Origin of the sequence: Gillisia xinjiangensis (genome assembly GCF_046298265.1) — a bacterium.
Taxonomy (GTDB): Bacteria; Bacteroidota; Bacteroidia; order Flavobacteriales; family Flavobacteriaceae; genus Gillisia; species Gillisia xinjiangensis.
On sequence record NZ_JBKAHK010000002.1, the window covers coordinates 576,715 to 807,400 of the forward strand.

General features: G+C 38.5%; 210 protein-coding genes and 4 tRNA genes (2 of these 214 running past the window's edge). 108 read left to right on the plus strand and 106 right to left on the minus strand.

Annotation, left to right across the window (positions count from 1 at the left end; all coding sequences use genetic code 11):
- Both ACKGJN_RS03705 and ACKGJN_RS03710 read right to left on the minus strand, forming a co-directional pair.
- Nucleotides 1–400 carry the start of a DUF1028 domain-containing protein gene (locus ACKGJN_RS03705; RefSeq protein WP_409538080.1) on the minus strand. 530 nt of this gene lie to the left of the window's left edge, so only the first 400 of its 930 coding nucleotides appear in the window; the start codon lies at nucleotides 398–400; its stop codon lies off the left edge, out of view.
- A gap of 175 nt (nucleotides 401–575) precedes the next feature.
- Nucleotides 576–881, minus strand: coding sequence for a hypothetical protein (locus tag ACKGJN_RS03710; protein WP_409538081.1), 306 nt, complete (start codon nucleotides 879–881; stop codon nucleotides 576–578).
- Nucleotides 882–1,087: 206 nt separating this feature from the next.
- Between ACKGJN_RS03710 and ACKGJN_RS03715 the strand changes: the two genes are divergently transcribed.
- Both ACKGJN_RS03715 and ACKGJN_RS03720 read left to right on the plus strand, forming a co-directional pair.
- Nucleotides 1,088–1,159: transfer RNA gene (locus ACKGJN_RS03715), tRNA-Arg, on the plus strand.
- A gap of 411 nt (nucleotides 1,160–1,570) precedes the next feature.
- Entirely contained in the window at nucleotides 1,571–1,960 is a 390-nt protein-coding gene (locus ACKGJN_RS03720; RefSeq protein ID WP_409538082.1) for a hypothetical protein, read from the plus strand.
- Between the two features lie 195 nt (nucleotides 1,961–2,155).
- Here ACKGJN_RS03720 and ACKGJN_RS03725 read toward each other — a convergent pair whose 3' ends face one another.
- From ACKGJN_RS03725 to ACKGJN_RS03740, 4 genes are all read right to left on the minus strand, one after another.
- Nucleotides 2,156–2,848, minus strand: a complete 693-nt coding sequence (locus tag ACKGJN_RS03725) for a phosphate signaling complex PhoU family protein (protein WP_409538083.1) — start codon at nucleotides 2,846–2,848, stop codon at nucleotides 2,156–2,158.
- Between the two features lie 297 nt (nucleotides 2,849–3,145).
- Complete coding sequence (locus ACKGJN_RS03730) at nucleotides 3,146–4,516, minus strand: GH1 family beta-glucosidase (RefSeq protein ID WP_409538084.1); 1,371 nt, start codon at nucleotides 4,514–4,516, stop codon at nucleotides 3,146–3,148.
- A 56-nt stretch (nucleotides 4,517–4,572) separates the two neighbouring features.
- A complete protein-coding gene (locus ACKGJN_RS03735) occupies nucleotides 4,573–5,619 on the minus strand; it encodes a glycosyltransferase family protein (protein ID WP_409538085.1) in 1,047 nt (348 codons plus the stop codon).
- Nucleotides 5,620–5,659: 40 nt separating this feature from the next.
- Nucleotides 5,660–6,508, minus strand: coding sequence for a UDP-2,3-diacylglucosamine diphosphatase (locus ACKGJN_RS03740; RefSeq protein WP_409538086.1), 849 nt, complete (start codon nucleotides 6,506–6,508; stop codon nucleotides 5,660–5,662).
- An 899-nt stretch (nucleotides 6,509–7,407) separates the two neighbouring features.
- Here ACKGJN_RS03740 and ACKGJN_RS03745 point away from each other — a divergent pair.
- Nucleotides 7,408–7,779 carry a hypothetical protein gene (locus ACKGJN_RS03745; RefSeq protein ID WP_409538087.1) on the plus strand — a complete coding sequence of 124 codons (372 nt, stop codon included), beginning with the start codon at nucleotides 7,408–7,410 and terminating at the stop codon, nucleotides 7,777–7,779.
- Nucleotides 7,780–7,793: 14 nt separating this feature from the next.
- Here the strand turns inward: ACKGJN_RS03745 and ACKGJN_RS03750 are convergent, their stop codons facing one another.
- The 4 genes from ACKGJN_RS03750 to ACKGJN_RS03765 are packed head-to-tail and all read right to left on the minus strand — an operon-like array spanning nucleotide 7,794 to nucleotide 12,892.
- Nucleotides 7,794–9,197, minus strand: a complete 1,404-nt coding sequence (locus ACKGJN_RS03750) for a TolC family protein (protein ID WP_409538089.1) — start codon at nucleotides 9,195–9,197, stop codon at nucleotides 7,794–7,796.
- Nucleotides 9,198–9,199: 2 nt separating this feature from the next.
- The gene (locus ACKGJN_RS03755) at nucleotides 9,200–10,546 is read right to left on the minus strand and encodes an HlyD family secretion protein (protein ID WP_409538090.1); all 1,347 of its coding nucleotides are present in this window, start codon (nucleotides 10,544–10,546) and stop codon (nucleotides 9,200–9,202) included.
- Between the two features lie 5 nt (nucleotides 10,547–10,551).
- On the minus strand, nucleotides 10,552–12,213 hold the full coding sequence (locus tag ACKGJN_RS03760) for a peptidase domain-containing ABC transporter (protein WP_409538091.1): 1,662 nt from the start codon (nucleotides 12,211–12,213) through the stop codon (nucleotides 10,552–10,554).
- A complete protein-coding gene (locus ACKGJN_RS03765; protein ID WP_409538092.1) occupies nucleotides 12,206–12,892 on the minus strand; it encodes a TetR/AcrR family transcriptional regulator in 687 nt (228 codons plus the stop codon). The genes ACKGJN_RS03760 and ACKGJN_RS03765 overlap by 8 nt, the downstream gene beginning before the upstream one ends.
- A gap of 320 nt (nucleotides 12,893–13,212) precedes the next feature.
- On the opposite strand from ACKGJN_RS03765, the gene ACKGJN_RS03770 reads away from it, so the two are divergent.
- The 12 genes from ACKGJN_RS03770 (at nucleotide 13,213) to ACKGJN_RS03825 (ending at nucleotide 32,816) form a co-directional block, all read left to right on the plus strand.
- Nucleotides 13,213–13,644 carry a universal stress protein gene (locus ACKGJN_RS03770; protein ID WP_409538093.1) on the plus strand — a complete coding sequence of 144 codons (432 nt, stop codon included), beginning with the start codon at nucleotides 13,213–13,215 and terminating at the stop codon, nucleotides 13,642–13,644.
- A gap of 145 nt (nucleotides 13,645–13,789) precedes the next feature.
- Nucleotides 13,790–14,335, plus strand: a complete 546-nt coding sequence (locus ACKGJN_RS03775; RefSeq protein WP_409538094.1) for a lipid-binding SYLF domain-containing protein — start codon at nucleotides 13,790–13,792, stop codon at nucleotides 14,333–14,335.
- A gap of 106 nt (nucleotides 14,336–14,441) precedes the next feature.
- Nucleotides 14,442–14,972, plus strand: a complete 531-nt coding sequence (locus ACKGJN_RS03780; protein ID WP_409538095.1) for a lipid-binding SYLF domain-containing protein — start codon at nucleotides 14,442–14,444, stop codon at nucleotides 14,970–14,972.
- Nucleotides 14,973–15,113: 141 nt separating this feature from the next.
- Entirely contained in the window at nucleotides 15,114–16,130 is a 1,017-nt protein-coding gene (locus ACKGJN_RS03785) for a LacI family DNA-binding transcriptional regulator (protein WP_409538096.1), read from the plus strand.
- Between the two features lie 176 nt (nucleotides 16,131–16,306).
- The gene (locus ACKGJN_RS03790; protein ID WP_409538097.1) at nucleotides 16,307–19,090 is read left to right on the plus strand and encodes a helix-turn-helix and ligand-binding sensor domain-containing protein; all 2,784 of its coding nucleotides are present in this window, start codon (nucleotides 16,307–16,309) and stop codon (nucleotides 19,088–19,090) included.
- Nucleotides 19,091–19,342: 252 nt separating this feature from the next.
- Nucleotides 19,343–22,366, plus strand: a complete 3,024-nt coding sequence (locus tag ACKGJN_RS03795; RefSeq protein WP_409538098.1) for a SusC/RagA family TonB-linked outer membrane protein — start codon at nucleotides 19,343–19,345, stop codon at nucleotides 22,364–22,366.
- Between the two features lie 11 nt (nucleotides 22,367–22,377).
- Nucleotides 22,378–23,841, plus strand: coding sequence for a RagB/SusD family nutrient uptake outer membrane protein (locus ACKGJN_RS03800; RefSeq protein ID WP_409538099.1), 1,464 nt, complete (start codon nucleotides 22,378–22,380; stop codon nucleotides 23,839–23,841).
- 20 nt (nucleotides 23,842–23,861) lie between these two features.
- Nucleotides 23,862–26,603 (plus strand): lipocalin/fatty-acid binding family protein, encoded by a 2,742-nt coding sequence (locus tag ACKGJN_RS03805; protein ID WP_409538100.1) that lies wholly within the window; start codon nucleotides 23,862–23,864, stop codon nucleotides 26,601–26,603.
- A gap of 13 nt (nucleotides 26,604–26,616) precedes the next feature.
- The gene (locus ACKGJN_RS03810; RefSeq protein WP_409538101.1) at nucleotides 26,617–28,245 is read left to right on the plus strand and encodes a family 16 glycosylhydrolase; all 1,629 of its coding nucleotides are present in this window, start codon (nucleotides 26,617–26,619) and stop codon (nucleotides 28,243–28,245) included.
- Between the two features lie 66 nt (nucleotides 28,246–28,311).
- A complete protein-coding gene (bglX, locus tag ACKGJN_RS03815; RefSeq protein ID WP_409538102.1) occupies nucleotides 28,312–30,591 on the plus strand; it encodes a beta-glucosidase BglX in 2,280 nt (759 codons plus the stop codon).
- A 3-nt stretch (nucleotides 30,592–30,594) separates the two neighbouring features.
- A complete protein-coding gene (locus tag ACKGJN_RS03820) occupies nucleotides 30,595–31,362 on the plus strand; it encodes a glycoside hydrolase family 16 protein (RefSeq protein WP_409538103.1) in 768 nt (255 codons plus the stop codon).
- 50 nt (nucleotides 31,363–31,412) lie between these two features.
- Nucleotides 31,413–32,816, plus strand: coding sequence for a sugar porter family MFS transporter (locus tag ACKGJN_RS03825; RefSeq protein ID WP_409538104.1), 1,404 nt, complete (start codon nucleotides 31,413–31,415; stop codon nucleotides 32,814–32,816).
- Between the two features lie 73 nt (nucleotides 32,817–32,889).
- Here ACKGJN_RS03825 and ACKGJN_RS03830 read toward each other — a convergent pair whose 3' ends face one another.
- Nucleotides 32,890–33,339: a nucleoside deaminase gene (locus ACKGJN_RS03830; protein ID WP_409538379.1), complete on the minus strand. Its 450-nt coding sequence runs from the start codon at nucleotides 33,337–33,339 to the stop codon at nucleotides 32,890–32,892.
- 522 nt (nucleotides 33,340–33,861) lie between these two features.
- Between ACKGJN_RS03830 and ACKGJN_RS03835 the strand changes: the two genes are divergently transcribed.
- Together ACKGJN_RS03835 and ACKGJN_RS03840 are read left to right on the plus strand one after the other, a co-directional pair.
- Complete coding sequence (locus ACKGJN_RS03835; protein WP_409538105.1) at nucleotides 33,862–35,637, plus strand: 1-deoxy-D-xylulose-5-phosphate synthase; 1,776 nt, start codon at nucleotides 33,862–33,864, stop codon at nucleotides 35,635–35,637.
- A 36-nt stretch (nucleotides 35,638–35,673) separates the two neighbouring features.
- Nucleotides 35,674–36,681, plus strand: coding sequence for a DUF3078 domain-containing protein (locus ACKGJN_RS03840; RefSeq protein WP_409538106.1), 1,008 nt, complete (start codon nucleotides 35,674–35,676; stop codon nucleotides 36,679–36,681).
- Between the two features lie 110 nt (nucleotides 36,682–36,791).
- On the opposite strand, the gene dgt is transcribed toward ACKGJN_RS03840, so the two are convergent.
- The 7 genes from dgt to ACKGJN_RS03875 all read right to left on the minus strand — a co-directional run bounded on the left by dgt (nucleotide 36,792) and on the right by ACKGJN_RS03875 (nucleotide 45,118).
- Nucleotides 36,792–38,135 carry a dGTP triphosphohydrolase gene (gene dgt / locus ACKGJN_RS03845; protein ID WP_409538380.1) on the minus strand — a complete coding sequence of 448 codons (1,344 nt, stop codon included), beginning with the start codon at nucleotides 38,133–38,135 and terminating at the stop codon, nucleotides 36,792–36,794.
- Between the two features lie 131 nt (nucleotides 38,136–38,266).
- A complete protein-coding gene (locus ACKGJN_RS03850) occupies nucleotides 38,267–38,644 on the minus strand; it encodes a GxxExxY protein (RefSeq protein WP_409538107.1) in 378 nt (125 codons plus the stop codon).
- A 242-nt stretch (nucleotides 38,645–38,886) separates the two neighbouring features.
- Nucleotides 38,887–41,328: a ribonucleoside-diphosphate reductase subunit alpha gene (locus ACKGJN_RS03855; RefSeq protein WP_409538108.1), complete on the minus strand. Its 2,442-nt coding sequence runs from the start codon at nucleotides 41,326–41,328 to the stop codon at nucleotides 38,887–38,889.
- Nucleotides 41,329–41,518: 190 nt separating this feature from the next.
- Nucleotides 41,519–42,496: a ribonucleotide-diphosphate reductase subunit beta gene (locus ACKGJN_RS03860; protein WP_409538109.1), complete on the minus strand. Its 978-nt coding sequence runs from the start codon at nucleotides 42,494–42,496 to the stop codon at nucleotides 41,519–41,521.
- 512 nt (nucleotides 42,497–43,008) lie between these two features.
- Nucleotides 43,009–43,362, minus strand: a complete 354-nt coding sequence (locus tag ACKGJN_RS03865; protein ID WP_409538110.1) for a DUF4870 domain-containing protein — start codon at nucleotides 43,360–43,362, stop codon at nucleotides 43,009–43,011.
- A gap of 21 nt (nucleotides 43,363–43,383) precedes the next feature.
- A complete protein-coding gene (locus tag ACKGJN_RS03870) occupies nucleotides 43,384–44,202 on the minus strand; it encodes a hypothetical protein (RefSeq protein ID WP_409538111.1) in 819 nt (272 codons plus the stop codon).
- Between the two features lie 331 nt (nucleotides 44,203–44,533).
- Nucleotides 44,534–45,118 (minus strand): DUF3109 family protein, encoded by a 585-nt coding sequence (locus tag ACKGJN_RS03875; RefSeq protein ID WP_409538112.1) that lies wholly within the window; start codon nucleotides 45,116–45,118, stop codon nucleotides 44,534–44,536.
- Between the two features lie 143 nt (nucleotides 45,119–45,261).
- On the opposite strand from ACKGJN_RS03875, the gene ACKGJN_RS03880 reads away from it, so the two are divergent.
- Both ACKGJN_RS03880 and ACKGJN_RS03885 read left to right on the plus strand, forming a co-directional pair.
- On the plus strand, nucleotides 45,262–45,837 hold the full coding sequence (locus ACKGJN_RS03880) for a MarC family protein (RefSeq protein WP_409538382.1): 576 nt from the start codon (nucleotides 45,262–45,264) through the stop codon (nucleotides 45,835–45,837).
- An 18-nt stretch (nucleotides 45,838–45,855) separates the two neighbouring features.
- The gene (locus ACKGJN_RS03885) at nucleotides 45,856–46,056 is read left to right on the plus strand and encodes a hypothetical protein (RefSeq protein ID WP_409538113.1); all 201 of its coding nucleotides are present in this window, start codon (nucleotides 45,856–45,858) and stop codon (nucleotides 46,054–46,056) included.
- Between the two features lie 183 nt (nucleotides 46,057–46,239).
- On the opposite strand, the gene ACKGJN_RS03890 is transcribed toward ACKGJN_RS03885, so the two are convergent.
- The 4 genes from ACKGJN_RS03890 to ACKGJN_RS03905 all read right to left on the minus strand — a co-directional run bounded on the left by ACKGJN_RS03890 (nucleotide 46,240) and on the right by ACKGJN_RS03905 (nucleotide 49,275).
- Entirely contained in the window at nucleotides 46,240–46,545 is a 306-nt protein-coding gene (locus tag ACKGJN_RS03890; protein ID WP_409538114.1) for a hypothetical protein, read from the minus strand.
- Nucleotides 46,546–46,559: 14 nt separating this feature from the next.
- Nucleotides 46,560–48,146 (minus strand): S41 family peptidase, encoded by a 1,587-nt coding sequence (locus tag ACKGJN_RS03895; protein WP_409538115.1) that lies wholly within the window; start codon nucleotides 48,144–48,146, stop codon nucleotides 46,560–46,562.
- Nucleotides 48,143–48,574 carry a deoxycytidylate deaminase gene (locus ACKGJN_RS03900; RefSeq protein WP_409538116.1) on the minus strand — a complete coding sequence of 144 codons (432 nt, stop codon included), beginning with the start codon at nucleotides 48,572–48,574 and terminating at the stop codon, nucleotides 48,143–48,145. The genes ACKGJN_RS03895 and ACKGJN_RS03900 overlap by 4 nt, the downstream gene beginning before the upstream one ends.
- Before the next feature lie 113 nt (nucleotides 48,575–48,687).
- On the minus strand, nucleotides 48,688–49,275 hold the full coding sequence (locus ACKGJN_RS03905; RefSeq protein WP_409538117.1) for a HupE/UreJ family protein: 588 nt from the start codon (nucleotides 49,273–49,275) through the stop codon (nucleotides 48,688–48,690).
- 371 nt (nucleotides 49,276–49,646) lie between these two features.
- Between ACKGJN_RS03905 and ACKGJN_RS03910 the strand changes: the two genes are divergently transcribed.
- Complete coding sequence (locus ACKGJN_RS03910) at nucleotides 49,647–50,231, plus strand: transposase (protein ID WP_409538118.1); 585 nt, start codon at nucleotides 49,647–49,649, stop codon at nucleotides 50,229–50,231.
- Between the two features lie 422 nt (nucleotides 50,232–50,653).
- Here ACKGJN_RS03910 and ACKGJN_RS03915 read toward each other — a convergent pair whose 3' ends face one another.
- Nucleotides 50,654–52,231, minus strand: a complete 1,578-nt coding sequence (locus tag ACKGJN_RS03915; RefSeq protein WP_409538119.1) for an NADP-dependent glyceraldehyde-3-phosphate dehydrogenase — start codon at nucleotides 52,229–52,231, stop codon at nucleotides 50,654–50,656.
- 232 nt (nucleotides 52,232–52,463) lie between these two features.
- Between ACKGJN_RS03915 and ACKGJN_RS03920 the strand changes: the two genes are divergently transcribed.
- From ACKGJN_RS03920 to ACKGJN_RS03955, 8 genes are all read left to right on the plus strand, one after another.
- Nucleotides 52,464–52,826 carry a flavodoxin family protein gene (locus tag ACKGJN_RS03920; protein ID WP_409538120.1) on the plus strand — a complete coding sequence of 121 codons (363 nt, stop codon included), beginning with the start codon at nucleotides 52,464–52,466 and terminating at the stop codon, nucleotides 52,824–52,826.
- A 160-nt stretch (nucleotides 52,827–52,986) separates the two neighbouring features.
- A complete protein-coding gene (locus ACKGJN_RS03925) occupies nucleotides 52,987–53,451 on the plus strand; it encodes a (2Fe-2S)-binding protein (RefSeq protein WP_409538121.1) in 465 nt (154 codons plus the stop codon).
- 16 nt (nucleotides 53,452–53,467) lie between these two features.
- Nucleotides 53,468–55,744: a xanthine dehydrogenase family protein molybdopterin-binding subunit gene (locus ACKGJN_RS03930; protein ID WP_409538122.1), complete on the plus strand. Its 2,277-nt coding sequence runs from the start codon at nucleotides 53,468–53,470 to the stop codon at nucleotides 55,742–55,744.
- 144 nt (nucleotides 55,745–55,888) lie between these two features.
- On the plus strand, nucleotides 55,889–56,227 hold the full coding sequence (locus tag ACKGJN_RS03935) for a winged helix-turn-helix domain-containing protein (protein ID WP_409538123.1): 339 nt from the start codon (nucleotides 55,889–55,891) through the stop codon (nucleotides 56,225–56,227).
- 197 nt (nucleotides 56,228–56,424) lie between these two features.
- On the plus strand, nucleotides 56,425–57,579 hold the full coding sequence (locus ACKGJN_RS03940) for a cysteine desulfurase family protein (RefSeq protein ID WP_409538124.1): 1,155 nt from the start codon (nucleotides 56,425–56,427) through the stop codon (nucleotides 57,577–57,579).
- Entirely contained in the window at nucleotides 57,576–58,730 is a 1,155-nt protein-coding gene (locus ACKGJN_RS03945) for an XdhC family protein (RefSeq protein ID WP_409538125.1), read from the plus strand. The genes ACKGJN_RS03940 and ACKGJN_RS03945 overlap by 4 nt, the downstream gene beginning before the upstream one ends.
- Entirely contained in the window at nucleotides 58,727–59,335 is a 609-nt protein-coding gene (locus ACKGJN_RS03950; RefSeq protein ID WP_409538126.1) for a nucleotidyltransferase family protein, read from the plus strand. The genes ACKGJN_RS03945 and ACKGJN_RS03950 overlap by 4 nt, the downstream gene beginning before the upstream one ends.
- Before the next feature lie 84 nt (nucleotides 59,336–59,419).
- On the plus strand, nucleotides 59,420–60,175 hold the full coding sequence (locus tag ACKGJN_RS03955) for a TSUP family transporter (RefSeq protein WP_409538127.1): 756 nt from the start codon (nucleotides 59,420–59,422) through the stop codon (nucleotides 60,173–60,175).
- Between the two features lie 51 nt (nucleotides 60,176–60,226).
- Here the strand turns inward: ACKGJN_RS03955 and ACKGJN_RS03960 are convergent, their stop codons facing one another.
- From ACKGJN_RS03960 to ACKGJN_RS03980, 5 genes are all read right to left on the minus strand, one after another.
- Nucleotides 60,227–60,349 (minus strand): hypothetical protein, encoded by a 123-nt coding sequence (locus ACKGJN_RS03960; RefSeq protein ID WP_409538129.1) that lies wholly within the window; start codon nucleotides 60,347–60,349, stop codon nucleotides 60,227–60,229.
- Nucleotides 60,350–60,510: 161 nt separating this feature from the next.
- Nucleotides 60,511–61,248, minus strand: coding sequence for a hypothetical protein (locus tag ACKGJN_RS03965; protein WP_409538130.1), 738 nt, complete (start codon nucleotides 61,246–61,248; stop codon nucleotides 60,511–60,513).
- A gap of 326 nt (nucleotides 61,249–61,574) precedes the next feature.
- A complete protein-coding gene (locus ACKGJN_RS03970) occupies nucleotides 61,575–63,056 on the minus strand; it encodes an FAD-dependent oxidoreductase (RefSeq protein WP_409538131.1) in 1,482 nt (493 codons plus the stop codon).
- A gap of 881 nt (nucleotides 63,057–63,937) precedes the next feature.
- The gene (locus ACKGJN_RS03975; RefSeq protein WP_409538132.1) at nucleotides 63,938–64,297 is read right to left on the minus strand and encodes a DUF779 domain-containing protein; all 360 of its coding nucleotides are present in this window, start codon (nucleotides 64,295–64,297) and stop codon (nucleotides 63,938–63,940) included.
- Nucleotides 64,298–64,305: 8 nt separating this feature from the next.
- Nucleotides 64,306–65,805, minus strand: coding sequence for an aldehyde dehydrogenase family protein (locus ACKGJN_RS03980; protein ID WP_409538134.1), 1,500 nt, complete (start codon nucleotides 65,803–65,805; stop codon nucleotides 64,306–64,308).
- Between the two features lie 112 nt (nucleotides 65,806–65,917).
- Here ACKGJN_RS03980 and ACKGJN_RS03985 point away from each other — a divergent pair, with 112 nt between their 5' ends.
- Nucleotides 65,918–66,838 carry an AraC family transcriptional regulator gene (locus tag ACKGJN_RS03985; RefSeq protein WP_409538135.1) on the plus strand — a complete coding sequence of 307 codons (921 nt, stop codon included), beginning with the start codon at nucleotides 65,918–65,920 and terminating at the stop codon, nucleotides 66,836–66,838.
- Nucleotides 66,839–67,162: 324 nt separating this feature from the next.
- Complete coding sequence (gene asnB / locus ACKGJN_RS03990; RefSeq protein ID WP_409538136.1) at nucleotides 67,163–68,863, plus strand: asparagine synthase B; 1,701 nt, start codon at nucleotides 67,163–67,165, stop codon at nucleotides 68,861–68,863.
- A gap of 60 nt (nucleotides 68,864–68,923) precedes the next feature.
- On the opposite strand, the gene ACKGJN_RS03995 is transcribed toward asnB, so the two are convergent.
- Nucleotides 68,924–69,289 (minus strand): YraN family protein, encoded by a 366-nt coding sequence (locus ACKGJN_RS03995; RefSeq protein WP_409538137.1) that lies wholly within the window; start codon nucleotides 69,287–69,289, stop codon nucleotides 68,924–68,926.
- A 109-nt stretch (nucleotides 69,290–69,398) separates the two neighbouring features.
- The gene (locus ACKGJN_RS04000) at nucleotides 69,399–69,971 is read right to left on the minus strand and encodes a hypothetical protein (protein ID WP_409538138.1); all 573 of its coding nucleotides are present in this window, start codon (nucleotides 69,969–69,971) and stop codon (nucleotides 69,399–69,401) included.
- A gap of 119 nt (nucleotides 69,972–70,090) precedes the next feature.
- On the opposite strand from ACKGJN_RS04000, the gene metG reads away from it, so the two are divergent.
- The 3 genes from metG (at nucleotide 70,091) to ACKGJN_RS04015 (ending at nucleotide 73,677) form a co-directional block, all read left to right on the plus strand.
- On the plus strand, nucleotides 70,091–72,178 hold the full coding sequence (gene metG, locus ACKGJN_RS04005) for a methionine--tRNA ligase (RefSeq protein WP_409538139.1): 2,088 nt from the start codon (nucleotides 70,091–70,093) through the stop codon (nucleotides 72,176–72,178).
- 110 nt (nucleotides 72,179–72,288) lie between these two features.
- Nucleotides 72,289–72,609 (plus strand): GIY-YIG nuclease family protein, encoded by a 321-nt coding sequence (locus tag ACKGJN_RS04010; protein ID WP_409538140.1) that lies wholly within the window; start codon nucleotides 72,289–72,291, stop codon nucleotides 72,607–72,609.
- A 165-nt stretch (nucleotides 72,610–72,774) separates the two neighbouring features.
- A complete protein-coding gene (locus tag ACKGJN_RS04015) occupies nucleotides 72,775–73,677 on the plus strand; it encodes a histone deacetylase family protein (protein ID WP_409538141.1) in 903 nt (300 codons plus the stop codon).
- A gap of 254 nt (nucleotides 73,678–73,931) precedes the next feature.
- Here ACKGJN_RS04015 and ACKGJN_RS04020 read toward each other — a convergent pair whose 3' ends face one another.
- Nucleotides 73,932–74,264, minus strand: a complete 333-nt coding sequence (locus ACKGJN_RS04020) for a single-stranded DNA-binding protein (protein ID WP_409538142.1) — start codon at nucleotides 74,262–74,264, stop codon at nucleotides 73,932–73,934.
- A gap of 491 nt (nucleotides 74,265–74,755) precedes the next feature.
- Here ACKGJN_RS04020 and ACKGJN_RS04025 point away from each other — a divergent pair, with 491 nt between their 5' ends.
- From ACKGJN_RS04025 to ACKGJN_RS04040, 4 genes are all read left to right on the plus strand, one after another.
- The gene (locus tag ACKGJN_RS04025; protein WP_409538143.1) at nucleotides 74,756–77,491 is read left to right on the plus strand and encodes a cation-translocating P-type ATPase; all 2,736 of its coding nucleotides are present in this window, start codon (nucleotides 74,756–74,758) and stop codon (nucleotides 77,489–77,491) included.
- 79 nt (nucleotides 77,492–77,570) lie between these two features.
- The gene (locus ACKGJN_RS04030; protein WP_409538144.1) at nucleotides 77,571–78,185 is read left to right on the plus strand and encodes a DEAD/DEAH box helicase; all 615 of its coding nucleotides are present in this window, start codon (nucleotides 77,571–77,573) and stop codon (nucleotides 78,183–78,185) included.
- Between the two features lie 168 nt (nucleotides 78,186–78,353).
- A complete protein-coding gene (locus tag ACKGJN_RS04035; protein ID WP_409538145.1) occupies nucleotides 78,354–78,749 on the plus strand; it encodes a DUF4174 domain-containing protein in 396 nt (131 codons plus the stop codon).
- 5 nt (nucleotides 78,750–78,754) lie between these two features.
- Entirely contained in the window at nucleotides 78,755–79,231 is a 477-nt protein-coding gene (locus ACKGJN_RS04040) for a hypothetical protein (protein WP_409538146.1), read from the plus strand.
- Between the two features lie 172 nt (nucleotides 79,232–79,403).
- Here the strand turns inward: ACKGJN_RS04040 and ACKGJN_RS04045 are convergent, their stop codons facing one another.
- Nucleotides 79,404–79,655 (minus strand): endonuclease domain-containing protein, encoded by a 252-nt coding sequence (locus ACKGJN_RS04045; protein ID WP_409538383.1) that lies wholly within the window; start codon nucleotides 79,653–79,655, stop codon nucleotides 79,404–79,406.
- Nucleotides 79,656–79,902: 247 nt separating this feature from the next.
- On the opposite strand from ACKGJN_RS04045, the gene ACKGJN_RS04050 reads away from it, so the two are divergent.
- Entirely contained in the window at nucleotides 79,903–80,250 is a 348-nt protein-coding gene (locus ACKGJN_RS04050; protein ID WP_409538147.1) for a hypothetical protein, read from the plus strand.
- Here ACKGJN_RS04050 and ACKGJN_RS04055 read toward each other — a convergent pair.
- Nucleotides 80,247–80,714: a CBS domain-containing protein gene (locus tag ACKGJN_RS04055; RefSeq protein ID WP_409538148.1), complete on the minus strand. Its 468-nt coding sequence runs from the start codon at nucleotides 80,712–80,714 to the stop codon at nucleotides 80,247–80,249. The two genes, ACKGJN_RS04050 and ACKGJN_RS04055, sit on opposite strands and share 4 nt — an antisense overlap.
- A 127-nt stretch (nucleotides 80,715–80,841) precedes the next feature.
- On the opposite strand from ACKGJN_RS04055, the gene ACKGJN_RS04060 reads away from it, so the two are divergent.
- Together ACKGJN_RS04060 and ACKGJN_RS04065 are read left to right on the plus strand one after the other, a co-directional pair.
- Complete coding sequence (locus ACKGJN_RS04060) at nucleotides 80,842–83,166, plus strand: M20/M25/M40 family metallo-hydrolase (protein WP_409538149.1); 2,325 nt, start codon at nucleotides 80,842–80,844, stop codon at nucleotides 83,164–83,166.
- 43 nt (nucleotides 83,167–83,209) lie between these two features.
- Nucleotides 83,210–84,016, plus strand: a complete 807-nt coding sequence (locus tag ACKGJN_RS04065) for a Rossmann-fold NAD(P)-binding domain-containing protein (RefSeq protein ID WP_409538150.1) — start codon at nucleotides 83,210–83,212, stop codon at nucleotides 84,014–84,016.
- A gap of 395 nt (nucleotides 84,017–84,411) precedes the next feature.
- Here the strand turns inward: ACKGJN_RS04065 and ACKGJN_RS04070 are convergent, their stop codons facing one another.
- The 3 genes from ACKGJN_RS04070 to ACKGJN_RS04080 form a co-directional block, all read right to left on the minus strand.
- On the minus strand, nucleotides 84,412–86,481 hold the full coding sequence (locus ACKGJN_RS04070; protein WP_409538151.1) for a M13 family metallopeptidase: 2,070 nt from the start codon (nucleotides 86,479–86,481) through the stop codon (nucleotides 84,412–84,414).
- 214 nt (nucleotides 86,482–86,695) lie between these two features.
- Nucleotides 86,696–87,238, minus strand: a complete 543-nt coding sequence (locus ACKGJN_RS04075; protein WP_409538152.1) for a nuclear transport factor 2 family protein — start codon at nucleotides 87,236–87,238, stop codon at nucleotides 86,696–86,698.
- A gap of 58 nt (nucleotides 87,239–87,296) precedes the next feature.
- Entirely contained in the window at nucleotides 87,297–87,884 is a 588-nt protein-coding gene (locus ACKGJN_RS04080) for a hypothetical protein (RefSeq protein WP_409538153.1), read from the minus strand.
- 143 nt (nucleotides 87,885–88,027) lie between these two features.
- Between ACKGJN_RS04080 and ACKGJN_RS04085 the strand changes: the two genes are divergently transcribed.
- Nucleotides 88,028–88,981 carry an NAD-dependent epimerase/dehydratase family protein gene (locus ACKGJN_RS04085; protein ID WP_409538154.1) on the plus strand — a complete coding sequence of 318 codons (954 nt, stop codon included), beginning with the start codon at nucleotides 88,028–88,030 and terminating at the stop codon, nucleotides 88,979–88,981.
- Between the two features lie 103 nt (nucleotides 88,982–89,084).
- Here ACKGJN_RS04085 and ACKGJN_RS04090 read toward each other — a convergent pair whose 3' ends face one another.
- The 4 genes from ACKGJN_RS04090 to aspS form a co-directional block, all read right to left on the minus strand.
- Entirely contained in the window at nucleotides 89,085–89,282 is a 198-nt protein-coding gene (locus ACKGJN_RS04090) for a cold-shock protein (protein WP_006989348.1), read from the minus strand.
- A gap of 102 nt (nucleotides 89,283–89,384) precedes the next feature.
- Nucleotides 89,385–89,624, minus strand: a complete 240-nt coding sequence (locus ACKGJN_RS04095; RefSeq protein ID WP_409538155.1) for a hypothetical protein — start codon at nucleotides 89,622–89,624, stop codon at nucleotides 89,385–89,387.
- A 3-nt stretch (nucleotides 89,625–89,627) separates the two neighbouring features.
- On the minus strand, nucleotides 89,628–91,418 hold the full coding sequence (locus ACKGJN_RS04100; RefSeq protein WP_409538156.1) for a chloride channel protein: 1,791 nt from the start codon (nucleotides 91,416–91,418) through the stop codon (nucleotides 89,628–89,630).
- A gap of 60 nt (nucleotides 91,419–91,478) precedes the next feature.
- Nucleotides 91,479–93,227: an aspartate--tRNA ligase gene (gene aspS, locus ACKGJN_RS04105; RefSeq protein WP_409538157.1), complete on the minus strand. Its 1,749-nt coding sequence runs from the start codon at nucleotides 93,225–93,227 to the stop codon at nucleotides 91,479–91,481.
- A 220-nt stretch (nucleotides 93,228–93,447) separates the two neighbouring features.
- Here aspS and ACKGJN_RS04110 point away from each other — a divergent pair, with 220 nt between their 5' ends.
- Entirely contained in the window at nucleotides 93,448–93,807 is a 360-nt protein-coding gene (locus tag ACKGJN_RS04110) for a toxin-antitoxin system YwqK family antitoxin (RefSeq protein ID WP_409538158.1), read from the plus strand.
- Nucleotides 93,808–93,881: 74 nt separating this feature from the next.
- Here the strand turns inward: ACKGJN_RS04110 and ACKGJN_RS04115 are convergent, their stop codons facing one another.
- The 4 genes from ACKGJN_RS04115 to ACKGJN_RS04130 are packed head-to-tail and all read right to left on the minus strand — an operon-like array spanning nucleotide 93,882 to nucleotide 100,533.
- Entirely contained in the window at nucleotides 93,882–97,355 is a 3,474-nt protein-coding gene (locus ACKGJN_RS04115; RefSeq protein WP_409538159.1) for an efflux RND transporter permease subunit, read from the minus strand.
- Between the two features lie 20 nt (nucleotides 97,356–97,375).
- Nucleotides 97,376–98,539 carry an efflux RND transporter periplasmic adaptor subunit gene (locus tag ACKGJN_RS04120; RefSeq protein WP_409538160.1) on the minus strand — a complete coding sequence of 388 codons (1,164 nt, stop codon included), beginning with the start codon at nucleotides 98,537–98,539 and terminating at the stop codon, nucleotides 97,376–97,378.
- 22 nt (nucleotides 98,540–98,561) lie between these two features.
- The gene (locus tag ACKGJN_RS04125) at nucleotides 98,562–99,929 is read right to left on the minus strand and encodes a TolC family protein (protein WP_409538161.1); all 1,368 of its coding nucleotides are present in this window, start codon (nucleotides 99,927–99,929) and stop codon (nucleotides 98,562–98,564) included.
- Between the two features lies 1 nt (nucleotide 99,930).
- Nucleotides 99,931–100,533, minus strand: coding sequence for a TetR/AcrR family transcriptional regulator (locus ACKGJN_RS04130; protein ID WP_409538162.1), 603 nt, complete (start codon nucleotides 100,531–100,533; stop codon nucleotides 99,931–99,933).
- Nucleotides 100,534–100,768: 235 nt separating this feature from the next.
- Here ACKGJN_RS04130 and ACKGJN_RS04135 point away from each other — a divergent pair, with 235 nt between their 5' ends.
- Nucleotides 100,769–101,743, plus strand: coding sequence for a polyprenyl synthetase family protein (locus ACKGJN_RS04135; RefSeq protein WP_409538163.1), 975 nt, complete (start codon nucleotides 100,769–100,771; stop codon nucleotides 101,741–101,743).
- Here the strand turns inward: ACKGJN_RS04135 and ACKGJN_RS04140 are convergent.
- A complete protein-coding gene (locus tag ACKGJN_RS04140; RefSeq protein ID WP_409538164.1) occupies nucleotides 101,740–102,291 on the minus strand; it encodes an alpha-ketoglutarate decarboxylase in 552 nt (183 codons plus the stop codon). The two genes, ACKGJN_RS04135 and ACKGJN_RS04140, sit on opposite strands and share 4 nt — an antisense overlap.
- A 111-nt stretch (nucleotides 102,292–102,402) precedes the next feature.
- Here ACKGJN_RS04140 and ACKGJN_RS04145 point away from each other — a divergent pair, with 111 nt between their 5' ends.
- Nucleotides 102,403–105,174, plus strand: a complete 2,772-nt coding sequence (locus ACKGJN_RS04145; protein ID WP_409538165.1) for a 2-oxoglutarate dehydrogenase E1 component — start codon at nucleotides 102,403–102,405, stop codon at nucleotides 105,172–105,174.
- Nucleotides 105,175–105,259: 85 nt separating this feature from the next.
- A complete protein-coding gene (gene odhB, locus ACKGJN_RS04150) occupies nucleotides 105,260–106,489 on the plus strand; it encodes a 2-oxoglutarate dehydrogenase complex dihydrolipoyllysine-residue succinyltransferase (RefSeq protein ID WP_409538166.1) in 1,230 nt (409 codons plus the stop codon).
- Between the two features lie 307 nt (nucleotides 106,490–106,796).
- Here the strand turns inward: odhB and ACKGJN_RS04155 are convergent, their stop codons facing one another.
- Nucleotides 106,797–107,234 carry a retropepsin-like aspartic protease gene (locus ACKGJN_RS04155; RefSeq protein WP_409538167.1) on the minus strand — a complete coding sequence of 146 codons (438 nt, stop codon included), beginning with the start codon at nucleotides 107,232–107,234 and terminating at the stop codon, nucleotides 106,797–106,799.
- Between the two features lie 51 nt (nucleotides 107,235–107,285).
- On the opposite strand from ACKGJN_RS04155, the gene ACKGJN_RS04160 reads away from it, so the two are divergent.
- From ACKGJN_RS04160 to ACKGJN_RS04200, 9 genes are all read left to right on the plus strand, one after another.
- Nucleotides 107,286–108,053: a TatD family hydrolase gene (locus ACKGJN_RS04160; RefSeq protein WP_409538168.1), complete on the plus strand. Its 768-nt coding sequence runs from the start codon at nucleotides 107,286–107,288 to the stop codon at nucleotides 108,051–108,053.
- 54 nt (nucleotides 108,054–108,107) lie between these two features.
- On the plus strand, nucleotides 108,108–109,250 hold the full coding sequence (locus ACKGJN_RS04165; RefSeq protein WP_409538169.1) for a 1-acyl-sn-glycerol-3-phosphate acyltransferase: 1,143 nt from the start codon (nucleotides 108,108–108,110) through the stop codon (nucleotides 109,248–109,250).
- Nucleotides 109,234–110,262 carry an asparaginase gene (locus ACKGJN_RS04170; RefSeq protein ID WP_409538170.1) on the plus strand — a complete coding sequence of 343 codons (1,029 nt, stop codon included), beginning with the start codon at nucleotides 109,234–109,236 and terminating at the stop codon, nucleotides 110,260–110,262. Before ACKGJN_RS04165 ends, ACKGJN_RS04170 begins: the two co-directional genes overlap by 17 nt.
- 69 nt (nucleotides 110,263–110,331) lie before the next feature.
- Nucleotides 110,332–110,419 (plus strand) — tRNA-Ser (locus ACKGJN_RS04175).
- A 71-nt stretch (nucleotides 110,420–110,490) separates the two neighbouring features.
- Nucleotides 110,491–111,288, plus strand: a complete 798-nt coding sequence (locus ACKGJN_RS04180) for a MotA/TolQ/ExbB proton channel family protein (RefSeq protein ID WP_409538171.1) — start codon at nucleotides 110,491–110,493, stop codon at nucleotides 111,286–111,288.
- Nucleotides 111,289–111,300: 12 nt separating this feature from the next.
- Nucleotides 111,301–111,738: a hypothetical protein gene (locus ACKGJN_RS04185; RefSeq protein WP_409538172.1), complete on the plus strand. Its 438-nt coding sequence runs from the start codon at nucleotides 111,301–111,303 to the stop codon at nucleotides 111,736–111,738.
- A gap of 3 nt (nucleotides 111,739–111,741) precedes the next feature.
- Nucleotides 111,742–112,350, plus strand: a complete 609-nt coding sequence (locus ACKGJN_RS04190; protein WP_409538173.1) for an ExbD/TolR family protein — start codon at nucleotides 111,742–111,744, stop codon at nucleotides 112,348–112,350.
- A 125-nt stretch (nucleotides 112,351–112,475) separates the two neighbouring features.
- A complete protein-coding gene (locus ACKGJN_RS04195) occupies nucleotides 112,476–112,952 on the plus strand; it encodes an ExbD/TolR family protein (protein WP_409538174.1) in 477 nt (158 codons plus the stop codon).
- A 242-nt stretch (nucleotides 112,953–113,194) separates the two neighbouring features.
- Nucleotides 113,195–113,917 carry a porin family protein gene (locus ACKGJN_RS04200; RefSeq protein ID WP_409538175.1) on the plus strand — a complete coding sequence of 241 codons (723 nt, stop codon included), beginning with the start codon at nucleotides 113,195–113,197 and terminating at the stop codon, nucleotides 113,915–113,917.
- Here ACKGJN_RS04200 and ACKGJN_RS04205 read toward each other — a convergent pair.
- The 8 genes from ACKGJN_RS04205 to pyrH form a co-directional block, all read right to left on the minus strand.
- Nucleotides 113,912–114,517 carry a hypothetical protein gene (locus ACKGJN_RS04205; RefSeq protein ID WP_409538176.1) on the minus strand — a complete coding sequence of 202 codons (606 nt, stop codon included), beginning with the start codon at nucleotides 114,515–114,517 and terminating at the stop codon, nucleotides 113,912–113,914. The genes ACKGJN_RS04200 and ACKGJN_RS04205 overlap by 6 nt on opposite strands.
- Complete coding sequence (rpoN, locus tag ACKGJN_RS04210; RefSeq protein WP_409538177.1) at nucleotides 114,517–115,974, minus strand: RNA polymerase factor sigma-54; 1,458 nt, start codon at nucleotides 115,972–115,974, stop codon at nucleotides 114,517–114,519. The genes ACKGJN_RS04205 and rpoN overlap by 1 nt, the downstream gene beginning before the upstream one ends.
- A 107-nt stretch (nucleotides 115,975–116,081) precedes the next feature.
- Nucleotides 116,082–116,939 (minus strand): RluA family pseudouridine synthase, encoded by an 858-nt coding sequence (locus tag ACKGJN_RS04215; RefSeq protein WP_409538178.1) that lies wholly within the window; start codon nucleotides 116,937–116,939, stop codon nucleotides 116,082–116,084.
- A gap of 10 nt (nucleotides 116,940–116,949) precedes the next feature.
- Nucleotides 116,950–118,392, minus strand: coding sequence for an asparagine--tRNA ligase (asnS, locus tag ACKGJN_RS04220; protein WP_409538179.1), 1,443 nt, complete (start codon nucleotides 118,390–118,392; stop codon nucleotides 116,950–116,952).
- A 145-nt stretch (nucleotides 118,393–118,537) separates the two neighbouring features.
- Nucleotides 118,538–120,943: an efflux RND transporter permease subunit gene (locus ACKGJN_RS04225; RefSeq protein WP_409538180.1), complete on the minus strand. Its 2,406-nt coding sequence runs from the start codon at nucleotides 120,941–120,943 to the stop codon at nucleotides 118,538–118,540.
- A 305-nt stretch (nucleotides 120,944–121,248) separates the two neighbouring features.
- Nucleotides 121,249–123,711, minus strand: coding sequence for a DUF5686 family protein (locus ACKGJN_RS04230; RefSeq protein WP_409538181.1), 2,463 nt, complete (start codon nucleotides 123,709–123,711; stop codon nucleotides 121,249–121,251).
- Nucleotides 123,712–123,837: 126 nt separating this feature from the next.
- Nucleotides 123,838–124,392, minus strand: a complete 555-nt coding sequence (frr, locus tag ACKGJN_RS04235) for a ribosome recycling factor (protein WP_409538182.1) — start codon at nucleotides 124,390–124,392, stop codon at nucleotides 123,838–123,840.
- Nucleotides 124,393–124,433: 41 nt separating this feature from the next.
- A complete protein-coding gene (gene pyrH, locus ACKGJN_RS04240) occupies nucleotides 124,434–125,141 on the minus strand; it encodes a UMP kinase (protein ID WP_409538184.1) in 708 nt (235 codons plus the stop codon).
- Nucleotides 125,142–125,351: 210 nt separating this feature from the next.
- On the opposite strand from pyrH, the gene ACKGJN_RS04245 reads away from it, so the two are divergent.
- Nucleotides 125,352–126,038, plus strand: coding sequence for a zinc metallopeptidase (locus ACKGJN_RS04245; protein ID WP_409538185.1), 687 nt, complete (start codon nucleotides 125,352–125,354; stop codon nucleotides 126,036–126,038).
- 95 nt (nucleotides 126,039–126,133) lie between these two features.
- Here ACKGJN_RS04245 and ACKGJN_RS04250 read toward each other — a convergent pair whose 3' ends face one another.
- The 4 genes from ACKGJN_RS04250 to ACKGJN_RS04265 form a co-directional block, all read right to left on the minus strand.
- Nucleotides 126,134–126,658, minus strand: a complete 525-nt coding sequence (locus ACKGJN_RS04250) for a ferritin (protein WP_409538186.1) — start codon at nucleotides 126,656–126,658, stop codon at nucleotides 126,134–126,136.
- A 102-nt stretch (nucleotides 126,659–126,760) separates the two neighbouring features.
- Nucleotides 126,761–126,976, minus strand: a complete 216-nt coding sequence (locus ACKGJN_RS04255) for a hypothetical protein (protein WP_409538187.1) — start codon at nucleotides 126,974–126,976, stop codon at nucleotides 126,761–126,763.
- Nucleotides 126,977–127,111: 135 nt separating this feature from the next.
- Nucleotides 127,112–127,582, minus strand: a complete 471-nt coding sequence (locus ACKGJN_RS04260) for an Lrp/AsnC ligand binding domain-containing protein (protein ID WP_409538188.1) — start codon at nucleotides 127,580–127,582, stop codon at nucleotides 127,112–127,114.
- A gap of 40 nt (nucleotides 127,583–127,622) precedes the next feature.
- Nucleotides 127,623–128,996, minus strand: coding sequence for a saccharopine dehydrogenase family protein (locus ACKGJN_RS04265; protein WP_409538189.1), 1,374 nt, complete (start codon nucleotides 128,994–128,996; stop codon nucleotides 127,623–127,625).
- 78 nt (nucleotides 128,997–129,074) lie between these two features.
- On the opposite strand from ACKGJN_RS04265, the gene ACKGJN_RS04270 reads away from it, so the two are divergent.
- Complete coding sequence (locus tag ACKGJN_RS04270; RefSeq protein WP_409538190.1) at nucleotides 129,075–129,464, plus strand: DUF423 domain-containing protein; 390 nt, start codon at nucleotides 129,075–129,077, stop codon at nucleotides 129,462–129,464.
- A 77-nt stretch (nucleotides 129,465–129,541) separates the two neighbouring features.
- The gene (gene pckA, locus ACKGJN_RS04275; protein WP_409538191.1) at nucleotides 129,542–131,140 is read left to right on the plus strand and encodes a phosphoenolpyruvate carboxykinase (ATP); all 1,599 of its coding nucleotides are present in this window, start codon (nucleotides 129,542–129,544) and stop codon (nucleotides 131,138–131,140) included.
- 79 nt (nucleotides 131,141–131,219) lie between these two features.
- Here pckA and ACKGJN_RS04280 read toward each other — a convergent pair whose 3' ends face one another.
- Complete coding sequence (locus ACKGJN_RS04280; RefSeq protein WP_409538192.1) at nucleotides 131,220–131,966, minus strand: uroporphyrinogen-III synthase; 747 nt, start codon at nucleotides 131,964–131,966, stop codon at nucleotides 131,220–131,222.
- Nucleotides 131,967–131,988: 22 nt separating this feature from the next.
- Nucleotides 131,989–132,648: a DUF4271 domain-containing protein gene (locus tag ACKGJN_RS04285; protein ID WP_409538193.1), complete on the minus strand. Its 660-nt coding sequence runs from the start codon at nucleotides 132,646–132,648 to the stop codon at nucleotides 131,989–131,991.
- A gap of 101 nt (nucleotides 132,649–132,749) precedes the next feature.
- Here ACKGJN_RS04285 and ACKGJN_RS04290 point away from each other — a divergent pair, with 101 nt between their 5' ends.
- From ACKGJN_RS04290 to ACKGJN_RS04300, 3 genes are read left to right on the plus strand one after another with little or no spacing between them, the layout of a single operon-like run.
- Complete coding sequence (locus tag ACKGJN_RS04290) at nucleotides 132,750–133,481, plus strand: polyprenol monophosphomannose synthase (protein ID WP_409538384.1); 732 nt, start codon at nucleotides 132,750–132,752, stop codon at nucleotides 133,479–133,481.
- Entirely contained in the window at nucleotides 133,481–134,827 is a 1,347-nt protein-coding gene (locus tag ACKGJN_RS04295) for a dihydroorotase (RefSeq protein WP_409538194.1), read from the plus strand. Before ACKGJN_RS04290 ends, ACKGJN_RS04295 begins: the two co-directional genes overlap by 1 nt.
- Nucleotide 134,828: 1 nt before the next feature.
- A complete protein-coding gene (locus ACKGJN_RS04300; RefSeq protein WP_409538195.1) occupies nucleotides 134,829–135,308 on the plus strand; it encodes a DUF4296 domain-containing protein in 480 nt (159 codons plus the stop codon).
- A 19-nt stretch (nucleotides 135,309–135,327) separates the two neighbouring features.
- On the opposite strand, the gene ACKGJN_RS04305 is transcribed toward ACKGJN_RS04300, so the two are convergent.
- Nucleotides 135,328–136,341, minus strand: coding sequence for an NAD-dependent epimerase/dehydratase family protein (locus tag ACKGJN_RS04305; RefSeq protein WP_409538196.1), 1,014 nt, complete (start codon nucleotides 136,339–136,341; stop codon nucleotides 135,328–135,330).
- A gap of 80 nt (nucleotides 136,342–136,421) precedes the next feature.
- Here ACKGJN_RS04305 and tyrS point away from each other — a divergent pair, with 80 nt between their 5' ends.
- Nucleotides 136,422–137,717 (plus strand): tyrosine--tRNA ligase, encoded by a 1,296-nt coding sequence (gene tyrS, locus ACKGJN_RS04310; RefSeq protein WP_409538197.1) that lies wholly within the window; start codon nucleotides 136,422–136,424, stop codon nucleotides 137,715–137,717.
- Nucleotides 137,718–138,033: 316 nt separating this feature from the next.
- Here tyrS and ACKGJN_RS04315 read toward each other — a convergent pair whose 3' ends face one another.
- The 4 genes from ACKGJN_RS04315 to ACKGJN_RS04330 all read right to left on the minus strand — a co-directional run bounded on the left by ACKGJN_RS04315 (nucleotide 138,034) and on the right by ACKGJN_RS04330 (nucleotide 143,885).
- Nucleotides 138,034–139,011 carry a LuxE/PaaK family acyltransferase gene (locus ACKGJN_RS04315; protein ID WP_409538198.1) on the minus strand — a complete coding sequence of 326 codons (978 nt, stop codon included), beginning with the start codon at nucleotides 139,009–139,011 and terminating at the stop codon, nucleotides 138,034–138,036.
- A gap of 136 nt (nucleotides 139,012–139,147) precedes the next feature.
- Complete coding sequence (locus tag ACKGJN_RS04320) at nucleotides 139,148–139,486, minus strand: T9SS type A sorting domain-containing protein (RefSeq protein ID WP_409538199.1); 339 nt, start codon at nucleotides 139,484–139,486, stop codon at nucleotides 139,148–139,150.
- Nucleotides 139,487–139,636: 150 nt separating this feature from the next.
- Complete coding sequence (locus ACKGJN_RS04325; RefSeq protein ID WP_409538200.1) at nucleotides 139,637–142,468, minus strand: TonB-dependent receptor; 2,832 nt, start codon at nucleotides 142,466–142,468, stop codon at nucleotides 139,637–139,639.
- Nucleotides 142,469–142,568: 100 nt separating this feature from the next.
- Nucleotides 142,569–143,885 (minus strand): hypothetical protein, encoded by a 1,317-nt coding sequence (locus ACKGJN_RS04330; RefSeq protein WP_409538201.1) that lies wholly within the window; start codon nucleotides 143,883–143,885, stop codon nucleotides 142,569–142,571.
- Between the two features lie 330 nt (nucleotides 143,886–144,215).
- Between ACKGJN_RS04330 and ACKGJN_RS04335 the strand changes: the two genes are divergently transcribed.
- Together ACKGJN_RS04335 and ACKGJN_RS04340 are read left to right on the plus strand one after the other, a co-directional pair.
- On the plus strand, nucleotides 144,216–144,899 hold the full coding sequence (locus tag ACKGJN_RS04335; protein WP_409538202.1) for a response regulator transcription factor: 684 nt from the start codon (nucleotides 144,216–144,218) through the stop codon (nucleotides 144,897–144,899).
- Nucleotides 144,899–145,996: a sensor histidine kinase gene (locus ACKGJN_RS04340; protein WP_409538203.1), complete on the plus strand. Its 1,098-nt coding sequence runs from the start codon at nucleotides 144,899–144,901 to the stop codon at nucleotides 145,994–145,996. The genes ACKGJN_RS04335 and ACKGJN_RS04340 overlap by 1 nt, the downstream gene beginning before the upstream one ends.
- Here ACKGJN_RS04340 and ACKGJN_RS04345 read toward each other — a convergent pair.
- Nucleotides 145,916–146,992 carry a glycosyltransferase gene (locus ACKGJN_RS04345; protein WP_409538204.1) on the minus strand — a complete coding sequence of 359 codons (1,077 nt, stop codon included), beginning with the start codon at nucleotides 146,990–146,992 and terminating at the stop codon, nucleotides 145,916–145,918. The two genes, ACKGJN_RS04340 and ACKGJN_RS04345, sit on opposite strands and share 81 nt — an antisense overlap.
- 205 nt (nucleotides 146,993–147,197) lie before the next feature.
- On the opposite strand from ACKGJN_RS04345, the gene trmB reads away from it, so the two are divergent.
- The 7 genes from trmB (at nucleotide 147,198) to ACKGJN_RS04380 (ending at nucleotide 151,851) form a co-directional block, all read left to right on the plus strand.
- On the plus strand, nucleotides 147,198–147,872 hold the full coding sequence (gene trmB / locus ACKGJN_RS04350; protein WP_409538385.1) for a tRNA (guanosine(46)-N7)-methyltransferase TrmB: 675 nt from the start codon (nucleotides 147,198–147,200) through the stop codon (nucleotides 147,870–147,872).
- A gap of 4 nt (nucleotides 147,873–147,876) precedes the next feature.
- A complete protein-coding gene (locus ACKGJN_RS04355) occupies nucleotides 147,877–148,500 on the plus strand; it encodes a LysE family translocator (RefSeq protein ID WP_409538205.1) in 624 nt (207 codons plus the stop codon).
- A gap of 1 nt (nucleotide 148,501) precedes the next feature.
- Entirely contained in the window at nucleotides 148,502–148,846 is a 345-nt protein-coding gene (locus ACKGJN_RS04360; RefSeq protein WP_409538206.1) for an MGMT family protein, read from the plus strand.
- A 136-nt stretch (nucleotides 148,847–148,982) separates the two neighbouring features.
- The gene (locus tag ACKGJN_RS04365; protein ID WP_409538207.1) at nucleotides 148,983–150,113 is read left to right on the plus strand and encodes an Mrp/NBP35 family ATP-binding protein; all 1,131 of its coding nucleotides are present in this window, start codon (nucleotides 148,983–148,985) and stop codon (nucleotides 150,111–150,113) included.
- Nucleotides 150,114–150,356, plus strand: a complete 243-nt coding sequence (locus tag ACKGJN_RS04370) for a NifU family protein (RefSeq protein WP_006989405.1) — start codon at nucleotides 150,114–150,116, stop codon at nucleotides 150,354–150,356.
- Nucleotides 150,357–150,401: 45 nt separating this feature from the next.
- Nucleotides 150,402–151,463, plus strand: coding sequence for an NAD(P)/FAD-dependent oxidoreductase (locus ACKGJN_RS04375; RefSeq protein WP_409538208.1), 1,062 nt, complete (start codon nucleotides 150,402–150,404; stop codon nucleotides 151,461–151,463).
- Nucleotides 151,464–151,515: 52 nt separating this feature from the next.
- Complete coding sequence (locus ACKGJN_RS04380; RefSeq protein WP_409538209.1) at nucleotides 151,516–151,851, plus strand: 2Fe-2S iron-sulfur cluster-binding protein; 336 nt, start codon at nucleotides 151,516–151,518, stop codon at nucleotides 151,849–151,851.
- Nucleotides 151,852–151,898: 47 nt separating this feature from the next.
- Here ACKGJN_RS04380 and ACKGJN_RS04385 read toward each other — a convergent pair whose 3' ends face one another.
- The 5 genes from ACKGJN_RS04385 to ACKGJN_RS04405 form a co-directional block, all read right to left on the minus strand.
- Nucleotides 151,899–152,687 carry a DUF3050 domain-containing protein gene (locus ACKGJN_RS04385; RefSeq protein WP_409538210.1) on the minus strand — a complete coding sequence of 263 codons (789 nt, stop codon included), beginning with the start codon at nucleotides 152,685–152,687 and terminating at the stop codon, nucleotides 151,899–151,901.
- A 300-nt stretch (nucleotides 152,688–152,987) separates the two neighbouring features.
- The gene (locus tag ACKGJN_RS04390) at nucleotides 152,988–154,166 is read right to left on the minus strand and encodes an acyl-CoA dehydrogenase family protein (protein WP_409538211.1); all 1,179 of its coding nucleotides are present in this window, start codon (nucleotides 154,164–154,166) and stop codon (nucleotides 152,988–152,990) included.
- 338 nt (nucleotides 154,167–154,504) lie between these two features.
- Complete coding sequence (locus ACKGJN_RS04395) at nucleotides 154,505–155,230, minus strand: tRNA1(Val) (adenine(37)-N6)-methyltransferase (RefSeq protein WP_409538212.1); 726 nt, start codon at nucleotides 155,228–155,230, stop codon at nucleotides 154,505–154,507.
- A 46-nt stretch (nucleotides 155,231–155,276) separates the two neighbouring features.
- A complete protein-coding gene (gene rimM, locus ACKGJN_RS04400; protein WP_409538213.1) occupies nucleotides 155,277–155,801 on the minus strand; it encodes a ribosome maturation factor RimM in 525 nt (174 codons plus the stop codon).
- A 15-nt stretch (nucleotides 155,802–155,816) separates the two neighbouring features.
- Complete coding sequence (locus ACKGJN_RS04405) at nucleotides 155,817–156,383, minus strand: 30S ribosomal protein S16 (RefSeq protein WP_409538214.1); 567 nt, start codon at nucleotides 156,381–156,383, stop codon at nucleotides 155,817–155,819.
- 377 nt (nucleotides 156,384–156,760) lie between these two features.
- On the opposite strand from ACKGJN_RS04405, the gene ACKGJN_RS04410 reads away from it, so the two are divergent.
- The 5 genes from ACKGJN_RS04410 (at nucleotide 156,761) to ACKGJN_RS04430 (ending at nucleotide 163,611) form a co-directional block, all read left to right on the plus strand.
- On the plus strand, nucleotides 156,761–157,207 hold the full coding sequence (locus ACKGJN_RS04410) for a ferritin-like domain-containing protein (RefSeq protein ID WP_409538215.1): 447 nt from the start codon (nucleotides 156,761–156,763) through the stop codon (nucleotides 157,205–157,207).
- A gap of 223 nt (nucleotides 157,208–157,430) precedes the next feature.
- Complete coding sequence (gene dnaE / locus ACKGJN_RS04415; RefSeq protein ID WP_409538216.1) at nucleotides 157,431–161,819, plus strand: DNA polymerase III subunit alpha; 4,389 nt, start codon at nucleotides 157,431–157,433, stop codon at nucleotides 161,817–161,819.
- A gap of 154 nt (nucleotides 161,820–161,973) precedes the next feature.
- On the plus strand, nucleotides 161,974–162,291 hold the full coding sequence (trxA, locus tag ACKGJN_RS04420) for a thioredoxin (RefSeq protein ID WP_006989417.1): 318 nt from the start codon (nucleotides 161,974–161,976) through the stop codon (nucleotides 162,289–162,291).
- Nucleotides 162,292–162,520: 229 nt separating this feature from the next.
- Nucleotides 162,521–163,453: a DUF58 domain-containing protein gene (locus ACKGJN_RS04425; protein WP_409538218.1), complete on the plus strand. Its 933-nt coding sequence runs from the start codon at nucleotides 162,521–162,523 to the stop codon at nucleotides 163,451–163,453.
- A gap of 84 nt (nucleotides 163,454–163,537) precedes the next feature.
- Nucleotides 163,538–163,611, plus strand: a tRNA-Asp gene (locus ACKGJN_RS04430).
- Between the two features lie 178 nt (nucleotides 163,612–163,789).
- Here ACKGJN_RS04430 and ACKGJN_RS04435 read toward each other — a convergent pair.
- Nucleotides 163,790–164,533 (minus strand): NIPSNAP family protein, encoded by a 744-nt coding sequence (locus tag ACKGJN_RS04435; RefSeq protein ID WP_409538219.1) that lies wholly within the window; start codon nucleotides 164,531–164,533, stop codon nucleotides 163,790–163,792.
- Between the two features lie 275 nt (nucleotides 164,534–164,808).
- Here ACKGJN_RS04435 and ACKGJN_RS04440 point away from each other — a divergent pair, with 275 nt between their 5' ends.
- Nucleotides 164,809–164,955 carry a hypothetical protein gene (locus ACKGJN_RS04440; protein WP_409538220.1) on the plus strand — a complete coding sequence of 49 codons (147 nt, stop codon included), beginning with the start codon at nucleotides 164,809–164,811 and terminating at the stop codon, nucleotides 164,953–164,955.
- 312 nt (nucleotides 164,956–165,267) lie between these two features.
- Here ACKGJN_RS04440 and ACKGJN_RS04445 read toward each other — a convergent pair whose 3' ends face one another.
- The 6 genes from ACKGJN_RS04445 to surE form a co-directional block, all read right to left on the minus strand.
- Nucleotides 165,268–166,083 (minus strand): DUF4412 domain-containing protein, encoded by an 816-nt coding sequence (locus tag ACKGJN_RS04445; RefSeq protein ID WP_409538221.1) that lies wholly within the window; start codon nucleotides 166,081–166,083, stop codon nucleotides 165,268–165,270.
- A gap of 98 nt (nucleotides 166,084–166,181) precedes the next feature.
- On the minus strand, nucleotides 166,182–166,928 hold the full coding sequence (locus tag ACKGJN_RS04450; RefSeq protein ID WP_409538222.1) for a hypothetical protein: 747 nt from the start codon (nucleotides 166,926–166,928) through the stop codon (nucleotides 166,182–166,184).
- 161 nt (nucleotides 166,929–167,089) lie between these two features.
- A complete protein-coding gene (locus tag ACKGJN_RS04455; protein WP_409538223.1) occupies nucleotides 167,090–167,416 on the minus strand; it encodes a hypothetical protein in 327 nt (108 codons plus the stop codon).
- Nucleotides 167,417–167,670: 254 nt separating this feature from the next.
- Complete coding sequence (locus ACKGJN_RS04460; RefSeq protein WP_409538224.1) at nucleotides 167,671–167,835, minus strand: hypothetical protein; 165 nt, start codon at nucleotides 167,833–167,835, stop codon at nucleotides 167,671–167,673.
- Between the two features lie 615 nt (nucleotides 167,836–168,450).
- A complete protein-coding gene (locus ACKGJN_RS04465) occupies nucleotides 168,451–170,880 on the minus strand; it encodes a DUF5916 domain-containing protein (protein ID WP_409538225.1) in 2,430 nt (809 codons plus the stop codon).
- Nucleotides 170,881–171,178: 298 nt separating this feature from the next.
- Entirely contained in the window at nucleotides 171,179–171,907 is a 729-nt protein-coding gene (gene surE, locus ACKGJN_RS04470; protein WP_409538226.1) for a 5'/3'-nucleotidase SurE, read from the minus strand.
- A gap of 218 nt (nucleotides 171,908–172,125) precedes the next feature.
- On the opposite strand from surE, the gene ACKGJN_RS04475 reads away from it, so the two are divergent.
- Nucleotides 172,126–173,016 (plus strand): diacylglycerol/lipid kinase family protein, encoded by an 891-nt coding sequence (locus ACKGJN_RS04475; RefSeq protein ID WP_409538227.1) that lies wholly within the window; start codon nucleotides 172,126–172,128, stop codon nucleotides 173,014–173,016.
- Nucleotides 173,017–173,083: 67 nt separating this feature from the next.
- Here ACKGJN_RS04475 and ACKGJN_RS04480 read toward each other — a convergent pair whose 3' ends face one another.
- Nucleotides 173,084–174,232, minus strand: coding sequence for a glycoside hydrolase family 130 protein (locus ACKGJN_RS04480; RefSeq protein WP_409538228.1), 1,149 nt, complete (start codon nucleotides 174,230–174,232; stop codon nucleotides 173,084–173,086).
- A gap of 201 nt (nucleotides 174,233–174,433) precedes the next feature.
- On the opposite strand from ACKGJN_RS04480, the gene ACKGJN_RS04485 reads away from it, so the two are divergent.
- Nucleotides 174,434–175,213 (plus strand): HAD-IIA family hydrolase, encoded by a 780-nt coding sequence (locus ACKGJN_RS04485; RefSeq protein WP_409538229.1) that lies wholly within the window; start codon nucleotides 174,434–174,436, stop codon nucleotides 175,211–175,213.
- Between the two features lie 64 nt (nucleotides 175,214–175,277).
- Here the strand turns inward: ACKGJN_RS04485 and ACKGJN_RS04490 are convergent, their stop codons facing one another.
- Nucleotides 175,278–175,484, minus strand: a complete 207-nt coding sequence (locus ACKGJN_RS04490; RefSeq protein WP_409538230.1) for a hypothetical protein — start codon at nucleotides 175,482–175,484, stop codon at nucleotides 175,278–175,280.
- 198 nt (nucleotides 175,485–175,682) lie between these two features.
- Nucleotides 175,683–176,258 (minus strand): PAS domain-containing protein, encoded by a 576-nt coding sequence (locus ACKGJN_RS04495; RefSeq protein WP_409538231.1) that lies wholly within the window; start codon nucleotides 176,256–176,258, stop codon nucleotides 175,683–175,685.
- 534 nt (nucleotides 176,259–176,792) lie between these two features.
- On the opposite strand from ACKGJN_RS04495, the gene ACKGJN_RS04500 reads away from it, so the two are divergent.
- Both ACKGJN_RS04500 and ACKGJN_RS04505 read left to right on the plus strand, forming a co-directional pair.
- Complete coding sequence (locus ACKGJN_RS04500) at nucleotides 176,793–177,314, plus strand: sigma-70 family RNA polymerase sigma factor (RefSeq protein WP_409538386.1); 522 nt, start codon at nucleotides 176,793–176,795, stop codon at nucleotides 177,312–177,314.
- A gap of 177 nt (nucleotides 177,315–177,491) precedes the next feature.
- The gene (locus ACKGJN_RS04505; RefSeq protein ID WP_409538232.1) at nucleotides 177,492–177,935 is read left to right on the plus strand and encodes a VOC family protein; all 444 of its coding nucleotides are present in this window, start codon (nucleotides 177,492–177,494) and stop codon (nucleotides 177,933–177,935) included.
- A 32-nt stretch (nucleotides 177,936–177,967) separates the two neighbouring features.
- Here the strand turns inward: ACKGJN_RS04505 and ACKGJN_RS04510 are convergent, their stop codons facing one another.
- Nucleotides 177,968–179,221, minus strand: a complete 1,254-nt coding sequence (locus ACKGJN_RS04510) for a cation:proton antiporter (RefSeq protein ID WP_409538233.1) — start codon at nucleotides 179,219–179,221, stop codon at nucleotides 177,968–177,970.
- A gap of 265 nt (nucleotides 179,222–179,486) precedes the next feature.
- On the opposite strand from ACKGJN_RS04510, the gene ACKGJN_RS04515 reads away from it, so the two are divergent.
- From ACKGJN_RS04515 to ACKGJN_RS04560, 10 genes are all read left to right on the plus strand, one after another.
- Nucleotides 179,487–180,635, plus strand: a complete 1,149-nt coding sequence (locus tag ACKGJN_RS04515) for a GAF domain-containing sensor histidine kinase (RefSeq protein ID WP_409538234.1) — start codon at nucleotides 179,487–179,489, stop codon at nucleotides 180,633–180,635.
- A gap of 98 nt (nucleotides 180,636–180,733) precedes the next feature.
- Nucleotides 180,734–181,573, plus strand: coding sequence for a universal stress protein (locus ACKGJN_RS04520; RefSeq protein ID WP_409538235.1), 840 nt, complete (start codon nucleotides 180,734–180,736; stop codon nucleotides 181,571–181,573).
- Between the two features lie 134 nt (nucleotides 181,574–181,707).
- A complete protein-coding gene (locus tag ACKGJN_RS04525; RefSeq protein ID WP_409538236.1) occupies nucleotides 181,708–182,289 on the plus strand; it encodes an outer membrane beta-barrel protein in 582 nt (193 codons plus the stop codon).
- Between the two features lie 84 nt (nucleotides 182,290–182,373).
- Nucleotides 182,374–182,769 carry a hypothetical protein gene (locus tag ACKGJN_RS04530; RefSeq protein ID WP_409538237.1) on the plus strand — a complete coding sequence of 132 codons (396 nt, stop codon included), beginning with the start codon at nucleotides 182,374–182,376 and terminating at the stop codon, nucleotides 182,767–182,769.
- Between the two features lies 1 nt (nucleotide 182,770).
- The gene (locus ACKGJN_RS04535; RefSeq protein WP_409538238.1) at nucleotides 182,771–183,877 is read left to right on the plus strand and encodes a DUF6544 family protein; all 1,107 of its coding nucleotides are present in this window, start codon (nucleotides 182,771–182,773) and stop codon (nucleotides 183,875–183,877) included.
- Between the two features lie 39 nt (nucleotides 183,878–183,916).
- Nucleotides 183,917–184,945 (plus strand): glycosyltransferase family 4 protein, encoded by a 1,029-nt coding sequence (locus ACKGJN_RS04540; protein ID WP_409538239.1) that lies wholly within the window; start codon nucleotides 183,917–183,919, stop codon nucleotides 184,943–184,945.
- A gap of 213 nt (nucleotides 184,946–185,158) precedes the next feature.
- Nucleotides 185,159–185,785, plus strand: a complete 627-nt coding sequence (locus tag ACKGJN_RS04545) for a hypothetical protein (RefSeq protein ID WP_409538240.1) — start codon at nucleotides 185,159–185,161, stop codon at nucleotides 185,783–185,785.
- Between the two features lie 517 nt (nucleotides 185,786–186,302).
- Nucleotides 186,303–187,241, plus strand: coding sequence for a ring-cleaving dioxygenase (locus ACKGJN_RS04550; protein ID WP_409538241.1), 939 nt, complete (start codon nucleotides 186,303–186,305; stop codon nucleotides 187,239–187,241).
- A gap of 103 nt (nucleotides 187,242–187,344) precedes the next feature.
- Entirely contained in the window at nucleotides 187,345–187,962 is a 618-nt protein-coding gene (locus tag ACKGJN_RS04555) for an alpha/beta hydrolase (RefSeq protein WP_409538242.1), read from the plus strand.
- Between the two features lie 208 nt (nucleotides 187,963–188,170).
- Entirely contained in the window at nucleotides 188,171–188,557 is a 387-nt protein-coding gene (locus tag ACKGJN_RS04560) for a hypothetical protein (RefSeq protein WP_409538243.1), read from the plus strand.
- 294 nt (nucleotides 188,558–188,851) lie between these two features.
- Here the strand turns inward: ACKGJN_RS04560 and ACKGJN_RS04565 are convergent, their stop codons facing one another.
- From ACKGJN_RS04565 to ACKGJN_RS04580, 4 genes are all read right to left on the minus strand, one after another.
- Nucleotides 188,852–191,173 carry a glycosyltransferase gene (locus ACKGJN_RS04565; protein WP_409538244.1) on the minus strand — a complete coding sequence of 774 codons (2,322 nt, stop codon included), beginning with the start codon at nucleotides 191,171–191,173 and terminating at the stop codon, nucleotides 188,852–188,854.
- The gene (locus tag ACKGJN_RS04570; protein ID WP_409538245.1) at nucleotides 191,170–192,216 is read right to left on the minus strand and encodes a glycoside hydrolase family 130 protein; all 1,047 of its coding nucleotides are present in this window, start codon (nucleotides 192,214–192,216) and stop codon (nucleotides 191,170–191,172) included. The genes ACKGJN_RS04565 and ACKGJN_RS04570 overlap by 4 nt, the downstream gene beginning before the upstream one ends.
- A 415-nt stretch (nucleotides 192,217–192,631) precedes the next feature.
- Nucleotides 192,632–193,129, minus strand: coding sequence for a DUF456 domain-containing protein (locus ACKGJN_RS04575; protein WP_409538246.1), 498 nt, complete (start codon nucleotides 193,127–193,129; stop codon nucleotides 192,632–192,634).
- Entirely contained in the window at nucleotides 193,130–193,309 is a 180-nt protein-coding gene (locus tag ACKGJN_RS04580) for a hypothetical protein (protein ID WP_409538247.1), read from the minus strand. It lies immediately after the preceding gene.
- A 258-nt stretch (nucleotides 193,310–193,567) separates the two neighbouring features.
- Between ACKGJN_RS04580 and ACKGJN_RS04585 the strand changes: the two genes are divergently transcribed.
- From ACKGJN_RS04585 to ACKGJN_RS04605, 5 genes are all read left to right on the plus strand, one after another.
- Nucleotides 193,568–193,930 (plus strand): BlaI/MecI/CopY family transcriptional regulator, encoded by a 363-nt coding sequence (locus tag ACKGJN_RS04585; RefSeq protein WP_409538248.1) that lies wholly within the window; start codon nucleotides 193,568–193,570, stop codon nucleotides 193,928–193,930.
- Between the two features lies 1 nt (nucleotide 193,931).
- Complete coding sequence (locus ACKGJN_RS04590) at nucleotides 193,932–195,374, plus strand: M56 family metallopeptidase (protein ID WP_409538249.1); 1,443 nt, start codon at nucleotides 193,932–193,934, stop codon at nucleotides 195,372–195,374.
- 484 nt (nucleotides 195,375–195,858) lie between these two features.
- A complete protein-coding gene (locus tag ACKGJN_RS04595; RefSeq protein ID WP_409538250.1) occupies nucleotides 195,859–196,191 on the plus strand; it encodes a CidA/LrgA family protein in 333 nt (110 codons plus the stop codon).
- Nucleotides 196,188–196,886, plus strand: coding sequence for an LrgB family protein (locus tag ACKGJN_RS04600; RefSeq protein ID WP_409538251.1), 699 nt, complete (start codon nucleotides 196,188–196,190; stop codon nucleotides 196,884–196,886). Before ACKGJN_RS04595 ends, ACKGJN_RS04600 begins: the two co-directional genes overlap by 4 nt.
- 174 nt (nucleotides 196,887–197,060) lie before the next feature.
- Nucleotides 197,061–197,537 carry a hypothetical protein gene (locus ACKGJN_RS04605; protein WP_409538252.1) on the plus strand — a complete coding sequence of 159 codons (477 nt, stop codon included), beginning with the start codon at nucleotides 197,061–197,063 and terminating at the stop codon, nucleotides 197,535–197,537.
- Nucleotides 197,538–197,821: 284 nt separating this feature from the next.
- On the opposite strand, the gene ACKGJN_RS04610 is transcribed toward ACKGJN_RS04605, so the two are convergent.
- Entirely contained in the window at nucleotides 197,822–199,006 is a 1,185-nt protein-coding gene (locus tag ACKGJN_RS04610) for a glycosyltransferase (protein ID WP_409538253.1), read from the minus strand.
- 122 nt (nucleotides 199,007–199,128) lie between these two features.
- Here ACKGJN_RS04610 and ruvC point away from each other — a divergent pair, with 122 nt between their 5' ends.
- From ruvC to ACKGJN_RS04625, 3 genes are all read left to right on the plus strand, one after another.
- Nucleotides 199,129–199,680: a crossover junction endodeoxyribonuclease RuvC gene (gene ruvC / locus ACKGJN_RS04615; protein ID WP_409538254.1), complete on the plus strand. Its 552-nt coding sequence runs from the start codon at nucleotides 199,129–199,131 to the stop codon at nucleotides 199,678–199,680.
- Between the two features lie 115 nt (nucleotides 199,681–199,795).
- Nucleotides 199,796–200,923, plus strand: coding sequence for a radical SAM family heme chaperone HemW (gene hemW, locus ACKGJN_RS04620; protein ID WP_409538255.1), 1,128 nt, complete (start codon nucleotides 199,796–199,798; stop codon nucleotides 200,921–200,923).
- 102 nt (nucleotides 200,924–201,025) lie between these two features.
- Complete coding sequence (locus ACKGJN_RS04625) at nucleotides 201,026–201,772, plus strand: cyclase family protein (protein ID WP_409538256.1); 747 nt, start codon at nucleotides 201,026–201,028, stop codon at nucleotides 201,770–201,772.
- Nucleotides 201,773–201,982: 210 nt separating this feature from the next.
- Here ACKGJN_RS04625 and tsf read toward each other — a convergent pair whose 3' ends face one another.
- From tsf to rplM, 4 genes are all read right to left on the minus strand, one after another.
- Nucleotides 201,983–202,807, minus strand: a complete 825-nt coding sequence (gene tsf / locus ACKGJN_RS04630; protein WP_409538257.1) for a translation elongation factor Ts — start codon at nucleotides 202,805–202,807, stop codon at nucleotides 201,983–201,985.
- Between the two features lie 94 nt (nucleotides 202,808–202,901).
- Nucleotides 202,902–203,951, minus strand: coding sequence for a 30S ribosomal protein S2 (gene rpsB, locus ACKGJN_RS04635; protein WP_409538258.1), 1,050 nt, complete (start codon nucleotides 203,949–203,951; stop codon nucleotides 202,902–202,904).
- A gap of 145 nt (nucleotides 203,952–204,096) precedes the next feature.
- The gene (gene rpsI, locus ACKGJN_RS04640; protein WP_409538259.1) at nucleotides 204,097–204,483 is read right to left on the minus strand and encodes a 30S ribosomal protein S9; all 387 of its coding nucleotides are present in this window, start codon (nucleotides 204,481–204,483) and stop codon (nucleotides 204,097–204,099) included.
- Complete coding sequence (gene rplM, locus ACKGJN_RS04645) at nucleotides 204,483–204,938, minus strand: 50S ribosomal protein L13 (protein ID WP_409538260.1); 456 nt, start codon at nucleotides 204,936–204,938, stop codon at nucleotides 204,483–204,485. The genes rpsI and rplM overlap by 1 nt, the downstream gene beginning before the upstream one ends.
- Nucleotides 204,939–205,229: 291 nt before the next feature.
- Between rplM and ACKGJN_RS04650 the strand changes: the two genes are divergently transcribed.
- Nucleotides 205,230–205,865 (plus strand): lipocalin-like domain-containing protein, encoded by a 636-nt coding sequence (locus tag ACKGJN_RS04650; protein WP_409538261.1) that lies wholly within the window; start codon nucleotides 205,230–205,232, stop codon nucleotides 205,863–205,865.
- A gap of 75 nt (nucleotides 205,866–205,940) precedes the next feature.
- On the opposite strand, the gene polA is transcribed toward ACKGJN_RS04650, so the two are convergent.
- Nucleotides 205,941–208,766: a DNA polymerase I gene (gene polA, locus ACKGJN_RS04655; RefSeq protein ID WP_409538262.1), complete on the minus strand. Its 2,826-nt coding sequence runs from the start codon at nucleotides 208,764–208,766 to the stop codon at nucleotides 205,941–205,943.
- A gap of 216 nt (nucleotides 208,767–208,982) precedes the next feature.
- Nucleotides 208,983–209,957, minus strand: coding sequence for a N(4)-(beta-N-acetylglucosaminyl)-L-asparaginase (locus tag ACKGJN_RS04660; RefSeq protein WP_409538263.1), 975 nt, complete (start codon nucleotides 209,955–209,957; stop codon nucleotides 208,983–208,985).
- 353 nt (nucleotides 209,958–210,310) lie between these two features.
- Between ACKGJN_RS04660 and ACKGJN_RS04665 the strand changes: the two genes are divergently transcribed.
- On the plus strand, nucleotides 210,311–211,540 hold the full coding sequence (locus ACKGJN_RS04665; protein WP_409538264.1) for a metallophosphoesterase: 1,230 nt from the start codon (nucleotides 210,311–210,313) through the stop codon (nucleotides 211,538–211,540).
- Nucleotides 211,541–211,780: 240 nt separating this feature from the next.
- Entirely contained in the window at nucleotides 211,781–212,077 is a 297-nt protein-coding gene (locus ACKGJN_RS04670) for a thioredoxin family protein (RefSeq protein ID WP_409538265.1), read from the plus strand.
- Here ACKGJN_RS04670 and ACKGJN_RS04675 read toward each other — a convergent pair.
- Entirely contained in the window at nucleotides 212,074–212,715 is a 642-nt protein-coding gene (locus tag ACKGJN_RS04675; protein ID WP_409538266.1) for a polysaccharide deacetylase family protein, read from the minus strand. The two genes, ACKGJN_RS04670 and ACKGJN_RS04675, sit on opposite strands and share 4 nt — an antisense overlap.
- 21 nt (nucleotides 212,716–212,736) lie before the next feature.
- Nucleotides 212,737–216,033 carry a DUF2723 domain-containing protein gene (locus ACKGJN_RS04680; protein ID WP_409538267.1) on the minus strand — a complete coding sequence of 1,099 codons (3,297 nt, stop codon included), beginning with the start codon at nucleotides 216,031–216,033 and terminating at the stop codon, nucleotides 212,737–212,739.
- A gap of 190 nt (nucleotides 216,034–216,223) precedes the next feature.
- On the opposite strand from ACKGJN_RS04680, the gene ACKGJN_RS04685 reads away from it, so the two are divergent.
- The 4 genes from ACKGJN_RS04685 to ACKGJN_RS04700 all read left to right on the plus strand — a co-directional run bounded on the left by ACKGJN_RS04685 (nucleotide 216,224) and on the right by ACKGJN_RS04700 (nucleotide 219,816).
- Nucleotides 216,224–216,296 (plus strand) — tRNA-Gln (locus ACKGJN_RS04685).
- Nucleotides 216,297–216,532: 236 nt separating this feature from the next.
- Nucleotides 216,533–217,783, plus strand: coding sequence for a PAS domain-containing sensor histidine kinase (locus ACKGJN_RS04690; RefSeq protein ID WP_409538268.1), 1,251 nt, complete (start codon nucleotides 216,533–216,535; stop codon nucleotides 217,781–217,783).
- Complete coding sequence (locus ACKGJN_RS04695; RefSeq protein ID WP_409538269.1) at nucleotides 217,780–218,823, plus strand: response regulator; 1,044 nt, start codon at nucleotides 217,780–217,782, stop codon at nucleotides 218,821–218,823. The genes ACKGJN_RS04690 and ACKGJN_RS04695 overlap by 4 nt, the downstream gene beginning before the upstream one ends.
- A 183-nt stretch (nucleotides 218,824–219,006) precedes the next feature.
- Complete coding sequence (locus ACKGJN_RS04700; protein WP_409538270.1) at nucleotides 219,007–219,816, plus strand: universal stress protein; 810 nt, start codon at nucleotides 219,007–219,009, stop codon at nucleotides 219,814–219,816.
- Nucleotides 219,817–219,819: 3 nt separating this feature from the next.
- On the opposite strand, the gene ACKGJN_RS04705 is transcribed toward ACKGJN_RS04700, so the two are convergent.
- The 7 genes from ACKGJN_RS04705 to ACKGJN_RS04735 form a co-directional block, all read right to left on the minus strand.
- On the minus strand, nucleotides 219,820–220,203 hold the full coding sequence (locus tag ACKGJN_RS04705; RefSeq protein WP_409538271.1) for a group III truncated hemoglobin: 384 nt from the start codon (nucleotides 220,201–220,203) through the stop codon (nucleotides 219,820–219,822).
- Nucleotides 220,204–220,290: 87 nt separating this feature from the next.
- Nucleotides 220,291–220,572 (minus strand): hypothetical protein, encoded by a 282-nt coding sequence (locus tag ACKGJN_RS04710; RefSeq protein WP_409538272.1) that lies wholly within the window; start codon nucleotides 220,570–220,572, stop codon nucleotides 220,291–220,293.
- A 127-nt stretch (nucleotides 220,573–220,699) separates the two neighbouring features.
- The gene (gene trxA, locus ACKGJN_RS04715; protein WP_409538273.1) at nucleotides 220,700–220,999 is read right to left on the minus strand and encodes a thioredoxin; all 300 of its coding nucleotides are present in this window, start codon (nucleotides 220,997–220,999) and stop codon (nucleotides 220,700–220,702) included.
- A 157-nt stretch (nucleotides 221,000–221,156) separates the two neighbouring features.
- Nucleotides 221,157–222,443 (minus strand): acetyl-CoA hydrolase/transferase family protein, encoded by a 1,287-nt coding sequence (locus tag ACKGJN_RS04720; RefSeq protein ID WP_409538274.1) that lies wholly within the window; start codon nucleotides 222,441–222,443, stop codon nucleotides 221,157–221,159.
- 196 nt (nucleotides 222,444–222,639) lie between these two features.
- Nucleotides 222,640–223,215: a YceI family protein gene (locus tag ACKGJN_RS04725; RefSeq protein ID WP_409538275.1), complete on the minus strand. Its 576-nt coding sequence runs from the start codon at nucleotides 223,213–223,215 to the stop codon at nucleotides 222,640–222,642.
- 199 nt (nucleotides 223,216–223,414) lie between these two features.
- Nucleotides 223,415–224,686, minus strand: a complete 1,272-nt coding sequence (locus tag ACKGJN_RS04730) for a hypothetical protein (RefSeq protein WP_409538276.1) — start codon at nucleotides 224,684–224,686, stop codon at nucleotides 223,415–223,417.
- 45 nt (nucleotides 224,687–224,731) lie between these two features.
- Nucleotides 224,732–225,322: a YceI family protein gene (locus ACKGJN_RS04735; protein WP_409538277.1), complete on the minus strand. Its 591-nt coding sequence runs from the start codon at nucleotides 225,320–225,322 to the stop codon at nucleotides 224,732–224,734.
- Nucleotides 225,323–225,747: 425 nt separating this feature from the next.
- Between ACKGJN_RS04735 and ACKGJN_RS04740 the strand changes: the two genes are divergently transcribed.
- Nucleotides 225,748–226,083 (plus strand): hypothetical protein, encoded by a 336-nt coding sequence (locus tag ACKGJN_RS04740; protein WP_409538278.1) that lies wholly within the window; start codon nucleotides 225,748–225,750, stop codon nucleotides 226,081–226,083.
- A gap of 70 nt (nucleotides 226,084–226,153) precedes the next feature.
- Here ACKGJN_RS04740 and ACKGJN_RS04745 read toward each other — a convergent pair whose 3' ends face one another.
- The 3 genes from ACKGJN_RS04745 to ACKGJN_RS04755 form a co-directional block, all read right to left on the minus strand.
- Nucleotides 226,154–226,489: a hypothetical protein gene (locus ACKGJN_RS04745; RefSeq protein WP_409538279.1), complete on the minus strand. Its 336-nt coding sequence runs from the start codon at nucleotides 226,487–226,489 to the stop codon at nucleotides 226,154–226,156.
- A gap of 141 nt (nucleotides 226,490–226,630) precedes the next feature.
- The gene (locus ACKGJN_RS04750; RefSeq protein WP_409538280.1) at nucleotides 226,631–227,263 is read right to left on the minus strand and encodes a metallophosphatase domain-containing protein; all 633 of its coding nucleotides are present in this window, start codon (nucleotides 227,261–227,263) and stop codon (nucleotides 226,631–226,633) included.
- 139 nt (nucleotides 227,264–227,402) lie between these two features.
- The gene (locus ACKGJN_RS04755) at nucleotides 227,403–227,642 is read right to left on the minus strand and encodes a hypothetical protein (RefSeq protein ID WP_409538281.1); all 240 of its coding nucleotides are present in this window, start codon (nucleotides 227,640–227,642) and stop codon (nucleotides 227,403–227,405) included.
- Between the two features lie 185 nt (nucleotides 227,643–227,827).
- On the opposite strand from ACKGJN_RS04755, the gene ACKGJN_RS04760 reads away from it, so the two are divergent.
- Nucleotides 227,828–229,348, plus strand: coding sequence for an AsmA family protein (locus tag ACKGJN_RS04760; protein ID WP_409538282.1), 1,521 nt, complete (start codon nucleotides 227,828–227,830; stop codon nucleotides 229,346–229,348).
- On the opposite strand, the gene ACKGJN_RS04765 is transcribed toward ACKGJN_RS04760, so the two are convergent.
- Complete coding sequence (locus ACKGJN_RS04765; protein WP_409538283.1) at nucleotides 229,345–230,187, minus strand: universal stress protein; 843 nt, start codon at nucleotides 230,185–230,187, stop codon at nucleotides 229,345–229,347. The two genes, ACKGJN_RS04760 and ACKGJN_RS04765, sit on opposite strands and share 4 nt — an antisense overlap.
- A 380-nt stretch (nucleotides 230,188–230,567) precedes the next feature.
- Here ACKGJN_RS04765 and rimP point away from each other — a divergent pair, with 380 nt between their 5' ends.
- On the plus strand, nucleotides 230,568–230,686 hold the beginning of the coding sequence (gene rimP / locus ACKGJN_RS04770; RefSeq protein WP_409538284.1) for a ribosome assembly cofactor RimP. It continues 343 nt past the right edge of the window; the window shows 119 of its 462 coding nt (coding positions 1–119); the start codon lies at nucleotides 230,568–230,570; its stop codon lies beyond the right edge, outside the window.

The following is a 230,686-nucleotide window of genomic DNA, read 5'->3' on the forward strand; positions in this document are numbered from 1 at the left end:
CGTCATTAAGCATCATATTTGCCTGAACCGAAAAATTATCCCCTACGTGATGCATAGCAGATTCAACACATTTTTCACCGGTAAAAGCCGCAGCCCTTCCGGAAGCATCTAAAAATGCCACCTGCCGAAATTCTTTGCCCTCATCTTTGGAAACCAGTTCCTTTAAGGCAACTGTGGAGGATTTCCCCTTTTCCATTAATTCCAGGCCTTTGGGACCATAGGCAGGATTTACAAAAGATTGCGTGGCAACCACGCCCACTCCCGATTTGCCCCAGGGCACTAATGCCCCAACAGAAAACCAATGACTTTGAACGCCTACAGCCATTTCCCCGGTTATAGAATCCCTTGCAACTATTGAAAAAGTATGAGCAAAAGGATCGGTTGGGCGGTTTTGGGACATACTTGTATTTAATGTCATACCAGATAGAACTAAGAAGAAAATTATTTTTTTCATGAATGAAAATCATTTAAAGTTTTAAATATAAACAATGCTTTTTGAGGTTTTGTTATTAAACCAAGAATAAATTGAATTAAGGAAGAGGGCGATTTGAAATAATGCAAGTATATTTTCCTTTTTACTCCTTTATTTCGAGAACTTTTAAATATTCCGGGCCGCCATCCACAGGATATCCGGCTATTTTTTCAGCCTTAATTCTAACCGTTTTTCCTTCGTATGCTTTAAAATTAATACTATCGCTTCTTAAAGCATAAAAGTTTTCATCGTTGCTTATGGTATGCGTTCCATATTGCCATGAGGACATTTCTATGGCTTTAATTGTTCCCGTGATTTCCATTAGATGATCGATTTGGGTTTTAATGGTATTACAGCCATAAGTAAAAGACAAAATTGTGATGAAGAAAATTATTTTTATCGGATTCATATGTAGATATTTATTGCTTTTTAACGGTCATATGCAATTCGCATTTCTTTATTGGTATTGGTATTGTATTTTCGTTATGCTCATTTCATTAAGAATGATTTAAATGCATTTCGAAGATAAGTTACTTTCTATGATTTATAAAATATAAGTTTCGCTAAGAATTTGAAAATATTCTCAAAACATTCTTATTTTTGCACCCCATAAAAGGCCTCGTAGTTCAACGGATAGAATAGAAGTTTCCTAAACTTTAGATCCAAGTTCGATTCTTGGCGAGGTCACTTTTAATTTAATTAAACCCTCTGTTCATAGGCAATTAAACAGAGGGTTTATCTTTTCTTGCCCACAATTGAACAATTTTTGAATTAATTAGCCTTTTTAAACCTATTTATACCTATTTGGTTTATTGTCTTTAAAAACCCACTTAAAAAGTAAACTTAAAATATTTCCTTTGATGATGTTCCCGGTATTGTTTCAAGTGGATCCATTAATAAAAACATCCTTAATGCAAATCTAAAGGTAAAATTGCATAAGATTGATTACGAGAAAGAACGCCATAGATAAATAAAGCTTTTTGATCTAAAGCAAATCCCTTAAAAGTTCAATTATTTTATAGTATCATAATGTACAAGTAATATGGCTCACGCTTCTAATATGTAATTTTACTTCTGTAAAAATTAAAGTGAAAAGCGATGGAATTTACCTGGATTGCACTACAAACCTTAGATAAAATAGGAATTAAACAAATCCCTTTACTTCCAGCCAGAAACACTCAAATAGACAATCACTTTTTGCATTCAAAAAATATTATTATTTCAGGTGAATTCTTTCCTACAAGTGAAAGTGCTTTTAAAGAAAATCTTCTGAAAAGTAACGTCAATGTGCAGCCAGAGATAACTCCGGAAACAGAGATTTTAATTTGTGGGAAATACCCTGATTGGATCCTGGTTGAAGAAGCGAGTCTCTACGGGATCAAAATAATATTTATTGACAAAGCGGGAGAATTATTCAGCAGAATAGCGATAAAACTTTGTAAAAGCAGCAGGCCTGTTCTGTCTTATAAAGAGCAATTGGGAGTTTAATTTCCATTTTTATTCCGCAAAATAATAACAGCATATAACGGTCTGGCAAATTTAATATAATATTTATCCGGAGGTTTTCTGAACTTCAGAATCTACATAATAAAATTTATATCCCGTGGATTTCCACTAAAAAAATTTTTTAAAAATGAAGAGATTAATAATATTATTAGACGGTATTTATATTACCTGATTAAATTATAATAAAAACTTGGCCTTTGGCTTTACTACTGCCTCTCTATAAAAAATGATCTCTTGTGCGATATTTGTTGCAAGGTCTCCAACTCTTTCCATTTTTTTGATAACGGTAAAAAGTAGTAAGGATTGATCTATTAAATCCACCTCATTTCTCAGTAATATAGATATAACAGAAATGGTATTGTAATTAATTTCATTTAGTTTCCGTTGCTTCTTAAAAACCTTATGTGCCCGTTGGCTACCCTGGTCCAGGTAGGCTTCGTGTATATCCTCCAACATAGAAATAGCATAGGAAAACATATCATTCAGGAGAAGTGTTTTCAACAATTTCTTATCGGGAAGCATATCTGACTCTGCGGTGTACCTGGAAATACCTAATGCATGGTCGCCAATACATTTTAGATTATAAATAATTTTCCGAAGGGCCATTACAAATCTTAGATCATCCCCCACTGGCTTGTGTAAGGTCAGAAACTGTTCACACTCATGATCAATATTTAGAACCAGAGCGTGCACCCGATACTCCCTATAGATAACATTTTCTGCTAAATCCTTATCCTGTTTAAGATATGCTTCTATAGATTTCTCCAGTTGCATTATACAGAGATTAAACATTTCTGCACCTAATTGGTTTAGCAGGTCTTTTCGTGGGTCTATATTTACCATAGTTTTGTCTTCCAAAATAGTGCGCATAATACTAAGTTAGTTTTATAAACAGGCTTAGTTAAATGCCAATAAAGCTGCATTTCCCGTAAGCATTTTAAAGATCCCAATTCAAAAAACCTGATAATGGAGAATACATTTGAAGCTAAGCTTCTCAAAAATAAAGGAAAGCATACGAATGAAGTTAAAATTAAGATTATCAAATAATTAATGAAGGGTTAACTCTATGTTACAGAAAATTTTATGAAGAGAGCCTGGAAGTGGGTATAGATCTATTAAACTTCAGACCCCTTTATATTTTGATGATCTTTATGGTTTTATCTAACTTCATCTGAGAAAATTACCATACCATTTACCCGAAGCTTTTACGGTTCTTTTTTGTGTATTGAAATCTACATGTACCAGTCCGAATCTCGGGCGAAACCCCTCTGCCCATTCAAAATTATCTAAAAAGGTCCATACGAAATAGCCTTTAACATTCACTCCTTCTTGTTTGGCCTTAAGTACTGCAGCAAGGTATTCTTTTAGATAGTTAATCCTCCTGTTGTCATGGATTGCCTGATTTTCAAGGGTATCTTCAAACCCAGCACCATTTTCTGTGACATATATTTTTCCGACTCCTTTATAGCTACTAAACTTTTTCAACATTTCGTAAATTGATTGAGGATAGATTTCCCAATTCATGGCAGTTAAAGGCACCTTTCTCTTTTCAGCTTTAATATTCCTGGCTTTAACAAAAGGAACAATCCAGGAATGCCTTACGATTTCCCGGGTGTAATTCTGTACTCCAATAAAATCAAAATCGAATTTCAATAATTCCTCATCTCCCGGAAGCTGATACTTTTCCAGCTTTTTAAGAAATTCAAGGTCCTTAACCGGATATCCCATTCCCAAAGCAGGCTCAATAAACATTCGGTTTACAAGAGCGTCAATCCTCTTCGCTGCCAGGTTATCTTTCACAGTGGGTCGTAATGGTTCAATAAGGGAACAGGAAAAAGTAGTACCTACCTGGGCGAGGGGGAAATGCTGTTTTATAATTCTGGCTCCTTCGGCCTGGCATAAAGCGGCATGGTGCATAGCCGGTAAGAAGTTCTTCATTCCTTTTTTCCCGGGGGCGTGAATTCCCAAAAAATATCCCGCACCTGCAAATACCAGGGGCTCATTAAGAACCATCCAATTTTTAACTCTGTCTCCAAAATTCTGTACACAAATAGCTACATACTCTTTGAACCAGTCTATGATTTCCCTGTTGGTCCAACCTCCCTTTTGTTCCAGGGCATAAGGTAGGTCCCAATGGTAAAGCGTCACCCAGGGCTCAATGTCAAGCTCAAGGCATTTATCTATGAGTCGGTTGTAAAAGTTAATTCCTTCAGGATTTGGTACGCCTACTCCGGAAGGGATCACTCTTGACCAGGATATTGAGAACCTGAAATTATGAATGTTCAGGTTTTTCATTAAATTAAGGTCCTCCTCGTATTTGTTGTAGAAATCGCAGGCGATGTTTCCGTTTTGACCCAGATAAATTTTACCTCTTTTGCCGGTAAAAATATCCCAGATAGAGGAACTCTTCCCATCTGCCTGGTGCCCGCCCTCTATTTGATAAGCTGCTGTGGATACGCCCCACTTAAAATCCTTACCAAAATCTTTTTTTTTGAAGGAACCGGCTTCCTCCGGCTCCTTTGAATATATTACCGACATTAATACCTGAAATAAAAATGGATTAAAAAGGAAGCAAATGTTCTTGCTATTTTCATTTAATCTACTGTAGGATCCGCACGTTCCAATAGACCTCTGTTTATAGCACCGAGGTTGGAAATGAAATGATCATTTAAAAGGGTTTGAATTATTTCCTGAGTATTATCGGGGTAATCCACGCTAATCACTATATCTTCTTTTAACCATTTTTCAATTTTCGGTAGTTGTTTTTTCTTTAGGTTTTTTAGTACTCTAACTCCTAAATATTGAAGAGCAGCAGCGTTGCAATGTTGTTCATATTGATTTTCCATAGGAACTACCAGAAGCTTTTTTTTCAAAAAAAGCGCTTCTGAAGGGGTTTCAAATCCCGCACCACAAAGAATGCCTGAGCTTGAAGCCATACTTTCGAGAAATGCTTCATTGTGAATGGGCCTTATTGAAATATTCTTACAGTGATACAATTTTTTGTTATGCTTTGAAAAAACTTCCCATTTAACATCATTAAATCGGGAAAGGATCTTGATAATCTTTTTATCACTATAAGATGGTAGATACACCGTATAATGGCCTTTGTTTGAAACAAAGAGTTCCCGAACCTGTTTTCTTATTACAGGAGTATAGGTGTGCTCATTAAATCTCTCAAAGTGAAAGCCATATCTGGCTGTGGCAGGAGCATAATACTTTAGAATGAATTTCCCTATTCTGTCCCGGTGCCTGGGTAAAGGAGCTTTGCTGGACAATACAGCGCATTGATGACTCAGAGCAATACAAGGTTTTCTTTTGAAGTAGCAGGCCCAGGCAGAAACCGGTTCGAAATCATTGATTATAATATCATAAAGCTCTACGGGAACCTGGTTAACTTCTCTTATGATTTTCCTGATGCTATTCTGACGGAAGGTTTGCCACAGGTCTACGCCTCCCTTTTTGCCAAAGACAAAGCCAAGACCTTTCTTCTGATATTTTACGGGATAAGGTAAAGAGATATCTGCCTGGGTACCGCTTATTAAAACATCCACACTGCCAATGTTCATGAGCACAGGTATGATGTCCCGGGCCCTGCTTAGATGCCCGTTTCCGGTTCCCTGGATAGCGTATAATATTTTCATTTTTTACTTTTTGGAAGATTTCTCATAAAGTTGTGGCTATTTACGGTTTAACAAAATTTAATTCCCGAACAAGGTTTTGAAATAATTCATCACTGTTTAGTTTGACCTCTTTAAATTTTTTGGCCCTGGCTGCCATTACCCTTTGATGATCTTCATTAAACTGGTACAGCACCCAGCCCCCGTTATTATATTCTAAAGCAGTAAGATTTTCTATCCAGTCGCCGGAATTAAGATAAATGACCTCCCCATCTTTCCCTTTTATTCTCCTAATTTCCGGCTGATGGATGTGGCCGCAAATGACATAATGATATCCGTTGGAAATGGCAATATCTGCCGCGGTTTGTTCAAAATCGTTTATAAATTTGACTGCACTCTTCACACTATTCTTAATTTTTTTGGAAAGGGATAATTTTCCCCTCCCCATTCCTTCAGAAATATAATTGAACATCCTGTTTATCAATATGAGGCTGTCATATCCTTTTGCTCCCAGTTTTGCCAGCCACTTGGAGTTTTGCATCGTAACATCGAAAACATCCCCATGAAATATCCAGGTTTTTTTACCGTCAAGATTCAGCACTACCTTATTTACAATTTGTAGTGAGCCCATTTCAAAACCAACAAATTTCCTGAGCATTTCATCGTGATTCCCGGTGACATAATAGACTTTCACTCCCTGAGCCAAAAATCCGGTGATACATTTAATTACCTGCATATGGGAATCGGGCCAGTAACTCTTATGGAACTGCCAAATATCAATTATGTCGCCGTTGAGGATCAATACTTCCGGCTGTACACTTTTGAGGTAACTCAAAAGCTCGCCTGCATGGCAGCCATAGGTGCCCAAATGAACGTCAGAAATGACGACAACTTCTACTTTACGTTTTTTCATGGTTTTTAAATATTATTATTCGGAATGGATTAAAGGAAAATTGCCGGTTATACCTTCCTGAAGAAAAGAAGGCTGCGAAAAATGAAAGAAATAAATTTACGGTTAAAGCTTCCTGAACAATAAATTGGGGATTGCCTCCTTTAAGTTTTAAAAAGGCGGGCAATCCGGAGAAGAAAAAAGGGAAAGAGGAGACCTGATACTTATGTTTAGTAGTTTGGACATTATCCAATAGTCGGTTTTCCAATATATCAGATTTAATTCCAAGCAATTTAGGAATGAAATATTACCTCATAATCATGTAATCATTAAATCCCCTTTAAGAATTATATCCCTATCGATTTTACGCAAAGAAAAAAGGGTGAAAATTTCTTAACACCCTTACATTTTGCTAATTCAAACAAACCTGACAATTCAACCCTGGCTTTGGCTTGATATATTAAACTTGTCGATGCAAATTTACTGTAACAAGAGTAATGCTGTATTAACTTAAAATTAAGTCATCAATAAGAAATCATTATTCCTTATTTCATGCACCGCCCCAGCACAGTTTTACAAAAATGCAGGCTTTGTTGAAATAAACTAAATTAGAGTAACCATAAAAGAACTATCAGCGATAAGCTTTAAATGACATCTTTGATATAAACAAATCCTGAGAAATTAAAAATTACTTCAATGGAGAAATTCAAGAAAATACTTAAAAGCCTTTTTTTTCCAGTTACTTTGCTAACCATAATTACCTTTTTAAGCTTGCTTATAACCATTCAGGCCTTATATATTGCATTTACGAATGATCACACTGCCGCTATATATGCCGTTATCACAATTCCAATAACGGTAGTTTTAATATTCCTTTATATAATTGACAGAGTATTAATCAGAAGAGTTCTTACTATAAAATAATGCTTGGAGAAATAGCTGTTGCAATATTTTTTTTTCTGGTATTTTCCTATCCAAATAGTTCTACAGATATCAATTTCTACACTGATCAGGATTATATATTGGTAATATTCGATTCTAATGAAAATTCCCTGGAAAAATTCAATAAAAAAGGGCTTTTTGGAAAGGAACTCAATGTTTATGGCACAAATACGCTCCATTTAGAAAGATCAATATCTAAGCGGAAAGACTTAAGAATAATCGAACTCAAAGAATGGATGGGATCTTATTATTTTGAGGGTGATTCAATAGAATATAGAGAAAATCCAAACACGAATTTTTTAAGGTCATCTGAAGTTTATATAGATAGTTTGTTAAACCAGGAAATGCATTAAACCTTATACCGGTTTTAATCCTCATCCGGTACTATTCCCAAATCTCGAAACAGCATAGCTTTAGCATATAGGAACTTATTAAGGATCTCATTTTGTTTAAGCCTCGCTTCTATCAAACGGATCTCCCTGGTATTTATCAGGAAAAGGGAACTTTCCCCGAAGCTCATCTTTCTTTCTTCTGCCGCCAGCATCAGATTATAATTTTTTACCATTTCTCCTGCCATTTGTGTTTGGATGCTATAGGATTCCAGTTGCTGGAAAGCAGCAAGGATCTTGTTTTCCAGCTGTCTTTCATTGAGCTTCAGGTCCAGTTCTGCATCCTGTATCCTGAAATTGGCCAGCCTAAGTTCTCCACGTTCCTTTCTTAGGAACAGGGGAAAACTAAAACTCACCCCTGCCTTGTAATTTTCGCGGTAAAAGCTTTGTAATTGATCCGGTTTCTGGGTGAGGAAATTATATTCCAGGTTTATTGCAGGCAACAGTCGGTTGGCCATAAGTCTGCGGTTCACCTCCAGCGCACGCAGGCTAAGCTCCATAGATCTAAGCCGTGGATGATTTTCAGGAATAACCCCAGGTGTTATTACGGCCGGAATGTTAAGGGCTTTATCTATATTTGGAAGAATTCCCACCTCCGGGATGATATTTGGTTGCAGTTCAACCGGGGTATTATTATCCAGCCATAGGAAATTGGACAGATCAAGTCTTTCCTTAACCAGATCTACTCTTGCCTGCTCCAGATCCAACGTTCTACTTTGTACGGATATTCTTGCCTCTACCGTATCTATGGCAGGAATCTCGCCCAGCCGGGCATTTTGCTCAATGCCCTTAAATCGTTCAGAAGCATTTTCAAGGAAACCCTCATAGATAATCATTTCATTGTAAACCCGTAACCAATCAAAATATGCCAGAGCTGCATTGTAAAGTACCTCATTAACCATTAGGTCACGGGCTGCAACAGACTGTTCCCTGTAAATTTTTGCACTGCGTAAGGAGGCCATACGCTTATTTATGAACATTCCCTGACCCACATCTACAGATATTCCTGCACTAAAAAGGCCGTCTGTTGGTACGGTCCTTTCAGGATTTAAATATATTCCCTGGTTTTGCTCAAAATTTGCTTTGAGTTCAATCCCGTACCAGGTTGGGATCTTGAAGGTGGAATTTAAAATATCATAATATTCAGTATTTTTAAACACCTTTCTGTCATAATCCACTTCAATTTTAGGATCAAATCCACCCCGTGCACGCAGCAATTCAGCTTCAGCCATGCTTAATTTTAAACCAGCCTGTCTTGCAACAGGATGAAACTGCTTAACGTATGCCAAATATTCCTTAAAGGTGAGCACTTCGGGAAGTTGCTCCTGTGCAAGCAAAGCCTGTCCATAAAAAAGAAATAGGATGCCAAGGAAGTTCTTCATTCTCAATATTTTTCTGTTGCAGCCTGTTCCGGCTGATAATAATTAGGAGGAAAGCCATTTAAATTTCTCCATATCTCGTACCAAATAGGCACATCTTCCAGCAGCGCCAGAGTTCTTGCGCCACTTCCAATACGAACATCCTTTGGCCACGGATGGTCTCCTGGATCTGGCGTAAGAAGAACCCTGTACAGCCCATTTTCGCTTATAAAATTCTCAATTGCAACCACCCTGGCGCCATAGGTTCCAAAGGAAAGGTTCTCCCAGCCACTAAAAACAATGGCCGGCCAGCCGTCAAACTGCACACGTACTTTCTCCCCTTTGTGCAATAAAGGCACATCCAGCGGTCTTACAAATGTTTCCACGGCCAGTTGAAAGTCTGAAGGCATTATGCCAACCAGGCGCTCCCCTTCCTTAAAGGTCTCTCCAATTCCAGCCCGTAAAGCTCTGTTAATATAGCCATTCTGCGGGGCCAGAATGTAATAGAGTTTATTTCTTATACTGTAATTGGTGAAATCGTTCTCCAGCTTGCTGACCTGTAATTCTGCATCAAATTGATTGGACTGGGCCGTGAACATTTCGCTTTCAGTTTTTGAGATCTTGTCATTATATTCGGCTTGGATTCGGTTAATCTCAAGCCGGGCATTTACTATCTCATTCTCACTGGCTAAAAGCCTGTTTTGGGCAGAGATATGACGTGCCTGTGTCTCCTGCAGTTTCAATCTTGCCTGTTCTAAATCTGGCAGGGCTTTAAGTCCTTCTTCTTGCAGTTGCCGGATACGCTCAAATTGTGTTTTGGCAATTTGTAAATTTGTTCCTGCAGCTTCCAGGTCTATGCTGTCACTCTTTACTTTTAAACGAGCCTGTTTCAGCTTATTGGTTGCCTGCTGAATTTTAAGAGCTCTTTCATTGTTTATCGCATTTATCTGCGCTCCAAGAGATCCAATCTTTCCCCTGTAGGATTCTACAGATCCGCTTTTTGCTGTAAGTTGCTCCCCCGTGCGTTCTACCAATAAGGGATCCAGGTACTGGTTGTTTACTTCAGAAATATGAAGAATGGTATCTCCTTTATTCACATAATCTCCTTCCTGCACATACCAACTTTCTATCTTTCCCGGAATAGGAGACTGAATGGTTTGAGGTCGGTGTTCCGGGCTTAAGGTAGTTACACTCCCTTTACCGGAAACCGTTTGAGTCCACGGCAGAAATAAAATAATGATAAGAAGAATACTAAATCCAAGTAAGATTCTGTTAAACCATTTATAATGACGGTGGTGGAAAACCCGCTGGGCCGATTTATAACCGGACAGGTCGACTTTTTTATTCAATTTTTCCTGAGATATATTCAGCATAATCTCTATGTTTTATTTTTATTGCTCCTTTTTTCAAGAAGAATTACTTTATCGCATACTTTTTCCCAAACAGGTTTTTGACTGGCAACCAATATGGACCATTTATGTATAGGGTCCGTAAGAAATTCGAGGATCCTGTTAGCCTCTTCCGGTTCAAATAGCTCCAGAGGTTCCTTAAGAAGCAAAATATCCGGTTTCTTCACAATACACCTGGCCAGGATTATTTTCTTACTTATCATTGAAGAAAGATATTTCCCTTCCGGAAGAATATCGGTATGTATTCCATTTGGCCGTTCCTTAACAAATTGCGAAAGTCCTGCGTGTTCAATAGCCCAGTAAACATCTCTTTCAGGCACAGTAGAATCTCCAAAAGTGATATTTTCAAGCAGGGTACCCTCAAAAGGAAATTCTTCAGCAAGGAAAACACCTAGTCTTTTTCTGTAATCATTTAAATTTAAACCGTTTATGGATATATTATTAACATAAATATTTCCCTGTGAGATTTCATTAATTCCTGCTATTAGTTTTAAGAGACTGGTCCTGCCGCTACCGTTTGGCCCCTTGAGAAGTACCTTCTCGCCGGCTTTCATGTGAAAGGATATATTATTTAGAATAATATTTTCACCTATCTTATAACCTGCTTCAGCAAGCTCCAGGTCCAGGGTGCTGTTTTCTTCCAGTTTATTGCTGCCATCATCACTTTCAAGAGTTTTATCCACTACCTGTCCCATTTTTTCAAGAGATGTAAGGGTATCATAGATAACCTCAAGACCTTTAATTAGTTTCTCCACGGCGCTAAGAATAAGAAGGATAATGATCTCTGCAGCAACAAACTGCCCTATATTCATTTCCTGATTTAGTACCAGCAATCCACCTATGGCAAGTAAACCGGCAGTCACTAAAACTTTAAACACTACCAGTTTAATATATTGTATTCTCAGGATACGGAAGTGTGCTTCCCGCGCCTGCAAATACTTATATGTGAGTTTGTCATTTTTATCAAGGGAGAGGTTGCTATTTCCCGACATTTTGAAACTGAACAGCGACCGGGCAACTTCCTGCAGCCAGTGTGCAACTTTATATTTGTGTTTGGACTCATCCAGGCTGGTTTCCAATCCCTTCCAGGCGGTAAATTTGAATACAAAATAAATAAGTGTGACCAGAAGGAGGCCGTAAATAATAAAAAAAGGATGGTATAGTGACAGGAGGATCAAACCAAAAAATATTTGGAGCAATGCTGCAGGGAAATCCAAAAGAAGTTTTGTCACCCCTTTTTGTACGTTTAGGGTATCAAAAAATCTGTTGGCCAGTTCTGGCGGATAAATATGCCGGAATTCCTCCATTTTTATTCGTGGAAACCGGTAGGTGAACTCAAAGGAAGACCTTGTGAAAATCTTTTGCTGAATGTTCTCTATAATACGTATTTGCATGATCTCCAGTAAACCTACAAGACCTACAGCAATGGTAACAAGGACAACCAGGATGATCCAGGAGGTGCTAACCCTTCCCCCCTGGATGAGGTTTACAATTGCCTGAATTCCCAAGGGTACCGACATGTTTAGCAGACCTGCAAAAATTGCATAGTAAAAGATTTGTAGAATATCCTTCCTGTCCATTTTTAAAAGGCCGGTAAGTCTTTTAATGGCAGAGCTAGTTTTTTTAACCATTCTTAGTATGTTTTAAAGTTGACAGGACCAGGTGATTAAAATACTGGGCCGGACTTAATTCCTCATTACAATCTGTAAGGGAAGGGAAATGTTCCCGGAGGAAGTGTTGATGCAGTCCACCTTCCAACACTGTACTGGCAAGTGTTACAGCATAGGGATAATCGCTATTTACGGCAAGAATCATTTTTTTTAACCTTAGAATGAGCCTGTTATATATTTCAAAAAAACCTTCCTTGTTTTCCTTATCTACTTCTTTTGTGAGGTAGGATTTTGAAAATTCATTCACCACCACTTCATTTAATATGATTTCATCAATATGCGTGGTCAGGCTGTCTTTTTTAATTTGCCGGGTCAACACATTGATAGCTGTTTCCAATACCTGCTCTGGATCCTCAATATTATTGGTAGCAAAGACAAGTTGATATTCTTTCCAGGCCCAATACCAGGAAGTAAGATATAGTAATAGCTTGTGCTTATTCTCAAAATACCGGTAAATGCTGCTTTCATTTGATCCAATTTCCAATCCCAACTTTTTAAAGGTGAAATTTTCAAAACCACTTTCATTGATAAGAACAATGCTCTTTTCAACAATTTTTTTCCCCAGGACAGAGGATTCCGGATCCTTCACATATAGATTTTTGTTCACTCCGATTTTTATCCCTGAAAGTAACTGCTTCATGCTATATAATTTATACGCGCAAAAGTAATAGTATTACTATCACTTTTGCAAATATTGCAACAAAAAAATACAGATCATTTTAAAAAGCTTTGCTGTACCACCAATTTCTCATTACAGGAGATCAAACAGAAGGCTATTGGCACGCAAACCCTACTCTAAAGAAACTAATTACCCTGTTTTTCCAGAAAACCATGAGCACAACCCAACAATCATTTCCTAAAAAAAACTAAGGTTTAAATTAAAATCTGAAAAAATAAAGACTTAAATTTAAGTAGTAAAGACATCCGTTGGAGCAGATTTATTATTAAAAAACAATATTTATGATCTACAAAAGAATTTTAATCGCGATAGATGAAGAGCCTTCGGCTGAAAAAGTAGCTCAAAAAGGGTTGCAGCTCGGTAAACAGTTAAACGCGGAGATCGCTATTATAAGTGTGGCCAATACCACCGACCTTCTTACTGATGGTGGGGTAACTCCAGATGAAATGGCCGAAATCATACGAAAAGACACAAGGGAAAGTCAGAAAAAAATTCGTATCAGCATTTTTAAGGACTATGAGGTCACTCAATTTGTTGAGGAGGGCAAACCTTATGAAGTGATATTGAAAGTTGCAGGTGAATGGAATGCCGATATCCTGGTAATAGGCACTCAGTCCAAGAGCGGTTTATCCCAGGTATTGTTAGGCAGCGTATCAGAAAAAGTGATCAAAAACTCGAAAATCCCTGTTTTTTTAGTGACCACAAAAGGATAGGGCCTTAAGACTTTATTAAAAGCATTTTAGATTAACAAACTATTGGGATATTAGTTAATATAATATGAAATAACGCTTGTTTAACAATTTTTGGTATTTATTAAAAGTAATTTTAATGATACTATCCAATTAAAAAGATCTAAAAATGAAATTAAAATCAAAAAATCTCTACTTGCCATTGTTTGGAGTTTTTTTACTCCTTTTTGCAGGTTGTGGGCCATCTAAAAATACCTCTGAAAATCTTGTTTCTGATTCTGTTGATGCAAAAGCAACAATTATTGCGAAACACCCAAAAATGGCCGAGCTTTTTTCAACATCAAAGGGATATGCCATTTTTCCAAATGTAGGAAAAGGAGCCTATGTTATTGGGGGAGCTTCAGGCAACGGAACCGTTTATGAAAATGGTAGAATGGTAGGTTATGCCGATCTAAAACAGGTAGATATCGGTTTTCAAATTGGAGGGAAGGCCTTCATAGAAGTGTTATTTTTCCAAACCCAAACTGCATTGGATGACTTCAAAGATGGGAGTTTTCAACTATCCGGAAATATTTCCGCGGTAATTTTAGAGGAAGGAGCTTCAAAAGATGTTGAATTCAATAATGGAATTGCAGTTGTTACAATGCCCAAAGCAGGAGCGATGGCTGGAATATCTGTGGGGGGTCAAAGGTTTGAGTTTTTCCCTACAAACTAATACTTTAAAAAAATAAGTTTATTAAAATTGCAATCCAAATGATGGAAAGCCTTTAATGCTAATATTTTAGGAAAGAAATAGTTTAATGAAATTTTTAATAGCTATTATGAAAACAGTTAAATCAATTTTTTCGCTGATCTTATTATTGATCGCTTTTGGGGCTACGGCACAAACCAAAGAGCAACAGGAAATTATACGGGATGCAGAACTTGCATTAGAAGCATTTATAGACAATAATCCTAACATGGCCGATTTATTTAGAAATGCCACGGGATATGTTATTTTCCCCAATGTTGGCAAAGGTGCGTACATAGTTGGAGGTGCGGCAGGAAATGGAGTTGTATATCAAAATGGGAAAGTGATAGGAATGGCTAAATTACGACAGTTGGATATTGGACTGCAACTTGGAGGTCAGGCTTTCAGACAGGCAATTTTATTTCAAACCCAGGCCGAACTCGACCGTTTTAAGCAGGGTAATTTTGAGCTTTCCAGCACAGTTTCTGCCGTTGCCCTTGAAGAGGGGAAAGCAAAAACTATCGAGTTCAGGGATGGAATAGCCGTGGTTACCATGCCAAAAGCCGGTGCGATGATAGAGGTTTCCGTTGGCGGTCAGAAGTTTGAGTATGAAAGTTTCTAGGTTTTTTATTCAGAAATATCCATTGAAAATTTACTTTTTACTGGATCTTTCCGAAAAATTTATTAAAAAAACAATGTTAAAACATCCTGTTTAGGGAATCTTCTTTATTTTTGTAAATTATCAAATAATTCCCTATCCAAAATGAGATCAAAAATCACCTTAAAAGAGCTGGCTAAACTATTGAATGTTTCGGTTTCTACCGTATCGAAATCCTTGAATGACAGTCCGGAAATCAGCCCAAAAACAGTACAGCGGGTGAAAGAGTTGGCAGAACTACATAAGTACCGGCCCAATCCTACGGCTGTTAATTTAAAACGGAACCGGACCGGGAACATCGCCGTAATTGTACCTAATATTGCCAACACGTTTTTTGCCAAGGTGCTTGGAGGGGTAGAAAATGAAGCCCGGAAACTGGGTTTTCAGGTAATCACGTATATAACCAATGAATCCCTGAAGCTGGAACAACAAATAACTGAACTTGTTTCAAATGGCCTGGTAGATGGATTATTGATCTCAGTATCTGAGGAAACCCAGAAATTGAAAGATTATGATCATTTATTCCGGCTTACAGAGTATGAAATCCCGGTGGTGTTATTCGACAGGATAAATGTTGATATGGATTTGGATAAAGTAGGGGTAGATGATAAGCAAAGTATTTATAATGCTGTTAAGTTCTTACATTCCAAAAATCTGGATAAAATAGGATTGGTATGTGCACTTGGTGATATAGGTCTGGGAAAACAGCGTATTGAAGGTTTTGAGAATGCCTGCAGGGAACTTGATATTCCCCTGAATAAAGATTTTTTAATAATCTCCCCGGATACCGCGATATTAAAAACCAAACTGGATAAGTTGCTTCAGGCAGAAGAGATGCAGGCCTTAATCGGCCTGGATTATCTTAGCACCTTAATCGCTTCAAGGGTAGCGCAGGAGAATAAATTGAAAATTCCGGAAGACATCAAAATAATTGGGTATGTTAATGAAGATTTTGCTCCGTTTTTATTGCCCTCAATAAGTTATGTGGATCAACATCCGGTTGAAATGGGAGAGATTGCTGCATCTATATTGATTGATAGAATTCAAAAACCAAAAGGAAAAGAAGTTATCAATAAAACTCTCAACACAGAATTTGTTCATCTTGATTCTACCCGGTTCTAAATCATTAGTTTTTAAAGTCTGGGTCTTTAATTTAATCCTGTAAGCTGGTTTAATTCCCTTGATTATTTAATTTCTTAATGTTACTTCCATTTATGTAAATCCTGAGCTAAATTTTATTCGGCCAAATTCCTGAATGGATTTTAAATAAAATAACTTTAAATTAGCTCAAAAATTTTTTGAACCTTAAATATTTTCTTTTATTCGTCCTAATTTCCCTACCTGGTTTATGTCAGGAATTACCTCCTGTAATAAATTTCAACCCTAATCAGTACAGCGCCGGTAATCAAAACTGGAATATTTCCCAACATTCCAACAGGAATGTTTATGTGGCAAATAGCATGGGTCTTCTTGAATTTACTGGAGCTGAATGGAATTTATATCCAATTCCAAATAATACAATCGTCAGATCTGTTCAGGTCGCTGGCGATAAAATATTTACCGGTGCCTATATGGAAATAGGTTACTGGCAGAAAAACAGTAAAGGTGTGCTGGAATATACCAGTTTGATACCAAATTTTCCCGGAGAAATAAATGATGGAGAACAGTTCTGGCATATTGTATACATGGGGGATGTGCTTGTTTTTCAAAGTTTTGAAGGACTTTACCTTTGCAATCTAAAAACCCTTGAAATATCAAGAGTAGTTACTCCACCTGTTGCAATCACCAATCTTTTTAAAGGAGAACGAAGTGTTTATTTTCAAATGATGGCAGCCGGCCTGTTTACCATAAAAAAAAACCAGCCTGAAATGGTAATTCCCCCGGAGGTATTAGTAGATATTGAAATTATGCATGTTTCTCAAAAAGGAAGTTCTCTTAAACTTATTAGTCGGGAGGGAAATTTTTATGATTGGGATGGGCAGGAGTTGAGAAGGAACTATTTCGACCTAAGTGAAAAATTGCGGAATCAAAGTATTTTTTCTGCCCATAGTCTTACAGATAATTCAATTATCCTTGGAACGGTGGAGCAAGGAATTTATCATGTGGACGTAAATGGAAATATTCTTTATCATTTTAACCAGAAAAATGGATTGATCAATAATACCGTACTGGATCTTTTTGTGGATAAGGATAATAACGTTTGGGCCGGCCTGGATAATGGACTCAGCATAATTAACCTGGATTCCGACTTTATGCTTTACCAGGATAATTATGGCAATCTAGGCTCTGTTTATACCTCTTTGCAAACAGAGGATTTTCTTTATGTGGGAACCAATCAGGGATTGTATTTCAAAAGGAAGGACGACGAGATTTTCACCTTGATGGATGGTACCAATGGCCAGGTTTGGAGTTTGCAGCTTATTGGCTCTAATTTATTCTGTGGTCATAATAATGGAACCTATATTATAAATGGAGAGGTTGCTACCAGGATCTACGATCATTCCGGAACCTGGGTGGTGAAAAATTACGAAGGAAATCCAGACTATTATTTACAGGGACATTATAACGGCATAAGCCTCTTGAAAGAAGAAAACGGAAATTTCAATTTTGTTGGAATGGTTGACAAGTTTCCCCATTCCACAAAATTTTTGATTTCCGAAAAAGGCGGCGAGATTTGGGCGGTAACGGAGCATAAGGGAGTATACAGGATCCAGATGGACTTTCCATCGACACAAGTTAACAGTATAGAAAATTATACTTTTGAAGACAACTCAGGAATAAATTCCAGCATTTTTAAATTTAATGATACACTTTATTATTCTTCAAGGGAAAAATTGTTTCAATTTCAGGAATCAGAGAATAAGTTTAATGCAGAGAGCGGCCTCGGATCTTTGTTTGATGAATTTGATCTCATTTCTGGAAGATTGATCAAAACAAGTGATAATGTGCTTTGGGGTTTTTTGAATGATGCCGTAATTAATATAGAGGCTGCACAATTGAGTAATACCTATAAAATGGGAATGGTTCATCTGCCAAATGATCTTCGTAATATTACCCTTGGCTATGAAAATATTACCTTGCTAGATAATAATTCTTATCTACTTGGAGTTTCCAACGGATATTTGAGATTCGAAAAGGATTTTAACCAAACCTTAGATTATGAAATCAGAATAGACAAGGTTTTTAAGGCAGCATTGGATGAATCTCCGGAGCTTATAGATCTAAATGACACTCCTACCTTTCATTATAAAACAAATAATATTTCATTTGAATATAGTATTCCCGAGTATAAAAAATTCATTACCCCGGTCTATAGCTACCGGCTTTTAGGTCTAAGTCCCAATTGGAGCAGCTGGACAGAGGGCTCTTCTGTAGGTTATACCAATCTTTCGTTTGGCGATTATGAATTTCAGGTAAAAGCAAAGATGGGTACTCAGGAACTGGATCCTGTAAGATATTCTTTTGAAGTTTCCAGGCCCTGGTATTTAAGCTATTTGGTAATTGTTTTATATATATCACTGCTTTTTATTATTGCTTATTTTATAAACAAAGGTTATAAAAGAAAACACCTCAGGTTAATAGGGGAAAAGGAAAAAGAATTGAAATTGAAAAATCTGGAGGTGGAAAAGAGGATTATGGAACTCCAGAATGAGCAACTTGAAAAGGATATGACCGGGAAGAACAAGGAACTGGCAGTTTCTACCATGAGTCTTATTAAAAAGAATGAATTTCTATCCAGTATAAAGGATAAATTAAAGGAATCTAAGGAAACTTCAGAAGTACGCTCCGTGATAAGGACAATTGATAAGGATATTAGTGAAGAGGATAACTGGAACTTTTTTAAAGAAGCATTTAACAATGCCGATAAGGATTTCTTTAAAAAGATGAAAAGTAGACACCCTAACCTTACTGCCAACGATTTAAAACTCTGCGCATATTTAAGACTAAATCTTGCCTCAAAAGAAATAGCTCCCTTGTTAAATATTTCAGTAAAAAGTGTGGAAATTAAGCGATACCGTTTGCGAAAAAAAATGGAATTGACTCATGATTCTAATTTAGTGGATTATATTCTGGAAGTCTAACCTATACATTTTCTTTATCCGCCTCTACAATACCTCTACATTTTAAAATATTTATTTTTATTATTAGAAATTATAGATATTGTAAAACATACACTTATGATCTGTAAAAGGCATATTTTATAGGTTCTCACATCCCTTTATCCCACTGCTATTTGTAAAATCACCTTTCTGTATGTTTTTTGTATAGGTTTCTTTTCAGTCTTCTTAACATTCAGTTAATATATTGCTAGGGCAAATTTAACAATTAGTCCAATGAGGAAATTCACATGTTTAATACTTGCCCTAATAAGTGGTGTTTTATCTATGCATTCTCAATCGATTTCGGTTCAGGGAAATGTAACAGATGAAAACAATATACCATTGCTGGGGGTGAATGTTTTAGTAAAAAATGAAAGCCGGGGAACAACAACAGATTTTGACGGAAACTTTTCTATAGAGAATGTCGCTCCCGGTGATGTTCTGCAGTTTTCCTATGTTGGATTCATTCAACAGGAAATTCAAATTACAGCCGGTAGCTTTTTGCAGGTTACACTCCAAACCGATGCTGAATCTTTAGATGAAGTCGTGGTAATTGGATATGGTACTCAGCAGCGAAGGGATATTACGGGGGCAGTTTCGGTGGTTTCCAACAAGACCATTGAAGAATTAAACCCTATCAAACTCGAGCAGGCTTTACAAGGTACCGCAGCCGGAGTAAATGTATTGCCATCTTCCGGAGCGCCGGGAGCGGGGATCAACATAAATATAAGGGGGATCGCATCAAACAGTGTGAATGGCCCACTTGTGTTAATAGATGGGTACCAGGGTGACCTTGGAACGTTAAATCCTAATGATGTGGAATCCATCTCTATTCTGAAAGATGCGCAGGCCGCTATTTATGGTATTGCCGGAGCAAATGGGGTGGTGATTATCACCACTAAATCCGGGAAAAAGAATACTGCTCCTGTTGTTCGGTATGATGCTTATACGGGGATGCAGGAAACCTCAAGAAAAATTCCATTATTAAACGCAACAGAATATGCGCTGCTTACCAATGAGGCGTATGCCAACAATGGGCAATCTTTACCATTTCCCAATGTTAGGAACCTGGGCATAGGCACAGACTTTCAGGATGCAGTTTTTGATGTTTCACCTATAATGAGTCATAACCTTTCATTGAGTGGAGGATCAGAACGCATTACCTATTCAGTAGGAGGATCTCATTTGTATCAGGAAGGGATTGTAGGTGCTAAAAAATCTGATTTTACCAGAAGTACAGCACGATTTAACATTGGAATAGATATTTCAGAAAAATTTGACTTCAGTGCAAATTCAATTTATACGAATATTGACCGAAGATCTATCAACGAGAATGGTTTGGGTTCTGTTTTATTTAATGCATTGAACATTTCACCAACCTTCGCATTGGATCAGGAAGATCTTGAAGGAAAATTGGGAAATGAGATCATCAATCCCCTTGCTCAAATTGAAAACACCTATAACGATTACAATCTAAATAAATTCAACGGATCTTTTAACCTGGATTATTTGCCAATTCCGGAACTTAAATTCACAACAAGAATAGGATATAGCCTTTCCCTGAGTAAGGGAAAAGTTTTTGCTCCTATTGTTTCATATGGCCCTGGAAAAGTTTTTAATACCCCAAGAAGTACAGTTAACCAAAACAGGATCAATGACAACGGGTATACCTATGATTTGTTTGGTACTTATGAAAAAACTTTTGCCGAGGCGCATCACTTGACTGCTACAGGAGGGATGACCGTTATAAAGAATTGGGGAGATGGACTTTTTGCCACAGGGTATGATGTTCCCAATAATTCCTGGGAGTTTGCAGACATCAGTTTAACCACTGGCACCAATGACGGACTAAACAATGGTTCTTATGTATATGATGTTCGGAAACTTTCTTTCTTCGGAAGGATTCAATATGACTTCTTAGGAAAATATTTGATCTCCGGAATGCTAAGACGAGATTCATCCACAAGATTTGCACCCGGGAACAGAGTAGGATATTTCCCTTCTGCTACTGCCGGATGGATCCTTTCTGATGAAGATTTTCTTAAGGATTCAGGAACGATAACTTTTCTGAAATTAAGAGGAAGTTTTGGGATTCTTGGTAACGATGAAGCTGGGGGAGCTCAGTTTTACCGATCACTTCTAAACGGGGAAGCTACCTATGTATTGAATGGAGCATTGGTTAATGGAACTGCACCTGGAAGAATTCCAAATCCTTCTGCAGGATGGGAAGAATCAGAAAAAACGAATATCGGGGTAGATCTTCGAATGTTCAGGAGTAAAATAGATATTACCGCCGATGTATTTAGGGAAGATCGTAAAGATCTTCTTGTAGCCGGAATTCCGGTCTCAGGAATCCTGGGTGGAGGTGCACCTGGTGCTGGAGCGCCAACCATCAATGCGGGAACAACCCGAAATGAAGGAGTAGAGTTCTCTATAAAATATTCGGATAATATCGGTGATGATTTTAGATACAATATTGGCTACAATGCCACTGTAATTCAAAATGAAGTTGTTGCGGTAAATGGGACAGAATTTGTTGCCGGCGGACAGTTTGGAGTTGGCCAGCCACAACCATCCCGTTTTCAGGCAGGATTTCCAATAGGATATTTCTACGGATACAAAACTGATGGGCTTTTTCAAACCCAGGCAGAGGTAAATGCGCATCCTTCCCAGGCTGCACTTGGAGCCTCAGCAGCTCCAGGAGATATTAGGTATGTGGACGTGAATGGTGATGGTGTAATCAATACCGATGACCGTACAAATATTGGCGACCCAATACCCAACGCTACTATGGGGCTTAACCTGAACCTGTATTATAAGAATTTTGATTTCGTTGCGTATACCTATGCTTCCTTAGGGAATGATATGGTACGGAATTACGAAAGAAATCAGCCAAATGTAAACAGACCTGCTTTTATTCTGGACAGATGGACCGGTCCTGGTACAAGTAATGAAGTGCCAAGGGTTTCAACCGGAGCAACTTCAAATATGGCATTTTCCGATTATTATGTAGAGGATGCTTCGTATGCCAGAATTCAAAATGTACAACTTGGGTATACTTTACCTGAAGGATCGCTAAGCAGTGCAGGAATAAGCAAGCTTAGGGTATACGCCTCTGTAAACAACCTTTATACATTTACAAAATACCGGGGGTTTGATCCTGCGGCATCAACCGGAGAAGCTATAGGAGGCGGGATTGATTATGGATTCTATCCAATTCCCAGAATTTTCTTAGCCGGATTAAACCTAAACTTTTAAAATATAGCACTATGAAGATACTTAGTTCAAAATTTAAACAAATTCTGCTGCTGCTTGCACTTATTAGCTGTTTGGGTTGTAGCGAGGATTATTTGGATAAAACCGAAGAATATACCATTGATTCTGAGAATTATTTCAATTCTGAAGATGACTATAATAATGCCCTTATCGGGGTGTACGATTTGCTTCAGGCTACTTACGTAAATGTACTTCTAGGAGAGATCGCTTCAGATAATACCTTAAGCGGAGGAGAGAGTGCTACCGATGTTATTGGGTTTCAGCAAGTGGATGAAATGACACATACTCCTGTAAATGACAACCTGGATGATATTTGGGACTGGAATTTTGCAGGAATACAACGCGCAAATTATCTGCTTGAATTCAAGGATAAAACCGAATTTCCGGGGAAAAATAAAATAATTGCAGAAACCAGATTTCTGCGGGCTTATTTCACTTTTGAACTTGTAAAATGGTTTGGGCCTATTCCTTTAAAAGGAGATGAGCGATTTGTACTTGGAGATGAAAAAACAATTCCAAGAGCATCTTTAGAAGATGTGTATGCGCAAATAGAATCCGATCTTCAGTTTGCGATAGATAATCTAGATTACACAGCGCCTCAAACAGGACGGGCAACCAAAGGTGCTGCACAGGCACTCAAAGGAAAAGCACATTTGTACCAGGGAGAATTTCCGCAAGCTGCAGATGTTCTTACCAACCTTATAAATAGTGGTCCTTACGAACTTTCTGATTTCAGTACGTTATTTGAGTATGAAGGGGAAAATAATGAAGAGTCTGTCTTTGAAATACAATATACAGGAGAACAAGGTGCCGGTTTTGGATGTTTACAATGCAGCGAGGGAAATGTCGCAGTCGGATTCCAGGGAATTCGCAATTATAACGGCCCTGCATTTGAATCGGGCTTTAGTTTTAATGTACCTACCCAGGAGGCTTACGATATGTTTGCTCAAAACGATATCAGAAGAGATCTTTCTATCCTTGATATCCAAGCCTGGGCAGATGAGACAGGTGCTACTTATGGAGAAGGTTATAAGCATACAGGATTCTTTAACCGGAAATATTTACCACGTCAAAATGATAATTTGGGAGATGCTAATCTTACCCAACCCAACAACTACAGGGCGATACGATATGCCGATGTTTTGTTGATGGCTGCTGAAGCACTTAACAGGGGTAATATTGATGACGGCCTGGCAAGAACCTATCTTAACCTGGTTCGCGAAAGGGCAGGTCTGAACCCGTCTGAGGTTTCTGAAAATAACTTAACAGAAGCAATTTTTCTTGAAAGAAGACTGGAACTGGTTGGCGAAGGCCACCGTTTCTTTGACCTGGTACGCACAAATAGAGCAGCCCAGGCTATTGATGGTTTTACATCCGGTAAAAATGAAATATTCCCTATTCCTCTCGAAGAGATTGAATTCTCTGCTGGGAACTGGCAACAAAATCCTGGCTATTAATAACACTAAAATAAGGACACATGAAACATATTAAGCAATTACTAGTATTTTTATTAATCATCAGTGTATTCAATTCCTGCGAAAAGGAGGAAGTGGTATCTTATGCATTGGATGATATTTCGGCACCTACTAATATCGATGCACTTTTCGATATTTCCTCAGAAGAAGTTGGTTTGGTAACCATTACCCCTTCTGCAGATGGAGCCACGATGTTTGAAATTTATTTTGGCGATGAGGAGAATGAAACTCCAACTGAAGTTTCCCCCGGGGAAACTATAACGCATGTTTATGGAGAAGGCGAATTCAATCTCAGGATTGTAGCCATTGGACTTACAGGACTTACAAGTGAACTTGTAAGGGTAGTTACCATCTCAATGGAAGCTCCGGAAGATCTGGAAGTGGATATAAAGATCTCAGGCACCAATCCTTATGAAATCGAAGTAACTCCTTCTGCTACAAATGCTACCGTATTTGACCTGTATTTTGGTGATGTGGAAGATGAAGAGCCAACTACCATTATGGCTGGAGAAACCCAAACTCATGTGTATGCGGAAGTTGGTGACTATACAGTTAAAGTCGTAGCCAGAGGCGCGGGTGCTGCAACTTTGGAAGTAACAAAAGATATCTCTATAACAGGAGCTTCAAATTCCATGTCCTTACCGCTTACTTTTGATGATGCTACTGTTAATTATGAGTTTGTTACATTCAATGGAGCTTCTTTTGAAGTTGCTGACAATCCGGATGTATCGGGAGCAAATGATACTGCTTCTAAAGTTGGTGCAATTACCAATTCCGGAGCCCAATGGGAAGGAGGTACTTTTGAACTGGATCCTCCGGTAGATTTTAGCGGCGACAACAAAACAATTACAATGAAATTCTGGTCGGAAGTTTCTCTTCCGGTTTTATTGAAATTTGAAGGTGGTGTTAATAACGAACGTCAAAATGAAGTAACTGCTACCCACGGTGGAACAGGATGGGAAGTATTGACATTTAATTTCGCTACAGATGCTGTAAAAAGTTATATTGATGGAAGCCAGGGTGTAGGAGAGCCATTTGTACCAACTGGGCAGTATGCAAGCATGGTGCTGTTTATTGATGGTCCGGGAACTTCCGCTGGTACTTTCTATATAGATGATGTAGAACATGTTGCAGGTAACGGCGACGGTGGAGGAGCCGTTGCTGGAGAAATCTCTGATGATTTTGATGCTAATAGAAATATTGGTACTTGGTACGGAGATGCTTGTGGTATGAACGATGCTTTTCCAAATCCTTTCAAAACAGGAATAAATACTTCAAATACAGTTTTGGAATATAAGGATGATGGAGGACAATATGCAAATGTGGGCTTTGATGTGGATCCAAATTTTGATTTGTCTGTAGATAATACATTTACTTTAAAAATTTATGTTCCTTCATCAAGTATAACAGGTTCACAACCAAATCAAATTTCATTAAAGTTACAAGATGGAACTGCAGGTGAGCCTTGGGCACAACAAACAGAAATTATCAAACCAATTGTTTTAGATCAATGGCAAACTGTTACGTTTGATTTTGCAAATGATGTTACAGCAGGAGCTGCGGATCCATTAAGTAGAACAGATTTTAACAGGGTAGTTTTACAAGTAAACGGAGAAAATAATAATGATTTTGTTACTGCCTATATAGATGATTTTAATTACGGTGTAGATAATGGTCCAGTAGACACTGCTACTCAATTAGTGGGAACTTGGAAATTAGCAGCTGAAGAAAAGGCTTTATTAGTTGGGTCAACAGCTGGAGATATATGGTGGTTTAATAATGCGGAAGATGTAACTACAAGAGCTTGTCTTTTTGATGATACGTATGTTTTTAATTCAGATGGATCGTTTAACAATGTTCTTGGTGCAGATACTTGGATTGAAGGATGGCAAGGTGGTAGCGATGCTTGTGGTGCAGCAGTTGCACCTCATGATGGATCGGTGGCTGCAACTTATGCACATGATGCTGCTGCAGGTACTGTTACTCTTAATGGAACAGGAGCATTTTTAGGAATTCCAAAAGCATACAACGGAGGGGAACTTGGCGATCCTGCAAATGCTCCGGCTTCAATTACCTATAATGTAGTGCTTTCAGATAATGATAATACTATGGATTTGGAAATTTTAGTTGGGAATGGTAATGTTTGGTATTTCAAAATGGTAAGAGAAGGTTCTAGCACAGATACTGGAGGTTCAGATGGCGGAACCAATAATGGCGGAACTGATGGTGGAACTACCGGTACAGCTCCACATTCCCCAATTGATTTTGAAACCGGCGGATATGGCGCAGACTGGACCTGGAGTGTATTTGAAAATGTTTCAAATCCTGCATTGGAAATTGTTGCAAATCCAGCTTCAACAGGGATTAATACATCTTCGACCGTCGCTAAGTATACAGCATTACAGGGAGGACAACCTTGGGCTGGTGTAGAATCTAAACGCAATGAGGATATTGGGGATTTTACCTTTGACGCCTCAAACAGTATTGTAAAGGTTATGGTATATAAAACTGTAATTAGTGATGTAGGATTGAAATTTTCAGAAGCAAGCGGGGAAGCTCAGCCAGAGGTGAAGGTTGCCAATACAAAAATTAATGAGTGGGAAGAATTGACTTTTGATATGTCTGGGAGTATCGGCAAAGGAATCACAGGGATTATTACTCAAATTATTATTTTCCCTGATTTTCAAAACAGATCATCAGATAACGTAGTTTATTTTGATAACATCACCTTTGGAAGTAATTAATAAAAATAATAAAATGAAAAATATTAAGAATATTATATTTTCTCTTCTCCTGATTTCTTTTAGTGTCAGTTGTGTGGAAGATGATTATGAGCTTGATACAATCATAGTTCCTTCCAACCTGGAGGTGTCCTATGAAGTTGTAGGGCAATCGGCAGAAATGCCCGATGGCGATGGAAGCGGAGTCATAAACTTTACGGCTTCTGCAAATGATGCGATAACCTATAAATTTGTCTATGGTGATGGGTTTACAGATGTTAGCAGTGATGGGACTGCTTCACATAATTTCAATAAAAACGGAGTGAACGATTATACGGTTACGGTGGTTGCTTCAGGAGCGGGCGGCGCATCCTCCAGTAAAATAAGCGTGGTAACCGTATTTAGTGATTTTGATGATCCCGAAACCAAACAACTGCTTACCGGTGGAAATTCTAAAACCTGGTATGTAGCCGCATCCTTACCTGGACACCTGGGTGTGGGACCTGCTACAGGAGCAAATTTCACTTTTCCGCAGTATTATGCTGCGGCGCCTTTTGAGAAATCGGGAAATCCTTGTTTCTATAATGATGAATTAACTTTCAGTCTTCAGGGAGATGCGTTGCTTTTTGATTATGACAATAAAGGGGAAACCTTCTTTCAAAACTCCTATAATACCGAGTTTGGAGGAGGTGGGCCGGATGATCAATGCCTGCCTTATGATAGTTCAGGTCAAAAAGCGGTTTCTCTTTCTCCTTCAACTTCAGGTTTTCCTGAGGATGAAACCACAGGAACTGCCTTAAATTTTTCCGGAGGAGGTTTTATGAGTTTTTATGTGGGAGCAACTTCTTATGAAATTTTAGAACTTACCGCAAATTATATGCACGTAAGGGCAATTCAGGCAAACGATCCCGGTTTAGCCTGGTATTTAAAATTCACAACCGCTCAGGGCGAAGAAGAAACTGAAGAATTTGTTTCAGAATTTAATGACCTTTTCTGGGAAGCCGATTTTAATACAGATGGTCCTCTGGATCCTGACACCTGGAATTTAGAAATTGGAAACAATAATGGCTGGGGTAACAATGAAAGCCAGTATTATACGGCAGAAAACGCTGTATTAGAGGGTGGAAATCTTGTAATTACTGCAAAGGCCGAAAGTACCAACGGTTTTAATTATTCGTCTTCCAGAATCACTACAAAAGATAAGGTTGAATTTAAGTATGGTAGGATAGAAGCCCGAGCAAAATTACCTCAGGGTAAGGGTACCTGGCCGGCAATATGGATGCTGGGAGCCACATACCCGGAGGAAAGCTGGCCTGGTGTTGGAGAGATTGATATTATGGAGCACGCCGGAAACAGGCAAAACGAAATTCACGGAACCTTACATTATGCAGAGAATTTTGGAGGAAATGCCGATGGTGATACCAAAACCATCCTTAATGCCAGTACCGAATTTCATATCTACACCGTTGAATGGTCTGCAGAAAGAATTTGGTTCCTGGTAGACGGGGATGTGTACCACACTTTTGAGAACAATTCCACGACACCTTTCAATAAAGAATTCTTTTTATTGCTGAATGTTGCTATGGGAGGAACCTTTGGAGGTGCTATTGATCCTGCTTTTAGTGAGTCGGCAATGGAAGTGGATTACATTAGGGTATACCAGTAAAAAGTTTATAATTAGCCAGTAATCTCCGGGGGAAAATGGATTCCCCCGGAATATTAATCGACCAAAATGAAAAAATATATACTGTTTATTATCGTACTTTTTAGTAGTGGATTTTTAGCCATTGGACAAAATTCAGAAATATTGAGTTCTGTTAAAAATGTTGAAACCAAAGTCGATTCGGTTTTAGCATTGATGACCCTTGAGGAAAAAGTAGGCCAGCTTGTACAATATAATGGGAGTTGGGATCTTACCGGTCCTGCTTCCAATCTTGATGCAAAGCAAAAAGAAGAAAATCTGAAGAATGGGCTTGTTGGCTCGATGCTCAATGTGCTTTCCGTAGAAGCAACCACCGAGGCTCAAAAGCTTGTGATGGAAAATTCACGGCTTAAGATCCCCTTGTTATTTGGATATGATGTAATTCATGGGTATACAACGATATTCCCTGTGCCACTTGCAGAAACTGCGAGTTGGGATATGGAAGCCGCGGAAGAATCGGCCAGGATCGCAGCACTGGAATCTGCTGCACATGGGGTTAACTGGACATTTTCACCTATGATAGATGTTTCCAGGGATGCCCGCTGGGGTAGAATCATGGAAGGATCTGGCGAGGATCCTTATCTCACTTCAATGGTAGCTGTTGCAAAGATCAAAGGTTACCAGGGGAAAGATCTTTCACATCCCCATACCATAGCCGCCACGGCCAAGCATTTTGCCGGATATGGCCTTGCGGAAGCAGGTCGGGACTATAATACGGTGCACATAGGTGAAAACGAACTGCATAATACCGTGCTTCCTCCATTTAAAGCTGCTGCAGAAGCAGGGGTAGCCACTTTTATGAATTCTTTTAATGATATCGATGGAACTCCGGCCACAGGTCATAAGGTTTTACAAAGGGACATTCTCAAAGGAGATTGGGACTGGAACGGATTCATTGTTTCAGACTGGGCTTCAATCTCAGAAATGATCGATCACGGATTTGCCCGTGACAAAAAACATGCCGCAGAGATCGCTATCAAAGCTGGAAGCGATATGGATATGGAAGGAGGGGCTTATGAGACCAGCCTTGTTCAATTAGTAGAAGAAAGTAAAGTTGATGAAGCACTTATAGATGATGCCGTAAAAAGAGTGTTGAGGGTAAAATTCAAAATGGGTCTTTTCGAGGATCCTTACAGGTATTCCAATGCAGAAACTCTAAAAAATATTTCTTTTGAAGATCATCGCAAGGCTTCCAGGGACATTGCAAAAAAATCAATCGTCCTTCTTAAAAATGAGAACGGACTTTTACCAATAAGCTCTTCGGTTAAAAACATAGCTGTGATTGGTCCTCTTGCCAATGACAAGGATTCCCCTATAGGAAACTGGCGTGGCCAGGGAGAAGCAAATTCTGCAGTATCTGTTGTTGAAGGGATTCGGAAGGCAGTGGGTACAGATGTTAATGTAAACTATGCCAAAGGTGCCGATTTGGGGATGGGGGAACGCAGTTTCCTAATGCCTCTGAAGATCAACGAAACTGATACTTCAGGTTTTGCAGAAGCTGTTGAGGTCGCAAAAAACTCGGAAGTGGTGGTGATGGTGCTGGGCGAAGATGCTTTCCAAACAGGTGAAGGCCGCAGTCAGGTAAACATTGGTCTTGCAGGAGTTCAACAGGAATTGCTTGAAGAGATCTATAAAGTCAATAAAAATATAATCCTGGTATTGATCAATGGCAGGCCTATGGAAATTTCCTGGGCTGCCGAAAATCTTCCGGCTATTACAGTAGCCTGGCAACTTGGAACTGAAAGCGGGAATGCTATTGCAGATGTTCTTTTTGGCAAATACAATCCTTCGGGGAAACTTCCGGTTTCCTTTCCAAGAGCTGTAGGACAGGAGCCTCTTTATTATAACCAGAAGAATACAGGAAGACCTTACAGTGATCAACACGTAACTTTCTCTGGATATACAGATTCTCCAAAAGATGCCCTTTATCCCTTCGGATTTGGCTTGAGTTACACCACGTTTGAATATGGAGAACCACAACTTTCAGCTAAAGAAATGAATGAAAATGAAACTTTAGAAGTTAGGCTTTCAGTAACAAATACAGGAAATGTTGCCGGAAAGGAAATTGTTCAGCTATATATAAGAGATCTTGTAGCAAGTACAACCAGGCCGGTAAAAGAGTTGAAGGCCTTTGAAATAATTGAACTTGCTCCCGGAGAAACCAAAAATGTCCAGTTTAAAGTTGATGAAACAATGCTTCAGTTTTATACAGCAAACAGAAAATGGGAATCTGAAGCAGGTGAATTTGAGATATTAACGGGCAGCAATTCCCGTGACCTTAAAAAATCAATATTCAGTTTAAATAATTAAAATATGAACGGTACACTAAAGGCTTTATTAACACTTACGATATTTTTATGCATCTCCTGTTCTCCCAAAGCACAGGTTGTTTTTGAGGATAATTTTGAAGGCGATCAGCTCAATATGGATTACTGGAGCTATGAAGAAGGTGATGGTTGTCCAAATTTATGCGGCTGGGGAAATAATGAGAGACAAATCTATAACCGCGATTATGTAAGCCTTGAAGATGGAAAGCTTGTGATTGAAGCGGTAAAAACCGGCGACAAGTATTTTTCGGGAAAGATTAATACCAAAGACAAAATAGAATTCCAATATGGAACTATTGAAGTACGGCTAAAACTGCCTGAAGGTCATGGACTGTGGCCCGCTGTATGGATGCTTGGTTCTAATATTGATGAAGTGGGATGGCCGGGTGCCGGAGAAATTGATATTATGGAATATGTTGGAAGGGAACCAAATACTGTGTATTCTTCCTTACATACTCCTGCAAGTCATGGGGAAACAGAAAACTCTAAAAAAACGATCATAGAAGATATTGAAGAAGGTTATCACACCTTTAAAACGGTTTGGACTGAAGATGATATACAATATTTTGTAGATGGAGATCACGTTTATACCTTCATCCCGAAGGCTTATGATGAAGCAAATTATCCCTTCCGTCATCCCTTTTACTTTTTAATAAACCTTGCAGTTGGTGGAAATTTTGGCGGCCCGGAGGTTGATGATACCATATTTCCAGCTAAATTTTACATTGATTGGATCAAAGTGACCGAGAATTAGCTATTATCAATAATTTTTATTTAGTTTTATCAGGTACTTAAAATTTCTCCATGAAAAATAAAACATACCTTATCCTTATCACCATTGTGTCCGCTCTTGGCGGACTGCTTTTTGGTTATGACACCGGCGTGATAAACGGCTCTCAGTACTATTTCAGTCAGTATTTCGATCTTGATCCCGGGATGAAAGGTTGGGTTGTTGGGAGTGCTTTAATAGGATGTTTTGTGGGTGCCATCGTTGCCGGGCCATTAAGCAAAGCAATTGGAAGGAAATATTCCCTTATCATCTCTGCCATTTTATTTTCACTTTCGGCATGGGGTTCAGGATTACCCGCATTTTTACCTGAATCTGTTTCCCTTCTGGTAATGTTCAGGCTTCTTGGAGGACTTGGGATTGGGATAGCTTCTATGAACGCACCAACCTATATCGCTGAAATCGCTCCTGCCAAAATCCGTGGCACCCTCGTAAGTTATTATCAACTAGCTATTGTTGTAGGATTCTTCGTGGTGTTTTTAGTGACTTATTTTATTGGGAATAGTGCTACCGAAGCCGAGAATATTCAGGATGGATGGAGATTGATGTTCTGGTCTGAACTTATTCCGAGTACACTGTTTTTAATACTGCTGTTTTTTGTTCCCAAAAGTCCAAGATGGCTTGCTATAAAAGGACTTAAATCTGAAGCATTCAAAGTCCTGGTACGCATTCACGGAAAAGAAGTTGCAAATGAGGAAATCCGCGATATTGAAAGATCCATTGAAAAAGATAAAGGTAAAGTCAAACTGAACATATTTGCAAAAGGGGTGTTTTCTATCATAGTGATAGGAACGGTTTTATCTATTTTACAACAATTTACCGGTATTAATGCGGTGCTTTATTACGGTGCCGATATTTTTGAAAGTGCACTTGGTTTTGGGCAGGAAGATGTATTGCAGCAACAGGTATTGCTAGCTGCGATCAACTTGGTATTTACCTTTGTGGCGATGGCAACAGTAGATCGATTTGGAAGAAAACCATTGATCTATATTGGAGCTGTGGGAATGTTATCTGGATTTTTAATGCTTGGCGCAACCCTTATGACAGATACTGTAGGATTGCTTTCTTTGGTGGGTGTCCTGTTGTTTATAGCATCTTTCGCAATGTCTATGGGACCTGTAGTTTGGGTGATCTTATCAGAAATGTTCCCAAACAATATGCGAAGTACTGCAATGTCTATAGCCGTTGCGGCACAATGGGCGGCAAACTACGTGGTAACCCAGTCTTTTCCACTGGTTGCAGAAAGCGAAGTCAATAAAAGCGAATACTGGAATGGATCCTTACCTTATTTTATATTCTCCGTATTTATCCTTGCCATCATATTTTTTACGTACAAATACATTCCTGAAACAAAAGGAAAATCACTTGAAGAACTTGAAGATATGTGGGATATTCCGGAGGAAGCAAAGCAAATTAACTAATATAAAAGCTGCCTAATATTTTTTAGGAATACCAGTTATAATGGGAAAAAGGAATTTAAACCGATATTAAAAATCAGTTTAAGTTCCTTTTTTGTATGAAGAATTTTTTCAGTAATTGAGATGCCTCTTCTTCCATGATCCCCGATTTCACCTTTGTTTTTGGATGGAGTTTAGTGCCCATTTTACGGAATCCGCGTTCCGTATCACTTGCGGCAAATACAAGATTGGAGATCTGACTCCAGTAAAGGGCTCCTGCACACATCTGGCAGGGTTCCAGGGTGACATACATCGTACAATTTTTAAGATATTTCCCGCCCAGATAGTTGGCCGCGGCCGTGATGGACTGCATTTCGGCATGTGCAGTAACATCATTCAATAATTCTGTGAGATTATGCCCGCGTGCGATTATCTTTTCATCAATTACAACGACCACCCCCACAGGAATTTCGCCTTTTTCAAATGCCAGCTCCGCCTCCTGAAGCGCTTTCCTCATAAAATATTCATCATCAAAAGGAGTAAGTATCATATGTAATTATCTATTATTTCGACTTCGCTCAATACAAGTGTTTTTTATTGGTCTCCCGATAGCTATCGGGAGTAATTCGCATATCTTCATTGGTGTTTGCATCGGATTTCAGTTATGTTCATTTCATATTGAAATTTAAAGTTTCCGAAAGGTATAAATTTAAATGGGATTCGTTTATTTGGGATTCGTTAATTAGAAAGGTAGTAGTTAGATGAACATAGTTAATGGATTTAACAGGCATTTTTTTGATCCATGTGATTCGTCCAATCAGATCGCAGGATTCTTCATTTCGTTCAGCATGACATTTTTAGATTGTTTTTGTCATTATGAAGGAGCTGTGTTCCTCTTTTTTGTCAATCTGAACGAGCTTTTGGGCGAGGAAGAATCTTGACAGGGTGTTATATTTTCTGACCAAAAATAATTGAACTACATCACAGCATTTCTTCATCACTCCATCACTTCTTTTCCTTTTAAATTTTTAATTATTTTTAAACAGATTCAAAATGTACCTTTGTTTTTATGGCTGAAAGTATTTTAACGAACATCAATTCTCCTTCCGATCTGCGAAAACTTCCGCAGGAAAAACTTTCGGAACTTGCATCGGAATTAAGGAAATTCATCATTGATATAGTCGCAACCAAAGAAGGTCATCTTGGAGCCAGCCTTGGCGTGATAGAACTTACTATAGCGGTTCATTATATTTTTAATACTCCTGAAGATCTCCTTGTTTGGGATGTTGGACACCAGGCGTATGGACATAAAATCCTCACCGGAAGAAGGGATTCATTCCATACCAATCGGCAATTAAACGGCCTGAGCGGATTTCCTAACCGGCAGGAGAGCGAGTTTGATACTTTTGGAGTTGGGCATTCCTCCACCTCTATTTCCGCAGCGTTGGGGATGGCTCTGGCCTCTAATTTAAAAGGAGAATTTAAAAAACAACATATAGCTGTAATAGGGGATGCCTCTATCGCCAGCGGAATGGCCTTTGAAGGCCTGAACCATGCAGGTGTTTCCAAGGCAAATCTCCTGGTGGTTCTAAATGACAATGCCATAGGAATAGATCCTAGTGTGGGTGCTCTAAAACAATATCTCACGAAGGCAAAAGTGGGTCAGAAACCCTCTCAGGACAATATTATCCAGGCGCTCAATTTCAAGTATTCTGGACCTGTAGATGGTCACGATATTCCCGGATTGCTGAAAGCCTTTGAGGAACTGAAAAAGATCAAAGGGCCAAAATTTCTCCACGTGATCACCAGGAAAGGAAAAGGCCTTCAGAAAGCTGAAGAGGATCAGGTGAAATACCATGCTCCGGGCAAATTCACGCCCGAAACAGGAGAGCTTTTGCCCTATAAAACCGATGGATTGCCTTTAAAATATCAGGATGTTTTTGGGCTGACCCTCGTAGAACTGGCTGAAAAAAATAAAAAAATAATCGGGATCACTCCGGCGATGCCTACGGGAAGTTCCCTGAAATTTATGATGGATGCTTTTCCGGATAGGGCTTTTGATGTTGGTATTGCAGAGCAGCACGCTGTAACTTTAGCAGCGGGAATGGCTACCCGCGGATTCACGGTCTTTTGCGCCATTTATTCCACTTTTTTACAACGGGCGTATGATCAGGTGATCCATGATGTTGCATTGCAAAATCTCCCGGTTATTTTCTGCCTGGATCGTGCCGGATTGGTGGGAGAAGATGGAGCCACCCACCATGGGGTATTTGATATCGCATATTTGCGTTGTATCCCGAACCTTATTATAGCAGCTCCTTCCAATGAGGTGTCCCTTCGTAATTTGATGTATACCGCGCAATTGAATTTAACTTCTCCGCTGGTTATTCGATATCCGCGGGGCAGAGGCGTGGTATTGGACTGGAAACAGGAATTTAAGGTAGTGGAATTCGGGAAGGGAGAGAAACTGAAGGATGGAACCAAACTGGCTGTAATAAGTATTGGAAGTATTTGTATAAATGTGAAATCTGCTATTGAAAGTCTCGATTTTTCAGAAGAGATTGCCCATTATGATGCAAAATTTGTTAAACCTCTGGACGAGCGTATGCTTCACGATATTTTTGATATTTTTGACAAAGTAATCACTGTGGAAGATGGAGTAATTTCAGGTGGGTTTGGAACAGCAATTCTGGAATTTGCCTCAATAAACCAATATCATGCTCAAATAAAGTGTTTAGGAATTCCAGACAAATTTATTGAACATGGAACTGTCCTGGAATTGCAAGAAATCGCAAAAATTGACGTTCATAGTATAGCGAACGCCATCAATCATTTTCTGAAGTAACTAAAACTAATACCTGTATAAATTTTTTTCACCCTCATGCAACCCAAATTTTTCCTTATCCTTTTCCTTCTTTTTAATTTTTCAATTGTTTCTGCAAAGGAATATAACCTGGTTAAAAACGATACTGTACAAAGCGATACTGTTGCCGTAGACAGTGTTTTAACCGATGCCCAGGAAGAAGTAATAATTCTGTGGACCGAAAAAAATGCAGTGGGTGTTAATTTTAACGAAGTTGCTTTTGTAAACTGGAATGCTGGGGGAAATAATTCTATTGCTGCAAACTTCTATGGGAATTTTGAGCGGAATTATAAAAAGGAGCTCCTTTCCTGGAAAACAAACGCCTCGATACGATATGGATTGAATGCCCAGGAAGGACGTGAGTTAAGGAAAACCGATGATCAAATAATGTTCAATTCCACAGCCGGTTACAGAACGGATTCCACCTCAAACTTCAGATATTCCGCCAAATTTAATTTCAAAACACAGTTTGCGAGTGGGTATCGATATCCAGATACGGAAAATCCCATCTCTAAATTTATGGCTCCTGGTTATGTTTTTTTAGGAATAGGAACTGAATATACGGACCCCAAAGAGGATCTTACCGTATACCTTTCTCCGGTAACTCAAAAGTCAACTTTTGTACTTGATCAGAATTTTGCAAACGATGGGAGGTTTGGGGTGACTCCGGCTGTGAGGGATGAAGAAGGAAATATTATTCAAAAAGGAGAAATGGTTCGGACAGAGTTTGGGATGTTGTTAACCAGCGGATTTTCAAAGGAAATTTTTTCAAATGTAAAGCTGGATAATCAATTGAGCCTATATTCAGATTATCTCAATAATTTTGGTAATATTGATGTTGATTGGGAACTGAATGTAAACCTTACTGTGAACGATTTCATAAAAGCCAGTATAGGTTCCCACCTAAAATACGATGACGACATAAAAGTTCAGGCGGATACCAATGATGACGGTAAGCTTGAAAACCTGGGGCCAAAAATCCAGTTCAAACAAATGCTGGGTGTAGGGGTTGTTTACGAATTTTAAGTCCTTTTATCCTTAAAAAAAGATTGGTTCACCTTTATTTTAAATATATATGCTGGACTACCCAAAAATCGCTTATTTTTCACCTTCAATATCTTTTAAAAACAGGAATTTTAAAGTTTCAATCCCTTATATTTTTCAAATGAAGCAACCGTGTTTCCATCGGTTAAAGAAGCCGTAAAAGAGCATATTTGGATCAGGGATGTATATAAAGTTTGTCCTTCAGATAGGACCAATTTTGGAACAGACCTTCTTACCAGTTTGTTAAAGTTGGAATCCGGTGTGTTTTCATCCGGTAAAAATGCCTGTGTATAAGTGTCGAGTAAATGGGAAAGCATTTTATATCCTGCAATCTCTTTATTAATCACCTCTTCGCTCTGGTAAATTCGCTCCACGCTTATCTTGATAATATCCTTTATCTGTGCCTCATAACTGCTTTTATCAAACAGCGAATGGTGGAATTCCCCGGCCAGGATGGCTTCTTCATTTTTCAAAAATAATTCTACTGCTTCCGTAATAAGCGTATTTATCGCGAGTGCACGTAAATAGCTCAACCTGTCTGCAGTAGTGGTAAGGCTGTTGTATTTTGAAGTATTGATGCTGTTTTTTACCAATTTAATAAGGTATTCCAACGCATATTCTTCATCGATCAATCCAAGGTTGATCCCATCCTCAAAATCTATGATGGTGTAACAAATATCATCTGCTGCTTCCACCAGAAATGCTAATGGATGTCTTGCAAAAGCGATGTTTTCTCCGGTTCTTAATTCTTTAAGCCCCAGTTCTTTTGCAATATCTTTAAATATGTGTTTTTCCGTTTGAAAGATCCCGAATTTTTTATCTCCTATATTTCTGGTGGGTTTATGCGGAAGGGATTCTTTGGGATATTTTGTAAATGCTCCCAGGGTGGCATAAGATAACCGAAGACCACCTTCAATTCCCGGACGGTTTTCTGTCAGGATCTTAAATCCGTTTGCATTTCCTTCGAATTTTATTAAATCTTCATATTCTTTTGCTGAAAGCTGCTCCTTAAAACGCATTCCATTTCCCAAACTGAAATATTCCCCAATAGCCTTTTCTCCGGAATGCCCGAAAGGCGGATTTCCAATGTCATGGGCGAGTGCGGCGGCTGCTACTATAGCGCCAAAATCGTTCATCTGATAGCCGTGAATGGTTTTGAGGTGCGGATGCTTCTCCAGGATCTTTTGCCCCGCCAGACGGCCTAAGGATCGTCCAACTACTGAAACTTCCAGGCTATGGGTAAGCCGGGTATGAACAAAATCGGTTTTTGAAAGCGGTATTACCTGGGTTTTATCCTGTAAACTGCGGAAAGCCGAAGAAAATATAATGCGGTCATAATCCACTTCAAAACCCAAACGGGTTTCATTTTGTTCTTTCCGAAGGCGTTTGTTCTTATCTCCAAACCTCTTTAAAGACAGGAGTTGTTCCCAATTCATCATATAGTATTCTTTATCTTTTTAGTTATCTAAATTTAAGATTGAGCATTATTTTTTCTCAGGTTTAATGTTTTATGGTAGCCAAATATCTCTTCATTACGTCCCGCAGAATTCGCGGAATTACGCAGAATTTATAAACCATTTACTTTTCTATAAATACCTGAATTTATATTTTCTACATTAAAATTTACCAAAATCGCCAGCTTTAAGTTTGTAAGTTTCAAATAGGTAATAACTTGTTTATGGTGAACTTCAGCTAAATTTTCTACAGATTTAACTTCAATAATAACCTTTTCATTCACTAGCAGATCTAATCTAAATCCTACCTCTAATTTTTTATCTCTATAATAAACAGGTACAGGAACTTCTCTTCTAACATTTAATCCTTCGTTTTTTAAATCGGCTTGTAAGGCAGCTTCATAAACAGATTCCAGAAGACCGGGGCCAAAATGTTTATAGACATTAAATATAGAACCTCTGATCTTATATGAAATCTCATTTTCACTCATCTTCCATATTTTTTATCATGCAGAATTTGTCTGCGAAATTTTGCGAATTCTGCGGGACCCATTTTTTTACACACACTTCAAAAATAACAAAAAAGGGAAGTAAACTTTCGAATACTTCCCTTTTCTTTGGTATGCGCAAATTTGTTGGGGGGATGGATTTTTATAATTATTTTAATTTTTTTTTATTTAGGTTGGATCCAAAAGTATTGACTCTTTTATCTCTACTCATATCTCACATCTATTTAAGATCCGCACATCAAACAATCGTCTCCTTCTGCTTCCTTGGACTGTGCGATTAAGGCACGTAATTCTTCTGGCGAAAGAGAAGTGTTGGAAGATGCGGCTTTTATTTGTGGAGGATGAGCAACCGGGGCTTCCAATGGTTCTGCAAAGGCTGGTTCCGGTTCTTTTTTGTCCTCTTTTTTAAGGGTGAATTTTATAGCATCAACGGCGCTTTTGGTTCGTAAATAGTACATTCCGGTTTTTAGGCCGCTTTTCCAGGCATAAAAATGCATAGAAGTAAGCTTGCTGTAATTGGCATTTTCCATGAACAGGTTCAGCGATTGAGACTGATCTATGAAATAACCCCGGTGTCTCGACATATCTATGATATCCTTCATGCTCAGTTCCCACACGGTTTTATAGAGTTCCTTCAAATCCTGCGGAATAACATCTATTTCCTGCACCGATCCGTTTGCACGCATAATGGCATCCTTCACATCATCGGTCCATAAATTGAGTGCTACCAGGTCATCAAGCAGGTGCTTGTTTACTACTATAAATTCTCCGGAAAGCACTCTTCGGGTATAAATATTTGAGGTATAGGGTTCAAAGGCTTCGTTATTACCAAGGATTTGCGAAGTAGATGCAGTTGGCATAGGCGCAACAAGTAACGAGTTTCTCACTCCGTTTTTAACGACCTGTTTTCTAAGTTTTGCCCAATCCCAGCGTCCGCTTAATTCTTCATCTTCAACTCCCCAAAGGTTGTGCTGAAATTGCCCTTTACTTATGGGCGATCCTTTAAAGGTAGAATAGGGCCCTTCTTCCTGAGCCAGTTCCATCGAGGCGGTTACGGCAGCAAAATAGAGGGTTTCAAAGATCTCCTGATTTAGCTTCTTGGCTTCATCGCTGGTAAATGGCATTCTTAGCTTAATAAAAGTATCTGCAAGTCCCTGAACGCCTAATCCTATTGGACGGTGACGCGTATTGGAATTTTCAGCTTCTTTCACCGGATAATAATTCCTGTCGATCACCCTGTTGAGGTTTCTGGTAACTCTTTTAGTGATTTTAAAAAGCTCCTTATGGTCGAATTCATCACCTTTTATAAACATAGGCAAAGCGATAGAAGCCAGGTTACAAACAGCGATCTCGTCCGGGCTTGTAAATTCCATGATCTCCGTACATAAATTTGAGGATCGGATCGTCCCTAAATTCTGCTGATTTGATTTCCTGTTGGCAGCATCCTTATACAGCATATATGGAGTTCCGGTTTCTATTTGGGATTCCAGGATTTTTTCCCATAATTCCCGCGCTCTGATGGTTTTTCTGCCTTTTGCTTCACTTTCATATTTTAAATAGAGTTCATCGAATTCATCTCCATGGATGTTGTAAAGATTTGGGCATTCATTTGGGCACATCAGCGTCCAGTGCGCATCTTCTTCCACACGTTTCATGAAAAGATCCGGGATCCACATCGCATAAAAAAGATCGCGGGCACGCATTTCTTCTTTTCCGTGGTTTTTCTTTAAATCCAGAAAGTCGAAGATATCGGCGTGCCAGGGTTCCACATACATTGCGAAGGAACCTTTTCGTTTTCCTCCACCCTGATCTACATAGCGTGCGGTATCGTTAAAAACCTTCAGCATAGGAACAATTCCATTGGAAGTTCCGTTGGTTCCGGAAATATAGGATCCGGTAGCGCGCACATTGTGAATAGACAATCCAATTCCGCCGGCAGACTGGGAAATTTTCGCCGTTTGCTTCAGGGTATCGTAAATTCCATCTATACTGTCATCCTTCATGGTTAGAAGGAAACAGGAAGACATTTGCGGTTTTGGGGTACCGGCGTTAAATAATGTTGGGGTAGCGTGTGTGAAATATTTTTTGGACATCAGCTCATAAGTCTCTATAGCCGATTCTATATCATTCAGGTGAATTCCCACAGAAACACGCATCAGCATATGCTGCGGACGCTCAGCGATCTCTCCGTTTAATTTTAAAAGATAAGAACGCTCCAGGGTCTTAAATCCGAAATAATCATAATTGAAATCCCTGTTGTAAATTATGGTACTGTCAAGCAGTTCTTTGTTTTCCTGGATCACTTTAAAAACCTCATCTGCCAGAAGGGGTGCTTTTTTGCCTGTTCTTGGGTTGACATACTCATATAGATCTGTCATTACTTCAGAAAAGTTTTTCTTGGTATTTTTATGCAGGTTGGAAACAGAGATCCGCGCTGCTAACCTGGCATAATCCGGATGGGAAGTGGTCATGGTAGCCGAAACTTCTGCAGCCAGATTATCGAGTTCACTGGTGGTAACTCCTTCATATAATCCTTCAATTACCCGCATTGCAACCTTTAAGGGATCTACCCTTTCATTAAGTCCATAGCATAATTTCCTGATCCTGGCTGTGATTTTGTCAAACATCACCGGCTCTTTATGGCCATCTCTTTTTAATACATACATAGATTGGTTTTTTTAGTAGGTTTGCAGAGAAGAGGAACTTACCCACAAACGGGAATTTATAATGGGTCCATAATCCAAACAGCGCGTCCGTGGGGGGATTTGCTGTTTGAGAATTACAGAAAAATACTATTTGATAAAAAACCGGGCAGAGCCGTGTTGGGGGCACGACCTTTTCCGGTGTAACGCTTTTTTAAAAATCGGCGTCAAAACTTATTTTGTTGGTGTCTTTGTCTTTGTTCATCACTCCAGCCTTCTGGTATTCTCCAACTCTTTTTTCAAAGAAATTAGTTTTACCCTGAAGGTTGATCATGTCCATAAAGTCAAATGGATTGGTGCTGCCGTATTGCTTTTCACATTCCAGCTCTACCAGAAGCCTGTCTGCAACAAATTCCAGATATTGGGTCATGAGTTTTGCATTCATTCCAATAAGGCTCGCAGGAAGGGATTCGGTGATGAATTCCCGTTCAATGTTAAGCGCATCCATAATGATCTCACGAATTCGTTCTTTTGGAACTTTGTTAACCAGGTGTTTGTTGTGCAGGTGCACCGCAAAGTCGCAGTGTACACCTTCGTCTCTTGAAATAAGTTCATTGGAGAAAGTTAGTCCGGGCATTAATCCGCGTTTTTTAAGCCAGAAAATAGAACAAAATGCACCCGAGAAGAAAATTCCTTCCACTGCGGCAAATGCGATCAGTCTTTCAGCAAAAGAATCAGATTCGATCCATTTTAAGGCCCAGTCTGCTTTTTTCTTAATTGCAGGAAAAGTTTCAATTGCTCTGAACAACTGATCTTTTTCTTTCTCATCTTTTACGTAGGTATCGATTAACAAGGAATAGGTTTCAGAATGAATGTTCTCCATCATTATCTGAAATCCGTAGAAGAATTTTGCCTCGGAATACTGTACTTCATTTACGAAGTTTTCAGCAAGATTTTCATTCACAATCCCATCTGAAGCTGCAAAAAATGCAAGTATATGTTTGATGAAATAACGTTCATCTGAATTCAGTTTATTGTTCCAGTCGTTTGCGTCCTGGTGCAGGTCGATCTCCTCTGCAGTCCAAAAGCTGGCTTCCATTTTTTTATACCAATCCCAGATATCGTGATGTTTGATAGGAAAGATTACAAATCTGTCTTTGTTTTCCTGTAAAATGGGTTCAAGTTGTGCCATGTATTTTGGTTTTCTGGTTTTGCTAATCACGCTAAGAAATCAACGTTAACAAATATGGAGAAACCAATTAGATTTTAAAAGATGTAGCGCCAAACGTTTTCAACAAAGTTTTTAACAAGCAGAGTTTACGTTTCTAATAGAATCGTTAATGTTTAACTGTAAACTACTGAAAATCAATAAATTGAATACTGTTAATAAATACTATATGAATTTTAAGGATATCCCTTAATCCCTTTAAAAATGGTGCTTAAGAAGTTTATTGCATTTGTTAACAATTGTGCCGAAAACACACTATTTCCATTCCCGGAATCCGGAAAGATTTGAAAAAACTGTTTTTATCTGAAATGTCATGAACAAATTGAAGAATCCTGCACCCTCACTGGACGCATCATTTTTGAAAGGCACTAAACAGAAAACACGTCTAACAAATCATCAAAAGATTCTTCCTCGCCCAAAAGCTCGTTCAGAATGATAAAAAGGAGGGAAGCAGCTCTTTCAGAATATGGATGCAATCAAATATTTTTAAACCAATCAATAAAATAATTCCCCAAAACCGGAACGGGTTTGGTTTGGTAGTTTATAGCATTAATAAGCCCAAAGATCCAAAGAACCAGTAAAAAAATAGATCCAAAAAGGGAAATGATCCATCCTAAAATTGGGATCATTCCTATAATAAATAATCCAACGCTAATTAATACCAATCCCAGGGATTGTTTTATATGAAAACTTGCGAATTCATATTTCTTGTCGTTGTTCATTACAAAGGCGATGATAAGGCCAATAAAAGTTAAGTAAGCGATCACCGCGATCGTCTTGTCTTCCCCGGTTTTTTCGATAATATTGCTTTGTGATTGTTGATTTTCCATTTCAAGAAATTTTAAATTAAATTAATTTTTTGCCAGACTCATATTGTCGTTTTTTCTAAGTTGTAGGCTGTACTTTTCAATACCAATACAGGTTAACGTGATATTATCCCGTATGCTTTTCTTTCCTTCAGAGATCATTTGCATTAACATTCCTTTCTCCAGCCAGTTAGGATTAAAGTTTTGGGGAATCAATTTTTGACTGTTTCGGTGGAAATCGTGAATGCCCAATTGGGTTTCTTCTGCAATATAAAAAGTGTACACAAATTGGTTGTTTTCAACCTGAAAACCTTTGCTTTCGTATCCCATTATTTCTTTATCTCCAATTTTGTTAAAACTTAAAACTCCCTGGTTTTCTCCCCTTTTTGACACTGTAGGTTCCGTATTCAAAATTCTAAATGCTGAGGTGATTTTCGTATCCCCCAGGCCAATAAAAAGCACATTGATATTTCTTTCCGGATCCACTACCAGGTACCTTTTTCTGTCTTCAGAAATTTGCAAACCAAAATAAGGAGCATCTTTTTTAAACAGAAAATTCATCCTTCTTTCTCCTTCTTTGGTTTTCAATAGAAAAATAAATTTCCATTCAAAATCATATAATTCCAGAATTTCTGAAGGTTCTACCTGTTCCATCCCTATTAGGAAGCCAAATTCCTGTAACGCATCATGCATAAGTAAATCAGTGGAAATGGCATTGTAACTTTCATGGAAGACCAATGTTGCCCTAGCTTCAGTTTTTAATGGCTGTTCCGCTGTTTCCTGAAGTTTTTTTAAAAATTGTCCTTGCGTGGGTATAGAAAGCAAAATGGCTAGAACCCATGTTAAAATCTTCCTTTTCATCATACATGCATTTAGATTTTTCTAAAAGCTATCTTCGGCACAGGAACACTAATTCCTTGAAATGGGGCGATAAAATTAATTTGGTGGGGTAGCTATTTGGGGCAAATAATGTCTACTTAAAAATACGGATTTTAATTTAAAATTTTTCTAAAATTTAGATATTTCAGCTAGGTAATTTTACCCGGTTTTGGAAAGGGATTTAATTTCATTCACGGGAAAATTGATGAATATCACAGATTTCCGCAGAAAAACTAAATCAGCCTGTGAAGCTCATTTGAAAAAGGTTGATACGGGTATGTGTCTGTCTGGGTGGGGATTTTGGGCTAAGAAAAAGCTATTTATTTGGAAGGGGTTTATCCAGTGTAGCGGCAGTCTTTTCCAGTTCCATAAACCAATCTTCCCCGAATTTTCGGATAAGGGCTTCTTTTACAAATTTATAAACGGGCACCTGCAATTCTTTTCCAAGGGTGCAGGCATCATCACAAATTTCCCAATGGTGGTAATTTACGGCAGCAAATTCTGAATAATCCTGAACGCGTACCGGATATAAATGGCAGGAAACCGGTTTTTTCCATTTGATCTCGCCCTGGTTGTAAGCTTCTTCAATTCCGCAAAGTGCGGTTCCGCGATTATCAAAGGTGACATAGGCACAATCTGCACCATCTATAAGCGGAGTTTCAAATTCTCCATCTTCCCCAACTACCGATGTTCCTTGTCGCTCGATGGCTTCGATTCCTTTTTTTCTCAAAAATGGTTTTACCAATGGATAGATCTCTTCCAGGATCTTAGTCTCTTTTTCTTCCAGCGGCGCTCCGGCATCTCCAGCAATACAACATGCGCCTTTGCATGCAGAAAGGTTGCATAAAAAATCCTTTTGGACGATCTCCTCAGAGACAATTGTTTTTCCTATTTGAAACATGCCGCAAAGATATTTAATTATGACGGTTATATAGACCATTTTCCTTCAGAATTTCCAGTTGAGAATTTCCCTTAAAATAAGCCTTGAAATGGTTTTATTTCTGTTTTTAAAACTTATTTTTGCCGCAGTTAAAACCTGTTGTTATGATGCTGAATTTTAGAGAGATCGCCACCGCGAGTATGATCTTATTTGCTGTTATAGATATAATTGGGAGCATCCCAATTATTATCGATCTGCGAAAAAAAGCAGGTCACATTCAAAGTGAGAAAGCTTCGATTGTTGCCGGGATTCTGATGATTATGTTTTTGTTTGTAGGGAAACAAATTCTTAACCTTATTGGGATAGATGTGAATTCCTTTGCGGTTGCAGGTTCCTTTATCCTGTTTTTCCTTGCCCTGGAAATGATTTTAGGCATAACACTTTATAAAGATGAGGCTCCGGAAACCTCCGCTGTAGTTCCATTGGCATTTCCATTAATTGCAGGTGCCGGAACCATGACTACTTTGCTTTCATTGAGGGCTGAATATGAAACTATCAATATCGTGGCTGCAATTATTATTAATATTATTATTGTATTTGGGGTCCTTAAATCTTCAGGGAAAATTGAACATTTCCTTGGAAAACAGGGGATTAATGTGGTACGTAAAATATTTGGGGTAATTTTACTTGCAATAGCAGTGAAATTGTTTGCAGCGAATATTCAGAGTTTATTCATATAAAAATTAAAGATCATTTTTATGAAAATTTTCATCTTTATCCTAATTTTACTTTCTCTAGGCGTGATCGTTTACAATGCTACCATCCTCAATTTTAATGATTTGCTGGCCAAAGAGAGTTCCATAGCTCTTATTGGGATCCTTGGGGCTGCAATCGTGATTGTACTTCTTGGTATTCTGCTTACCTCAAAAGCGATTGATAAAAAGCATCGGAATAGTTAAAAGATTTTAATGTTTTTTTGGAGAAAGTGCCTCCGGCTGATACTGTCTTTTGCTTCCGGGATAAGCGAAAGAAAAAACTTACGCACAAATAAGTTTGTAGGGATAATCCTTCAACAAATTAGTTTCCTTCAAAAACAGGTTTGATTTCTTGAATATCAAAGGCCCGAACTTGCTGGTTTTGTACTAGAATAGGGCGAAATAGGTCACCACCGTAACCGGCAGTGCAGCGATCATTAGGATGATAAATATTTTATGGATCTTTCTAAAGATCAAAGCTCTTTTTAACTGGCTTTTAAACCTGGAATCTGGGGAGGATTTTATTTGTTCCTTGATGGCTTTTAGTGAAACATTGGAGGAATCTACCAAAATTTCCTTTTGAAGGAATAGTAATGCGCTGTTATCCAATAATCTAAAGCATACCGCGATTATGTAGAAAAAAAGCGGGGAGAGCAGTAAAAATATGGCTGTATAATCGTTGTAGGCATCCATTAATTACGAAGATACTAGTTTGGTTGAGATAATTCTATCACTTTTTTTATAATTCGGTCATCGTTATTGATTATCCGTTGAAATTTGTCATTCCCAAAGAGTTGTTGTGCCATAGAAGCCTTTAAGTATTTTTTTAACAAGGGTCTATATTCTTTTATCTTCATTGGAATATTTAGTTCTCCTGAAAATTGGAAAAAACCGGCCACCACTTCATCGGTAATCATTTCTTCCTGCTGAAACTCTTCCCAGGAAAGAGCATTGTAATAATCCCTGTTTTTTTCAAGCACTTCAAAAACGAATTTGCTTAAGAATCCCTGGCGTAAAAGGTAGGTGAGATTTTCGCTTTCAAAATTGATATCTTTTGGCACGAATACATCCGGGATAATCCCGCCTCCTCCATATACTATTTTTCCGCCGGGGGTAACATATTTCAGAGAATCTTTCACGTGAATACTGTCTGCATATACCAGTTCCCCGTTTTTATACCTGGAGGTGTAATCCCTGAAGTAGGACTCATTTCCCTCTTTATATGATTTTTGAATAGAGCGTCCGGTAGGGGTGTAATATCTTGCAATGGTAAGTCTTACCGCACTGCCGTCCCCAAGTTCCATCTCGCGCTGCACCAAACCTTTTCCATAAGAACGACGACCAATAATTGTTCCCCGGTCGTTATCCTGAAAAGCACCCGCTACGATCTCACTGGCCGATGCCGAATTCTCATTGATAAGCACAAATATTTCATTGTTTTCAAAAGCTCCTTCCCTACTGGAAAAAGTTTCTTCAATGGCGCCTTTTTTGTTTTTGGTGAAGAGGATTAGTTTTCCATCCTTTAAAAATTCATCTACCATATTTACGGCTTCAGCAAGATAACCTCCCGGATTGTCCCGAAGGTCCAACGCGATCTTTTCAGCTCCCTGTGATTTCAGGCGCATCAGGCTTTCTTTGAATTCCTTATAAGTAGTTTCTGAAAAGCGGTTGACCTTTATGTATCCAAGATCTTCGGTAAGCATATAAGCGGCATCCACACTCTTAAGCGGAACCCTTGCCCGGGTTACATCAAACTTTAACAGCTCCTTGATCCCTTTTCTAAAAATAGTGAGCATCACCTTTGTGTTTTCTTCACCTTTCAGCTTGGAAGTAAGGGAGTCATTGGTGATATTTTTGTTGAACAACTGCGCATCATTTGCGTACAGGATCCTATCCCCGCCGCGTATCCCAATCCTTTCGCTGGGGCCACCTTCCAAAGGCTGGATAACCACAATGGTATCATTTACCGTATAAAAACTTACTCCAATACCCACAAAATCACCCTGCATATTTTCGGTTACATTGGCATATTCGGTTTTGGGAATATAAACCGAATGCGGATCCAGATTTTCCAGGATCCTGTTTACGGTAACATCCACAATGCTATCTGTATTTACTTCATCTACATATTCATAATCTATGTAATCTATGAGGCGGGAGAGTTTTGCTTTCTTTGGATTTGAGGCAAACATCCCCTCGTTTGGCGAAAAGTCTAGCATAGCGCCCAGCAGAACTCCTGCTGCACAAGCCAGACCCAATAAAAAGGGAAAATATATTTTAGTGTTGTTTTTCAATTGTCAAGTTCGTTTACATGGCAGAGTTCTACTCCTGCCTTTTCCAGAAATTTAAGCCCGGAATTATCCTTATAATCCACCTGGTACACCAGCCTGGTAATTCCTGCCTGGTGAATAAGTTTACTGCAATCTTTGCAGGGGGACATCGTAATGTACAGCGTTGCTCCCTTGCAGGATTGCGTAGAGGAAGCCACTTTTAAAATAGCATTGGCTTCGGCGTGAAGCACATACCATTTGGTGTATCCTTCTTCATCTTCACAAAAATTCTCAAATCCGGTGGGGGTACCGTTATATCCGTCGGAAATTATCATCCGGTCTTTCACAATAAGCGCACCAACTTTTCTTCTTTTACAGTGGGAGAGTTCTCCCCATTCCCGGGCAATTCGAAGGTAAGCCTTGTCATACCTGAGTTGTTTTTTTTGCTGCATAGTTTATAAAGCCTGTATTAGTGGCTTTTAATATTTTTTAAAAACTTCAATTTATTTGCTGCTAAAATATTGCAGATCAATGTTTTCTACAATTTAATGCCGTTAAATTATTCTCAAATTGCAAGAAAATTTTCTTTCAAAATTGGGAGGATCATCCCAATGACTATAGCCGAAACAACCAGGATCCAGTCCCGGCGGTTCACCTTGAATATATTCTGAAAAATAAAAGCCAGGATGAGCACGCTAAAGGCAACGATGATTAGAGCTGCCTCAATTCCAAGGGCGAATTCTAGTAGTGGAAGAAACTTTTGTTCTTTGCTGCCGGCCACCATCTTGAAAAAGGTGGAAAATCCCAGTCCGTGAATAAGTCCAAAAAATGCGGTACTGATGTATAAAAGTGCCGGGTTTCGCTGTTTTTCTTTCTTCTTTGCGGTAAAAAGATTGAAAAGCGCAGTTACCAGAATAGTAACAGCTATCAATAATTCTATCCATTTACTGCTCGCGCTTACAACTCCGTAAACCGAAAGGAATAAGGCAACAGTATGGCCAATAAAAAATATGCTTACAAGCCATAATACTTGTTTCCACGAAGCAAAGCTGTAGGCTGCCACCAGTACAATAAGAAAAAGGATATGATCATAGGCATTCCAATCCAGCACATGTTCCAGTCCCAACCTGAAATATAACCAAAACTCTGACATAAATTCAATTTTGAGTAGCCCGAAAGTACGATATATTGTTAAAATGGCAAAAGGCCTAAAGTCTTGGGTTTGGGTTTGAAAATCTACTTTCCCACCAACTTATCCAAGGTTTTTTTGAACTTTGGATAAGTTAAACCGGAATCACCCAAACTAACCAGAACAGCAGAAATCTAATTTCCCACCAACTTTTCCAAAGTTTTTTTGACTTTGGAAAAGTTAAACGAAGTGCATACCCTGAAAAAAAATGGAGATAGGAAAAATCAAATGGCTTTTCTTAAATTAATTTCACGTCCTTTTAACAATATATGTGTTAAATTCAATGTTATTAAATCAATTTTTCAGTTGAGGTGAAACAGGCTAAAAATGGAAGGATGAGCATAGCTTTAGAACCAGATTCATTTTATCACATTTACAACCGGGCCAATGGCAATGAAAAATTATTTGCTTCCAAAGAGAACTATCGTTTCTTTTTGAAGCGGTACAGAGAATTGATTTCTCCTATTGCAGATTCATTCGCATACTGCCTAATGCCCAATCACTTTCATTTTCTTGTCAGAATAAAATCGGAAGAAGAATTGCGAACTTTTCCAAAGTTTCAAACTTTGGAAAAATTCCCCCTGGTCCTGAGTAAAAACTTCTCCAATTTATTCAGTTCCTACACCCAGGCTTATAATAAACAGCAGGGAAGGAAAGGAAGTTTGTTTATGAAGAATTTTAAACGAAAGCCAATCCTGAATGAGACTTATTTGAGAAAGCTAATACATTACATCCATTATAATCCGGTGAATCACAATTATTGTAAGGATATAGAAGAATGGGAGTTTTGTTCATACAAAACAATTATAACCTCTAAACCTACCATAATAAAAAGGGAAGAAGTCATTAGTTATTTTGATGACCTGGAAAATTTTATTTATTGTCACAAAAACCCACCGAAACTAACCGGAATCGAATAAATCATTCTTCTTTACCAACTTTTCCAAAGGTTTTTTTGACTTTGGAAAAGTTAACCGAGAATCCTCCGAAACTAAACAGAACATTAGGAATCTACCTTTCCACTAACTTTTCCAAAGTTTTTGAACTTTGGAAAAGTTAACAACAAAATGAGTGTCGCTGATAGTGTTGGATATTTAAAATCGAGTCGTACTAAATTGAATACCAAAACGAAAAGGAAGGGAATACGGGCTGGACACAACCAAAATAGGGGAAAATCTCAAAAAGTTTCCAATATCTTAAACAGGTTCTGAAAAACAAGATACTTTCAGGCATAATTCTCGGAAAACATGATTTTTTTATTTTTATCCGGCATCCATCATTTTCCGCTTCCTACAGGACCTTGTTGACTTCATTTCATAAATCCTTAAACCCATTTCGGGCATTAAAGAATATAATCGGTATTTACAAAATTAGAGTTTTTGGTTTCCAGCAGTTGCCGGAGGATATCATTATTGATCTCATTATCCTTAGCCGCTAAAAAGGTCCTTATTGAAAATGAGCGGAGGGCATCGTGAACACTTAGGGTTCCCACTGCAGAATCCTTCCGGCCGGTAAAAGGAAATACATCCGGGCCGCGCTGGCAGGAGCTGTTAAGGTTAACCCTGCATACCAGATTGACGAGCGTATCGATTAGTGGCGCGAGTTCTTTCACGTCTTTCCCAAACAGGCTTATTTGCTGACCGTAATTGGAATCGGCGATCTCATCCAGCAACTCCTGGATATCGGTAAAAGGTTTTATCGGGATTACAGGCCCAAACTGTTCTTCCTTATAAACCCTCATTTCCCTGGTAACAGGATATAAAACCGCCGGGTAGATATAATTTTCGGAGGCGTTTCCTCCTTTTTCATTTAAAATAACAGCACCTTTTTCCACCGCATCGGTGATAAGTTCCTGAATATACGAAGGTTTTCCGGGTTCAGGCAGTGGGGTAAGCATAACACCTTCCTCCCATGGATTACCAAATTTAAGTGCATCTACCCGGGCAGCATAACGTGAGTTGAATTCTTCCCTGATATCTTCATGCACATAGATAATCTTAAGCGCGGTACATCGTTGACCGTTAAAAGACAAGGTGCCGGAGATACATTCATCAATGGTGAGATCCAGGTCCGCATCGGGAAGGATGATCGCAGGATTTTTAGCCTCCAGACCTAAGATCAGGCGGAGTCTGTTTTTATGCGGATGCTGATCCTGAAGTGCTTTTGCCGAAGTAGAGTTCCCAATTAAGGCCAGGACATCAATCTTTCCAGAAGCCATGATGGGGGCGGCAATTTCCCGTCCCCGTCCGTATACAATGTTCAATACTCCTTTAGGAAAATTATCCCGGAAGGCTTCCATCAATGGAGAAAGAAGGAGGACACCGTGTTTCGCGGGTTTAAAAATGAGGGTATTTCCCATGATCAATGCCGGAATAAGCAGGGCAAAAGTTTCGTTCAAGGGGTAATTATAAGGTCCCAGGCACAGCACAACTCCCAAAGGACCTCTTCTTATATGTGCCCGCACATTGTCGCGTTTCAAAAATTTGGCACTGTCCCTATCCAGTTGCTTATAGTCTTCTATGGTGTCATTAATGTATTCCACGGTGCGGTCGAATTCCTTTTGAGAATCGGGCAGGGTTTTTCCTATTTCCCACATTAAAAGTTTCACCACTTCTTCCCGTTTGGTTTTCATTTGTGAGACAAAGCCTTCCATGCAGGCAATCCTTTCAGCAACTTTCATCGTGGGCCAGTCGCCCTGACCTTTGGAATAAGCATCACAGGCCCCCTTTAAAACTTCCAGCGCAGCGGCTTCATCCATATGCGGAACACTTCCCAGCAATGTAGGCTGGTAGGTTTCGGAGGTAGAGATCGTGGAATAAACCTCATCGGTAGCTCCATTCCACGGAATTAATTCTCCGTTGGAAAGATAGGTTTGCTGATGAACTAAGTCTGTGGTTGTGAATTTTCCGGGATCTTTCATTTTTAATGATTTTTAGATGGTTATTCTGAAAAGTATATCAAAAATTTTACACTCAACATATTTTCAAAAATAAAGTAACCCTATTTAAGCACCGTTTTTTTATGATAGTATTTAACACATCATTCATAAATGTTTAAATCAAAACATTAATAATCTTTTTGGTTACCTAGAACTGGTCGAACTGGAATTAAAGGATCCTTACCCCGAAAATTATCAGGCTATTGTAGATCAGGTGGACAGGGAAAATGAAAATGGATATTTACCTCCTTTAAAAACTTATATTGATAATATCTATCAATATGACAAAATATTTATAGGTTTTCCTACCTGGGACATGCAATTACCACCGCCAATGAAGAGCTTTTTGCATCAAACCGACCTTAGCGGCAAAACCGTTATTCCTTTCAGCACCCACGGGGGATATGATGTGGGTATTAGCTTTGAGACACTAAAACAGCTCTGTCCCGAAAGCGAGGTGTTGGAAGGCTTTTCGATAAAGGGCGGACCTGAAAGGGATGGAATTCTCCTGCCGGTAAAAGGGGAAAGAGCTAAAGAGACAGATACCAGGGTTCTAAAATGGTTGCAGGATATCTAAATTATATAAGTGCTTTTTTTCATGGTTTGATAATTCAAGCTGATTTATAACTTCAAAAATATTGAAGAAATTAAAAGTTAAAAGATGAATTTAATTTTTGTTCTTTATTTTTTTAGGCTTAATTTAAATGTTTTCTTATTTTTAAACAAAATCTTTTATTATGGCAGAATTCAATGTTACCATCAATGGAGAGAAACACAGGCTGGAGTTAGATCCTAATACTCCTTTACTCTGGGTTTTAAGAGACCATCTAAATTTACCAGGAACAAAATATGGGTGTGGAATTGCGCAATGCGGAGCCTGCACGGTCCATTTAAACGGTAATGCTGTTAGATCCTGCCAGCTTCCGATATCATCGGTAAAGGATAATAAAATAACCACTATAGAAGGACTTTCCGAAAACGGAGATCATCCTGTTCAAAAGGCATGGTTGGAGCACGATGTGCCTCAGTGCGGTTATTGCCAGGCAGGTCAGATTATGTCGGCCACTGCATTGCTGAAAAATAATCCCAATCCAAGCGATGAAGAGATCGAAAATGGAATGAACGGTAATATTTGCCGCTGTGGAACATATACCAGAATAAAAGCTGCCATTAAATCGGCTTCAGACTCTCAGATAGTTTAATTAAATCCGGAAAAAAATGAGTACAGTAAAAACAGGAATGGGCAGAAGATCTTTCATCAAAAATATGTCCCTTGCCGGAGGTGGATTATTGATTGGTTTCAATTGGCTGGCTTGTAAACGTGCGGCAGAGAAAGGCGGAGCAGAAATGGCTCTGGAAATGCCGGATGAATGGTTCGAAATGAATGGGTATCTTAAGATAGGTGATAACGGAATTGTAACAATTTATTCTCCAAACCCGGAAATCGGTCAAAACGTAAAGACTTCGATGCCTATGATCGTTGCCGAAGAACTGGATGTGGATTGGAACAATGTGATCGTAGAACAGGCACCTTTAAATACGGATATTTTTACAAGGCAATTGGCAGGAGGAAGTCAGTCTATCCGTCAGGGTTGGGAGCCGTTAAGAATGGCAGGAGCCACTGCGAGACAAATGTTGCTTACCGCTGCCGCAAATCAATGGGAAGTTCCGGTTTCCGAACTTTCTGTGGAAAAAGGAATTATTAAACACAAAGGTAGCGACAAGTCTATAGGCTACGGTGAAATTGCCAAAGTTGCCGCAAAAATTGAAGTTCCCGAAGAAGTTGTACTTAAAGAGAATAGTGACTTTAAAATAATAGGTACCTCCCGCAAAAATGTAGATGCAAAGAAAATAGTTACAGGCCAGCCTTTATTTGGGCTTGATGTTCAGCGTGATGGTATGCTTATCGCAATGATAGTTCAACCGCCTGCTTTTGGAATGGAATTAAAGTCCATGGATGCAGATAAGGTAAAGGAAATGCCCGGTATAAAAGATGTTTTCACGATAGAAACCTATCCGGAAGACATGGAAAAGGAATGGAGTGATACCACGTCCTTTCCCAAATTGGTAGTAGTGGTGGGTGATTCTACCTGGCAGGTGATGCAGGCTAAAAAAGCTTTAAAGATAGAATGGGATCTAAATCCCGAATTGACAAAGCAAATTGAAATTCTTGAAAAATCTGCTGGTCTTGCGGGATCAAGCGGACTTGAAAATACGGATATTCATTATTCACTAATGGCCGAAATTGGTGCCGACAAATCTGAAATGGTAAGAAGGGATGGAGATCCCGAGTCTGCTTTCAAAAATGCAGCACGGGTTATTGAACGTTCCTACACTTGCCCGTTTCTTGCTCACAATTGCATGGAGCCAATGAACTTTTTTGCCAATGTTTCAAATGGTAAAGCAGAGTTGTTGGGACCTATTCAAACTCCCGAGTTTGCTGAAAAAAGCGTGAGCAAACGCCTGGGGATGGACCTTGAAAATATAGATATACAAATGACCCGTATGGGAGGTGGTTTCGGCCGTAGGCTTTATGGACATTTCCTTGTAGAAGCTGCCGTTATTTCTAATAAAATGGGAGCGCCAATAAAACTTGTTTATACCCGGGAGGATGATATGACCAACGGCGTTTATCGACCCGCATACCATGTTACCTACCGTGCGGCTCTGGATGGGAATAATAATCTTACCGCATTTCATGTGAATGCAGGTGGTATTTCTGAAAGTCCTCTTTTTGCCAATCGTTTTCCTGCTGGGGCAATTGATAATTACCTTGCCGAGAGCTGGGCGATCGAATCGAATATTTCGATAGGTGCCTTCAGGGCTCCAAGATCAAATTTTATTGCGGGAGCAGAACAGTCATTTTTAGATGAACTCGCTGAAGAAATGGGAAAAGATCCTATTCAGTTTCGCCTGGATATGCTGAAACGTGCAGAAAATGATCCGGTAGGAGAGGAAAACGATTATGATCCGGCCCGTTATGCAGGTGTTTTAAAGCTGGTAAGGGATAAAGCCGGCTGGGATAACAGCAGTTCTACTTTAAACAGGGGAGTTGCTGCGTATTACTGCCATAATTCATACGTGGCGCAGGTCCTGGATATTAGCTTAAAAAATAATGAACCCGTCATAGATAAAGTTATTTGTGCGGTAGACTGCGGAATTGTGGTGAATCCTGATGCAGCCTTGAATATGGTAGAAGGTGGAACTATTGATGGGATTGGACATGCGTTGTATAGCGAGATAACATTTAAAGATGGTATTACCCAACAAAGCAATTTTGATACCTACAGGCTTATTCGTCATCAGGAAGCTCCAAGCAAAATTGAAGCGTATTTCGTCGATAACGGCATAGATCCTACGGGACTTGGAGAGCCGCCATTTCCGCCGGTGCAGGGGGCTTTGGCAAATGCACTTTACAAAGCAACAGGAAAAAGGTTTTATAAGCAACCCTTCATAACCGAATTGAAAAGTGCCAGTAGAGATTTGAAAACCTAACAGGATCGCTTTCAAATATGAAGTGAGCATAAAGTAAACACGATACTAACCCTGATGGAGCTATGCGAATTACTCCCGATAGCTATCGGGAGACCAATAAAAAACGCTTGTGTTGAGCGCAGTCGAAATAATAAGAATCTACATTTGAAAAAGATCAAATTTAAATGTTGGGTAGAAGACGAAGGCGAAAAATTTTATGGTCCCGGGCCTCATCAATTGATCAAAAGCATTCAGAAGGAAGGATCACTTTCAAAAGCTGCCGGGCAGATGAAGATGTCATATAAAAAAGCCTGGGATTTAGTTCAGCGATTAAATAATAAATCTGAAGAGCCCTGGGTTATTCTGAAAAAAGGCGGACAACATGGGGGCGGGGCTGAAATTACCCCGCATGCAATTAAAGCCATGCAGGAATACGAGAAATTACAACATAAAATCAGCGAGCTTCTTGAGCAGCAGGAAGGTTTTATTGAAGTTTTAAAATGAAGGATGTCTGAAAAGGTTTTTCAAACGTCATTCTGAACCTGCCCGTTCGTTCAAGCAGGTTTATTTCAGAATCTAATTGAGTATAATTCAAAATAAGTTAGAAGCTGAAACATCCCGATAGCTATCGGGACAGCTTGACGAAAACAGTTCTTTTCAGACAGTTTAAATACCGATATATACGCGAATACATAACGAAAATGGCAGCAAAAAGGAAAATATATCTCGACTACAATGCAACCACACCGGTTGATGTTAGAGTAGTTGATACCATGTTGCCATATTTTACTGAAAAATTCGGAAATGCCAGCAGTGACCATGTATTTGGTTGGGATACCGGGGAAGCGGTTGAAAATGCCCGGGAGCAAATCGCCGGGTTGCTAAATTGTAAACCCAGCGGTATCACTTTTACTTCTGGCGCTACAGAAGCCGCCAACCTTGCCCTATTTGGATTTTGCGAAAGAAACCAATCCAAAGGGAATCAAATTATAACTTGTAAAAACGAGCATAAAGCGATTCTGGATACAATGAATGCTCTGGAAAAAAAAGGTTTTGAGGTTACCTATCTGAACGTGGATATTGAAGGGAATATCGATCTCAAGGAATTAGAGCAGGCTGTTACTTCCAGGACAATTCTGGTTTGTCTAATGATGGCAAATAATGAAACCGGCTTGATCCACCCAATGAATGATATTGAAAAAATAGTTCATTCAAAAAAAGCGAAGCTTATGAGTGATATCACTCAGGCTGTGGGCAAGATTCCGATAGACCTAAAAAAGCTGAATTTAGATCTGGCGATCTTCTCTTCCCATAAGATTTACGGGCCCAAAGGTGTTGGTGCTTTATATATCAATAAAAAAAACAAAGTGGATATCAATCCTCATTTTTTTGGTGGCGGGCAGGAAAAAGGAATGCGTCCCGGCACAATGAATGTCCCCGGAATTGTAGGCTTTGGAAAAGCTGTTGAAATTGCCTTTTCTGAAATGGAAGGAGAATCAGCAAGAATTTTGAAATTGAAAAATAAGCTGGAAAACGACTTGAAAAATATCGAAGGCGCAATAATTAATTCTGAAGCTTGTGACCGACTTCCCAATACAACCAATATTTCATTTGAAAATATTGACGGCAATTCATTGCTACGAAAATTGAACAATCTTGCCATTTCGCGTGGTTCAGCCTGTACATCGAATACAATTCAGGCCTCCCATGTTTTAAAAGCAATGGGATTAAGCGATGAATTGGCGCTGTCGTCTTTTCGTATTAGTTTAGGGAGGGATACCAGCATTGAGGATATTGAAATTGCGGTAAAAGAGATAAATAAAACTGTAAATCAGCTAAAGAGAGCAATGGTATGAGGGAACTGGATGTCATCAGTTTAAAATATGAACTTCTTAAGGATCAGGGTGTGGATAGCGTTCTGGCCACTGTGGTTCATGTGGAGGGTTCCTCATATAGGAAAGCAGGAGCGAGAATGCTCATTGATGAATTTGGAAATATCACAGGGGCGATAAGCGGAGGCTGCCTGGAGGGCGATGCATTACGAAAAGCGCTTCATGCCTTGCATCAGCAAAAAAATAAACTGGTTACTTATGATACCAGCGATGAAGACGATGCAGTAATTGGCGCACAGTTAGGTTGCAATGGAATTATTCAGGTAATGTTTGAACCTTTGGATTATAAGGATGAACTTAATCCCTGTGAGTTGCTGAAAAAGCTAATTAATCAGAAGAATCCTCTGGCAATCGTGGTTCAGTTTAATCTGGATAAATCAAAAGATCAGCCTGGAACAAAATTGGTGATTTCTGAAAATTCAGAAGTTATTGGAAGTAATCCGGAAAGGGAAATATTCAATCATATCCTGGAACAAGCCCGGCTCACCCTGAAAAATAATAAATCTCATTTTGCTGAATATTTAATCGGCGAGGAAAGGCAGCATATTTTTATTCAGAATTATCAGCCGCCGGTAAAGCTTATCCTTGTTGGTGCCGGAAACGACGCTCAGATCCTGGCGCAGCAGGCCGATGTGCTGGGTTGGGATGTCGTAGTGACCGATGGCCGGCCCACCCACGCGAACAAAGAACGCTTTACTTCCTCCTGCCAGATAATCGTATCAAAACCAGAACAAACCCTGGAAAATATTGAAATTGACCATCGCAGCTGTTTTGTACTGATGAGCCATAATTACAATTATGATATGGCGGTATTGAAGTTGCTTTTAGCAGAAAAGACAATCCCATACATTGGAATTCTAGGTCCGTTAAAAAAGTACCAGCGTATGCTGAATGATTTAGAGGTTGAAGGATTTGATCTTACGACGGAAGAATTAAAAAAAATATATGCCCCGGTGGGGCTGGAAATTGGGGCAGAGACTCCGGCAGAGATCGGACTTTCAATTTTAGCTGAAATTCAATCGGTTTTAATGGGAAAGACTGCCAGATCTTTAAAGGAGAAAACCACTCCTATTCATGAGAAAAAGGAGAATCAATTTAAGCAGGTTCACATTTGAAGAAAAACACGAAAATAGGGGTTATAATTCTGGCCGCCGGAGCTTCCAGCCGACTTGGATATCCAAAACAGCTGGTGGAATTTAAAGGGATTTCCCTGCTTCAGCATAGTATTGATGTTGCGGAATCGCTGGAATTTGATGTCAAAATCCTTGTTTTAGGCGCAAAGGAGGATGAAATCAATAAGAAAATCAACAGCAGGAATTTTGAATTGGTGATCAACGAAAACTGGGAAGAAGGAATGTCCACGAGTATCAGGAAAGGAATTTCTGAAGCTCTAAGAATTGAAAGGGAACTGGAACATATTCTTATGCTGCTTTCAGATCAGCCTTTTGTAAATAAAGAAAAAATTCAGGAGTTGATAAGAGTTCAACTGAATAACAATAAGCAGGCGACATTTTCAGAATATGCAGGGGATGTTGGAGTTCCTGCCATCTTTTCCAGGGAAATTTTTTCAGAATTAAAAAAGCTGAAGGGAGATCAGGGGGCTAAAAAATTGATATATAAAAATGATTTTCAATTTGGGACAGTCCATTTTGAAAATGGAAATTTTGATGTGGATACCACTGCAGATGTGGAATTGCTAAAACGAATGGAAGAAGAATGAAGCTGACTAAAAATTATTTTGGAATAACTGCTGAAACCCCGGTTAAAAAAGGGGATACAGTAAAATGTTTCTTAATTTCCTGATATGCCCATAGAATATCTCCCGTACATATTTTTCTTCATTGCATTATTTTACAGTTCCGTAGGTTTTGGTGGCGGATCCAGTTACCTGGCCATCTTAAGTCTTTTTCTCACCGATTTTTATGAAATACGCTCTACGGCCCTTGTGCTGAATATTTGCGTGGTGAGCATTGGCACGATCATGTTCATAAGGCACCGGATATTTAATTTCAAATTATTCTGGCCATTTATGCTATTCAGTATACCGCTTGCATTCCTGGGTGCGCAGCTCAGGCTTTCACAGACAATCTTTTTCCTGATCCTGGGTTCTGCCTTAATCCTTTCCGGATTATTCCTGACCCTGAAATATCTGCAGAAAAAAATCGAATCAAAGAAGTTCTCCAATCCTAAGAAATTTATGCTGGGAGGTTTTGTAGGATTGCTTTCCGGGATTTCCGGGATAGGGGGTGGGATATTTTTATCTCCGGTGCTTAACATCCTGAAATGGGCAAATCCAAGGATAATCGCATCCCTGGCTTCGGTATTTATTTTGGTGAATTCGGTTGCGGGCCTGGTAGGTTTAAACGTGGCAGGGACTTTTCAAATAAACTATAACCTCATTTTTCAACTTATTATTGCCGTTGTTCTGGGAGGGAGTATTGGATCCTATCTTTCCAGTAAAAGATTCAATCTGAAATTTCTGGGAATTCTTACTGCCATTCTTGTATTCTATGTGGGTCTCCGACTGATATTATTGCACGGGTTTGGGATTAAGATTTAGCGGTTTTAGGTAAAAAGAATTATGAATAGGTTCAGGCTGTTCTGCTCCATCTTACAGTCCGTTTAGCCATTCGAGATTTCGTTTGTCCATAGCTTCCTGAGAAATCAATCGTCCATTTTTAATGTCCGTTTCACTCATTTCGAGCATTTTTTTTTGTTCAGTGGTTAATTCCACAATTTCGGTATCTGCTGATCTTGAGGAAATCAGATTATCAAGTGCTATCAGGAAATCCTTAGGCTTGTGTAAGGTTTAAGCTTGTTATACTCTGGGTTTTTTTGGAAATAAAAAAAGGGGCTAATTTTTATTAACCCCCCCTTCCCCTCTTTCCTTCTAATCTAATTACTTAATTCCGTCATTAATGTGAACGTGTAGGACCAGGAATCATCTACGGTGTCAAACCACTTTACCCACATTTCATCTGCTTTTTCTTCACCTACAGCATCTGTATAGATTTTTGCGGGGCTATCTCTTGAAATATCTAAGTCTGCATACTTAGTAAATGGCAATACGACCATATATTCCGGAGACTCTGGCCCTCCAAATTGAAAGTCATACCAAACAGCACGCGGAGTCCCTTCTTTTTCCTTAATAGAATTACTAACAGCACTTATAACCTGTTCAAAGGCATAACCTTTATTGACCTTATAATACGTTACCCTGCAATATTTGGCATCGTCAGGCCATGATCTGCTGTAATCAGGCATTGTTTTAGCAATAGTCTGATCTACTTTTTCAACGTGTGGCCAAATAAAGTTCACTATGGTCATATAGCAGTCTTTTCCACGCTCATCCTCTTTGTCCAATTCTGCCCAATTTGGCATGTTTCCAGTCATAACATATACGTTTCCTTCTCCCTGGTCTCTACGCCACATACTCCAATTATTTTCTCCCTTATCTTTCAGATAGCATTCTTTCCAAAGTTTTACACCTTCCATAAATTGTGCATTGTGACCACTTTTAACGGTAATTTCCGATGCAGTTAAAAGTGTGGCTTCATTGTTTTGAGCAGTAAGGATATTGCTGCAAAAAATCGCAATAATAAATGTGCTCATGATAAGTCTGGTTGTTTTCATAATACAAGTGATTTAGTTAGTTTAAAAATGTGATATTTCACAGGTATAAGTAACTGTTATTCAGTCAGAATTATAACCAATTAAGGACGAAAGCCTCTATTTGCTGTCCGAAAAGCTGGAATTATTTAACAAAACAATTAAATGGTTTGTATCCGCTTAAACAGTTCTTCTATTAGAAATTAGCCAATGCTCTTGGAAATCAAATAGCGTGGAGTAGGGAGTTATCGGGATTGTTGGCCAGGTTGTTTGTTCGTTTATATCTAAAATTTTTTCAATTTATGCCAGTTTTTATTTTCCTGAATTTACTAAGCGCCTTGTGATGCATCTTATTTCTTCAGACATCGTCCTCTGGGCTCATCAGCCTCATGGAGCACAATTTCGGAATGCAGGAACTGTGCAGCCTCTGCTGAATCTTTCACTTTGGAAGCACTGCGTTCAAACATTTCTGATTCAAATCCGGTCAATACACTTTCCCGCATTCCAGCTTCTCGCCATTGGGATAAAGGTCTGCAACCTCTATGGATTCCCCGTGCCAGCGCTAGTGCATCCAGCAGCGCTTGATTCGCCCCTTGTCCTTTGAATGGACTCATTGGGTGAGCCGCATCTCCCATCAGCGTCACTTTCCCCCATTTCTCCAGCAATTCTGTTTCGGGTAATTCCCGGTCATACACCGGATAGCCGGAAACCTGAGCTTCCAGGGTCGCCGCTAAAATCTGGGGAATGGGATCGTGCCACTGAGTTCTGCGACAGGCTTCTTCCTTGAGTGCCTGAGCTCCCTTCGCACTTAAGACCTTAGCCTCGTTTTCCGGCATAGGGAAGCTAAGTTGCCACATCACCGAATCTGAAGTATAAGGCATCATGTAGATCCGCTCATTGCCATTGGCTGTTTGAAATACAGTGGCCGAGTCCAGCAATGAACTATCAAAACCTTCAAGAGCCGTCAAGGGACAAATACCTAAAATCACAATACAACCGAGGTAACGTAAAGGGGTACTGTCCTCACCAAGCAGCAACCTCCGCACCGAACTACGAATACCATCGGCTCCAACCACAAGATCCGCCCTGGAGCTTTTCATCTCCCCGTCTACCTGAAAGCTTAAAGCAACACCTTCACCCTCACATTCCTTAAAATCCATTAACTGGTGCCCCCATTGTACCGCATCATGTCCACCGAGTTGCTCAAGTAAAGCTAAGCGCAAAGACTGCCTTGAGATATGCACATTTGTACGTTTCGGCGATGTTTTCGCATCAGACGCTATCCACTTTCTATTCCCCCATTCCCCGATCACTTTTCCTTCTGTAGTATAAACCACATGTCTTGTTGAAATAACCCCTTCTTCCAATGAGAAAATACCCAATCCCTGGATCGCTTTACTGGCTTGTTGCAAAGTGAGTCCATATCCCTGAGATCGGGCATCGAAACCGCTATCGCGCTCATAAAGGGTAAATGGGATCCCGCGATGCAAACAAGCCACAGCTAAAGCCACTCCTCCTATACCACCACCAATAATAGCAACATGTGGGTAGTTATCTTTATCCGCTATAGGTTGGCTGGCAGAAGAAATTAACCCGGATCCGCCACAGTTCAAGCATGAGTACAAATGACCCTTAGGACGAACTGGAGCCGTCCCTTCATTATTCGTTTTTTCAAATTGATTGAATTCCTTCTGGTATTGGAGTCTCACTTTCTTGCGGAGCCTCTGACTTTTTTTCCCGCGTCCCTGGCATTCCGTACATATAGTCCAGCTTGTGGCTGAATTTTCAATCTTCTTCAATTCCTCATTATTTAACGTGTTCCCGACTCCCATCTACAGGAAAAACCTGGCCGACGGGTTTGACCAGATTTTGTGGTATTCGTATAATAGACAAATTTTTAGAAAAGCATAAAATTGAAGCCTTTTTTATCCTCATTGAAGGTTAACCCGAGGTTTTTGATTTTATTTGTCAAAAAGCTAAATCAAAAAGGATTTAGCGATCCGGCAAAGATAGAATAAACAATGGAGTTAGAAATGTAGCGTAGATTAGGGACGTTCCCGATTTTTTTGAAATTTGTGATTTCTGAACTGCAATTAATTCTCCGAGTTACTCCTGGGTCAGTTGTCTTTACTTTTTGGCTCCTTTTATCATTTCCCCAAAACATCCAGTTTCAGGTCAAATTCATACTTGTCACGTGCTTTTGTTGCAACCTATCCAATATGTTTGTCTTTCATTTGGTCGAGCTTTCATTTTTTCTTCTTGGTTTTCATAACATTTGATTTTATTGATTAAAATATTCGTCCCTTATCTGTTTTGCATTCTCAATTTCAGCTTTTGGTGCTTTATAGACTTTTTAAAAATTCTGTGTGTTGAGATGACCAAAATCTCTGATCTGTCCCTTCTATCCCAAAATTCCAATAACCTGTATTGAAGTAGGCTGTACATTCGATTGCTAAGCTATTTTAGAGGATACTTATGTGTTTTTTTAAGAATGGATACTCGTGCACTGGGTAGCGAAAGTATTTCAGAGTAGGACTGTGATAGACTGGTTTTTGTATTTTCAAATCTTCAAAAAGGAATAATTCTATACCTTCCTCCTCGAATTAGATCTACGGAATTTTTTATAGGAGCCTGGGAATTAATTTTTATTCTGAACAAAAAAACCCGTCCAGGAATTGCTTTCCGGACGGATTTATTGACTAATTAAAAAAACTTATTTATTAAAATGCTCACATTCTTCCCCGGTCAGCAACCGGGATTGAATAAGAAATCGTTTTCCCAACGGGATTTCAAGGGAAAAACTGGAGCCTCTGCCATCGGTCAAATCTACCGTGAGATGCGTGTGTTTCCAATATTCAAACTGGTCGCGGCTCATATAAAAAGGCACTCCGGCTACTTCGCCCAAAAAAATATCATTATCGTCTATATAAAAATCTTCTTTGGGCAGCAACATTGGCGAAGAACCATCGCAGCAACCTCCGCTCAAATGGAAAATTACATCTCCATGCTGATGCTTCAGTTGCCGGACAATTTCTTCAGCTTCCTTTGTTATTTCAACTCTTTTTAAACTCATATTGCTGCTTAAAAGAATCCCAGTTTATTTTTATCGTAAGAGATCAACATGTTTTTTGTTTGTCGGTAATGATTTAACATCATCAAGTGGTTTTCCCTTCCGAAACCCGATTTTTTATATCCGCCAAAAGGAGCGTGTGCAGGATAATCGTGATAACAATTCACCCAAACCCGTCCGGCTTTAATGGCTCTCGGAATTTGATAAAGTTGATGCGCATCTCTTGTCCAAACCCCGGCACCCAAACCATACATAGTATCGTTGGCAATTTCTATAGCTTCGGCTTCATCTTTAAAAGTACAAACTGAAAGCACCGGTCCAAAAATCTCTTCCTGGAAAATCCGCATTTTATTATGCCCTTTAAAAATCGTTGGCTGAATATAGAAACCTTTTTCCAGGTCTCCTTTTAATTTTTTAACGCCGCCGCCGCACAACACTTCGGCGCCTTCTTCTTTCCCGATCTTAATGTAGGAAAGGATCTTTTCCTGTTGATCGTTAGAGGCCTGGGCACCCATCATTGTAGTCATTTCAAATGGATCTCCCATAACAATGGCTTCTGTTCTTTCAACTACCCGTTTGATAAAGGCATCGTAAATATCCTCCTGAATCAGCAATCTGGTTGGAGCGGTACAAACTTCGCCCTGGTTGAAAGCAAACAGCACGGCTCCTTCAATACATTTATCCAAGAACGCATCGTCGTGATCCATAATGCTGTTAAAAAATATATTCGGGGATTTTCCGCCCAATTCCATAGTTACGGGATTCAGGTTTTTGGATGCGTACTGCATAATTAATTGTCCGGTGGTGGTTTCGCCGGTGAAGGCAACTTTGTCCACAAGAGGACTTGATGCAAGAGGTTTTCCCACTTCAGGACCAAAACCGTGCATTACATTAAACACTCCGGGTGGCAATAAATGGGCGATTTTTTCTGCTAAAAATGTCGCCGAAGTCGGGGTTTGTTCCGCAGGTTTTAAAATCACACAGTTTCCCGCAGCAAGCGCGCCGGCAACTTTCCATGCCAACATAAGCAATGGGAAATTCCAGGGAATAATTTGTGCAACAACCCCAAGAGGTTCCCGAATGATAAGTGAAAGGGTGTTTTCATTGAGTTCAGTGGCGGAGCCTTCTTCGGCACGGATCACTGATGCAAAATATCTGAAATGATCAACAGCCAAAGGCACATCGGCATTCACCGTTTCCCGGATTGCTTTCCCGTTATCTGCCGTTTCCATTTCAGCAAATTCCTTTGCATTTTCCTGAATAACATCGGCAATTTGCTGTAAAATTGAAGCTCTTTCAGCAACAGATGTTTTTCCCCAGGCATCCTTCGCCTTATTTGCAGCAGCCAGTACCAGTTTCACATCTTTTTCGTTGGAACGCGGGTACTTCGCAAGCAGTTTATTATTTACCGGGGAATGATTTTCGAAGTATTGACCATCAACAGGATCAACAAATTTCCCGTCGATAAAATTGCCGTATTTCTCCTTAAATTTAGGTTTTGAATAATTCATAGTGTTTTTTTAATTTAATTGATTGTAAAATACTATATTTAATCATATAAAAACTTGAACATTCCTGCATTTTACTATGACAAAACTACTCAATTAATAAAAATTCTATACTTTGAATGCTAATTTATTAAAACACGAAAACAGCCGTAAACTCAATACGCTTATTGAGAATAGGACGATTTACAGCGCAGATTATGCTGAACTGAATGTTTTTGAAACTCATATAATTTCCGAAAAAGTAGATCTGCAATTTGGCTTCCCCGTAATTGCAAGTATGCTTAGCGGAAAAAAAATAATGCACCTGAAAAACAAAGAAGCATTCGAGTTTTTTCCGGGGGAATCGGTAGTGCTTCAGGCAAATGAAAAGATGACAATCGATTTTCCAATTGCCGCAGCCAATAGCCCAACACGTTGTTTAGCTCTGGGAATATCTCCTGATAAAATAAAGGAAACGGTTGAACTTTTTAACGAAAATACCCGGACAGAATTTGAAAATGATATTCATAATTTTGAGGAGAGTTCCATTCATTTAAATAACAATGAACAGGTTCAGTTTATTTTGGACAGGATTTTTACTACTTTTTTAGGAAGCAATAAGGCCAAAGATGCTTTGGTAGACCTTATGGTTAAAGAATTAATTATAAGATTATTACAAACCAGGGCAAAATCTATGTTGGTTGACAATTCAATTCTTTTTGACAATAACAGGATGGCATTTATTGTAAAATATCTGCGTGAGCATTTAACAGAAAATATCAGTGTAAATAAACTGGCAGATAAGGCTTGTATGAGCACTTCCAATTTTCACAGAATCTTCAAAAATACCATAGGCGAGAGCCCAATTGATTTTTTAAACGGAGAGCGCATTAAATTCGCAAAAAATCTCATAGAGAATACATCCGCCAGATTTACGGACATCGCTGCTAAAGTAGGATTTAATAATACCAGCTATTTTAACCGGCAATTTAAACGCATTGAAAAAATAACACCTAATCAATATAGGAACATGGCAAGGATGAAAAGTGAAGGGTAATTGATGAAAACCAGGAGACTTTAGAGGAATTAGTTGTAGTCGTATTTATTAGCAGACCTCACAGGTTTTTAAAACCTGTGAGGTCTTAACTTCTAATCACCAATATAGGTGTTAATATTAATAGATCTCGATTCCGCAGTTTCATAAAAGAAAGGATAAGACAGGCGTGGGTAAAATTACAACAGGTAAGGTTCTGACTTTCAGTGAAGAACCACTAAATTATTTAAACTGGATATCGGAAATTTTATAAACAGGGACAGGTGTGTTTAAATTTTTCTGCGATATTTGTGACCTATGAATTAATAATTTTTAAATCAGAATATTGTGTGCGGAATTGTATGTGCGTTTGAATTAAAGGAATCTTCTGAAACACTAAGGCCCCAACTGTTGAGCATGGCAAAATGCCTGCGTCACCGTGGCCCGGACTGGAGCGGGATCTATAGCAATGAAAAAGCCATTTTGGCTCATGAGCGACTGGCGATTGTGGATCCTACCTCCGGAAAACAACCTTTGTTAAGCGAAGATAAAAATTTGGTCTTGTCTGCCAATGGCGAAATATATAATCATCAGGCGTTGCGGAAGCAGTTTGAGGGAAAATATAACTTTCAAACCAAGTCCGATTGTGAAGTAATCCTTGCCTTATATAAGGAAAAAGGAACAAAATTTCTGGATGAGCTCAACGGCATTTTCGGCTTTGCATTGTATGATGTGGAAAAGGATGAATATCTCATTGCCCGCGATCACATGGGGATCATTCCGCTATACATAGGCTGGGACCAGAACGGAACTTTTTATGTTGCTTCCGAATTAAAAGCACTTGAAGGACATTGTACCAAAATAGAACTATTTCCGCCCGGGCACTATTTGTCCAGTAAGGAAGAAGGATATCAGAAATGGTATAAACGGGACTGGATGGATCATGAGAATGTGAAGGACAACGAGGCCAGCATTGCTGAATTGCGGGAAGCGCTGGAAGCAGCTGTACACCGTCAGTTGATGAGTGATGTGCCTTATGGGGTTTTGCTTTCAGGCGGACTTGATTCCTCAATTACTTCAGCATTGGCAAAAAAATATTCAGATAAACGAATTGAAAGCGGGGATACCGATGCCGCCTGGTGGCCAAGATTACACTCTTTTGCAACCGGGCTGGAAGGCTCGCCAGATCTTGCTGCGGCAAGAAAAGTGGCCGAATATCTGGACACGGTGCATCACGAGATAAAATTTACGATTCAGGAAGGTATTGATGCTATTAAAGATGTTATTTATCAGCTGGAAACCTATGATGTAACCACCATAAGGGCTTCTACTCCTATGTATTTAATGGCGCGTGCTATTAAAGCGATGGGAATAAAAATGGTGCTTTCAGGAGAAGGTGCCGACGAGATCTTTGGCGGATATTTATATTTTCATAAAGCACCTAATGCAAAAGAATTTCACGAAGAAACCGTGAGAAAACTCGATAAGTTGCATCAATATGACTGCCTGAGGGCAAATAAATCCCTTGCTGCCTGGGGAATTGAAGGGAGAGTTCCTTTTCTTGATAAGGAATTTATGGATGTTGCCATGAGGCTAAATCCGCAGGAGAAAATGATCAACGGGGAGCGCATGGAAAAATGGATCTTGCGAAAAGCTTTTGAAGATTACCTTCCGGCCAGTGTGGCCTGGAGACAAAAAGAGCAGTTTTCAGATGGGGTTGGTTATAGCTGGATCGATACTTTAAAAGAGATGGTTAATACCCAGGTGAGCGATGAACAATTAAAAAATGCTCATTTCAAATTCCCTGTTCAGCCACCAAGAAGCAAGGAAGAATTTTTTTACAGATCGATTTTTACTGAGCATTTCCCCAGCGATGCCGCGGCGCTTTCTGTTCCTTCGGTAGCTTCGGTTGCCTGCAGTACGCCAACAGCTTTAGAGTGGGATGAGTCTTTCAGGAATTTGAATGATCCTTCGGGAAGGGCAGTGGCAAACGTGCACTCTGAAGCTTATAAAAAAGATGAAAAAGCCGAAGCTTTAAAAGCGGAGTAATATCAGAACATTCAAATTACAAACCTCACAGCACTGAAAGTCCAGGCTTGTGAGGTTTTTTTATACGCCAAAATGTAAAAAAGCATCTTCCAAATGTTCTATTTTGGTGCCGCTTTTGTTTTTAATAATGCCCATAATATCAAACCGCACCTGAACATCCAAATTATGATCGGTTACAAAATGATCCACCGCTTTTACCATGCGCTGAATTTGTTTTGCTTTTAAAAATTCCTGTGGACTTCCAAAATCAGGAGTGCTTCTCGTTTTTACTTCGATTATAGCCAGCACATTTACTTTTCGCGCGATGATGTCTACTTCAGCTTTTTGATATTTGAAGTTTCTGGCTACGATTTTATATCCTTTCTTCAGAAGAAATGCAACCGCAAGATCCTCTCCTTTTTTACCGAGTTCGTTATGTGCCGCCATATTTCGCTTTTATGGATCATTTTTCAGTTAGGGAGGAACCATTAAAATTACTTAATGTTCAGCATTACAGGTGTGGGGGATATTACTGATATTTGAGCGCTTGTTTGGTTTAGTTTTTAAAGATCAGGGTTTGCACTTTAAGATTTAAAGCTGCTATTTCTTCCGCAGAAGCTTTAATGATATGATCTCCGTAAAACGCTCCGGGTATATTTCTGGCTTCTAGAAATACAAAAAGACCGCTGTTTTCAAATTTCCCGTCATTCCAATCTACTGCGCCGCTGTAGTCCCATCCAAATCCATAGAAGTAGACTTGTTTGCCGTTTAGCTTGTTTAATTGGTTAAAAGTGGTTCCAATTCCAATTCCGGTGGAGGATTTCCAGTTTCCTTTATCGGTAAACCGGATATCGTTTATTTCTGTGCGCTCTAAATCTTTCCAGGTTATTTCCAAATGGTTGGGAGTATTGGGGAATAAAATGCAATAAGGCCGTTCTTCTGTTCCTTCTTCATAAATTCCTATTGCTTCCTTTATATCGGCATCCGGGTAGCGGGTTTTTATCTCTTCGGAAGTTAATTTTACAAGATCTTCAATCACAAATCTGTCGGCAGGGATGGCTAAAGGTTGGTTAGCAGTTTTACAGGATGCCAGGCTCAACACTGTGAGCAGGAGGAATAATTTTTTCATTGGTTAAGTTTGGATAAAAATAGACAGAATTCCCATACAGAAACTGTCTTTTACAAGATTTTAACTTGTACTATTTAGTAGTTGCTTACCTTTACGGACTAAAAAAATTTCAGGAATAAATGAGCACTTTTCAACAAAGATATACCATTACAGCAGCATTGCCTTATACAAACGGCCCTATACACATTGGACATTTAGCAGGTGTGTACGTTCCGGCCGATATTTATGCGCGGTTTTTAAGAATGCAGGGAAATGATGTGGCTTTTGTATGCGGAAGCGATGAGCACGGAGCAGCTATCCCGATGAAAGCCAAAAAAGAAGGAATTTCTCCACAAAAACTCATAGATAAATACCACAGCATTATTAAGAAGTCTTTTGTTGATTTTGGGGTGTCCTTCGATAATTATTCCAGAACTTCAGCTAAGATTCATCACGAAACAGCTTCTGAAATCTTCAGAAAATTATATGAAGACGGAAAGTTTATTGAAGAAACTACCCAGCAGCTTTATGATGCCGAGGCCGACCAGTTTCTTGCCGATCGTTTTGTAACCGGAACCTGTCCCAAATGCGGAAATGAAGAAGCTTATGGAGACCAATGTGAAAGCTGTGGCTCTTCCCTTAATGCAACCGATCTTATCAATCCGAAATCGGCCATTTCTGGTGCAGTGCCTACAATGAAGGAAACCAGGCATTGGTTTTTGCCTTTGGATCAATATGAAGATTGGCTGAAGGAATGGATCCTGGTGGGGCACAAAAAGGACTGGAAAGTAAATGTTTACGGGCAGGTGAAATCTTGGATCGATGACGGCTTGAAACCCCGTGCAGTAACGCGTGACCTGGATTGGGGAATTCCCGTACCGGTTGAAGGTGCAGAAGGGAAGGTGCTTTATGTATGGTTTGATGCTCCCATTGGCTATATCTCTTCTACAAAAGAATGGGCAGAACGGGAAGGAAAGAATTGGGAGGATTACTGGAAAGCAAAAGATACCAAACTGATACATTTTATAGGAAAGGATAACATCGTTTTTCATTGTGTTATTTTTCCCATCATTTTAAAGGCAGAAGGAAGTTATATTTTGCCGGAAAATGTTCCTGCAAATGAATTTTTAAACCTGGAAGGAAAGAAGCTTTCCACTTCCAAAAATTGGGCGGTTTGGTTGCACGAATACCTTGAAGATTTTCCTGGCCAGCAGGATGTGCTGAGGTATGTTTTAACAGCCAACGCTCCGGAAACCAAGGACAACGATTTTACCTGGAAGGATTTTCAGGCCAGGAACAACAATGAACTGGTGGCCGTTTTTGGGAATTTTATCAATCGAGTAGTGGTGCTTACAGATAAGTATTACGAAGGCGAAGTTCCTTCCCCCGGAATTTATTCTGAAGTGGATGAACAAACCCTTGCCACTTTAAGAGCATATCCTGCAGTAATTGCAAGCTCTATTCAGAAATACAGATTCCGCGAGGCACAGGGAGAATTGATGAACCTGGCCAGACTTGGAAATAAATACCTTGCAGATGAAGAGCCGTGGAAAGTTATTAAAAGCGATGAGGAACGCGTGAAAACCGTTATGTATGTAGCTTTGCAAATAGCTTCAGCCCTTGCAACCTTAAGCGAACCGTTTTTGCCCTTCACTTCAGCAAAATTGAAAAAAATATTGAATATGGAACAGGAAAGTGTTCCTTCTCCGGGAAAAGAAGCAATCTTATGGGATGAGATCTCAACCAAAGAAGCCTTGCTTTCATCCGGACATAAAATAGGAAAAGCCGAATTGCTTTTCAGCAAAATAGAGGAAGAACAAATTCAGGAACAATTGGAAAAACTGGAAGCTACCAAAGCCGCTAACAAAGCAGAAAATAAAAAACTGGAACCACAAAAAGAGACCGCAACATTCGAAGATTTCTCTAAAATGGATCTGCGTACAGGTACCATTGTGGAAGCCACAAAGATGCCAAAAGCCAATAAGCTGCTTGTATTGAAAATTGATACAGGATTGGATATTAGAACCATCGTTTCCGGAATCGCAGAAAGTTTTAAACCGGAAGATATCATAGGTAAAAAAGTAACCGTTATGGTTAACCTTGCTCCCAGAAAATTACGCGGAGTAGAAAGTCAGGGAATGATCCTGATGACCGAAGATGCCAAGGGGAAACTGGTGTTTTTGAATCCTGATACCGATGGGGTTGAGAATGGGACGGTGATTTCTTAGCAAGAAGTTCTCGACGCAGCCTGTCCTGAGCGAAGTCGAAGGGCTCGAACTGACAGCAATGGTCACCCCGAGCGCAGTCGAGGGGTTGGTAGGTCATCTAAATTATTCTTATGAAGCGCTACTATGTTTACATACTCGAATGTTCAGATGAACTGCTATATACTGGTATCAACAATAATATAGAGCGAAGATTGACGGAACATAATTCAGGATTAAACAAACGTAGTTTTACTCATAAAAGAAGGCCGGTAACTTTAAAATTCCACCAGGAATTCATTGATGTCAATCAGGCAATTTATTTTGAAAAAAAGATAAAAAGATGGAGTGCCCAAAAGAAAAGAGCTTTAATTGAGGGAGATTTTGATATGTTACAGATTCTGGCTGAATGCAGAAATGCAACTCATAATAAATATAAACCTGAAGATGAGTAGGTTCATTGGTTCTCGTCTGCGCTCGAACTGACAGCAAAGTCACCCTGAGCGCAGTCGAAGGGTCATTCGAATGCAGGACTTTCATTAAAGCAACCAGTTCTCGACTCAGCCTGTCCTCCGCGAAGGCGAAGGCTCAAATTGACAGAACTGGCTCTAAAAAAAATAATGCTCAAAATCGCCTACCATCCAATTTACAAACATCCTTTACCAGAAGGGCATCGTTTTCCAATGGAAAAATATGAGCTGCTTCCAAAACAACTGCTTCATGAAGGAAGTTGTACCGAAGACAATTTTTTTATGCCGGGAATGCCGGAAGAAGATTTTATCCTCGCGGTGCATGATGAAACTTATTTCCGGGCATTACAGGATTTAAGTCTGGATAAGAGGGCAGGGAGAAAAATTGGTTTTCCGCTTTCGGAAGCTTTGGTAAAACGGGAGCAAATCATTGCCGATGGAACCATAAAAGCCAGTGAATTTGCCCTGCAACATGGAATTGCGATGAATATCGCCGGCGGAACCCATCACGCCTACACAAATCATGGGGAAGCATTTTGTTTGTTAAACGATCAGGCAATCGCGGCCAGATACCTTCAGAAAAAAAAGCTGGCTGAAAAAATTCTTATTGTCGATCTGGATGTGCACCAGGGAAATGGTACGGCAGAAATATTTGAAGGTGATCCTTCGGTCTTTACCTTCTCGATGCATGGAAAGAACAACTATCCCTTTAAAAAGGAATTATCAAATCTGGATATTGAATTGCCAGATGGTACCGGGGATATAGAATATCTGGATATTCTAAAAAACACACTGCCTGATTTAATAAATGATCACGCACCCGATTTTATCTTTTATTTAAGCGGGGTAGATATCTTATCCACCGATAAACTTGGAAAGCTGGGCTGTTCTGTAGCAGGATGTAAAGAGCGAGACAGGTTTGTGCTTCAAACCTGTAAAGACCATAAAATTCCTGTGGAAGTGAGTATGGGTGGAGGGTATTCTCCGGATATTAAAACTATTATTGAAGCTCATGCGAACACCTATAGAATGGCACAGGAGATCTATTTTTAACCCTCATTGAGGGTTTAACCCGCCTGACGCACAAACAGGTTTCCGTGATGCCAGCCCTTTCTAATAGACCGGGATTTCATCTAAATAGTGGAGATTTCTACCTTCGAAATAGCTCGTGTGCTTGTCACGAAATAATTAATTTTCTACTTAGCGAAGAAATTCTCAAAAATTAAGTACTCCGGAAAAAGAGTTTTCCGGAGTACTTAGTGACTGTCCCTTTTAATGGAAAGCCTGGATAGAATAAGCATATGAGCTTATTTTCCCATTAACAGCAACTCATTACAGACGATTTCTGTAATGTAGCGTTTGTGGCCTTCCTTATCCTCATAACTTCTGGAGGTAAGTTTTCCTTCAACTCCCACTTCTTTTCCTTTCGGAACATAATTTTCGATAAGTTCAGCGGTTTTGCCCCAGGCAATAATATTGTGCCATTGGGTGTCTGTGATCTTTTCGCCTTTGGAGTTTTTGTAAGACTCATTGGTTGCGATGGAGAATTTTGCCAGCTTTTTACCGGATTCAAGATTCAGGATTTCAGGCTCGTTTCCTACGTGGCCAATCAGTTGAACTTTGTTTCTTAAAGTGCTCATAACGATAGAATTTATTGCAGTTGAAAATCATTGGTTCATTTCAACAGTACAAACTTAGAGCAGGAACTTAGCCTTAGTCGGTTGTGAAGGGTTTGTTTTCGTTTACTTTCGTTTGTAAGCGTTTGTTGTCGGCTAAAGTGTTGATGATTCGGGTTATTATGTCCTCGTTTTAAACACAAAACACTAAAAAGCGACTTTTTAAACCTCCATGTTTTATATATCGCTGTTTAATGATTAATATCACACAGCTTTCAGTTAAATTATTAGATGAAATTCATTATTTTAGTGTCTTTTATATGTTGAGGTTAAACCTAAAGATTTGCTTTCCCAGATGCAGATTTGATTCGAAAAATTGGTTAGACACTAATAAAAAATATCCCCGAACTATACTTAATCTATAACCTTATGGCAAGCCCAAAAGGTATGATTTGGAAAATACTTTTAAAATCGAGGCAGGCGGGTTAAACTTTCAATGAGGGATTAAAATGAGAATGGAACAAAAGAAACAAATATCCGGGGAAGCATGGCATTCGATGGAAGATTCCGGGATCTTCGATAAGTTAAACGTGTCAAAAGGCGGCCTTTCCCCTGAAGAGGTGAAATCCAGGCGTGAAAACTACGGGGAGAATAAACTTCCGGAAGGCAAGAAAGTTACCCTGTTGGAAATCATCCTTCATCAGTTGCTAAATCCGCTTATATATATTCTTATCGCTGCTGCAATTGCGTCTGTTGCAATTGGGGAAGCTAAAGATGCAATTTTTATTTTTCTTGTGATTGTCATCAACACTGCAATTGGTGCGTACCAGGAATATACTGCTGAAAAAAGCGCTACCACATTGCAAAAACTTTTAAGATTTAAGGCAAATGTGCGAAGGGAGGGAAAACAACTGTCTATACCTTCTGAAGAGCTGGTTCCGGGGGATGTGGTTTTACTGGAATCTGGAATTAAGGTTCCGGCCGATATTCGGCTTATCGAATCGTCGGGACTTGAAATGGATGAAAGTCTCTTAACGGGAGAATCGGTATCGGTAAAAAAGAAGTCTGGAACCCTTGCTGAAAACCTTGGAATTGCAGAACGAACAAATATGGCATTTGCTGGTTCCACCGTGCTTTACGGACGTGGCTGGGGTGTGGTTGTTTCCACAGGTTTAGAAACCGAAGTTGGAAAGATTTCCATGCATGTTACAGAGTCCGAGTCGGCTAAGCCTCCACTGGTGCAGCGTATGGAGAAATTCATTCAGCAAATCGGCATCCTTATAATCGTGCTCAGTTTAATCATTGGGGTTATGCTTTATTTGCAGGGATCAGGCCTAATGGATATTTTCTTTTTTGTGGTTGCCCTGGCAGTTTCTGCAATTCCTGAAGGTTTACCAGTAGCACTTACGGTTGCCCTGTCTATTGCTGCCAAACGCATGGCAAAACGCAATGTGATTGTACGCAAACTCAACTCGGTTGAAAGTCTTGGCAGTTGCACCGTTATAGCAAGTGATAAAACAGGGACGCTCACAGTGAACGAACAAACTGCCAAAAGAGTGATTTTACCGGACGGGAGTATTTTTAACATAGAAGGAGAAGGCTATAACGGAGATGGTAAAGTTTTTAGGGAAAATGAACCGGAGAGGGAAATATCTTTTTCCGAAAACAGGGAGCTCCAGAAAATTTGCAGAATTGCTGTTTGTGCCAATGAGGCCAGCCTGACTAAAGAAAATGACAAATGGGTTCACAATGGTGATTCCATGGATGTCGCTTTATTGGGGATGAGCTACAAGTTTGGTTTAAATCCCGTTTCCGCTGAAGAAGATCAAGCTGATTTAATTCCTTACGAATCGGAAAGAAAATTTTCCGCAGCATTCTGTAAAAATTCCAATATCGATTTAAAAGGTGCTGTGGAAACCGTTCTTGATTTTTGTGATACCATGTCTATTGATGGTTCCCCTGTTGAACTTGACAGGGATTTAATTTTGGAGCAAGCCGATAAATTGGCTAAACAAGGCTATAGGGTTCTTGCATTTGCCAACAGAAAATTTCCCGATTATGAAAAGAAAAAAGATTATAAACCGGAAGATATTCCAACACTCACTTTTTACGGACTTGTAGGCTTTATCGATCCATTGCGCAAGGAGGCCAGGGGATCTGTAGAACAATGCAAGAAGGCAGGAATTAAGGTAATTATGATCACCGGAGATCATCCCTCCACAGCCAAGACACTTGCATGCGAATTGGGAATTGCCAATGAAAATACCAAAGTGATAAATGGGAAAATGCTCCAGGAAGCCAATTCCCCTAATACGAAGGCATATAAAGACCTTGTGGCATCTGCAACGGTATTTGCCCGGGTATCGCCATCGCAAAAACTGGAGATTGTGGATGTTTTAATTGGGGAGGGAGAATTTGTCGCGGTTACCGGAGATGGAGTCAATGATGCTCCCGCTTTAAAGAGGGCAAATATAGGTGTGGCTATGGGTTCAGGAACCGATGTCGCAAAGGAAGTAGGATCTATGATTGTAGTAGACGATAATTTCTCTTCGATTGTAGCCGGGGTAGAAGAAGGGAGGTTTGCATATGACAATGTACGGAAAGTGATTTATCTTCTTATTTCTACCGGAGCAGCAGAAGTAATTCTTTTTATTTGTTCGATCCTGGCCGGTCTTCCCCTTCCCTTGCTCGCCGTGCAATTGCTTTGGCTTAACCTTGTAACTAACGGGATCCAGGATGTTGCCCTTGCTTTTGAGAAAGGAGAGCCCGGCGCCATGAAGCGAAAACCTAGGAGTCCAGCCGAGAAAATTTTTAATCCGTTAATGGTGAAGCAAACCCTGGTTTCCAGCGTTACCATAGGAATTATAGTTTTTGGGTTCTGGTTTTGGCTCAACAACTATACTCAAATGGAAGAATTTCATGCCAGGAATCTCATTTTGCTTTTAATGGTATTCATGCAAAACTTTCATGTTTTCAATTGCCGTTCCGAAAGGGTTTCCACCTTTAAAATTCCCCTAACAAGAAATGTGCTCCTGGTATTTGGAGTGCTTATCGCCCAGGGGATACACGTGTTGAGCATGCAAATTCCATTTATGCAAAACATTCTTAGGATTGAACCTATTACAGTAAGTGAATGGTTTTATATTCTGCTGTTGGCCGTTCCCATAATTTTGGTAATGGAACTATTTAAACTATTCAATGTCAAAAAGGATAAAAGAGCCAACCCAGTTGAAATAAATTCCCGGAATTGATGTCAGATTTTATATATTACCACAAAATGAAAGGCAGTTGTCTTTCCGCTATAATTTTAGATAAAAATAGAAGAATACTATGTCGTTTAAAAAATTAAATACCCCATTAACAGAAACACTGGAAAGACTGGGTTATGAGAATCCGCTCCCGTTTCAAAAAAAGGTTTTGTCTAAGATAAAAAGCGGAATGAACTTGTTTGGGATTGCTCCTGAAGGAAGTGGAAAAACCACAGCATTAATTATAAGTGTGATTCAAAAACTGGAAAGTGAATCTTTTGAAGATGCTCCACGGGCAATTATTGTCGTAAAGGATAAAGAAGCAGCCCTGGAACTTGAGGATAAATTTAAAACTTTCACAAGGTTTATGGATCTCCGGATATTCAGTGCTTATGATCAACCGGATCTTGACATGCAAAAAGGGGAAATTTATGAGGGAGTTGATATTGTTATTGCCACTCCAAACAAATTATTTAAACTTTTCAAGGCCACAGGAATTAATGTTAGTCAGTTAAAATTATTCATTGTGGACGATGCCGAGTTTCTTCTTAAAAACAGCGCTTATAACGACCTTATTCGTATTCCGCCACATATCACAAAGTGTCAGTATTTGATATTTTCAACTGAATTCAATTCTAAGATCGAACGCCTAAAAGATTCCTTTATGGCACATTCTGAAGAGGTTGTGATGAAATAAAATAGTTAAAATTCGTTCCACTAAAAGCTAATTACTTGAATTATATTTCAGGAGTAAACTGTTTCAGTAATTAATAAACAGAATTATTTCGGAAGGGATTTTAGATAGTGATATCAATTATAAAGTATGAGGCGATTCCACATTTTAATAGTATTAATACTGACTTCTATGACGACTTTAAGCGCACAGGATCTTTCTGTTCATAGATGGGAAAACAGACTTCTTATTCTACTTACAGAAGACACTGAAGACATAAACTATAAGAAACAGTTGGAGGAATTAAGCAATTGCCGCGAGGGTATTACAGACCGGAAACTCATTGTTTATCAGAGTACAAGAGATAATTTCCGGAATGGACAGCTTTCTGAAGGGGAATGGAAAAATTCTCCCGATATTTATAAAAAGTATAAAGGAAACAAACCGGGATTTCAGGTCCTGCTTATTGGTTTGGATGGCGGGGTCAAAATGGATCAAGCAGAAATGATTTCCTGTGAAAAAATTTTCGGCACCATAGATTCTATGCCAATGCGGAAAGCCGAAATGAGAAAAAATAAGGAAGGATAAATTCAATGAAAGCCGCAACTGTAATTCAGCTTAAAAAAGAACTTTCTTATCGTTCTCCTGAAGAATTGCTGGAGATGTGCCTCCGGCTCTCCAAATTCAAAAAGGAGAATAAGGAATTATTAACCTATATGTTATTTGAATCTGCAGATGAAGCCGGGTATATTGAAAGTGTAAAAAATGAGATCGATCTGGAATTTGATGCTATCAATACCAGCAGTTATTATTTTATAAAAAAGAGTGTTAGGAAAATACTTCGGAACATAAAAAAATACAGTCGGTATTCCCAAAAAAAGGAAACCGAAGTAGAATTGCTGATCTATTTTTGTTCAAAATTAAAAACTTTTAAGCCTTCTATCACAAGAAATACTACGCTTCTAAATCTCTATGAGCGCCAATTGGCTTTGGCCGAGAAGATTATTTCCACGCTGCACGAAGACCTGCAATATGATTACAGGTTAGAATTGGAAGATTTGGGGAATTAGTGGAGAGTTTAACCCTTCCGTCTTAATCGGTTGAAAAATTCTGGTTAAATAGAAATATTTTAGTGCCGATTAATTCTCCTTCCCTTTCATGGGAAGGACCTTTTGATTTTTCTTAATAAAAAAGTTCCCCCTCCTTCCCAAGGAGAGGTGGACCACTCGCGGCCCGGAGTGGTTAAACACGAAACTTATCTTTTATAGCTCTCAAAACATATTCTAAATTCTCAAACACCATCTTATTTTCAAATCTCAATACCTTAAACCCCATTCCCTCTAAAATTTCATTCCGCTTTCTATCTTTTTCCTCTGCCAAAGCATTTAAATGAACCTGACCATCCAATTCAATAATCAACATTTCGGAAGCACAATAGAAATCAACTATAAAATTATTAATACTATGCTGCCGCCTGAATTTTCTCCCTTCCAGTTTCTTGCCTTTTTACTCATTCCAAAAAAAGCTTCTACGGGAGTCAACTTGCTCCTCAATTCTTCCATTTCAAGGGAAGAAGCTTTTTATTTAAATATACCAAAATTATTAAAAGCTCCCCTCCTTCCCAAAAAGGGGTGGCCGAAGGCCGGGGAGGTTCGAATTACAATTATCTCTTTAAATCCAAAGCTGAAATGGAGTTTGTACTATTTTAACCATTTTTAAACTTTTTTCCTATCTTTAAGAGATGCAGGAAGCTTGTACAGAATGTGGAGAAAAAATTGTTGGCAGGATCGATAAGAAGTTCTGTGGGGACTACTGTCGCAATTCTTATAATAATAAGATGAATAAGGACCGGAATAACCTTGTTCGCAATGTAAATAACCGCCTTCGCAAGAATTACAGAATCCTGGAAGAATTAAACCCTGCAGATAAAACAAGAACCAGCAGGACGAAGCTGCTGGCTAAAGGTTTTAGTTTCGATTATTTCACAAGCATCTACACCACAAAATCCGGCACCATATATTATTTTATTTACGACCAGGGCTATTTACCATTGGAAGGTGATTATTACGCATTAGTAAAACGGACTTAACTATGCCAGTTTTGGCTACGTAATTTAAGTGCTGCGCAAAGAATATCTTTTCTGCTTATTTGTCCAATTAATTTTCCGTTTTCAATAATAGGGAACCTTCTGCAATTGTGTTTGTAAAATAAAGAGGCACAATCAAAAATGCTTACATTTTTATCTATAGTTGGAACATTGGTTTCCATGTACTGTTCAATCTGCATATCTCCAATAGGCATGTTATAATACCTGCTCTCTGATATTTGTTTCATACAATCCCCGTCCGAAATGATTCCCAGCAGCTCATTGTTTTCATTGACCACCGGTGCCCCGGAAATCTTATTTTTAATAAGAGTTTCCATAACCTCCACTACATATTGATCTTTTCTAAAAGTGATAAGATTTTCGCTCATATAATCCTTTACCTGAATGGGAGCACTTTGAATTTTCTCCGGCTCCGCTCTTTTTCCTTCAAAACTTTTAATTCCCATGGTGCTAACTTTTTGATTATTAATCTTTTGAATATAATGAAAATTTTCGAGTCTTAGAAGATGTGCATAAATTTATTTTATTAAGCTTAACTTATTTATCTTTAAACCTTAATAGTTTCTCTATTTTATGCTGAAAAAATTATCCCCCTTATTTATCATCCTGATCCTCATTTTTTGCACCTGGTTTATTTTTTATTCCAGTATGCCCGGAAAAGAAACTACCCGGGAAATCCCTGGAACCGAATTTTCTACTGAACGCGCATTCCAGCACATACAAAACATCGCACAAACTCCACATTATGTAGGGAGTAGTGCGCATAGCAGGGTTCGAAATTACATAGTGAACGAATTGCAGGAACTGGGGCTGGAGGTTCAAATGCAGGAAGGTTACAGCCTTAATAATGAAGGTGTGATTACCCGCCCTCAAAATATACTTGCCAGAATTCCTGGCAGCGAGTCGGGAAGCGCCCTGCTTTTAATGTCTCACTATGACAGTGCAGGACATTCCTCTCCCGGAGCTGCAGATGCCGCCAGTGGAGTGGCAACAATTTTGGAGGGGATCCGGGCATTTCTTGAAAAGGGCGAATCCAACAAAAATGAGATCCTACTGTTATTTACCGATGCTGAAGAATTAGGATTGAACGGTGCCGATCTTTTTGTTAAGGAACACCCCTGGGCAAAAAATGTGGAATTGGCCATAAATTTTGAAGCTCGCGGGAGCGGAGGGAATTCCTTTATGCTCCTGGAAACCAATTCCGGAAATGCAGCACTTATTCGTGAATTCGTAAAAGCCAATCCCAAATATCCGGTTACAAATTCCCTGGCCTACAGTGTCTATAAAATGCTTCCAAATGATACCGATCTCACCGTTTTAAGAGAACAGGCCAATATAAATGGTTACAATTTTGCGTTTATAGACGATCATTTTGATTACCACACCGCGAGGGATATTCCTGAGAATCTTGATAGAAAAACCCTGGCGCACCAGGGGAGTTATTTAATGCCGCTTCTTGATTATTTCAAGGACGCCAATATTTCAGAACTGGACTCTGAAGAAGACCTTATCTATTTCAGTCTGCCTTTTGGTGAGATAATCAGTTATTCTTTCTCGTATATTTTTCCGATGTTGATCCTTTGTTTCATCCTTTTCTTTCTGGTTTTAGGCTATGGGGTATTTAGCAAAAAACACTTTTTGAGATCGGCAGTAAAAGGAATAATCCCATTTTCTATAAGTTTGCTTGGATCTGGAATTTTGACCTATTTACTCTGGAAATTCTGCCTTATGATCTATCCCGAATATTCCGAAATGGAACACGGGTTTACCTACAACGGGTATTATTATATTGCAGCAGTAATCTTCCTAACCCTCAGCATTAATCTTTTCACATATCATAAATTCGACTCTCAGGATAAGAAAGCAGGTTACCTGGTATTTCCACTGTTTTTCTGGATGTTAATCTGCCTTCTACTTGCATTTTTTCTTAAGGGAGCGGCATATTTTATCTTGCCTGCATTTTTTGCGATTTTGCAATTATGGATAATGATTCGTCAAAAACGACCAAACCTGTTTTTAATGTTTCTGTTAAGTTTGCCGGCACTGGTTATTCTATTGCCATTTATTGCCACTTTTCCAGTGGCGTTGGGATTAAAAATACTTTTTGTAACTGCTATACTCAGCACTTTTTTATTCCTGTTTTTTCTTCCCGTTTTCGGGTATTTTAAGCTAAAAAAAGCCCTGGCATTACTTTGTTTTTTAATATTTAACGTGCTGTTCATTACCGCACATTTTAAATCTTCTTTTTCAGAAGAACGACCGAAACCCAACAGTCTTGTTTATCTTTTTAATGCAGATACAAGCGAGGCAAGCTGGAATTCATATGATCTCATGGTCGATTTTTGGACATCAGAATTCTTTGGAGAAGATCCTATAATTATCCCTTCTTCTGAAGAGGCTTTTCAAAGCAAGTATGGATCAAACTTCACCTTTAAAGCCAAAGCACCACTCAATAATATCCCTGAACCGGGCGTTGTTTTTGAAAAACTGAATTCGGAGGATAGCCTTGATAAAACAAGCCGTTATTCCCTGAAAATTGCTCCAAACCGAAAAATCAACCGGATGGAACTCTATGCAGACAGAAAAGTGGATTTTGAAGAATTTAGGGTAAATGGTTTAACGGCAGATTCGATTGATCTTGGGGCAAATTCATTTCACATTTTCACCAAACGATGGCACAACAGGTTGCTCATCTATCATGCTGCAAACAGGGATACCTTAAACATTGAATTTGTGGTTAAGGAAGAAAAACTGCCGGAATTCATTTTATATGAATCCAGTTACGATCTTTTGGAAAACCCGGAGTTTGATATTCCGGAACGCAAAAAAGCTATGATCCCAAGACCTTTTGTAGTTAATGATGCAGTAATCATAAGGAAAACCATCAGGTTGGATTAACTTTATTAAAAAATCCTTCATATTATAGAAGGAAGAAAAATATATGAAGATATCACTATTAGGTTGCGGTTGGCTGGGATTGCCATTGTCTAAAAAATTGCTGGAGGAAGGCCATATAATAAAAGGATCTACCACCAGTATGGAGAAGCTCAGTAAGCTCTCTGAAGCGGGGCTTATTCCTTACAGGATTAAGTTGTTCGCGGAAGGAGTTCAGGGCGACCTTAGTGCCTTTCTGGAAGATTCCGAATTGTTAATTATAGATATTCCCCCGGGATTAAGAAGTGATCCTGAAGCAAATTTTATTGGAAAAATAGGAAGGCTGAAAGATTTTATTGAAAAATCCAGCATAAAAAGGGTGCTTTTTGTCAGCGCCACTTCTGTGTATGAAGACACTGAAGAATTTCCTGTTTATACTGAAGAAGATTCCTCCAACGGAACGGCTGAAAATTCCCTTCAGTTAAAATCGGCTGAAAATGAGTTAAAAAACAGTGAACATTACGAAGCCACGATAGTCCGGTTTGGTGGTTTGTTTGGTCCGGACAGGCATCCTGTAAATTATTTATCTGGCAAAAAAAATGTAAAAGATCCAAAAGCGCCGGTAAATTTGATCCATCTGGAGGATTGTATTGGCATTATTTCTAAGATAATTGAGAAAGAAGCCTGGGGCATTACGTTTAATGCGGTTTATCCAGAGCATCCCACAAAGGCAGCTTATTATACCAGAATTGCGGAGGAGAAAAATCTTGGAATCCCCGAATTTGATCTTGAGATGGTTTCAAAAGGGAAGCGTATAGAATCTGTAACTTTAGAAGAGGTGTTGGATTATTCTTTTCAACAGGGTATTTATTGAAGATTTAATCAGTAATGTCCGGTAAAGAGTCAAGATCGTTCCGCCTTCGGCGTAACTGCAAGAACCAATAAAAAAGACTTGATTTTAATTAACTGATAAACATTTAAGAACACTTTAATGATCGGTATATTTTAAAAAGCATGGTCTGTTTTTAAAAATCTCCTTGGAATGCCAAAGGAGATGTGGTTGCAGCTTTCAAAAAAATCTTTATCGGGCAACAATGAAGTTTAATCAGATTTTCTGCGAGGGATAGCAGCGGCAGCTTCCAATGCCCGAAGGGGATTGGAACTACAGCGAATAGCCCGACCGCCACGCTTTTGGGCGTGGGGGACGCAGCCTGAAAATAAAAAAGGGCCAACATTGCTGCGGCCCTTCTAAAAATTCTTATTTCCTTTTTACCAGATCAATACCCTGTTTGATGGTGCTATGTACATTTTATCTCCTTCCTTAATATCAAAAGCCTGGTAAAAAGCCTCGATATTTTGAAGTGGCACATATGCGCGGTACATCCCCGGAGAGTGTGGATCTGTCTTGATCCTGTTTCTTAAAGCTTCTTCCCTCATCTTGGTTCGCCATACGGTCGCCCAGGACATAAAGAAACGTTGCTCTGGCGAAAACTCATCGATCTCACCTGGATTTCCATGTTCCTTCAGGTGAATTTGCAGTCCGTCGTAGGCGGCATTAACACCTCCAAGATCTCCAATGTTCTCCCCTAAAGTGAATTTTCCATTGATGTAAACGCTATCCAATACTTCGATAGCACTATATTGATCGGCAAGAGCGCCTCCCAGTTTTTCAAATTCGGTAAGGTCATTTTCACCCCACCAGTTGTTAAGGTTTCCTTCAGCGTCAAAACGGGATCCGCTATCATCGAATCCATGCGAGATCTCGTGACCAATTACAGCACCAATTCCGCCATAATTTACCGCAGCATCTGCTTTATAATCGTAAAATGGAGGTTGCAGGATAGCTGCAGGGAACACGATCTCGTTGTAACTTGGGTTGTAATATGCATTTACAGTTTGCGGTGCCATGTACCATTCATTCTTATCTACCGGCTCGCCAAGTTTCGCCATGGTTTCCTTTACGTTCCATTTTGCGGCGTTCATCATATTCTGGAAAAAAGATCCGTTTTCATCTCCGGGAGCGGCGATTTCCAATTCGCTGTAATCCTTCCACTCATCTGGATAACCCACTTTTATTCTTGTAGTTCCCAGTTTTTCGATTGCTTTGGTCTTGGTACTGTCACTCATCCAGCTTAGGTTATTGATTCTTACCTCGTATGCCTTGATGATATTTGCGATCATTTCCTGAGCTTTTTCCTTTGCTTCCGGAGGGAAGTTTTCTTCCACATATAATTTTCCTAAAGCTTCGCCCAGGGTTCCGTTTACAGTTCCTAAAGCACGTTCATTAAGCGGACGTTGTTCTTTTGCACCCTGTAAAGTCTGGCTGTAAAATTCCCAACTTGCTCTTTCAATTTCCGTACTTAAAGCATTGGAGGCATCGTTTAAGAGACTCCATCGTAAATAGTCTTTCCAGGCAACAACATTTTTCCCGGAAAAGGTTTTTTGCAACTGCTGCATATATTTTGGCTGAGCTACAATGACGGTATCTATTTTAGATGCGCCAATTGCGTCAAAATAAGCTTTCCAGTTTAATGCAGGAACCTGCTTTTGAAGTTCAGCTACCGCCATTGGATTGTACTGTTTTCGTGCATCTCTACGTTCTACTTTATCAAGCTGAGGTTGTGCAAGGCTGGTTTCAAATGCAAGAATACTTTCGGCACTTTTAGAAGCTTCTTCCTGGGAATCTCCCAAATACTGAAGCATTCTTGTGAGGTGTGCTTTATATTTTTCGCGGGTTTCTTTTGAATTTGAATCGTCCTGGATATAATAATCACGATCTGGCAAACCTAAACCTGAAGGATATAAATAAGCAGCATTTTTGTTGCTGTCTTTGGCATCCGCGCGTACGGTAAATCTAAAAAATCCTGCACCTCCGTATTCCTGCATTTCTGTAAGATAGGCCTGAAGTTCCTCTTTATTCCCGATAGCTTCAATTTTCGCAAGGTAGTCCTTTAAAGGAGCGACACCTTTTTCATTTCGGGACACGGTGTCCATAATACTTTTGTAAAGATATACCGCTTTTGCCTGATCGCTGGAAGCATCCAGCTCCTTGTTATTTGAAGCTTTTTCCAGAAGGCTTAAAGCCGCGGCATCGGTATTTTTCCGGAGTTCATTAAAGCTACCCCAGGTAGTATATTCATCGGGAATTTCGGTAGAATCTACCCAAACTCCGTTTACATATCTAAAAAAATCTTGTTTAGGACTTACAGTGGTATCCATAAAAGCAAGATTGATCCCGCGGGCTTCCTCATTCTGCATTTTTTTGTCTTCGCTTTTGCAGCCTGTGGCAACAAATGCTGCAAGCACTGGCAGTAACATAATACTGGTTGTTTTTCTCATAGATTTATTTAATTTATTATTTAGGGTTTTTATCCCTCATTTCATTGAGGGTTGAATATTTAGAGGCCTGATTTTGATGCCTTCGGAAATTTCCGAAAAGATAGCTATTTGATTAGAGAGGAAAGAGATTTTTTAAAGTCTTGTCTCCTGGCCCTTGTCTCTTGAATCTTTACTTTCCACTTTTTTTTAGTCTTTTTTCTGTTTTCTTGACTTGTTAATACTGTTTCTGAAGCTGAAGAATCAAAATGCTATCGGTTTGTTTTTTGGTTGCTGTAATCTCTGAAACAATCTCATTTGGAATGGCGATAGAAAGCACATAATGTTTGATTTTCCAGTCTTTGTTCACTTTTTCCAGCACTCCGGATCCGCGGCAAATTCCCATTTGCGTATCCAGCAGTTCATCAAACCAGGCTGTTTGGCCATTTTCTGATGTGTAAATATTCCTTTCCAGCGTGGTAAAACTCCAGGCTTTTCCCTTGTCGAAATAGGGTTTTGAAAATTCCCTGAATGCCGTATTTTGCCAGTTTTCGGTAGCATCTGTCCCTATGAAAACCCCATCATTGGCCATCAATGCAAAATAATCTTCAAAATTTGCATTGGCTGCAGCCGCGTGCCAGTTTTCCAATGTAGAATTTATCTTTTCTTCTGAAATTTCTTCAGATTCATTCTCTGCAGAAGTATTTACAGTCGTGATTTTAGAAGGAAATGTGCAGGCTGTTAAGGATGCAAGTAACAGAAGCAGCGTAATTTTTTTCATTTTTGGTTATTTAGTGATTTGAAAATCTCGAAAATTAATGATTTAGAAATGAGTAGCCTTAAACACGATCCTCAATTTCCGGAGCACGTGGTTTTGGTTTTTTCGTAGTATCTCTTTCCTGTTCCGCATCAAATTCATCCAGTTCCTTTTCAAACTGTTCCAGGGTTTTAAGGAATAATTCGTTGAGTTGTATTTTAAAATTAGTGAATTCTGTTGGGATCTCTGCTGCAATATTTGCGATTTCCAGGGGATCTGGATTTCTCTTTTTGGAGCTTTGTTCCAGTACCATAGCTTTTGTATAAATTACTGCGAGTCGGGCTTCTGTAGCATTAGATTTCAGGGTGTCCGGCAGTGTTTCCCTCAGGGAACGCATAATTTCGGCAATAGGACGGGCATTGGAAACCACATCGTTAACCGTGTATTCCCGGAAATTCTCAATTTCGATTTGTGCTGTGAGATATGCAAGCCATTCGGAAGTTATGGCGCGGGCTTCAGGGAGAAGGAGTACTTCCTGATTGGAAACATCAAGCCTTTGGCTAAAAGCAATGGAATCTTCCATCTTTTTTTCAGCATTCCCTTCCAGGTTTTTCTTCTCTTCACAACCCAGTAAAAACAAGGATAGCAGTATTAAAAAAATATTCTTCATGTTCATATCTTGAAAAACAAAGTTAATGAAAAACCTTTCCTAAAAAAGCAGAATGAAATGTAGCCTGGCCTGCTTCTTATTTTATGCTGAATCTTCGATGTTCTTTTGCTAAATCGATATATTTGCACGACAAAATTGAGACGATGAATTCAAAGAAAATATTGATAATTGGAGCTTCCGGGCAAATTGGAAGCGAGCTTACGCTTAAGTTGCGAGCGCTATATGGTAATAACACGGTTGTAGCCAGCGACATTAAGGAGGGTGATGAAGAATTGATGAATTCCGGTCCTTTTGAAATTTTAGATGCTACTGATAAAGAATTGATCGGGGAAATGGTGGAAAAATACCAGATCACCGATGTTTATCTTATGGCAGCCATGTTAAGTGCGACTGCCGAAAAAATTCCGATGAAGGCCTGGGATCTGAACATGAATTCGCTTTTCATTATTCTGAATATGGCCAAGGATAAAAAGATAAACAGAGTGTTCTGGCCTTCCAGTATTGCTGTTTTTGGTCCGAGTACCCCAAAGGAAAACACGCCGCAAACAACTATTATGGAACCCACAACGGTTTATGGAATTTCCAAGCAAACCGGGGAGCGCTGGTGTGAATATTTTTTCAAAAAGTACGACGTGGATGTGCGCAGTTTGAGATATCCCGGGATTATTAGCTATAAAACCCTTCCGGGTGGCGGGACTACAGATTATGCTATCGAAATATTCCGCGAAGCCTTAAAAAATGGATCCTATACTTCATTTTTAGATGAAAACACTGCACTCCCTATGATGTTTATGGATGATGCTATTAAAGCAACCGTGGATATCATGGAGGCTCCGGCTAAAGATGTGAAAGTGAGGTCTTCCTATAATTTGTCGGCGATGAGTTTTACTCCGAAAGAACTCGCTTCAGAAATAAAAAAACAACTCCCGGAATTTGAAATAAGCTACAAACCTGATTTCAGGCAGCCAATTGCCGATTCCTGGCCCGGGAGCATTGATGACAAAGAAGCAAGAGAAGACTGGGGATGGAAACATGAATTCGATTTGGAAAAACTAACCAAGACTATGCTGGAAGGATTGAAAAAGCCTGTTTCCTGAAGGGCAGGAGCAATCAATATAGAATACTGTAAACACAAAAAACCCCGGCTAAATTAGATTTAGCCGGGGTTTTAATGTTTTCGAATTAAATATACTAAATATATTAATCGTTGATAACACGCACCTGAGCTGCGGTTAATCCTTTTCTTCCTTCTTCTTCAACGTACTCAACCTTGTCACCTTCGTTTAAAGATTCACCGTCAAGACCTGTAATGTGTACAAAGATGTCTCTACCTGTGTCGTCGTTGGTAATGAATCCATATCCTTTAGACTCATTGAAAAATTTAACTGTACCTTCCATTGTAATAAAATAAATAATTAATAAAGGACAAACTTACATAATTAAATTTATTGGAAGGAGGAAAAATAAAAAATATTTTTAACGTTATTGATTATAAATGAGTTAGTTCCTCTCGTTCTCGCGCATTTTTTTAAAGTTTTTATCAGAAAGCGTATAATCTTCCAGTTTTTTTCCTTTCCAACGCACATATAAAAAGATGGGCATGAGGATAAAGGCACTTGCCAAAACTGCAACACCTATAATTTTATCTCCCAAAAGGACATCGTCATTCAATCTAAAATAGAAACCTGTGCCAATAGCAGCAAGGATCAATACGCCAATGATTTTTAATACTAAGTTCATAATTTAAACAGTTACTTCAATTAATTTTTGCCGGTAGGCAGTTAATAATTTTGATTTGGAAATAAATCCAACATATTTTTCATTTTCCACCACCGGTAAGTTCCAGGCATCGCTTTCCTGAAATTTTCTCATAATATCCTTGGTGCTGTCCTTTCTAAGATCAATGACTTCAGGAGCCTCCTGCATTAATTCCCTTACTTTAATCTCATCATACAAAGATTGATTGAACATTACCGGGCGTATATCATCAAGTAAGATTATTCCCATAATATGATCATTTTCATCTAAAACTGGGAAAAAGTTTCTGGAGGATTTAATAACCCCGTTATGAATAATATCTCCAAGGGTGGCATCTATATGCAGGCTTACAAAATTTGTTTCTATCACCTGCCTGATATTCAGCAAAGTTAATACCATTTGGTCCTTATTGTGGGTAATTAATTCTCCACGTGAAGCCAGATCGAGAGTATAAACCGAATGTGGCTGAAACTGCGAAGTGATCATAAATGAAATTGCAGCTGTTATCATAAGGGGCACGAATAAATCGTAACCACTTGTGAGCTCTGCAATGAGGAAAATTGCGGTTAGTGGAGCGTGCATAATTCCTGCCATTAAGCCTGCCATTCCTACCATTGTAAAGTTGCTTACCGAAAGTGGGGATTTTAAAAACCCGCTATTGTTTATTATTAAGGCAAAACAGTGTCCCATTGCACTTCCCATAAAAAGTACAGGAGCGAAAATTCCTCCTACACCCCCGGCACCCATAGTAAGCGAGGTGGCAATAATTTTAAATACAACAAGTCCTGCAAGCAGCGCAATAACCACCCAGATATTATCGAGATATGCATCAAAAATATTCGTTCCCAGTGCGGCGAGGTAGTTTTCCTGGAGTAAATTATTTATAACATCATAACCTTCACCGTAGAGAGGAGGTATAAGAAAAATGAGAACCCCCAGGGAAATCCCTCCAATTAAAAGCCTGTTTAAGGAAGAGGTAACCTTGCTGAAAAATTTGTTTATCCGGAAGTATATTTTGGTGAAATAAATAGAACATAAGGAGGCAATAACACCTAGAAGAATATAAAAAGGTACTTGCTGAATCTCAAATTCATCTGTGAGTTGAGTATGCAGAATAATATCTGAACCTGAAAAGAAATACGTTGTGAGTATAGCTGAAACCGATGCCAGTAGCAGAGGGATCATAGAAATAAGGGTAAGGTCAAGACTGAAAATTTCAATTGCAAAAATGATAGCGGCTATGGGAGCCTTAAAAAGAGCAGACATAGCTCCTGCAGCAGCACATCCTATAAGAAGCGTTCGTGAAGCCTGGTTCATTTTAAAAAACCGGGACAAATTGGAGCTTATAGATGCACCTGTTGCAACGGTTGGAGCCTCGAGTCCTACAGAACCTCCAAAACCAACAGTGATAGGAGCTGTAAGCAGGGAGGCGTACATCTGAAATTTCTGCATGATCCCTTTCCGTTTGGATATGGCATGCAGCGTAGTTGGAATTCCGTTGCCTATATTTTTTCTTAATCCAAATTTTATGATAAATAGAGTGAGTGCCAGTCCTATTACTGGAAATATAAAATAGAAAGCGACATGATATTTTATTACAAACTCCCCTTCAAGAAGTAGTTGAATATAGTGAGTGAGGTTTTTTATAGTAACAGCAACCAGCCCTGCAATGAAACCAATAAGGGCACTTAAAAACATCAAAAACTGATGATTTGTTAAGTGCTGGGTTTTCCAGATGGCAAATTTATCTGATAATCTTTTAGTTGCTGAAGCCAAGCTATGGATTTTTATAAGTCGTGAAGATAAAAAATCCTGCTATAAGCAGGATTTAAAATTTTATAATTTCACCTCGAGATGAAGTTCCTTGAGTTGTGCCTCATCCAGTTTGGCCGGAGCATCTATCATAATATCTCTGCCATTATTGTTTTTAGGGAATGCGATATAATCCCGGATGGTCTCTTTTCCGTCCAATATAGCCACAAGCCTGTCAAAACCAAAAGCGACTCCCCCATGCGGAGGTGCGCCAAATTCAAAAGCATTCATCAAAAATCCGAACTGCTCCTTTGCCTCTTCAGGAGTGAAGCCCAAATAATCGAACATTTTTGCCTGGGTAGCCTTATCGTGGATCCTGATGGAACCACCGCCAATCTCATTTCCGTTGAGCACAAGATCATAGGCATTTGCCCTAACAGCTCCCGGATTGGTCTCCAGTAATTTGATATCTTCTGGTTTTGGGGAAGTAAACGGGTGATGCATGGCGTGATAGCGATTAGTTTCCTCATCCCATTCCAAAAGTGGAAAATCCAGGACCCATAGCGGTGCGAATACATTTGGATCTCTCAATCCTAACGCTGTTGCCAAGTGCATTCTAAGTGCACTCAACTGTGTTCTAACTTTATTGGTCTCACCGGACATTACAAGTATTAGATCTCCTGCCTTGGCTCCGGATAACTCTGCCCATCCCAAAAGATCCTCCTGAGAATAAAATTTATCTACCGAAGATTTTAAGCTTCCATCCTCGTTGTATTTAACCCAAATAAGGCCATTTGCTCCAATTTGAGGTCGCTTTACCCAGGCTACGAGGTTGTCTATTTCTTTTCTGGTATAGGCTCCGGCGCCTGGTACGGCAATCCCAACAACCAATTCCTGATCATCAAAAATTGGAAAGCCTTTACCTTTGGCAAGATCGTTCAATTCTGCAAATTCCATCCCGAATCGAATATCGGGCTTATCATTCCCATATTTCCGCATCGCTTCCGCATAGGTCATTCTAGGAAAAGAATCGATTTCAAATCCACTAATTTCTTTCAACAAATGTTTGGTAAGACCTTCAAAAGTGTTCAGGATATCTTCCTGTTGCACAAAGGCCATTTCACAATCGATTTGTGTGAATTCCGGCTGGCGATCTGCACGTAAATCCTCATCCCTGAAACATTTCACGATTTGGAAATATTTATCCATTCCTCCAACCATAAGAAGTTGTTTAAAGGTTTGGGGAGATTGTGGCAACGCGTAAAACTGACCTTCATTCATACGGCTTGGCACCACAAAATCACGTGCTCCTTCCGGTGTTGATTTAATTAAATACGGAGTTTCAATTTCAATAAAACCCTGATTTGAAAGATAATTCCGTACCTGCATTCCCACTTTATGACGAAACATCAGGCTATCCTTTACAGGATTCCTTCTAATGTCAAGGTACCGGTATTTCATTCGGAGTTCCTCTCCGCCATCGGTATCATTTTCAATGGTGAAAGGAGGTGTTAAAGAAGCATTCAATAAGTGATATTCTGAAACAAGGATTTCAATATCACCGGTAGGAAGTTGTGGGTTTTTGGATTCCCTTTCAATTACCTTTCCTTTAACCTGTATTACATATTCACGCCCAAGTTGCGAAGCCTGCTCCATTAGTTCTTTAGAAGTGCGTTCCTCATCAAAAATAAGCTGGGTTATTCCATACCTGTCCCTAAGGTCTACCCACATCATAAATCCTTTGTCCCTAAGCTTCTGGACCCAACCTGAAAGGACCACTTCCTCTCCAATATTTTCTGTTCTTAATTCACCACAAGTATGACTTCTGTACATATTGATTTCTTGAAATTTTGAGAGGCAAAAGTAAGAAGTTATGGTGGTTTCTAATGATTAAACCAGATAAAAAATACGTCCATTTTTGCATCAATTAATGGAAACTGAAAAATTCAGGAGAATTCATATTCGCTTCAATGTTAATTTAATGTTACCTAAACATTGTTTAAATGTAAATTTTTAGTATATTAGTGAAGTAATAAATGAAAAAAATAAAGCTATGAAAAATATAAAATCAATGTTGGTGGTAGTTGCCTTTCTGTTTAGTGTAACCCTGTCAGCGCAGGAAATTAAGCCTGAATTTGAAAAACAGGGAGATTTGATTAAAGGAACTTTTTATAATGAAGATGGTGGTGTTAGTCAGGAAGGGACTTATAAGGATGGGAAACTTCACGGAAAATGGATTTCTTATGACCAAAATGGTAAAAAGGTTGCCATGGCAAATTATGAGGAAGGAATAAAAACCGGAAAATGGTTTTTCTGGTCCGCAGATCAATTAACGGAAGTGGATTATAGCAATAATTTAATCGCCGAAGTTACCAAATATGATTATAAAGGTACTTTGGTGACAAGAAACTAAAACATTTTAAAGTAAATATAGAAAACCCCGAAACCTTTTTGGTTTCGGGGTTTTCTATTTATATAGCTTTAAGCCTACCTCATAGCCTTGAGTCTCTTCCGTGCGGTGCGTTTGTTGCGGATGCTAACCTTGGTCCTGTTCACCAAATAGAACATCACAGGCACGATGATCAATGTAAGGAAGGTGGCGAATAATAATCCGAAGATTACGGTCCAGGCCAATGGTCCCCAGAAAATTACATTATCCCCTCCAACATATATTCTAGGATCATAATCTGTAAACAGGCTGAAAAAGTCCACATTCAGTCCAACTGCCAGCGGGATCAATCCCAGAATTGTAGTAACGGCGGTTAATAAAACAGGGCGTAACCTGGATTTACCTCCAGCAACAATAACGGTAAAGTATTCCTCACGGGTTAATAATTCATCAGGTTCATAGCCCAGGGCATCTTTTTTCCTGTCGATGAGCAACTGGGTATAATCTATAAGTACAATGGCATTGTTCACTACGATTCCTGCAAGGGAAATAATTCCCATCATCGTCATAATAATGATAAAATCCATCTGGAAAATGACCATCCCAAGGAAAACGCCGGCTAAACTCAAAACTACCGCCATTAATATAATGATAGGTTTTGAAACCGAGTTGAACTGTGCAACCAGGATCAATAAGATACCTCCCAAAGCAAAGAGTAACGCTTTAAGAAGGAAGTCCATATTTTCGGCTTGTTTTTCCTGTTCTCCCGTAAATGCAAGGTTCGTATTGGCAGGCAGCTCATAATTGTTCAAGGAAATTTTAAGTTGTTCAACAATTTCATTTCCATTATATCCCTCAAGCACGTTGGAATAAATAGTAATAACCCGCTTTAGGTCTTTTCTTTTTATCGAATTAAAAGCCGAAGTGGATTCTGTTTCAATAACAGAGGAAATTGGCACCTGTACCAGTTCCCCCGTATTTTGATCCCTAAAAGTTATAGGTTGGTTAAAGAGTGCATTCTCATCATATCTCGTGGCTTCATTAAAACGTACATTGATTTCATAATCATCGTCCCCATTCTTATAGGTAGAAACTTCTTCCCCGTAAATGGACCTTCTTAAAGTTTGTCCTACCGCAGAAGTAGAAACTCCAAGCTGCCCTGCTTTTTGCCTGTTTACACGTACATCAAGCTCCGATTTGGACTTATTAACATCGATTTTTAATTCTTCAATTCCGGCAACATTCAGTTCCTGAATAAAAGAACGTACCTGTTCTGCCTGAGTGAGCAATTCTTCATAATTTTCTCCTTTTAATTCTATGTTAATGGGATATCCGGAAGGTGGGCCAGCAGCATCCTTTTCAACAATTATAGATGCTCCTGGAAAACCGTGAATTGCATCGCGTACTTCAGCCAAAACCGCGCTGCTTTTTACCCCGCGGCGCTCATTGAATTCCCGCATGGATAGGGTTACTTTCCCCTTGTGTGGGATATCGTTTTGCTGGCCACCATCGGTTTGTGGATTTCCAGCCCCAAGCCCAACCTGCGAAATCGCAGATTCTACCATATAATTATACCCGTTTTCATCCTCATACTTCCGGATCACATCAAAGATTTTTTCCTCTACCTGTTTGGTAAGCTCATTGGTTTTTTCAATATCGGTTCCTTCCGGGTATTCGATATAAGTGATGATTTGGTTTGGCTGATTTTCAGGAAAGAATAAAACATTTGGCTGAACCAAACCAACCAAAACAAACGAAAATATTAATAGGAGCAAGGTTCCGAAGAAGAAAACATAAGCTTTCTTTTTTCGAAGAGCGAATTTTAAAAACCCTTCATAGTTATTCTCAAGTTTTTTCAAAGCTTTGTACTGGAAATAGTCTACCCCTCTTGAAAGTACATATTTGTAAATCCAGAGCATAATCGCTCCAAAAATCATTAAGTTTCCAATGGCTCGCAGGCCACCAACATCTGCTATAAATCCGCCTATTAAAAAGATCAATCCCAGTACGGTAAGGATAATGCTAAAACGGATAAGCTTTCGTTTTGTGAATTCCTTTTCCTCGGTTTTCATAAACCTTGAGGTTAGCATAGAATTGATGATAAGAGCTACAAATAAGGAAGAGCCAAGGACGATTGAGAGCGTCATTGGGAAAATAACCATAAATTTACCGATAGTTCCGGGCCATAACCCCAATGGGAAAAAGGCTGCCAGGGTAGTTGCTGTAGATGCAATTATTGGCCAGGCAATCTCCCCAACACCTTGTTTTGCGGCTTTCAAACGCGGCATTCCATCATCCATAAGGGAATAAACATTTTCTACCACCACAATCCCATTATCCACCAACATCCCAAGTCCCATTACCAGTGCAAAAAGCACCATGGTATTAAGGGTAAAACCAAGGCTGGAAAGGATTATAAAAGATAAAAACATAGAAAGCGGGATCGCAAACCCAACGAACAATGCATTCCTGAAACCAAGGAAAAACATTAAAACCACCACCACGAGAATTACACCGAAAATGATGTTGTTTACAAGGTCATCTACCTGACTTTGGGTTTTGGTGGATTGATCATTGGTTAGCGAAATTTCAAGATCTTCAGGAAGGTAGTTTTCCTGTTCTACGGCGATAATTTCTTTGATTTTATTCACCGCTTCAATCATATTGCTTCCGCTGCGCTTTTTTACATCCAGCATAACTACGGGCTCCCCATATTCCCGTGCAAAGGTTGTGGGATCCTTTTCCTGAAATCGTACAACTGCGATATCTTTTAGAAAAATGGTACCGCCGTCGCGTTTTACAACAACATTGTTAAGTTCTTTTGGATCTTCTACCTCTCCAATAATGCGAATGTTTTTCTGAAAACTGTTGGAGATAATATTTCCTCCTGAAATGGTACGGTTTTCTGAACCAACCGCATTCACCACGTCGGTAAAACTCACCTTGGAAGCCGACATTTTATAGGGGTCTAATGCAATTTCCACTTCCATTTCCTCGGCTCCACGAATGGTTGCTTCTTTTATTTCAGGAAGGATCTCGATCTTGTCCTGGAGATATTCAGCATAATCTTTTAATTGCTGAACGGTATAATCTCCCGTAAGATTGATATTCAATATGGGCATTTCTTCTGAAAGATTCAGATCAAAAACATTGGGTTCTACCTTGGCGCCGTTATCCATTGTAGGCCAGGTAGTTTCTGCTTTTACAAGGTCCACTTTATCTTTAATCTTCTGCTTGGCAATATCTACTCCAATTTCATCGTCAAATTCAACAATAACCATGGAGTAATCCTGAAAAGTGGTAGAGGTTATCTCCTTTATTCCCGCCACATTATTGAATTCCTGTTCTAAAGGTTCTGTGATAAATTTCTCTACATCCTCTGCAGAGTTTCCAGGGTTCACAGAACTAACATATATTTTTGTTTCAATAATCTCAGGAAATGATTCCCGCGGCATGCTGTAGTAGGAAAGTAATCCACCCACCATTACTATAGCAATAATCACGTAAACCGTCATCCTGTTATCTATGGCCCAGGATGCAATACCAAATTCTTTGTCTATCTTGTTACTCATAGGAAATGAAATGGAGCTGCTTAATTTTTTATTTTTACTTTTTGTAGATCACGTAAGTTCTTACCGCCTTCTGTGATCAAAATATCTCCGGGATTTAGGCCTTTAAGGATTTCTACAGATGCCCCATAGGAATATCCGGTTTCTACCCGAACTCTTTTCGCCACTCCGGTAGAGTCGCTTTCAGGTTCCAGGATATAGACCAAACTCTCTCCCATCGAGTTTTTCTGAATGGTATTTTCCGGAATTATCACTGCATTTTCTGCCGAATAATCATTCAGTTTTACCGTTGCAATCAAGTTTGGTTTTACCAGGCCTCCCTCATTTGGAATTGCCACTTCTACTTGAAAAGTTCTGTTGTTTGGATTAATAAAATTCCCTACCTGTCTCACTTTTCCTTCAAACTGTTTTCCAATTGCCCCTATTTCAACAATTACGGAAGTTCCTGTTTGTATCTGGTTCAAATAATTTTCCGGAACCGAAGCCTGAACGTACATATTGTCAAGATTCACCAATCTGAATAATTCATTTTGTCCAGGGGTAACTACCTGTCCCTGATCTGAAATCACTTCATCAATCACTCCGCTAAAAGGTGCTCTCACAGTGGTTTTTCCCAATTGAGATCGTAGTTGATTTACGGAATTTTGGGCGGCTTCATAGGTTGTTTTAGCCTCCAGAAATTGAATTTCCGATCCGATATTCTGTTCCCATAACCTTTTTTGACGTTCGAAAGTGGTTTTGGCCAAAGAAGCCTGGGCCTCGATTTGCGCCAGTTGACTGGAAAGTCCGCCGTCATCAATTTTTGCCAGGACCTGGCCTTTTGTTACCCTATCACCTTCTTTCACATAAACCCTGGTGAGCAATCCGGAATATTCAGGATAAATAAGGATATTTTCCTTTGTAGCCACCTCGCCCTGAACCTCTGTATAATGGTTGAAAATGGTGTCATTAACAATAACGGTGCTAATCAAAGGGTAATTTTTGTTTGGATCCAGTTTGTTTATTGCCGCATCCAATTTGTCTATTTTGGCAGTAAGTTCACTTTGCTGCTTGCTTAATTCTATCTTTTTGCTTTTTATAGTCTCAAGATCTTCGGTTTTTATAATTTCTTCGACGGATCTTTCTTCTGAATTTCCACAGGAAACTACAAACAGGCTTATAAACAACAGGCTTATTATTTTTTTCATAGCGTTTAATTGATCTGACTTTTTAATTTTCATCGGAATATTTTGAAGTATCAAGTAGGTTTTCCAGTGCTACTTTATTGGTTATTACATTTAACATAGATTGCAGCAACTCCTGCTGCGCAGAATATAACTGACGTTGGGCCTCGCTTAGTTCAAAACTGCTGGCGAGACCTTCAAAAAATTTAATCTGATTTTTGTTTTCAATCCTTTCTGAAAGTTCCAAATTTCGTTTTTGTGTTTGGTAATTCTCCAGGCTAAATTCGTAGTCGCTTTTTGCAGAATTAATTTCGAGCTGGACCATATTTTTGGTTTCTTCCAGCAGTAATACAGCCTGTTCATATTCAATTTTCTTTTGTTGGGTTTTGGCTCCCCGCAAACCGCTGCTAAAAATTGGAATGTTTAAACTTACCCCCAGTATAGACTGCGTGAAATATTCCTGACTATCTTTAAAAAAAGTAAATTCTTCGCTAAAGCCCTGAAAGCCGTAATTCACAAAACTTGTAAGCGTAGGCAAGGCTTTAGCCTGTTCCAGCCTCACAAATATTCTGGCAGACTCCGCCTGATTTTCAGCAATCCTAAAATCAATATTTTCTTCTACAGGAATTTCCCTTGCCAATAAACTAAGATCAAAATATTCCATCGCGAGCCCATCAAGATTTTCGGTTAAAGTAACTTCAGTGTCTACGGGCAGGCCAAGGGTGAGGTTGAGCATTTCAAAAGAAATGCCCTGCATACGCTCACTTCTGCTAAGGTTGTTTTTCAAGCCCAGCAAGGTTATCTCCAGCTGTTCCACATCCTCTTCTTCAGCAAGACCATTTTCAAATATTTTTTGAGTGTCGCGGTAATTTTTATCCAGGGTTTCAATATTTTTTTTAAGAATATTCACGCTTTCCTGGGATAACAGCACATTGCCATATGCATTGATAATAGCAAGTTTTACCTCCTGATCTGTCTTTGTTTTTGCGTTTCTTGAAATTGCCAGCAGTGTTTTTACAGACTGTATCCCTACAATATAAGATGGATCAAAAATAAGTTGGTTCCAGGTGGCTGTACCGCTTAAATTTTGTTGAGTACCAAATCTAACAGGGACAAAGGTTCCCGGTTCACCTCCCGCAAGTTCTGCAGGAAGTAACGTGACCGGTTGCTTAAGTTGGTTTTGATAATCTATATTTCCCGAAATTTGCGGCAAACCCATGGCGATGATCTCCCATTTTTGCTTCAATGATTTTTCTATTTCTTTAGTAGAAATTTGAGAGGAATAATTGTTTTTTAATCCGAATTCGACAGCCTGCTGCAGTGAGAAGGAATAGGATTTATTCGCTTCCAGCTCCTGGGCAAAAGACCCGAGGGTAAAAAACATGGCAATAATAAAAGTGCTTATTTTGTTCATATTAATGATCTGTTGGTAAAAATTCTTTTAAAGTCTTGAGTCCTTTTTCAGTAACAATAGCCCGAAGGTGATATTCAAGGTATTTTTCATTAATTTCCTTAATAGAAAATTGTTCTGCGGGAAAAAGATCACTGCCTTTAATGGTAGACATGCCCAGAAAATAGATCTTGCCAATAAAATCTACAGGAATGTTTTCCCTGTATAATCCTTCTTTAATTCCTTTCTCAAGATTGTCGTTAATACTGCATTGCATGGTATCAATATGATGGCTTTGAACAGACTTATATACCTTTGGGTAGTATTTTTGAAGCTGAAATTGAGGAGAAGATTTTTCGTCTTTTAAATGATGCATAACGAAATTTTTGATCTCAACCATTTCTACAATAGCATTTAATTCTTTTTGTTTTATTTTCTCGATTCCCTCATCGATCGAATTTAAAATGAACAGGGTGGAGGCTTGAACGAGCTTTGCTTTGTTTGGAAAATGAAAATAGATGGTTTTTTTTGAAATCCCCATCTCATTGGCCAAATCATCCATGGTCACGCTCTTAAAACCTAAATTCAGAAATAAATCTGCTGCCTTTTTAATGATTTCTTCTTTCATATTCTAATCCCTTCAACAACTTGATTTCACGCGAATTTCATCGAAATGCGCGACATCTCCCACTTTTTTTGCGCCTCGTGCGACTGCGCAGGGTTTTTTTATTTTTCTGCGAGCGCAAAGGTACTTCAGGAAACTTTAAAAACCGAAAAAGTTTCCAATTATTTTTAAGGTTTAATTTAATTTTAGGAATATGAATTAGTGTCAATTATGGTATTTTAGCCGAAAATTTTAATTAATGTTAACCATCACTCAATATCGCGAGGCTTTTTTAGGGTATTTAAATAAAAAGATCATCACCAAAGAGCCTGTTAATTTATACGAACCAATTACCTACATTCTTAATTTAGGCGGAAAGCGTTTAAGGCCGGTATTGGTTTTATTGTCCACAGAAATTTTTGATACTCCCTATGAAAAGGCATTGGATGCGGCTTTGGCAATTGAAGTTTTTCATAACTTTTCGCTGGTTCACGATGATATTATGGACGATGCTCCCTTAAGAAGGGGGAAAGCAACGGTGCATGAAAAATGGGATTTAAACACAGGGATCCTTTCCGGAGATGCCATGTTGATAAACGCATACCAGCTTTTTGAAAATTATGAGGGTCCTGTTTTTAAGGAATTGGCACAGCTTTTCACTAAAACCGCAATTCAGGTTTGTGAAGGACAGCAATACGATGTAGATTTTGCCAACAGGGAGGATGTTGAAATAAAAGATTACCTCAAAATGATAGAATACAAGACCGCTGTTCTTGTAGGTGCTTCCCTTCAAATGGGCGCCATTTTAGGTGGGGCTTCACAGGATTGCAAAAAGGCACTTTATGATTATGGCTGCCTTTTGGGGATCGCTTTTCAGTTACAGGATGATTACCTGGATGCTTTTGGCGATCCGGAAACCTTCGGAAAACAACTTGGTGGCGATATTATTGAAAACAAAAAAACTTTTTTATATCTAACGGCACTTCGTAATGCCAAAAATTCAGAAGCCCGGCAGCTGGAACATTTATACTCCATAAATCCTATGGATACAAGCGGAAAAATTGAAGCGGTAAAAAGCATCTTTCAGGAAAGTGGTGCTTCAGAGTTAGCAAGGGAAGAGATTGGGAGATACACTCAAAAAGCCTTTGAGGTACTTGACAGCATTGAGATTTCCGAGGATAAAAAGGCAATGCTACGCAATTTCGGCTCTCTTCTTATGGACAGGGAAGTTTAAAAATAAACACTCACAAAGGGCATAAAAGGGCTGCTGTAAAAGCTTTTGTTTTTATCATGCAGGACATCATAGCGCACTCCGGTAATCACTGGCCCGGTGTTGTAGCCAACCCCAAGGAATAAAGCAGGAACCCAATCCTGATCTTTTATATTGGCCCCGTCAAATTCATAGCGACGGGTAATATTAAGTTGTTCAAATTCTGCTGAAAGCTGCACCTCCCTTATTGGTCTCATCATTCCAATAAGGCTTCCTCCCAGACTGGTGGCCTTAAAATTATTCTGGCTTGAATATGCCCCGCTCAAACCTATTCCTGCAGAAAAAGTATTATTGAAATCATATATTGCTGAAGGTGCCAGCGCCCCGGTAAAATTACCATTGCCAAAGCTAAGCCCCAAACTTCCACCAAAACGAACCTGTTGCCAGAATTGATCTTTGGTTTCAGATTTCTCTGTTTCTTTTATCTGCCCGAAACAAGCTGAAGATGCAATTATCAATGTAAAAACCAGCATTAAGAGCCTTCTGTTGGAATAACATAAAAAAGTTGTCATGTTAAAGTTCTTTTATTGGATTCGATAAATATAATGATTTCTATAAGCTATAAATTCTAAAAATTGTATTTTTGCCTTGTTTTATAACAAAAGGAACATTAGTTTCAAATTATGGATAGATTTTCATTTCTTAACGCTGCAAGCACAGCTTATTACGACGAACTTTACGAACAATATTTAAAAAACCCTGATAGTGTTGAGCCTAGTTGGCGAGCTTTTTTTCAGGGATTTGACTTTGGTAAGGAAGGATCATCTTCCCCTTCTTCCCCTTCAGGAGAAAAATTAGCGACAGAGGAGGATTACTGTGAGCCACAATTACAAAATCTTGAAAAGGAATTCAGGGTAATAAAACTTATAGATGGATACCGCACAAGAGGACATTTGTTCACCCAGACCAACCCGGTTAGGGAGCGACGAAAATACACTCCAACCCTGGATATTGAGAATTTTGGACTTTCCCAAAGTGACCTTAATACCGTCTTTAACGCTGGAGAGCTTATTGGGATAGGATCTGCCACTCTTGAAGAAATTATATCGCATCTGGCAAAAATATATTGTCAGTCCATCGGGGTTGAATATATGTTCATCCGGAAACCCGAAGAGATTTCCTGGATACAAAACAAGCTTAATATAAAAGATAATCAGCCTGATTTTAGTGAAGTAGATAAGAAATTTATTCTATCAAAGCTCAACGAAGCAGTCTCTTTTGAGGCTTTTCTTCATACCAAATACGTAGGTCAAAAAAGATTTTCACTTGAAGGGAATGAAAGTTTAATCCCGGCTTTGGATGCTATTATTGAAAAAGCCGCAGATCTTGGGGTTAAGGATTTTGTCATGGGAATGGCCCATAGAGGAAGATTGAATACCCTTACCAATATCTTCGGAAAAAGTGCCAAAGATATTTTCAGTGAATTTGACGGGAAGGATTACGAGCAGGATATTTTTGATGGAGACGTGAAATATCACCTGGGTTGGACTACCAAGAGACAGACCCGTAACGGAAAGGAAATAAATATCAATCTTGCCCCAAATCCATCTCACCTGGAAACCGTGGGAGCGGTTGTGGAAGGGATTTCCCGTGCTAAACAGGACAATAGATTTAAAGACAATAATTCCCAGGTATTACCAATTATTTTACACGGAGATGCTGCTATCGCCGGACAGGGATTGGTATATGAAATTGTGCAAATGGCACAACTGGATGGATATAAAACAGGAGGAACCATTCACATTGTCGTAAATAACCAGATTGGCTTTACCACAAACTATCTTGATGCCCGATCATCTACATATTGTACCGATGTTGCAAAAGTGACGCTTTCTCCGGTTTTACATGTGAATGCAGATGATGCCGAAGCAGTAGTTCATGCTGTATTATTTGCACTGGATTTTAGAATGGAATTTAAAAGAGATGTATTTATAGATCTTTTAGGTTACCGAAAGTATGGTCATAATGAAGGGGATGAACCAAGATTTACACAGCCAAAATTATATAAGGCGATCTCAAAGCACGAAAACCCGAGGGATATTTACGCCGCAAAACTTATAGAAAGTGGTGTAATTGATGAAAGCTATGTTAAAAAGCTGGAGGATGAGTATAAATCGAAACTGGAGAAAGAACTGGAGAGTTCCCGTAAGGAAGATACCACAAGAATAACCCCATTTATGAAAGATGAATGGGAAGGTTTTGAGAACGCTGAAGAAGATACTATGATGAAGGAAGTGGATACCACTTTTAACATTGAAAAATTAAATACAGTTGCGGAAACCCTTTCCAGGCTTCCGGAAAATAAAAAATTTATGCGGAAGATCAGTAAATTGATCGAAGCCCGCAATAAGATGTACTTTGAGGATAACAGCCTTGACTGGTCTATGGGAGAACATCTGGCTTATGGATCTTTAATGCTGGAAGGCTTTAATGTTAGGTTGAGCGGGCAGGATTCCGAAAGAGGAACTTTTTCCCATCGACATTCCGTTGTAAAAGTGGAGGATAGTGAAGAAGAAATCATCCTTCACAATAATATTCCAGGGAAAACGGGAGAGTTCAGCGTTTATAATTCGCTGCTTTCAGAATATGCCGTTGTAGGATTTGATTATGGATATGCAATGGCAAGTCCAAAAACACTTACTATCTGGGAGGCACAATTTGGGGATTTTGTGAATGGAGCTCAAATTATGATCGATCAGTACATTTCTGCCGCCGAGGATAAATGGAAACTTCAAAATGGATTGGTAATGTTACTTCCTCACGGATATGAAGGTCAGGGAGCAGAGCATTCCTCCGGAAGGATGGAGCGTTTTTTACAGCTATGTGCAAAAGATAATATGTTTGTTGCCGATGTTACAACACCTGCAAATATGTACCATCTTCTTCGCAGACAAATGAAAGTGAATTATAGAAAACCCTTGATTATCTTTACCCCGAAAAGTTTGTTGAGGCATCCTAAAGTGGTTTCCACCAGGGAGGAATTCGCAGAAGGTGGTTTTCAAATGCTGATAGATGATGCCGAAGCTAAAGTTGATAAAATAAAGACCCTGGTTTTTTGTACTGGAAAATTCTTTTATGATCTTCTCGAAGCAAGGGAAGAAAACAAACGGGATGATGTGGCTCTGGTGCGCGTGGAACAATTATTTCCTTTGCCCACAGAAAAAATGAGATCGGTCATGGAAAAATATAAAAATGCCAATGATATTGTTTGGGCACAGGAAGAACCAAAGAATATGGGAGCGTATGGATATATGTTGATGCATTTTGAAGAAGCTAAGAATTTTAGGGTTTGTAGCCGAAGATTTTATGGCTCACCTGCAGCAGGAAGTTCTGTGAGGTTTAAAAAACGTCACGAAAAAGTAATTGCAAGTGTTTTTGATAAAACGATGGTTTAATCCCTCTTTGAGGGTTTTGATTTCGATAAATTAAAATAATAATAACCTGCTTTTTTAGAAAGCAGAAAATAAAAAATAAAGAATCATGGCTTTAGAAATGAAAGTTCCTTCTCCCGGAGAATCCATCACAGAGGTTGAAATCGCACAATGGCTGGTAGAAGATGGAGATTATGTAGAAAAAGATCAGCCAATTGCTGAAGTTGACAGCGATAAGGCAACTTTAGAACTTCCGGCTGAAGCGAGCGGAATTATTACTCTTAAGGCTAAAGAAGGGGATGCTGTCGCTGTAGGGCAAGTGGTTTGCTTAATAGATACTGAAGCTAAAAAGCCAGGTGGAGATGAAGATAAAAAAGAAGAACCTGCTGAAAAGGAAGTAAAAGAAGAAAAAGAGGCGCCTTCAAAATCTTCAACACCGGAAAAGCAGAAAGAGAAAAGTTATGCAACGGGAACTCCCTCCCCCGCAGCAAAGAAAATCCTCGATGAAAAAGGGATAGACACAAAAACGGTAACAGGTTCTGGTCGTGATGGAAGGATCACCAAAGAAGATGCGGTAGAGGCCAAAGCTTCTATGGGAACTCCGGGATTAGGAAAACGCGGGGAAAGTACTAAAAAAATGTCTATGCTTCGCCGTAAGGTAGCAGAGCGTCTTGTAGCAGTAAAGAATGAAACCGCAATGCTTACCACCTTTAATGAGGTGGATATGTCGGCAATTTTCTCTTTGCGCAAACAGTATAAAGAGGAATTTAAAGACAAACATGGGGTAGGATTAGGATTTATGTCCTTTTTTACATTGGCTATTGTAAGGGCCCTGGATCTTTATCCTGATGTGAATTCTATGTTAGATGGAGATTACCAGGTTAAATATGATTATAAAGATATTAGTATCGCAGTTTCCGGGCCAAAAGGATTGATGGTTCCAGTTATAAGAAATGCAGAAAACCTTGGTTTTAGGGGAGTTGAAGATGAGGTAAAACGTTTGGCGCTTAGAGCAAGAGATGGTCAAATTACAGTTGATGAAATGACCGGAGGAACTTTTACCATTACCAATGGTGGAGTGTTTGGTTCTATGTTGTCCACTCCAATAATAAATCCTCCTCAAAGTGGGATTTTGGGAATGCACAATATAGTTGATCGTCCTGTAGCTATAGATGGACATGTTGAAATTCGTCCAATAATGTACGTGGCCCTTTCTTATGATCACAGGATTATTGACGGAAAAGAATCTGTTGGTTTTCTTGTAGCAGTAAAGGAAGCACTGGAAAATCCTGAAGAACTTTTGATGGACAACGATGTAAAAAGAGCTTTGGAGCTTTAAATAGTTAAATTATATTAAAAGTAAAGGGCAGCAATTATTAAATTGCTGCCCTTTACTTTTAATCCCGCCAGAGGGCTTATTTCCAAATAAAGCTTACTTCCAACGGGAATAAATTTGGCTTCAAATCAATCAAAATAATGTAAACAATGACCAAAAATTAAGGAGAAGTACCAAAACTACAACTATGGCCAGAATGCGCACCGCAATTTTTGAAATTTTCTCTTTTTTGATCCTTTGAATCATGTATTCGATTTATTGAAAACAAATCTAACAGGAATCTGTCAAAGAAGCTAAGGGGATTTTTCCCCTATTTTAAATAGAGCGCTCTATTTTTATAATCTATTACCGCTTTGCCTTTTTTCAAAATATCGGCTCCTATGATCCCGTGTACTTTTTTGGCTTTATGATTTACCAAAGCCTGATTAACGTGGGTAAGATCGAATAAAACAAGGTCAATTTTACTGGTTTTCCAGCCTGTGATCTCAATTTTGTTTTGCTGTGCAATTTGAGTAAGCATATTGGTTGCACCCGCACCTGCTGCTCTTACTTCGCTGTCTTCTGCCAGCAATTTAAAATGAGCAATAGCCTCAAAACCAACACAGCTGCTGGATGCGCCGGTATCTAAAATAAAATTTCCTTCAATTTTGTTAATCTTTGCGGCCAACTCAAAATGTTGGGTTTCGGTGAATTTCAGCTTAATACGCTGATACCCTTTATCTTCCATTAATTTTCTTAAAGACGACATTCTTTTTGTTTTGGCAAAGATAGGTCTTCAAAATAAATTATTTTTGCATTTATGATTTTAACAGATACCCATACGCACTTATATAGCGAAGATTTTGAGAAAGATAGAAAGGAAGTTATTCAAAGGGCTTTGGAGCAAGGCGTTTCCCGTTTCTTTATCCCAGCTATAGATTCCAGTTATATAGCTGCAATGTACAGGCTGGAAAGGACATTTCCAGCCCATATTTTCCTGATGATGGGGTTGCATCCAACTTCTGTGAAGGATAATTACAAAGAAGAATTGCTTCGGGTAGAGGAAGAGTTTGAAAAAAGGGATTTTTATGCCGTAGGAGAAATTGGGATCGATCTTTATTGGGATAAATCTCTTTTAGAAAAACAGCAAATCGCTTTCAAACAACAAATTCAACTTGCAAAAAGGAAAAAGCTTCCAATTGTGATTCATTGTCGTGATGCGTTCGATGAGGTTTTTGAAGTTCTTGAATCGGAAAAAGGACCTGACCTCTTCGGAATTTTTCACTGTTTTACAGGAGATCTTTCTCAGGCTAAAAGAGCTTTATCGTATAATATGAAGTTGGGAATAGGGGGCGTGGTGACATTTAAAAACGGAGGGATCGATAAATTTTTAAATGAAATACCTATTAAAAACATCGTATTGGAAACAGATGCTCCTTATCTTTCTCCCGCACCCTACAGGGGAAAGAGAAATGAAAGTTCTTATATTAAAATTATCGCTGAAAAAGTGGCTTCCATCTATGCATTAACAGTTGCAGAAGTGGCCGAAATTACCACCCAAAACTCCAGAGATATATTTGAGGTGTAATGCATAGATTTAATTATAATTTTTGTTCTTTTGTCAAGATAATTTAAAATATACGTGACAAACTTCGAAAAAATAAGATTTTATGAAGATCCTGAAGTGCAACCTGCACTTCAACAATATATTAAGCATCCCATGATTCGGGCTTTGCTAGTATTTACATTTCCGGATAAATCTTCAGAAGAAATTGAAAAGATTATTTCCGAATGTCATTCGATTAAGGATTTTCAAACAAAAGTTATTTATCAATCTATAAGGAAAGTTCTGGAAAAAAGTTCAGAAGGGCTTACCTATAGCGGATTTGAGGGTCTTGAGAAGGATCAGTCATATCTTTTCATTTCCAATCACAGGGATATTTTGCTTGACACCAGTTTGTTGAATTGTGCCTTGTATGAGCAGGGTTTGATCATGACCGCTTCGGCTATAGGGGATAATCTTGTGCAGAAACCATTCTTATTGTTGCTGTCCAAATTAAACCGGAATTTTTTGGTTCAAAGAGGATTAGGTCCCAGGGAAATGTTGAAGAGTTCCCAGGAACTTTCAGAATATATCAAAAATCTTTTGCTGAAGGAAAACAGATCGGTTTGGATGGCCCAGCGGGAAGGAAGGACCAAAGATGGCAACGATATTACCCAGCAGGGAGTTTTGAAAATGCTTGCTATGGCAAAAGGCAAAAAAAGTATTGCCGAATATTTTTCAGAAATAAAAATTGTACCCGTCGATATTTCCTATGAGTTTGATCCTACAGATGTCCTGAAAATGCCCGAAATAATGGCCAAAAGGATGGAAGAGACCTATGTGAAAACCGCGAATGAGGATTTTAATTCGATAATGAAAGGTGCTTTGGGCAACAAGGGCCGCATACATATAAGTGCCGGAGAGGTACTATCTAAAGAGACGCTTACTGGAATTGAGGAAAAAGAAAATTCGGTAAATGATCTATTAAAAGCAATAGCAGATCTTATAGACAGGAAAATTCAGGGGAACTATAAATTATGGCCATCCAATTACATTGCCTGTGATTTGCTCAATAATAATGAGGAGCACAGCAGTCTTTATACCCTGAAGCAAAAAAGACAGTTTGAGCGTCGTTTGACGAGGAGAATCGATTTTAAAAATTCTTTAGAAGTAAATAGTTACCTGTTGATGTATGCGAATCCGGTTATCAACCAAGAAGCGCTGGATGAAAGTAAAGTCTAATATTTTATTGATATATACCGGTGGTACTATTGGTATGATCAAGGATTTTGAAACAGGAGCTCTCAAGGCATTTAATTTTAGTGAATTGCTTCAAAATATCCCGGAATTAAAACTTCTGGAACATACCATAGATACGGTGAGTTTTAAGGATCCCATAGATTCCTCGAATATGAACCCGGTTTATTGGATTCAGATAGCCAAAATCATTGAAGATCGTTTTGAGAATTACGATGGATTTGTGGTTTTACACGGAAGTGATACCATGTCCTACACTGCTTCAGCTCTGAGCTTTATGTTTGAAAATTTGACAAAACCTATAATTTTTACGGGTTCTCAATTGCCTATTGGGGATCTTCGCACAGATGCCAAGGAAAATTTGATTACCAGCATACAGATTGCAGGACTACAAAAGCAGGGAAAGCCTGTAATATCTGAAGTGGGATTATATTTTGAGTACAAATTATACCGTGCAAACCGTACCACAAAAATAAATGCCGAGAATTTTCAGGCATTTTCTTCTTCAAATTATCCTCCGTTGGCAGAATCTGGCGTACATTTATCCGTAAATAACAATGTTTTGTGGAAAACCAACAGAAGGAGAAAGACGAAATTGCACACAAATTTCAATCATGAAATCCTTATTTTGAAGATGTTTCCGGGGATTAATGAAAGTACCGTAGAACATATGCTTTCAAAGAAAAATTTAAAAGGGGTGATCCTGGAAACCTACGGAAGCGGGAATGCTCCAACGGATGCCTGGTTTATAAATTTATTGAAAAAGCATATTTCCAAAGGTTTATTTATAGTGAATGTTACCCAATGTATCGCTGGAAGCGTATCCATGGGACAGTATGAAACCAGTACCCAGTTAAAAAAAATTGGGGTGGTTTCAGGAAAAGACATCACAACCGAAGCAGCTGTGGCAAAATTAATGTACCTTTTGGGGAGTGAATTATCGCCGAAAGTTTTTAAAACTATCTTTGAGACATCATTACGTGGTGAAATGTTATAAAATTAACGATTTCTTTTTGATGGTAAACATTTTTTTTTGTTATTTGGCGCTCCGTTAAAATTACTTAATAGAGAGGTGGCCGAGCGGTCGAAGGCGCACGCCTGGAAAGCGTGTATACCTCAAAAGGGTATCGAGGGTTCGAATCCCTTCCTCTCTGCAAAGTATTTTTATTAAAAAATAATTTTTATATCTTTAACCTTTTAACTAATTAAATTAAGACAAACACTAATGAAAAGATTATTTTCAACTTTGGTAATCGCTTCGGTTATGTTATTTGGAGCCGCAAACGTAAATGCGACAAATTTCGTGTCCCCACAACTGGATAACATCGTGAATTTTGTTCAGGATGAAGAGGCGGCCCTCGATGTTCAAGAGGAAGAAGAATTAGGATTTCACCAGGAGCTTAAAAAACGTTTTATAGAAGGTGGCCCCGGATTTATGGGAATCGTTCTTTTATGTTTGATTCTTGGTTTGGCAATTGCCATTGAGAGAATTATCTTTTTAAACCTTTCTACTACCAATACCAAGAAATTGGCCCAGGATGTAGAAGATGCTTTAAACAGCGGAGGAATTGAAGCTGCTAAGGAAGTTTGTAGAAATACAAAAGGTCCTGTAGCCTCTATTTACTACCAGGGACTAGATCGTGCAGACGAAAGCATTGAAGCCGCAGAAAAAGCTGTTGTAGCTTACGGTGGTGTTCAAATGGGACAACTGGAGAAAAACGTATCATGGGTTTCTTTATTTATCGCTCTTGCCCCTATGCTTGGGTTCATGGGAACGGTAATTGGTATGATCCAGGCCTTTGATAGAATTGAAGCAGCAGGAGATATGCAGCCTTCACTGGTAGCCGGAGGTATTAAAGTTGCACTTCTTACCACGGTATTTGGTTTGATCGTAGCTATTATTCTACAAATCTTTTATAATTATATCATTGCTAAAATAGATAGCATTGTGAATGATATGGAGGATGCATCTATCATTTTAATTGATATGCTTGTAGACTACAAAAACAAAAAAAGAATCTAAGAGATATAAACTATGACAATTCATAAAATTTTAAAATATTTTGCACTCGTTATTGGTGTCATAGGTCTTATCCTTTTGGGTAGAATTATTATGGCGGGCGATGATGTAATAGAGGCTTCTGCTTCAGAACAGCAAAGTCTTATAACACCTTTTATCTGGCTAGCCTACCTGGTACTTGCAGTTGTACTGGTTTTAGTAGCATTCTTTGTTATAAAGGGATTGTTTAGAGGAAATATTAAAAACACGCTAATTGCCGTTGGAGCATTTGTTGTTGTAATTGCTATTGCCTATGTATTAACAGATGGTGCTCCCGTTCCATTAAAAGACGGTGGTACATTATCTGCCAGTGCATCCCATTGGGTAAGTGCAGGATTATATGTTTTTTATATTCTTGCAATAGTAGCAGTTGGGGCAATGGTTCTGTCTGGAATCAGAAAATTAATAAAATAAATTATGGCTAAAAGAGCAGCACCAGAAGTAAATGCCGGTTCTATGGCCGATATCGCATTCTTGCTTTTAATTTTCTTTCTGGTAACCACAACAATTGAGACCGATAGAGGAATTAGCCGCAAGCTGCCCCCTATTCCGGAGGAGAATATCGAGCCACCCATTATTAAGCAGAAAAATATTTTTACTGTTATTGTAAACAGAAATAACCAGTTGCTTGTAGAAGATGAATTGATGCAATTGCAAAATCTTAGGCAAGCTGCTGTAGAATTCCTGGATAATGGTGGTGGTGTAGGTGAAGAGGCCTGTGATTATTGTCAGGGACCCAGAGATCCAACTTCTTCAGATAATCCTGAAAAAGCTATCATTTCTTTGGTAAATGACCGCAAGACGGAATACAGGACTTATATATCTGTTCAAAATGAGTTGGTTGCTGCTTATAACCAGTTGAGAAACCGGGAAGCACAACGACTTTATGGAGTGGATTTTCTGGAAATGGAGCGAAAATTTAATGATCCTAACTTTAGAGGAGACAAAGTGACCTTAAAGGAACGTATTGATATAGTACAGGGTATGTATCCTCAAAAATTATCTGAAGCCGAACCTAAAAGTTAGTTGCTTTAAACCCTCATTGAGGGTTTAATTTTCCGAGGCTTGCCTCGAATTTTTAAAAGTATTTTCCAATTCATATCTTGTGGGCTTGCCCCGAGGTAGTTGATTAACAAAAATGTAATTAAATTATGGCTAAGTTCACGAAGAAAAAGAGTGGGGAGTTGCCAGCGGTAAATACCGCTTCCCTGCCCGATATCGTTTTTATGTTGCTTTTCTTTTTTATGGTTGCAACGGTAATGCGTCAAAATACATTGATGATACAAAACCAATTACCTTTTGCAGACCAGGTTGAAAAGTTGGATAAAAAGGATTTGATAATGTATATTTATGCCGGAAAGCCAAGCCCGAGATATCAACAGAAATTTGGTACCGAGGCTCGAATTCAGTTAAACGATAAATTTGCAGCTGTTAGTGATGTGCAAAAATTTATTTATGCTGAAAGAGAATCCAAGCGGGAGGAGTTAATTCCCTATTTAACAACTGCATTAAAAGTGGATGTTGAAACAAATATGGGACTGGTTTCTGATATAAAACAAGAATTGAGAAAAGCGGAAGCCTTAAAAATTAACTACACCACACGTATTGGTGAGGTTTCTAAGAATTAAATTAGTTTAAAATACCATTTAAAAAACATCCCTTCCGGATATTCCGGATTTAGGGATGTTTTTTTATATTCATCTTTTCTTAAATAGCTTACTTTAATTCGGTATTGAGGGGTTACTTCCCCGGGGCCTGCCCGAATCATTCAGGGGGGATTGCCTCGAATTTTTAAAAATAATTTACTCCCGATAATTATCGGGACATAAATTGAGGGCTTGCCCGATTTTTTTGATTAATTTCCTGACAAATGAAGAATCTATATCCGGGATTATTGATGCTATTCACCTTAATCCCAACATGGGCACAAGTTGAGAATGATTCCATTCCTGCTATTCAGGATTCCGTACCAGCGGTTATTGATAGTTTGTACCGGGAAGATCAATTCTATCTGGGATTAACCTTTCAATTGATGGGTGATCTCCCTGAGGATGTTTCCCAATCTGGTTTTTCCGGTGGTCTTCATCTTGGTTTTATAAGGGATATGCCAATTAATAAGCAAAGGAATATTTCTATTGGTGCAGGTTTTGGCTGGTCCATAAATTCATACGGACAGGAGCTTTTTATAGGAGAAAATGCAAATGGTCAAACCATCTTTAGAAATCTCAATAATCAGGATATTGTTTATGATACCAACAGGTTTTCTACACATCTTGTGGAAGTGCCGCTTGAATTTAGATGGAGAACTTCTAAACCCGAATCTTATAAATTCTGGAGGATTTATACCGGATTCCGATTAGGATATGCCTACCATTTTAAATCAAATTTTAAACAAGGGGAAAATCAGGTAATCCAAACAGATGTGCCCGAATTTGAACGTTTTAGACTAGGTACTACTTTTACTTTTGGATATAACACCTTTAATTTTCACCTTTATTATAGCTTAAATCCCTTTTTTAAGGATGCTCAGCTCAATGATAGCCAATTGGGTATAACTACGTTTAAATTGGGTTTGATGTTCTATATCTTATAGCCAGTAATTAAGCACAATAAGTTGTGGCAGGAGTCCTATGAAAAACCCAAGAACAATTTCAGCCCTTGTATGGGCTTTAAAATAAAGTCGTGAGGTTGCAGTTAAACCTAAGGCAATAATCAAAAAGACTATACTGAAAACCAGGTTTAGAGAGAAGAATATGCTCAGCGCAATAACAAACATGAAAATTCCGGCCAAACCTACCATATGTAAACTGATTTTTAGTTTTAGCAACGCAAGTATATAGCTGGTAAGGATGGAAAACAGAATCCCTACAAAAAAATAATAGAGCGCAGGATAGTTATAGGCGTTTAATATCTGGTAAAGGTTTAACCCCAAAAGCAGGATATAAAAAAACAGTGGCCAGAGTCTTTCATTCACATCGCTTAAAAAGGCTGATTTTGCTTTCCCCAAATTTTTCAGAAGAAAATAAAAAACAATAGGAATAAATAGCGTGGTAATGGCTATTGCAAGGAGTTTTGCTTTTATAAGTGGCTCCGGAAAAAATCTGGGTGTCACCAGAAAATAAAACAAACTTCCTGCAAATGGCATCCATAAAGGATGAAAAATGTAGGAAGCACTTTTTATTACAAAACGCATTATATCTCTTTTCGCATTCTTGCCACAGGTATATCGAGCTGTTCCCGGTATTTCGCAACTGTACGGCGTGCAATTGGATAGCCTTTTTCCTTTAAAAGTTTGGCAAGTTTTTCGTCGGTGAGCGGTTTGCGTTTGTTCTCTTCTTCAATAGACATTTCCAAAATCTTCTTGATCTCCCTGGTAGAAACTTCCTCACCCTGATCGTTTGTCATCGATTCTGAAAAGAATTCCTTGATCAGTTTTGTGCCATATGGGGTGTCTACATATTTACTGTTTGCCACTCTGGAAACTGTGGATACATCCATGCCAATTTCATCGGCTATATCTTTCAGGATCATTGGGCGCAGGTTTCGTTCGTCTCCGGTAAGAAAAAATTCCTTTTGATAATTCATAATAGAGCCCATCGTTACCATAAGTGTTTGCTGCCGCTGCTTAATCGCTTCAATAAACCACTTTGCCGAATCCAGTTTTTGCTTTATAAACATCACTGCATCTTTTTGTGCCTTGGTTTTTTCACGGGATTCCTTATAACCCTTCAACATATTATTGTAATCGTTGGAGATATGCATCTCAGGAGCATTTCTGCTGTTAAGGGTCAATTCCAATTCTCCATCTACGATTTTAATCGTAAAATCAGGAATTACGTGTTCTGTCATCCTGGTGTTACCGGCAAAACTTCCTCCGGGTTTAGGATTGAGATGTTCAATAACATCAATGGCATCCCGTAATTCATCCTCGGTAATATCGTGTTTGGCAAGCAATTTAGCGTAATGTTTTTTGCTGAAATGATCGAAGGACTTTTCCATGAGATCTATAGCAAGGGAAACATCCTTGTTCTTTTCTTTTCTGTAAAGCTGGATCACCAGGCATTCCTGCAGGGATCTGGCACCTACTCCGGCGGGATCCAGTTGCTGGACCTGTTTCAACACTTTTTCTACCGTTGCCTCATCGGTATAGACATTTTGAGTAAAGGCAAGGTCATCTACGATATCCTGAATACTTCTGCGGATGTAGCCGCTTTCATCTACACTTCCCACTAAAAATTCAGCGATTTCCTGTTCGGTTTCGTTTAATCTGGATGTACTTAATTGGGTTTTTAAATATTGGGAGAAGGAAGTTCCCGAAGCATACGGAACATGTTTTTCCTCATCATCTGCACTGTAATTATTGGCCTGAAGCCTGTAACTTGGTGTTTCATCATCGCTCAGGTAATCGTCTACATCAATATCGGCTTCAATAGTTTCATTGCCTTCAGAATCATATTCGTCATTGGAAAATTCATCATCAAATTCTTTTTCAAGATCCTCTTTTCCATCTTCCAAAGCGGGATTCTCTTCCAATTCCTCTTTTATACGCTGCTCAAAAGCTTGCGTAGGCAACTGGATGAGCTTCATCAACTGTATTTGCTGAGGGGAGAGCTTTTGCGATAATTTAAAATTTAATTGCTGTTTTAGCATAAATAGATTGTTGTACTCTTTCTACAAAAATAAGCAAAAACAATGCGAATGTAGCTTTGGCATCAAAAATGATGGTGGTAAATTTTTGTTAAGAAAAGGGAGATTCCTTAAAACTCCTCTAAAAGTCTGAATTTTTGAGGCGGATCTATTTTTACCGACATAGCTTCCTTGCTGATTGGATGTGTAAAATTCAACGCAATTGCTGTAAGATATAATCCTTTTTTCTGAAAAGGGTGAATTTTTAATCCATACTCAATATCGCCCACAATGGGAAGGTCATTTCCTGAAAGATGTATTCTTATTTGATGGGTTCTTCCGGTTTCGGGATAAACTTCAAGGATGGAATACGGTTTTTCTTTAAAGCTGAAAGTTGTAATTCTTGTAACTTTTGTTATGGCTGTTTTACTTCTGATGTTCGTGTTGTAAATGCAAGTTTCCGGTGCTTCTCCGTGAACCAGTGCCAAATAGGTTTTTTGGATCTCTTTATGTTCAAAAGCTAAATTCAGTTTTGTTTGTGCAATGCGTGTTTTTGCTATTAAAAGCAATCCGCTGGTAGGATTATCCAGCCTGTGAACAGGCAATGGAAAGGGAAGCGCATCTTGCTCCGCTGAAACATTTAGGTTGAATGGCAAAGCATTTTCAATGGTTTTAAAGTAATTTCCGCTGGTAGGGTATCCGGGAGGTTTTTGTATAACCGCAAGAAAATCATCTTCAAAAATCACCTCCAGACCCAGCTGAAAGACTTTTTTCGTTGGAACTTCCTGTTGTAATAATTCTAATTTCTGAAATTCCTTTACCCAATCTGAGGTATTTCCAAACTCACCATCAATCAGGATCTCTTTACGTTTTATGGCTTTTTTAATCCCGCTTCTGGTGGAAATCGAATTAAAAGCTGAAGCCGCATATTCCTGCAACCTGATTTTTTCATCAAGTGCAGGAACGATATGCGTTTCTAATATTTTCAAAAGAGGAAGTTTAAAATTCCGCGTTTTGCGGTGTTCTCGGGAAAGGTATTACATCCCGTATATTAGTCATTCCTGTAACGAAAAGAACAAGACGTTCAAAACCAAGTCCAAATCCGCTGTGGACGCAGGTTCCAAATTTGCGGGTGTCCAGATACCACCAAAGTTCTTCCTCATCAATGTCCAGTGCCTTCATTTTTTCTTTCAGTACATCCAGACGTTCCTCCCTTTGGGAACCTCCCACTATTTCTCCAATTCCGGGGAAAAGGATATCCATAGCGCGCACCGTTTTTCCGTCTTCATTAAGGCGCATATAAAAAGCCTTGATGTTTGCAGGATAATCAAAAAGTATCACAGGACATTTAAAGTGTTTTTCAACCAAAAACCGTTCATGTTCACTTTGAAGATCGGTTCCCCAATCTTCTATAGGATACTTGAATTTCTTTTTCTTATTTGGTTTGGAGTTTTTAAGGATATCGATCGCTTCGGTGTAGCTTACCCTTTTGAAATTGTTTTCGGTTACAAACTCCAGCTTTTTAAGCAAACTCATTTCGCTGCGTTCTGCCTGGGGTTTCGACTTTTCTTCTTCCTCGTGGCGTTTATCCAGGAATTCAAGATCGTCCTTACAATGTTCCAATACGTATTTTACCACATATTTTATGAAATCTTCAGCAAGGTCCATATTCCCGTCAAGATCGCAAAAGGCTACTTCCGGCTCGATCATCCAGAATTCGGCCAGATGCCTGGAAGTATTGGAATTTTCAGCTCTAAAAGTAGGCCCAAAGGTATAAACCTGTCCCAGCCCAAGGGCATAGGTTTCAGCCTCCAATTGACCGGAAACCGTTAAATTGGTCTCTTTTCCGAAGAAATCTTTTTTATAATCTATAGATCCATCCTCATTTTTAGGAGGGTTTTCAAGATCAAAAGAAGTCACTTTAAACATTTCACCGGCTCCTTCCGCATCGCTTCCGGTAATAATAGGAGTGTTTACGTAGTGAAAATTGTTTTTCTGAAAGTAACTATGAACGGCAAACGAGAGCTTGCTTCGAACCCGCATTACAGCCCCAAATGTATTGGTGCGAATCCTTAAATGGGCCTGTTCCCGAAGTTTCTCGAGGCTGTGTCGCTTTGGGGATAAAATAGTGAGTTTTACTTCCTCCGGGTTGGCATCTCCCAATATTTCTATAGATTTCACTTCTACTTCAACGCTTTGCTGACTGCCAACACTTTCTTTTAAGGTACCAACTACCTTGATTGCAGCGCCAATATTGATGCGTTTTAATATTTCTTCATTCGTATTTTCAAAATCTATAACACATTGTAAATTATTGATGGTAGACCCGTCATTAACGGCTATAAACCTGTTGCTTCTAAAAGCTCTTACCCATCCATTTACTTCTACTTCCTGCAGAAATTGATCACTGGTTAATAATTCAGCAATTTTTAATTTTATCATTTTGGTTATATTTTTTAAAAAATCAAATATAAATCTTCCTTGTTAGCCTGACAAGAGGCAATTTTTGATTTTGATGAAATTTATTCCCACTGGTAGGATTTATGAATTATTTGTAACTTACTATTCACTGACTTAAAAGGCAAACCTAAGGTTTTTCCGACTCGTTTAAAATATCGTCTTCTTCAGCAATAATCTGGATTGAAAGTTCTTTTAAGGTTTCCTTATTTGCGATGCTTTTCTCCAACGAAAGCAGGAGGGAAGGTAACAGTATTAAATTGGACAGCATTGCAAAAAGTAAGGTTGCTGAAACCAAACCTCCCAGGGCTACGGTTCCTCCAAAACTGCTTATCATAAATACGGAAAATCCAAAGAAAAGCACGATGGAAGTATAGAACATACTAACTCCTGTTTCCTTTAAAGCCGCATAAACCGATCTTTTTATTTTCCAGTTGTTGGCTTTTAATTCCTGCCTGTATTTTGCTAGGAAATGTATGGTATCATCTACGGAGATCCCAAATGCGATACTAAAGACCAGAATGGTGGACGGTTTTATTGGTATGCCAAGGAACCCCATCATTCCTGCGGTTACAAGCAAGGGAAGCAAATTGGGTATAAGTGAAACCAGGATCATTCTGAATGAACGAAACATCCAGGCCATTAATAGTCCAATAAGTAAAATTGCAAGCGACAGGGAAATAACCAGGTTTTTCACCAGATAGGTTGTTCCTTTTTGGAAAATCAAAGCCTTTCCGGTCATGCTTACCGCATAGCGTTCTTCCGGGAAAATTTTATTTATCTGCGGTCTCAAATTCTCTTCGATACGCTCCATTTTTTCAGTGCCAACATCCTTCATGAACGTTGTTATTCTAGCATATCGTCCGGTAGAATCGACGTAAGAATTCAAAATAGCTCCTCCCCCTGAAATTCCTTTTAAATAAGGAGCGATAAAATTTTGTTCCTGCGAGGTGGGTAGCTGAAAATATTTCGGATTTCCATTATAATAAGCCTGTTTGGTATATTTTGCAAGACGAACTACAGAGACCGGAGTGGAAAGTTCGGGGACTTCAGCAATAAGATTTTCAAGGGATTCCATCCTTTTTAAGGTGACAAGTTTTAAAGCTCCTTTTTCCTGTTTGGTGTCAATTAAAATCTCCAGTGGCATCACTCCGTTAAACTCTTCTTCAAAAAACCGGATGTCCTGGAAAAAACCGGCATCCTGTGGCATGTCTTCCAGCAGGCTCCCGGAGATTTTAATATTATAAATCCCAATGATACTCGCAGCAAGAAGTATGATAGAAATTACATATACGGAGAGTCGGTGATGTCTCACCATTCGTTCTGTCCAGTCTGTAAATGCACCAATCCATCTTTTGTTTAAATGCCTTAGATGTTTGTCTTTTGGCACAGACATATAGCTGTAAATAATGGGGATAATTACCAGGCTTAAAAGAAAGATGGCAATAATATTGATGGAAGCAACCATTCCAAACTCCTTGAGTAAGGTGCTGTCGGTTAAAATAAAAGCTGCAAATCCGGATGCTGTTGTCAGATTGGTGAGCATGGTTGCATTTCCCACTTTAGAGATGACCCGTTGCAGCGATTTCGCCTGATTCCCATGGGTTTTTATTTCCTGCTGATATTTGTTGATGAGGAAAATACAATTGGGAATCCCAATAACGATAATCAGTGGTGGGATTAATGCCGTGAGTACCGTGATCTCAAAATGAAGCAGCCCAATTATTCCAAATGCCCACATAACCCCAATCATCACGGTAACCATCGCAATTACGGTTGCTCTTATGGACCTGAAGAAAAAGAAGAAGATTAGTGATGTTACCAAAAGCGCGGCCCCTATAAAAAGGCCAATTTCATCGGTGATGTTTTTTGAATTAAGCGTACGTATATAAGGCATTCCCGACACGTATACCTCCAGGTTCGTGTCTTTCTCAAATTGTTCTATTAGGGGTTGCAGCTCTTCAAGGACAAAGTCTTTTCGCTCAATAGAATTTACAATTTCTTCTTTTAAATAGACAGCAGTTTGTACTGTTTTGGAGTTTTCGCTGTAAACCAGACCTTTGTAAAAAGGCAATTTATTGAATAAGTCATCCTTATATTCCCTAACCTGGGCGCTATTCCATTCTTTATCCTGAATAAAAGGAACCATTTCAAACCTGCTGGGATCCTCAAATTTTTCCAGTTTTTTGAGATTTCCAATCGCGATAACATTTTCAACGGCTCTAAATTTTTCAAGATCCCGGGTTAATTTGTTCCAGGCTGTAAATTTTTCGGGAGTGAAAAGCGAAGAATCTTTAACCGCAATTACAATGAGATTGCCTTCTTCACCAAATTTATCCAGAAAATCATTGTAGACCTGGTTTATTTCGTGATCATCCGGCAATAAATTGGCTTCGGTATGTGAAAAGCGCATATTTTGCCATTGGGTGGCAAAAAAGGCGGTTATTAAAATAATTATAAAGATGAACAGGACCCTGTTTCTAAGAATTACACGGGCTATGGAATTCCAAAATCCAAAACTGAAAATTTTTGACATTGCTGGTTTTTATGCGCCTGCAAAGGTATAAAAAGTAGCCATAATTATTGATTCTAAGAGGATTATTCCCAACAGTGGTTTTCAAAATAAAAATAAAATTTGAAAAAGCGCCCTTGGTAAAAATGTAATCGCAATTTATTGTAAGTAAAATTTAATCAAAAACCTCGGGGCAAGCCTTCAAGGTATGTCCCGGTAATTATCGGGAGAATATTAATTTTAAAATTCGAAGCCAGCCCGCATGTTTGATTCAGGCAGCCTTTGGGGAAGCTGCCCGTCTGTTAGCGGGTTAAACCCTCAATGAGGGATTAAAGCGAAAGAGAGAAGGTGAATTTAAAGGAGAAATTTTCCTGAAAACTAGGTAAATGATAGGCTCCATATCTATAAGCTGCACTTAGGCCAAAACCAAGAAATATATTGTCGAGTTCCAAACCTGCTTCCGAAAAACCTTCCTTCAGGGATTTGAATTCAATATTTTGATGAGGCACCATGTTTTTGAAATCCCCAATCACATGCCGGGAAATAACAGAAAATTCCGGACGAATAGATTCACTTATGAAAATAGGGCGAAATCTATGTCTCATGTGAAGTGCAAGCTGGCGTTCACTGAAAAACTCATTGAAATACATGGTTTCGAAAACCAATCCACCTGCCACCGAAAACCGCCCCAGGATATCCGGACTATTGGGTTGGTTTGGCGAAGCGTGAAAGGCTTGTGTAAGCGGAAGGTCTCCAAAGCTTTGATGTCCATCCAGGGTGAATTGGGTTGAGGACTGGTTGATCCTGTTTATATGGTATTCCGCTTTCAAGCCTATTTTGGTGAAATTAAAATCTCCACCTAAAAAGTGGGCAAAACTCTGGGATAATTGACCGGTAAACTGCGGATATCCTTTTTCGACTATAACATGGCTTTCTGGAGTGCTTAAAAATTTGCTGAAAGGTCGCCATAAAACACCAATTTTTGCCTCGCTAATGGTAAAATCCCTATAAATTTTACCGTTATTCATAAAGGCATAATCTTGTATCTGAGAAATATCCTGGGTAGAAACCATAAGTTCCGTGTCTAAATCCGGTGCGAATCTGTGTTCAACTGAAGTTTGAAAAGTTTTGTGCCTGTAGAAATAATCTATACTTCCAAATCGGGGTTGAAAAAGGGAGAATTCACTTATACCTTTAATGTAATTATAACTGCCAATTTCCTGTATCCCTTTGCTGTAATTTGCATTAAGCCAGGTGCCGGTTCGTTGATTTAAGAGTGCTCCGGCTCCTATTCCATATTTAAATTCCCTGTCCTTAAATCCATACGCCAAATGACCTTCCATTCTGAATTTTTTGGAAAAATCCAGGTTTGTCATCCCTCCAAGTCCAAGCCTGATACCTTCATAGCGATTGTAATTCACAATTTGTCCCAGATCAAAGTCTAGAACTCCCAGTGGATAAAAACCATTGGAAATTGCTTTTTTTAGCTCGATCTTTCGCTCTATATCATACATTCGAATCATTCTTTCTACCCGTAAGGCAGTTAACTCATCTTCAAGTGTGAAAGGTTCCTGACGGTTCGCTTCCCAAAAATTTACAGATTTTCGGGATGCATCGTCCCTAACATAGATCGCAGGTTGAGATTTTTTTAGATTCAACTCCTCATTAAACTTCCTCTCATAATAGGTCGTGGTGGAAGATAGATATAGGTTTTTCTCAATTTCCCCGGTTGACAAAAAAGCATTGAGGATTGATTTTTTACGTTGTAAGGTGCCTACCGAAATACTTCCGCCAAAAACCGAAATGTCTTTCCCGCCTTTACCCGGTTTCAAGGTCACCGATTGGTTTGAAGGAAACCAGATAGTTTCGTTTTCGTAAAAATTGTAACTATGATCTATTTCCAGATCTACAGCTCCCAATAATTGAGCTTTCGCTTTTTGTATTGCGAAAGAAACGGTATCCAGGTATAATATCCCTTCCAGGCCTGCAACCGCTTTTTCGCGTTTTGGCTTAAAATAGATCACAAATGCCGGCCTGTTTTCATTTGTTACCGTATCCAGGAGCCTATAATTATAATTTTTTAATGCATTTTTACCCAAAGGACCGGCATATTCTGTTTTAAAAATCACGTAATTCTCCCTGTAAAGTGAAAAAGCCTGAACATTTAAAGATAAAATTTCATAGATGGGTTTTTTAAATCCAGCCGTTTTTATTCCTTCTACTATTTCTGTGTTAGAACCGGGTGCTTCATAAAGATGTGTTGATACCTTTTCAGAAAGAAAAGAACGTCCCTGATTGATTATGGTTTCTATATCCAGCTTTGTAGTATCTGTAACTGCCTTTAAATCCCGATTCTGATTATCGATAACTAATTTGTTATAACTCTTGTATTCAAAGCTTTTCAGCTGTTTTTCAGGATCATTTAAGGCCTTATTCTGAATTGCTTTTTTTATTATTTCGTTGGCCGGGTCTTTTTCAAAATGTACAACTTCTTTTAGGTTTTTTTCCCTCGGAAGGAGTTGAATTTCATAATATTTCTTTTCTGAAGAAAGTGAGATTTTTTGCGAATGAAAGCCAAGGTAGGTAACAGTAAACGCGGAATCTTGTGTTTCCACATTTAGCTGAAAAGTCCCATCTATATTTGTGAGTCTTGCATTTTCAGGAGAAAGTTGAACGGTGGCATAGGGAAGTGGATCCTGCGTTTCTGAATTTAACACAACTCCGGTGATGGTTTTTTGTGCAGAAACGGTTGGAGCGGAAAGAATAATCAATAAAAGCAGAAATAATCGCATATGATTATTAGTTCATCAAATTAGTTGGGAAAAGTAGTGTTTAAAAAAGATCAGCTTCATAATATTATATTAAATAATATGTTGAAGCTGATGTGATTTTGATTTAAGAAGATTATAATTTAAATTTTAAACGGTCATAATCTCTCTTTCCTTGTTCTCATAGATTGAATCTACTTTCCGCACATATTTATCGGTTAGTTCCTGAATGGTATCTTCCCCAATTTTAGCGAGATCTTCAGAGATTTCAAGTTTTTTTATTTCGTTGTTGGCAGCTTTCCGGTCATTTCGAATCCCTATTTTGGCTTCCTCAGCCTCAACTTTTGCCTGTTTAGCAAGGTCTTTTCTTCGTTCTTCGGTTAATGGCGGAACACTTATAATAACACTCTCACCATTATTCATTGGATTAAATCCAAGGTTTGCTACCAAAATCCCTTTTTCAATGTTCGGGATCATTCCTCTTTCAAAAGGTTGAATAGAAATGGTTCGGGCATCGGGTGTGTTCACATTGGCAACCTGGTTTAATGGAGTCATGCTTCCGTAGTAATCTACCATTACACTGCCCAACATAGCAGGACTGGCCTTTCCGGCACGAATATTAAGAAGTTGTTTCTCTAAATGCCTGATGGCATTTTGCATATTCTCCTCGGTACTTTCTATAATAAAATCTAATTCTTCACTCATTTTGTTAAACTTAAAGTTGAAAAAATTTAAGGTTTTTGGTTTTATAAATTCACTTTTGTGCCTATTTTTTCTCCGGTTACTACCTTTAACAGGTTTCCGGGAGTATTCATATCGAATACAATAATAGGTAATTCATTTTCGTGGCTTAACGTAAAAGCGGTTGTGTCCATCACTTTTAGGCCTTTTTTTAATACATCTTCAAAGGTGATGAAATCAAATTTTGTGGCAAGTTTATCTTTTTCCGGATCTGCCGTATAAATTCCATCTACGCGGGTTCCCTTTAAAATGATATCAGATTTTATTTCGATGGCTCTTAAGACGGCGGCAGAATCTGTTGTGAAATATGGATTTCCGGTACCACCTCCAAAAATCACGACGCGTCCTTTTTCCAAATGCCTGATTGCTCTTCTTCGAATAAAGGGTTCTGCTACAGAATTTATTTCGATGGCGGTTTGCAGTCTGGTTTGCACATTGGCGTTTTCAAGCGCGCTCTGTAAAGCAAGCCCGTTGATTACAGTAGCGAGCATTCCCATATTATCTGCCTGCACCCTGTCCATTCCTTTGCTTGCCCCGGCAACGCCTCTAAAAATATTTCCTCCGCCAATAACTATAGCAACCTCAATACCCTTTTCTATCACAGTTTTTATTTCCTGGGCATAATCTGCCAGTCTTTCGGGATCAATACCATATTGCCTTGTTCCCATAAGGGCTTCCCCGGATAATTTTAAAAGAATTCTTTTGTATTGCATAGTTATATTAAAGATAAGTTGTGCAAATATATGTAATATCTTAATTTGTAAAGAATCTCCGTGAAATGTTTCCGGAAAGTGGAGATCTTTTTTAAAAAGGTGCTTTAAATTTTTATTGCCCGTGACGAATTTAACCTGATTAAGAGCAGACTGTCAGGCTTAATATTGGCCGGATTTTTGCTATATTTGATTTTCAAAAAAAGAAAAAATATGTTTGGATATTATATCATTGCCGGGCTCATATTCATAGTGAGTTTATATGTAAGCAATAAGCTAAAGAGCAAGTTTAAGAAATATTCCCAGGTCCATCTTCAAAATGGCATGAGCGGAAAGGAAATCGCTGAAAAAATGTTACGTGACAATGGGATTACTGATGTAAAAGTTATTTCCACCCCAGGAATGTTAACCGATCATTATAACCCTGCAAAAAAAACAGTGAATCTTAGTGAATCGGTGTATACGCAACGCAATGCCGCTGCAGCTGCGGTTGCTGCCCACGAATGTGGTCACGCGGTTCAACATGCAACTGCTTACAGCTGGCTTACTATGCGAAGTCAATTGGTTCCTATGGTAAGTGTGGCTTCAAAATATTCACAATGGGTGATCATGGGAGGACTTTTGCTTATGGCTTTTACCGCTATGGGGAGCACTCTTTTACTGGTAGGTATCGTCTTGTTTGGGATGGGTACTTTGTTTAGTTTTGTGACGCTGCCTGTAGAGTACGATGCGAGCAAGAGAGCATTGGTATGGCTGGAAACAGAAAACATGTTGAGCCCTCGGGAACACGAAGCCGCTGAAGATTCCCTGAAGTGGGCAGCCAGAACATACGTGGTAGCTGCGGTGGGATCCCTTGCAACCCTGTTATATTTTGTTAGTATTTATTTGGGGCAAGACTAAAAAATAACATTTCAATAAAATAAGAAAGAGCTGCCCAAATAAGGCAGCTCTTTTTTATACCGGATTTCCGATAAATTTTTTATGCATTTTTGTTTTTAAACGCTTCCTTTTATCCCGGGAATACGCTCATCCAGGAGCTTTAATCCTAATCCTTCAGTTCCCATTAAATCAAATAATTCCAGAATACTTCGCATCGTTTGCTCTTCTTCCATTTGCTCATTCACAAACCATTGAAGAAAATGTTCCGAAGCAAGATCCTGCAATTTTCGGCATTTATAAACAATGTTATGAATGGATTTTGTGATGGCTATTTCCTGTTCCAGGGCCGTTTCAAAAATTTCTTCCAGGGAATTAAAATCGTGTGTAATTTTACTGACTTCCGGGGAATAAGCGGTGCCTCCGTTATCGTTTATAAACCTGAAAATTTTGAGCATATGCTCCCGCTCTTCAAGGGATTGATCATAAAAAAATTTTGCGCTGTTGTCCAGTGCATTGTGATCACAATAGGAAGCCATTGCCAGATATGCTGAAGAGGAATGAGCTTCTTTTTCTATTTGTTTATTTAGAAGATCCATGATTTCTACATGAATACTTAAATTTTGCCTTACCAGATCTTTCATTACTTATTTTTTCTAAAGTTAATAAAAACTTAGGCTTTTCCCTAAATTCTGAAGGAATTTAGAAACAGTCTAAAAGCGGTTTTTATGAAGTGGTAAATGAACCTAACAAACGATCATAGAGTTGATCTCCAAAGTGGTAAATGTATTATTAAGAAGTTCTTTAAGATCCAGAATTTCCAAGGTATTGAAGATGAAGAGATGCTCTTTGTTGCAAAGCATCAGGACTTCCATCCCATGTAAATTCCGGTCGTTAAAGTGGGTTTCAAGATCAATATTTATGAGTTTTTGCCGCAATGATAAAAGCTGACAAAAACTCATTTTAACCGTTTTATGATTAAAATCTACATAAAAGCAACGATTCCCGTCACTTTGATAGGATTTAAAAAACCGGGATTGATCGAGTAGTCTCATTTCGGGAGCGAAAATAATTCTTATTTAGAATAACTCCAAATATTAAATCTTAATTTGTCTTTTAATTTGTTGATTCAGGGAAATAAAAGTTTCGGTCCTTGAAACCCCTTCAATCGCCTGTATGTTTTTGTTTAGGACATTCATTAAATGCTCATTGTCCTTACAAAGAATCTTTAAAAAGATAGACCAGTTTCCGGTGGTATAATGACATTCTATCACTTCCGGAATTTCACTAAGCTTTTTTACAGCCTGGGGATTGCTAACGGCCTTATCCAGGAAAACCCCTACAAAGGCAAGGGTTTTATAGCCTAAAATCCTTGGATTGATTTGAAGTTTTGAACCTTCAATTAAACCTGCTTTTTCAAGTTTCCTAAGTCTTTGATGGATGGCTGCGCCACTAATTCCTATGCTTCTTGCTATTTCAAGGATGGGCTTGCGCGCATCTTCCATTAAAAAATTTAAAATGATCTTGTCAATACCATCGATGCTTACTTTTTCATCTGTTACTTTCATACAGGGAGATTTGGGAGGGACAAAAGGTACTTTACTTTATTCAATTTCCAACTGCTCCAAAGGGATTATAGCCCAAATATTCGGCCACTTTTTCGTTAAAAACAATTCCGTGGGATTCCAATTCTTTTAAAATTGGCTCATAAACCTCCCTGGTGATTGGGATTTGAACTCCCGGAGTTGTGATTTTTTTGTTCAAAATTGCCAGCGTTGCAATTCCAACGGGCAAGCCAACTGTTTTAGCCATGGCCGTATGGGTTTGATCTTTCCCAATATGAACCATCGTAGAATCTATCTGTTTCCTTTCCCCGTTGAGCTCATAACCAAATTTGTGATACATAACAATCATATCCTTATCATCTTCAGCCAGGGTCCATTTATCGGATAATATTTTCTGAAGAGCCTGCGCGGGAGTTGCATGCTCAATTCCTATTTTTTTATCGGCATTAAAAATATCCAGTTCTTCCAGTTTATTCCACATAATGTCATCCTGATCTATTTTTAAATTGTGCCGAAGTTTAAGCTCTACGGTATCTGTAGGGGAATAGGGAAGAAAGGAATTCACGAAATCCCGGTAACTCATATTTTCAGAATCGTGAAGCTGGTAACTGTCATCGGTCATCCCAAGTTGAACAAACATATTCCAGGCCCGGCTGAAACCAACCCTTCGAATGGTTCCCCGGAAAAGTGTTAATATATCTTCCAGACCATAAATGCTTTTATAATCCAGGGAATTCCTGTTGGCATAACCTTCAAATCTACCGTAGTCCTCAATGTTCAAAAATTCTGTCCTTCGGAATAAGCGATGATAAGGAATATACTTAAATTTTCCTTCCTGCAGGAATTCTGCAGTGCCACCCTGTCCGGCAACAACAACATTTCTGGGATTCCAGGTGAATTTATAATTCCAAAGGTTGGAATCGCTTTCAGGAGCTACAAGTCCGCCGGTGAATGATTCAAACATCAAAATTTTTCCTCCTTCATCTTTTATACGGTTTATCACCTGCATAGCGCTCATATGGTCAATTCCGGGATCAACGCCTATTTCGTTCATAAATATAAGTCCGTTTTCTTTTGCTTCTTTATCCAAAGCCTGCATCTCCTTGCTTACATAAGAAGCGGTAACCAGCGATTTTTTAAATTTTATACAATCCCTGGCAACTTCTATATGGAACCTTGCCGGAAGCATTGAGATTACAATATCGGCTTGTTTAATGGCAGATTGGCGGCTTTCGGTATCAAAAATATCGAGGTGAATTGCCGTGGCTTGTTCGTGATTATTGCAGAGTTTTATCGCCTGTTCGAGGTTAAGATCTCCAATAGTGATATGTAAATTCTCTTTTTTTGAATTATCCAATAGATAAGCTATTAGTGCTGCGGTAGATTTACCAGCACCAATCACTAATATTTGTCTCATAATAAAAATTTCTTAGTTAGTTTTGTAGGCATAATAAGTACGAATGTACTTAAATGTTTACACTAAAAAAACTAAACAATGGGCAGAAGGTTTTACGTTGCCGGATTTTTATTTGGATTAATCGGGGTAATTTTGGGAGCTTTTGCAGCTCACGGATTAAAACCTGTATTGACATCGGAATCTTTGGATTCTTTTGAAACCGGGGTGAGATTTCAAATGTATCATGCACTTCTCTTTATTTTGTTGGGAACGATTAAACCCTTGAACCATAGATTTTCAAATTGGATTTTTATACTGCTATTAGGAGGAATAATATTTTTCTCCGGGTCCATCTATTTACTCGCCACCAATTCTATGACAAGCTTTGATTTCACTAAAATCGTTCTCGTCACTCCTTTGGGAGGTAGTTTATTAATTGGCTGTTGGATGCTGCTTTTAATCTCTTTTCTAAAGTTAAAAAAGAAATAAAATAGCTGGTTTTCCCCCCTATCAATTTGAGATTATTTACTTTTGTAAGCCTAAACAAACACACAACTTAAACTTTTATGTTGGCAAATAATCAAATTACGAAAACGATTTCGTTAAAAAAGTACGGAATAAACAACCACAGAGTTCACTATCAACTTTCTCCGGAAGAACTTCATCAAATCACTATTGAGAAAAACCAGGGGGTTGAAGTAAATTCCGGTGCATTGGCAGTCAATACCGGGGAATTTACAGGCAGATCGCCCAAAGATCGTTATATTGTGAAAGATGATGAAACGAAGGATAAAGTTTGGTGGGGCGATATAAATATTCCTTTTGATGCCGATAAATTTGATGCTTTATATAATAAAGTGGCAGATTACCTTTCTGAAAAAGAATTATATGTAAGGGATTCTTATGCTTGTGCTGATGAAAATTACAGGATTAACATTCGGTCGATCAATGAATATCCCTGGTCCAATCTTTTTGCTTATAATATGTTTTTAAGACCTGAAGAATCGGAACTTAAAGATTTTAAAGAAGACTGGATCGTGCTGAACGCTCCGGGATTTAAATCAGATCCTGCAATAGATGGAACCCGCCAGGGTAATTTCTCCATTCTGAATTTTTCAAAAAAAATAGCGTTAATAGGAGGGAGTGGATATACCGGAGAGATTAAAAAGGGAATATTTTCTGCCCTAAACTTCATACTCCCGGTACATAAAAATGCATTGCCTATGCACTGTTCTGCGAATATAGGGCCGGATGATGATACCGCTATTTTCTTCGGTTTATCCGGAACCGGAAAAACAACCTTATCTGCAGATCCTGAAAGGAAATTGATTGGGGATGACGAACACGGATGGACCAAAGAAAATACCATTTTTAACTTTGAAGGTGGTTGTTATGCAAAAGTAATTAACCTGTCTAAAGAAAATGAGCCCGATATTTATAACGCCATCAAAAAAGGGGCAATATTGGAAAATGTAATTATTAATGAAGATGGGAGTGTAGATTATGGTGACAATTCCATTACTCCTAATACCAGGGTAAGTTATCCAATAGATCATATCGGCAATATTGCAAAGCCTTCCATTGGAAGAAACCCTAAAAATATATTTTTTCTTACAGCCGATGCTTTTGGAGTTTTACCTCCAATTAGTAAGCTAACTCCCGGACAAGCCGCATATCATTTTATAAGTGGATATACAGCTAAAGTCGCAGGTACCGAAGCTGGAATAAATGAACCGCAACCAAATTTCTCTGCCTGTTTTGGAGCGCCGTTTATGCCCTTACATCCTACCAAATATGCTGAAATGTTGAGCGAAAAGATGAAGGACGCTAATGTGAATGTTTGGTTGGTGAACACCGGATGGACCGGTGGGACTTATGGAACAGGAAGCAGGATGAAGCTTCAGTATACCCGCGCTATGATAAAAGCTGCACTCAAAGGTAACTTAGATGAGGTCTCCTTTTCAACGCATCCTATCTTTGGACTACACGTACCACTGGAATGTGAAAATGTGCCAACAGAAATTTTGAATCCCCGTCAAACCTGGAAGGATAAAGAAGCGTATGATGCCAAAGCAACAGAATTAGCTAACTCCTTTAAAGCAAACTTTAAAAAGTATGAGGAGAATGCAAATCGGGAAATTCTAGAAGGTGGACCATTAAACTAAAGAGATCTCATTAGTTATTTAAAAGGCCGGTAATTTTTAAAAATTACCGGCCTTTTAATATTGATATTGATAAGTTATATTATTTCTTATTGACTTCTTTTATATATTTCTGAAGAGCCATGCTCATTGAGGGGGTTTCAGGCGTGGGGGCCTGTATGTTTACTGTCAATCCATGATCCTTCGCAGCCTTTACAGTAGTATTCCCAAACACCGCAATGCGGGTATCTTTTTGTTCAAAATCGGGAAAATTCTCGAACAGGGATTTTATTCCGCTGGGGCTAAAGAACACAAGCACGTCATAATAAACATCCCGTAAATGAGAAAGATCACTAACTACGGTTTTGTAAAAAGTACCCTGCTTCCATTCTATACCTAATTTGTTTAAAATTTTGGGTACATCCGGCTTCAGCATATCTGAAGAAGGTAATAGGAATTTTTCGTTTTTGTATTTTTTGATATAAGGTGCTAATTCAGAAAAAGTACGCTTTCCAACATAAATTTTTCTTTTTCTATATACCACATATTTTTGAAGGTAATAGGCCACTGCATCACTCAAACAAAAATACTTTAAACTATCAGGTACCTTATAACGCATTTCTTCAGCAATTCTGAAATAATGATCCACAGAATTTCTACTGGTTAAAATTATCGCAGTATACTTGGAAAGATCAATTTTTTGTTGTCGAATATCTTTAGAACAAACTCCTTCTACATGGATAAAAGGAATGAAATCAATTTTCACCTTTTGCTTTTCTTCGAGCTCAGAGTAAGGTGAATTTTCCAACTTAGGCTCCGGTTGAGAAATCAAAATTGTTTTCACTTTCATAGATGGCTAATTTTTAATTCCCTTAGCTCCTTATAATTAGCTTGTATAAAATTATATAAGGGGCTATTTCAAGAGCGCAAAGGTACAAAATAAAATAGAACAAATTAAGTGTGATAAACCCCTGATTTTTGCTTAAAATTCTTACATAGCTAAAAACCCATGTGGCTGCTATAAAAGCTCCTGTCAAATAAAATGCCAATTTGCTCAGATTGCTGGAATATACAAGGAATATTGAAATAATAAACAGTCCTAAAGAAATGAAATTTCTATAGCTGTGTTTTTGAAAAAGATAATTTTCTATTGCTTCATCAAGGTCAAAAATGTTACCAATAATTTTTTCTACGGTAACCTTAAGCAGAACCAAAAAACCATAAGCTGTGAAAATTCGTAGAAATAAAATACCTGTTTTTTGCACTTCAGGATCGATAAATGCACGGTAAAGCACAAAAATAAATATGGATGCTATAAGCAAATGTATAATCAACATCAGGACATTAAAGCCAAAAAGTGCTTTATGTTCCCTGGATTTGATTACCATATATTTTCCGGAGGAGAAAAGGGCTGTAAAATCCTCAAACCTGTATGGGTAAAGTTGTTTAGCAATTACAAGTAATAATAACACCAATAAAATAACTAGCGTCATTAAATCGTTGGGTGTACTATATCTTTCTATTATTTCCAAAAATAAATTTTTTATAAAGGTATCATTAATACGTTAAAAGTTGGAAGCAAATTTGAAGTTGCTAAGCGCAAAATTAGTTACATTTGCCCAAAAAACAGGGCATGTCTCATGGGATTATTATAATACCAACATATAACGAAATTGAGAACATCGAGCGTTTAATAAGAAATATTTTTTCTTTGCAGCGCAAGTTTCATATCTTGGTAGTAGATGATAATTCACCAGATGGCACCGCAGCGATGGTGAGGGAATTACAGTCTGAATTTTTTGGAGCTTTATTCCTGCAGGAACGCGAAGGAAAACTGGGGTTGGGAACTGCCTATATCTATGGATTTAAATGGTCCCTGAAAAGAGATTATGAGTATATTTTTGAAATGGATGCCGATTTCTCTCATAGTCCAAACGATCTTATAAGGCTTTATAACACCTGCGCCAAAAAAGGGGCAGATATGGCGATAGGCTCCCGCTATGTTACTGGAGTTAATGTTATAAACTGGCCGATGAGCAGGGTGCTATTGTCCTGGTTGGCATCTAAATATGTCAGGGTGATAACGGGGATGGATATTCACGATACCACAGCTGGATTTGTTTGCTATAAAAGAAAAGTGCTGCAAACAATTGATTTGGATAAGATACATTTTGTGGGGTATGCCTTTCAAATTGAAATGAAATTTAAAGCATATCTGCATAAATTTGAAATAATGGAAATTCCTGTGATTTTTACCGACAGAACCAGAGGAACTTCCAAAATGAGCGGAGGAATAATTTCTGAAGCAATATTTGGGGTAATTAATATGAAATTAAAAAGTCTTTTTAATAAGACGACGAAGTGATGAAAAAGGTTTTAATCAAGAATGCGCGTATTGTTAACGAAGGGATAATCAGGGAAGGTGATGTATTTATTGAAAATGGTATTATTGCTGAAATAGCCGACAGTATTAGCGCTAAATCACCTGATGTAAATATTATAGATGCAGAGGGGAATTTTTTGATCCCCGGGGTAATAGATGATCAGGTTCATTTCAGGGAACCTGGACTTACACATAAGGAAACTATAGAAGCAGGGTCGCGGGCAGCTGTTGCCGGTGGAATAACTTCATATATAGAGATGCCAAACACCTTGCCGCAAACAACTACTATGGAAAAGTTGCAGGAAAAATTTGATATGGCTAAAAAATCTTCCTACGCAAATTATTCATTTATGTTTGGTGGTACGAATGATAATCTTGAAGAAATCCTGAAAATTGATCCTAAGACCACTGCTGCCCTTAAATTATTTCTGGGTTCCTCTACAGGAAATATGCTGGTGGACGACCCAAAAGTCCTCGAAGAGATCTTCACCAAGTCCCCTGTAATGATTGCAGTGCACTGTGAAGATGAGGCAACTATTAAAAAAAATCTGGAAGAATGCATAGAGCGTTATGGAGATGATATTCCTATTGAATTGCATTCTAAAATAAGAAGTGAAGAAGCTTGTTATATTTCTTCTTCTAAAGCGGTAGCGCTGGCTAAAAAAACAGGAGCTCGATTGCATGTTTTTCATCTTTCAACAGCAAAAGAAATCGCTCTTTTTGATAATAAGAAACCTTTAAAAGATAAAAAAATAACTGCCGAAGTTTGTGTGCATCACCTTTGGTTCAATGATTCCGATTATCAGAAAAAAGGAACCTTCATAAAATGGAATCCTTCCATAAAAACCAAAAAAGATCAGGAGGCTTTGTTGCAGGGTCTTTTAGACAATTATATCGATGTTGTGGCAACAGATCATGCCCCGCACACAAAAGAAGAAAAGAAAAATGTTTATACCAAGGCTCCAAGTGGGGGACCATTGGTGCAACATGCACTTCCTGCAATGCTTCAGCTACATCATCAGGAAAAGATAAGTCTGGAAAAAATTGTAGAAAAAATGTGCCATAATCCGGCGATTTTATATCAAATTGAAAAACGTGGATTTATTCGTGAAGGCTACAAGGCCGATCTTGTATTAATCGACCTGAACTCTCCCTGGGCAGTACAACCAAGCAATATTGTTTACAAATGTGGTTGGTCTCCTTTTGATGGGGTTACTTTTAAATCCAGGATCACTCATACCTTCGTAAATGGAAATTTGGTTTACAACAATTTTAAGTTTCCGCCATTTACAAATGTGGCCGAGCAATTAACTTTTGACCGAAAATAGCATGAAGCATTACCGGATTTTTATTTTTGCCCTGTTATTGGTTTCATGCCAAAATGTGGAAAAGGTGAAAGAACCGGAAAATTTAATTCCTGAATTGAAAATGGCAGAAGTCCTTACCGATCTTTCTATTCTCAATTCCGCCAGAAATTATAATAAAAGAATCCTGGAGGAAACCGGTTTAAAGCCAGATGAATATTTGTACGAAAAACACGGAATTGATAGCCTCCAACTCGCGCAAAGCAATGAATATTACGCAAAGAATTATGATAGGCTGGAAAGTATTTATAAGAAGGTAAAGGTGAATCTCGAAAAGATGCAGGGTGATTTGGAGAAGATGCAGGAGGAGGAAACACGTATAAAGGACTCTATAAAGCTTGCCGATTCTATTTCTGGATCTAAATCTGATTCCTTGACGGTTAAGCCTGTATTAAAAATAAAAAGGCCAATTATCGACAGCCTTATTATAGACAGTAATCATTAAGGGGAAATTAGGATCTTTCTTATTTTTGCCCCCTAAAGATTTTTCCTGTTTGGTGGATGACTTCCTGAACCGGAGTGAACTTAAAATTAAACTCTTTAACAATCTTCTGGTTGCTGTAAAAAGTATGTGCGAATAAAGCTTTCATATCTTTTTTGGCAATTTGCCGCTTCTTCCCAAATAGCATTGCTGTAATAAATTGATAGATCCATCCAATAAAAACCATCCAGGGTTTCAGGGGCTTTTTAGGCGCAGGTTTGTCAATGCTTTCTGCAATCATTTCCAGAACTTTTTTAAATTCCAGGTTTTGGGCCACAACAATATATTGTTCATTTTTAGTGCTGGAATCCATCGTGCAAATAGCAGCGCAAACCACATCCCGTACCCCTACAAAGCCCGTAGTTTTTGGGAAATGGTAGTTTAAACCGGCATCTATTCGTTTAAAAATTTGTCCGCTTCCGGAATCCCAAAATCCCGGCCCAATTATTATTCCGGGATTAAGAATGATAACAGGAACTCCTTCCTGAGAACCTCTCCAGACCTCAATTTCAGCTCCGTGTTTGGATATGGCATAATCGCTGTGATTTTGTTCCTGGTACCACGTGAAATTTTCAGAGATCTCATTTTCTCCAGGAGTTAGATCCATGGTAGCAATAGAACTTATGAAACAAAGTTTTTTAATTCCGCCGGAAATACACAAATTCACAATATTAGCGGTTCCTTCAATATTGATCTTCCTCAGTGCTTTTTCATCTGATGGGTCAAAAGAGATCATAGCTGCGCTATGATATACAGAAGTAATTCCTATAAAAGCTTTGGTTAGGGCACAGATATCATTGAGATCGGCTTCCTGCCAATCAATCCTGTTAAAATAAAGATCGGTTTCTTCAGAAGATAAATAATAAGAGAATACCTTTTTCACAACAAGTAAATTGCTGCTTTTTCTATAAATGGCCCGTACATTATTCCCCGCTTTCAGTAAATCAAGCAATAAATGAGAGCCTACCAAACCTGTTCCTCCGGTAACTAAAATCATAGGGTAAATATAGCTATTTCAACTTAGGAAAAATCATAGGGTTTGGTATCTTTACGGCTGTTTAGAAGAAAATTTCAATCATGAATAAAAATTTTATTGAAGAGATTACCTGGCGCGGAATGTTACACGATGTTATGCCGGGAACCGAAGAACATTTACTGGAAGAAATGCGGGCTGCCTATATTGGTTTTGATCCTACCGCAGACTCTTTACATATTGGGAATTTAGTTCCAATTATGTTGCTGGCCCATTTTCAACGTTCTGGCCATAAGCCGGTAGCTTTGGTTGGTGGTGCAACGGGAATGATTGGGGATCCTTCAGGAAAAAGCAGCGAACGGAATCTTTTAGATGAAGCTACTTTAAGGCACAATCAGGAATGTGTGAAAAATCAACTTTCTCGTTTTCTGGACTTTTCTTCGGACGAAAAAAATCGGGCAATTTTAGTTAACAATTATGATTGGATGAAAGAATTTACATTTCTTGATTTCATAAGGGATGTGGGGAAACATATAACAGTCAATTATATGATGTCCAAAGATTCAGTGAAAAACAGGATTTCGGGAGAAGATACCGAAGGAATGTCGTTTACAGAGTTCACTTATCAGCTTGTTCAGGGTTATGATTTTGTTCATTTATACAAAACCCAAAATTGTAGTCTTCAAATGGGAGGAAGTGACCAGTGGGGAAATATTACGACCGGAACAGAGCTTATTAGAAGAATCGGGGACGGAAAAGGCTACGCCCTTACCTGTCCATTAATAACTAAGAGCGATGGCAGTAAATTTGGTAAGAGTGAGGGAGGTAATATTTGGTTGGATTCCAACAGGACATCTCCTTATAAATTTTACCAATATTGGTTAAATTCCAGTGATGAGGACGCCAAAAAATATATTAAAATATTTACTTTCTTAGACAAAGAAATAATTCAGGAACTTATTTCTCAGCATAAAGAAGCTCCTCATTTGCGGTTGCTTCAAAAGTCATTGGCAAAGGAGGTTACAATTACGGTTCATAGTGAAGAGGAATATGTTAATGCGGTAAAAGCCTCTGAGGTTTTATTTGGAAAAAGTACGGCAGGCGACTTGAAAAACCTCAACGAGGCTACATTTCTGGACGTTTTTGAAGGGGTGCCACAAGCGGAAGTTTCCAGAGCCGATATTGAAGAAGGTTTGGACATGATCGCGGCCCTTTCAGCAAAAACCGATTTTTTGAAATCCAATGGCGAAGCGCGTAGAGCCTTGAAGGAAAACGCGATTTCCGTAAATAAAGAAAAGGTGCGAGAAGATTATAAGATCACTGTTTCTGACCTTATCAATAACAAATATGTAATTCTAAATAAGGGAAAACGGAATACCTACATTATAAAGGTGGTTTAATCCCTCATTGAGGGTTTAATTTCCCGAGGTCTGCCTCGAATTTTTAAAAGTATTTTCCAATTTTTATTCATACCTCGTGGTGGGCTTGCCCCGGGGTTTTTGGTTTAAATTACAAAATCCCTTCAAACAGGTGTTTAAAGGGATTTGCAACTAACTAACCAATCTAATATGAAAAAAACTTCAATTAGCTGTAAACAAAAACCTAACCAAAAATTATGTTTACGTAAGCTAAGTCGGAGGGAATTTCTTTTGATTACAAAATTAATAAATAATTAACATTTCTGAAATTTATTCAAGAAATTTGAATCTGAAAAGTTTATAACACCATAAGGTTACACCCTCTAATATCACTGTTATCAAACCTTCCAAGGATTTCTATAGATCCATCTTCATATGTTTTCCCCAAATCCTGAGTCGCGATAAAAGAGCAGGAATTTATATTGGCAAGGTCTATAACATTTATTCCACCGGGTTTCCCTTTAGGAAGATAGGTGAGAGCATCTTCAGGATCGCGAATAAGCATCTTCATCCAGGGTGGGCATTCAAAAGTGCCATTTCCTTGAGAATAAGCCTGGGAGAGAAGTTCTGTCATTCCATACTCGCTGTGAATGTGAGAAACTCCAAATCCTTTCATTAACAGTTCATGAAGTTCAGTACGAATCATCTCCTTTCGTCGGCCTTTCATTCCCCCGGTTTCCATAATGATTGTGTTTTGCAGGTTAAATTTATATGCTTCCACCAAATCCAGCAATGCAAATGAAACCCCAATAAGCAGTATTTTTTGCCCCGAATTGTCCAGAGAGATCAATGTTTTTTTAAGATCGGATAAATTGTTAAGGTAAAATCCGCTTTTGGGATGTTTGCTTTCCCTTATTAGATTATCGGCCATATAGATAAGGGAAGAGCCTTTACGTTCCAGATAGGAAGGCAAAAGTGCTAAAACTGCATAATCCTGAATATTGCCGTAAAAGTGTGAAAATGCTTTTGTGAAACTTTGCTCGTAAAGGGAAAGATCTGTCACATAGTGTTTGCTTGTATTTTCTCCTGTGGTTCCGCTGCTGGAAAATATCTTTTCAACAGGCGCTTTGGAAGAAAGCAAACGCTCACTTTTAAAGAAATCTATAGGTAAAAAAGGGATTTTTTGTATTTCATCAACCTGCTTCGGATCTTTTTTAAGCAACTCACAAAACCTTCGATATATTGGATTATTCGAAAATTGAAACCTGAATACTTCCAGTGAAACCAACCGAAATTCTTTTTCGGAAGCAATGGAAAAAATGTTGGGGTAATCCATATTTAAATTTAAAATACGCAGCAGTAAAGGTAAAAATAAAAGGCAAGGCCTTAGTTCCAAATCTTATATTTGAGAGGAGTTCATAAAAAAGGCCTCTATAAATAGAAGCCTTTGGTATATGATTGTATGAAAAACGCTAACGAACCACCAATTTCCTGGTGGCTTGTGAAGATCCTTCATTTATTTTTAAAATATAAATCCCCGGAGTTAATTCTGAAACATCCAACTCTCTTCCGGTTATCCTGGCAGAAAGTACCTTTTTGCCAAGTACATTGAAGATTTCCACCTCTTTAACCTGATTCCTGTCTGAAGTGATATACACTTTACTTCCGGTAACAGGATTGGGATAGATGGCAAGGCCTTCAATTGGTTTTTCCTGCGTATATGCAGGGAGGTTAGTGCTTTGAGCTGTTATTGAATTGGACAACAGCAAAAAGCAAACCAATAAGAAACTTAATAAGTACTGTTGTTTCATTCTTTTTGAATATGATTATTACAAATCTACAATAAAAATTTCAAAAATAGTGCCATAACCTCCTGCTAATTAAGTTAATGCTAATATAAATAAAAAAAAGCTGCCTTATGAGGGCAGCCTTTTGAATAAAAATAAAGCAAACGTTTGATTTTAAAATTTATAGCTATAGCTTAAAGAGATGGGAGTGCCAGGTTTCCTAAGGGAAAATATCTGATCTTCGGCTCCAAAAGACTGGAACCTGCTTTCAATATCGTCTCCAAGCATATTAGAAACCTTTAAAGAGATGGTAGAATTTCTATTTTCTCCAAAAGATTTATTCAAATTAAAATTAAGACTGTGGAAGGGCATTGTATAAACATCTGGTACAGTACCAATACCCACAAGTTCCAGTGTTTTGCCCTGGGTGTTATAAAAAATACCAGCCTGCCAACCGGTTTCCTGGTCGGTATAGTCGATACCTGTATTTATCAAAAATGGAGATTGGCCCTGCAGTTGTCTTGTACCGTCAAATTCTTCACCAGGTCTAAGATTACGTTGCTTGGATTCAAATTCTCCGCTTGCACTTCTATCCATTTCTACCTTTGAGTCTATAAAAGACACGTTAAGGTTTACACTTAAGTTTCTAAGGTTTTCAGCAATAAATCCAAAATTCTTTCTCATTTCAAATTCGGCTCCAATAACGGTAGCATCATTAACATTTCTTGGCTGAAAATTATCTGCAGAGAAATCACTAAATACAGACAGTTCTATTGGGTCTGTAAATTTCTTGTAAAAGCCGCTTATTGCAAAAAGCTGTGCATCGTCTCCATAAAGTTCGTAGCGTGCATCCAGATTGTCTACGTAAGTAGGTTGCAAATCTATATTCCCAATAAAGGTCCTGTTGGTTAATGGGTCGTAAATTTGGGCAATGGAAGCTTCTTTAAATGAAGGCCTTGCGGTTGAGCGACCATAAGAAAGTCTTAAATTACTGGCGTCATTTAGGCTGTAAATTAAGTTTGCCGAGGGAAAAAAATCGGTTTTGTCTATAAGTTGTTCTTTATCCAGAATTACATCGCCAAGGTTATTTTGTCCTGTATAAAAAAGATCAAACTTTTCAAGTCTAATACCAAAAATTGCCTTTAGTTTCTCTGTAACATTAAATTCTTCTGAAACATAAGCCGATGCATTGGTATTGTATGCATCGTAGGTGTTTGCAGGCTCATAGAAACCATTGATATAAGATCCCCTCCCGGTTTCCGGAGTCCAGATATTACCCGGTGCCAAAACCTGATTTGGATCTCCTCCAAAACGTTGACTAATAGACCCCTGAATTAGAATTTGGTATTGATCTATAGAAAAATCTCTTTGTTTGTACGTGTAGCCTCCACCAAATTTTAAATTTGCGTTTCTGCCAAAAAGCTGGTGCCTTTTGGTAACATCTACTTTTCCTGCCAGGTTGACCTCTTCCAGGTTTCTCCATATCCTGGTGGGACTTTCAGAGGAACTTGGTCTTATACTATAGGTGTTGTTGCTTGGGTTAAATTCAAAGGCCGTAATCCTTACATCTTTATCATAAACCCGTGATAGTGTTGGAGAAAGTTTCCATTCAGTAGTCCAGCTTGCATCTTTATTGGCGTGTTTCCCACTTAATAAAGCGTTGGTAATGGAACGTTGTGTGTATTCCAGGTTATCCCTAAAAACTGTAATAGCATCAGAGACAAGAATTTCCTCTTCAAAATTACCGGCGGTAGATTCTCCGTTTTGAATATGAAGCAAATTAAGCTGGTATTTAGATTGTTCCGTTTTAAAAGCAAGTCCGGTGAGTGCACTAATCAGGGAATTTTCTTTTCCAACATCACCATTCAATAATCTTGATGGACGCAGTTCAAAGGCTGAAGTTTCTCTTGGCTTTAACCAGGAATTGTTTTCAAAATCTTCAAAAAACTCTGAAGTATTTTTGTAAGAAAGCGATGCGAAATAGCCAAGTTTGTTGTTTTTCTCTCCAAATTCATATTGATTTCCGGCAGTAAAGCCAAAGCTAAAATCCATCAAATTGCTTTTTCTGGTACCTCCTAAAGTTGGATTAAAACGCTCTGTAATTCGTGTTAATGCGGCATCGTTATCAAAAGGTCTTGGAAAACGTTGAAATCTGCTAACGGGACGATCTCTGGTGCCATCGTCAAAACCAAGAAAATCTGTATTGCCTCCATCATATTGCAAAAAATCTGAATTAAAGTGCATAGAAGGGTTGTAGTCAGCGCCAAGTGAAACACTGTATTCCTCTCGGCTAGGAAAATCTTTTGTAATAATATTTACCATTCCTCCGGTAAAATCGGCCGACATATCTGCAGTTAGAGATTTAACCACAATTACGTTATCCAATATATTAGTTGGAAAAATGTCCATTTGTAAGGTATTTCGATCTGGATCCAATCCCGGTACATCCATCCCGTTTAGAATAGATTTGGTATAGCGGTCCCCCAAACCTCTTACATAAACATATTTACCGCCCTGAACAGAAACTCCCGGTATGGTTTTTACTGCAGCGGAAACATCTCCAGCCCCAATTTTATCGAAGGATTGAGAAGAAAGTCCATCGGTAAGATTGATGGCATTTTTTTGCATATTTAAAAGGGCGGCTTCAGTATCCCTGGCAGTGGTGGTAGTAATTACCACCTCGTCTAACATCCCGGCAGAAGATTTCATCTCCACATTAAGAGTGGTTACTTCACCTTCTTCCACAACAACTTCGGTTACTTCTATGGTTTCGTAACCTACAAAAGAAAACACCACAGTATAGGTTCCGGGAGCTACATTCAAACTATAATCTCCTTCAAAATCTGAGGTGGTTCCGGTATTAGTGCCTTTAATGGCAACATTGGCAAAGGGCATCACATCATTGGCTTCAACATCAAAAATAGATCCTGAAATTTTTCCGGTTTGTGCCTGTGCAAAACTGATGAATAAACTAAAAAATAAAACTATTGAAAAGTGGGTCTTCATAAAAATGTCAATTAAAAATCTGAATACTAAATTGCCCGCCTCATTTAAGGGGCGAGCAATTTTTGTTAAGTGCTATTTAAATTTTGCTTTAAAATATTGATTAAAATGCACTGCGGAAGCTAGCATAGGTCCATCCAAAAACAGATAGGTCTGCACCAACTGTTTCCTGATCTTGTTCTATTGCTGTAGCAAAATCTGCAGCATCAGTAGAGAAACTTGTAGTTCCTGTAGTGTCTTTGAAAATATCAGAAACGCTCGCTACTCCTTCTGGTAATACTATTTCCCAGGCAGAGAAGCTTAAACTACCATTGGTGTAGTTTGCAGCAGATCCTGCATCGTCAATTTCTACATCCTGTACATCGTTAAATCCTTTTACATATACATTATTAAAGGCTCCCTGAGCTCCGTCTCTAAAATCTGCGATTTCAGCAGATGGGGCGTTAGGATCTCCAATTATAGTTAGGTCCTGGATAATAAAAGCTCCCTGAAGCGTACCTTCTGGTCCATCAATTTCTAAAGCGTGATCAGATTCGGCACCTTGAATAACCAATGCGTTGGTAATAGTTCCTGAGTAAGCCTGGTCAATATCCAAACCATCATCTCCTCCGGCGAATGCCACAAGATTGCTGGAGTTAACAGTACCACCAAACCATTCAAAACCATCATCTACGTTTCCTACAACTTCTACGTGGTCTATAACTGTTCCAGTACCAACACCTCCTAAAGTAAGTCCATTAATTTCGTTCCCGGAACCTATTAGTGCTCCACCGTGACGAATAGATACATATTTGAAAACTCCTGAATTGTCTGTTGGGTCATCACCTCCATATCTTCCAAAGTCATCATCTGCAGGAATCCCTTCAATTTGAGATTCTTCAGAGTCACCTTCAAAAGAGCTTGGTGCAAATCCTAAAATTAATACTCCACCCCAAAGACCTCGGTCGTTTTCATCAAGGTTAGTTCCTTGTTTTTGTCCAACCTGAATGTTATCATTAATAGAAGTAAATACAATTGGCGCATCGGCAGTACCTTCAGCCATAATACGTCCTCCACGAGCTACAATAAGCGCAGAAGCCAAAGAACCTGTACCCTCCGCACCCTTAATAATAGTTCCTGGTTCAATGGTAAGGGTTGCTCCATTTCCAACTACAAATTTTCCATTTATTTCCCAGATAACATCATTGGTTAAAGTAAAATCCTCAGTTAATAATCCAGAAAGATCTTCGTCTACTATAACTCCACCTACATCACCTTCACATGGAGCACAAGCCCCTCCACAATCTACACCAGTTTCGTTACCATTTTTGATTCCGTCGGTACAGGTAGCAAGTTGTTCTATTGGCATAGAGTCATCATCGCTGCAACTTGTCAATCCTAAAGTTGCGATAGCAAATCCTGCAATAATTAATTTTTTCATAGTTTCAATAAATTTAGTTATTCTTTTGAGTTTTAAATTCAAGGCCAATTAACGAGCTTAGTTTAAGTACAGCCTTACCTAAAGTTTAAGCTTAGGTTAATAGCACAGTATTGAATGTTACCTTTAAGTTTATAAAATGGGTTAAACAGGGGGAGTTGAAATTTTTCCTAAAGCGTTATTTGGCGTAAAACGCCTATAGTTAAGGCTTTTAGGTCCATTTTTGGAAGAATCCATTGTTAACTATGTGTTACCAGTATTGTTTTTGCTGAAATGCTGAAGGATAAATTTTATCTTTACTTTTGTAATCACTAGTATTACAATACTTAATATATGAAGAAAAAAGATATTACCATACTTCTGGTAGACGACGAACCGGATATCCTGGAAATTGTTGGTTACAACCTTTCTGCAGAAGGTTACCAGGTGATGACTGCGGAAAATGGTGTCGATGCTGTGAAAATCGCTAAAAAGAAAGTACCTCATTTAATTATCCTGGACGTGATGATGCCAGAGATGGATGGAATTGAAGCCTGTGCGCAAATCAGAAAAATTCCGGAACTCAGCGAAACCATTATTACCTTTTTAACGGCCCGTGGAGAAGATTATTCTCAAATGGCAGGTTTTGATGCCGGAGCCGATGATTATATAACCAAGCCCATAAAGCCAAAAGTACTGGTGAGTAAAGTGAAGGCCTTGCTTCGCCGATTTAAGGACGAAGAGCCTTCTTCTAATATTGTGAAAATAGGGGACCTCGTAATAAACAGGGAGGAATACAAGATCATTAAAAATGATGTGGAATTGATTCTTCCCCGTAAGGAATTTGAACTGCTTTCACTTTTGGCCTCAAAACCCGGTAAGGTTTTTAAACGGGAAGAGATCCTTGATAATGTATGGGGTAACGAAGTGGTTGTTGGCGGCAGGACAATCGATGTCCACATTAGGAAACTTCGGGAAAAGATTGGGGACGAAAGCTTTAAAACAGTTAAAGGAGTAGGATATAAGTTTGTCGTTTAATGCCAAGGGACTTTAAGAAATCATATAAATTTGCAATAAAAACCTCGCTTTTTATAACCCTGATATTGACCCTTTTTTTTGGTGGATTTCTACATTATCACGGGCTGTTTGAATTCTATTCCCTGGGAATATTTCTGGTGTTCAGCTATCTTGTTTCGTTTTTTATAATTCAGTATCGCGTTGAGAATTTTATCTATAAAAGGGTGAAAAAGATCTACGACAATGTTACCCTTTTGGATGCCACTACCTTAAGGCCAAATCAAATCACTACAGATATGGCAACTTTAACCAGGGAAGTAGAGAAATTTGCTGAAGACAAAAAACTTGAAATAGAAACCCTGAAGATTAGGGAAACCTATAGAAAAGAATTTATGGGAAATGTATCCCATGAATTAAAAACGCCACTTTTTACTGTCCAGGGTTATATACTCACACTTTTGGATGGGGCCATGAAAGACAAGGCGGTGCGCAAAAAATATCTTCAAAGAGCAGGTAAGGGTGTGGAAAGGTTGATTTATATCGTGAAAGATCTTGATATGATCACCAAACTGGAAACCGGAGATCTTCATTTACATTTTGAAAACTTCAACATCGTGGAAATGGTCCAGAATGCCTTTGACCTATTGGAAATGAAAGCCGCGAAGAAGAACATCACCTTAACTTTTGATATCCCTTACAAGGAACCTGTCTGGGTGTATGCAGATAAGGAGCGCATTCAGCAGGTGCTTTCCAACCTTATTGTTAATTCAATTAAATATGGAAAAAAAGGAGGAACAACAGAGATAAGCATCGAAAACCTGATAAAAAACAAAGTTATTGTTCGGGTAACCGATAACGGAGAAGGGATAGAAATGGCCAACATTCCAAGGCTTTTTGAGCGGTTTTACCGTGTAGATAAGAGTGGTTCACGAAAAGAAGGCGGTTCCGGACTGGGATTATCAATTGTAAAACATATTATTGAAGCGCATAATGAGAAGATATATGTGGAAAGTGATTTTGGGGTTGGAAGTGAATTTTCATTCACCCTTGAAAAGAGCAAAAATTCTACTAAAATCATCGCTTCCGAGAAAACCGGGCAAGGAAGAAAAAAAACTTAATTCGCTGTAATCCTTAACTTCCTGAAGTTTTTCTGCAGTGAATTTAGATTGAGGACAACCAGGTGAAATTCCCATTTTTTTCAATCGGTTGGACAAATATTCCTGTTCGGGTTGTCCCGGAGTTGGTATCAAAAAACAAGGTTTCTCCAGTTTAGCCAGATCCATGAGGGTGGTATAGCCTGATCTTGAAATCACCAGCTTACTGCTATTAATCACACCCTCCAATTCTCTTGAGGTCATGAAATTACAAACGGTAAAATTTCCCTTCTTTTCAACTTTTTGAAATTCCTCAACGACTCCACGAACCATATAAATTTTTGCCTTCATATCCTTCAGCTCTTTGAACATGATTTTTTCAAGGATACTGCGCTGAGGTTCCGGCCCTGAAAGCAAAACCAGGATATCATATTCAATCAATCGTTCTTCTTTTTCAAATCGGCTTAATATTCCAAGGTATTTTACGGGAATAGCAGTTTTTTTTAAATGACTCATCTTTCCGCTGAGGTTGATAGTTCCAGGAAGATCGGGAACCCAGCATTCATCAAATTTATTGATATAGGCTTGCTGGATCCTACTGCTTAAAAGTGTTGTTAGCCCAGAAAGAACTAGAATTTGATGGGTGATAAAAACCGACGGCACTAACCTGGAACGAACTCCCCACCGGTTATCTGAAATGATCCCCGATATATTTTTGTTCTTGATGAGATCTTCGGTATGTTTTAGCTCTTTTGAAATGGTTTTAAATATATGCGGTGTATTGCCAAGAAGTTTAAATTTCAACAGGAAAGGATGTTTTGAATATTCTATGGCGTAGGAGGGAAGGGAGTAATGTTCGAGTTCCGGAAATTCTTTCTTTAATAATTGCAGGGCATCTCCGTCTGATGCTATCACCGGAACAAAATTTTGTTCGATCAGCGCCCGAATAACAGGAATACAGCGGGTGGCATGTCCCAATCCCCAGTTTAAAGGTGCTACCAGAATTCGTTTTTTGTACATTAACAAATATAGGAAATGTTGTGATGAAGTGGCTAAGTGATGAAGTGACGAAGTGATGTTGTGATGAACTTTTCTATTCTCTATTTTCTTAATTTGGCATTGTGTCTTGTTTCTAGGATCTTGGCCCTTGATTTGTTCACTTCTATCCTCGCATCTCCCGCTTCTAACTTCTTTTTCGTTAATTTTGTCAAAATATTTAGAAGCAGTGGGGAGTAAAAATAAACTCAGAAGATTCCGTGAGAACGAGCAATTTGATAATGTGGTACAGCCTTCGCGGGAGGAGTTAACTCAGAATAACTATCCTTTAAGAGGCAAATGGCGATCCGATTTTTTTAAAAATAACAATCCGATAGTGCTAGAACTCGGTTGCGGAAAAGGGGAATACAGCGTTGCCCTGGCCCAGGCTAACCCGGAAAAGAATTTTATTGGGGTGGATATTAAAGGAGCCAGGTTTTGGCGCGGCGCAAAGACCGGGATGGAAGAAAATATTACCAATCTTGGATTTATCAGGACCCAGATTGAACTGGTGGATCATATTTTTGCCAAAAATGAGATCGATGAGATCTGGATCACCTTTCCGGATCCGCAAATTAAATATAAACGTACCAAACATCGTTTGACCAATTCAGAATTTCTTCAGAAATACAAATTCATACTGAAACCGGACGGCATCGTGAATTTAAAAACCGATAGCGAATTTATGCACGGATACACCCTGGGGCTCCTGCACGGCGAAGGTCATGAGATCTTACAGGCAAATCATGATGTTTATAAAAATGTATATTCTCCAATAGAAGTAACCGGGATACAAACTTTCTACGAAAAACAGTACCTTGAACAAGGAAAGCGCATTACCTATATTCAATTTAAGATAAAATAAAACTTTGGAGGAAACCAAACTTTTCCTAATCACTTATTTTGCTGCTCTTCTTGGAGTAGTGCCGCCGGGATTGGTCAATATGACCGTTGCAAAAACCTGTATGAAGCACGGGGAAAAGAGCGGTGTTTTTGTGGCCATTGGAGCATCCATCGGGGTGCTTTTGCAAGCCATTTTGGCTGTTTTTTTAGCCAGGTATATTTTCGATAATCCATTTATAAGGAATGTGCTTTTGCGGGCTGGCCTGGTGATTTTCATAATTTTAGCCATCTTCTTTTTTGTGAAAGCACAAAATGGTTCACATATAGATGCTCAAACCGAAAAAACCAACGCCAACAGTATTTTTAAAGGAATCCTTGTTGCTGTTTTAAACGTATTTCCCATCCCATATTTTGTGGCACTTGCAACCGCATTAAATATAGGTGGCGATGTTTCCTATGATTTTGTTTTAATGATCACCTTTGTGCTTGCAGCATCGCTGGGAACTTTTACTACCCTTTATTTCTACGTTTTATCCTTTCAGAAAATCGATAATAAAACAGCGATATTTGCTAAATATTCCAATTATTTTATGGCTATACTGATGTTTGTTTTGGTCATTATTACACTAATCAGGATCTTTTATTATTAGAATGGCTACCGAGAAAAACTTTTTTGAACGGGTTTATGAAGTGGTGAAGTTGATTCCTCACGGTAGAGTAACTTCCTACGGTGCCATTGCCAGGTATCTTGGTGCTGCCGGAAGTGCAAGGATGGTGGGCTGGGCAATGAATAATTCTCACGATATGGATACGATTCCCGCGCAAAGAGTGGTAAATAGACTTGGATTGCTTACCGGGAAGCACCATTTTGGAGGTTCTTCAGCGATGCAGCAATTGCTGGAAGCGGAGGGTGTGAAAATTAAAGACAATCAGGTTCTTGATTTTAAAGAACTTTTTTGGGATCCAAATCTGGAACTTCCCGGAAGGGATTGTTAGCCTGAAATATCATAATTTCAGCTTATTATTCTATCGATCAATTATACGTAAATTCTTCGTTTTATTGGCTTTTACTGTTATCTTTGCATTTTAGAATCAATCTATATAAGAGGTTGGAATCAGAAAAACAATCAGGATGAAATTAGATAAAAAAGACATATTAGCTGCACTGGAAACCATCTCTGTTTCAGGAGAAGGAAAAAATATGGTTGAAAGTGGTACTGTAAAAAATATTATGACCTTTGGGGATGAGGTTGTGGTGGATTTATTGTTAACTACCCCTGCTTTACACATTAAAAAAAGGGCCGAAGTGGATGTGATGAAAGCCATTCACGATAAGGTATATGCCAAGGCAAAAGTAACCGTGAATATCAAGGTCGAAGCGCCTGAAAAACCCGAGATCAAGGGGAAAAACATTCCGGGGATCAAGAACATAATCGCAGTTGCCTCTGGAAAAGGTGGGGTTGGAAAATCTACAGTAACCGCTAATTTAGCTGTAACCCTTGCTAAAATGGGATTTAAAGTTGGATTGCTGGATGCCGATATTTATGGCCCTTCTATGCCTATGATGTTTGATGTTGCCTCAGAAAAACCATTATCTGTGAACATCGACGGAAAATCTAAAATGAAACCTGTAGAAAATTATGGGGTCAAATTATTGTCTATAGGATTTTTCACAAAACCAGATCAGGCAGTAGTATGGCGCGGTCCTATGGCTGCAAAAGCCCTCAATCAAATGATATTTGATGCCGCCTGGGGAGAGCTTGATTTTATGCTTATTGACCTTCCTCCGGGAACAGGAGATATTCATTTATCCATTATGCAGTCCATGCCTATCACCGGAGCAGTGATTGTGAGTACACCTCAGAATGTAGCTTTGGCAGATGCCAGAAAGGGAGTTGCAATGTTTCAGCAGGAAAGTATCAATGTTCCTGTTTTAGGAATTATTGAAAATATGGCATTTTTTACTCCTGAAGAATTACCGGATAACAAATATTATATCTTTGGAAAAGATGGAGCCATGAATCTTGCAGAAGATTTGAAGGTTCCTTTTTTGGGACAACTTCCCCTGGTTCAAAGCATTCGCGAAGCGGGCGATTTTGGCCGTCCTGCAGCCCTGCAAACAGCAACACCTCTTGAAGCCGCTTTTGAGAAAATCACTCAAAATGTGGTACAGGAAACGGTAAACAGAAATAAAAGCCTTCCTCCAACCGAAGTCGTAAAAATTACGACTATGGCGGGATGCAGTGCAGTTAAAAAGAAATAAATGACAACTGAAGAAATTAGATCAAATGTTGAAAAAGCCCTTGATGAGATTCGTCCGTTTTTGCAAAGTGATGGCGGGGATATCTCTTTGGTTTCCATTGAAGACGATCGTTTTGTAACGGTGCAGTTGGAAGGTGCCTGTGTAGGTTGCCATGTTAACCAAATGACACTTAAATCGGGGGTGGAATTGACGATTAAAAAATACGTGCCACAAATCGAAAAGGTGGTAAATTTAGAAAGGTAAGTATGCTTTTTGCTACTTAACTCTCAATTGCAAATAGAATCAAGAATGATCAAGACAGATATAATTATAATTGGTGCCGGCCCAACTGGTTTATTTACGGTTTTTGAAGCTGGATTACTCAAATTAAATTGTCATTTAATAGATGCTTTGCCACAACCAGGTGGGCAATGTTCCGAGATTTATCCAAAAAAACCAATTTATGATATTCCGGGATTCCCGGAGGTATTGGCAGGTGATCTGGTAAAAAATTTGATGGAACAAATCAAGCCTTTCAGCCCCGGATTTACGTTGGGTGAAAGAGCTGAAACCCTGGATGAGCAAAAAGATGGAAGTTTTATTGTAACCACTAACAAAGGTACTAAACATCAGGCTCCCGTGGTTGTAATTGCAGGTGGTCTAGGAAGTTTTGAGCCACGAAAGCCACCTATTCCAGTCATTGGAGACTATGAAGATAAAGGTGTAGCTTATATAATTCGTGATCCGGAAGTTTACCGCGATAAAAATGTGGTGATTGCCGGAGGTGGGGATTCTGCCTTAGACTGGTCCATATATTTGGCCGATATTGCCAAAGAAGTTTCTCTTGTACACCGAAGAAAAGATTTTCGTGGGGCACTGGATTCGGTAGATAAAGTGGAGGAACTCTCTAAAATTGGAAAAATCAATTTGATCACCGAGGCTGAAGTTGTAGATCTAAAAGGAGTAGATCTTCTTGAAGCGGTAGTGATCCGTCATAAAGGTCAGGCTGCGGATGAAGAGGTAAAACCAACAGATCATTTTATTCCACTTTTCGGACTTTCACCAAAGTTGGGCCCAATAGGGGACTGGGGACTGGAAATTGAGAAAAATGCCATTAAAGTGGATAATGCCTACGATTATCAAACCAATATTCCCGGGGTTTATGCCATTGGAGATGTGAATACCTATCCCGGAAAGCTTAAATTAATTCTTTGCGGCTTCCATGAAGCGGCCATAATGTGTCAGAGTGCATATCAGCGTATTTTCCCAGATAAAAAATATGTGATGAAATATACCACTGTTAGCGGAATAAGTGGATTCGATGGATCCCGAAAAGAAGCTAAAAGAGAAGTTGTAAAAAGTATCAATTAAATAAAAACCTCACAGGTCTCAAAGACCAGTGAGGTTTATGTCCTGCAAATTTATGTCCGATATCAAGATCACCATCATAGACCGTGAGGGAACAGCCCATCAGGTAGATGCCCCAACCGATATGAATATGAACCTTATGGAAGTAATTCGCTCCTATGAACTCGCTCCTGAAGGAACTATTGGTATTTGTGGTGGAATGGCTATGTGCGCTTCCTGTCAGTGCTATATTTTGAGTCATGAAGACCTTCTTCCCGAAAAAAGCTATGAAGAAGAAGATATGCTGGACCAGGCATTTTTTGTGGAAGATAACAGCCGTCTTGGTTGCCAGATATTCATTAAAAAAGAACTTGATGGTCTTGAGGTAAAACTGGCCCCGGAAAGTACCTGATAAAACCACTTGTTTTAAGTGCGTTTTTTAAAATTCAATCAAATTTTTTAACGTTCCAGGGCAACCATCTCAGTGATCTCTTTGTGAATTCCATCCCAGAGATCCGCACGTGAATTAAGGGCATCCCGGGCAACATATTTAACTTCCGTCCATTTTAAGGCATCCTCCCCGCAAAGTTCTTCTATCATTTTATAGGCCATTGGCCCGTGTCCGTGTTCATCGGCATCGAGTTCTATATGTCGGTCAAAGTAATATTTAAACAATTTTAGATCATCTTCAGGGAAGTTTTGCTGCACCTTATTAATAATGGAAGTAAACATATCGGGGATAAGTCCTTCCCGACCAAATGTGAAGGCGGTCGCAATCTTATGAGGTTTTCCTTCAGAAATAAGCTCGAAGGTGAATTTTAAAAACTGTTTAATGCTTATGGGAAGTTCACTTACGGCGATAACCAGGAAAATATCGGTTCCATGGGTTACCTGAAGTAAAAAATCATTGATCTTTTTTTGGTTTGCCCCGGAATTTTTCATCGCATCCAGGTACATTTCAAAATGACTTTGATGCTTTCCGAAGAAATTTAGGTCAGATTCCTCTGCAAGAACGATTTCATTTACAAGATATCTTATTTCGGGATTGCCTACAGGATACCAGGGCGTTGTTGTTTTGGTTAAGTTTTCCTGAAGCGCCTTAAGAAGGGACATAAAATCCCACACGGCAAATACGTGGTGCTCCATAAAACATTTTAAATGTTCAGGACTTTTTATTTCATTATAAAGAGGATGATCCAATAGCCTTGATTTTTGAGATTTTAGGCTTTGATTAATAGAATCTATCATGTGTTTCTAAAGCTTTTTGAAATATTAAAATGATTTGAAGGAACTATTGAATTACTGAGTAAATTTGTAGAATGTATTTTGTTTAAAAAAGTATTTTCAGAAGTTTACAATATGAATCTTCCGTCAAAACAAATTTATAACATTCTTGTGTTTTATTCCAAAAGAACTACGGAATTCAACCAACAGTTTACGAAGCGCCCTAAAAAGCCAAAACCGCTAAAGACGGAGTGTTGTGAAAAATATAAAAAGGGCAAACGTTGTAAACGCTGCCCTTGTTTTGATATTCCCAAAAAATAAAATCTACTTAAATGCCGCAATACCTGTGATATCCATTCCTGTTATCAATAAATGAATGTCGTGTGTACCTTCATAGGTTATTACGCTTTCAAGGTTCATCATGTGTCTCATAATGCTGTATTCTCCGGTAATTCCCATTGCACCTAATATTTGTCTTGCTTCCCTGGCTACATTTAAGGCCATATCCACATTATTTCTTTTTGCCATCGAGATTTGGGCAGTAGTTGCTTTTCCTTCGTTGCGTAGCACTCCCAGTCGCCAGGCCAGAAGCTGGGCTTTGGTAATTTCAGTGATCATTTCAGCAAGCTTTTTCTGCTGAAGCTGGAAACCTGCAATGGTTTTTCCAAACTGCATTCTTTCTTTGGAATATCTTAGGGCGGTATCGTAGCAATCCATAGCAGCTCCAATGGTTCCCCATGCAATACCAAACCTGGCAGAATCAAGACACCCAAGGGGAGCTCCCAATCCGCTTTTATTCGGAAGTAAATTTTCCTTCGGAACTTTGACATTGTCAAAAATAAGTTCTCCTGTTGCACTAGCTCTTAGCGACCATTTATTGTGAGTTTCGGGAGTTGAGAATCCTTCCATTCCCCTTTCTACGATTAGTCCGTGAATTCTTCCATTTTCATCCTTTGCCCAAACCACAGCGATATCGGCAAATGGTGAGTTCGAGATCCAGAGTTTAGCACCATTCAATAAATAGTGATCGCCTTTATCTTTAAAGTTGGTGGTCATTCCGCCGGGGTTGGAGCCGTGATCGGGTTCTGTAAGCCCAAAACAACCCATCCATTCTCCACTCGCCAGTTTTGGAAGGTATTTTTTTCGTTGCTCTTCATTCCCGTACTTATAGATTGGATACATCACCAGAGAAGACTGAACCGAAGCGGTAGAACGAACTCCGCTGTCCCCGCGTTCTATTTCCTGCATGATAAGTCCGTAAGAGATTTGGTCCAGCCCGGCTCCTCCATATTCTTCAGGAATATAGGGTCCAAAAGCACCAATTTCGGCAAGACCTTTAATGATGGATTTTGGGAATTTTGCTTCCTGTGCAGCTTCTTCAATAATAGGAGAAACATCACGTTTTACCCATTCCCGGGCAGCATCGCGAACCATTTTATGTTCATCGGTAAGCAGGTCGTCAAGATTGTAATAATCCGGAGCCTGAAAAAGATCTTGTTTCATATGTGGATATTTATTTTTTTATTGGTCATATGTAATTCGCATAGCTTCAGCGGTGTGTGTATCGTGTTTCCGTTATGCTCATTTAATATGTAGTGATTTTGTAAACAAAAATAATCAACGCTTGTTTAGCAAACAATTTTAAATGATTTAATATGTGTGAAGAAACCGATAGTAGAACTTAGTTGCAACAAATTTGCAGAATTAGGGATAAGCGGTAAATGGAGGAAAATTGATAAAACCGAATTTTTCCGGAGGATTATTTCTGTTTTTTGCCGTTAGTTACGGAATATGATCCGGCAATTTTGTTTTAACCATAATATTCGACGAAAAAATATCCTTTACATTTTCAAATAAAAATCCTTCACTAATTCCTTGTATTCTTGGGTGTACTGATGCCTGCTGATTTCAATTACCAATTCACTTTCCTGTACGTTTACTTCAGAAAATGATAACTGAAGCAAACTGCGTTTTAGAGGTGTGTTTTCCGTTCCCCGAACGCGCGTAATTCTATTGGGGAAAAGATTGAAGTTTTTTGCTATTTTTAAAAAGTTCACTTCTTCAGAAAAGGGAAGGATCACCGCAAATTCCCCTTCATCTGAAAGTAATTTGGAGGCTGATTCTAACAGTTCTTCAAATGGCAAGGCATCATAAAATCTCGCTTTTTTTCTTGCTGCCGATATTTCTTCATCATTTAAATTTGGAGAATAAAACGGAGGATTGGAAATGATGAGATCATACTTTTCTTCATCATGCATTTCTTCGGCAAATTCATCTAATGCAGCGTGGTAGCAAAATAACCTGTCTCCCCAATTGGAATTCTCAAAATTGTCTACACATTGCTCATAGGCATCCTCATCTATTTCCAGGGCATCTATGAGCCCGGCATTGGATCTTTGCGCCATCATAAGCCCAATAATTCCGGTGCCTGCGCCAATGTCGAGGATGGAATAAGGGTCTTTTAAATTTGCCCATGCGCCCAGCAATATCCCGTCGGTTCCAATTTTCATCGCACAGCGATCCTGTTTTACTGAAAACAGCTTAAAAGTAAATGGTTTATTGGGCATTTTCTTGGTAAAGATTGTGGAATATTATGATGGAAAAAGGGGGTATCTAAAGATAAATCTCGATGAGGCCGGGAGGCGTATCGAGTAGAATTGTTTTATTCTTTTTGTCCACTTTTTTTATAAAATCATCATTGACCGGGATCAGGATTTCATTTCCGTTATGGTCAATTTCAAAGAGTGCCTGATAGCTGCTGTCATTAACGCCTGTTATGGTGCCAATTTTTCCAAAATTGACATCTTCAGCGGTAAATCCGATAATCTCATGAAAATAGAATTTTTCGCCTTCCAGTTCAGGTAGTTGATCCAGCGGCAGGTAGATGTCGCATCGCATAAGGTCGTCGGCATCTGCTTCAGTTTCTACATCTTCAAATTTTATACGTAATAGATCGCTTTTGTGAAGTGAAATTCTTTCAATAAAAAATGGAACCAGATTATCGTTGTAGTCAACGAAAACCGATTCCATTTTTGTGTAAGCTTCGGGTTCATCGGTATCGAGTTTAATCAATACTTCTCCCTTAAAACTGAATTTACTAACGATTTTCCCTAAATAGAAACATTCCTTTTTAAGCATCGTTAGAAAAGTAAATTAAGCTTCTTTTTTGTCTTGAGCGGCTGCTTCCTCTGCGGTTGCTGCACCAGCATCATCTGTTGGTTCTGCTTCAGCTTCAGCTTCCACTTCTTCAGATTTTGCTTCTGCTTCCAACGCTTCTTTTGCAGCAGCTTCACGTTTTGCATTTGCTTCTTTTTCAAGTTCAAAAGCTTTTTGCTTTGCAGCTTCCTGCTCTTTGCTTAAACCTTCTTTTTTAGCAGATACGGTTCCTTCTTTTTCATCTATCCAGGACTGGAATTTTGCTTCAGCTTGTTCTTCTGTAAGCGCTCCTTTTCTAACACCACCTACAAGGTGATTTTTAAGAAGTGCTCCTTTATAAGAAAGAATTGCACGTGCAGTATCCGTTGGTTGTGCTCCGTTTTGTAACCATTTTACCGCTCCATCAACATCAAGTTCGATAGTTGCAGGATTGGTGTTTGGATTGTAGATTCCTATTTTGTCAAGGTATCTTCCGTCTCTTGGTGAACGGGAATCGGCAGCGATAATCCAGTAAAATGGTTTCCCTTTTTTACCGTGTCTTTGTAATCTAATTTTTACAGGCATATAAATTAATTTGTGAGGTCCCCGACCTCGGTTATTAATAAGTCTGCAAAGATACTATATTATTCTGTTCAATGCATTTATTTTTCATCTGTTTATTTTATTGTTTTTTTATCAGTCATATGTAACATCCATATTAATCATCCACCTGTGTATCGACTTGCCGTTATGGATGTTTCATTTAAAGAAGAAAATGAAACCTGGAACGGGACAGGATCTATTTTTAATTATCCGGATCGCCAGTATTTGAAGCGAAAAAGCCTGGTTTTCATGATTCCCGTTAAATGCTGTTAAAGTTTTTTAAAGTCTGTTAAACAGATTGATAGCGTGTTTTTTTGGTTGTAATTTTAAAGGTTTAATTAATATAAAAACATGTAATTATGAACTATGCGAAAAAAATTTCCAATAAGTTAAATGACCTGTTGGAAAAAAATTATGATGCAGAAAAGGGATATAAGTTTGCTTCAGAAAATGTGAAAAACCCCAGCTTAAAGTCATTTTTTTCAGAAAGGGCAAAAGAGCGCAATAACTTTGGACATGAGTTGAAATCGGAAATCAGTACCCTTGGAGAAAAGCCGGATAAAGGTTCCAGTTTAAAAGGTGATATTCATCGTACCTGGATGAATTTAAAAACCACTTTTTCTTCAGATAAAGAGGAAGCGCTCCTTGAAGAAGCTGTTAGAGGAGAAAAGGCCGCTGTAGAAGAATACAATGAAGTTTTGGAAGATGAAAATATTCCGCCATCTACAGCGAATTTATTGATGAAGCAGCGCAATGCGATTACCGCAGCTTTAGATAAAGTGAAAAGATTGGAATCGGAAGCCTAATGGATCTTTCGGCATTAGATCTGTTTAAATGAGCAGTTAAGCCTTCAGTTTTATGCAAGAACATAAGACTGAAGGTTTTTTATTTCAAAATTAGTTGATAATTCCTTTTGGAATTTTGATGTTCTGCCTGTAATTTTTCTTATTTTTAGGCCGAAATTTTACACCCCATCTTTCTGTTATTCATCCCTGATAATCAGCAGAAAATAAAAATATTCCATAGATAATGTACTTGATTTTTGATACTGAAACCACCGGACTTCCCAAACGATGGGATGCCCCTTTAACCGATTCTGATAACTGGCCACGCTGCATTCAAATTGCCTGGCAGGTTCATGATGAAATGGGGAATCTTATCGGGAATCAGGATTATCTGGTTAAACCTGAAGGCTTCAATATTCCCTTTGATGCCGAAAAAATTCACGGAATTTCCACTCAACTGGCACAAGAAAAAGGGATTTCTCTAAGAGAAGTTCTGGAGAAGTTTAATATCGCTTTGTCGCAAAATAAATTTGTGGTTGGTCAAAATGTTGGGTTCGATCTTAATATCATGGGAGCCGAATATTTAAGGGAAGGAATGGAAAATCCCCTTGATGGTTTTCCGGTTTTGGATACCTGTACAGAAAAGACTGCAGAATATTGTAAACTTCCCGGTGGGCGCTATGGAAAGTTCAAACTTCCTACTTTAACAGAGCTTCACCAGGAACTTTTTTCCCAGCCTTTTTCTGGAGCGCATAATGCCACGGCAGATGTGGAGGCAACCACGCGTTGCTTTTTGGAATTGATACGAAAAGAGATCTTTACCAAAGAAGAGCTCGATGTACCGGCAAATTATTTTCAGGATTTTTCTGAAGTGAATCCGAAGCCCATCCGGCTTATAGGATTAAAACATATCAACCTTAAAAAAGCTTCAGAAGAGATCAGGAAAAATCTGCAAAAAGAGCAGGATGTGGTGGAAATCTCTTCAGAAGAAATCAATGAAAATCTGGAAAAACTGGATGAGGTAAGGTTTTCACACCTTCACAACCATTCCCAGTTTTCCATTTTACAATCTACTATCAGCATTCCCGCGCTTATAAAAGCTGCCGGGGAGGAAAATATGCCTGCAGTGGCGCTTACAGATCATGGAAATATGATGGGTGCCTTTCATTTTGTAAAAGAAGTGGGTGTTTATAATAAAGGTATCAAAGCTAAAAATGAAGCCGCCCTTGCAAACAACGAACCTGCTGTTGGCAAAGAATTAAAGGCGATTTTGGGATGTGAGTTTTTTGTGTGTGAAGATCATCTTGATAAAAGCAGGAAAGACAATGGATATCAAATTGTGATCCTGGCAAAAACCAAGAAGGGATATCACAATCTGGCAAAAATGGCTTCTTTGGCCTACACCGAGGGATTTTATTATGTCCCCAGGATAGACCGGGAAGTGATAAAAAAATATAAGGAGGATCTCATTGTCCTCACAGGAAATCTATTTGGGGAAGTTCCCGGAAAGATCCTGAATGTTGGAGAAAACCAGGCAGAGGAAGCACTTTTGTGGTGGAAGGAAACATTTGGGGCAGATTTGTATATAGAATTAATGCGCCACGACCAGGAAGAGGAAAACCGGGTTAATGAGGTGTTGGTACAATTTGCCAAAAAACACGGGGTTAAGCTGGTTGCCTCAAACAATACCTATTACCGGAACCAGGAAGATGCAAATGCCCACGATATTCTGCTTTGTGTTAAGGATGGTGAAAAACAGGCCACGCCTATAGGTCGCGGACGGGGATACCGTTATGGATTGCCAAACAATGAATATTTTTTCAAGAGTGATGCCGCAATGAAATCCCTTTTCAGGGATTTGCCGGAAGCCATTTCCAACGTTCAGGAAGTGGTGGATAAAATCGAGCCTTATGAACTGGCGCGGGATGTTTTATTGCCTGCTTTTGATATTCCTGAGGAATTCCTTGTGGAAGAAGATAAAGCCGATGGTGGAAAACGAGGAGAAAATGCATTTCTGAAACATCTTACCTACGAAGGAGCAAAGAAACGCTATCCTGAAATTACCGAAGAAATTAAAACCCGGCTGGATTTTGAACTTTCGGTAATTGAGAATACCGGATATCCTGGTTATTTTCTAATTACCGAAGATTTCATTCGGGCGGCACGTGCGATGGATGTTTCGGTTGGGCCGGGAAGGGGGTCGGCTGCGGGAAGTGTAGTTGCTTATTGCCTTTGGATCACCAATATTGATCCTTTAAAGTACGATTTGCTTTTTGAGAGATTCCTGAATCCGGACAGGGTGAGTATGCCCGATATCGATATTGATTTTGATGATGAAGGCCGAAGCCGCGTGATGGATTATGTGATTAAGAAATATGGATCCAATCAGGTGGCGCAAATTATTACCTATGGTACCATGGCTGCTAAATCGGCTATTCGTGATACCGCCAGGGTACTGGATCTTCCTTTAAATGAAGCCGACAGGATTTCGAAACTGATCCCGAATATGTCCAAACTGGCAAAGATATTTGGTCAAAGCGATAAGGAATTAAAAAAGAATTTCCGAAGTGAAGATCTTGAGAAGGTCAATCAACTTTTAAATATTTCCGAAGGAGACGATCTGGAAGCACAAACCGTAAACCAGGCCAGGATTTTGGAAGGATCGGTACGGAATACGGGGATCCATGCCTGTGGAGTCATAATTACCCCCAGCGATATTACCAATTTTGTTCCGGTGGCACTTGCAAAGGATTCCGATCTCTATGTTACCCAGTTCGACAACTCGGTGGTAGAAAGTGCAGGGTTGTTGAAAATGGACTTTTTGGGTCTGAAGACCCTGACACTTATAAAGGATACCGTAAAAATTGTAAAAGGCCGTCACGATATAGATCTGGATCCGGATACTTTTCCGCTGGATGATGAAAAAACCTATGAGCTTTTCCAGCGCGGGGAAACCGTAGGGATATTTCAATATGAATCTCCCGGAATGCAAAAGCATATGAAAGATTTGAAACCAACGGTTTTTGATGATCTTATTGCTATGAATGCACTTTACAGGCCAGGTCCAATGGAATATATTCCAAGTTTTATCAAGCGGAAGCACGGGGATGAGGAAATTGCCTATGATCTGCCGGACATGGAAGAATATTTGAAAGAAACCTACGGAATTACAGTCTACCAGGAGCAGGTGATGTTGCTTTCTCAAAAACTTGCAGGTTTTACTAAAGGTGAAGCCGATGTTTTGAGAAAGGCCATGGGTAAAAAGATCTTTGCATTGCTGGAACAACTCAAGCCTAAATTCCTGGATGGAGGAGAAGCAAAAGGACACCCGCGGGAGATCCTGGAAAAGGTTTGGAAAGACTGGGAAGCCTTTGCAGCCTATGCTTTTAACAAATCCCACTCTACCTGTTATGCCTGGATCGCATATCAGACAGCATATTTAAAAGCCCATTATCCTGCCGAATATATGGCTGCGGTACTTTCCAATAATATGAATGACATCAAGCAGGTGACGTTCTTTATGGAAGAATGCAAGCGAATGAAATTAAAAGTTCTGGGGCCGGATGTAAATGAATCTTATTATAAGTTTTCAGTAAACAAGGAATACGCGGTAAGATTTGGAATGGGAGCGATTAAAGGAGTAGGATCCGGTGCGGTAGCCACTATTGTGGAATATAGAAAAACCGAAAGCGGCCCTTATAAATCCATTTTTGATATGGCCAAACGTATCGATCTACGTGCAGCCAACAAGAAGGCCTTTGAGAATCTTGCGCTCGCAGGAGGATTTGACGGTTTTGGAAATCACCGTGCTCAATATTTCCACGATGAAGGAGATGGAATTACTTTTTTGGAAAAGGCGATAAAATATGCAGCAAAATTTCAGGAGAGCGAGAATTCCTCACAGGTAAGCCTTTTTGGGGAAGCCAGTGATGTGCAAATTGCGGAACCCGTTGTTCCTCCTTGTGAAGAATGGGGAACCATGGAAAAATTAAAACGGGAGAAGGAAGTGGTAGGAATCTATATTTCCGGACATCCGCTGGATGATTTCAGGGCAGAGATGAATTATTTCTGTACCGCGAAAGTTTCAGATTTTACAAATCTGGAAAATTTTATCAATCGTGAAATGGCCTTTGGAGGCGTTGTTTCAGAAGTGCAACACCGCGTTTCCAAAATGGGGAAAGGCTGGGCATCATTTACGGTGGAAGATTACTGGGATTCTTATGAATTTCGGATTTTTGGAGAGGAGTATCTAAAATTCCAGCATTTCCTTGTGCCCAATAGTTTTGTGTATATTAAAGCCTTTGTGAAAGAAGGCTGGACAAACCGGGAAACGGGTAGTAAAGGGGATCCAAGACTTCAGTTCAATAATTTTCAGTTATTGCACGATATTATGGATATGTACGCAAGAAAATTGACCATTCAGCTTGATATTAATCATTTAAAAGAAGAACAAATCGATTCTTTAAAAGATATTTTCAGGGCACACCGCGGAGATCACATTTTGAACTTTATAGTGTATGAGATGAAGGATATGGTAAAGGTGAATATGTCCAGTAAAAAACAAAAGGTGAGAATTTCGCAGGAATTGCTTGATGCTTTGGAAGTAGAGCAGGTGGTTTATAAACTGAATTAAAAAGCATTTCATTATAAATTGAAACATTCAGAAAAAGGTTTGTAGAAAAATAGGTACTTGTAATGTGTATATAATGAAATGTGATATGCATTGTAAGGTTTGCTGAAATATTTGACTATTTTTACATATTAATTGATAAGAAAAAATAAATATTATGGCTTTAGAGATAACAGATGCTAATTTTGAAGAGACCGTACTTAAAAGTGATAAGCCTGTAATGGTTGATTTTTGGGCGGCCTGGTGTGGACCTTGTAGAATGGTTGGACCCATCATAGAAGATATCAGCAAAGATTACGAAGGAAAGGCAGTTGTTGGAAAACTTGATGTAGATGCAAATCAGGAATTTGCAGCTAAATACGGAGTTAGAAATATTCCAACTGTTTTGATCTTTCAAAATGGAGAAGTAGTTGGCCGCCAGGTAGGCGTAGCCCCTAAAAACACATACGCTGAAGCATTGGATGCTTTGTTGTAGTAAACTAAAAAATAGTTTTAAAAGGTCCGGTGTAATTACCGGGCCTTTTTTGTTGCAAATTTTTAGATAAATAGAACTGAAAGTTTAGCCCCGAATGAACGAATGTTTTTCCATTGCCGGCAGGCAAATCATCATATTTAATTATTCGCATTCGTGGCAATTCTCCTTACATCTCTTTCTAAAGAATAATTTATCTTAGTAAAAATTAAAACCTTAGAAAAGGAGAAGAATGGATTTACAACAGGAAGTACATAAATCGGGTGGATTTACCAATCTGGAACTTTTAGCCAGGCAGGTAGTGGAAGGTTTTATTTCCGGAATGCATAAAAGTCCGTTTCATGGGTTTTCTGCGGAATTTGCCGAACATAAGATCTATAATAACGGTGAAAGCACAAGGCATATCGATTGGAAATTATTTGCCAAAACCGATAAGCTCTATACAAAACGGTATGAGGAAGAAACCAATTTACGTTGCCACCTCATCCTTGATAATTCTGCATCCATGCATTTTCCCGAAACGAAAAGCTTCCGTAGGGATTCCCTTAATAAAATTGGTTTTTCTGTACTCGCGGCCGCTTCCCTGATGCATATATTAAAGCGTCAGCGGGACGCGGTGGGATTAAGCATTTACAGTGATACTTATGAATATTATTCCCCGGAAAAAGGAAGTGAACGGCATCACAGGATGTTGTTGAGTGAGCTGAATAAAATTCTGAGCAACCCCGTTAAAAACAAAACCACCGACAGCTATACTTATTTACATCAAATCGCAGAAAAGTTAAAACGTCGTTCCCTTATTTTTTTATTTACGGATATGTTTCAGGAGGACAAGGAAGAAGCCGAATTGTTTGAAGCATTAAAACATTTGAAATACAACAAACATGAAGTGGTGCTGTTCCACGTAATCGATAGAAAACGGGAACTCAATTTTGATTTCGATAATGTTCCCAGGCGTTTCACCGATGTGGAAACCGGGGCACAAATCGACCTGTATGCCGATAATTTTAAGGATTCTTACCGGGAAACCGTGGCGAATTATGTTGCAGTACTTAAATTACAGTGTGCAAAATACCGGATTAAATATGTCCAGGCGGATATAGGAGAAAATTTCGAAAAAATTTTAACCACCTATCTTATTGAGAGACAAAAATTTGGAGGTTAATAGGTGCTATTTAAGTAAATAAATTCAAAAAAATGTTTGTGCAATATAAAAACTACTGTATATTTGCACTCGCAATAACGCAACGGTCTGGTAGTTCAGTTGGTTAGAATATCTGCCTGTCACGCAGAGGGTCGCGAGTTCGAGTCTCGTCCAGACCGCAAATTGCAAATAAGCTCTAAGAAATTAGGGCTTTTTTTATGCCTTATAATGAAGTTGTGTTGTGTCCCAACGTGTTGGGATGTGGAACTACATAAAAAACAAAGACTTTACAGGATACCATACTTGCCACTGCAGATAAATAAACTAATTTGACAATTTTATTGAATCAACCTCATACTACAATTGAGAATACGGCAGGGATTTTAAAAATATCCTGGTTATGTTAGATACCGTATTGGTATATTCCTTCAGGTTTGAAATGCGCTGCCAGTCTGGATGCTGACCAAACTTTGACCAGGCCTCCTGATGCTTCTCTTTATCCTTAAAGGCCAGCATATAAGTTAACGAAGGCATTTGATCTCCGGAGATATTTTTTCCGAAGAAAACTGTACGCAGTCCTGCATCCTCAAAAATTTCAAATTCATCTTCATTGAACATTTTTAATTTTCGGCGCAGTGCATCTTCATTATAACTTTCATAAATCCTCAATTCAAATTGATTCAAATTATCGGCCGGTTTCACGATATTTGGAAAACCCCAGGAGGATCTTATAAACCTACTTTCATATCTATCGAATGGGACTTTATCGGGTGGAGTGTTTCGGTAAGCTTCCGCGGCTGATTTAAATTGATCGTCATCTTCAAGCCCATCGGCAACGTCCAGATATGCCTGCACGTTATTATACGGAATTAAGAGATAGATTTTTTTTGGTAAGGCTTCCCCACTTTCTTCAAAAGCTCCCACATTCTCTAATCCCTGCCGATTTAATGCCGGAATAAGAGCATCCTTAAAATAATCATGAAGAATGTTTGCTGATGTACTAAATTGCATGTTATATACCCTTAACTCATAGACTTCAGACTGGGAATAAGAAGAAGTAAAAAAGAAAAAGCTCGCAATAACGATTAGTCGTAAGATCATAATTTATCTAATTAATACGCTAAAGATAATATATAAATCGGGTTTTACCCTTTCCTTCGTCGTGAGTTACAGGGCCGATCCCGTAAACCCTAATTTCTGTTCTGTCCCTAAAACCCGTTAAAAATGCTTAATTTAGTTTCTACCCTGACTTGAATCCAGGTTTTTAATCAGTCTGCCGCAAGTGGTAGACATGACTGGTGTTGGGCAATGGAAGCAGTAGGAGATAATTGCAGCAAATGCACTTCACATAATAAAGAAAGTAACTTTAAAAACCTATGACAACCGAGACAAAAAAATTTCATTTAAGAGTTTACGACAACTTTCATTATATGGACGAATCCGAAGTATACAACCACGGACAGTATGATACATATGAAGCTGCCTTGATTGCAGCCAAAGCGATTGTTGATGATTTTTTTTGAATATAATTGGCAAATCGGCATTACGCCAGATTCTTTAATTGGACAATATTGCCTTTGCGGAGAAGGCCCAATTATTCTACCTAACGAGCATGGTAAGCATGAACGTTCTTCAGCAAGGACTTATGCAAACATCAGTGCAGTAGAGGTTTGTCGTAAACTTGATAACAAATAATGGAAGCACAGACACTTTATCAAGAAGCACTAAAATTTGCGAGAGCGAAACACCTTGAGAAGGAACAAAAAGTTATAGGAACATATCTTCCATATGTTGTGCATTTAAGAATTTTTGCAATGGAAATATGAAGCCCGGAATCATCTACCAGGCAGGCTGTTATAATCGCTTTTATTTAAGGAAAAGTTTGTCTTTTCCAGTGCAATACAGGTCATAGTGGCATTATCCCGGTCATTAGTCTTTCCTTCCATGATCATTTGCATCATAATCCCCTTTCCCTCCTTTATCCATTTTGGATCAAAACCTTTTGGAAGCTTTGTTTGATCAGATTTGTAGATCTCTCCAAAACTTATGTCCGGCTCTGTAGTTACGTAAAAAGTAAGAACCATCTCACGGTTTTCGCCCTGAAATCCCCCACATTCATAGCCCAGAATGGTTTTGTTCGGTATCTTTTTAAAGCTGTACTCATCTTCTTCGGCATTATCTGCCGCTATTTCATCGGGCAGGGTTTTTGGCATTTTTGTAGCCATTACCATATTGTTCCCCCCGGATAGCATATACATAACGTTAAGGTTTCTTGAGGGATCCATCACCATATACATATCATTTTCAGAAAGTTTCATTCCGAAGTAGGGAGCATCTTTTTTCAGAAAATAATTAAGGATCATATCGCCCTGCCGGGTTTCCATTTTCATCACATAACTCCATTCAAAGTCATATACCTGCGGAATTTCAGAAGGATCTACCTGTTCATGTCCCGCGGCCCCGGACATTTGGAAATTCAGCATATTGTCAACAGATCTTCCAGCCTCATCCGCTGCTTTATCGGCCACTTTATCGGTGACGGTTTTTTCAACTTTTTGCTCTACTTTTTTCTTAAGATTTTTCAAAATTTGTGCGTGTAATGGCATTAGGCAAAATGCCATTAATATCGTGGTAAGTATTGCCTTTTTCATGGTACAAGATTTTTTTAAAGTTTTACTACTATTACCGGGACTACTTATTTTAGGCGATCCTTATAAAAAATGGGGTTTGGGTAGGAGGGTAAACCAGTTTAATAGTCAATGGCCACCCATTGAACATCATCCGGCAGGGCTTCCAGCCTGCTTACTAAGGTTTTTGATGGGTAGGTTTTCCCTGTCTTGGAGGTAAAGATCTCAACGATGTCATATTTTAGAATGTTCCAGCCTTTTTCCAGTTTTACCTCCAATATTGTGGTGTCATGATTCATTTCATCATCGTTTCCGGTGTAGAAAGGAACCTTACATTCTCCTGAAGCTAATGCCGGGCCTTCACTAAATATCCAACTAAGGTAATAACCGGGGGAGATGCTTTCGTCCCCGTAAGATCGCAGCCATACGGCTATCTCAGGCGAGTTTACAGCATAAAGGATCGCTTGTTCTGCTTGTCCTGTTTTATCTGTAAGGATCAACTCGGGGAGGCCCGTTATTATGGCATCTCCGTTTTGGGTAGTGATGCTTTCATCATAATTACAAAAAAAAGTGGTGGACATAGTCTTGTAACTCATGGTCCAACCAGGGGGAGCTTCAGCCGCTTCTTTTTCGGCGATTTTTCTAAAGGTGTTTAAATAATCGGGATCCAGCGGAATTTGAAAATCACCACCTGCCTTTATACTTCCCAGCTGGGTCATTTCTCCATTGAACATTCCAAAATAAGCTATAATGCTTTCCCCATGCGTCCAATTTTTTACCTTGCCCTGAATGCTATTCTGGGCGGTTAAGAAAAAAGGAAGGAGAAAGCAAAAAACCAATGCCATCATTTTAAGGTATGTGTTCTTCATGATTCAAGGTTTAAACCGTACAGATCCGGAGAATTAAAGTGCTAAAATTACTTTGAGTCTATGATAATTCCTATACTTGTTTTCCCTAGATTTTGAAATCCCGGATTTTGGTTTTTTTAACCCATCATTCAGGCGGACTTGCCTATAATTTTTAAAGGTATTTATTTGTGACTTCCTCGGCAGGCATATCGTTGTCTATAGATTCCCGTAAAGCCATTGCATTTTTCAATATGTAACTCCTTTTGTTGATGTTTCACTTCTGTGAGTTGGTATGCATTACTTTCGAGACCATATTTCTTTATAAGATATTCTTTAGATAATGCCTTGGAAAAATCTTCCTGTATGTGAGGAAGCTGATTCCTGTCCCCTAATAATATCATTTTGTTTAGGAGATTACCGTCTTTAATGAATTTGACAAGATTATTCAGTAATGAATTGGTGCTAACAAAAAGACTAGCTTCATCTTCTGTTACAATTGTGGAGGTCATTGAGGCTTCATCCAGAATATAAATCGTACGGTTCTTTACTGGATTAGGTTTAAGTATAAAAGAACTTCTCCTGTATTAAGATCGGATTCTGTGTTTTAAATGAGCGAATGTATTGTAGAGCTTATGGTTCTTGATTTCTTTCCCAAAATTCTTGCCGCGCTTCCTGTAGGTGCCGCAATTTTATAATTTATATCTTTAGAATTAAGGAACTGAATAAAGTTGTGGTAATGGAAGTTTTACCCGTACCGGCGGCACTACTTAAAATAGGGAAGTCCTCGAGATTTATCTTTGGAAACAAATTTTTCCATAGCAAGGAGTGCTTTCTCCTGATCTGCGGTTGGGAATTTGAATTCCAGGAAATTTATATTTACGGCCTTGCTTGTTTTAGCCTTATTATTTTCTCCTACCTCTTTTGCCATTGTAGTTATTTAATCCATCGTTGATGGTTTAATTTCCCGAGGACTGCCCGAATCATTCAGGCGGGATTGCCTCGCTTTTTTAAAAATATTTTTCACCCGTCTACCTCTTTAAATCGTTCACTTAATTATTTAAATTGCCAGGGGTATAATATATTTTTATGGTTGGTCTCAGATACCACGCCTCTTAATTAGTTTACGGCATCCCAGAATTTTTTTTTCATAATCAATGTCTTCTTTTGCCATTTATAAAAGATGGTGAGTTTAGTTTGTACAAAAAGGATCAAAGTAGGGGAAGATTTGAAGTGGAAAGTTAGCTATTTTTTCAACACTAGTAAAGGTTTTGAAACAATGCTTCACGGTTACTTGCTCTGTTGCACCGGCGGTTGGTAATTTTCAACGGCCGCGGTTATTTTCTGCTGTTTGACGGTTAGGTTGGGCAGGGCTTTTTATAAGTGAATAACCAAAATGAACAAGTAATTTGTTTTATTCCAGTTATATCGACAAACCCTTCATTGTGGTCTGAAATAAAAACACCAGCATCGGTAAAATATGCTCATATTCCGACTTGAAAATCCATCTCAGTGCATTTAGAATTTGATATTTGGATGTTTTGAGTTATTGTTTCTTAAACAAGCCGGAAATTTGATTATAATCTAGAAAGTATTGAAGTTTTAAGGAGAAAACATTGTTAATAGGTTGCCTGAATAAGGCATCGATACTTTTGGTGTACGAATCTTGAGCATCGGAATCGAAATTGAACAGCTGGTTACGATAAAGTGCAGTCACAAAACTTCCTGGTGCAAATTGCCAGGAATAGCCAAGATCGAAATTCCAGGTAGAGAAATTGATATCCGGGTTATTAGGGATGTTCGTGGTGGTATATCCTGTTGTGCTTGTAACCCGCCCATTATCCTTTAAACTTAACAATTGCTCATCATATCTAACAATCCCCCAGTAATTTCTAAGGGTAAGCGATAAGGTATGATTAGGGTTGAAGTTGTAACCCGCACGTACGGTTTGCTCGATCTCTTCTCGCTGGCGGTCTCCAAATATTACATCCTCGTCCACCTGAGTAACATAACCTCTATCTCCAGTATAGTAATCTCTGGAGAAGAAATAAGAGATCATAAATTTATCGTTAAAGCGTATTTGAGGCCCAAGTCCGAACCAATAATTAAAGTAATCACGACCATCTTCTAAAAGGGTCTCTGCTCCAATATTGGCACTTAATGCTACCTTTTTATTATTGTTGGATTGCCACCAACCATTTAGGTTTACTCCATTTTCTGTAATAAAATAACTTCCCGCTTTTCTTGGCTCAAAATAATCGTATTGTTTCCCTGGTTTTAGATTAATGTTGAAGCCCATTTCATTCAATTTTTTGGTTGAACCATTCGTGTTTAGCCCCATTCCGAGACCTGTAAAGGTACTTGGATTTGCCAGTCTGGTATAGTTCACATAGAAATTGGAGAAGTAACGGTTCCATTTCCCTGATGGCTCAAAAGTTCGATAATTAATGTCGATTCCAAAATCGTTATAATTATTCCTAAACTGCAAACCAAGATCGTTAGGGTTGTATTTCGTGTCGGCATAACTGTGATCTACACTATATCTTAAATTCCCGTGTGCCTTACGTGCCGCGACAAAACTACTAAATCCTGTTTCCATACCAGACTCCAGGTTGACATTACTCAGTTTAAGATCGCCCCGCACCTGATAGGTATTTCGCTTATTCATAATGCTGGACGTAAGTGCGGTAACATTGGCATCTCTAAAAGAACCATCCCTGGTTACATTGGTATTGATGATCCCAACAGAGGAATTCCCTTTAAATTGTTGGTCTACCACCACGATGTTATAGTTGGTAAAAGGCTCTACCACCTGCTTCCTTCTGTCTCCAGTAGCTGTATTTTCTATGGTTGCTTCTGCTTTTTCAGTAAAGGAATTAAAGAAGCCCAAACCCAGACCATTTGCTGTTCTTCCAGAAACCTTAATAGCATTTAGCACCTTCACCGATTCAGGAAAATATACCACTTCTTCATTCTCAGATGTCACCGGACTTTTGATAGGTGCTCCTCCAACTCTTCTGGAAAAGAACAGGTCTCCTTTGGAAAAAAGATCTACTCCTTCAGTAAAAAATTGTCTTTGTTCAGAAAATGTTTGCTCGAAAGGCCCAAGATTTAAAGTGATATTATCGAATCCTGTTTGTGAGAAATCAGGAATTAAAGTAGCATCCAGGGTAAAGTTTTCGGTAAGACCGTATTTCACATCTAAGCCTGCATTGAAGTTAGATTTGTATGCCCCGTCATAATAATTTTGAACGGTAGAAACAAACGGATAAAGGGAAAGTCTTGTTGGAGGATCCAAATCCTTCAAACCTTTTAATTCCCCATGGTACAAGCCAATATTCCCTTTAGAAACATCTATAGGATTCCAGGTATATTGAGATTCATCTCTTCTAAACCTTCTGTGAAATTGAATTCCCCAGGTTTCTACATCTTTATTATTGAATCTAAGACAACGGTAAGGGATCTTCATCTCCACGATCCATCCATCTTCCACGATCTCTACCGCACTACTCCAAACGCTATTCCATCCAAAATCCTCGCCCACACTTGGGGTAGAAATGGCATCGGCTTGGGTTCCGGAGGCAAATACAAAGAATTCGGTGTCATTTTGAGCGTCGTTATTGGGGTTTACTACAAATCCGAAGAAATCGGCACTTCCAAAATTATCCCGGCTGGAAAGCTGCTTTGAGATTTTTGTTGGATCGTCGTATAGGTATGCAGCGATGTATAAAGCGGAGTTGTCATACGAAAGCTTCACCACGGTTTTGTTGTTTTCGGTCTCCTTAACGTTCATGTTAGGCCGAAACTGAATAAAGTCTACCGCTTCCTGAGCATTAACCCAAACTGCATCGTCCAGGATCCCGTCTATTTTTGGGGCCTCTGTTGCTCGTTGAATATGAAGTTGTTTCTTTGTTACTTGTGCGTTTGTAGTTAAACAAAAGCAGACGATGATTAGGGTTGAAAATGATAATTTCATTAAGAGTCGATTGATGTATCTGATTGATATCTAATAGACCCCATAAATAAGTGTTTGTTACAAAAGATGTCAAAGTTTATTTACAGTTTTGTGCAAATAAATTTTTGGAATAAAAAAATATTATGAACGCCTTTTTTTAATTAGAAAGGCGATTTTCACTTTTTGCTCAATGTCCTCTATTTAATTTATTAAGATTTTTCTTTTTTAAACTGCAGCTACGTTCTCTTATGGCACAAGTTGGCGGAGTAGGGGGGGTGTCTTTTAGGTAAATTCTGTGTCCCGCTGCTTAAAGGCTTCCCTATTTCTTTGAACGCTTTTTTAAATATTCAAAATCTGTAAGATCCAGGATCATTGGAGTGATACTTGTTTTTCCTTGTTTTACCGCCCAGCGGTCAGTTCCTTCGCCTTCAGGTTCAATTGGGGTAACCGTGAACCAGTAATGTTGCCTTCCCATGGGATCTTTATTGGCCACAACTTTCCCGTCATAATGCCTCACAGATTGGGCGGTCCACGCAACTTCACCGCCAGGGAACCTTGGAAAATTGATATTTAATAGTTTCCGGTCGTTTTCATATACTACTTCTTTTAAAGCCTCCATCACGAAGGGTTCCAGGGCATCAAAATTGGTTTCTTCTTCCCCTATTGAAACGGATAGGGCGATACCACGCACATCAAAAAGCACAGCCTGTCTTGCGGCCGACAAGGTGCCCGAATGCCAGGCAGAATTTCCCAGATTTGAACCGATATTGATTCCCGATAATACCAGGTCTATGTCCTGGAAAAGATGAGTTCCCAGCGCAACACAATCGGCTGGGGTACCACTTACCCTAAATGCCTTAATATTTTCGAAATGGATGGGAGATTTTTTATAGGTAATAGGTTTTCCTGAAGTTATCGCCTGCCCCATGGAGGATTGTTCCACATCGGGTGCCATAACTATTACTTCCCCAAAAGCGGAAGCCACCCTTGCAAGGCAGGAAAGCCCCGGACTGTATATTCCATCATCATTGGTTACCAGAATTTTCATTGCTTTATTATTTTATTTAACAAAATGGTTTAAAGCTTTTAAATATGAATTTAATAAAATCCACGCTTTTAAAATTTATTCGTTTTTAAATTGTTCTTAATTTATACATAATTTAATATAATGAACCCGGTTTAGAGAATAAATCATAACATATAGTTAATCCAAATTTCTCCTTGCCGGGCTATACTTATATTTGAGTTAATGCAATACAGGTCACAATGAAGAATATTTTGATCGTACATAATCCTACCGCAGGCGATGCCGAACATTCCAAACAGTTCCTAGTAGATTTTTTCAAGGATACCGGAATGGTAACTACTTATGTGTCCTCTGATGAGGCAGGGTGGGAACAAAGTCTCCGCAATAAACCAGATGCCATCTATTTGGCCGGAGGGGACGGCACAGTGCATTCCCTGGCCATAGAACTTCTCAAAATAAAAAACCCGGATGAGAGGCCACCTGTTCTCTTGCAGCCTTTGGGTACAGCCAATAATATTGCCACCACCCTCTCAATTAAGGAAAAGGAAGTTTTCCTCCCTATAGATCCCAATGCCGAAAAAAGAAAATTCGATTGTGGTAAAGTCAGTGGGATAAAGGGAGATGGGATCTTTCTGGAAGGAGTTGGTATGGGAATATTTCCTGAATTAATTGCTGAAATGAAAAAGCAGGAGGTTAATCCTGAAGAAAAATTGGATCGATCCCTGAATGTTTTGTTGAAGATCGTTAAAAAATATAAGGCGCAAAAAGCTAAGATCGAATTAGATGGATTTACTGTTAAGGGATCGTTTTTAATGGTTGAAGTAATGAACATCCGTTATATAGGCCCTAAACTTCACCTCGCCCCGGATGCAAATCCCGGGGATGGATATTTAAACCTTGTAATGATCCCGGAAAATAAAAGGGAAGAATTAGAAGCGTATGTTAAATCATTAATCGCTGGTAAAAACTCGTATGATCTTAGGAAAATGATTTTTTCTTTACGGGTTCAAAAATTAAAAATTAAATGGAAAGGTTCAAAAGTGCATCTGGATGATGCCTTGGATGAGGATTATTCGGGGGAAAAAATAAAAATGAAGATCTTGCCGGGGGCATTGACCTTTTTAAAATAAAAATATAAAGGATGCAGGTTATTTGCGTTATGTTTTGCTTAAAGCTCTCGTTAAACTTCTTTTTTTCCTAAGGTTCAGAAATATCTATTTTTTCCGGTTCACTATTTTCCCATTTTACAACTCCCACCATACTATCTGCGGTGCCATAGTATAAATACCATGCATCGTTAAAATAAACAAGGCCTTCAATAAAAGTAGTGCCATCTACATATTGTCCGGATTTTTCAAAAGGCAATTCGGGTTTAATAAATTCTTCATCGGCTCTGTCCAGTAACTTCCAGGGTTCTTCAGAATCAAATAATGCCTGGCCGCCGGTGTACATGCGGTTTGCCAGATCCTGATCTCCTATATTCCGGGAATTCCCTGCATTGTAAAGCACTACAATTCCGTCCTTGGTTAAAAGCGGTGGCGGTCCTGCTTCCACCAACCAGGAATCAAAATAACCTGGGCGCGGACTTAATACCGGAGCCAGATTCCCTTCATAATCCTCTACAGGCTCCCAGTTTATAAGGTCTTCGGAACTTGCAAGCCAAATATGTGGAACCCCAAAATACATCCAGTATTTTCCGTTAATTTTTGCTGCCACCAGCTTATCATCTTTTAATTGAGTTACGATGGCACCCGATTTTGTTTCAAGGTTATGATATTTTCCGTCTTTCCATTCCTCAAATATAGGCCCGTGCTTTTCCCAATTTTCAAGATCGGTAGAAGTGGCCACAGCCAATCTTGGAATAGTTCTGTTCCATTGTGTATAGGTTAGGATATAGGTGTTTTCAGTGGTTTCCACTATTCGGGGATCCTCCGTTCCTCCTGTCCATTCGTATTGTTTTTGATCGTCTTCATCCGGATAAAATACAGGTTGATTATTCTGAATATATTTTTCTCCATCTTCCGAAATTGCCAATCCAATTCTGGAGGTGTGGCCTCCAATTTCTTTTTCACCTAATTTCTCTTCGGCTCTATAAAAAACATGTATTTTTCCATCCTTCACTATGGCTGCCGGATTGAACGTCGCCATGGATTCCCAATTGATAATCCTGTTTGTCATAGGATCCTTAAATTCAGTTTCTCCGTTTTTCTGTATGATTGGTTGTGCATCCTCAAATCTTTCAAAAGGTCCCAACATCCATTCCTTTTCCAATTCCTGGGCATACCCAAAAACCCCTGAAACCAATGTTATAAGCAGTATCAGGTAGATATTTTTAAAGTTCGTCATGGTATCTTTTTGGTATTAGAAATCTTTATTTTCTGGATTTTACAATCTTCAAATAGATCTGTTATTCACTTCGGAATATGTAAAGATAGTTGTAAATTGATCAATTTAGAACATATTTAGGTTAAGAAAATTTGTTGTTTCCATTTCTGATTTATGAAGATTAGTAGTTATTTTAGCATAACCACAACTTAAATTGAAAACATGAAAAAAGGATTTTTAATCGATATGGATGGTGTTATTTATGGAAATGACACATTAATACCGGGAGCCGATAAATTTATTGCCGAGCTTCAGAAGAAAAAAATACCATTTCTCTTTATGACCAATAACAGCCAGCGTACCCCGTTGGATACGGTTAATAAGGTAGCGAAAATGGGAATTAAAATCAAAGAAGAGAACGTGTATACAAGTGCGATGGCAACTGCCTTCTTTTTATCTTTTATGCAGCCTAATGGTAGTGCCTATGTTTTGGGAGAGGGCGGATTAATAACCAGTCTGGCCCAAAATGGCTATAATCTTGTAAATCATAATCCCGATTTTGTTGTGGTGGGCGAAGGCAGAAATTTCACTTTGGAAATGGTGAATAATGCTGTGGATATGATCTTATCCGGCTCTAAATTTATCGCAACCAACCTGGATCCCTCTCCCAAGAAAAAGGGATGGTCTAACCTGGGGATAAAGGCAATCGTAAAAATGATAGAGGAAGCTACCGGGAAAAAAGCTTTTTCAGTAGGAAAACCAAGTCCGGTAATGATGCGTGCTGCCCGGAAATATCTTGGTCTGGAAGCAAGTGAAACCATCATAATAGGGGATACTATGGATACGGATATTCTTGGTGGGGTGCAGCTGGGATATACCACGATTCTTACATTATCCGGAGTATCCACCAAGGAAAACCTGATAGATTATGCTTTTAAACCAGATCTCATCATAAATTCTGTAGCCGATATTGAACTGGAAAAAGTTTTGGCGCTAAAGTAATATGTTGTTGCTAAGTAGAAAAAAGAGTATTACCCATCTTATTGAAACTTCAATTTCTTTAAAATTACGAAGTTTTTCTTTTTTTAGGTTTTCTTTTTTTTCTGGTAGCAAGACTATAAACCAGATAACCGGTTCCTGCCGCGGCAAGAACTCCAATCCCTGCTAAGCCAATACTATATAATATTACATGCTTTGTAAGGATTGCTTTTCCAACTTTTAGCGCTACGGCAGTTTTTAATGCTTTTCCTCCTGTATGTAGTATATTGCTCATGATTCCCTGATTTATATTGTTAAATACTTCTAAACTATCTCAACTTTAAAGTAGAGGGAATTTTGTAGGAATTACGTTAAAAATTTTGAAATAACACAGTTTTAACAAAGGCTGAAACAAATGGAAAGTTCTTAGTCTTAAATATGGTCTATTTGGAAAGTCTGTTTTTTAATTTTTTCAGAAGAATAAATAAAATTTTTAAGCTACTTCCTTTTCTATCGCCAGAAAGTGGGTGAGGCTCGATCTACTGTTTAATAATGGAATAATTGTGATCTCGCATATATATTTCTCCTTATTCTTTCTGTAATTCACTACAATTTCAGAAAAAACATCAGACAATTCAAGTTTCTCTCGTATGCTTATCCTGGTTTCGGGTTTGGTGCCTGCACCCTGGAGAAATTTAGGTTGTTTTCCCAAAGCATAATTGGCTGGATATCCGGTCATTTTTGAAAAGCCTTTATTGACCCATTTAATGGTTTGGTTTGCATCTGTAAGCACAAGCGCATCATAATCCTTATTCAGGATCAATTCGTGGTCAAATTTCCATTCCTTGGCGGTATCGTGAATAAGTAGACTGGCTAGATCCATTTTTTTACGTCCTTTTTCAAGAGACTGGAAGTGACTGCTGGAGAAAATATCCATGCTTAGCAGTGGACTTACCTGCTCATTAGGATGGATTTTATGTTTTATAGTCCTATATTCTTCGTTGCTCAGCGAGCTAAGATAAAGATCAAGACAAGCCATATTACTTAAATTATCTTTGAATTTGCTCATAATTGGATTATTTAAAGTTGGTTATTGCTCCTTAATTTTTGAAACCTATTTCGGTATTTTAAATCCTTATATTTTAAAAAAAATAAGAGGGAAAACATCTTTGGAATTTTGCAAATTTATTAACTGCAAACGGTAAATATAGAAGCTTGGTTTTATCTTTTTTAAATTTTAATAGGTTTTATGATTTGTTTGAGGCGCTGGATTTATCTATTTGGAAAAGTTGGAACAATTTAAAAAAGGGCTTAATTTCGAGGCCAGAATTGATGCCGATATTATCCTTTGCAAATAAAATTCGCACAAAACAAAATTAAAAGTTTTGTATCTTTTTGGGTCTTAATTAGTCTTCTTATTGAACTTTAAACTATAGCCATGAATAATTGTAAATGCACTAATTGTGAATGCTCAAAATGTAATTGTGTAAACTGTCTTGAGAATAACTGTAGCTGTGCTGCATGTGATTGCGGTAAATGTGATTGCTGTTAACTAAAAAAGGTTGGTTGTAAGACCAACCTTTAATAATTGTAGTGTATGAAAATGGAAACCATCACGATATGGACTGCTTTTAACAGTGAAATATATTTTTTCATTCTGAAAAAAGTGAAAAACAAGGATGCCGCTAATGAAATTTTTCAAAATTCATTTTTAAAGATCCACCAAAATATCAGGCAATTAAAAGATTCAAATAAAGTAAAGGCCTGGTCTTTTCAAATTGTTAGAAATGAAATCGCGAATTATTTTAATGATCAGTCCAGGACCTTTCACAATATGAATTTCGACACATTAAAAAACACTGAAAATTTCAAGGATTTTTGCTGTTTCGACCGGTTTATATCCAATTTGCCGCAGGATTATAAGGAAGTCATTGAACTTGTGTACATTAAAGGGAAGAAACAAGTTGAAGTAGCCGAATTTATGGGGATAAGTTTAGCAAATGTAAAAGCCAGAATCAGACGTGCAAAAGCAATCCTGAAAATCAACTTTAATGAATGCTGTAAGTTCGAATTGAATGAGGATGGAAAGCTTATAGGAGAACCTAATTGTGCTTTCTGTGATTAAAACCGAATAAAAAGTGAATAAATCATGACTGAGCTATTAATTTTCACCTATCTTACTACCCCAAATTTTTAATCATAGTAGCACCCTTATGAAATGAGCATAACGGAAATTCGATGCAAACACCGATGAAGATATGCGAATTACATATGACCAATAAAAAACAATAAGTATCTACATATGAAAAAAATATTCTTTTTAATTTGCCTGGGCGTTCTAAGCAACATGGCATTCGCACAGCAATTTGAACTAAAATATCATCATACCGCACTTTTGGTAAGTGACCTGGATAAAAGCGCCGATTTTTATGGAAATATTCTTCAGCTCAAAGAAATTGAGGTGCCTTATTCCAATCCTGTTCTTCGCTGGTTTTCACTTGGGGAAGACTTGCAGCTTCATCTTGTAAAGGATAATAATGAAGGTGTTAAACTTCATAAAGCTATTCATATAGCCTTAAACGTTTCGCATTTTGATGCCTTCGTGGACTATCTGAAGGAAAATAAAATCCCGTATTCAGATTGGCTCGGGGAAGCTGAAAAAGTTGCAATTAGGGGAGACGGAGTGAAGCAGGTGTATATTCAGGATCCGGATGGTCACTGGATTGAAATAAACGATGCAGAATAAAATCAGGGTTTAAATCCAATAGATTTTACTGCTTATTCCTTCGGTTTTTTCTCACCGGTTTTTTGCACAAAATAATGTATGATGGAAGGTGCTGTAAGTCCGTGAACCACGATAGAGATCAGGATCACATAAGCCGTGATGGCATATAATTCATTTTTTTGTTCAAATCCGTTATACTGAGTAAAAGCCCAGGCCAGGTAAAAGACCGATCCAATCCCTCTAATACCAAGAAAACTTATAGCCAGTTTTGTTCTGATTCCATCTTTAACACCTATTAGACCTATCAAGCCTGCGAGCGGCCGGATAATTAAAACAAAGCTTAGAGCAAATGCAATCCCTTTCCAGTCTGTGAGGGTTAAAATACCGTTCAAAAGGGAACCGCCAAATAAAATAATCCAGATTACCAGCAACAATCGCTCAATCTCGTGAATGAAATCGTGCATTTTCTTTTTGTAATCGCCGCTTATCTTTTCATAATACCTCAGGCTTATTCCTACAAAAAAAACAGCAAGAAAACCATAACCGTGCATTAATTCTGTAAGCCCGTACGCCATGATGGTGAGTGAAAGGGAGACGAAGCCATCAAAGGTTTTAATACCGGTCATTACATGCAAGCGGTCCATTAAATAACCAATGAAGCGACCTATAAGTATCCCTAATACTATCCCTATTAATATTTTCAGCAGCAATTTATTCCAGAACCATTCGCTAAAATTGAATGCGACCCAACCCCCCGCCTGTCCAACCATTACGGCAAGGTAGGTAAAAGGAAAGGCCATACCGTCATTTAGTCCGGCTTCTGTAGTAAGTGTAAACTTTCTTTTATCTTCGGGTTCTTCTTCCCGGGTGGGCTCATCTAATTGCACCTCGGCCGCAAGGACGGGATCTGTAGGAGCCAGTATGGCAGCAAGTAAAAGGGCAGAGGGAATGCCAAGGGCCAGGAAGTAAACCCCAATAAAATACGCGGAGAGCATACTGAGTGGCATGGTGATAAATAAAAGCAATAAAGGCCTTTTCCATGCTGACCAGGAAAAAACTTTTCCTATTTTTAAGCCGGCACCCATCAGTGAAATTATCACAATCATTTCTGAAAAATACATCAAATCCAAATCATTCCAGAGGGGTTCAGGCCATTGAAGCGGAATATCCACCCAAAAAAGCAAAAACCCAATAAGAAGTAATATGATGGGAAAGCTAATTTTAATCTTCTTTGAAATTGAAGGAAGCCAGGCCATTATAAGGGTTGCAAATCCAAGCGCGGCCAGAATCAAATAGTGCTCTTTCATAAGAGAAAATTACTCATATTTCACGAAAATCAGAGGGTCATTTCCAAAATATTTAACATTTGGATTACAGGTAATACTCCATGAAACCGCGTAAAATCAACATGTTAGCCGGGTATAATATAGATGGAATATTAAATAATAAATATGCTGTTTCTTTTTATTTCCAATACCTTTGTCATGATTTAAAATATTATCCATAATTATCCAAATTATGAGCGCTACTGAAACAATTAATATCTCTGAATATAATCGCGTTAAGAGTCTAATGGATTTAGACCTGGACTATACAAACTTACAGGAAGAATTCCAAAATTTAAACCAACTCGCCGCCAGTATCGCCGATACCGATATCTCCCTGGTGAATTTAATCGATAGTTATACTCAATGGACCGTATCACATTTTGGAATGGACCTTATACAAATGCCCCGGGAAGAGTCGGTTTGTCAATATACCATAAAGTCAGAAAATCCTTTGGAAATCCGCAGGCTGGACAAGGATGTTCGATTTAAGGACAAGTTTTTTGTTAGCGGAAACGGTAATGATTTAGATTTGAAATATTATTACGGAATTCCATTAACTATAGAATCTGGTGAAAATATAGGTGCTTTATGTGTTTTGGATAAGGAGGAGAAAAAAATGACTCCGGAAAAAATCCAACAACTCAAATTCATCGCGGCTGAAATTGTAGAGCATCTAAAATTAAAAAAGCAATTAAAAATTAAACGCCTGGAGGTTCATGAAGGTTTAAAAACAAGAAACAAGCTCGCGCATGATATCCGCGGACCCTTAGCGGGTATCCATGGGCTTTCAGAGCTCGCTCTGGAGGATGAACTCACAAAAATAGAAATGATTTCCTATTTCAAGATGATAGGGGAAAGCAGTACACAATTGCTGGATCTTACAGAAGACATTTTGAACGCCAATACTTCCAAAAAAAACCCTGCTGCCGGGAAAATAAGGATAAAAGATCTTGGCGATAAAATCATCCAGCTATACCAGCCGCAGGCAGCGTATAAAAATATTGTTATTGAAGTGGACATTCCGACCAAAGATGAGGAGATGAAGGTGTATATGGACAGCCTGTTGCAAATTATCGGGAATCTTGTCTCTAATGCTATTAAATTCACGCCTACCGGGGGTAAGGTAAAATTAGGCTTATCCAAAGGAATTGCAGATGATATAGAAAACCTTGAGATCCGGGTGGAAGATTCGGGAAGTGGTTTTTCTGCTGAAAAAATAAAAAATATCCTTGATGGAAAAGGGATCTCTTCTATGGGAACTTCCGGAGAAATAGGTTTTGGACTTGGATTAAAACTGGTGAAAAGTATGGTGGAAGAAATGGGGGGTGATTTCAATATTTCAACTATAGAAAACTCAGGTGGAAGATTGAAAATGACCGTTCCGCAGTATTAATAAATTTTCAAATCTAAAAGATAAAGAACCCTGATTCATATCATACTATTTTTTGAGCTTGTTGGCTAACTTTATGCTTCCAATTTAAAAATTGTGCTATGAAAATCCTTGTGCCTACTGATTTTTCTAAAAAAGCATACAGCGCCTTACATTATTCCTTAAAACTTTTTAAGGGAAAAAGCTGTGTTTTTTATTTGCTGAGTATTCGGGAAGTATCAGATTATATAAGCGATGACCTTTTACAGTCGGATGCAAATGAATCCTTATATGATTCCCTTATTCTTAAAAACAGGAAAAAACTTGGTGAACTTGTAAAAGATCTGGAAAACCAGTATTCCGGAGAAGATTACACCTTTAAAACCATTGCCGATTACAATGGATTTACAGATGCGATTAAGAGAGTGATAGCCCTTGAAAAAATAGATCTAATAGTGATGGGCAGTAATGGTACTAGGGGAGCCAAAGAATTGATATTTGGAAGTCACAGCCTTCGTGTTATCCGTAAGGTGCCTGCTCCAGTTTTGGTAGTTCCTCAGGATTACTTATACAATGGACTGGAAAAAATCCTTTTAAGTCTGGATTATGATCAGGTTTTTGATCCAGCTGAAATAGAGCCTCTGAAGAAAATAATTCCGGGAACTCAAGCTTTTGTAGAATTCCTCCAAATGAAAAGCGAGGATTTTGACGAGGTACTATGGAAAGATCAAAAAGAAAAATTGAATAATTCTTTTAGGGATATTAAGCTCAACTTTCAAACAATAACAGGGGTTCCTTTTGCGGCAGCCGTGAGTTCCTTTGTTCAAATCCAGAAACCAGGTTTAATTGTGTTGCAAGCAGAAAAGGAAAACTACCTGGAGCGAATTTTTCACGCCTCCAATATTTCCTCGATTATTAAAAAAACCACAATCCCGGTTTTAATCCTTCACCCTACTCCTTAAAAAGAACAAAATTTATACAACACTCCGGAAACTATCCCTTGTTTATGACAATTAAACCCCTGATCTTCTGATTTATGTCATAGTTTATGCCTTGTTTGATCCATAATTTTAAGAGTTCAAACTACAGGATTCCAATGGAAAAAGTTAAACCTACTCTTTTAGGGGTGTTTTTTTTAATTTTTTTCAATCTTTCTATGGCTCAAAATCAATGGACCGCAGAATTTCGTCCTGGACTCAGTTTTCCAACAGGTGAGATCGCCGGGAGCGATGTCAAAACCGGTTTTGGGTTTGAAATTACCATCGCATATAATTTTTCGGAAAGCCTTGGAGCATACGCCGGATGGGGCTGGAAGGAATTTAGGGCAAACGATGCCCTGGGAGCAGTAAACGTAGATTTTGAGGAAACCGGATACACATTTGGCCTTCAGTTTATCCATCCAACAAGGATATCTTCACTTTCTTATTTGCTAAGAGCAGGAGGAATTTATAACCATGTGGAAGCAGAAGATAATTCCGGGAACAGCATTGCCAATACAGGTCATGATTTTGGATGGCAGTTGGAAGGCGGAATGGAAATAGATTTATCCGGGGGATTTAGTTTGCGTCCTTCTATGCGCTACCGATCGCTTCCCGGAGAATTTGAGATTGGAACTACGACCACAAATGCCGATCTAAATTATATTTCCATTGGGGTTGGGCTTGCGAAAACTTTCTAAAATGTTTTCCAATCAAGGCAGGAATGTTTTTAAAATGGGGATAATGAAACCTATAGATGAACCATAAATTCAGAATTGATCCTGATGAATAAAAATCTGAGATTAGTAGCGGTAGCTCTTTTATTCTTTTTAGGAATATCAGCCCTTTTTGGCAGTTACCAATTGATCATCGATCCAACCGGGAAATCTCTTCAAATGCCACTGGGATTATTGAAACCGACCCCTTTTGAAAATTATTTGATCCCCGGAATCCTTCTTTTTTTAACAAACGGAATTCCTGTAATTTTAATAGGGTTTATCAGTATTAAGAAAATTGATCATTATGAGTATTTTATTATTCTTCAGGGTGGAATCCTTTTTTTGTGGCTTAATGCAGAATTGATCATCAATATAGATTTCTATTACCCGTTAGCCCTTGTTTCCTATTATATTATCGCCATTTTACTGATGGGGTTTGGTTTTAAATTGAGAAAATCCTGATATGAAAACAGCATTTTTGATCATAGTTTTTTTACATGGAATCATCCATGTTCTGGGTTTTGTAAAAGCCTTTCATCTGGCCGAAGTCGCACAACTTTCCCGCGCTATTCCAAAGTCCCTGGGAATCCTCTGGCTGCTTTGCACCATCCTGTTTTTGGTTGTTGTTGCACTTATAATTTTCAACCGTTCCTGGTGGCCATTTTTTGCCACTGCCGCGGTGATCCTCTCACAAACACTTATCATTATTTTCTGGCAGGATGCAAAATTCGCCACCATAATTAATGTGGTTATACTTTTGGTGAGCATTCCCGCCTTCGGAAAATACCATTTTGACAAGATGGTCCAAAAAGAGCAAAAACAGTTAATTGCAAATATACCCGGGAAAATTCCTGAAAAGATTAGCGAAGCGGACATTGAAAACCTACCTGAGATCGTTCAAAAGTGGATGATGAATTCAGGGGTATTGGGAAAACCAGAAATTCTTTCGGTACGCTTAAAGCAGAAAGGGGAAATGAAAACTAAACCAAATGGAAGCTGGATGCCTTTTTATGCAGAACAATATTTTGATGTAAAAAATCCGGCATTTAACTGGAGGACTGAGGTAAAGCTGTTTCCGGGAATTCATCTTGCAGGCCGTGATAAATTTAAGGACGGAGAAGGGGAGATGCAAATAAAACTACTGTCTCTCTTTAATGTGGTAGACGAAGGGAAAAATGAAAAAGTGAATTCAGGGACGATGCTTCGGTTTTTGGGAGAAATATGCTGGTTCCCATCTGCTGCCTTGAATCGATATGTAGTCTGGGAAGAAGTTGATGCTACTTCAGCAAAAGCCACTTTTCGCCTGCATGATAAAGCGGTTTCAGGATTATTCATCTTTGATGAAAACGGGGAATTAAAATCCTTTGAAGCTGAACGATTTTACGGGGCAGGACAAGATGCTAAAAAGGAAAAATGGCTTATTGAGACGGTCTTACACAAGGAATTTAAAGGCGTCAAAGTACCTGCGGAATGTCAGGTTACATGGAAATTGCCGAGAGGGGATTTTACCTGGCTGAAACTGGAGATAACAACCCTGGACTATAATAATTCACGGTTATTTGAGGAATGATTACAATTTATTTTAAAGGTTTTAAAAATATAACCACTTATGAGAATAGCAGTTTTAGCTCCTATTTCCTGGCGAACCCCTCCCCAAAAATACGGGCCGTGGGAACAGGTTGCCTCAAATATTACCGAAGGTTTAATTGAAAGCGGTCATGAAGTTACTTTATTTGCAACTGGAGATTCCATAACAAAAGGTAAACTGGAATATGTATGCCCACGGGGTTATTCCGAGAATAATGATCTGGATCCAAAAGTTGAGGAATGCCTGCATATAAGTCATTTGATGGAACAGGCATCCAAATTCGACTTGATCCATAACAATTTTGATTTCCTTCCGCTTACGTATTCAGGTTTGATAAAAACTCCTATGATTACTACTATTCATGGATTTTCTTCCCAAAAGATTCACCCGGTTTATAAAAAATATAATTCTATTGGCAACTACGTTTCAATAAGCTATTCAGATCGCAGCCCGGAACTGGATTATGTCGCGACGGTTTACAATGGCATCAATACCGGGGAGTTCACATTTTGCCCTCAACCAAAAGACTACCTGCTGTTTTTTGGAAGGATACATCCCGATAAAGGCACTTATGAAGCTATTCAAATCGCAAAACAATCCGGGAGGAAGCTTATTATTTCCGGCCTGATCCAGGATCAGGGATATTTTGACAATAAAATTAAGCCTTATCTAAATGAGCAGGATGTTCAGTACGCTGGTAATTCCGGACCGGCAGAACGCGATAAACTATTGGGGGAAGCAGCAGCGCTTTTGCACCCCATTGGCTTTGAAGAACCTTTCGGATTAAGTGTGGTAGAATCCATGCTCTGTGGAACTCCTGTTATCGCCTTTAATAAGGGATCCATGCCGGAACTTATCCTGGATGGGAAAACCGGTTTTTTGGTGAATTCTATTTCTGAGGCTGTTGAAATGCTAACTAAAATCAAGCTCATCGACAGGAAATTTTGCAGGGATTATGCTTCGGAAAAATTTAGCCGGGAAAAAATGATTAAAGGTTACCTGGAAGTTTACAGGAAAATTTTAGAAGAGAAAAAACAGAGGATCCTGTAAGGGAAACAGCTCTCATATTTTAACAAAAATGCCTATCTTAGAGTAGGTTTTCAACACACATCAAAAAAATACACACTCCTCCAATTTTTAAATGTCGTAATCTGGGATAATTGATCAAAGGAAGAATATCCCAAAAACTTGATGTCCTTTTGGCATAGAAATGAGCTTGTAAAATTTATAAAAACAAAAACTAACCAACAAAAAGAGTATAAAATGGACACTAAAAATAATGAACATGACGAAAACAATGACCATAACAGCCACAACAAAAAACCAAATGAAGAGGTTGTAAAAAATGACAATTCCAACAATAAATTTCTTGATTTCCTTAAAAAGAATATCGTTGCGGTTTCCCTGGCCTTGATCCTGATTATTGTACTAATATGGTATTCAATAAAAATTAGCACAATCGAAAAACAATATGAAGAGCAAAAAACGGAATTGGTTACCGAATCGGAAAATGAAAGATCAGCGCTGATAACAAAATATGAATCAGAGAAAGACAGTTTAGAAATTAGGAACCTGGAATCTTCTACCAAGATATTTTCCTGGGCTGTACGAAGCGAACTTATGCGGAACAATACCGAAAACCTGAATCAGCTTATAAATGCATTCGTGCAGGAATCCGGTGCCGATTTGGTACAGCTTATAGATCCTAAAACCAATATTATAACCCTGTCATCAGATAAAAAATTTGAAGGTGTGGAATATCCTCAAAAAATTGATTATGCGTTAACCGAGCCACCAACTTTTATGGAAGAAGGTGGAACTAAAATAATAACTCCGGTAATGGGTCTAAATTCTGCGTTGGGAATTCTTATTGTTCAAATCAATAAATAGTTGTGAAAATTTCCCTTTGTTTTTAGCACGTGAGATTCTTCACTTCGTTCAGAATGACCTTTTAGGGTTGTTTTTGTTATTAAGAACGGGTCGCCCCAATTTTTTGTCATCCTGAACGAGCTTTTGGTCGAGGAAAAATCTCAGCAGTTGGTGTGTAGGAGGGAGTGTTACTGTGATGTTACATCAATTATGATTCGTCCAATGTGAGCGCAGGATTCTTCACTGGGTTCAGAATTACATTTGGGGGTTGTGACATAGATCACATTGATTTATTATCATAGGTCATTTCTATTGTTACGGTTTGCCATTATTTTTGTCTTTTAAAATCAAAAATCTCGGAGCAAACCCGCGAGGTATATCCTAATAATTATCGGAAGGGAAATACTTTTAAAAATTCGGCGCAAGCCCGTTTGAATGAAATTAATTTCGGGCAGGCCTACGGGAATTAAACCCTCAATGAGGGATAAAATTGAGCGCTTAAGTACAGTTTATAAAACAAGCATAAAAACCACAGACCATGGAAAATAGGATATTAGGATTGCACCATATTACCGCCATTGCGGGAGATGCCCAAAGAAATTATGATTTTTATACCAAAGTTTTGGGATTGCGAATGGTAAAGAAAACCGTGAATTTTGATGATCCACAGACCTACCATTTTTATTTTGGAGACGGAATGGGAACTCCGGGAAGTATCCTGACATTTTTTCCATGGCCGCGGGTTAGACAAGGTAAAAACGGTACTGGAATGGCCACAGGAATCGGGTATTCAGTTCCGGTGGGAAGTCTGGAATTCTGGAAAGAGCGTTTTGAGAAATTCAATGTTCCTCACGGCAAAATTTCAACGAAGTTTGGAGAAGATTTTCTCGATTTTCAGGATCCGGATGGTTTAAACCTGGAGTTGATAGTTCCTGCGAACAAAGATGAGCGCAAGCCCTGGGAAACCGTAGATGTGAAGGAAAACGTGGCCATCAAGGGATTCCACAATGTCACCCTTACCTTAACAAATCACAAATTCACTACTGAAATACTCACCGATGTTTTTGGATATGAACTTATTGGAACAGAAAATAACCTTTACCGTTTCAGGACCAGTGCAGTTGAAAATGCAGCTGTGGTAGATATTCTTGAAGATCCAAAAGCCGAAAGAGGCCAGAATGCCGGTGGAACCAACCACCACGTGGCCTTTAGGGTGAAAAATGAAGAAACCCTTATGGCATTCCGGGAAAAAGTGATACAAAAAGGATTGCAAATCACAGAGAAAATAGACCGTGATTATTTCTTTTCCCTTTACTTTCGGGAGCCGGGAGGAGTGTTATTTGAGATAGCTACAGATAATCCTGGATTCGCCACAGATGAAACCGTGGAAGAATTAGGAAGTAGCCTCCAGTTGCCCGACCGTTATAAAGATGCTAGGGCACAAATTGAAAAAGCCTTGCCGCAACTGAAGCAGTAACTATTTAGAATTGAAGTTCGGGGAGAAAAATTCCCTGGACTTTTTTTTATCAAAGCAAACGCCTGAGGGAATTAAACTTTCAACTGGATAAAAAAAGAAAACAATGCATTCAAAAAATATCATAACCGCAGGAAAAGACATTTCAGAAGCAAAAAAAGTACTGGTGCTTTTGCACGGGCGTGGCGGTAAGGCACAGGACATTCTTTCTTTGGCAGATCACTTCCTCTTAGATGACTTTGCGCTTCTCGCGCCACAAGCCACCAATAATTCCTGGTATCCGTATTCCTTCCTGGCACCACCTGCTCAAAATGAACCCTGGCTTTCTTCAGCAATAGGGATTTTAAACGATTTACTGGAAGAAATAAAAACCAACGGAATAGCATCAGAAAACATTTATTTTGCCGGGTTCTCACAGGGAGCCTGTCTTACCGCAGAATTTGTCGCTCAAAATGCAGCCAGGCTTGGAGGGGTAATTCTTTATACCGGCGGCCTAATTGGGGATAAAATATTTGCTGAAAATTATAAAGGGGATTTCGCAGGCACTCCTGTTTTTATTGGAACCGGAAATCCGGATGCACACGTTCCGGTAGAAAGGGTAAGCGAGACCGCTAAAATAATGGAAAAGATGAATGCTGAGGTGACCGTAAAAGTCTATGAAAACAAGCCGCATAGTATTTCACAGGACGAAATTGAAACTGCAAACAAACTTATTTTTAAATAAAATTTTATGATCTAAATCACTTTTTCAGGAACCTTATCCTGGGCATATATTCCTTTTTAAAAAACTTTGCAGAGAAGGAAAACAGACTGTTATTGGTGGAAAACGGATTTTAATGAAGTTTCACCTTGTTATTGCTGATATGATTTCTATCATATTTAAAAAGCCTTTAAGCAGTTAACTTTATAAGTAAGTTTAAAAACTTTTTAAAATGGATGTATCTATTTTCTTAGCACAATTCTGGGGTTGGTATCTGCTTATCTTTTTTTTCGTTCTAAGCTTTAACCCAATCAGGATCAAACAGATTTTTATTGATCTCAGTGATCACAAATTCTCTATAATTACCGCTTTCCTTGCTATTATTATAGGTTTGATCAATATTCTTCTTCATAATATATGGGAGCCAGACTGGAGGTTTATTATTACAGCATTAGGATGGATTTCGCTTTTTATTGGTCTGGCGCTGTTTATTTTTCCAAATCCCTCGCGAAAACGTCTTGAGATTATCAATGTAAAATTGGTTCAGGTTATATATGTACTCCTATTTCTATTTGGAATTTTTCTGTTGAATATGGGATATCAACTGGTACAATATTGAAATTGAATTTTTATAGCTGCATTTTATAATTCTGTTCAATGTTGTCCGGTAAACATTTTTGTAAAAGTTGGAACCATACATTCATTGGGCATTCCTATGGGATTTTTAATAAACTAACCTTACTATTCTGAATTTTTCAATTATATCAATACTTAAAATATTCTGAAAAAACAGAAAACTAAATGTTTATCAGTTAATTAAAATCAGGTCTTTTTTCTTGGTTCTTGCAGTTACGCCGAAGGGGGAACGATTGCCTCTTTACCGGACATTACTGTTTCCGAATAAAAAAAAACCTCATCCTGGCAAACCGGTTTTATTATCGATAAATTTATTTTTAGGATTTCGGTTAAGCATGGTTTTAGTTCTTTTTTCATTTATTTTTTTACCAAAATCAGAAATGTGGGTGGACTTTTCCAGCCGTTCCATTATAATCCTTGCCATTAAATAACAAACTGTAGATTCTGCTCCCTGATTGATATTTACGTTTTTTTCTTCAACTCCATCCCTGCACCCTCCCGTTAATGGATTGTATACGATTTCCGATAAATGATTTTCGCCCAGGAACCAATTAAATGCCCTTTTCATCTTTTCTATATATGCACTGATTTTAAAGGTTTTATAGAAAATCTCCAGACTGTTTATAATGCAAAAAACATCTATAGGCTGTTCTCCATAGCGATTGGGTTCAGTACCCTTTTGATACCAGCCCCTGTTTGAGATCACTCTGAATTCATCGTTCACAAACATTTTGGAAAGCAAAAAATCAAAAGATTCTAAAGCGGTTTTTTTATAGGCTTCGTTTCCACTCACTAAATAGGCATAAAGCAGCGATTCCGGAAGGATACTGTTTGCATAAGTTAAGTTATCTTCAAACCATTGCCATTCTTTTTCCCGGTTGATATCATACCGTGTAATGAGGTTTGCCGCCAGATTTTCAATATGTCGTGAGATATGGGTTTCTTTTTTTACCTGAAAGTAATTATAAAGTCCCTTTATTGTAAAACCAACAGCCCTCGGGGATAATACCCCGGCGATCCATGAATCACATTTCAGCATACAAAGCAAAGCTTGCTTTGTTATTTCCTCTGGCAACAGATCCTGTAGGGAGATTACTGTTCCTAAAGCCCAGACAGCCCGGGCATTGGAATCTTCTAAATTAACATAATCATTTTTGATGTGAACCTGATCAAATTCATCTATGTAATTTACAAAAGTACCTTGAGGGGTTTGACAACGTTCAATGAAATCCATATAAATTTTTATGTTTTTAAGAACTCTGGTATCCCTAAATGATTCAAAATGCATGCACAGAGCAATCAGGGCCCGGGCATTGTCATCTAATGTGTACCCGGAGCTTAAATCCGGAATACATATTTTTGAAAACTGGATCATCCCTCTTTCTGTAGTAAGCTTATTAAAATGCCTTAGCTTTATTGGCGGATAATCATAAATAATTTGGTCTTTGATTTTTAGTAGTTTATGATAAAGTTTTACGTGCCGCGTAGCGATATTTTCCCATGAGGCCGCACTGGTTCTTTGAAAAGCATTAAAACTCATTCGTTCCCGCAGTTTTTTATTTGAAAGCAATTTTATTCCTGCATTTGCCAATTGTTTCGAATCACCAATATTTATTATATATCCTAAATCGCTGGTGAGTATTTCCCGGGTGTGGGGAATAGAAGTGGCAATTATTGGGCAGGCACAGCTCATGGCATATGCAAAGGTTCCACTCACAGCCTGATTGGGATCTTTAGATGTGAATAAATAAATATCGGTAGCTTGTAAAAGTTCCAGCAATTCTTGAAGTTCTACATACTTATCAATAAACATCACATAGCTTGAAATCCCCAGGACTTTAACAAGCTCTTCAAGGTATTCCCTGTAGAGATCCCTGCCATTTTGAACATTGTTTGGATGAGTTTTTCCAATGATAAGATAAAAGACCTCCGGAAATTTTTCAACCATTTCCGGAAGCGCATATAAGGCGGTTTCAATACTTTTTCCAGAGCTAAGTAGTCCGAAGGTAGAAAGCAGTATTTTCCCGGAAGATCCATATTTTTCTTTTAATTTATCGCCTTCGGCCCATTTTACAAGGTGGGTTCCATGTGGGATATATTCTATTAATTTGGGATCTATATCATATTCTTCCTGAAGGATCTCTGCAGATCTATGTGTCATTACTGTAATGGTAATAGCATGAGAAGCCAAACTTTTCACTATCGCTTTCAATTCTTCGTTCGGATTGGATAATACGGTATGGAATGTAAATATTACCGGTTTGTTTATCACATTCAGGAAATCAAATAAATAATCCCCATAGGAGCCTCCAAACAATCCGAATTCATGTTGAATATGGACCAATTTTATAGTGGTGTCCAGGTTTACCTCCTGAGCGATTTTTGTGTATTCTTCACGCATAGTGGGATTCAAGACATATTCTGCAGAAGAACCTGTTGGCCCGCTTTTTTTTAGATCGCATTTAATACAAGTAAAGGCCTGGCTGAATTTCAGGGAAATAGCATTTATAATATCGGTTGTAAAAGTCGCAATACCGCATTCCGTTGGCGGAAAACTGGACATAAATAATATGCTGGAGTTTTTGTTCTTGCCGTTCATTTCATTTCATTTTTAAGTTCATTTAGCAGGGTATTTATATTCATCGAGGCTACTGCAATCCGAAGGTCGGCTGCACCATAATAGATGTAAAGTTCTTCATCGAACAGAACGATTCCGGTTGGAAATACAACATTGTTCACCACTCCTTTTTCTTCCTCGGGAAGGCTGGGTTCAAATAGGGGTTTTTTTAGATGTGCCAATACTTTGCAGGGATTATCGATGTCTAATAAAGCCGCAGCCGCATGGTAAATCGTCCCGGTTTTTGTAGCCTGGGCGGCGTGATAGATCAATAACCAGCCATCATCCGTCTCAATTGGGGGACATCCCGCTCCAATATGACCTCTTTCATAATTAAGTGAGGGATGGAGAACGATGTGCTTTTTTAAGTTGGATATATAATCGCTCCAGTATTCTTCCGTCAGCTCTTTGGGATCTTCATAGTAAACTATCTGAATAGAAGGGTACAAGCGATGTAAAAAGGTAAATTTTCCGTGGATCTTTCGCGGAAAAAAAACAAGGTTTTTATCCCAAACATAAAGGGTTGTGTTCAAAAGCTTTGAAAGTTTATATTTTTCAAAAAGATCATAGAACGTTAAATGTTTATCACTTATGTCGTCTAAATTCTCACGTATGAGAAGGCTGTATTCATCATAGGTGAACCTGGGAGTGATAATCCCGTGCCGTTCAAATTTTTTCAGGTCTTTGGAGGTAGCATAAGACCCGGCAACATTTACACCGTCATAAGCCGAATAGGTCAAATAATAGGTGCCTTCTATTTTTGTTATTCGAGGATCTTCGATGCCGTGAGATTCATTGTTATTACCCGGTGACATTACCGGTTCCGTATACCGTTCGATCACTTCTGTTGGACCCTTTAATTTGCAGTAGCCCAAAGTGGAGAAATTTCCTTCACTCACAGCCCTGTAAACGAGATGTACAAACTCACCTTCCCTTATGGCAGCGGGATTGAACACTCCTTCGTTCTCAAAAATATTCTCCGTTTTACTAAGAATTATTCCGTGCTTTTTTACAAATGGATACATTTTTTAAGGGAAATTTTCCTTTCCAATTTGAACTAAAAAAGCATCTATTCCTATGATATATATCAAGTTATAAAAATTTGGGATAGCGTTCTAAGAAGGAAAATCTGGAAAGTATGAATGCTGAAATTTTCCTGAAAATTGGATCTGAAGTTGATGCCTTTCAGCAAAAAACAGGATCGAGTTAATGAGAGATAAGGTGGTTCTCCGGGCTAATTGATTAAGATAAATACAGCGCTATTTTTCACGGGATTACTTTTGAATTTCATTGTAACTGGTAAACACTTTTGTTAAAGCTGAAAGCATACCTCCACTGGGCATTCCAAAGAGATTAAAATTAAGTCTTGGTTCTTGATTCTTACAGTTACGCCAAAGGCGGAACGATCTTGATTCTTTACCGGATAGTACTGTTTGACTTTTAAAAGATAACAGCTTTAAATTCCCAAACTTTCCAGAGAAAGAGCAGAAAAAATGAAAATGCCACAACCAATTCCATAAAACTGGAGGCCAGGAAACCGATAAAAGATCCAAAAGCTGCTTTTAAGGCGGATTTCCGATTGCTTTTATTAATAATCTCCCCAATAAATGCCCCCACAAAGGGACCAATAATAACTCCGAAGGGAATAGGTGAAAAAAGACCGATCACGAGTCCAAGCGTGGCTCCTATCATTCCGAATTTACTTCCGCCATAACGTTTGGTTCCCATAGCCGGAATGATGAGGTTGAGAGCATAAATAAGAGCTGCAATAACTAAGGTAATCCCTAAAAACCAATAATTTACAGGAACAGAAGGGGCAAGGTAAAAGACGAGCAATCCTACCCAACTAATTGGTACGCCCGGTAAAACCGGTAAAAAGCTCCCAAGAATTCCAATAACCATAAGGAAGGCAGCAAGGAAAACAAGAATAATATCCACCTAGTTGGAACGGTTTTTAAAAGACAGGTCGTCTTCACTTAACCCATTTTTAAGCGTATCCTGATCTCCGGATTGTTGGGTTTTCCTGTCCTTTAAAAATTTTAAAAAATCCTTTACAGTAGCATCGGAAGCAGAATCCAGAAAATCATTAAACTCTTTTCTTAATTGTTCTTTATCCATTTTAGTACAGATTATTTTATACCCAAAAATACGAAAATTTAAGGCATCTTTCCTTTCCGAAACTTGCTAAAATAAATTATTAAACTAAAAGATTAGGTTAAACTAAATATTTAGTTTAGATTAGCTGTATCAAAATTAATCATCCTGCTTTTTTAGGATTTATAGAAGTGCAATAGGGGTCAGGATATATCATAAAAAATTTCCCGCAGAATCCCGCAGATTAGCGCTGAAGACTTGATTAAAAACAATAAAACACAAATGAAACAATTAACGAAAGCCGAAGAGGAGATCATGCAAATCCTCTGGCAACTTAAAAAGTCCAATGTTGCCGCTATCATCGAGGAGATGCCGGAACCGAAACCCGCATATAATACCGTTTCTACAATTGTACGAATTTTGGAGAATAAGGAATTTGTAAGTCATGAAAAGCAGGGGAAGGGATACAATTATTTTCCGCTGGTAGACAAAGAAACCTACAGCAATCAGAGTATGAATAAGCTGATGGACAATTATTTCAACGGTTCTTTTAAAAGTATGGTTTCCTTTTTTGTGAAGAAAAACGATCTGGATACCAAAGAACTGGAGGCCATACTAAAAGAGATCAACAAAAAAGAATCCTGATATGTTAGTTTATATCCTACAAGTACTATTTTTTCAACTCCTGTTCCTGCTGGTGTATGAACTCCTGCTGAAAAAAGAGACCTTTTTCACCTATAACAGATGGTATTTATTGTTTAGTGCGGTGATCTCGTTTCTCTTGCCGCTGCTGAAAATCGAAGCTTTTTCCACGCTTGTCCCTGCAGAATCGATGGCTGTTTTTACCAATGTCTGGCTGCCGGAGGTATTTATAGGCAACACTCCTGAAAACATTCAGTATTTACCTGCTGTTGAGATTAGCAGTGCAACAGCAACTGTCAACTGGATGTATATAGCATATGGATTTGGGGCATTGGGAAGCCTGTTCCTGCTTTTCAGAAAATATCAAAATTTGAGTCGGTTGTTCAGGTTTAAAACGATTTCTGCGGAAAAAGATTTTAAGATAATTGAAGTTCCCGGTTCTACCATCGCCTGTACCTTTTACAAAACCGTGTTTTTGGGCGAACAACTTTCCGAAGAAGAAAAACAACAAATCCTTTCTCACGAGCTGGTGCATGTAAAACAAAAACACAGCCTGGATCTTGTATTTTTTGAAGTACTTAAAATTATCTTCTGGTTTAATCCATTGGTTTATATCTATCAAAGCCGGATTTCCACGCTGCACGAGTTCATCGCCGATGCGGCTGTGGTGAAAACCACCGAAAAAAGGAGCTATTATGAGCAATTGCTCAATAGTGCCTTCAACACGCGAAATATTTCATTCATCAATCAATTTTTTAATCATTCATTAATCAAAAAACGAATAGTCATGTTACAAAAATCAAAGTCAAAAACAATCGCAAAAATTAAGTACCTGTTAATCCTGCCGCTAATGCTGGTGATGCTCACTGTTGTTTCCTGCTCTATGGAAAATTCTGAAAAACCTGAAAGTAAAGATTCGCTTTCGGAACAACTAGATAAGATTAAACTTAAAATCGAAGAAAGCGAGGAGATTTCCCCGGATGATCAGGATAAACTGGTGGCGGTTACAATCGCTGCTCTTGAAAAATCTAAAAATTCCAAAGAAACTGATGGTTTTAGTGTTACTAAAGAGGTTAGACAAGCTAAGGATGTTCCTTTTGCAGTTATAGAACAGGTGCCGGTATTTCCCGGCTGCGAAGATCTGGCCTCCAATGAGGAACAAAAGAAATGTATGTCTGAAAAAATTCAGGAATACGTGAACAAAAATTTTAATACCGGTTTGGGGAAGGAACTTAATTTAAGCGGAGTTAACAGAATTATTGTTCAATTCAAGATCGATAAGCAGGGGGATATTGTAGAGGTAAGATCCCGGGCACCGCATCCCGATTTGGAAGTAGAAGCAGAAAGGGTAATTAATAGCCTTCCTTCAATGAAACCAGGGAAACAAGGAGGAGTTGAAGTTGGAGTGATGTATTCTTTACCGATAGTATTTCAAGTAGGTGAATAGTTTATAATCACATTAATAGTATTGGTATTTTCCAAAGCCGGAGCTCAAACTTCGGCTTTGGCCGTTGCAGATAGTTTGTTTGCGGTAGTCCAAACCGGTAAAAGGCCACAGATGTTTTATTAAATTAAAAAATCCCTTAGATTCGTAGATACAAGGGTGGTATAAAGACAATGTGTTTAATTATACGTTGGCAACTATTTAAAACAAAACTAAAAAATTTGACAATTGGAAAATATTTGGATAATAGCAACATCAATTTTTTTAATAATCACTTTTCTCTTTTGGTTAATTACTCGTGGTCAATATAAAAAAGAATATGGTAAGAAAATGTGGAAATTATGGGGAACGAGAACTTTTTATTGGCAAGGTGTGATATTCGTCGCAACCGGAGGTACATTTCTAATATTGTTTCTTTTAAAATCGGCAAATGTTCTGACTTTTTAGAAGTCTAAACGATATTTGCGAATAAAATTTCAATAAGATCATGGTAAAAGCTTTACTCTATATTTTCGGTTTTTTAATTGCAGGGGAATTGATTCGCTATGTTTTTAATATTCCCATCGCCGGGAATATCATTGGGATGCTCCTTATTTTTATCGCTTTACGCCTTAAATTAATAAAATTAAAAGATGTAAAACCGGCATCAGACAAGCTTATAAAATACCTGGTTTTATTTTTTATTCCTTATGGAGTAGGCCTTATGGTCTATTACAACCTCATTCAGCCTTTCTGGCTGCCAATTGCAGTTGCCGTGGTGGTCAGTTCAGTAATCACATTGTATGTAACGGCTATCATCCTGGAAAAATTCGGGAGATGAAAGAGATTTCTCAACTTCCCGTATTCGGTGTTTTTATTACGCTTCTGGCCTTTACTATTGCCGTACAAATCAAAAAGAAATGGAATTATATCCTGTTTAATCCAGTTCTTTTAGCGATTATTTTTATTATTATTTTCCTTCTTGTTTTTGATATAGATTTTGAAGCTTATAACAAGGGAGGTAAGTTTTTAAGCTTTTTTCTTGGTCCTGCAGTAGTGGCACTTGGAGTATTCTTCTATGAAAAATACGCAGAAGTGAAACAAAATCTGAAGCCTTTTATAATTGCTGTTACCGTTGGAGGCGTAAGTGGAATCCTGAGTGTGGTTTTAATATTGATATTATTCAGGGTACCCGATTTTATCGTGCAATCCATGGCGGCAAAATCGGTTACCGCGCCCATTGCTATTGAAATATCCAGAATTGCAGGTGGGGTTCCCGAAATTACCGCAAGTATTGTTATCGCGGTGGGTATTTTCGGGAATGCTTTTGGGCCTTTAATCCTGAAACTTCTTGGCATAAAGAATAAAATTGCCATTGGCGCCGCTTTGGGCACATCGGCTCACGCCATTGGAACCGCCCGGGCTTTTGAAGAAGGAAAATTGCCCGGTGTTTACAGCGGTCTCGCCATGTGCCTCAACGGAATCATTACCGCCCTTTTGGCTCCCTATATCCTCGATTTATTTTTTTCATTTTAGGATTTCTATATTTTGTTTGATCATCTTTTATGGAAATATAGAATTTGAGATAAGTCTGCATTGATGTTCGGGGTGGTAATTGAAATTGAGAGTTGTATCCTTTAGCTTATTGAATAACAGATTGCCAAGTTTTGCTTATTTTTGATTTTTAGATCCAAGCATCAAATTTCTTACATGAAAAAAACATTACTCCTAATCCTTTTTTCAGTTCTTGCCGGATGCAATAATTTTGAGACCAAGAAAATCACTTCCGAAGAAGTATTGGAGCTGGAAAGCAAAACGCTGAATTGGAAAGAAGTAGATGAATATCCAGCTTTTGAGAATTGCAAGAATATTACCGAACTCGACAAGGCGCGTGATTGTTTTGAAACCAGGGTAGCCAATTCGGTATACGCATATCTTGCCCGACAGGAACCTATAGTTACAGAGATTATTGATGATACGATCTACCTTCATCTTGAGATTTCCAGAACTGGAAAACCCGAAATTGCCTCTATTGAGGTGGATACCCTGGTCACCAACCAAATTCCGGAATTGAAAATATGGCTTCAGCAAAGCATCGATTCCCTTCCAAAGATCTATCCCGCCAGCAAACGCGGCATTCCCGTTAACAGTGTCTTTACCATGCCTATTGTTATTAAAGCAGAGTAGAGGTAATTTAAAATTCAAAGTTCACAATTCCGAATTCTTGAAGATTGTAAATCAACTGCTTTTTTTTTGTCATTCTGAACGAGCTTTTTGGGCGAGGAAGAATCCCTACAAAGAGTGGGGGAGATCAATTAAGAAAACTGATAGCACCTTATCATAAGACGTCTAATCAATACGCAGGATTCTTCGCTTCGTTCAGAATGAACTGTGTTTAAAAAAAAGAATTTTGAATTTTATACCTTGAATTTTGAACGGTTTTTTTCTTGGTTCTTGACTCCTGATTCCTTCTAACTTCGAAACTTCCTTCCTTTCCATTCAAATTTTTTAAATAAGGACATGAATGCAACCGAAGTCGAGAAAACCGGATATACCAAACTGCTCCAAAAGTAATTCCGCAGGATATCTTTTCGGTTAAAAAACTCTGCCGAATAAAACAACAACGCAAAATCCATATTGAATTTAAAAAAGAAGGCGAGCAATACCGGCTGGTAGGGAATGAAATCAAAGAATGTTAGGAGACTTCCAAGAATTAGCGAAAAATTCATCAATAACACCGAAAATCCTATAGATTTTGCGAACAGGCTTTTATATGCCGGCGTTTTTGCTGCCCAGCGAATGCGTTGGGATATCAATGCACTGAGATCTTTTTGAGGTTTGGTAAGTACGATCGCCTCTTCGCATTTTAAAAAGGCGATTTTTAATTTTTTTTCAGTGAATTTTTGAAGCAAAAAAACATCATCACCACTGGAAATCTCCCCATTTCCGCTGAAGCCATCAAGTTCAAAAAATGCCGATTTGTTGTAACAAAGATTTGCTCCATTACACATAAATGCTTTTTCTAGTCCAAAACCCCCGGCACCTGCAATTTGTAAACTCAGGAAATCCATCTCCTGAAAAGCATGGAAATATTTTAATCTTCTTTTTTCTTTTTTGATCTCCTGCTTATTTAAATATTTTCCGGTAGCGTTTAGGCGGGCTTTGAATGTTGAAACAGGACCCGCTATTAATTTCGCGCCTGTTTCCAGGATCTTTTCATTAAACGCCTGAAGCCAGAATGGAGGGAGTTCGCAGTCTGCATCGGTGGTGAGAATATAGGGATAAATGGCCATTTTAATCCCGGTTAAAATTGCGTCTTTTTTTGGAGAACCTGAAAGCCGTTGGTTTTCAAGCAGGGATATTTGCAGTTCAGGATATCGGGTTTTAAAGTGAGAACAAATCTTTTCGGAGCCATCTTCAGAAGAATCGTTTACCAAAAGAATTTCAAATAAAGAAAGCGGATACTTCAATTTCAGAATGGAATTCAATAAAACCGGTAAATTTTCAGCTTCATTTCTGTAGGGAATTATAATAGAAAAACTTATTTCAGAAGGAGCATGTTTCAGTTTAAATTCGGGTATTTTCCGCCAGCCAATGAGCAATGCCAGCATAAGCGTTAAATATAATCCGGTAATAAAAATAAGGAATAGGGTCATTATATGCTTTTAAGCCTGACTTCAAATATAGGAATAGCTGCTTAGAATTGCGTAGCTTTGTGATGTGCAATCCTGTTTTAGAGATTGCCTTCAGCCTGTTTAAATACAAGAATATAGCACATTTGAAAACCGAAAGAATTATCCTGGGAATAGATCCCGGAACCACAATTATGGGTTTCGGAATCATAAAAGTGGAAAATAAAAAAATGCAGTTTTTACAGCTGAATGAGTTGTTGTTAAGCAAATACAGCGATCCTTATATCAAGCTGAAACTTATTTTTGAACGTACCATCGAACTGATTGATACCTATAATCCCGATGAGATCGCGATTGAAGCTCCATTTTTTGGTAAAAATGTGCAGTCTATGCTGAAGTTGGGAAGGGCACAGGGCGTTGCGATGGCGGCGGGACTTTCCCGACAGATCCCCATCACGGAATACCTCCCTAAAAAGATAAAAATGGCCATTACCGGAAACGGAAATGCCAGCAAAGAACAAGTCGCAAAAATGCTTCAAAGCGTCCTTGGATTAAAGGAATTGCCTAAAAATCTGGATTCTACAGATGGTCTTGCCGCGGCGGTTTGTCATTTTTATAATTCAGGATCTGTGAGCGTTGAAAAAAGCTATTCCGGATGGGATGCGTTTGTGAAAAATAATCCGAAAAAAATAAAATAATTTGAAGATTTGAAAATGTGCTAATTTGAAAATATTAAATTATTCAGTTTTTAAAATATCTTATTAACATTAAACCAAAATCTTCAAATCTTCAAATTAAAAAATTTTCAAATCAATGTCCGGTATCTACTTACACATTCCTTTTTGTAAACAAGCCTGTTATTATTGCGATTTTCATTTTTCCACTTCGGTTAAAAAAAAGGGGGAATTGGTGAATATGCTTTGTAAAGAACTGGAGCTGCGCAAAGATGAAATACCGGGAAATGAAGTGGAAACGATTTATTTTGGCGGCGGAACACCATCACTTTTAAATGCCGGGGAATTGAAACAGATTTTTGACACGATATATTCCAATTTCCAGGTTACTGATGATGCAGAAATAACATTGGAAGCCAATCCGGACGATCTCAGCAGGGAAAAACTGGAGCTTCTGAAGGCATCAAAAATCAATAGATTGAGCATTGGTGTTCAGTCTTTTTTTGAGGAAGATCTAAAATTGATGAACAGGGCGCATAATGCCTCCGAAGCTTTGGAAAGTATTCAAATGGCAAAGGAATATTTTGATAATATTTCCATAGACCTCATTTTCGGGATCCCGAATATGAGTGAACAGCGCTGGAAAAGGAATATTGAGATCGCATTAAAGCTTGGTTTGCCACACTTTTCCTGTTATGCATTAACAGTAGAGCCCAATACAGCCTTAAAAAAATTCATCGACAAAGGAATAATAAAACCTGTGGATGATGATCTTGCAAAAGCCCATTTTGAAATTCTTATTCAAACCCTAAAAGAGGCGGGTTTTGTGCATTATGAATTTTCTAATTTTGGAAAGCCCGGATATTTTTCCCAAAATAATACCGCCTATTGGACCGGTAAACCCTACCTGGGAATCGGGCCTTCAGCACATTCCTATGACGGGGAAACCAGAAAATGGAATATCAATAACAATACCTTGTACATAAGATCACTTCAACAAGGAGCTATTCCTTCAGAAGAAGAAAAGTTGAGCGTAAAAGATAAATATAATGAATATGTGATGACGCGCCTGAGGACGATGTGGGGAGTTTCTCCTGAAGAAGTCGGGGAAAGATTTGGAACGGTTTTTCAGGAATATTTGTTGGAACAGGCAAAGGAGCATTTGAAAGACGGGCTGCTGAACAATGAAAATGGCAGATTACACGTTTCAGAAAAGGGGAAATTTTTGAGTGACGGGATTGCTGCAGATTTGTTTTTTGTGGAGTGAAATTCCCCCTTCCAAAAAATAATATATTAAAAAAAACACCCATCCTTTTCAAGGAGGGGTGTCCGCAGAGCGGACTGGGTGGTTAGAAACCGGAAAACATCTATGAAAGCAGAAATAACCTACAACCAAAAAAAATACAGCATTAACCTCTCAAAACCTTTGGATATTTCCCTGAGTTTACGGGGAGATGATAAAAACCCCATTGCCTGGTATTTGGAAAGTCCCAGGATTTTCCCGGTGAAGGATGGAGATTTTATTGGAAAGGTGACTGCCGGGGCTTCCACCAATTTTAATACGATTGAGTTTAATCCACATGCTCATGGGACACATACCGAATGCGTGGGCCATATTACCAGGGAATTTCATAGTATCAATGATTCCCTAAAAAAATTCTTTTTTACTGCAAAACTTATTTCTGTTGAACCGGAGACCAGGGGAGCGGATAAAGTGATTACAGAGGAGCAGATTAGGAAAGGACTCCAAAAAAATGAAGTGGAGGCACTTATAATTCGTACGCATCCAAATCACATCGATAAGCGCACCCGAAAATATTCGAATACCAATTGGCCATACCTGGAGGAAAATGCGGCTAAATACATACGGGAATGCGGAATTAAGCATCTTTTAATCGACCTGCCATCGGTGGATAAAGAAAAGGATGAGGGAAAATTGTTTTCTCATAAGGCATTTTGGGACCATCCTAAAAATACCCGTTTTGAAGCCACCATCACAGAGCTTATTTATGTCCCGAATAAAATTGAAGATGGCGATTATATTTTGAACCTTCAAATCGCTTCTTTTGAAAATGATGCTGCACCTTCCAAGCCGGTGTTATTTAAACCTGAATAGGTTATGATCTTGGTGTTGTAGGGTTTTTATCAGGTTAGATGATGAACGACGTTCAGCATGACGTTGGGAAGGTGAATTAAGATTTCAATCACATAAAGATCTGAAACCAGCTAGGCATTTAGTGGCGAGGTGTGCTTACTCTGCATAAAAAAGTCCGCTCCTTTTAAGAAGCGGACTTTATATTTTCTGAATAAATTTCAGAAGAAAAGATTATCCTAAGGCTACTCTTTCAAAACTAACTACTTTAAGATCGCTGTCTACTGATTTCACGTATGCTGCAACACTCATTTTGTTGTCTTTAATGTAATCCTGGTTCACCAAAGTGTTGTCTTTAAAGAAACGTTTGATTTTTCCTTTAGCGATATTATCCAACATCTCTTCAGGTTTTCCTTCTTCTCTTAATTGATCTTTTGCAATTTCAATTTCCTTTTCGATGATAGACTGATCTACACCCTCTTCATTCAGAGCAACCGGGTTCATCGCGGCAGCCTGCATAGAAACATTTTTTGCAACTTCCTCTGCCCCAGGTACATTTTTTGAAAGACCTGTTAAAACAGCAATTTTATTACCTGCGTGGATATAAGAACCTACAAAAGGAGCTTCCAAAGATTTGTAAGCACCAATTTCGATTTTTTCACCAATCACACCAGTTTGTTCAGTCAATTTATCCTGAACAGAATTCCCTTTATAATCTGCAGCCAGGAATTCTTCTTTAGAAGAAGTAGCAAGTGCAATATCGGCGAGATCTGTAGCTAATTGAACGAAAGAATCATTTTTGGCCACGAAATCTGTTTCACAATTTAAAGAAATAATAATTCCTCTGGTTGAAGCCTCATTTACTTTTGCAATTGCAGCACCTTCAGAAGAATCTCTGTCGGCACGGTTAGCAGCTACTTTCTGGCCTTTTTTACGTAGAATCTCAATAGCTTTTTCAAAATCTCCTTCAGATTCTACCAAAGCTTTTTTACAATCCATCATACCGGCTCCGGTAGACTTTCTTAATTTATTTACTTCTGCGGCGGTTATATTTGCCATGACGTTTAAATTTTTGGGTTTTTAATGAAAAGGTCGCTTAGTTTTTATTTAAAAAAGAACTAAACGACCCATTTAAAATTATAAAAAGCTTATTTTATTTTTCTTCTTTTTTTTCTTCAGTTGAAGATTTAGCTTTTTCTAAAGTTTCTTCTTTAGATTCAAGTTTCACTTCTTCCTTAGCTTCTTTCATCGCTTTTTTATCCTCAGCATCTGTAGAAGGAACTTCTGGAGTTACTTTCTCTTCTGTCGCTTTTTTATCTTCAGCATCTGTAGAAGGAACTTCTGGAGTTACTTTTTCTTCCGTAGCTTTCTCTTCTGAAACTTTCTCTTCGGAAGCTTTTTCTGCTGGAGCTTTTTCTTCAGTAGCTTTCACTTCTGTAGTTTTTTTAGCTTTAGGAGCTTTGGTTCGTGCAGGTTTATCTGTACCAGCTTCTTCATTATCATCTTTTCCGGATTTTCTTTCAGAAAGACCTTCTATGATAGATTCTGCAAGGTAAGAAACCACTTTGTCGATAGATTTTGATGCATCATCATTTGATGGGATCACATATTCTACCTCACGTGGGTCAGAGTTTGTATCAACCATCGCAAAGATTGGAATGTTTAATTTCTGAGCTTCTTTAACAGCAATGTGTTCACGGGTGATATCTACCACAAATAATGCAGCCGGAAGACGGCTCATTTCTGAAATAGATCCTAAGTTTTTCTCCAACTTAGCCCTTAAACGGTCTACTTGCAAACGCTCTTTCTTAGAAAGCGTGTTGAAGGTTCCGTCTTTTTTCATCCTGTCGATAGAGGACATTTTTTTAACAGCCTTACGAATGGTGATAAAGTTTGTAAGCATCCCGCCAGGCCATCTTTCAGTGATGTACGGCATGTTTGCTCTTAAAGCCTGATCTGCAACAATTTCTTTTGCTTGTTTCTTGGTAGCTACAAAAAGTATTTTTCTACCGCTGGCTGCAATTTTTTTAAGGGCCTCTCCGGCTTCCTCCATTTTTGCAGCACTTTTATATAAGTTGATGATGTGAATCCCGTTGCGCTCCATATAAATATACGGCGCCATATTTGGATTCCATCTTCTTGTGAGGTGACCAAAGTGTACACCCGCATCAAGTAATTCTTTTACTTCTACTTTGTTTGCCATTTTTGTAATAGTTTACGTTCTGTTGAGACTAGCAACCCCGCTAAGGCGTGGTTTAGATGCTAAACTAACTTCCGCGGCAAGCGGAATAACAACAAAAATCTTATTAAATATTAAATGAACTTTGTTTAGGGCAGTGCCCAAAATATTAACGTTTAGAGAATTGGAATTTCTTACGTGCTTTCTTCTGTCCAAATTTCTTACGTTCTACCATTCTAGGATCTCTTGTCATCAAACCTTCTGGCTTTAAAACCGCCCTGTTTTCTGCATCAAGTTCTACCATTGCTCTGGAAATTGCAAGACGGATAGCCTCTGCCTGACCAGTAATACCACCACCAAAAACATTTACCTTTATGTCGAAGTTCTCTTCGTTTCCGGTCATGTTAAGAGGTTGCATCACTTTAAAAAGTAAAGGTCCAGTAGTGAAATAATCCTTAAGTGCTTTTTTGTTCACGGTAATGTTTCCGGTTCCCTGGCCAACATATATACGTGCAACTGCCGTTTTTCTTCGGCCAATTTTGTGAATAACCTCCATTACTTAAGATCGTTTAAGTTAATAGTTTTAGGTTTTTGAGCAGATTGATCATGTTCTGATCCTGCATAAACCTTTAAATTTCGGAATATAGCTGCACCTAATTTGTTTTTAGGCAGCATTCCTTTTACTGAGTTTTCAAGTAACCGTTCCGGTCCTTTATTGAATAATTCAGTTGCAGTTAGACTGCGTTGTCCCCCAGGATAGCCTGTATGGCGAATGTATTCCTTAGAATCCCATTTTTTACCTGATAAGTTGATCTTGCTGGCATTCGTAATAATTACGTTGTCACCGCAATCAACGTGTGGGGTGAAGTTAGGTTTGAATTTTCCTCTTAGCAGCTTTGCCACTATAGATGAAAGACGACCTAAAGTCTGACCATCAGCATCTACGTGTACCCAATCCTTGGTCACGGTAGCCTTGTTGGCCGATACTGTTTTGTAGCTTAATGTGTCCACACTAATTAATTTTACTTGTTATTAAACATTCCATTCCCTGTAACCCGACTTTGAATCGTGAAAACAGGGGTGCAAATGTACAATTATAAATTCATATTGCAAATAGCCACTTCATTAATTTATTTGGGCTGAAGTTATTGGAAGTCAAAGCATTTATGTTGCTTAAAAATCCTGTCCTGCAAAGGTTTATTTACAGGATTAGATTCTTTTGCTAATTGACCAGACACAGTGTTCCAGGCAAAAATTCGGTAAAAGGTGTTAAATTAACGGCAATCGGTAAAATAAACGTTAATGAAATCACAATATATAATTGTGATTAATTATGTTTGCATTGTAATACTTCAATTGGTAGTTATGAGTTTCCTACTAAAAAACCTTATAAAATTAAGTTGTGTAGCAGTTCTTCTTTCTTCCTGCGCAATAGAAAATATAAATGATCTTAAGGCAGCGTCTGCAGATGCAACTATTGTTACCGCAAATATTGAATATTCCGATTTGGTGGGCGATTGGGACTTGAGCCTAATGCAGGCCGATAGGGATGTAGATCTTAATAAGGATGGCACCTTTAATTCTAATCTTTTACTGGAAACAACCTGTTTTGATCCGATGTCTATCAACTTCTATGATGACAAAACGTTTTCTTCTGTAAATGCACGGCTGGATTTTGAAGCTGGAACTAATAATGATGAGTTCTTTTGTATGGGGAACAGAACCGATACAGGTACCTGGGAAATTGAAGGTGATGTGCTTACTTTAAATGTAGAAATTAATGGTAGTACCTATATTCATACAAAAACCCTCACGTTTAATCAGGGCGTATTTTCGTTTTCTGTATCCAAAACCGAATCAAACCAATATGTAGAAGATCCGGGGGATACTTCTGTTTCCCAGATTCTTGTGGTGGAATTGGAATATACTCAAAATTAAACCTGACAGTTTCAAAAACTGTTAGGTATTGAAGCCTGTTAGGTCATGATTCTAGGTTCAATAATTTAGTTCTTTCTAATGCGCTTCCAGCCAGTTTTCTCCCACGCCTATTTCCACATCCAGGGGAACATCGAGTTTGAAGGCATTTTCCATTTCTTCTTTAATCATTTTCCGGACAACTTCCAGTTCTTCTTTGTGAGCATCAAAAACCAGTTCATCATGAACCTGTAATAGCATTTTTGTTCTGAAATTCCCTTCTTTTAGTTTTTTGTGAATATTGATCATTGCAATCTTAATAATATCGGCGGCACTTCCCTGGATTGGGGCATTTACAGCATTTCTTTCTGCCGCACCGCGCACTATGGCATTTTGCGAATTGATATCTTTTAAATAACGCCTTCGGCCTAGAACAGTTTGTACATATCCATGTTCCCGTGCAAATTCAATTTGATCACTCATGTATTTTCTGAGTTGCGGATAGGTTTGATAATAGGTGTCTATTAAATCCTTGGATTCCGATCTGGAAAGATCGGTTTGGTTGCTCAGTCCAAAGGCGGAAACACCATAAATAATTCCGAAATTAACCGTTTTGGCATTGCCTCGTTGTGCTCTCGTAATCTCTTCAGCAGGAATATTAAATACCTTTGCAGCGGTAGAGGTGTGAATATCTTCTCCGCTCTGGAAAGCTTTAATCATATTTTCTTCTTTGCTCAAAGCGGCAATTATACGGAGTTCTATTTGGGAATAATCGGCAGCCAGGAGGATATAATTCTCATCCCTTGGAACAAAAGCCTTTCTCACCTGTCTTCCTCTTTCAGTCCTTATAGGAATATTCTGAAGGTTTGGATTGTTGGAACTCAGTCTTCCGGTTGCGGCAACGGTTTGCATATAATCTGTATGTACACGTCCCGTTGTTTTTTCCACCTGTGTCGGCAATGCGTCTATATAAGTGTTTTTTAGTTTTACCAACCCGCGGTAATCCAGGACACTTTGTACTATTTCGTGTTCTTTTGCCAGTGCAGAAAGCACATCCTCTCCGGTAGAATATTGTCCGGTTTTGGTCTTTTTTGGCTTTTTAACAAGTTGCAGTTTTTCAAATAAGATAATTCCCAATTGTTTTGGGGAGGCGATATTGAATTCTTCAGAAGCTATTTCGTAAATCTTTTTTTCCAGGTCTTTTATATCTTTTTCAAGATCGGAAGAAAGAGATTGCAGGAATTTCTCATCCAGATTGATGCCTTCCAGTTCCATGTCGGCAAGTACTCTTACCAGTGGAATTTCGATTTCATGAAAAAGTTTTTCAATGCTGGCAGCGGTCAGTTCCGGTGAAAAATGTTGTTTTAGCTGAAGTGTGATATCTGCATCTTCAGCTGCATATTCGGTCAATAATTCTAACGAAACATCCCGCATAGATCCCTGGTTTTTCCCTTTTTTTCCAATAAGCTCTGTAATGGATTGCGGGGTGTAATTCAGGTAGGTTTCGGCCAGCACATCCATATTATGGCGCATATCTGGATTGATAAGGTAATGCGCTATCATAGTGTCAAAAAGAGGCCCTTTAACTTCAATATTATATTTTGCAAGGACTTTAATATCGTATTTCAAATTCTGACCTATCTTCTCGATCTCTTCAGCTTCAAAAAACGGCCGAAGTAATTCTATTAAATCCTGTGCTTTTTCATTTTCTTCGGGAAAGGGTAGATAAAACCCTTTTCCGGCTTCCCAGGAAAATGCGATCCCAACCAGTTGTGCTTCCAACGGATTAAGGCTCGTGGTTTCGGTGTCAAAACAAACCGATTTTTGATTTAAAAGATTTTTAAGAAACAAGCTGGTTCCCATTCCCGGCGCGATACTTTGATATACATGGGAAGTATCCTTGAGGGTTTTTCTGCTGGAAATAGATTCCATTTTCTCAGCTTCGCCTCCAAATAATGAAAATTGTCCTGCCCCGGCGGTTTGGGTTTGAGCTTTTGCTGTTTCTGTGCCGCTCACCTGAGTTGGAGCTGAAGTTTCTTCTGCTGAAAACAATTTCAAAAACTGATCTTTAAGCCTTCTGAATTCAAGTTCTTCAAAGATCTCCTGGACTTTTTCAGAATTGGGCAGGGAGAGTTCATAGTCTTTGGCGTCAAACCGAACATCACAGTCGGTTTTAATGGTGGCGAGTTTTTTTGAAAGAATTCCAAGTTCCCCGAATTCTTCCAGCTTTTCCCGCATTTTGCCTTTTAGCTGATGTGTGTTCAAAAGCAATTCTTCCATGCTTCCAAATTGCTTCAGAAATTTCTTGGCGGTTTTCTCGCCAACTCCCGGCAATCCCGGAATATTATCGGATGCATCTCCCATCATTCCTAAAAAATCTATTACCTGCTCCGGACGTTCCACTCCAAATTTTTCTTTCACTTCAGTAATTCCCAAGATCTCAATGCCATTTCCCATCCTTGCAGGACGGTACATGAAAATATTTTCGGAAACCAACTGTGCAAAATCCTTATCGGGTGTAACCATAAAAACTTTGTAGTCTTCCTTCTCGGCCTGCTTTGCAAGGGTGCCAATCACATCATCGGCCTCACAACCCGGTAAAACTACCACCGGGATATGCATGGCTTTTAAAATATCCTGAATGTATGGAATAGCCGTCATAATAGGCTCCGGAGTAGCATCCCGGTTGGCTTTATAGTCGGTAAACATTTCGGTGCGTTCTGTGCTTCCGCCTTTATCGAAACAAACCGCGAGGTGATCTGGTTTTTCCCTGCGGATAACATCAAAAAGAGAATTGGTGAACCCCATTATGGCTGAAGTGTTCAGCCCTTTTGAATTGATCTGGGGATTTTTTATGAAGGCATAATAACCTCTGAATATTAAAGCATAGGCATCAAGTAAAAATAATCTTTTTTGTGGGGCCATCAGGTATTTTGATTTAGCCTATAAAACTACAAAACTTATAGCTGCATTTAAAATGCAAGTTGTTTTTTTCAGCACAAGGAAAGCTTCTGAAGAAAAAATGGGTTTTATGAATTTTGATCAATTTTTTCAGGTGAATTTAAGTTATAACAATCTCCATCAAGATGTTGATCTTGGATAAAACCGAAATTTCTCAGGATTTATAAGTTCATTATTTTCCTAGAAATAGTAATGGGATGGAATATTTTCGTTTTTCGAATTCTGGTATTTCACATAGCTGAAGCCTTTCTGAATGCAATAAGAACCCAGTTCCCCTTTTTTATTGAGGGCGATAAAAGCGGCCTGGAAATCCCGGTAATTAGGATTGGTTTTAATAATCCTGTTTATTGCGATTTCACAGGCTTCCTGCGGCGATTTTCCCTGACGCATCAATTCTACGATCAAAAAACTTCCAACACTTTTCATGATGGCTTCACCCATTCCTGTTGCTACCGCGCCACCTACTTTATTGTCAAGAAATAATCCGGAACCAATGATAGGGGAATCGCCAACCCTTCCGTTCATTTTATAGGAAAGCCCTGAGCTTGTGCAGGCTCCTGCGATATCTCCGTTTTTGTCTATACACAGCATCCCGATGGTGTCGTGATTCTCAATATTGATGATTGGTTTGTATTCCTTCTTTTTAAGCCATTCCCGGTAAGCTTTTTCAGATTCTTCTGTGAGCAGATTTTCTTTTTCAAATCCCTGTTCCCGCGCAAATTGATCGGCGCCCTGGCCAACGAGCATCACGTGGGGAGTTTCCTCCATAACTCTTCTCGCTACCGAAACAGCGTGGGTGTTGTTCTTTAAATAAGCAACAGCTCCTGCATTTCCATTGGGCGCCATGATACAGGCATCCAAAGTCACATTGCCTTCCCTGTCTGGAGCGCCACCTTTGCCGACGGTAGTATTTTTTAAATTGGTTTCTTCTATCATTACACCTTGTTCAACTGCATCCAGAGCAGTTGCCCCACTATCCAGTAATTCACCGGCTTTTTGAGAGGCGTTTGGGAAATTCCATGTGGCTATGGTAAGCGGAAATTTATTTTGCATATTTTCAAGATCATTTATGGTATTAAAACCTAAAGTAGCAGGAATGACGGTCATTCCAAGGCTGGTGATCCCGGTATTCCTTATAAAAATGCGTCGTTTCATATGTAGACATTTATTGTTTTTTAATGGTCTCCCGATAGCTATCGGGAGTAATTCGCATATCTTCATTGATGTTTGCGACGAGTTTTCGTTATGCTCATTTCATCTTGTACATTTATCCTGTCTGTTCAGTTTGACAGGATAAATGTACTATGTTTGATCGGTTTTATTAAATCTGTGCCTTAGGAATTACAACAATAAACTTTTATTGGAGTAAAAGCGAAATTCAAGAAATCCTTTGCATTCAAGAAATGAAGGCATAATATCACCCTATAGCTGAATCAATTTTATTTAACCTCAGGTTCATTTATTGGCACGGCATTGGAAGTATATTTGCAAAAAAAATAGAATTGCTAATGCGTTGGATCCTTTTTGTTGCTATCTATCTCTTTATAAATGTATATGCTTTTCAAGCAATTCGTACCCTGAGCAAAAATTATTGGCTTATAGTTCCTTACCTAATTATTTCCCTGGCTATACTTGGATATTTCATTTTTCAATGGACGCAACCTAATCCCGATGGTGGATTTAATGGCGGAAGGGGATATTCTCTTGGGTTTGTTCTGGCTTTTATGGCAGCGAATATTATTTTAACCCTTTTCATGTTTGGGGAAGATCTTTTCCGAATGTCATTAGGGGTTTATAACAAAATCATTCCATCTTCTGCTGAAGATTTCAGCCTTCCTTCCCGAAGAAGATTTTTAAGCCAGTTGGCCCTTGGAATTGCAACCATTCCATTTGCTTCTTTGCTATACGGAATGTATCAGGGGAAATACAATTACAAGGTTTTAAAATACACCTTGTTTTTTGAAGATCTTCCTTCCTCTTTTGACGGATATCGAATTACCCAGATAAGTGATATCCACAGTGGAAGTTTTGATAATCAAAAGAAAATAGCATATGCCATAGATCTCATCAATGAGCAGGCAAGCGATTCGGTGCTTTTTACCGGAGATTTGGTCAACAATCTTGCGGCGGAAATGGATCCCTGGACTTCCACTTTCTCAAAGATTAAGGCTAAGGATGGGGTTTTTTCGATTTTAGGGAATCATGATTACGGGGATTATGTAGCCTGGGAAAATGATGAGGCAAAAAGAGCCAATTTGGAAGATCTCAAAAATGTACATTCTAAGATGGGTTGGGACCTTCTGTTAAATGAACACAGGTTCATTGAGAAAAACGGGGAACGAGTGGCTTTTGTGGGAGTTGAAAACTGGGGTTCCGGAGGATTCAAGAAGGATGGTGATCTCGATAAAGCCGGAAATGGATTAAAACCTGAAGACTTTAAAGTGTTGCTAAGTCATGATCCTTCCTACTGGCAGGAAAAGATCAAAAATGATCCAAATAATTATCAGCTTACATTAAGCGGTCATACCCACGGAATGCAGTTTGGGATTGAGATTCCGGGTTGGTTTAAATGGAGTCCTGTACAATATAGGTATGAGAACTGGGCTGGGATCTATGAGGAATTTGGAAGGTATATTAATGTAAACCGTGGGTTTGGATACCTGGCATACCCTGGGCGGGTTGGAATTTGGCCAGAAATAAGTGTGATCGAATTAAAGCGGGGACCTAAGACTGCCTGATGTTTGAAATTAAGGCCTGAATAAACTTTCTTCGGATATTTTTCAGTTTAAAAAATCGGAAAAAGTTATAAATGGTTTTATACCGGATTATTCAGAAATTTCCGTAGGAATTATTTTTAATATTTCAAAGATCTTCCCTTAGTTAAAACCCCTGAGCATGCATAGTTCAAAGAAATTACTATATTTGATTATTAAAAGTATTCTTGGTTATAAAATCTAATTAAAATCAGTGTTTCGTTTATGTCAAAATTTGGTGAATTAATAGATTTAAAAATTCCGGTGTTGTTGGATTTTTATACCGAATGGAATGCAGCTTCCACCGCGATGCATCCGGTGCTTAGGGATGTGGCTGCAGCGCTTGGAGACAAGGCCAAGATCATAAAGATAGATGTAGATAAGAATACGCAATTAGCCGAAGCGCTTCGTGTGAAAGGACTGCCTACTTTAATGATCTATAAAGACGGTGAAATGAAGTGGAGGCAGAGTGGGGAACAGGATGCCAATACCCTGATTGGAATTTTAAAGGAATACGTTTAAACAGCCCTGAATTCAAAGCCTTTTTCCTGAAAGTATTTAAGGACTTCGGGCAATACTTCCTTTAATTTATTTGCAGCTTTTATGCTGTCGTGAAAAACTACAATACTTCCGGAACTACAATTTTTTATCACATTTTGATAACAATCTTCGGCAGAAAGTTGCCCATCAAAATCTCCGCTAATTACATCCCACATCACAATTTTATATCCAAGTTTCTGAAGTTTTGTTATTTGTCTGGGCAGAATCTTTCCATAAGGTGGCCGGAAGAGTTTATAAGATTCAGCAGTAGGTTTTGAATACTTTGAAATGGCTACTTCAGCTAAATGAACATTCTCCAAATAGGTTTTTTCAGAAGTTTTCCATCCTTTTAGATGGTTGTATGTGTGATTCCCAATATGATGCCCTTCAATTAAGATTTGCTGAAAAATATCGGGATATTTAGATACATTTTCACCAACGCAAAAAAAAGTTGCTTTCGCATGGAATTCCTTTAAGAGCCTTAAAACCCAGGGAGTAATCTCCGGATTGGGCCCATCATCAAAAGTAAGGTAAAGTATTTTTTGATTAGATGGCAATTTCCACAACAGGGAAGGATACAGAAGCTTCCCTATTGTGGAGATTTTTTTAAGATAAGCCATCAAGCTTAATAATTTGCAATGTTAATTCAGTAAAGTGCTGTCCAGGGAATCCAGTTTTTGAACTTTCTGAAGTTCATTTTCAATGGCTTCCCTGGTTGGCATTTCCGGCTCTTCTACCCCTTCGGAATCATCGTAGAAGTGAGGGAATAGTTTTAAGTAATTGTTGAATTCATCGGCTTTTTTGCGGGCGAATTCCTGTTCTCCATTTATAAACAGAAGATCTATAAGTGACCGGTATCGCTCCATATCGGTGATTATATTATCGGCGTATTCAAATTGTCTTTCTTCATCCCATCCGCTATAAAACAATAGATTTTCCTGATATTTTTCAACTACTTTCTCCCATACAGCTTTAGCTTTTTGGGGTTCACCTACTTTAAAATACCCATCGATAAAAGGCTCCAGCAGGGAGTAATAGCCATAATAATCTACAGGCATATTTTCCATTCCAAGATCAAGGATCTCTTCCGCTTTTTCCTGATCGTCTTGCTGGATTAAGGCTTCCACCAAACGGGCAAGATTGCTTCGATAGGTAATTGAATTTTTACGTGTTTCTGTGTCGTGGTAAATGTCTGGACTTCCCATATTTCCCCAATCCCATCCTTTAACGATCTCATACATTTTATCCGTATCTACCCGCCCCATATCATAGGGGGTTCTTGGGTTGACAGGGGTTTGAATGGGAACCAGCTTATAGGCTACTCCATCCAGTTGCAAATGATCTTTCATCCATAGGTAATCATCATCTCCAAAACTTCCACCTGTGAAATATATAGGGCGTTTCCAATCATTATTCGCGATGATATCCAACATCAAAAGACGGTTTTTATAGATCACATTCCCTTCAAGTTCAATAAATATATTATCGACTATCTCATCCGCATTCTCTGGTTTTACGATTCCGTATTTTAATACATTTTCCTTATCGACGGGTATTCTTATGGATTTTGTGGGGAAGGTATTTACAGTTTGACCACTTTGCAATTGTCCCTGAGTTCCCGGATTATCGCTTGCAATCCAGTTCATCCAGTTCTTAATATTCATAGTGTCGGTTGTGACAGCCTGGTACATTACAAATTCATTGGTTCCTGCCTGATATTGCCTATGCTCCAGTTGTGAAGGAATGGGGTCGCTTTCCCAGGCCTTCCTTTTCATTTGATCTATATACCAGTCGGTAGCAAAAAGGCTGGTGTTAACAATGCGCACATCCCTTCTGTAACCTTCAATTTGCTGGGCATACCATAAGGCAAACGTATCATTATCACCAATGGTGAACAGAATAGCATTTTCATCTACAGAATCCAGGTACATTTTTGCCATCGCCAATGCCGAATAGCGGTTAGACCTATCGTGGTCATCCCAGTTTTCAGCAGCTAATAGGGTTGGTACGGCCAGGAAGCAAATTGCAATTGCAAAAGGTGCAGCAACTTTAGGTTTTATAAATTCCTTTAGCTTATTAAAGATGGCGTAAACTCCAAAGCCTATCCAAATGGCAAAAACATAAAAAGATCCCACCAGTGCATAATCCCGTTCCCGGGGTTCAAAAGGGCGTTCATTAAGGTAAATCTTAAGAGCTATACCTGTAAACAGGAAGAATACCGTTAATACCCAGAACATCTTTTTATCCCGTTTAAATTGGAATATGATTCCTATTAATCCCAGGATGAGCGGGAGAAAATAGTAGGTGTTTCTGGCTTTGTTATTTTTAACATCGCTGGGTAAATTATCCTGCGATCCCAGCCTCATTTCATCGATGAATTTAATTCCGCTGAGCCAGTTTCCATTCAGGTCTGAATATTGTCCCTGTACATCGTTTTGACGCCCAACAAAATTCCACATGAAATAACGCCAGTACATATAACCTATCTGGTATTCCAGCAAGTAACCTATATTTGAAGCAAAAGAAGGTTTTTCTATCTCCAGATATTGGCTAAACTGGGAAAGGAAGCTATGATAATCTTCAAGATCCACACGACCCAGGGCATAATTTTTTCTGAATTCGGCTATTGCCTGAAGCAGCTGTTCCTGATCCTGATATTCCTGCTTTACAGTAAAATCAAGCGGACCTGTAAATTGCATATAATTGGCTGCATGCTGAGTACTCCACATTCTTGGAAGAACGGCTTTATGCTTATCGTCAAGATTTTGGCGTGCATTTTTATAATCGTTTACAATAATATATTTCCCTGATTCTTCATCCTTTTCATAATTGGGCTTGTCATCTTTATAAGGGTTTTCAGGATCCAATCCGCTGTACATCTCTGTAAATTGAGGCCCGTAGAATAAATGAGATTCCCCGTATTGCTCACGGTTGTAATAAGCTAAAAGTTCCCGGGCATTGTCGGGGCTGTTTTCATTGATCACCGTATTTGCATTCGCACGAATAGGTAGCATGGTCCAGCTTGAAAAACCAATCAAAATAAAGAGGACACAAAGAAATAATGTGTTGAGTTGAAAGTATTCCTTCTTTCGGGTATATTGAATTCCGAAGTAGAAAGCAGCTATGATTATTAATAGAGCGATAACTGTACCTGAGTTGAACGGGAGCCCAATGGTATTGGTGAAAAACACTTCTGAAGCGGAGAAAAAAGTAAGGGTGTATGGGAGTAAAAACTTGAAAATGAACATTAAAACAGCCACTACGGCTATATTGGCGATAATAAAATTTGGAACAGTTACCTTTTTATAATTTTTGAAGAAATACAAAAAGCCCAATGCAGGAATGGTAAGCAAGCCCATAAAATGCACCCCAAAGGAGAGTCCAATCACAAAGGAAATAAGAATTAACCAACGATTACCGCGAGGCTCGAACATATCGCGTTCCCATCTCAATCCTAAATAAAACAGGATAGCCATAATACAGGCTGCCATCGCGTAAACTTCGGCTTCCCCGGCACTAAACCAAAAACTATCTGTAAAGGTAAATGCAAGAGAACCTACAAGAGCACTCCCAAGCACCGCTACTTTATTGCTTGTTGATAGGGATTCCTGTGGGCCGGAAATCTTGAAAAGCAACATGACAATGGACCAGAACATAAACATAATCGTAAATGCGCTGGCAAAAACAGACATTAGATTTACCATAAGTGCAACCTGTGAGGCATCGGTAGCAAAACTGGCGAAAAAGGCACCCATCATTTGATAAAGTGGTGCCCCAGGTGGATGACCCACCTCAAGATTTGCTGAAGTTGCTATATATTCCCCGGCATCCCAGAAGCTGGCAGTAGGTTCAACGGTTAACCAATAGGTAGTTAGTGAAATTAAAAATACAACCCATCCCAATATTTTATTCCACTTTCCAAAATTAAAATCTGTCATTATTTGCTGTAATTGTCTATAAGGAGGCGAATTTAAGAATATTTACAAGAAAGATTTAATAACGTGCTTTAAAAGGAAATATTTTTTTAAAAAGCGGAGATCCAGAGCTTTGAAAAATTTAGCAATAAAAAGCTTTAAAATGTTTGCGTAAAATAAACTTTGTTTTAAATTTGCATCGGCAATAAAACGCTGGCCTATGGTGTAACTGGCAACACGTCTGTTTTTGGTACAGAAGAGTCTAGGTTCGAGCCCTAGTAGGCCAACAAAAACTGTCAAGACCGAATTGTTTTTACAATTCGGTCTTTTTTTTGCAGTAAATTTTAGGGTTTGGTTTAGATTTAAAGCCGTGTGTTGAGTCGCGGGCAACCCGGATATTGAATAAAATAAAACTAACTTTTAGACTTGGTTTGGAATCTTTTTGTTTTTTTCTTTTAGCAGGCACCAAAAAAAAGTTTTGTAATTTCGTAAAATGTGCAATAATTTTCAACTTCCATAGCTTGTGAAAAACGATTTTTTTCAGAATAAAAATGTATTCAACGTTCTTTTTGAGGCAGCTTCAGAAGGTATAATTGTAGTAGATACTTCCCAGGCCATCATCGCAGCCAATAAAGCTGCAGAAACTATGTTTGGATATGCTTCGGGCGAACTTCCCGGAAACCATTTAAATGTGTTGATCCCTCCCAGTTATCATGGAGCTCATAAAGATCATTTCAAAAGTTTTATCGATCACAGTGAGAAAAGACAAATGGGTCATGGCCGGGATTTGTTCGGAATAAAGAAAGATGGAACCCATTTTCCCGTTGAAGCCGGATTAAATCCTTTTATGATAGATGGGGAAGAATATGTGATGTCCCTAATCATAGATATTACTGTACGCAGGGAAACCGAGCGGGAAATTAGAGATCTCAATAATAAACTGGAGGATAAGATAAAGATCCGTACCCACGAGCTAAGTGAGAGCATTCAAAAACTTCAAAAGCTTAACCTGGATCTTGAGAAGGAGATCAAAAAACGAAAAACCGCTGAAAAAAAGATCAAGAATGCATTGCAAAAGGAAAAAGAACTCAATGAATTAAAAACCAAATTCCTTTCATTGGTATCCCACGAATTTAAAACTCCTTTAAGCGGCATTCTAACTTCAGCTACGCTGGCTGAAAAATATGTACTGGAAAATCAGCAGGAAAAAAGGGAAAAGCATCTTGGCACTATTCGCATAAAAGTGCATTATCTTAATAATATTCTTAATGACTTTCTTTCCATCGAACGTCTGGAAAGCGGAAACGGACAATATAGATATTCATCTTTTAGCCTTAAAAAATTGATAAATGAAGTTGTTTATAACGCCAATATCACGCTAAAAAATGGTCAGGAAATAGCCTACCCTCAGGATATAAATGATGTCATGCTCTACCAGGATGAAAAAATTATAGAACTTATTCTTTCAAATTTATTAGGGAATTCCATTAAATATTCCCCTGAAGATACCTTGATAAAATTTAATGTCTCCCTTCAAAAGAAATCGATTGTTTTTGAGGTGGAAGATCAGGGAATGGGAATTCCGAAGAAGGATCAAAAACATATTTTTGAACGGTATTTCCGGGCAGAAAATGCTATTTTAAACCAGGGAACAGGAATAGGACTTAATATTGCAAAAACCCATTTGGAAAATTTAGGAGGAAATATAAAATTTGCCAGCAAAGAGAATGTGGGAACAAAATTTACTGTAGAAATTCCAATTTTAATAGAATGAATAAAATATTGCTAATTGAAGACGATGTTACCGTTAGAGAAAATACAGCAGAATTGCTGGAACTTTCAGGCTATGAGGTAATCACCGCATCCAATGGGAAACAGGGGGTAGAAAAGGCTCATGAATGTAATCCTGACATTATTGTTTGTGACATCATGATGCCGGAAATGGACGGTTACGGCGTTTTGCAGGAGCTTTCAAAGGAACTTCAAACCGTAAATGTTCCTTTTATATTTCTTTCTGCCAAAACAGAACATAAAGACATAAGAAAAGGAATGGACCTTGGTGCCGATGATTATCTAACCAAACCTTTTGAGGAAGAAGATCTTTTAAGCGCTTTGGAAAGCAGGCTGGCCAAAGTAGCGATTCTTAATTCCAGAAACCGGAATGAACAGCCAAAGTTAGCAGAGCCTTCCCTGAAAACCCTTGGGGATTTGAAAAGTTTGATGAGTACCTATGCACTTGAAACTTTTCAGGCGGGTGATACTATTTATGAAGCCGGAAAACAATCAAATTTCTTCTACCTGATCAAACGCGGAGTTATAAAAGCACATCGTGTTGATAGCAGAGGAAAGGAATTGATCACTGAACTTTACAAAGAAGACGATTTTTTTGGTAATGCAGCCTTTAATACCGGGGAATCCTATCAGGAATTTGCAACTGCTATAGAAGATTCCCAGTTGTATACCGTCTCCAAGGAAGAATTACATAAAATATTAGCCAGCAACGGACGTGTAACCCTTGAGCTGGTGGAAATCCTTAGCAACAATTTGAAAGGGCTTAAACAGCAACTTATGGAAATGGCCTATGGATCTGTTAGGAAGAAAACCGCCAATACCATTCTGCTCTTTGCCGAAAAAATTAAAAAGCATCCGCTTAAAAGCATTCGGATTTCCCGTGCAGACCTCGCCGGTGTAGCAGGTATGGCGCCTGAAAGTCTTATAAGAACTTTATCAGATTTTAAAAAGGAAGGTCTTATAGAGATTGAAGGCAGAAACATTAAATTGCTGGATCCACAAGGACTTAAAAGCATTTCCTGATAAGAGCATACCAGGCTAACTATTCAAACTAAAAAGGATTCTACCTCTATAAAGTGGGGTAGGATCTTTTTTTTTAAAATTTATAGAGATAATTAAAATTTTAATAGCTTCAGAACTGATTTTGGTCATTTTTACCAAGGTATTAGTAGTCTAAATTCGCATTGTATAAGGTAACTGACGCGAATGAATGTTTTAATACTTACTGATTTTTCCCAGGTTGCGACAAATGCGGCTAAATATGGAATACACCTTTTTAAGGATATGCCAGCCAATTTTTATTTGTTCAATTTTGATAAGTTTGATCCGGGAGAAGATGTTGTTCTCAATTCCACTGATAATCAAACAGAAGCGGTGGAAAATCTTTATAAACATTTTAAGGAACTACAAAGTTATTCCACCAATAAAGAGCATAGCTTTAAAGCTGTTTTTTCTGAGGACAATCTTGTAAATGCCACCCGTAAATTTGTTGCTGAAAAGAGGATAGATCTTATCGTAATGGGTGCTGCCGGAAAGGATAGTATTAAAAACACCATTTTAGGAAATCATACTTTTGAGATCATCAGGAAGATAAAATGCAATTTGCTGGCCGTTCCGGAAGAGTGTTTATATATAATGCCAGAGAAACTTATTCTACCCATAGATTATTCTGCTTCTTATGATAATGGCCTGTTTAAATTCTTTGAGCATCCCGGTATAACAAATAATGCTGAGATAACCGTTATGGAAATAGCCGATAATTCCTTAGCCCGTACACATCATCAAAATCCAAGAAAACTTGTTGTTGACTACCTGAAGAGTGAAAATGTAAAATTTGTTGAAATCGACGAGAAATATATTCATAACAGAAGACTTCTTCAGGATGTGCAAAAAAAATATGATATGATCGTGATTTTGGGCAAAAATCTAAATGTATGTGAGCGGTTTCTCGATGTAAAATGCGGTGTATGTGCCGATGTAACGAATAAACTCCCAATCCTGGTGCTTCACGGATAAGGATTATTGCCGTGCCTGAAACATTTTAAGATGCAGGTGAGATGCCATTTTTCGAGCACTGAATTTTGCCCTTTCTGCAAGTTCTCCTTCAAAATTCTCATTAATTGTCTCGAGCCAAAGGTTAAGCCAGGCTCCAAAATGTTTTTCGTTTATTTGATGATGACTTTGAGCATCTACCTTAATATGTGCTTTCTGTGGGTTACCTGAATATTTAGAAACGAAAAAAAGATTGCTCTCCCAAAAATCGGTAAGTGTTTCCAGATGTTCTTCCCAATTTTTTATACTGTTATTGAAAAAAGGACCTATTTCGGCATTAGTCCGTACTTTATCATAAAACCGGGATACTAAAAGGTGTACATCTTCCCGATTTTGGAGATCATTCTTCATAAGCTGGATTCTTTAATATATTCTTAATTCAGATAATTTTTATAAGACACGGAATTGTTTTGAAAGGAATCCGGTTTCCGAAAAAATCTAGATTAAATTGATTATAATAAGAAGAATACTTACCCCAAGGCTTACAATTAGCGAGTTAAAAACAAATTTAGATTTCATTTGAGCCAGGACTGCAGCATTAAATCCCATACAAACCACTACCACCAGGAAAAGTTCAAACATATTGATAAATGCGTGTCCTTTCATCAATATGAGCATTGCGGCAATGGAACCTATGCAACTGGAGGCAATAATACCAAGAGAAGCATGGGCCAAATACATTTCGTCAAAATCTGTAAATAATTTTTTGTATAGTTTCATGATAATTTTTCTTTAAATTAATACTGCAAAATTATCCACTGGGAGCTTCAGGAAATAGGATGATTATCAGTTCTGATACAAATTAAGACAAATTTATCCGATTAAGAAAATATAAGATCAATTAAGTTTAGGAGTGCGATTGAATTATTTTAATGATTTCATCCTTTTGTACAACTCCGGATTGTCGCCATAGCTGTTCTCCGTTTTTAAATAAAATTAGTGTAGGAACTCCTCTTACCTGATATTTTGAAGCAAGAGCTTCATTCTTGTCTACATCTATTTTAACTATTTTAACGGCATCTCCCAGGCTGGCTTTTACCTCTTTTAATATTGGTGCCAACATCTTACATGGGCCGCACCAATCGGCATGGAAATCTACCAATACCGGCGTGCTGTCTTTTATAATTTCACTAAAACTACTTTTCATTATTTGTTTTTTTATTGTTCATATGTAATTTATTTTCCATTTCGGGAGGGATTTTATAAAGCGATCTTGCTTAAAATTACGAAAAAACCAGCTAAATAATCTTCGTATCGAATAAAATTAAAGCCGTCTGTTTACCTGAAGTTTTTCAGTTAAAATTTTAAATGAAATGGTTGATCCTCTCGAATGAATCCATTTCGAGTTGTTCCCTATGATCCGGATGCGCGATGGAGATTAGGGCTTTTGCACGTTGTTTTAAATTTTTACCATATAGGTTCACGATTCCATATTCTGTTGCGATATAGTGCACATGAGCGCGTGTAGTGGTAACTCCCGCACCTTCTTTTAGATAAGGAACGATCTTGGAGACACCTTTACTGGTAACCGAAGGCATGGCGATAATGGCTTTTCCGCCTTCAGATAGGGATGCACCTCTTATAAAATCCATTTGTCCACCAACCCCGGAATACTGATATTTCCCTATGGTATCTGCACAAACCTGCCCGGTAATATCGATTTCTATCGCGCTGTTAATTGCGGTTACCTTCGGATTTTGCCGGATAATAGCAGTATCATTGGTATAAGCTGCTTCTTTAAAATGAACTACGGGATTGTCATCCACAAAATCATATAATTTTTGAGATCCCAAGGCAAAACAGGTGACCAATTTCCCTGTTTTTATAACCTTTTCCTCACCTGTAATCACTCCTTTTTCAATCAATGGGAGAATTCCATCAGAAAACATTTCAGTATGGATGCCCAGGCGTTTGTGATGAATTAAATTGGCAAGAACTACATTTGGGATTCCACCAATTCCCATTTGTAAAGTGGCGCCGTCTTCTACCAGCCCGGCTACATGCTTTCCTATTCGAAGTTCAATTTCGGTAGGAGTGGCGAGGTAAGTTTGGTGGATAGGTTCATCTACCTCGATGGCCGCATGAATCCGGTCTATGTGAATTATCCCGTCCCCGTGGGTTCTTGGAACCTTCGGATTTATTTGTGCAATCACCCTTTTTGCGGTTTGTATGGCCGGTAGGGTAATATCTACCGAAACTCCTAAAGAACAATATCCATGTTTATCTGGTGGAGAAACCTGGATAAAAGCAACATCAATGGGAAGTATATTTTTTCGAAAGAGTAAATGTATCTCACTTAAAAATATTGGAATATACGCTCCAAGATTAGAGTTCACGGCCTTTCTAACATTTCCTCCAACAAAACAACTGTTGGTTATAAAAGCTTCGTTGTAAGGTGCTTTTGTATAAGGGGCATCCCCTTCGGTATGGATTTGAAAAAATTCTACATTTTTAAGATCGTTATATCGCTGGCATAAGGTATTGATTAAAACATGAGGAGTCATGGCTGATCCTTGTAAAAATACCCGATCGCCGGATTTTATTTGTGATACAGCTTCCTGAGCGGAAACGATATTTAAGGAATCTTTCATATGTAGATATTTATTGTTTTTTAATGGTCTCCCGTAGCTATTGGGAGTAATTCGCATATCTTCATCGGTGTTTGCATCGAATTTCCGTTATGCTCATTTGATATGTTTATTTTATTGTTTTAGAGATCATTGGTAACATTTACATAAACATTTCCCTGTGTGAGAAAGTTTATTCTCATGGATGTTACATCGGATTTTATTTCTCTACTTTTAAATTGAATTTGATCTCAATATTCTCTTTTACAACGATCAAACCGAACATTTTCTTTGGCGGCTCCAAATTAAAATCATGGATATTAAGGGTGAGATCTCCGCGGTATTGAGGTGTCTCCCCGGCAACGATTTTTACCGGGACTTTATAAGCTTTCGTTTCTCCTGCAATAGTTATAATAAGATCTGCAATTGCCTGGGTAGGAGTATTGATGCATAATTTTTTTAATTCGAGCGAAATTTCAGGATATTTTTCTGTTTGGATCAACGCGTGAAAATCTTTATTGATCCCTTTGCTACCGCAATCAAACCCAGTATTATCAAGGATAAGGATCGCATTTTGGAAATGCAATTCCTCCTGGTTCCCTGAGACCGCTATCTTCCTGGTGGAGGGGATCATTTCTGAATCAAATTCGCATAGGAATTTGCTTATGTTGGTATCCCCGGTAATGGTGAGTTTGCTGTCTGGCTTGATCTTTATTGTCCGGTTATTAGTGCCATTCTGGGAGAATCCCATCATGGTGAATAATAATAAAAGCGGAAAAAATAGTATAGTTTTCATTGCGGTTGTTATTATAATTCTCAAAAATAAGGTGTTTTTTGCAAAGAGAATTTAATCGGTTTGGTATATGTATATATTGCATAATCTGTTCCAAACCAGCGTGAAAAAGTTCATTTAAAGGTGTTTTTAATTTTTATTAAAAAAAAAGGGAGAACATTATGTCCTCCCTTTTTTTGGCTAATTCAAACAATTCTTATGATTAGAAGCTGATTATTGCTTCAAGGTTGAATCCGTTAAATTGTGCATCGTCATAAACTGTTCCGGCAGGATAGTCATTATACTGCTGGTTCACATACTCCACTTTTGCAAGAACGTTTTTGGTCAAGAACCATCCGCCACCTACGTTGAAACGGTTCACTGAAACATCATCGTTGCTTGCAGTGTTGTAACGTGCGCCTACGTAAAAGTCTTCAGTTGCACCAAATCTGTATAGAAGCTCACCTGCAAACTGATCCCAATCATCATTTTCAGTTGATGCATTTTCATAGATTCCAAAGAACTCTAATCCGCCTACTTTGATGAATGGGTTGATCATGAAAGAAGTAAGTTCTGCTCCAGTGGCAGGGTTAATTCTACCAGCTCTGAAATCACCTTCTATTACATTGTAGTACCTTGTTCCTGCACGGTCACCACTGTAAAGGTATTGTGTAGATCCTCTTGAACCAATAGGTCTGAATCCAGAGTGAAATACAGATCCGGTTAATCTAAATCTGAAATCTTCACTTATTTGCTTGTCATAACCAATTTTGGCAAGGTAAGAAGGATCTCTCTCACTTTTCTTGGAACTTTGGTTGATAGTACTGTTGGTAAAGCCAACCATTGCTAACCATGGACCGTTCATATAGTAAACCTCTGCACCAACTTCAGTAGTAAAGCTATCCATTAAATAGTTACCTACAAATGGGTTGTAAAGAGCCATCGCGTTGTCTGTTCTTCTGAAATGCGCATCACCGTAATTGTTTTCCATGTGACCAATTTTCACTCTCCAATTATCCATAGCGCCTGCCAGGTCTTCACTGATCCATTCAAGCCCGTCGATTTGGATGTATCCACCCTTAACATAGGCTTCATTGTGGTGTAAAGAAGAAAGATATGTTCTCAAGTGCATTCTCAATCCCGGAGCTAAAAGAACATCAAGATCAAGGTTGGCGGTAGCAAGGTTGAAATTAGTTCCAAGTTCAGCAAGATCATCCTCCCCTGAAGAATTTTCCTGGCGTAGTCCCTGTAATTGAATTGTGGAAGCTCCACCTATTCTTACCTGTACTCCGTCAAAATAGGTCTCAGTGTCTTTTGGTGCTTCAAAATCATTAATTCCGCGTTTATCAGGTTGTCTGAAGTTCGGAATATCACGGTCCCATATTGTTTTTCCGACCTTTTCAGTCTCTTGTGATGTTGCAGCTTCTTGTGCCTGAGACTGTAATCCGAACAGTGCTATAAGCGCGATTCCGAAATATTTAATAGTGTTTTTCATTTTTGATTAATTTGTGATTGGTTAAAAAATTTAGTATTGCTTAATTTATTTAGTGAATACAGTTTTAAATTTTATTATCACCTCATCGCCAGTGGTAATTGTGCCAAACATTGCTTTTGGAGGATCAATCTTGAAGTCGGTCATTTTAAGGCTTTTGCTCCCGGATAACACGATCATATTGCCGTTTATTTTAGCATCAAAAATGATCTCTAAAGGTTTTGTGGCACCTGCGATAGTAAGATTTCCCATAGCAGTCACTTTACAGTTTCCGGTGGTGGTGCAATCAATGCTTTTTACTTCTGTCAGTTTATACGTGATTGTTTTGTGCTTATCGGTATTTAACGCCTTATAAGTGTTTTTGTCCATTCCACCTTTCCCGCTTTTAAGACTTTCGGCTTTTATAACAAAATCCAGTTGGGTTAATTTCACCAATTGACCATCATTTAATTCGGCAGTTAATTTTCCTTGCTGGTCTTTTGCTTCTATCTCCCAATCGTGAATATTGGAGGTTCCTTCTATAATTAAACTTGAAGCTGTATTATTTACATTGAAGGTTTGCGCTACAGAAATTTGTGTAGTCACCACCAACATCATTATGCTTCCAAGTAACAGTTTTAAATTTTTTAGCGTGTTCATGATTTTGTTTTTAATTTGATACAAAGTTGCATAAGGAATGGAAGGTAATTTATGACAGGCATCAGGTTTTTGATTATTTGGAGCAAAAGCTTCAAGTTTTCTGGTCTTTGAAGAGCTTTTAGCGACCTTAGCAGGCGGTCTATATTAAAAAATAATCAATTTGTACTTAGATTGTTTTCTGGCCATAAAAGTTCACGGTTTAAAAACAATAAGGTCATAATAAAGTTAACAAATTGGATATTAACGGGATATTCCCAAGGGCTATGCAAAGGAAATTCAGATAATTCCCGGGTTTTTAATCTTTATTTGGTTCTAGAAAGAAAACATTAAAATTATTTCTTTCATAATTGCCTGAGAATCTAAATATTTTGTTAAATTGAATTTTTATTAACTCTATTAACTTTCATTTTTAGCCCTACCTGATTATGTTTGAAACAAGCTTAGATAACATCCCCAGATCATCTCTTTATAAGATGGACAATGTTTTATATGAAATTCACGATAATAGTGGAATTTCTGTGAATAATGATTACGATCACTGGAAGCAGGAAGCGCTGGTGAACTTGATATCTTCAAATTTTATATTTGAAACAGAAGGGAATTATAATCTTACTGAAGAAGGAAAGGAAGTCATAAAATTTGATAGTCTTACCTATTATAAAAAGAGACTAAATAGCGATGAATTCGCTGAGAATATACCCGAGAAAAAAGGTTTATTCTTAAAGTTATTCATGGGGTTTGGAACTTTTGTGTGCTGGTAATGAAAAAAATCAATTGTAGTTTTATTGCTTTTTTGATGCCTTGGGAAAAGTCATTTGTTAATCAAAATTATTACGCTGCGATAACGATGTTATGCTGTGTTAATAATTCATTATAAAATGACAGGCTTTTCTCGTCACATTTAATACAAGATTTTAGGAACCCACATAAATCAAGGCACTCGAAGGTAATCCCGGTATATTCTTTATTAGATGTAGGGAGTTGCAAATCGATGGTTTGCGCTGTATAATCTATACTGATGTTTTTGGCGGTAAAATATATTTCTACAATGCTTTTATGAAAATTTTCAAATCCAGATTTATCCTCTTCTGGATTGTTCATGCTGTATAAAATTAAATTTTTTACTTCATCCGTAATACTTTCTGAAACAAGGGGGGTAAAGTTCATGATACTTAGGTTTTTAATTTAATATTATTCAATCCATATTTCTAACAAGACGGCTAAATTAAACTTCATAATGTTAATAAAATCCAAAGGTTCAAAGGATTAATAATTAATTAACGCAATTGCAGAAAAAATAAGATTAGCTTAAGAAGCCGGGTGGTTAAGCGTTAAAGGTGCGTTAATCTGACGGTGTCGGCCATCCAGGGATGCGGAATTGATGAAAATAGTGTTTTTAGTACGTACAATTCCATAATCATTATGAACATGACCAAAAATATGATAAGGGATTTTCAAATTTTTAATTTTTTTAAGTAGTTCTTCACAGCCAATGTGGTTTTTATTGTCAAGCTCATCAAGTAATCCATAGGGCGGACTGTGAGTGATAAGGAAATCGGTGTTTTCGGGGATCTTGTTCCAGTGCTCTAAAAGTTCGCTTCCCCTTTTTTTGTTATAAGCCCAGCTTCTATCACTTGGTGTTACCGGAGATCCCCAGAAATTCACATTATTTATGCACACCCCACTATCCATTAAAAAGTGTATTTTTTCCGGAATAATAGTATGAAGATTATCATGATTTTTTTCCAGAAAAAAATCATGATTTCCTGCGATTAGTAACTTATGTGGATGCGGTAATGCTGCAAACCATTTTAGGAAATCCAGAGTTTCTCCCCGGGTACCAGATTCGGTGCAATCTCCCGCGTGAATAATTACATCTCCGGAGGGAATGATGAGTTCCCTGTGTTTATTGTGAGTATCGGCAATGCAAACTATTTTCATTTAAGGGAGGCTATTATAAAACTGGCTGGAATTTAAATCCAAAATCTACCAAAAAAGAAATCCGATGAAGGTTATTCATCGGATTTCCGGATTGCAGCTATTGTTTTTTCAAACAATATTCAACATCTCCTGCCACAATCTATTCATTAGAGCGATCTTTAGATTCCATTTCCTTAATAAAATCCATATCGGACACATGATCTTTATCTGATGGTAAAAGCTTATCGGTAATTTTGGTGACCAAAAATGCAATTATTACCGCAGTAAAGGCGAAAAACAGGAACTTAACCAGCAGGCTATCTGTAATAAGTAAACTGTAAAAGGCAAGGAATAACTCAATTGCCAGTATTGCTATTTTAAAAATCAACTTGAATATCATTGTTTAGTAGGCTAAATTATCTTCAAAGATACGTGCTAAAATTATGACTATTATCACCATATATTCTTTTTGACTTAAATTTAACGAACCCATTCTCAAATACTTAGAGGAGCTAAGTTAAAAATTCCTAAATCTTACTACCTCCTGTTTTCATAGTTGTAAATTTCCAGACTTAATCATTGAATTTGAAAAAAGCTTATAAGATTATATTGGGTATTGTTTTAGGGTTAATGATGATTTTTGGAATTGTAATAGGTCTAAATTACTATTTACGGGCAGAGATTAAATCGGCCATCGAGAATCAGCTTTCCAATTCGCAGATTGAATATGAAGAGGTTAACGTGAGTATTTTGGATCGCAGCTCTTCGGTTTCAAAACCAAAACTTCAGCTTGATAATATTTTGATGGAAGCCGATGTTCTTGAGGTGAAAAAACTGAGTTATACCAACTATTTCTTAAGCGGTAAAATTGTAATTGGTGCAATAGAGATCAAGAATCCCAATGTGGCAATTTATAAAAAGGACACCTTGGTCAAAGCCCGGGATAAAAAAGAAAGGCCAAACCTAAGCAAGGATGTAGTGATCAAGAATATTCATATAAAGGGCGGAAATCTTCGTTTTCTTGAAAATGATTCGATCCATAATAAAATCTTTGTTTCTTTAAATGAATTTGATCTTTATAATGTCCAAATCAGTGATAAAACCCTCCAGGCTTTTCTTCCTTTTGAATATGAGCGCATGGAAATTTTCGGCGATTCGGTTTTTTATTCGATCAATGAAGAGCACCATTTGGCAATTAAAAACCTGGAAATAAAAGATGGGGATATCACTTTCAAAGATCTTCGAATTATCCCGAATTTCAGTAAATCTGAATTCGACAGAAGGATTAGGGTAGAAAAAGACAGGTTTGAACTGGAGGTTGAGACGGTTGATATTTCGGGTTTAAGCTGGGATTTCGGGCAGGAAAGAATTCAGCTTAAAAGTCCCTTTATAGAGATAAATAAGGCCTATCTAAAAGTTTACCGAAACAAATTGTTGCCCGATGATACCAGTATAAAACCGCTTTACAGCCGTATGTTAAGGGAAATGGGTATGAAGATAAAATTCGATTCTGTTGTGTTAAAGAATTCGCGAATAGTATATGAAGAAAAAACGAATGCTTCGCGTCCTCCGGGAGAATTAAATTTTAGTAATGTAAATGCCAACTTAAAGAATTTAACCAATATTGGTTTGAGTTCCCCAGATTTTCCTGAGACAAAAATTAAGATTTCGGCCCTTTTAATGGGGAAATCCCCGCTAAACCTTAACTGGAAATTTGATGTGCGCGATCCGCAGGATGAATTCACGATTTCTGGAGATATGGAAGGAATTTCTGCAGACGCAATGAATTCTTTTTTAAGGCCAATTATGAATATTGAGGTGGAAGGAAGAATTCAGTCCCTGTTTTATAATTTCCGCGGGGACAATAATTTGGCTTCCGGAGATATGCGTATGCAATACAGGGATTTTAAGGTTGAAGTGCTAAAAAAAGATGGATCAAAAAAAAATAGTTTTTTATCTGATCTTGCAAATATTATTATTCGCAATAACGACAATAGCGAAAAGCTGGAGCGTAAGGATATCAAGGCAGAAAGAGATAAGACAAAATCTTTCTGGAATTACCTGTGGTTGTTTTTACGCAATGGTTCCCTCAAGAGTTTTCTCTAAATTTTAAAAGTTATTACGGGCCTGTTGGAGTGATTTACTAAATCCTCGCTTATGCTGCCATTAAAGAAATGAGCAAGACCTTTTCGTCCGTGTGTGCCAATTCCAATTAACCCGGCATCTACGCTTTTAGCAAAATTCATGATTCCTTTTTCAACAGTAACATCATTATAGATATTCAGGCTGTGATTTTCAAGTTCGGTTCCTTCAGTAAAATCCAGAAGGGCTTTTTCTGCATCTATGGAGGTCATAAAATTATTTGCGGTATTGATATAAACAACGTGAAGTTTAGCTTCGATCTTATCGGCAAAGCGTTTTGCTTTTTCAAGAGTGTGTTTGTTTTTTAAATTACAATCTGTTGAAAAAACAAAGTTTTGAACATCAAATTCTGGATAATCGTTCTTGATCACCAACACCGGAATATTGGAATTTCTTACTACTTTTTCGGTATTTGAACCTATAAACATTTCCTGAAAACCACTCGCTCCGTGAGATCCCATGATTATAATATCGCAATCGCAACCCTTACTTATTTCCATTATCCCTTCAAACGCCTGATGGAATTCTACCGTTTCGTGAACTTTAATGTTCTGCAAATAAGGCTTTTTCATCAATTCGGCAAAGCGTTTTTTTGCAAGTTTCATAAAAAACAAGGCTTCCGGAAGGTTGTCATTGCTTCCTGCCACTGCGCTGCCGCTTACCGGTTGCACGAGCTGCATAGGGAGCTCAAGCATATGTAGTAGGAAAATCTCGCCGTTATAACGTTTAGCGAATTGAGCGGCAACTTTCAGGGCGTTTTCGGCCTGGGGAGAAAAATCGGTAGGAACAAGAATTCTTTTCATAATTTGTTTATTTGTGTTTAATTTTTAGCCGATAACTATCGGGAGTAATTTATTTATCCCTGACTGCTGACAGGCTTATTGATGTTTGCTAGAGGTCCTGGTGCGCTTAGTTCATAGCTGAAATTTTAGTGTCATTATTTAATAATGAATATCCCGAATGTTATGATGTCCTGCCAGGGGTAGGCCTAATTATACGTGAAATGTGTATGGGTTGTGCCACTTATTACTATAAATGCTTTAAAATGATTGTTTTATTAAAACTACAAAGAATATTTCATTTAATCTGTGGTTTTATTTTTTCGAAAAAAATGTTATCTTTGCAGCGTTGAATCAAAAATGTACAGCGAGGGGACGAAATGTCCCCTCTTTTTATAAAAATTATGTTGCAGGAGCGAGTAAAAAATTTGCTGGAGGAGGCCTTTGAAGAGAATAATTCATTATTTTTAATATCCTTGAATATTAGTGACAAAAATCACATTCTTATAGTGGTAGATGGGGA

Bases quoted from the DNA above. Each gene is read 5' to 3' on its own strand.
- ACKGJN_RS03710 (WP_409538081.1), bottom strand. From the start codon at position 881: ATGAATCCGATAAAAATAATTTTCTTCATCACAATTTTGTCTTTTACT.
- ACKGJN_RS03720 (WP_409538082.1), top strand. From the start codon at position 1,571: ATGGAATTTACCTGGATTGCACTACAAACCTTAGATAAAATAGGAATT.
- ACKGJN_RS03725 (WP_409538083.1), bottom strand. From the start codon at position 2,848: ATGCGCACTATTTTGGAAGACAAAACTATGGTAAATATAGACCCACGA.
- ACKGJN_RS03730 (WP_409538084.1), bottom strand. From the start codon at position 4,516: ATGTCGGTAATATATTCAAAGGAGCCGGAGGAAGCCGGTTCCTTCAAA.
- ACKGJN_RS03735 (WP_409538085.1), bottom strand. From the start codon at position 5,619: ATGAAAATATTATACGCTATCCAGGGAACCGGAAACGGGCATCTAAGC.
- ACKGJN_RS03740 (WP_409538086.1), bottom strand. From the start codon at position 6,508: ATGAAAAAACGTAAAGTAGAAGTTGTCGTCATTTCTGACGTTCATTTG.
- ACKGJN_RS03745 (WP_409538087.1), top strand. From the start codon at position 7,408: ATGCTTGGAGAAATAGCTGTTGCAATATTTTTTTTTCTGGTATTTTCC.
- ACKGJN_RS03750 (WP_409538089.1), bottom strand. From the start codon at position 9,197: ATGAAGAACTTCCTTGGCATCCTATTTCTTTTTTATGGACAGGCTTTG.
- ACKGJN_RS03755 (WP_409538090.1), bottom strand. From the start codon at position 10,546: ATGCTGAATATATCTCAGGAAAAATTGAATAAAAAAGTCGACCTGTCC.
- ACKGJN_RS03760 (WP_409538091.1), bottom strand. From the start codon at position 12,213: ATGGTTAAAAAAACTAGCTCTGCCATTAAAAGACTTACCGGCCTTTTA.
- ACKGJN_RS03765 (WP_409538092.1), bottom strand. From the start codon at position 12,892: ATGAAGCAGTTACTTTCAGGGATAAAAATCGGAGTGAACAAAAATCTA.
- ACKGJN_RS03770 (WP_409538093.1), top strand. From the start codon at position 13,213: ATGATCTACAAAAGAATTTTAATCGCGATAGATGAAGAGCCTTCGGCT.
- ACKGJN_RS03775 (WP_409538094.1), top strand. From the start codon at position 13,790: ATGAAATTAAAATCAAAAAATCTCTACTTGCCATTGTTTGGAGTTTTT.
- ACKGJN_RS03780 (WP_409538095.1), top strand. From the start codon at position 14,442: ATGAAAACAGTTAAATCAATTTTTTCGCTGATCTTATTATTGATCGCT.
- ACKGJN_RS03785 (WP_409538096.1), top strand. From the start codon at position 15,114: ATGAGATCAAAAATCACCTTAAAAGAGCTGGCTAAACTATTGAATGTT.
- ACKGJN_RS03795 (WP_409538098.1), top strand. From the start codon at position 19,343: ATGAGGAAATTCACATGTTTAATACTTGCCCTAATAAGTGGTGTTTTA.
- ACKGJN_RS03800 (WP_409538099.1), top strand. From the start codon at position 22,378: ATGAAGATACTTAGTTCAAAATTTAAACAAATTCTGCTGCTGCTTGCA.
- ACKGJN_RS03805 (WP_409538100.1), top strand. From the start codon at position 23,862: ATGAAACATATTAAGCAATTACTAGTATTTTTATTAATCATCAGTGTA.
- ACKGJN_RS03810 (WP_409538101.1), top strand. From the start codon at position 26,617: ATGAAAAATATTAAGAATATTATATTTTCTCTTCTCCTGATTTCTTTT.
- bglX (WP_409538102.1), top strand. From the start codon at position 28,312: ATGAAAAAATATATACTGTTTATTATCGTACTTTTTAGTAGTGGATTT.
- ACKGJN_RS03820 (WP_409538103.1), top strand. From the start codon at position 30,595: ATGAACGGTACACTAAAGGCTTTATTAACACTTACGATATTTTTATGC.
- ACKGJN_RS03825 (WP_409538104.1), top strand. From the start codon at position 31,413: ATGAAAAATAAAACATACCTTATCCTTATCACCATTGTGTCCGCTCTT.
- ACKGJN_RS03835 (WP_409538105.1), top strand. From the start codon at position 33,862: ATGGCTGAAAGTATTTTAACGAACATCAATTCTCCTTCCGATCTGCGA.
- ACKGJN_RS03840 (WP_409538106.1), top strand. From the start codon at position 35,674: ATGCAACCCAAATTTTTCCTTATCCTTTTCCTTCTTTTTAATTTTTCA.
- dgt (WP_409538380.1), bottom strand. From the start codon at position 38,135: ATGAATTGGGAACAACTCCTGTCTTTAAAGAGGTTTGGAGATAAGAAC.
- ACKGJN_RS03850 (WP_409538107.1), bottom strand. From the start codon at position 38,644: ATGAGTGAAAATGAGATTTCATATAAGATCAGAGGTTCTATATTTAAT.
- ACKGJN_RS03855 (WP_409538108.1), bottom strand. From the start codon at position 41,328: ATGTATGTATTAAAAAGAGATGGCCATAAAGAGCCGGTGATGTTTGAC.
- ACKGJN_RS03860 (WP_409538109.1), bottom strand. From the start codon at position 42,496: ATGGCACAACTTGAACCCATTTTACAGGAAAACAAAGACAGATTTGTA.
- ACKGJN_RS03865 (WP_409538110.1), bottom strand. From the start codon at position 43,362: ATGGAAAATCAACAATCACAAAGCAATATTATCGAAAAAACCGGGGAA.
- ACKGJN_RS03870 (WP_409538111.1), bottom strand. From the start codon at position 44,202: ATGATGAAAAGGAAGATTTTAACATGGGTTCTAGCCATTTTGCTTTCT.
- ACKGJN_RS03875 (WP_409538112.1), bottom strand. From the start codon at position 45,118: ATGTTTCAAATAGGAAAAACAATTGTCTCTGAGGAGATCGTCCAAAAG.
- ACKGJN_RS03880 (WP_409538382.1), top strand. From the start codon at position 45,262: ATGATGCTGAATTTTAGAGAGATCGCCACCGCGAGTATGATCTTATTT.
- ACKGJN_RS03885 (WP_409538113.1), top strand. From the start codon at position 45,856: ATGAAAATTTTCATCTTTATCCTAATTTTACTTTCTCTAGGCGTGATC.
- ACKGJN_RS03890 (WP_409538114.1), bottom strand. From the start codon at position 46,545: ATGGATGCCTACAACGATTATACAGCCATATTTTTACTGCTCTCCCCG.
- ACKGJN_RS03900 (WP_409538116.1), bottom strand. From the start codon at position 48,574: ATGCAGCAAAAAAAACAACTCAGGTATGACAAGGCTTACCTTCGAATT.
- ACKGJN_RS03905 (WP_409538117.1), bottom strand. From the start codon at position 49,275: ATGTCAGAGTTTTGGTTATATTTCAGGTTGGGACTGGAACATGTGCTG.
- ACKGJN_RS03910 (WP_409538118.1), top strand. From the start codon at position 49,647: ATGAGCATAGCTTTAGAACCAGATTCATTTTATCACATTTACAACCGG.
- ACKGJN_RS03915 (WP_409538119.1), bottom strand. From the start codon at position 52,231: ATGAAAGATCCCGGAAAATTCACAACCACAGACTTAGTTCATCAGCAA.
- ACKGJN_RS03925 (WP_409538121.1), top strand. From the start codon at position 52,987: ATGGCAGAATTCAATGTTACCATCAATGGAGAGAAACACAGGCTGGAG.
- ACKGJN_RS03930 (WP_409538122.1), top strand. From the start codon at position 53,468: ATGAGTACAGTAAAAACAGGAATGGGCAGAAGATCTTTCATCAAAAAT.
- ACKGJN_RS03940 (WP_409538124.1), top strand. From the start codon at position 56,425: ATGGCAGCAAAAAGGAAAATATATCTCGACTACAATGCAACCACACCG.
- ACKGJN_RS03945 (WP_409538125.1), top strand. From the start codon at position 57,576: ATGAGGGAACTGGATGTCATCAGTTTAAAATATGAACTTCTTAAGGAT.
- ACKGJN_RS03955 (WP_409538127.1), top strand. From the start codon at position 59,420: ATGCCCATAGAATATCTCCCGTACATATTTTTCTTCATTGCATTATTT.
- ACKGJN_RS03965 (WP_409538130.1), bottom strand. From the start codon at position 61,248: ATGAAAACAACCAGACTTATCATGAGCACATTTATTATTGCGATTTTT.
- ACKGJN_RS03970 (WP_409538131.1), bottom strand. From the start codon at position 63,056: ATGGGAGTCGGGAACACGTTAAATAATGAGGAATTGAAGAAGATTGAA.
- ACKGJN_RS03975 (WP_409538132.1), bottom strand. From the start codon at position 64,297: ATGAGTTTAAAAAGAGTTGAAATAACAAAGGAAGCTGAAGAAATTGTC.
- ACKGJN_RS03980 (WP_409538134.1), bottom strand. From the start codon at position 65,805: ATGAATTATTCAAAACCTAAATTTAAGGAGAAATACGGCAATTTTATC.
- ACKGJN_RS03995 (WP_409538137.1), bottom strand. From the start codon at position 69,289: ATGGCGGCACATAACGAACTCGGTAAAAAAGGAGAGGATCTTGCGGTT.
- ACKGJN_RS04000 (WP_409538138.1), bottom strand. From the start codon at position 69,971: ATGAAAAAATTATTCCTCCTGCTCACAGTGTTGAGCCTGGCATCCTGT.
- metG (WP_409538139.1), top strand. From the start codon at position 70,091: ATGAGCACTTTTCAACAAAGATATACCATTACAGCAGCATTGCCTTAT.
- ACKGJN_RS04010 (WP_409538140.1), top strand. From the start codon at position 72,289: ATGAAGCGCTACTATGTTTACATACTCGAATGTTCAGATGAACTGCTA.
- ACKGJN_RS04015 (WP_409538141.1), top strand. From the start codon at position 72,775: ATGCTCAAAATCGCCTACCATCCAATTTACAAACATCCTTTACCAGAA.
- ACKGJN_RS04020 (WP_409538142.1), bottom strand. From the start codon at position 74,264: ATGAGCACTTTAAGAAACAAAGTTCAACTGATTGGCCACGTAGGAAAC.
- ACKGJN_RS04025 (WP_409538143.1), top strand. From the start codon at position 74,756: ATGGAACAAAAGAAACAAATATCCGGGGAAGCATGGCATTCGATGGAA.
- ACKGJN_RS04030 (WP_409538144.1), top strand. From the start codon at position 77,571: ATGTCGTTTAAAAAATTAAATACCCCATTAACAGAAACACTGGAAAGA.
- ACKGJN_RS04035 (WP_409538145.1), top strand. From the start codon at position 78,354: ATGACGACTTTAAGCGCACAGGATCTTTCTGTTCATAGATGGGAAAAC.
- ACKGJN_RS04040 (WP_409538146.1), top strand. From the start codon at position 78,755: ATGAAAGCCGCAACTGTAATTCAGCTTAAAAAAGAACTTTCTTATCGT.
- ACKGJN_RS04050 (WP_409538147.1), top strand. From the start codon at position 79,903: ATGCAGGAAGCTTGTACAGAATGTGGAGAAAAAATTGTTGGCAGGATC.
- ACKGJN_RS04055 (WP_409538148.1), bottom strand. From the start codon at position 80,714: ATGGGAATTAAAAGTTTTGAAGGAAAAAGAGCGGAGCCGGAGAAAATT.
- ACKGJN_RS04060 (WP_409538149.1), top strand. From the start codon at position 80,842: ATGCTGAAAAAATTATCCCCCTTATTTATCATCCTGATCCTCATTTTT.
- ACKGJN_RS04065 (WP_409538150.1), top strand. From the start codon at position 83,210: ATGAAGATATCACTATTAGGTTGCGGTTGGCTGGGATTGCCATTGTCT.
- ACKGJN_RS04070 (WP_409538151.1), bottom strand. From the start codon at position 86,481: ATGAGAAAAACAACCAGTATTATGTTACTGCCAGTGCTTGCAGCATTT.
- ACKGJN_RS04075 (WP_409538152.1), bottom strand. From the start codon at position 87,238: ATGAAAAAAATTACGCTGCTTCTGTTACTTGCATCCTTAACAGCCTGC.
- ACKGJN_RS04080 (WP_409538153.1), bottom strand. From the start codon at position 87,884: ATGAAGAATATTTTTTTAATACTGCTATCCTTGTTTTTACTGGGTTGT.
- ACKGJN_RS04085 (WP_409538154.1), top strand. From the start codon at position 88,028: ATGAATTCAAAGAAAATATTGATAATTGGAGCTTCCGGGCAAATTGGA.
- ACKGJN_RS04090 (WP_006989348.1), bottom strand. From the start codon at position 89,282: ATGGAAGGTACAGTTAAATTTTTCAATGAGTCTAAAGGATATGGATTC.
- ACKGJN_RS04095 (WP_409538155.1), bottom strand. From the start codon at position 89,624: ATGAACTTAGTATTAAAAATCATTGGCGTATTGATCCTTGCTGCTATT.
- aspS (WP_409538157.1), bottom strand. From the start codon at position 93,227: ATGTACAGAAGTCATACTTGTGGTGAATTAAGAACAGAAAATATTGGA.
- ACKGJN_RS04110 (WP_409538158.1), top strand. From the start codon at position 93,448: ATGAAAAATATAAAATCAATGTTGGTGGTAGTTGCCTTTCTGTTTAGT.
- ACKGJN_RS04115 (WP_409538159.1), bottom strand. From the start codon at position 97,355: ATGAGTAACAAGATAGACAAAGAATTTGGTATTGCATCCTGGGCCATA.
- ACKGJN_RS04120 (WP_409538160.1), bottom strand. From the start codon at position 98,539: ATGAAAAAAATAATAAGCCTGTTGTTTATAAGCCTGTTTGTAGTTTCC.
- ACKGJN_RS04125 (WP_409538161.1), bottom strand. From the start codon at position 99,929: ATGAACAAAATAAGCACTTTTATTATTGCCATGTTTTTTACCCTCGGG.
- ACKGJN_RS04130 (WP_409538162.1), bottom strand. From the start codon at position 100,533: ATGAAAGAAGAAATCATTAAAAAGGCAGCAGATTTATTTCTGAATTTA.
- ACKGJN_RS04135 (WP_409538163.1), top strand. From the start codon at position 100,769: ATGTTAACCATCACTCAATATCGCGAGGCTTTTTTAGGGTATTTAAAT.
- ACKGJN_RS04140 (WP_409538164.1), bottom strand. From the start codon at position 102,291: ATGACAACTTTTTTATGTTATTCCAACAGAAGGCTCTTAATGCTGGTT.
- ACKGJN_RS04145 (WP_409538165.1), top strand. From the start codon at position 102,403: ATGGATAGATTTTCATTTCTTAACGCTGCAAGCACAGCTTATTACGAC.
- odhB (WP_409538166.1), top strand. From the start codon at position 105,260: ATGGCTTTAGAAATGAAAGTTCCTTCTCCCGGAGAATCCATCACAGAG.
- ACKGJN_RS04155 (WP_409538167.1), bottom strand. From the start codon at position 107,234: ATGTCGTCTTTAAGAAAATTAATGGAAGATAAAGGGTATCAGCGTATT.
- ACKGJN_RS04160 (WP_409538168.1), top strand. From the start codon at position 107,286: ATGATTTTAACAGATACCCATACGCACTTATATAGCGAAGATTTTGAG.
- ACKGJN_RS04170 (WP_409538170.1), top strand. From the start codon at position 109,234: ATGAAAGTAAAGTCTAATATTTTATTGATATATACCGGTGGTACTATT.
- ACKGJN_RS04180 (WP_409538171.1), top strand. From the start codon at position 110,491: ATGAAAAGATTATTTTCAACTTTGGTAATCGCTTCGGTTATGTTATTT.
- ACKGJN_RS04185 (WP_409538172.1), top strand. From the start codon at position 111,301: ATGACAATTCATAAAATTTTAAAATATTTTGCACTCGTTATTGGTGTC.
- ACKGJN_RS04190 (WP_409538173.1), top strand. From the start codon at position 111,742: ATGGCTAAAAGAGCAGCACCAGAAGTAAATGCCGGTTCTATGGCCGAT.
- ACKGJN_RS04195 (WP_409538174.1), top strand. From the start codon at position 112,476: ATGGCTAAGTTCACGAAGAAAAAGAGTGGGGAGTTGCCAGCGGTAAAT.
- ACKGJN_RS04200 (WP_409538175.1), top strand. From the start codon at position 113,195: ATGAAGAATCTATATCCGGGATTATTGATGCTATTCACCTTAATCCCA.
- ACKGJN_RS04205 (WP_409538176.1), bottom strand. From the start codon at position 114,517: ATGCGTTTTGTAATAAAAAGTGCTTCCTACATTTTTCATCCTTTATGG.
- rpoN (WP_409538177.1), bottom strand. From the start codon at position 115,974: ATGCTAAAACAGCAATTAAATTTTAAATTATCGCAAAAGCTCTCCCCT.
- asnS (WP_409538179.1), bottom strand. From the start codon at position 118,392: ATGATAAAATTAAAAATTGCTGAATTATTAACCAGTGATCAATTTCTG.
- ACKGJN_RS04225 (WP_409538180.1), bottom strand. From the start codon at position 120,943: ATGTCAAAAATTTTCAGTTTTGGATTTTGGAATTCCATAGCCCGTGTA.
- ACKGJN_RS04230 (WP_409538181.1), bottom strand. From the start codon at position 123,711: ATGCGATTATTTCTGCTTTTATTGATTATTCTTTCCGCTCCAACCGTT.
- frr (WP_409538182.1), bottom strand. From the start codon at position 124,392: ATGAGTGAAGAATTAGATTTTATTATAGAAAGTACCGAGGAGAATATG.
- pyrH (WP_409538184.1), bottom strand. From the start codon at position 125,141: ATGCAATACAAAAGAATTCTTTTAAAATTATCCGGGGAAGCCCTTATG.
- ACKGJN_RS04245 (WP_409538185.1), top strand. From the start codon at position 125,352: ATGTTTGGATATTATATCATTGCCGGGCTCATATTCATAGTGAGTTTA.
- ACKGJN_RS04250 (WP_409538186.1), bottom strand. From the start codon at position 126,658: ATGAAAGATCTGGTAAGGCAAAATTTAAGTATTCATGTAGAAATCATG.
- ACKGJN_RS04255 (WP_409538187.1), bottom strand. From the start codon at position 126,976: ATGAGTTTTTGTCAGCTTTTATCATTGCGGCAAAAACTCATAAATATT.
- ACKGJN_RS04260 (WP_409538188.1), bottom strand. From the start codon at position 127,582: ATGAAAGTAACAGATGAAAAAGTAAGCATCGATGGTATTGACAAGATC.
- ACKGJN_RS04265 (WP_409538189.1), bottom strand. From the start codon at position 128,996: ATGAGACAAATATTAGTGATTGGTGCTGGTAAATCTACCGCAGCACTA.
- ACKGJN_RS04270 (WP_409538190.1), top strand. From the start codon at position 129,075: ATGGGCAGAAGGTTTTACGTTGCCGGATTTTTATTTGGATTAATCGGG.
- pckA (WP_409538191.1), top strand. From the start codon at position 129,542: ATGTTGGCAAATAATCAAATTACGAAAACGATTTCGTTAAAAAAGTAC.
- ACKGJN_RS04280 (WP_409538192.1), bottom strand. From the start codon at position 131,966: ATGAAAGTGAAAACAATTTTGATTTCTCAACCGGAGCCTAAGTTGGAA.
- ACKGJN_RS04290 (WP_409538384.1), top strand. From the start codon at position 132,750: ATGTCTCATGGGATTATTATAATACCAACATATAACGAAATTGAGAAC.
- ACKGJN_RS04295 (WP_409538194.1), top strand. From the start codon at position 133,481: ATGAAAAAGGTTTTAATCAAGAATGCGCGTATTGTTAACGAAGGGATA.
- ACKGJN_RS04300 (WP_409538195.1), top strand. From the start codon at position 134,829: ATGAAGCATTACCGGATTTTTATTTTTGCCCTGTTATTGGTTTCATGC.
- ACKGJN_RS04305 (WP_409538196.1), bottom strand. From the start codon at position 136,341: ATGATTTTAGTTACCGGAGGAACAGGTTTGGTAGGCTCTCATTTATTG.
- tyrS (WP_409538197.1), top strand. From the start codon at position 136,422: ATGAATAAAAATTTTATTGAAGAGATTACCTGGCGCGGAATGTTACAC.
- ACKGJN_RS04315 (WP_409538198.1), bottom strand. From the start codon at position 139,011: ATGGATTACCCCAACATTTTTTCCATTGCTTCCGAAAAAGAATTTCGG.
- ACKGJN_RS04320 (WP_409538199.1), bottom strand. From the start codon at position 139,486: ATGAAACAACAGTACTTATTAAGTTTCTTATTGGTTTGCTTTTTGCTG.
- ACKGJN_RS04325 (WP_409538200.1), bottom strand. From the start codon at position 142,468: ATGAAGACCCACTTTTCAATAGTTTTATTTTTTAGTTTATTCATCAGT.
- ACKGJN_RS04330 (WP_409538201.1), bottom strand. From the start codon at position 143,885: ATGAAAAAATTAATTATTGCAGGATTTGCTATCGCAACTTTAGGATTG.
- ACKGJN_RS04335 (WP_409538202.1), top strand. From the start codon at position 144,216: ATGAAGAAAAAAGATATTACCATACTTCTGGTAGACGACGAACCGGAT.
- ACKGJN_RS04340 (WP_409538203.1), top strand. From the start codon at position 144,899: ATGCCAAGGGACTTTAAGAAATCATATAAATTTGCAATAAAAACCTCG.
- ACKGJN_RS04345 (WP_409538204.1), bottom strand. From the start codon at position 146,992: ATGTACAAAAAACGAATTCTGGTAGCACCTTTAAACTGGGGATTGGGA.
- ACKGJN_RS04360 (WP_409538206.1), top strand. From the start codon at position 148,502: ATGGCTACCGAGAAAAACTTTTTTGAACGGGTTTATGAAGTGGTGAAG.
- ACKGJN_RS04365 (WP_409538207.1), top strand. From the start codon at position 148,983: ATGAAATTAGATAAAAAAGACATATTAGCTGCACTGGAAACCATCTCT.
- ACKGJN_RS04370 (WP_006989405.1), top strand. From the start codon at position 150,114: ATGACAACTGAAGAAATTAGATCAAATGTTGAAAAAGCCCTTGATGAG.
- ACKGJN_RS04375 (WP_409538208.1), top strand. From the start codon at position 150,402: ATGATCAAGACAGATATAATTATAATTGGTGCCGGCCCAACTGGTTTA.
- ACKGJN_RS04380 (WP_409538209.1), top strand. From the start codon at position 151,516: ATGTCCGATATCAAGATCACCATCATAGACCGTGAGGGAACAGCCCAT.
- ACKGJN_RS04385 (WP_409538210.1), bottom strand. From the start codon at position 152,687: ATGATAGATTCTATTAATCAAAGCCTAAAATCTCAAAAATCAAGGCTA.
- ACKGJN_RS04390 (WP_409538211.1), bottom strand. From the start codon at position 154,166: ATGAAACAAGATCTTTTTCAGGCTCCGGATTATTACAATCTTGACGAC.
- ACKGJN_RS04395 (WP_409538212.1), bottom strand. From the start codon at position 155,230: ATGCCCAATAAACCATTTACTTTTAAGCTGTTTTCAGTAAAACAGGAT.
- rimM (WP_409538213.1), bottom strand. From the start codon at position 155,801: ATGCTTAAAAAGGAATGTTTCTATTTAGGGAAAATCGTTAGTAAATTC.
- ACKGJN_RS04405 (WP_409538214.1), bottom strand. From the start codon at position 156,383: ATGCCTGTAAAAATTAGATTACAAAGACACGGTAAAAAAGGGAAACCA.
- ACKGJN_RS04410 (WP_409538215.1), top strand. From the start codon at position 156,761: ATGAACTATGCGAAAAAAATTTCCAATAAGTTAAATGACCTGTTGGAA.
- dnaE (WP_409538216.1), top strand. From the start codon at position 157,431: ATGTACTTGATTTTTGATACTGAAACCACCGGACTTCCCAAACGATGG.
- trxA (WP_006989417.1), top strand. From the start codon at position 161,974: ATGGCTTTAGAGATAACAGATGCTAATTTTGAAGAGACCGTACTTAAA.
- ACKGJN_RS04425 (WP_409538218.1), top strand. From the start codon at position 162,521: ATGGATTTACAACAGGAAGTACATAAATCGGGTGGATTTACCAATCTG.
- ACKGJN_RS04435 (WP_409538219.1), bottom strand. From the start codon at position 164,533: ATGATCTTACGACTAATCGTTATTGCGAGCTTTTTCTTTTTTACTTCT.
- ACKGJN_RS04440 (WP_409538220.1), top strand. From the start codon at position 164,809: ATGACAACCGAGACAAAAAAATTTCATTTAAGAGTTTACGACAACTTT.
- ACKGJN_RS04445 (WP_409538221.1), bottom strand. From the start codon at position 166,083: ATGAAAAAGGCAATACTTACCACGATATTAATGGCATTTTGCCTAATG.
- ACKGJN_RS04450 (WP_409538222.1), bottom strand. From the start codon at position 166,928: ATGAAGAACACATACCTTAAAATGATGGCATTGGTTTTTTGCTTTCTC.
- ACKGJN_RS04455 (WP_409538223.1), bottom strand. From the start codon at position 167,416: ATGACCTCCACAATTGTAACAGAAGATGAAGCTAGTCTTTTTGTTAGC.
- ACKGJN_RS04460 (WP_409538224.1), bottom strand. From the start codon at position 167,835: ATGGCAAAAGAGGTAGGAGAAAATAATAAGGCTAAAACAAGCAAGGCC.
- ACKGJN_RS04465 (WP_409538225.1), bottom strand. From the start codon at position 170,880: ATGAAATTATCATTTTCAACCCTAATCATCGTCTGCTTTTGTTTAACT.
- surE (WP_409538226.1), bottom strand. From the start codon at position 171,907: ATGAAAATTCTGGTAACCAATGATGATGGAATATACAGTCCGGGGCTT.
- ACKGJN_RS04475 (WP_409538227.1), top strand. From the start codon at position 172,126: ATGAAGAATATTTTGATCGTACATAATCCTACCGCAGGCGATGCCGAA.
- ACKGJN_RS04480 (WP_409538228.1), bottom strand. From the start codon at position 174,232: ATGACGAACTTTAAAAATATCTACCTGATACTGCTTATAACATTGGTT.
- ACKGJN_RS04485 (WP_409538229.1), top strand. From the start codon at position 174,434: ATGAAAAAAGGATTTTTAATCGATATGGATGGTGTTATTTATGGAAAT.
- ACKGJN_RS04490 (WP_409538230.1), bottom strand. From the start codon at position 175,484: ATGAGCAATATACTACATACAGGAGGAAAAGCATTAAAAACTGCCGTA.
- ACKGJN_RS04495 (WP_409538231.1), bottom strand. From the start codon at position 176,258: ATGAGCAAATTCAAAGATAATTTAAGTAATATGGCTTGTCTTGATCTT.
- ACKGJN_RS04500 (WP_409538386.1), top strand. From the start codon at position 176,793: ATGGAAACCATCACGATATGGACTGCTTTTAACAGTGAAATATATTTT.
- ACKGJN_RS04505 (WP_409538232.1), top strand. From the start codon at position 177,492: ATGAAAAAAATATTCTTTTTAATTTGCCTGGGCGTTCTAAGCAACATG.
- ACKGJN_RS04510 (WP_409538233.1), bottom strand. From the start codon at position 179,221: ATGAAAGAGCACTATTTGATTCTGGCCGCGCTTGGATTTGCAACCCTT.
- ACKGJN_RS04515 (WP_409538234.1), top strand. From the start codon at position 179,487: ATGGATTTAGACCTGGACTATACAAACTTACAGGAAGAATTCCAAAAT.
- ACKGJN_RS04520 (WP_409538235.1), top strand. From the start codon at position 180,734: ATGAAAATCCTTGTGCCTACTGATTTTTCTAAAAAAGCATACAGCGCC.
- ACKGJN_RS04525 (WP_409538236.1), top strand. From the start codon at position 181,708: ATGGAAAAAGTTAAACCTACTCTTTTAGGGGTGTTTTTTTTAATTTTT.
- ACKGJN_RS04530 (WP_409538237.1), top strand. From the start codon at position 182,374: ATGAATAAAAATCTGAGATTAGTAGCGGTAGCTCTTTTATTCTTTTTA.
- ACKGJN_RS04535 (WP_409538238.1), top strand. From the start codon at position 182,771: ATGAAAACAGCATTTTTGATCATAGTTTTTTTACATGGAATCATCCAT.
- ACKGJN_RS04540 (WP_409538239.1), top strand. From the start codon at position 183,917: ATGAGAATAGCAGTTTTAGCTCCTATTTCCTGGCGAACCCCTCCCCAA.
- ACKGJN_RS04545 (WP_409538240.1), top strand. From the start codon at position 185,159: ATGGACACTAAAAATAATGAACATGACGAAAACAATGACCATAACAGC.
- ACKGJN_RS04550 (WP_409538241.1), top strand. From the start codon at position 186,303: ATGGAAAATAGGATATTAGGATTGCACCATATTACCGCCATTGCGGGA.
- ACKGJN_RS04555 (WP_409538242.1), top strand. From the start codon at position 187,345: ATGCATTCAAAAAATATCATAACCGCAGGAAAAGACATTTCAGAAGCA.
- ACKGJN_RS04560 (WP_409538243.1), top strand. From the start codon at position 188,171: ATGGATGTATCTATTTTCTTAGCACAATTCTGGGGTTGGTATCTGCTT.
- ACKGJN_RS04565 (WP_409538244.1), bottom strand. From the start codon at position 191,173: ATGAACGGCAAGAACAAAAACTCCAGCATATTATTTATGTCCAGTTTT.
- ACKGJN_RS04570 (WP_409538245.1), bottom strand. From the start codon at position 192,216: ATGTATCCATTTGTAAAAAAGCACGGAATAATTCTTAGTAAAACGGAG.
- ACKGJN_RS04580 (WP_409538247.1), bottom strand. From the start codon at position 193,309: ATGGATAAAGAACAATTAAGAAAAGAGTTTAATGATTTTCTGGATTCT.
- ACKGJN_RS04585 (WP_409538248.1), top strand. From the start codon at position 193,568: ATGAAACAATTAACGAAAGCCGAAGAGGAGATCATGCAAATCCTCTGG.
- ACKGJN_RS04590 (WP_409538249.1), top strand. From the start codon at position 193,932: ATGTTAGTTTATATCCTACAAGTACTATTTTTTCAACTCCTGTTCCTG.
- ACKGJN_RS04595 (WP_409538250.1), top strand. From the start codon at position 195,859: ATGGTAAAAGCTTTACTCTATATTTTCGGTTTTTTAATTGCAGGGGAA.
- ACKGJN_RS04600 (WP_409538251.1), top strand. From the start codon at position 196,188: ATGAAAGAGATTTCTCAACTTCCCGTATTCGGTGTTTTTATTACGCTT.
- ACKGJN_RS04605 (WP_409538252.1), top strand. From the start codon at position 197,061: ATGAAAAAAACATTACTCCTAATCCTTTTTTCAGTTCTTGCCGGATGC.
- ACKGJN_RS04610 (WP_409538253.1), bottom strand. From the start codon at position 199,006: ATGACCCTATTCCTTATTTTTATTACCGGATTATATTTAACGCTTATG.
- hemW (WP_409538255.1), top strand. From the start codon at position 199,796: ATGTCCGGTATCTACTTACACATTCCTTTTTGTAAACAAGCCTGTTAT.
- ACKGJN_RS04625 (WP_409538256.1), top strand. From the start codon at position 201,026: ATGAAAGCAGAAATAACCTACAACCAAAAAAAATACAGCATTAACCTC.
- tsf (WP_409538257.1), bottom strand. From the start codon at position 202,807: ATGGCAAATATAACCGCCGCAGAAGTAAATAAATTAAGAAAGTCTACC.
- rpsB (WP_409538258.1), bottom strand. From the start codon at position 203,951: ATGGCAAACAAAGTAGAAGTAAAAGAATTACTTGATGCGGGTGTACAC.
- rpsI (WP_409538259.1), bottom strand. From the start codon at position 204,483: ATGGAGGTTATTCACAAAATTGGCCGAAGAAAAACGGCAGTTGCACGT.
- ACKGJN_RS04650 (WP_409538261.1), top strand. From the start codon at position 205,230: ATGAAATCACAATATATAATTGTGATTAATTATGTTTGCATTGTAATA.
- polA (WP_409538262.1), bottom strand. From the start codon at position 208,766: ATGGCCCCACAAAAAAGATTATTTTTACTTGATGCCTATGCTTTAATA.
- ACKGJN_RS04660 (WP_409538263.1), bottom strand. From the start codon at position 209,957: ATGAAACGACGCATTTTTATAAGGAATACCGGGATCACCAGCCTTGGA.
- ACKGJN_RS04665 (WP_409538264.1), top strand. From the start codon at position 210,311: ATGCGTTGGATCCTTTTTGTTGCTATCTATCTCTTTATAAATGTATAT.
- ACKGJN_RS04670 (WP_409538265.1), top strand. From the start codon at position 211,781: ATGTCAAAATTTGGTGAATTAATAGATTTAAAAATTCCGGTGTTGTTG.
- ACKGJN_RS04675 (WP_409538266.1), bottom strand. From the start codon at position 212,715: ATGGCTTATCTTAAAAAAATCTCCACAATAGGGAAGCTTCTGTATCCT.
- ACKGJN_RS04680 (WP_409538267.1), bottom strand. From the start codon at position 216,033: ATGACAGATTTTAATTTTGGAAAGTGGAATAAAATATTGGGATGGGTT.
- ACKGJN_RS04695 (WP_409538269.1), top strand. From the start codon at position 217,780: ATGAATAAAATATTGCTAATTGAAGACGATGTTACCGTTAGAGAAAAT.
- ACKGJN_RS04700 (WP_409538270.1), top strand. From the start codon at position 219,007: ATGAATGTTTTAATACTTACTGATTTTTCCCAGGTTGCGACAAATGCG.
- ACKGJN_RS04705 (WP_409538271.1), bottom strand. From the start codon at position 220,203: ATGAAGAATGATCTCCAAAATCGGGAAGATGTACACCTTTTAGTATCC.
- ACKGJN_RS04710 (WP_409538272.1), bottom strand. From the start codon at position 220,572: ATGAAACTATACAAAAAATTATTTACAGATTTTGACGAAATGTATTTG.
- trxA (WP_409538273.1), bottom strand. From the start codon at position 220,999: ATGAAAAGTAGTTTTAGTGAAATTATAAAAGACAGCACGCCGGTATTG.
- ACKGJN_RS04720 (WP_409538274.1), bottom strand. From the start codon at position 222,443: ATGAAAGATTCCTTAAATATCGTTTCCGCTCAGGAAGCTGTATCACAA.
- ACKGJN_RS04725 (WP_409538275.1), bottom strand. From the start codon at position 223,215: ATGAAAACTATACTATTTTTTCCGCTTTTATTATTATTCACCATGATG.
- ACKGJN_RS04730 (WP_409538276.1), bottom strand. From the start codon at position 224,686: ATGAAAAACACTATTAAATATTTCGGAATCGCGCTTATAGCACTGTTC.
- ACKGJN_RS04735 (WP_409538277.1), bottom strand. From the start codon at position 225,322: ATGAACACGCTAAAAAATTTAAAACTGTTACTTGGAAGCATAATGATG.
- ACKGJN_RS04740 (WP_409538278.1), top strand. From the start codon at position 225,748: ATGTTTGAAACAAGCTTAGATAACATCCCCAGATCATCTCTTTATAAG.
- ACKGJN_RS04745 (WP_409538279.1), bottom strand. From the start codon at position 226,489: ATGAACTTTACCCCCCTTGTTTCAGAAAGTATTACGGATGAAGTAAAA.
- ACKGJN_RS04750 (WP_409538280.1), bottom strand. From the start codon at position 227,263: ATGAAAATAGTTTGCATTGCCGATACTCACAATAAACACAGGGAACTC.
- ACKGJN_RS04755 (WP_409538281.1), bottom strand. From the start codon at position 227,642: ATGATATTCAAGTTGATTTTTAAAATAGCAATACTGGCAATTGAGTTA.
- ACKGJN_RS04765 (WP_409538283.1), bottom strand. From the start codon at position 230,187: ATGAAAAGAATTCTTGTTCCTACCGATTTTTCTCCCCAGGCCGAAAAC.